The following is a 190,864-nucleotide window of genomic DNA, read 5'->3' as shown; positions in this document are numbered from 1 at the left end:
CCGTCCGGGGGGGGGCGCCGCACCACCTGCTGTTGGTCATGGCGTTCCCGGTCGCGGCCATCGGTGTCCCCCCGCGACGTGAACCGGGGCTGGATTCATGGCGAGATCACGGCTTGGAGAGCGTGACGATCATCTTTCCGGTGTTGTCGCCGCGCAGGACGCCGAGGAACGCCTCCAGGTTGTTCTCAATGCCCTCGACGACCGTCTCGCGGTACTTGAGTTCGCCGGAGGCGACCCAGGGGCCGACCTCCTGGACGAACTGCGGCTGCAGGTCGTAGTGGTCGCCAACGAGAAGGCCCTCGATACGGCCGCGGGTGGCGATGAGGCGGGCGAGGTTCTTCGGGCCGGGGGCGGGCTCCGTGTTGTTGTAGACGGAGATCATCCCGCAGATCGCGATACGGCCGTGCAGGTTGAGGGCGCCGATGGCGGCCTCCAGGTGGTCGCCGCCGACGTTGTCGAAGTAGACGTCGATTCCGTCCGGGGCGGCCTTCCTCAGCTGCTCGTTCACGGGGCCGCTCTTGTAGTTGAAGGCCGCGTCGAAGCCGTACTCCTCCACGAGCAGCTTGACCTTCTCGTCGGAGCCGGCCGAGCCGATGACCCGCGAGGCGCCCTTGAGCTTGGCGACCTGGCCGACCTGACTGCCGACGGCGCCTGCGGCACCGGACACGAAGACGGAGTCGCCCTCCTTGAAGGAGGCGGTGCGCAGCAGGCCCGCGTACGCGGTGAGGCCGGTCATACCGAGGACGCCGAGGTACGTGCTCAGGGGCGCGGCCTCGGAGTCCACCTTGATGGCCTGCTTGGCGTCGACCACGGCGTACTCGCGCCAGCCGAAGAAGTGCAGGACGTGGTCGCCGACGGCGATGCCCTCCGCGTTCGACGCGACGACCTCACCGACCGCACCGCCCTGCATGACCTTGCCGAGCTCGAAGGGGGCGACGTACGACTTCGCGTCGCTCATGCGGCCGCGCATGTACGGGTCCACGGAGAGGTGCTTGTTGCGCACCAGCACCTGGTCCGGGCCGGGCTGCTTCAGCTCGGCCTCGACCAGGGCGAAGTCCTCCGGCTTCGGCCAGCCGACCGGGCGGCTGACGAGGTGCCATTCGCGGTTCGTGGTGGGGAGCTCGGCCGAGTGGGTCATGGAGTGACGCCCTTCTTGGTTCGACTCTTGGTTCGACGGATCCACGCTTCAGAATGCTTCAGCATGTGAAACAACCATGCGCCTCAATATTTCATGTTGTCAAGTAACGGAGTAGCCTGTCGGCATGGGCACACAGAAGCTTCCCCCGATCGACCCACTGACCCTTGAGGTCGTCGACCTCATCGGCACGGTCGTGGCGCGCTACCACGAGGAGTACGAGGAGGCGGCGGCGGAGCACGCGCTGACAGGGGCGCAGGCCCGGCTGCTGAGCCTGCTCTCGCTGGAGCCGCTGCCGATGCGGCGACTGGCCCAGAGGCTCAAGTGTGAGCCGTCGAACGTCACCGGGATCGTGGACCGGCTGGAGGCCCGCGGGCTGGCGGAGCGGCGGCCCGACCCCGGGGACCGGCGCGTGAAGCTGGCCGCGACCACGGAGGAGGGGCGGCGGGTGGCCCGGAGCCTGCGGGAGTCCCTGCGCTTCGCGCGGGAGCCGCTCGCAGGGTTGTCGCGGGACGAGCGGATGTCTTTGCGGGGGCTACTGCTGCGCATGCTCGACGGCTCCGCCGGCACGGGAGACCCGGGTTCGGCCGACGGGTGAACCGCGGCCCGGTGGGGTCTGGGCGCGCCATTCCCCGTAGGCCCGCCGGCTAAGTGCACCACCACAGGAAGCGGTCGCACGTTTGCGACGGGCTGGGGTCCGGGTCCGGGGCCTCCGTCGTGGGGGCCGGATCCTCGCCCCCTGGGTCCGAGCTCCCGGGATCGTCCGGGGTCGCCGGATCCCCTGCGGGAGCAGACGATGTGGGATCGACCGTCGGCGACGACCGGCCGTCCGACTCCCGCCCGTCCCCGCCCTCGTCCGCGTCCTTGCCGTCCTTGCCCTTGTCCTTGTCCTTGTCCTTCTTGGACTTCTTCGTCTCCGAGGCCGAGGCCGAGGGTGACGCCTCCGGGGACTTCGCGCCCGCCCCGCCCGAGGTCCCGGCTTCGTCGTCGGACGACGACGAGCCGTCCGCGGAGGCCGAGGAACCGGACGACGCCCCGTCCGCGGCCGACGCCTTCGGCTCGGACGAGGGGGCTTCCATGCCCAGCTCGGCCAGGCTGAGCCCGCCGGCCGCGAGCAGCAGCCCCGCGCCCGCGAGCAGCACCCGCTTGCGGCGCCGCCGGTGCAGTGCTGCCCGCCGGTCGCGGCGGCTCGCGCGGACCCCGCGGCTCCCCCGGCGCCGGGACCGGCGCCCCGCGCCGCCCTCCGGCTCGTCACCCTCGCCCGGAGGGCCGTCGCGCTCATCACGCTCATCGCGCTCGCCGCGCCCGTCGGCGTTCTCCCGGTCTTCGAGAGAGGCCGCGTACTCCCGGCATGCTTCGGCCGATGTACCGCACCCCGGGCAAGCGAGGGCGCCGTTGAGGTGCCGGTGGCACGGCTGGCAATAGTCCATGTCGCCGGAAGACTAAACTCAGCGCAGGTCACGTTCACAGTCGCAGCTGTGAAAGTTCTGTGCCGAACTGGCCGTTCGGGTGTGGCCGGTTGAGGACAGGACGGACCATTCGCCCCCTTCCCCCGCCATCGCGTCTAAACCGTTATTCGCTCGGCCATTGACACCGCCACCGCCCCGTCCTTACTGTCTGGCCAGCATTTCGAACGTGTGACGAAATTTCGAACAACGCATCACCGGCATCACCGCCACCGCCGGCATCTCGAACACGACGAGCATCACCAACATCACGAACAGAGCCGTAAAGCAGCCGCAGAGCACAACAAGGGGCAATTTCCGTGCGCATCACCGGAATCAGCACACACGTGGTCGGGACGCCATGGCGCAACCTGACCTATGTCCAGGTGCACACCGACGAGGGCATCACCGGAGTCGGTGAGACCCGCATGCTGGGGCATACCGACGCGCTGATCGGCTATCTGCGCGAGGCGCAGGCCAATCACATTCTCGGTTCCGACCCCTTCGCTGTCGAGGACCTCGTGCGTCGCATGAAGTACGGCGACTACGGGCGGGCCGGCGAGATCGTGATGTCCGGCATCGCCGTGATCGAGATGGCGTGCTGGGACATCAAGGGCAAGGCCCTGGGCGTACCCGTGTGGCAGCTGCTGGGCGGCAAGGTCACCGACCGCGTGAAGGCGTACGCGAACGGCTGGTACACCACGGAGCGCACTCCGGAGGCGTACCACAAGGCGGCTCAGGCGGTCGTCGCGCGCGGGTACAAGGCCCTGAAGATCGACCCGTTCGGGACGGGTCACTTCGAGCTCGACCACGAGCAGTCGCTGTACGCGGTCTCGCTGATCGAGGCGGTCCGGGACGCGATCGGCCCGGACACCGAGCTGATGCTGGAGATGCACGGCCGCTTCTCGCCGGCCACGGCCATCCGGCTCGCCCGCGACCTCGCGCCCTTCAAGCCGGCCTGGCTGGAGGAGCCGGTCCCGCCGGAGAACCTGAAGGCGCTGGAGAAGGTGGCGGCGAGGGTCGACATCCCGGTCGCGACCGGTGAGCGTATTCACGACCGCATCGAGTTCCGCGAGCTCTTCGAGAGCCAGGCCGTGGACATCATCCAGCCGGATGTCGGCCACATCGGCGGCATCTGGGAGACCCGGAAGCTGGCGGCGACCGCCGAGGCGCACTACGTGCTGGTGGCGCCCCACAACGTGGGCGGCCCGGTCCTCACCGCCGCCTCTCTCCAGGTCGGCTTCACCTCCCCGAACTTCAAGATCCTTGAGCACTTCAACGACTTCGCGGACGCGGACATCAAGAAGGTCGTGAAGGGCGCCCCGCAGGTCGTCGACGGCTACTTCGAGCTGTCCCACGAGCCCGGTCTCGGTGTCGAGCTCGACACCGACGCGGCGGCGGAGTTCCCGCAGCAGCAGGCGCGCTTCGACCTGTGGGCGGACGGCTGGGAGCAGCGCAAGCCGAAGGGCGGAGCCAAGTGACGGCGCCCGGCACCGAGTTGCACAGGGGGCTGTGGCAGGCTGTGCACCGCCGCCGGACGCCGCTGTGGTCATGCGCCGCGGCAGCCCGGAGGGGACACCGCTCCTTCGTAACCCCGCCCCGCCCCACCGCCCCGGAGCCGTCATGAGCGCCCCCACCCAGGCCGTCGTCATCGAGGGGCCCGGCGAGCACCGGCTGGCCCCCCACGAGCCCACGGCCCCCGCCGCCGGCGAGGCCCTCGTACGGGTCCACGCGAGCGGCATCTGCGGCAGCGACCGTGAGGTGTACCAGGGCAACCGCCCTGAGGGGTACGTCCGATACCCGCTGACGCCGGGCCATGAGTGGTCCGGCACGGTCGAGGCGGTCGGCGCCGGGGTTCCGCAGGGCCTCGTGGGCCGCAAGGTGGTGGGCGAGGGGTTCCGCAACTGCCAGGTCTGCGACCGCTGCCACGAGGGCGAGACAACGTTGTGCACGGCCGGCTACGAGGAGACGGGCTTCACCCAGCCCGGCGCCATGGCCGGCACGCTCACGCTGCCCGCCCGGCTGCTGCACGTCCTCGCCGACGACGCCGATCTGACGGCGGCGGCGCTCCTGGAGCCCGCGGCCTGTGTCGCGGCGGCGGCGCTCAAGGCGAACGCGCGGCCCGGCGAGCGGGTGGCGGTCGTCGGCACCGGGACGCTGGGCATGTTCGCCGTGCAGTTCCTGAAGGCGGGTTCGCCCTCGGAGCTGCTCGTGGTGGGCACCCGTCCGGACCGCGAGGAGCTCTCGAAGACCTTCGGTGCCACCGAGTTCCGTACCCGGGACCAGGAACTGCCCGACGACTTCGACGTGGTGATCGAGACCGCCGGTTCCGCGACCGCCGCGACCACCGCCGCCTCCCTGCTGCGGCGCGGCGGGCGTCTGGTGCTCACGGGCATCCCGGCCCCGGGCGCCGAGGGTCTCGACCCCACCGACCTCGTCGTACGGCAGCTGGAGGTGCACACCGTTTTCGGGGCGCCGCCGGAGGCCTGGGCGCACACGGTACGCGTCTTCGGCGCCGGCCTCCTCGACCCGCTTCCGCTGGTCACGCACGAACTGCCGTTGGACGAGTTCGCCCACGCCATCGAGCTGGTGGGATCGGGCGATCCGAAGGTCGGCAAGGTGCTGCTGCGGCCTTAGCGGGCCGCTGGTGGATCACCAGCAGCCCGTGGGTCCGCGATGCCGGCCGACCCCGCGATCCGTACGCCGGTGCGGAGACCTGACGCTCCGTACCGGCGTACATCCACCGGCACGAACGATGTCCGACATGTCGAATGCATTCTTTGCCAGAGCTAAGGAAAGCTTGTGACCGACGCTTCTCCCAAGGCGGCCCGTCGACCCGGTGAGCAGGCGCTCGCCGCGCTCGGCCTGGGCGCGCCCGCCCTGTCGCCCGCCGACGCCTCACCGCACGCCTTCCCGGGAGGCGGCCGTTGGCGCACCGAGATCCCCTCCTGCGAGGGGCCCGAGGCGCTGGCCGTGGTCCTGAAGGAGGCCTCGCGGCTCGACGTGCCGATCCACCGGATCAGCCAGGGCAGTGGCATCTGGATGCTGACCGACGCCGAGATCACCGAGATGGTCGACGCCACCGCCGAGCGCGACATCGAGCTCTGCCTCTTCACCGGTCCGCGCGGCACGTGGGACATCGGCGGCTCGACGCGTACCGACTCGCGGGGCGGCGGCACCCGGGCCCGCGGTCACGATGCGGTCGCCGGCTGTCTGGAAGACGCCGTCCGTGCAACGGAGTTGGGCGTAAAGTGCCTCCTCGTGGCTGACGAGGGCGTGCTGTGGACTCTGCACAGGGCCCGTGTCGCCGGGATCATCCCGGCCGACACCACGCTCAAGGTCTCGGCGCTCATCGGTCCGGTCAACCCGGCCGCGTACGCCGTGTACGAGCAGCTCGGCGGAGACTCCGTCAACGTGCCCAGCGACCTCACGCTGGACCACCTGACGGAGATCCGCAGGGTCAGCGCGGCTCCGATGGACATGTACATCGAGGCACCCGACGATCTTGGCGGTTACGTGCGCATGTACGAGGTGGCCGAGCTGATCAGACGTGGCGCACCGCTGTACCTGAAGTTCGGTCTGTCCAAGGCTCCCGGGATCTACCCGTACGGTCACCACATGAGGGACCTGACGCTGTCCACGGCACGGGAGAGGGTGCGGCGCGGTCGGCTCGCCCTGGACCTGCTGGCGCGACACGGGGCGGACGGCGACATGGCGCCGCTCGGCTCGCGACTGCCGGGAACACTCCAACGGTTTGGTATTCCCTCATAACGTTCCGAGCACACCCTCTTCACAAAAGACGACGCGGCCGAACACAATCGCACATACCTCCTCTCGGCCGTTCCTCGCTCCAACTCCCCCACAACTCAAGGCCGAGCCCCGTCAGAGCATCAAGGAAGATGATCATGCGTAGTCGCAAGGCAGCCCTCTCCGCCATAGCCGCGGCAGCCTCCCTCGCCCTCACCCTCTCCGCCTGCGGGCAGGACAGTGACGGCGGCAGCGAGAACGGCAAGGGAGAGTCGAAGAAGGGTTCCACCGTCGGTATCGCCATGCCGACCAAGTCCTCCGAGCGCTGGATCGCCGATGGCGCCAACGTGGAGAAGAACCTCAAGGCGGCCGGCTACAAGACCAAGCTGGCCTACGGCGAGGACGACACGGACACCCAGGTCTCGCAGATCGAGAACATGATCACGCAGGGTGTGTCCGCGCTGATCATCGCGGCGATCGACAACAAGTCGCTCGACAACGTTCTCCAGCAGGCCAAGGACGCCGACATCCCGGTCATCTCCTACGACCGCCTGATCCTCAACTCGCCGAACGTCGACTACTACGCGTCGTTCGACAACGAGAGGGTCGGCGAGCTCCAGGGCGGTTACATCGCCGAGAAGCTCGGCCTGAAGGACGGCTCCAAGAAGGGCCCGTTCAACCTCGAGCTCTTCGCCGGCTCGAACGACGACAACAACACCCAGTACTTCTTCAACGGCGCGATGAAGATCCTGCAGCCGTACATCGACAAGAAGCAGCTGGTGATCAAGTCGGGCCAGACGAAGATGAACCAGGTCACCACCCTGCGCTGGGACGGCGGCACCGCCCAGAAGCGCATGGACGACCTGCTGACCTCGGCGTACAAGAGCGACAAGGTCGACGCGGTGCTCTCGCCCTACGACGGCATCTCCATCGGCATCCTGTCGGCGCTCAAGTCGGACGACTACGGCTCCAAGAGCAAGCCGCTGCCGGTCGTCACCGGCCAGGACGCCGAGGTCGCCTCGCTGAAGTCGATCAAGGCGGGCGAGCAGACGGCGACCGTCTTCAAGGACACCCGCGAGCTCGCGAAGGTCGCCGCGAACATGGTCGACTCGGTGCTCAATGACAAGAAGCCCAAGATCAACGACACCAAGTCGTACAACAACGGCACGAAGGTCGTGCCCGCGTTCCTGCTGACCCCGGTGAGCGTCGACAAGACCAACTACCAGAAGGTCGTCATCGACTCCGGCTACGTCAAGGCCGGCGCAGTCAAGTAACCGCCACCCCCTAGGGATTGGAAGGCACGACCATGGCGGGACCCGTCCTGGAAATGCGCTCGATCATCAAGACCTTTCCGGGCGTCAAGGCGCTGTCGGACGTTTCCCTGAGCGTCCGTCCGGGCGAGGTCCACGCCATCTGCGGTGAGAACGGCGCCGGAAAATCGACCCTCATGAAGGTGCTCTCCGGCGTCCATCCGCACGGAACCTACGAGGGCGACATCCTCTTCGAGGGTGAGCCCTGCACGTTCAAGGACATCAGGGCGAGCGAGCAGCACGGCATCGTGATCATCCACCAGGAGCTCGCCCTGGTGCCCTACCTCTCCATCGCGGAGAACATCTTCCTCGGCAACGAGCACGCCACGCGCGGGTTCATCAGCTGGAGCGAGACGCTGAAGCACGCGACGGAGCTGCTGCGCAGGGTCGGGCTCGACGAGCACCCGGACACCCGCGTCGCCGACATCGGCGTGGGCAAGCAGCAGCTCGTCGAGATCGCGAAGGCGCTGTCGAAGAAGGTGAAGCTGCTGATCCTCGACGAGCCGACGGCGGCTCTGAACGACGAGGACAGCGGCAAGCTCCTGGAGCTCATCCTGGGTCTCAAGGACCAGGGCATCACCTCGATCATCATCTCGCACAAGCTCAACGAGATCGAGACGGTCGCGGACTCGGTGACGATCCTGCGCGACGGGCGGTCCATCGAGACCCTCGACGTGAAGGCCGCCGGGACCACCGAGGACCGGATCATCAGCGGCATGGTCGGACGCGACCTCGACCACCGCTTCCCGGAGCGCACCCCGCACGAGCCCGAGGTGGGCGCCGCACCGGCACTGGAGATCCGCAACTGGACCGTGCGCCACCCGATCGACCAGCAGCGCAAGGTCGTCGACGACGTGTCGATCCAGGTGCGCCGCGGGGAGATCGTCGGTATCGCCGGGCTCATGGGCGCCGGGCGCACCGAGCTGGCGATGAGCGTCTTCGGGCGCACCTACGGCCGGTACGCGGGCGGCACCGTCCTCAAGGACGGCACGGAGATCCGTACGAAGACCGTGTCCGACGCGGTCAAGCACGGGATCGCGTACGTGACCGAGGACCGCAAGCACTACGGCCTCAACCTCATCGACACCATCAACCGGAACATCTCGCTCAGCGCGCTGGGCAAGGTCTCCAAGCGCGGTGTCGTCGACGAGCACGAGGAGCGGCAGGTCGCCGAGGGCTTCCGCAAGTCGATGAACATCAAGGCGCCGACCGTCTTCGAGCCGGTGGGCAAGCTGTCGGGCGGCAACCAGCAGAAGGTCGTCCTCAGCAAGTGGATCTTCGCGGGACCCGACGTGCTGATCCTGGACGAGCCGACCCGTGGCATCGACGTGGGCGCCAAGTTCGAGATCTACACGGTCATCGACAAACTGGCCGCCGAGGGCAAGGCGGTCGTCTTCATCTCCTCCGAGCTGCCCGAACTGCTCGGAATGTGCGACCGCATCTACACGATGGCCGCCGGACGGCTGACCGGTGAGGTCCAGCGGGCCGAGGCCACGCAGGAAGTGCTGATGCGCCAGATGACGAAGGACAAGAGGTAAGACCGATGAGCACGAACGTGACCGCCAAGTCCCCCGCGCCGGCGCCTGCCGGCAAGGGCGGCTCGACCGGGGGCGACGGCCTGCTGCACCTGATGATCGACGGCATGCGCCGCAACATGCGGCAGTACGGCATGCTGATCGCGCTGGGCCTGATCGTGGCGCTGTTCGCGGTGTGGACGGACGGCGACCTGCTGCTGCCGCGCAACATCTCCAACCTGGTGCTGCAGAACAGCTACATCCTGATCCTCGCGATCGGCATGATGCTCGTCATCATCGCGGGCCACATCGACCTGTCGGTCGGCTCGCTCACCGCCTTCGTGGGCGCGGTGGCGGCCGTACTGATGGTCAAGCACGACATCCCCTGGCCGCTGGCCGTGGTGCTGTGCCTGCTCCTGGGCGCCGCCGCGGGAGCCGCGCAAGGGTTCTTCATCGCGTATCTCGGCATACCGTCCTTCATCGTCACCCTCTCGGGCATGCTGACCTTCCGCGGTCTGACGGAGATCTTCCTGGAGGGCCAGACGCTCGGCCCGTTCCCCAAGGGTCTGCAGAAGGTCTCCAACGGCTTCCTTCCCGAGGTCGGCCCGGACACCAACTACCACAACCTCACGCTGCTCCTCGGCTTCGCCGTGATCGCCTTCGTGGTGATCCAGGAGGTCCGTGACCGCAGGCGCCAGCAGGAGTTCGCGCTCGAAGTACCGCCCACCAAGCTGTTCCTGCTGAAGATCGTGGCGCTGGTCGCCGCCGTGCTCACGGTGACGATGATGCTCGCCAGCTACAAGGGCGCCCCGGTGGTGCTGATCATCCTCGGCGTCCTCGTCGTCGGCTTCGGCTATGTGATGCGCAACGCCGTCATCGGCCGCCACGTGTACGCGATCGGCGGCAACCTGCCCGCGGCGAAGCTGTCCGGTGTGCGGGACAAGAAGGTCACCTTCCTGGTCTTCCTCAACATGGGCATGCTCGCGGCGCTGGCCGGTCTGGTCTTCGCTGCCCGCTTCAACGCGGCCTCGCCGAAGGCCGGTGTGAACTTCGAACTGGAGGCGATCGCCGCGTCGTTCATCGGCGGCGCGTCGATGAGCGGCGGCGTGGGCACGGTCCTCGGTGCGATCATCGGTGGTGTCGTCCTGGGCGTGCTCAACAACGGCATGAACCTCGTCGGTGTCGGCAGTGACTGGCAGCAGGTCATCAAGGGCCTGGTGCTGCTCGCGGCGGTCGGCTTCGACGTCTGGAACAAGCGCAAGGTCGGTTCGTAACGCGCAGGTGGGGCCCCGTGGACGTACAGTCCACGGGGCCCCATTTTTCTTTGTGCTTTCCTTTGTGCGCGACAGGAACAGGCCACTGGGCGCGACAGGAACAGTCCACGTCTCGGGAAGATCAGGAACCGGTGAAAGAACTCTTTGGCGAACTCGCCGACGGAACGAAGGTCCACCGCTGGGCGCTGGAGAACGGCGGCACGCGGCTGAAGGTCCTTTCGTACGGCGGCATCGTCCAGTCCCTGGAACTCCCCGACCGCCACGGCCGGTACACCAACATCTCCCTCGGTTTCGACACGATCGAGGCGTACGAGACGTCCAGCCCGTACTTCGGCGCGATCATCGGCCGGTACGGCAACCGCATCGCCAAGGGCCGGTTCACCCTCGACGGCGAGGACAGGCAACTGCCGGTCAACGACGGCGGACACCACCTGCACGGCGGGCCCGAGGGCTTCGACCGTCAGGTCTGGGACGTGGAGGAGTTCGATTCCGCCTCCGGCGTGGGCCTGATCCTGCGCCGCACCAGCCCCGACGGCGAGATGGGCCACCCCGGCACGCTGACCACGAAGGTCACCTACACCCTCACCGGGCAGGGCGACTGGCGTGTCGACTACGAGGCGACCACCGACCGGGCCACGGTCGTCAACCTCACCAACCACGTGTACTGGAACCTGGCCGGCGAGGGCGGCGGCTCCGTCCACGACCACGTGCTGATGATCGCCGCGTCCCGCTACACGCCGGTCGACGCGGGTCTCGTCCCGACCGGCGAACTCGCCGACGTCGCGGGCACACCCTTCGACTTCCGTCTGCCGAAGCCGGTCGGGGCGGACCTGCGTCGGGCCGACCCACAGCTCCTGCACGCCAAGGGCATCGACCACAACATGGTCCTCGACAAGGGACTCACCGAACGGCCCGAGCACATCGTGAACCTCCGGGAGCCGGTCTCCGGCCGCACCCTGAAGATCGCGACGACCGAGCCGGGCGTGCAGCTCTACACCGGCAACTTCCTGGACGGCACCCTCGTCGGCCCCGGTGGCCGGGCCTACCGGCAGGGCGACGCGCTGTGCCTGGAGACCCAGCACTTCCCCGACTCGCCGAACCGCCCGGAGTTCCCGTCGACCGTACTCAGGCCGGGCGAGACGTACCGCTCGACGACGGTGCACTCGTTCGGCTCGTGACCCGCCTTCACAGCAGGTTCACAACTTGCACATCAATTCACAGTCGTTGAACAGGGACACACAGCCGCCCGTACTAAGGAGCGGCACGAGTATCCCCGCTCGGGCCGCCCCTCAAGGACGGAGGGTCCATGGCCGACAATGTCACCTCGCTGTTCCGCACCGGCGCGCACAGCCCCTCGATGGCCACGCTGGCACGCGAAAGCGGGGAGGCGGGTCCGCTGGACTTCTGCATCCCGTGCAATCCGTATTTCCCCACGCCCGCGATGTTCGACGAGCTGACCCATCGGCTGCGCGACATCATCACGTACTACCCGAGCAGCGCGGACACGATCACCGCTGAGCTGTGCAACCTGCTCCAACTGCCGCCGCAGTGCGTGGCCATGGGCAACGGGTCCACGGAACTGATCACCTGGATCGACCACCTGCTGGTCCGGGAGTCGCTCGCCATCCCCGTCCCCACCTTCGGCCGCTGGACGGACCAGCCGCTGGAGACCGGCAAGCGCGTCGACATGTTCCCGCTCCAGGAGAGCAACGGCTTCGCCCTCGACCCGGCGCAGTACATCCAGTTCATCCGCTCCCGTGGCACCCGCGCGGCCGTCATCTGCAACCCGAACAACCCCGACGGCGGTTTCCTGCCCAAGCAGACGATCCTGGCCTTCTGTGACGCGCTCGCCGATCTGGACCTCATCGTCATCGACGAGTCGTTCCTGGAGTTCGCCGACGCGGAGAACGAGCCGAGTGTCGTCGACGAGGCGGTGATGCGGCCCAACGTCATCGTGCTGCGCAGCCTCGGCAAGAACTTCGGTCTGCACGGCGTGCGGTTCGGCTACATGGTGGCCAACCCGGGCCTGGCGGGCAGGATCCGCTCGATGCTGCCGAAGTGGAACCTCAACGCCTTCGCGGAGACCGTGGTGTTCATGCTCAAGGACCACGGGCCCGAGTACATGGAGAGCCTGCACATGGTGCGCCGCGACCGGCTCGACATGGCGCGCCAGCTCTCCACGCTGCCCGGCCTCACGGTCTACCCCTCGCAGGGCAACTTCCTCTTCGTGCGCCTCCCCGTGGGCGCCGAAGGCACCGTGGTCCGGGACCGGCTGCTCACCGAGCACCGGATCCTGGTCCGTGAGTGCGGCAACAAGATCGGTTCGTCCAGCCGCTTCCTTCGACTCGTGGTGCGCCCCCAGGAGGACGTACGCCGCCTGGTGTCCGGCCTGGAATCGGTGCTCTACGGGGCCAGGAGGGGAACCGCCGTGCCCGAGCTGAGCACAGGCATCAACTACAGCTCGGGTACGGCGGCGGTCGACCGGCTCGTCGGTTCGACCAACGGGCAGGGATATCCGGGGCTCGCCGCCTCGGCGAACGGGATGGTCGGGCAACCGCAACCGCAACCGCAGCAGCAGCAGCCCCAGCCGCTGACCGCCGGCGGGGGCTGGGGCGGAATGGCCGGGCAGCCCCAGCAGCCCCAGCAACCCCGGCAGCAGCCCCGGCAGCAGCCCCGGCAGCCGCAGCAGCAGCCACAGCCGCTGGTCGCCGCGGCGAACGGGATGGTCGGGCAACCGCAGCCGCTGACCGCGGCCCAGACCCGCGGCACGACGGGCATGCCCGGTGGGCTGACCGCCGTGGCCGCCCAGGGCCAGCCCCAGGGGTTCCCACAGCAAGGGTTCCCGCAACAGGGGTTCCCGCAGCAGCCCCAGGCGATGCCGCAACCGGTGCCTGTGCCTGTGCCTGTGCCCCAGCAGCCCGTGCCGCAGCAGCCCACCGGCTGGCCTAACACGGCCCCTGCGTCCAACGGCGCGGGGTGGCCTGCGGCCGGCGTCGGCTGACCCGGTCGGTCCCCCACTGGTTCCTGGTCGAACCCCGGCTGACCCCCGGTGGGGCTTATGGCAAAAGATCGCGCAGTTCCCCGCGCCCCTTGAGGCGCGGGGACCGTGTCAGGCCGCGTTGAAGCGCCACTGCTGGCACGTGTTGTTCAGCCAGGTCCACTGGCGGACATCGGCCCCGTCCGCGGCAGAGCAGTCGGCGACGTCCGCCACCTTCCCGGTGGCCTGGTTCACCACCCGCACGTAACCCCCGCTCGTGGTCAGGAACCGGAACCGCTGGCAGGTGTTGTCGAGCCAGGCCCACTGCCGTAGGTCCGCCCCGTCGGCGGACGAGCAGCCGGCCGTGTCCAGCACCTTGCCGGACGCCACATTCACCAGCCGGCTCGTATCGTCGCCCCGGTCCTCCACCCGCCACTTCTGGTGGTTCCCGCCGTTGCAGGCGTACTGCTGGACGTTGGCCCCGTCGGCACTCGAACCTCCCGCCACCTCAAGGCACTTACCGCTGTTGCGGTTGGTGAGCGTGTACGTCGTCGACGCACTCGAAGGCTCCCCCGACGGCCCGGCCAGACTCGCGCCGAGCGCGACCGGCGTACCGAGGTTCGGCGACCCGTCCGCGTTCCAGGTGAACTTCTGGGCCCGCGTGGTCCGCCCGTTGTCGCAGCCGTCGCTCGCGCTGTCGTTGGCGTGGTAGACGATCCAGCTCTCGGTCCCGTCGGGCGAGTTGAAGAACCCGTTGTGCCCGGGCCCGTACACCCCGGCGCTGTCGTTGCGCTGGAAGACAGGCGTGGACTTCTTCGTCCAGGAGGACGCGGAGAGCGGGTTCGAGCCGGTCAGCGTCAGCTGCCCGAGCTTGTAGTCGGGCGTCCAGCACCCGCTCGCCGAGTAGATGATCCGCGTCACCCCGCCCCGCTGCAGTACTTCGGGCCCCTCGTTCACCGTCCCGCCCGACTTCTCCCAGTCGTACGTCGGCGTGGAGATCGTCGAGAAGGAGCCACTGAGCGTGTAGGGGTTGGACAGGGGCGCGATGACGAGGTTCTGTGTCCCGCCGCTCGCGCTGCCCAGCAGATACAGCTGCCCGTTCACGTTCAGCACGCTCGGATCCAGCATCCAGGCGCTGTTGAGCTGGTTCTTGTACGTGTACGGGCCCATCGGGTCGGAGCCGGAGCTCTCCAGGACGTGGGTGCGCTGGGTCGGGATGTAGTCGGAGACGTTCTGCCCGGCCACGAAGTACAGGTACCACCTGCCGCCGGAGTAGAAGAGTTCGGGCGCCCAGATGTTGCAGCAGCGCGAAGCCGCGTCGCCCTTCCACACCTGCACGCTGGGCGCGGTCGAGAGCCCGGCGAGGGTGGGCGACTTCCGCATGGTGATGACGTCGGTCCAGCTCGTCGTCACCATGTAGTAGTTGCCGTCGTGGTACGAGATCCAGGGGTCGGCGCCCTTCACCGACTTGACCGGATTGCTGAAACCGGCCGCGCTCGCCGACGGCTGGCCGAGAGACAGGGCGAGCAGGAGCGCGGCCAGCAGGGTCAGTAGGCGACGGGCCATCCGCTGCTCCAGTTCAGGAGGTTGATGCCGAGTTTGGGAGTGCCGTTGTCCTGGCCGTCGTAGTAGTGGTAGACGATCAGGTCGCCGTCCGAGTCCGCCATGATCGACTGGCCGCCGGGGCCGATGTACCGGCCGTGCGACTCCAGTACGGGCGTGCCGCCGTTGTTCGTCATGGCGACGCCGCTCTTGTCGTAGTACGGCCCGGTGACGGTGGTGGCCCGGCCGACCTTGACCTTGTAGGTGGAACCGGTGCCGGCGCAGCAGGTGTCGTACGAGGCGAACAGGTAGTAGTAGCCGTTCCGTTTGACGATGGACGGCGCCTCGACGGCCTTGGTGCCGGTCGGGCGGGACGCGATCGAGTAGCGCGTGGTGTTCGACGAGAGCTGCTTGCCGGTGGACGGGTTGATCTGGATCATCTTCAGCCCGGTCCACCAACTGCCGAAGGACAGCCACCACTTGCCGTCGCTGTCCACGAACAGGTTCGGGTCGATGGCGTTGTAGTCGCCGGAAGTGGTGGACGTGTAGACCGTCCCGTAGTCGCTCCAGGAGCCCGGCAGTCCGGTCGTCGAGCCGGCCAGACCGATGGCCGACTTGTTCGAGCCGAAGGTCGAGACCGCGTAGTACATCAGGTACTTGCCGCCCTGGTACGAGATGTCGGGCGCCCAGGCCTCGGTCGCGTACCCCGACCACCAGCTCGGCTTGGTACCGAAGGCGTCGGCGCCGGCGCTGAAGGCGATCCGGTTGGTGGACGTCTTGTGGCCGAGGCCGCCGCCGGTGGCGTACAGCAGGTACTGGCCGGAGGAGGTGCGGATCATCGTCGGGTCGTGGACGACGGTCGAGCCGGTGACGGTGCCCGGATTCGGGTACGCGGAGGCGGTGGTGGGGACGAGGGCGAGCAGGATCGCCGCGGGGACGGCGAGGAGTGCTGTTCTGCGGGTCCCGCTGGAGGTGCGGCTCACGCGGATCCTCCTACGAAGGGGATGAGTGGGGGGAGACGAAGTATCGAAGAGGTCGTAGCGGCCGTAGAGGTCGAAGAGACGACGTAGACAATCCGTTCGACATCACGAACGCCGGTCATGGCTTCGAACGGGAACGTAGAATCGAACCCCTTGCGCGTCAACGGTTCGCACAGCACCTCGCGCCCCGGGAAACGTCGAAAGTGTTTCGACGGCTCAGCTGTCTCACAAGCGACTTGACGAGCCGTCACTTTGCCCAACGCACAGCGATTCGACAGATTCCGTTTCTATGGTGCCGTGTTCATGACAGACACATCGATCGGACGACGAACCCTGCTCATCGCCACGGGCGCCACCGCGGCGACACTGGCCGTGGGAGCCACGGTCCAGGAGACCCCCACCGCCGCCGACCAGATACCGGCGGCCGCCGCGGCCGTCTGCACCCTCACGAAGGAGATGACCGAAGGCCCGTACTACCTGGACAGACAACTGGTCCGCGCCGACATCCACGAGAACAAGACCGGCATTCCGCTGAAGCTCACCCTCACCGTCGTCGACGACGACACCTGCGCTCCGCTCGGCAACGCGCTGGTGGAGATCTGGCACTGCGACGCGCTCGGCGAGTACTCCGGGTTCGTCGGAGGAAACGGGCACGACGAGCCGGACAACGGCACGTTCCTGCGCGGCGGGGTCCTGGCGGGCTCCGACGGCATCGCGAAGATCACCACCGTCTACCCCGGCTGGTACGTGGGGCGCTGCATCCACATCCATGTGAAGGTGCACACCGGCGTCACACTGACCGCCGACGGTTCCTTCGAGGGCGGCCAGGAGCTGCACACCGGGCAGCTGTTCTTCGACGAGACCATCACCAAGAAGGTGGCGCTGGTGCCCGTGTACGCGGCCAACACGGTGCGGCGGACGACCCTCGCACAGGACGGCATCTACGACGAAGGGGGCGCGGCCTCCGGGCTGCTCACCCTCACCGCACTGGGCAGTTCGACGACGGCGGGTTACGCGGGCACCCTCACCCTGGGCGTCGAAACCGGCTGATCGCCTGATCGCCTGATCGTCGTCCACGGCCGAGCGGCGGCTTGTCGCGCAGTTCCCCCGCACCCCCAAAGACGAAAGGCAGGGGCGCAGCCCCGCCTTTCAGGGGCGCGGGGAACTGCGCGACAAGCCCCCACCGGGCCCGCGGCGCAAACTCATCCCCTCGTCCCCGACCCCGCCCCGCTGCGGCTGAGGACACGCATGCCGCAGGCGTCCACGACCCGCACCTGGAGCGAGCCGCACACACAGCGGGTCCACACGGTGTGGCCGCCCGCGGTGCCGTGCCGGGACACCACCTGGAAGGGCTCGGCACGGTCCGGCCACCCGCAGTGCGGGCACGCGTCGCTGCCGGGCCTGCCGGGCCTGCCGTGGTCTGTGCTGGCGGGGCTGGTCATCTTCAACTCCTCCTTGGGCGGGATGGTCGGTCGGACCGTCGCGACACACCCAGGGTGTAACGGGACATCTGTGTACGTCCAGGTTGACTTTCCAGACCAGACCTTGAAGCCTGGACTTCATGATTGATCTGCGCCGGCTTCATGTCCTGCGGGCCGTCGAGCACTACGGCACGGTGACCGCCGCCGCCCGCGCCCTGCATCTGACGACCTCCGCCGCCTCGCAGCAGGTCCGCCAGCTCGCCCGTGAACTGCGGGTCGATCTACTGGAACCGCAGGGGCGCGGGGTGCGGCTGACCCCGGCCGCGCGAAGTCTGATCACCCACGCGGACGCGATCCAGGCCCGCTGGGACCAGGCGGAACTCGACCTGCGGGCCGACCACGACGATCCGGCCGGACTGCTTCGGGTGACCGGCTTCCCGATGGCCGTCTCGGTGCTGCTCGCCCCGATGGCGGCCCATCTGCGCGAGCGCCACCCCCGGCTCTCCGTCCGGATCCAGGAGGCGGACGTCCTGGAGAGCTTCGACCTGCTCTTCGAGGGCGGGACCGACCTCGCGATCGTCGAGGCGACCCCGCGCAACCCGCCGCTCGGCGACGCCCGCTTCGACCAGCAGCCACTGCTGGACGACCCGTTCGACCTGGTCGTGCACAACACGCACCGGCTGGCGGGGCGCGACCGGACGGACCTCGCGGAGGCCGCGCGCGAGGACTGGATCGCGCCGGTCCATGAGAGCCCCTGCCTCCCGCACGTGCTCTCCGCGTGCGGTGCCGCCGGCTTCACCCCCGAGGTCGTCCACAAGGCGATGGACTGGAACGTCATGGCCCACCTCGTCGCGCACGGCCTCGGGGTCGCGCTCATCCCCCGGCTCGCCCATCTGACCCCCCACCTGCCGATCACGCGCGTCCGGTGCACCGGCGACCCGCACCGCAAACTCCTCACCTGCACCCGGGCCGGGGGCCACGAACGCCCGGCCGTGGCGGCGGCACTGAACGAGCTACGGGAACTGGCACCGACAGCGGTGGCGTGAACGTCACAGGGGAACGTCATAGAGGGGCGCACTAAGGTCCCCCTGTCGGACCGTGTACGCGGAGCGGGGAAGGTGAGTGAGCGGTGGAGGTGCTGGGACACGGGGCGGGCCTCGACGAACTGCTGCGGCTCGTGCGGCGACAGGGAAGCCCGGCCGAGGTGCTGGAGCTGCTCGGCCGGCGGACCGGCGCGGAGGTCGCGTGGATCGGGCGCGGTGGCGCGGTCCGCGCCGCCACAGCCGGATTTCCCCGGCGACTGGCGGGCGCGCTGACGGAGCACGTGGAGCGCCTGACCGACGGACGGCTGGCCGCGGCCACCACACGGGTCGGCGAGCTGGAGGTGCACCTCGAAACCTTCGGCGGGCGCGAGCCGCGTCCGGTGCTGGTGACCGCCGGCACGTCGGCGCTGTCGCGGGACGCGGCCGCGCTGGTCTCGCAGGCCGGCGGTCTCATCGACCTGCTGAGCCGGGCGTCGGAGGCCGACGACGGCTCACTCGGGTACGAGGCGAAGGCCCGGCAGGTGCGGTTCGCGGTACTGACCGCCCTGATGGCCGGTGACGTCACGATGGCCCGGCGGATGACCACCGGCGACGTCCCGCCCATCCTGAGCGCCGAGCGGGTGCGGGTCCACCTGCTGCACTGCACCCCCGCCGACCGCGACCGTCTGACCAGGACCTACCTGGACTCCTCCGGCTATCACGGCGCGGGCCTGATGGTGCACTGCCCGGCGTTCAAGGAGCACCTGATCTGCCCCGTCGCCGAGGACGCGGAACTCGGCGGGCGGTTCCGGCACGGAGAGGTGCTGCGCCGGCTGGTCCGGGAGAATCCCGGGTACGCGCTGGGCGTCAGCAGGCCGCATCCCCTCGCCGCCACGGCCGAGGCCTACGGCGAGGCCCTGCACGCGCTCGCCGTCGCCCGCAACTCGCCCGAGCGGCTGGCCGCCTACCGGGGCCGGCCCTCGCTGGTGCACGTACTGCCCCGGCACGCGGCCCTCGCCTGGGCGCGCGCCTTCCTGGAGCCGCTGAGCACCGTCCCCAAGCCCACCGTGGACGTCGTACGCCTCATCGCGATGTTCCCCCGGTCGGCCGTGGCCCGCCTGCTGCACCTCAGCCGCACCACCGTCGCGGCCCACTGCCGCCGGGCGGAGGCGGCGCTGGAGATCGATCTCGGCGAGGTCCGTGTCCGGGCCACGCTCGACCTGGCCCTGTCCCTGTCCGCCCTCCAGCCCGACCTCGCCGTCGCCGACACCCAGGTCGCGCCACCTCTCGGGGAACTCCTGCAGGGCACGCCCGCCGTCACCTGGGCGGAGACGTTCCTCCGCCCCCTGCGCGACACCCGGCACCCGAACCTGTACGCCACCGTCGGGGCCTGGATCGACGCCAACACGGACGCCCAGCGCACCGCCGCCCACCTGGGCCTGAGCCGCAACACCGTCCGCGCCCACCTGCGCGCCGCCGAACATCTCCTCAACCGGGACCTGCTGACCACCGGCTCGGGCATTCACGACATCGTGCACGCCCTGCACGTGACAGGTGCGCAGCGTGCACAGCCGCCCACCGAATTTGGCCAGTGTGCACGGTGGTCGTCGACGGATGTCGCCTCTTAACGTGCACAGTGCGCGGCGAATGGCCCACGGGGGAGGTCATTCGCCGCGACCCCGAAACCCCGCTACGGCCATGGCCGCCGATGGACTGGCCTTCCTCCACACCCAGATGCAGGCCGGCCGGTGCGGCCCGGTCCTCGCCGCCGCCGTCGAGAACCGCATCGTGGGCGCGATCGGCCCCATGGAAGTACGCCCCGACGCGATCGGATGCCCCCAGCTCCTGCCCCAGTACTTCGCCGTCCTGCCCGAGGCCCGAGGACAGAACCTGGGCCGCGTCCTCTGGCGGACCGCGATGCACTGGGGCCAGTCCCACGGCGCCGCCTACCAGCTCCTCCAGACCGAGGTCGGCGGTCCCTCCGACATGCTGTGCCAAACCGAAGGACTGACCTCCCTCGGCTTCAGCCACACCAGACAGGCGTAGCAGCCGGATCTCGATCGCCCCAAGGTGCCAGCCGATACAGCGCCGCTGCGCCCGGAGGACGGCAGACCAGGTACCCGCATGCCGGGTTGGCCGGGCGAGATCGTGCTGAGCGGGGGCGCCACCTACGACAGCGATCTCCTGGGCAACACCCTCGCCTTCCTTGCCTACCAGGCGGCCGACCCGGTCGAGGGTACGGAAATCGCGGCGAGTTCCTGCGCGGAGTGCCTCAACTGCCGCAGGCGCAGCCCGCAGGCGCCGCGACTTCGGCGGTTTCGTTCTGCCCGGAGCAGCAGGCGTCGCCGTCCAGGGCGGCGCTCTTGCCCAGCTGGTCGGCGTCGGCCTTGACGACGTAGACCTCCCACGGCTCCTTGCCGGGGCCGTGGACCCATACCTTGTCCTGGAGGGCGTAGCAGCAGGAGGTGTCGTTCTCCTCGAACGTCGCGAGGCCCGCGTCCTTGAGCCGGGTCGTGGCGGCGGTGACCTCGTCGGTGGTGTCGACCTCGACGCCGAGGTGGTCCAGGCGGGTCTCCTGGCCCGGCTCGCCCTCGATGAGGACGAGCTTGAGCGGCGGGGTGGTGATCGCGAAGTTCGCGTAGCCGGGGCGCCGCTTGGCGGGTTCGGCGCCGAACAGTTTGGAATAGAAGGCGACCGACGCTTCGAGGTCGGCGACGTTGAGCGCGAGCTGAGCACGGGACATGGCGGTCTCCCCGATCGGGTTGTATTGATGCCTGTCGATGCAACCTTGCGCCTTGGATCGAATAACGTCAACATAGAAGTATGTCGAAACAAGAGCTTGTGGTGATCGGCCAGGACGGCGCCGAAGGATGCTGCCCCGCGCTGCTGACCGCCCCACTGGACGAGGACCAGGCCACCGAGCTGGCGAAGGTGTTCAAGGCGCTGGGCGACCCGGTACGACTGCGGCTGCTGTCGATGATCGCCTCCCGCGCCGGCGGGGAGGTCTGCGTCTGCGACCTCACCCCGGCCTTCGATCTGTCGCAGCCGACCATCTCCCACCACCTCAAACAGCTGAAGCAGGCCGGGCTCATCGACTCCGAGCGGCGCGGAACGTGGGTGTACTACCGGCTGCTGCCGCAGACGACCGACCGCCTGGCCGCGATCCTCACCCGCCCTGCCGGGCAACCGCTCGCCGAGACCGCGCCCGTCGGAGCCGTCTCGTGAGCGTCGACACCACCATCACAGCAGCGCCCGCGGGCCCGGTGGCCGGTCGGCTGTCGTTCCTGGACCGCTTCCTCGCCGTGTGGATTCTGCTCGCGATGGCCGCCGGCCTCGGCCTGGGCCGCCTCGTGCCCGGCCTGGGGGACGCGCTCGCAAAGGTCACCGTCACCGGCATCTCGCTGCCGATCGCGCTCGGCCTGCTCGTGATGATGTACCCGGTCCTGGCGAAGGTCCGCTACGACCGTCTGGACACCGTCACCCGCGACCGGCGCCTGCTCATCCCGTCCCTGGTCCTGAACTGGGTCGTCGGCCCGGCCCTGATGTTCGCCCTCGCCTGGCTCTTCCTGCCGGACCTGCCCGAGTACCGCACCGGCCTGATCATCGTCGGCCTGGCCCGCTGTATCGCCATGGTCATCATCTGGAACGACCTCGCCTGCGGCGACCGCGAAGCCGCCGCCGTGCTCGTCGCCCTCAACTCCGTCTTCCAGGTGATCGCGTTCGCCGCGCTGGGCTGGTTCTACCTGCACGTGCTGCCCGGCTGGCTCGGCCTGGAACAGACGGCACTCGACGTGTCGGTGTGGGAGATCGCCCGCTCCGTCCTGATCTTCCTCGGCATCCCCCTGCTGGCCGGGTTCCTCACCCGCCGCCTGGGCGAGAAGGCGAGGGGCCGCACGTGGTACGAGACGACGCTGATCCCGCGTATCGGCCCGTTCGCCTTGTACGGGCTGCTGTTCACCATCGTCGTGCTGTTCGCCCTCCAGGGCGACGCCATCACCTCCAAGCCTCTGGACGTCGTACGGATCGCGCTGCCGCTGCTGGTGTACTTCGCCGTGATGTGGGCCGGGTCCATGGCCGCCGGCCGCGCGGTCGGCCTGGACTACCCGAAGGCTACGACGCTGGCGTTCACCGCGGCGGGCAACAACTTCGAACTCGCCATCGCGGTCGCCATCGCCACCTTCGGCGCCACCTCCGGGCAGGCCCTCGCGGGAGTCGTCGGCCCACTCATCGAGGTGCCGGTCCTGATCGGCCTGGTCTACGTCGCCCTGGCCGCCCGCCGTTTCTTCCCTCACCTCACGCCGACGGCCGGACCTGCCGTCTCCCCGGAAGGTTCCGCCCGTGTCTGAGTCCAAGCCGTCCGTGCTGTTCGTGTGTGTCCACAACGCCGGCCGCTCGCAGATGGCCGCCGCCTTCCTCACCCACCTCTCCGAGGGCCGGGTCGAGGTCCGCTCCGCCGGGTCCGCACCGGCCGACACCGTGAACCCGGCCGCCGTCCGGGCCATGGCGGAGGCCGACATCGACATGTCCGCCGAGACGCCGAAGGTACTGACCGTGGAAGCGGTGCAGGCGTCCGACGTGGTGATCACCATGGGCTGCGGCGACACCTGCCCCGTCTTCCCCGGCAAGACGTACCTCGACTGGAAGCTCGACGACCCCGCAGGACAAGGCGTCGGAGCAGTCCGACCCATCCGCGACGAGATCGAGCGGCGCGTCCGTGGCCTGCTCGCCGAACTCGGCATCGAGACGGCATGACCGCCGCCGCACCGGCCACCGGCGAACACATCACGACGATGCAGCCTGAGCACGCCGAACAGGTTCTGGCGATCTATCAGTTCGGCATCGACGAGGGCGACGCCACCTTCGAGACCGCCGCCCCCGACTGGGAGAGGTTCGACGCGGCCAAGCTGCCCGAGCACCGTCTGGTCGCCCTCGACGAGAAGGAGCGCGTCCTGGGCTGGGCCGCAGTGGTGCCGGTATCCGACCGCTGCGCGTACGCCGGAGTGGTCGAGCACTCCGTCTATGTCAGCCCCGAAGCCCGCGGCCGCGGCGTGGGGCTCACCCTGCTGACCGCACTGCTGGCCTCTACCGACGCCGCCGGAATCTGGACGGTGCAATCCGGGATCTTCCCCGAGAACACAGCCAGTCTCGCCCTGCACCACAAGGCCGGATTCCGCGTCATCGGCACCCGCGAGCGCATCGGCCTCCACCACGGCCAGTGGCGTGACGTCACCCTCGTCGAACGCCGCAGCCCGACCATCAGCTGAGCCCGACCATGGTCGCCCGGTCCACCACAGGCCTCATCCTCACTGGGAGGACGGCCCCGGCGACGACACCGCGAGCGAGACCTGAGCGGACACGCAGACACGCAGACACATGGAAGCCGTATCTCACCCGACCACGAACGGTTGAGATACGGCTTCTCAGCAGGTCAGGTCAGGTCAGGTCAGGTCAGGTCAGGTCAGGTCAGGTCAGGTCAGGTCAGGTCAGCCGGATCATGTTCCAGGAGAGTGGTTCCAGGGTGGCCGTGAGCCTGCCGTCCTGGAGCGTGGTTCCCGTGACGTCGTGCGGGACGACCCGCTCCGGGTCGTCGAGGGTGTTGCGGGCGTCCGGGTCCGCGTCGGACAGCGCGCTGTGCTCCACGACGGCCGTCAGGCCGAGCGAGCCGAGGGAGACTTCCAGCGGCAGCGCGTCGGTCCGGCTGCGGTTGACGGCGAAGACGGTGACCGAGCCGTCCTCGGCGCGCACGGCGGTGGCATGCAGCAGGTCGGCCTCGCCGTACTTCTTGGTCTCGTACGTCGGTGAGTCGACGCGTACGTCGAGGACCTGGCCGCGCCCGTACCGCGAGGCCTGGGAGAACGGGAAGAAGGTCGTCTGGCGCCAGGCCGGGCCGCCCGGCTCGGTCATGATCGGCGCGATGACGTTGACGAGCTGAGCGAGGCACGCGACGGTCACGCGGTCCGCGTGCCGCAGCAGCGCGATGAGCAGCGAGCCGAAGACGACGGCGTCGGTGACGTTGTAGTTGTCCTCCAGGAGGCGCGGCGCCTCGGGCCAGTCGTCCTGCTCGAACGTCGTCGCCTTCTCGTGCCAGCGGGAGAGGTACCAGACGTTCCACTCGTCGAAGGAGAGGTTGATCCTCTTCTTCGACTTCAGCCGCGCGCCCACGTGGTCGCAGGTGGCGACCACGTTCTCGATGAAGGACTCCATGTCGACGGCGGAGGCGAGGAAGGAGTCGACGTCGCCGTCGACCGGTTCGTAGTAGGCGTGCAGGGAGATGTGGTCGACGAGGTCGTACGTCTCCTTCAGGACCGTCGCCTCCCACTCGGCGAAGGTCTCCATGGACTGGCCGGAGGAGCCGCAGGCGACCAGTTCGACGCCGGGGTCCTGCTGGCGCATGGCGCGGGCGGTCTCGGCGGCGATCCGGCCGTACTCCTCGGCGGTCTTGTGGCCGGTCTGCCAGGGGCCGTCCATCTCGTTGCCCAGGCACCACAGCCGGATGCCGAAGGGGTCCTTGTCACCGTGGGAGGCCCGGAGGTCGGACAGGGCGGTGCCGGCGGGGTGGTTGGCGTACTCCTGGAGTTCCAGGGCCTCGGCGACACCGCGGGTGCCGAGGTTGACGGCCATCATCGGCTCGGCCTGCGGGCCGACCTTCTTCAGGAAGCCGATGTACTCCGAGAGACCGAAACGGTTCGTCTCCGTGGAGTGCCAGGCCAGGTCGAGGCGGCGGGGGCGGCCCTCGGCCGGGCCGACGGAGTCCTCCCACTTGTAGCCCGAGACGAAGTTGCCGCCGGGGTAGCGGATGGTGGTGACGCCGAGTTCCCTGACCAGGTCGAGAACGTCCTGGCGGAGGCCGGCCTCGTCGGCGGTGGGGTGCTCCGGCTCGAAGATGCCGGTGTAGACGCAGCGGCCCAGGTGTTCTACGAACGAGCCGAAGAGGCGGGGGTTGACCTCGCCGACCGTGAAAGCAGGGTCGAGGGTGAAGCGGGCCTTGTTGTGCATGGTGCCTTGTTCGCCTTTCGGTGAGGGGCGGATCTACCACAGGGGGCAGACGACGAGCATGGCGTAGGACTTGTGCGAATCCGAGGCTTCCCGCGACCGTCAGCCCACTCAGTCCCGCCAGGAGCTGCCTGCGATTCAGCGAGATTCTTGCGAGGAGCTCCAGGTGTTTACGCCGGGGAGGAATCGCGTCGTGTGGTGGCGACGCGGAGCGTCGCAGCATCCAGGGGTTTGGGTGCGGAGCGCCCGTAGTGCTGTCCGGCGGAGCCGGACGAAAGGGAACGCGTGAGCGAGTGATCACTATTTCGTGGTCGGTTGTGCGAGAGGTGCCCGCTTGTGCGGACGGCTGCGTAGCGTCGGGTCCGTGAAACTCACCGTGCAGGTCAAACTCCTGCCGACGCCCGTACAGGCGGTGGCACTTGAGGCGACCCTGCACGCCTGCAACGAGGCCGCCACCTGGGCGTCCGAGGTGGCCTTCGCCAAGGATGTGAAGCGGAACTTCGCGCTGCGCGAGCACACCTACACCGAGATCAAGCAGCGGTGGGGGCTCGGCTCGCAGGCCACCCAGCACGTGGTGAAGAAGACCTGTGACGCCTACACCACGCTGAAGGCGAATCTGAAGGCCGGGAATCTGGGCAAACCGTGGTCCAAGCGGTGCCGGCGGGCCGCCGAAAAGCCGGTCGCCTTCCGGCCCGAGGGCGCACAGCCCTACGACGACCGGATGCTGTCCTGGCAGATCACGGAGCGGACCGTCTCGATCTGGACCCTGTCCGGGCGGATGAAGGGAGTGGCGTTCACCGCCTCCCCTGAACACCTGGCCCGTCTGGCCCTGTACCGCAGGGGCGAGTCCGACCTGCTGTACCGCGACGGCATGTGGTTGTTGAACGCCACCTGCGAGATCCCCGAAACCGAACCGAACGCGGAGCCGGACGGCTTCCTGGGCATCGGCCTGGGGATCGTGAACATCGCCACCACCTCGGACGGCGAGATCATGGCAGGCCGCGCCCTGAACCGGGGGCGGCTGCGCGAACGCACCCTGCGCGCCAAGCTGCAACGTAAGAACACCCCGTCCGCCAAGCGCCGGCTGAAGAAGCGCAGGCGCAAGGAAGCACGGCGGGCGAAGGACATCAACCACAAGATCGCGAAACATGTGGTGGCCGAGGCAGAACGCACCGGACGCGGAATCGCCCTCGAAGAACTGACGGGCATCCGTGAACGGGTACGGCTTCGCAAGCCCCAACGGGCCACCCACTCCAGCTGGAGCTTCGCCCAGCTGGGGCAGTTCATCGCATACAAGGCCAAGAAGGCCGGGGTGCCGGTGGTGTACGTCGATCCGGCCTACACCTCCCGCACCTGCGCCGAATGCGGCCACGTAGACAAGGCGAACCGCGTCTCCCAGGCGTGGTTCGCGTGCAGGTCCTGCGGATTCGTTGATCACGCAGACCGCAACAGCTCCCGCAACATCCGTGCTCGCGCGGAAGAGTTGTGGCGACGCGGGGCGCAGCCAACCGCCCCAGACCCACCCCGCGAACCCGGGCGTGGGACAGGACGCAAGCGCAGCACCACACCCAGTGGCGCCCGCTCTGCAAGCCCGTCGCTTCAGCGACAGGTAGTTGGCGCCAGGTCGTCCCATGCCCTGCCCTAACTGTTCGAGTGTCCGACTATCCGGCCTTCGGCCATCTACCTGTTCGACTGTTCGAGATTTCGGTGGATGCTCGTAACTTCGAACGGACCGTAAGTAGGAAGCGCTTACTCGTCAATGTTTGCGCGAAAACAGCGACCCTCGCCTGCAGAGCAGACGAGGGCCTCAGGGTGTTGCGCGCTGTCAGCCCGCGAACGGAGGCTGGGGCAGGCCCTTGCCCGCGCCGGGGACGACGAGCACCGAGCCGGCGAGCGGGTGCGGCGCCTCCAGGCCCGTACGGGCGGTCGTGATGTACAGGTCGGTCAGGTCGGCGCCGCCGAAAGCGCAGGCCGTGGGCCGCGGTACGGGCAGTTCCACCACGCGGTCCAGCGCACCGGAGGGGGTGTAGCGGCGGACCGCACCCCCCTCCCAGAGGGCGACCCAGACGCAGCCCTCGGCGTCGACGGTGAGCCCGTCGGGGAAGCCGTCGCCTTCCTCGATCACGGCCAACTGGCGCCTGTTGGCGATCTGTTGGCCGTCGAAGTCGAAGACGTCGATCCGGCGCGTCGGCGAGTCGATGTAGTACATGAGGCGGCCGTCGGGGCTCCAGCCCGTGCCGTTGCTCACCGCCACGTCGTCGAGGACGACTCCCACCGTGCCGTCGGGGGCGACCCGGGAGAGCGAGCCGCCGCCCGGCGCCTCGTCGTAACGCATGGTGCCCACCCACAGGGCGCCGTCGGGCGCGACCGCCGCGTCGTTGGCCCGGCGGCCGGGGACGACCTCACGGTGCAGCCACCGGAAATCCTCGGCGCCGCCCGAGAATGCCTCCGCCGAGCCCGCTGAGGGCTCCGAACCTGCTGAGGGCTCCGAGTCGGCCGATGGCTCCGAGCCGCCGGAGCCATCGACGGAACCCGGGCCGTAGAGGCCCACTCCGTCGCGGAGGTTGACGACCAGGCCGCCGCCCGCCCGCGGCTTGGCGGCGCCCACGTGCTGCTCGGTGGCCATGACCGTGCGCCGCCCGGAGACCGGGGCGTACGTGAACACCCGGGATCCGAGGATGTCGATCCAGATCAGCCGCTGGGCGTCGACGTCCCAGGTGGGACCCTCACCGAGGGCCGCCTCCGCCCGGACGGCCACTTCGTACGCGTGCGTCCGTGTCATCCCACGCTCCGGTATCCGAGCCGCTCCGACAGCTCGGCCGCGCCCTTGGCGGCGAGCTGCTCCAGCTCCACCCGGCGGTCCTCGCTCCAGCGGATCATCGGTACGGAGATGGAGAGCGCGGACACGACCTGGCCCGTGCGGTCGCGCACCGGCGCGGCGACACAGCTGACGTCGGGGTTCGACTCGCGGCTCTCCACCGCGATGCCGCGGGCGCGGATCCCGGCGAGGGCCTCCCGCAGGGCGGCCGGCTCGGTGATGCTGTTCGGCGTCATCCGGATCAGGTCGGCGTCGGCGGGGATCCGCGAGGTCAGCTCGGGCTCGGACAGCGAGGCGAGCAGCATCTTGCCCACGGAGGTGCAGTGGGCGGGGAGCCGGCGGCCCGCGGCCGACACCATGCGCACGGCGTGCGTGGAGTCGACCTTGGCGATGTAGATGACGTCCGTGCCCTCCAGGATCGCCACGTGCACGGTCTCGTCGCAGGTCTCCGCGACGGACCGGGCGACCTGCTGCCCCTCGGCGGCGAGGTCCAGCTGCTCGGAGTAGCGACTGCCGAGCTGGTACGGCCGCACGCCGAGCCGGTAACGTCCGGGCTGACCCGGTACGGGCGTGATGTACGACCGGGCAGCCAGGGTCGTCACCAGTTCGTGCACGGTGGTGCGCGGCAGCTGGAGCCGGCGCACGATGTCGGGGGCGGAGAGCGTGCCGTCCCCGTCGAGGAAGAGCTCGAGTATGTCGAGAGCCCTGGTTACGGCAGGTACGAGGCGTCCCACAACTGGCCCCCTCCCTTGTGTTCGAAATTTCAACAGCCGATCGGCATAGCGAACACAGGCTACTCAAACCGGTTACGCCGGGCAATGGGCGTGCCGAAGGGGTAGCGGAGTCCGTGGCTCAGCACCGGCGCGCGGCCCGCCCGGTTCGCCCGGTTCACCCGGTTCGTCGCTCAGTGCCGGCTCGCGGATCGCCCGGTCCGCCTCTCAGCGCCGGGCGCGCGGATCGCCCAGTTCGCCCCGTAGCCGCTGGGCCCTCAGTACCAGTTCCAGCTCGAAGCGCCGGTCGGGATCGTCGACCTCGTCCCCCCAGAGTTCGCGGATCTGCCGAAGGCGATACCGCACGGTCTGCGGGTGGACCCCTAACCGGGCGGCCACCTCGGGAGCGCCGCCCCGGGTCTCCAGCCAGGCCAGCAGGGTCTCCGCGAGCCGCCGCCCGTGCGTGGGACCGCAGTGGGCGAGCGGCTCCAGACACCGCAGGGCCAGGTCGTCGATCAGCTCCTCGGGCTGCAGCAGGACCAGCGCCTCGGTGTGCTCGGTGCAGTACAGCACCTCTCCCGCAGGCAGCAGGCCGCGCTCCATCAGCCGTACCGCCGCCTCGGCCCAGCGCAGCGACTTCGCCGCGTCGGACAGCGGCACGGGCGGGCCGATCGCGCCCGCCCAGCCCGTCAGCGCCCGGTGCAGCAGTTCGGGGCGCCCGGCTGCGTCGGGTTCGGGGATGACCATGCGGGGCTGCTCGTACTCCATGTCCAGCAGTACGCCCTGGCTCACGGCGGGGGCGACGGCCTCGCGGGCGGGCCGCAGCAGTACGCCGACCGCGACCTTGACGGGCAGCGGCCAGCCGATCCGCGCGGCCCGTTCGGAGAGCGCCCCGGCCGGTTCGCCCCGGTGGTGCTCGGCGAGCAGCAGTTCCATCAGCCCGCGCTGCAGGCGCAACCGCTCCCCGGCCTGCCGGGCGGCGGCCTCGGCATAGCCGCGCACGGACTGGTCGACCAGTCCGTCCAGGTACTCGTATCCGGCGTCGACCAGTTCGTACATCGCGGGCGGCGGGATCTCCACGCGCTGTCCTATCTCGGCGAAACGGCGCCAGGCAAGCCGTACGCCGAGCCGGTAGATCGCCTGGAGCGCGTCGAGGCTGCGGCCGCTCAGCTCCTCGCCGCGGCCGAACTCCTGGAAGACCTCGGGGTGCACGCGCGGCCGGCCCTCGGCGGTCTCCAGGTGCTGGACGAACACCTCGATGGCGCGGCGGATCCCGACCAGCGCCATCGGTTCGCCGGAGTCGTCGAGCACGACGGGCAGGTGAGGGTACTCGTGCCGTATCTCCTGAAGGATCTCCTGGGCGAGCACGGGTGCCTCGGCCATCGCGAGCGCGGCGAACTGCCGCACCTGGAGGGGCGGTACGTCGTGCCAGGCCGAGCGCACGGTGACGGGGCCTTGCCGAAGAGCCATGGTCAGCGCTCCCGGCCGGCCGTCTCATAGGTGATGAGTGGGGTGTTCGGCTGATCGGGGGTCGCGTCGAGCAGCGCGACGATACCGAGGGCGGCGCCCACGGCGAGTACGGCGGCGGCAGTCACGGTCAGCAGGGCGGCGAGCAGTCTGGGCATCGCGGGTCAGCCTCTCTGTCGGAGGTCCCCCCACCCTGGCGCTCCGCCGGGAGCCCACCCCGACGTACCGGCCCCGCCCGGCAAGTCCTCAGTCTCAACAACGCATTGACACTTCGTCAAGGGTGCGCCTACGGTTCCCGGCCCATACCGCACCTGCACCCTCCCCCGCGTGCCGGCACCCGTTCGTGCCGTGTCACCACGAGCCTTTGGAGTGCCCGGATGCGCCGTACAGCCACACCCTTTTCACTGGTCATCCTGGGTCTGGGCGTGTTCCTGCTCGTCCTGGCCCCACTGCTCACCTGGTATGTCGAACCACGCGCCCAGCGCACACCCGTCGACATCGACTCGACGACCGTGTTCACCGGTACGGGCAGCTATTTCGACACCGACGAGATCGAAACCGTCCGCGACAAGAAGATCACCATCACCCGGCAGGTCCGCGGCGATGTCTCCGACAGCGAGAAGAGCGGCCGGGCGGTCTGGGACGTGTCCACGTCCGTCGACACCCCCAAGTCGCTGCCCGCGGCCGACCCGCACGACGCGCTCCAGTGGACCATGGAGCGCTGGGTGACCGACCGGAGGACGAACAAGCCGGTCCACTGCTGCGAGGAGAAGCCGTACTTCGAGGGCGAGGCGTATCTGAAGTTCCCCTTCGACGTGCAGAAACGCTCCTACATCTGGTGGGACAACACGCTCGGCTCGACCGTCACGCTGGCGTACAAGGGCAAGAAGCGGATCCAGGGGTACGAGGGCCTCCGGTTCACCGGCACCGTGCCCGCCACCAAGACCGGCACCCGGCTCGTGCCGGGCACCATCGTGGGCGAGAAGGACGCAGGTCAGGTACTCGCCGAGGAGTGGTACGCCAACCACGGCGTCGAGCTGGTCGCCGACCAGCGCACGGGGCGGATCATCTACGCGGCGATCGGCCCCCGCAAGACGCTCCGGGCGCCCGGGAGCGAGAAGGACGCCGTCGTCCTGCTCGACAGCAAGCGGATCGCGTTCACCCCGAAGACCCAGAAGGAGCAGGTGGATCTCGCCGACACGGACAGCGGTCTGCTGCGCATGGTGGGGCGGACGTTGCCGCTGGGGACCGGAATCGCCGGCTTCGTCCTGGCTGTCGTGGGTGCCGTTTTGGTCGCACGCGGGCGTCCGCATCCCGATACGTCCGAGAGCTCCCAGCAAGCGCTCACAATGTGATGAGACGTCAGCTCCACAAAGCCCCGAAATTATCACTTCGGTGAGTAGCCGCATCGAGCCGTCGGGCGAAAACTGTCCACCCCACCCGAACACAGCCCACCCACATCCCCGTCACAGCAGGACCCCGCCACCCCCCACGGAACACCCCCCACGCAAGACCCTGCAGACCGGCTCAACCGATCAGCTCAACCGATCAGCTTCACCGATCGACTCCACCGATCAGCTCCAACGACGAGTTCCACCCATCGGCTCCACCGATCCATACGGATTCCCGCCGCGGGAAATTCAGGACTCCCGCACCTCGTAGCACGCACCACGGGAACCGAAAGATCCACAGCCCGATCCTCGTACGACCGCATCCGTACGACGGCACTCCGTACGACCGCGCTCTGCTCCGTACGACCGCGCTCTGTACGACCGCACGCACGGCGGGCCCCCCACAGGCCCCGCCGTACCTCGACCGACCCCGACCGACCTCGACGACCTCGACCGATCCGCACCGGAAGACCGTCACCACCCACGCACCGAGCCTTGCCAACCCCCCACGCCACACGCTGGTTCCGCACCCCGAGACGAGTTGGAGCACCTATGCCCCAGCACGTGCCTTCGTCGTTGCGCGCCGCCTTTCCCCGCTCCGCGCAGCGACACCCGGCGCTTCCCCCACAGCCGCGCCGAATCGTTTTTCTCGCCCGCCGTGACTTCGGCAACGAAGCAGCGGGCGGTTCCGAACTGCTGGTCGACAGACTCGCCGAGGGGCTGACCCACCTCGGCCACCAGGTCACCCTGCTGTGCGGCGGCCCCGCCGCATGCCGCGACTACCGTGTCGTGTCGGCGGGCGGCGACCTCGGCCACTACCTGCGCGCCAGATCGGCGTTGCAGCGCCAGGTCGGCGACTGCGACCTGCTCGTCGAGGTCTGCAACGGCATGCCGTACCTGGCGCCGCTGTGGCACCACGGACCCACGCTCTGCCTGGTCAACCACGTGCACACCGACCTGTGGCGGATGCGGTTCGGCGGACCGCTGGCGCCCGCCGCCCGGCTCGGGCGAAGACTCGAACACTGGGCGCTGGCCGGCGCACAGCGCAACAACCTGCTGGTCGCCGTCTCCCCGTCGACGGCACAGGCGCTGCGCGCGATCGGGGTCGAGCGCGAGCGCATCCGGGTCGTGCACAACGGTGTGGAGGAGCCGGGTCCGCCCGCCGCACGCTCGCCGGAGCCGATGTTCCTGGCCATGGGACGGCTCGTCGAGTACAAGCGGATCGATCTGCTGCTGCGCCTGTGGGAACGGGTCCGCCCGGTCACCGGCGGCCGGCTGGTGATCGTCGGTGACGGACCCGAGCGGGAACGGCTCCAGCGACTCGCCGGTCCCGGCGTCGAGTTCACCGGCCATGTCTCCGAGACCGAGAAGCACCGGCTGCTCTGTGCCGCCTGGCTGCTGCTGCACCCCTCTGCCGTCGAGGGCTGGGGTCTGGTGGTGACGGAGGCGGCGGCCCGCGAGACCCCGGCCATCGCCTTCGACGTGCCCGGCCTGTGCGACTCGATCGTGGACGGCGAGACGGGCCTGCTGGCCCGCGGCGAGTCCTCGTTCGCCGCGGCCTGGTGCGCCCTCGCCCTGTCCTCCCACCGCCGCACCCTCATGGGCAGGGCGGCCGGCAACCGCGCCGCCCAGTACCGCTGGAGCCGCACGGTACGCCAGTTCAGAGCGGTGGCGACGGAGGCGGTGAGGGGCGGGACGCCATGACCTCCGGGCAGAACACCCACCGGCAGAAGCCCCCCGGGCAAGAGCCCCCTCGGCGGAAGCCCACCTGGCAGAAGGCCGCTCGGGCCGCTCGGGCCGCCCGGCAGGAAGTTCCTGCGCGAGCGGCGGCCCTTCAAGCTCTTCAGGCCCTTCAAGCTCTTCAAGCTCTTCAAGCTCTTCAGCGCAAGAGCACAGCCCCTGGCCCGGGCACGGGCTTCAGGGACCCTTCGCTGCGCCGCTCCCTGGCCCTCTTCCGTGCCTTCCGCCATGAACAGGACGACCCCGAGGCCTGCTACTCGCTGCTCGCCCGGGACGCCGCCGACCAGGTGGAGGCGTACGACGGTCCGGTGCGGGGCCGGACCGTCGTGGACGTGGGCGGCGGGGGCGGCTATTTCACGGCGGAGTTCCGGCGGCGCGGCGCGCACGGCCATCTCTTCGAGCCGGACCCGCGGGAACTGGGCCCGAGGCCGCCGGAGGGGTCCGTCGTCGCCGACGGGTATCTGCTGCCGCTCGCGGACGGGGTGGCCGACGTCTGCTTCTCCTCCAACGTCCTTGAGCACGTCGCCGACCCGCAGACCTTCCTCAGTGAGATGGTCCGCGTCACCCGGCCCGGCGGACTGATCTACGTGTCGTTCACCAACTGGCTGTCCCCCTGGGGCGGTCACGAGTGGGCGCCCTGGCACTACCTGGGCGCCGAGCGGGCCCGCGCCCGCTACCGGCGCCGTACGGGCAGGCCGGCCAAGCACACCCTCGGCGAGAACCTCTTCGCCGTGCACATCGGACCCACCCTGCGGCAGGTGCGCGCCCGGGACGACGTCCTGGTCGTCTCGGCGCGCTCCCGCTACTGGCCGTTCCTCGCCCAGACCGTCGCCAGGGCGCCGGGACTGCGTGAGTTCGCCACCTGGAACCTCCTCCTCATCCTCCGGCGGTGTCCATGACCAGCACGGTCCAGGCCCCTCCCCCGGCGACGACCCGCCCCCTCGCCCCGGATCCCGGCCCTGAGCAGGAGCCCCGGTCGAGGCGGTGGCTGCTGGGGTTCTGGGCTGTGGTCCTGGTGCTCTTCCTTGCCGTGGACCCGGGCAGGCAGACCTTCGACACGAAGCTCGGGGTCGCGCTCGCCCCCCGGCGGTTCCTCGCCGACCTGGGCCAGCTCTGGCACGACCAGGGCGGTTTCGGCGGCATCGCGGACCAGTACGTCGGCTATGCCTTCCCGATGCTGCCGTACTACTGGCTGACGGATCTGATCAGTCTTCCGGTGTGGCTGGCCGAGCGGCTGTGGATGTCACTCATCGTGGCGGTCGCCTTCTGGGGCGCGCTGCGGCTCGCGGAGCGGCTGAACATCGGCAGTTCCGCGTCCCGGCTGCTCGGCGCGATGGTGTACGCGCTGTGGCCGGTGTTCACCATCGTCGTCGGCTCGACCTCGGCCGCCGCGCTCCCCGGTGCCTTCCTGCCGTGGGTGCTGCTGCCGTTGACGAACGACCGCTACAGCGCCCGGGTCGCCGCCCTGCGCTCGGCGCTGGTCATCCCCTGCATGGGCGGGGTCAACGCGGCCTCGACGCTGGCCTCCCTGCTGCCGGTCGGTCTCTACCTCCTCTCCCGCCCGCGCGGCCCACGGCAGCGCAAGCTGATCGCCTGGTGGGTGCCGGGCGTGCTCCTGGCGACGGCCTGGTGGGTCGTCCCGCTGCTGGTGCTGGGCATCTACGGCGAGAACTTCCTGCCGTACGTGGAGAGTTCGCAGACCACGACGGACACCATGTCGGCGACGGAGGCGCTGCGCGGCGCCGGCAACTGGGTCGCGTATCTGCACTTCGGCGAGGCCTGGCTGCCCGCCGGCTGGACCGTGGCGGCCTCGGCGGTCGCCATCGTCTCCTCGGCGCTGGCGGCCGGGCTCGGCCTCGCCGGACTGGCCCGGCGGGATCTGCCCGAGCGGCGCTGGCTGGTGCTGACCGTGCTGTCGGTCGCGCTCATCACCCTGGCTGGCTACGGCGGTTCGTTCGGCGCGCCCTTCCACGGGGTGGTCCAGGACTGGCTGAACGGAGGGCTCGTCCCGTTCCGCAACATCTACAAGTTCCAGACCGGTCTCGCGCTCGCGCTGGTGCTGGGGCTGACCCACCTGGTCGGAGTCGCCGCCCGCGCCCAGGGCGCCCGGCCGATACGGGGGCGCCGGTACGCGGCACTGGTCGCGGCGGTCCTCGTACTTCCCGGTCTCGCCTGGCCGTACCTCAACGGGGCGATCCTGCAGCCGGGTTCGTTCCAGGAGCTGCCCAAGTACTGGCAGACCACGGCCAACTGGCTGGAGAAGTACTCGCCGGACTCCCGCGCCCTCGTCGTGCCCGCCACCGCGCACGGCATCTACACCTGGGGCTCCCCCATCGACCAGCCACTCGACGTGCTCGCCGACTCCCGCTGGGCCCAGCGGGACTACGTGCCGTTCGGCACCGCGGGCAACCGGCGCGCGATGGACGCGGTCGAGCAGTCCCTCCTGACGGGCGGCGAAGTCCCGGGACTGGCCGACTACTTGGGCCGGGCCGGTGTCCACTACGTCGTCGTGCGCAACGATCTCGACCCGGACCAGCTCGGCTCCGTACCGACCGCGACCGTGAAGCGGACCCTGGAGGAGTCGGGCTACCGGCGCATGACCGGCTTCGGCCCGCTGATGACGGGCGGGCGCATCGCGGAGGACACTCCCGTACAGGTGGAGGGGCTGTATCCGCGGCAGCGTGCCGTCGAGATCTACGAGCCGGCCGCCGACGTGCCACGGCCGGGCCAGGCCGGGCTGAAGGCCGTCGCCGACACCGCCGTCGTGTCCGGCGGGCCCGAGGCACTGCTGCCGATGTCCGCGGACCCGACGATGCGGGGCCGGGCGACCGTGCTGACCGGCGACAACCATCCCGGTCTCGGCTCCCCCGACCTCCAGGTGGTGGGCGACGGGCTGCGGCGCGCCGACACCCGGTTCGGCCTGGTCAACGCCAACACCTCGTACACGTACACCCGTGACGAACGCAATCACTCGGGCAGCTTCCAGAACGCCGGGGAGAAGCCCCACCAGATCCTGCCGACGTCCGGGGTCGGGCACCAGACGGTGGCCGAGCTGCGCGGAGCGCGCTCGGTGAGCGCGTCGTCGAGCGGCAACTGGATGTTCTACCTGCCGCAGTACGACCCGGTGAACGCCTTCGACGGCAACCCGGACACGGCGTGGGCCGAGGGCGCGGCGGGCTCGGCGGACGGGCAGTGGCTGCGGATCGGCTTCACGGACGAGACGGAGATCCCGTCGTCGATCCGGGTCACTCCGCTGCCGCAGGACATGGTGCGCTCGGCGCCGACGCGGGTACGGGTGGAGACCGAGCGCGGCTCGGAGACGAGCACGCTCCGGGCCGACGGCACCCGGCAGCGCATCAAGGCCCCCGAGGGGGCGACGAGTTGGCTGAAGGTCACCGTCGTCGACTCGGCGGCCCGGAAGTCCAGCCTGTCCGGCGCGGGTTTCTCCGAGATCAGCGTTCCGGACGTCCAGGTGACCCGCATGCTGCGGCTCCCGACGGATGCCGAGAGCACCGACGCCGCCGCCGAGACGGTCTCCCTGCACCGGGCCACCGACCCGGGCGGCTTCTCCCCGACGGGCACGGAGGTCGGGCTGCACCGCCGCTGGACCTCCAAGTCGGCGGGCACGTACGCGGTGAAGGCGAGCGCGGTCCCCGTACCGGGTGACGCGCTCGACGCGCTGCTGTACGACGTCGCGCCCGAACAGCGGGACCGGATCACGGCGACGGCCGGCTCGACGGCCCTCCTCGGCACCGGTCTGTCGCCGCGCAACCTCACCGACGGCAACCTGACCACCGCGTGGATCGCCGGAGACGATCCGACCATCCACCTGCGCTGGCCCGACAAGCAGCCGGTGGGCGAGATCGTCCTCGCCCCGGCCGGCGGCCTGTCCTCCCGGCCCACCGAGGTGAACATCAGCTCCCCGGACGGCTCGACGACCGCCGACGTCGACGAGAACGGCGTCGTCCGCTTCGATCCGATCACCACGGACCGGCTCGACATCACCATCACCGAGACGGCTCCGATGACCGTCCACAACCCGCTCGCCGACGAGGACCTGCAACTGCCGGCCGGGCTGACCGAGGCGTACATCCCCGCCCTGAACGACCGGTACCGCACCCCGAAGGCCCTCTCCTCCCGCGCCTTCGACCTGCCCTGCGGGAAGGGCCCGACGCTCGCCGTCGACGACGAGCTGTACGAGACGAGCGCCAAGGGAACCGTCGGCGACCTGGTGGAGCGGCGGCCGGTCGAGCTGACGCTCTGCCAGGAAAGCCGCTCGGACGACGAGTTGTCGCTTCCCTCGGGCGCCCACCGGGTCGAGGCGGGCGACGCCGGACCGCTGGCCGTCACCGATGTGACGCTGACCCGCGGCACGGTCACCACGCCCACCGCACAGAGCCGTGAACTGGGCATACGGGACTGGCTCGGCGATCGCCGCGAGGTGACCGTCGGCTCGGGCGCGGCGTCCTACCTGACGACGTACGAGAACTTCAACGACGGCTGGAAGGCCACCCTGAACGGCCGGAAGCTCGACCCGGTACGGCTCGACGGCTGGCAGCAGGGCTGGCGGATCCCGGCCGGCGAGGGCGGCACGGTACACCTCTCGTACGAGCCGTCCACGCTGTACGAGGCCGGGCTGATCGGCGGTGGGATCGGGGTCCTGGCACTCGCGGGGCTCGTGCTGTTCCGGCGGCGCTCACCCAATCCGGACGAGCCCTCGGCGGTGCCGCCCCCGCCCGGGCTGATCCTGGGCACGGTCGTGCTCACTCTGGTGGGGATCCTGATCGCCGGCTTCTTCGCACTGCTGGTGCCGGTGCTGGCACTGCTCGCCCGACGGCGGCACGCGCTGCTGGTGCCGCTCGCGTTCCTCGCCCTCGCGGGGGCCGGGATCGCCGCCGCGACCGGGGCCGGGGAGCCGGTCTCCGAGGGGGCCGGAGCGTTCGGGCGTACGGCGCAACTGCTGGCACTGGTAGGCCTGTTCGCTGGGTTGGTGACGGTCGGCGAGGCCGCGTACGGCACCCGGGGCGGCAGGTGGAGCCTGGACAGCGGCGGGGGCAACCGGGCAGGCGGAGGGGGTCTGGGCGCCGGGTATCCGGGCGCCAGTGCGCTGCCGCCTCCGCCACCGGGGTCCGAGGCGCCGACGGCACCTCTGCCCCAGCGGACACGGGGAGACAACGCGGACCCCGGAACGACCACGGGGTCCACCGGGTCCACGGGGTCCACCGCGGCCGGGCCTCCGGGAACGCCCGGAGCCCCGGGGGCTGCGGGCGCGACAGGGGCGCCGGGTGCCTGGGGAGCGCCAGAAGCCCCGCGAACACCGCGAGCCCCGGGGGCCGGGGCTCCGGGAGTCCCGGGAGCGTCTGAAACCCCGAGTGCCTCGGGAGCGCCGGGAGCCGCGCGAGCGCCCGGAGCACCGGGGGCTCCCGGCGCGCCGCCGCCGCCCTTCGCGCCGAAGGCGCCCCCGCGGTCCGCGTCCGGGCCGACCGTGTCGGCCCGCGGGCCGGGGTCCCCGCCGGCGGAGCCCGACCCGCCCACCGCGCGCATGCCGTTCCGCAAGCCGGGGTCCGGCAGGTCCCGGTCCGAAGAGGCGCAGTCCGCCGAGCCCGAGGACTCCAGAGCGGCCCGCCGTGAGAAGCCCGGGGAAGGCGAACCCACATGACCACGCTGGACCACCCGGCACGCGACGGCACGGACGGCCCCGTGGGGCCGCCCGCCCGGATCCCGTTCCCCGTGGTGGACGAGGTCGCCCGGCACTGCCTCCAGGAGGAGGAACCGGAGACCGTCCACATCGAGGTCCACCTGCCGGGCCTCCTCGACCCGCCCCGCCTGCGCAGGGCGTTGGCCGGAGCCCTGCGCCGCCACCCCCGGATCCTGATGCGTGAGGCGGCGCGCCCCTGGTACGGGCGGCGGTACGAGTGGGAACTCACCCCCGAGGCCGATGTGGAGGTCGTCCTGCTCCCGGCGCCGGACCGGGACGCGCTGAAGCACGCCCGGGACCGAGCGCTGCGCGACGCCCCGCCGCTCTCGGCCTCGCCGCCGATCCGGCTGGAGGTCGTCCGCGACGCGCGGGCCGACGGCACGGTCCTGTTCCTCACCATCAACCACACCGCCCTCGACGGTCCGGCCTGTCTGCGGGTCCTGGCCACCGCTGCGGAGTTGTACGGCGGCCGGGACAACTCCCCGGCCGCGCCCCCGACACGTACGACCGCCGAGACCTCGGTCGCCCCCGACACCCCCTCCACCTGGGCACCGCCGGCCCGGGTGGCGCACGGAACACCCGAGCCTCCCCAGCACCACGGCAACGGCATGCTCGTCGCCGAGCTGAGCGTGCCCCGCCGGCCCAAGGGCGCCCCGTACACCGTGAACGACCAGCTGATGGCCGCGACCGCGCTGATGATCACGCACTGGAACCGGGAGCACGGCGCCCGCCCGCGTCCGCTGCGCATCACGATGCCGGTGGACGACCGCCCGCGCGGCACGGACATGCCGATCGGCAACGGCACCCGGCTGGTCGAGGTCCCCTTCACCCCCGAGGAGCTGGACGCCTCGGACATGACCGCGCTGCTACGCCGCACGGCGGACCGCACCCGCACCCTCAAGGCCCAGCCGCGTCCCCAACTCGGCCACGGTGCTTCCCTGTTGACGGCGCCCGTGGTTCCCGTGGCCTGGCGGGCCGCGTTCACCAGAGGGCTGCGGAAGGCCGCCGGGCCGTGGACGTCGACCACCCTGTTGAGCAACATCGGCCGCGTTCCGTACGCCCTCGACTTCGGCGAGGAGGCGGGGCGGGCGCACGCGGTGTGGTTCTCGGCGCCGGCCCGCATGCCGCGCGGGCTGACGGTGACGACGGCCTCCACGGCCGGCCGTCTGCACCTGGCGCTCCGCTGGTCCCGCTCCCTGCTGAGCCACGGCGACGGCAGCCACCTCCGTGACCTCTTCGAGCACTACCTGCACGCGACGGAACACGCCACGGATCGCCATACGGAAAGCCGTACGGATCGCCACCCGGGAAGTGCCTCATGACCACGGCCCCGACCCGCAAGGCCCCGCACGGACTACGGGACTTCTACGAGGACCCGGCCGTCCCGGTCGCGTCCGGCACGTCCCGCAGCCTGCGCCAGGCCCGGATGCTCGCCGCCGCCCTCGGCCCTGCCACGGCCGGTGCGCGCACGGTCCTCGACATCGGCTGCGGCGACGGCACCGCGGCCGCGACGGCGGCACCGCTCCTCGCCGGCCACCGCATCGTCGGCGTCGACTGGTCCCAGGACGCCCTCAGACGCGCCCACACCCGTCTCCCGTACGCGATACGCGGCGAACTCACCGACGGCGGCCTGCCGTTCAGGTCCGCCTCCGCCGACGCCGTCCTGTTCAGCGAGGTCGTCGAACACCTCGTCGACCCGGACGCGGCGCTCGACGAGATCCACCGGATCCTCCGCCCGGGAGGTCACCTCATGCTCTCCACCCCGAACCTGGCCGCCTGGTACAACCGCGCCCTGCTCCTCGCCGGTGTCCAGCCCGTCTTCTCCGAGGTGAGCCTGCGCGCCATCCACGGCCGCCCCGGCTCGGAGGTGGTGGGGCATCTGCGGCTCTGCACGGCCCGCGCGCTGCGGGAGTTCGTGACCGCGTCGGGCTTCGAGGTCGTACGGCTGCGGGGCGCGCCCTTCCACGGCGTGCCGCGGCCGCTGCGCCCGCTGGACCGGCTGGCGTGCCGCGCCCCGTCGATGGCCTCCATCCTTCTGCTGCACGCGCGAAGGACGTAGACCATGTGGTGGGGGGTGGCCGCGGCCCTGCTGGCGAACGTGCTCTACAGCGCCGGATTCGTGCTGGAGAAGAGAGCGCTCGCGGCGCTGCCCGAGGTGAGTGTCCGCCGGCCCGCCCGTCTCCTGCGGCTGGTCCTCGGCAGTTGGCTGTGGATCGGCGGGTCCCTCGCCCTGGCGTCGGGCTTCGGCGCGCAGCTCGTCGTCTACCGCACCCTGCCGATCGCCGCCGCGCAGGGCATCTTCGTCTCCGGGCTCGTCATCCTGGTACTGCTCTCCTCGGTGCTGCTCGGCGAGGAGACCTCGGGCCGCGAGCGGTACGCACTCGGGGCGATCCTCGTCGCGCTCCTCATGGTGGTGCTGTCCCTGAAGGAGGGCTCCGACCCGGTCAGCCGCAGCGCTCCCGCCCCGCTGATCCTGCTGGTCTGCGTACCGTCGCTCGCACTGGGCGTCGGGCTGTACGGGGCCGCCGAGCGCCGCGCCCGCCACCGGCACCGCATGCCGACGACCGGCGTCGAGTACGGCGTGGCGGTAGGCCTGTTGTACGGGGTCAGTTCGCTGGCCATCAAGGGCGTGTCGAGCCACCTCACCACGAGCGGGTTCGGCAGCGCGGTGCTCGGTCTGCTGCGCTCCCCTTACCCGTACCTCCTGCTCTTCACCGGAGTGTTCGGCCTGGTCATGTCGCAGGCGGCGCTGCAGCGCTGCCGGGCCTCGCTGATCGTGCCGGTCTGTACGACGGTGACCTGTCTGTTCACGGCGGTACTCGGCACGGTCGCGTTCGGCGAGGCGCTGCCCGAGGACCCGCTGCGGCTGACGCTGCGGACCGGCGGTACGGCGCTGGCGGTCTCCGTACTCCTCGTGATGCCCAAGCACGACGCAGCGCCGGAGCCCTCGGCGCAGGCGGAGCCCCCGCCGCAGTCACCACAACCCCCGACCCCCTCCAGGGAGTTACCCAGTCATGAACCCGGACGACCCGCTGCTGAAGATACTGGCGTGCCCGCTGGACAAGGGGCCGCTGCTTCTCCTCGAAAGGGAGACGGAGAGCACCGAGGGAACTGAGCAAACTGAAGGAACCGGGGGAACCGGGGGAACCGGGGGAACCGGGGAGACTCTCTACAACCCGCGGCTACGCCGCCGCTATCCGATCGTGGACGGCATCCCGCAGCTCCTCCCGTCCTCCGGCGAGCAGGTGACGGACGACGAACACGAGAAGCTGCTGCTGCGCGTCAGCGGCTCCCGCCGCGACCCCCGCGCCCCCGGGAAGGCCACCCCATGACCCTGGCAGCCCGTCTCGCCCCCTTCGTGCCGGTGCGGATGGTCGCCGCCGCCGCCCGGTTCGTCTATCCGCGCTTCGAGCCCGAACTGGCCCGGCTCGGTGACCTCTGCCCGCGCGGCTGCGGCACCGCCGTGGACGTGGGCGGCTGGTACGGCCCCTGGACCCGCCGGCTGTCGGGCCGGGCGCGCCGCGTAGTGACGGTCGAGCCGGTCCCGCACCTGGCCCGGCTGCTCACCTCCGTGACCCCCGGAAACGTCCGGGTCGTCCACGCCGCCGCGAGCGACCGTTCCGGCACGGCCCGCCTCTGGCTACCGCCCGGCGACCAGGGCGACCGGGGCGTCTCGTCCCTGGTCCGGCGGGACATCCACGCCCGCGCGCTGGACGTTCCCTGCCTCACCCTGGACAGCCTGAACCTCCACGACGTCGGCTTCATCAAGATCGACGTCGACGGCAACGAGCTGGCGGTGCTGCGCGGGGCGAGTGCCCTCCTCAGCCGTGACCGCCCGGCCCTGTTCATCGAGCTGGAGGTCCGCATCCAGCCCATCGACACGGTGGTCTCCCACCTCTCCGAGCGGGGTTACGAGGGCTGGGTGCTGCCCGGCGACACCTGGTTGCCGCTGTCGTCCTTCGACCTGGAGGCCCACCAGGCGAGCGCCTCGCACGTGGTCTCCCAGGGCCTGCTGCGCCGGGTACTGCCCTTCCAGGGCCCGGGGTACGTCCGCTACGTGAACTCGGTGCTCTTCCTCCCCGACGGCCGGCGCCCGGGCGAGCGGCACGCGGCGCGAGGGCAAGACGTACGACAAGACGTACGACACGTACAAGACCTACGAGACGATGGGAGGCATGCCTCCCGCCAAGCCGGCTGACGCCGGCCCGTTCACCCCGCTCGACTTCCAGCTCGTCCTGCTGCGCCGCATGGCGGATCACAACGCGGACCTCGTGGAGGACGCCCGCCACACGCTGGGCGCCTCGGTCGCGGAGATGCGCGAGGCCAACCGCCGTTGGCAGGCGATGAGGCATACCCCACGCAGCCGGGGCGCCCTCTCCCGCTACCGCTCGATCCTGGGCGAACCGGAGTCGGTGACACCGCGCCGGATCGGCGACCTGTCCTGCGAGGCGTTCCTGTGGCCGGTCCCCCTCTGGCCGGACCTCCGCTTCGAGGTGCTGGTGGCCACGGGCGGCGTGGCCTGGAACGAGTGGCTGGTCCGCGCCCCGGGCGCCCCCTCTCCCGAGCTGCGCGCACTGGACGATCTGGCGCCCTGGTCCTGCACGGTCGACGAGGCCGCCCGCGCCTTCGCACCGGCCCGGCCGCTGGAGGGGACGGCGCCGACGCGGTGGGGGCTGGCGTTCACTGCGCCGGACAGCTCGGACGCCCCGGACGGCGGCGTACGGCGGGACTGCGTGGCGGAGTTCACGTGGGGGCTGCTTCAGCGGGTGGCGGTCACCGGGCGGCAGCCTTGACGACGGCCTCGGCGACGACCGGCACGGACTCCTCGTGCAGGAAGAGGAAGAGATTGGGCTCGACGAGTTCCAGCTCCATGACACGGGGTGCCCCGTCGTCGCCGTCCACCAGGTCCACACGGGCGTAGAGCAGCTCCGGCGCACCGGGAACGGCGGCCAACGCCCGCTCCGCTACGGCGAGTTCGGCGGGGCTCGGCTCCCAGGGCCGCAGGTTCGGGTGCGGGACCTTGTCGTCGTCGAAGGCGGTGCCGGGTTCCAGGACGGCGCCCTTGCGGATGGCGTGGAGGTAGCGTCCGCCGAAGAACTGGAGGGCCCGTTCGCCCGCCGTGTCGATGCTCCGTATATACGGCTGCACCATCGCGGTGAGCCCTTCGGCGTGCATCCGCTCCAGATGCCGTACGGCGGTCTCGTGGCTCTCGGGGTCCTCGGGCGTGTAGCGGGCCGCGTACCTGGCTCCGGCCCCGGAGGTCGGCTTGACGACGTACTCGCGGTCGTCGGGCAGGACGTCCGGGCCGGTCGGGTCTCCCGGAGCGAGGTAGCGCGTGTCGACGACGGGCACCCCGGCGGCGGCCAGATCACCCAGGTACCGCTTGTCGGCGTTCCACCGCACGACCTCCGGCGGGTTGGCCAGCGTCGTCGCGGCACCGCACCGGTCGGCCCACGCCAGGAACTCGGCGGCCCGCCAGCTGTAGTCCCAGGTGGAGCGGATCAGAACGAGGTCGAAGCCGCCCCACTCGACGTCCGGGTCGTCCCAGCACACGACGGAGACGTCAGCCCCCGCACCGAGCCCGTCCCCCGCCTCTGCCCCTGCCCCTGCCTGCCGCACGGCGTCCGCGAGGACGGGCAGGTCAGGGTCGTACCCGGACTCGCGCACCTCCTGGCAGGTGACCAGTGCGATGCGGGGAGTGATGCGTGCCACGACGGGCTCCTCAAGGGTGTGTCGGCTCCGGTGATGCCGGTCGCAGGTTAACAACCGGTCCGACCAGGGGCAGGGCGAGGTTCTGACCTGCGGTGCCTACAGTTGGGTGGGACGGGGGTGGAGTTCCACGACGTCGGCGACCACGCAGCTGACGTTGTCGGGGCCGCCGGCGCCGTTGGCGAGGGCGATGAGTTCGCGGACGGCCTGCTCGGGATCGCTGACCCCGGAGAGCACCCGGCGGATCTCTCCGGTCGGCACGACGGTGGACAGACCGTCGGAGCAGAGCAGGTAACGGTCTCCCTGCCGGGCGTCGTGAAGACGCATGTCGGGGGCAGCGTCGGCTCCTTGGTCCAGGGGGCCCAGGGCTCGTATCAGCAGGGACCGCTGGGGGTGGGAGGCGGCTTCTTCCAGGCTGAGGCGTCCTTCGTCGACCATCGACTGGACCATGGTGTGATCGTGCGTGATCTGGAACAGCTCTCCGTCGCGCAGGAGATGGACGCGGGAGTCGCCGATGTGGACGAGGGCCAGCTGCGAGCCGGTCCAGAGCATCGCGGTGAGCGTCGTGCCGGCCTCATCGGCTTCGGGTGAAGAGCCGGCCCCGGCGACGCCGTGCACGGCCTGCACTGCCTGCACTGCCTGCACGGCCTGCCTGGCCTGTTCAACGGCGTCTTCGAGGACGTTGAGGAGACTGCCCGCCGGGATGGTGTCGGTTTCGAGGCGCTTGAGCGCGTCGACGGCGGCCGCGCTCGCGGGGGCTCCGCCGCTGCCGTAGCCGTCGGCGACGGCCAGCAGGCGGGACCCGGCGTAGGCGGTGTCCTGATTGCTCTCGCGGACAAGGCCCGTGTCTGAAAGGGCGGCGTAACGGATTCCCAGGGGCTTGGCGGTCGGGGACATGGCAGGGTCCTTCCAGGACAGGTGGTCGATGAGGAAGGCGGCCAGCTCCCGCCGTACGGCGGTGTCGGCCTCGACCTGGGCCCAGAACGCGCGGATCTCCTGGGCCGCCGCATCCGCCTCCAGCGTGCAGATGTGCTGGATGCGGGCCAGGGGCATACCCAGGCGTCGGAGCCAGGCGACCAGTCGGGCCTGCTCCAGTTGTTCCGGTGCGTAGAGGCGGTAGCCGGTCACCGGGTCGACGCGAGCGGGGCGCAGCAGGCCGAGTTCGTCGTAAAGACGCAGTGCCTTCGGCGACAGCCGGGACGCCTTCGCGAACGTCCCGATGGTCAGCAGTCCCATGGTCGCTCCTCCTCATGCCGAGCACATCGCCCGGCTCCACCGATGCTGTGGGCTCCCCCAAGGTGAAGGTCAACTCCCTCGCGACATGGCGGGAATACGTTCCGTCCCCATCACCGCGGTGACCGTCACCACGGCCGTCACCACGGCCGTCGGACCCTACGCCGCCAACTGGAACGAGACCCACATCCACAACCCCGCCTGGCCGCCGCACGCGAAGTTCCACAACGCCCACCCGCAGACGGAGCCCACTATACGCAGCATGTATACTTGCTGTGTATAGTGGCGCCGCATGACGGACGTATACCTGCTGCCGATCCGCACGGCCGCCCTGGTCTTCCCCGGGCTCGCCCTCCTGATGTTCGTGCCGACGGCGGTCGTCATCTACCGGCGGCACGGCGTCATGACCCGCTGGCGCGTGCTCTCGCTCTACGGCGGCGTGTATTACGCACTCACGGCCCTGTGTCTGACGATCGTGCCGCTGCCGTCCCCGTCGGTGGACGTCTGCGCCAGGTACCCGTCCTTCGCCGATCCCCAGTTCATGCCCGGCACGGCCTTCACGGACATCTGGAAGGAGGCGCACCACCGAGTCACCTTCAACGCGCTGGTGCTCGAGAACTCCGCTGTCTGGCAGACGGTGTTCAACCTCTTCCTGCTCCTCCCGCTCGGGGCCTTCGTACGGATCCACTTCCGCAGGGGGCCGATAGCGGCCACCGCGGCAGGGTTCGCCGGATCGCTCCTCCTCGAACTCACCCAGTACACGGGGCTGTGGGGCCTGTACGCGTGCCCGTACCGCCTCTTCTCCGTGGACGATCTCATCGTCAACACGGCGGGAGCGGCACTCGGCTGGGCGGCGGCCGGCCCGCTGGCCCGCGTTCTGCCGGACCTGAACGCCTTGGACGACCGCGCGCTCGACCCCCACAAGGTCCCCTTCGGGCGGCGCCTGGTGGCCCTGCTGCTGGACATGACGGGTGCCGCCCTGCTGACCGGAGCCGTCGGCGGTCTCGTCTTCCTCAGCATGGGGGCCGACGCCGTGCTGCGAGTCCCGCCTGTGGTCTGGGTGCTGTGGTTCGTGGTGGTGCCCCGGTGGAGCGGCGCGACTCCGGGCAAGCACGTCCTGCTGGTGAAGCTCGTGACGGGGAGCGGCGGCAGGCCGGGGCACGGCGCGCTCGCGCTGCGCGCGGCGGTGCTCGGTCTGCCCTTCGCTGGCGTGTGGCTGATCGCGGGAGCGACTCTGCCGGCCGCCGGCACCGATCCCTCCGCCCTGATCGAGGTCGCGGGCGGGGTCGGCTACCGGGACGTGGTCTACACGTTGGCTGCCGACCCGGTCAGCGGGCTGGCCCTGCTCCTCGCCCCGTTCGCCTGCCTGGCCCTCGTTGTCTGGTGCGTACGGGCAGTCCGCAGGCATCCCCAGGGCCTCGGTCTGCACGAGATCCTCTCCGGAGTACGGAACGAGGCCCTGCCGCACGCCACGGCCCGGCGGGGCGGGAGCCCGGACAAACCGGTTGAACCGGTCGAACCGCAGAAGCCGTCCCCCTCGGCCCCGCCCGAACAGGCCCTGCACCAACTGCCTCAGGAGCCCAAGCCCGACCGAGTCTCCAATTAGGACCTGTCCGGTCGATCACGGCAACTGTCGCGGCTCCAGGCGTTCCTCCGTGGCCGTGTCGCCGTCGCGGGTCACGATGTACGCGCCCTTGCCCGGGATCTCGGTGACGGCCTCGACCAGTTCCGTGCCGCGGTAGACCAGACCCACCCCGTCGTCGGTGCAGTGGGTGGTGGGGAGGGTGCCGTTCGCGACGAGGTCGTGGATGAGGGGGCGGCGGCCCGGGTCGGTGTCGTAGTGGACACCGTTGCCGTAGGGAAGGAAGCCCAACGTGTTGTTCACGGCCCGGAGTTCGGGGCCGAACGAGTCCGTGGTGCCGCCCTGGAACCAGCAGATCGAACCCGCGCTGACCCCGCTGAGGACGACGCCCGAATGCCATGCCTTGCGAAGGATGCCGTCGAGGCCGTGCACCCGCCAGACCGCGAGGAGGTTGACCACCGAGCCGCCCATGACCCAGATGACGTCCTGGTCGAGGACAGTGCCTTCGACGTCGTCGAGGTTGGGCATCGGGAAAAGGTGGAGCGGAGTGAGGTCGAACCCGGCGACCCGGGCGGCCTCGGTCATCCGTGCCGTGAAGTGTTCGGCGTCGCCGATGGCCGTGCCGATGTACATCACGCGGGGGCGGCGGCCGTGGGCGCCCGACAGTTCGACCGCGTGGTGCACCAGGGCGTTGAACTCCACCATGGTCCGGCCGCCGCCGGCACGACTGCCTCCGGCGCGATGACCTCCGGAAGTGGCGAGGATGGTGGGTGGTGGCGCGGACGGCGTCATGGGTAGTGGAGTGAGTGGCGTTGTGGTGAGTGGCGTGGCGGGCTCGGTCATGACGCGCGATCCTAACGGCGGGCGTCAGGGGCCCTGTTCGTCGTTTTCCTCGGGGTCCCAGTCCAGCAGCCGTACCCTCGCCACCGTCTGTACGTGCCGGCGCATCGCGGCGGCGGCCCGGCCCGGCTGGCGGGCGACGATCGCGTCGAAGATCGCGCGGTGCTGGGTGAGGGAGCGGGTGGGGCGGCCCGGCTGGCGCAGCGACTCGTGGCGGCTCTCGGTGATCTGGTCGGCGATGGAGCGCATGAACTCGGCGAGGAGGCCGCTGTGCCCTGCGGCCGTGACCGCCGCGTGGAAGAGACGGTCGCCCTCCACACCGTGTTCGCCCGCCGAGATCTCGGCCCGCATGTGCACGAGGGCCGCGTCCATGGCGGCGACGTCCTCGTCGGTGCGGCGCTCGGCGGCCAGTTCGGCGAGCTTGGTCTCCAGGGCCTCGCGGGCGTCGAGTACGTCGGGCAACCGGCGGCGGCGGTCGACGAGTTGCTCCACCGGTTCGGCGTCGAGGGTGTCACGGACGAGGTAGGTGCCGCCGCCGTGGCGGACCTCGACCAGCCCCTGGACCTCCAGGACCACTATGGCCTGCTTCACGGAGGCGCGGCTGACACCGAGCCTGGCCGCCAGGTCGCGCTCGGGCGGGAGCCGGTCACCGGCTCCGAGGCCGCCTTCGGCCGCGTAACTGCGCAGCCGGTCGAGGACCTGCTCGTACAGGCGTGGCTTGGACCCCATGGGCCGCAGTGCGTCGGTCATGTCCGGTCTTCCCCCTTACCTCTCGATCTGGCGGACGAGTGGCTGAGCCAATTTACGTCATCTCTCTTGACGCTTTCCACCGCGCCTGGCCAATGTGGTCCAGCCACTCAGCCACTTTGCCAGTCGGAACGCCATCCCCCGCTCGACAAGGGACCCAAAGACGGGAGCCCGTATGTCCGCCGAACTGATCTCGATCCTTGTGCTCGTCGTGGTGTTCGTGATCGCCACCACCCGGTCCATCAACATGGGGGCCCTCGCATTCGCCGCCGCCTTCGGAGTGGGCGAACTCGTCGCGGACCTCGACGCCGACAAGATCTTCGCCGGCTTCCCCGGCGACCTCTTCGTGGTACTCGTCGGCGTGACGTACCTGTTCGCGATCGCCCGCGCCAACGGCACCACCGACTGGCTGGTGCACGCCTCGATCCGGCTCGTGCGCGGGCGGGTCGTGCTGATCCCGTGGGTGATGTTCGTGCTGACCGGCGCGCTCACCGCGATCGGAGCGGTCAGTCCGGCCGCCGTCGCCATCGTGGCGCCGATCGCCCTGAGCTTCGCCGCGCGGTACTCCATCAGCCCGCTGCTGATGGGCGCGATGGTGGTGCACGGCGCCCAGGGCGGCGGCTTCTCCCCCATCAGCATCTACGGGTCGATCGTCAACGGCATCGTCGAGCGCGAGAAGCTTCCCGGCAACGAGATCGCCCTCTTCCTCGCCTCCCTCGTCGTCAACCTGGTGATCGCGGCCGTGGTATTCGTCCTGTTCGGAGGGCTGAAGCTGAGAGGCGCCGCCGAGCGTGTGAAGGACGTGCCTGAGAAGGCCACAGCTGGGACCGGAGCCGGAGCCGGATCAAGAGCAGGAGCCGGATCAGGAAACGGAGTCGTAGAGAAATCCGGTGAGGCCGGTGACAAGACCAGTGACGAGGCCGGAGAGGATGCCTCCCGCCTTGACCCCGCCCGTATCGCCACCCTCGCCGCCCTGGTCGCCCTCGTCGTCGCCGTGCTCGCCTTCGACCTGGACGCCGGACTCACCTCCATCACCCTCGCCGTCCTGCTCAGCGCCTTCTGGCCTCAGGTCAGCCGCGCCGCCGTCAACCAGATCGCCTGGCCGACGGTTCTGCTGATCTGCGGTGTGCTGACGTACATCGGCGTGCTCGACGAGATGGGCACGATCGACTGGGCGGGCGAGGGCGTCAGCGACATCGGTATCCCGCTGCTCTCCGCCGTACTGCTCTGCTACATCGGCGCGCTCGTCTCCGCGTTCGCCTCCTCGGTCGGCATCATGGGAGCGCTGATTCCGCTGGCCGTGCCGTTCCTGGCGCAGGGCGAGATCGGGGCGGTCGGCATGGTGGCGGCACTCGCGGTGTCGGCGACCGTGGTGGACGTGAGCCCGTTCTCGACGAACGGGGCCCTGGTCCTCGCCGCGGCACCCGATGTCGACCGCGAGCGTTTCTTCCGGCAGCTGATGATGTACGGAGGGATCGTGGTGGCCGTGGTTCCCGCCGTGGTGTGGCTCGCGCTGGTGGTACCCGACTGGGGGTGACAACGGCGCCCGCCCCCAGGGCGGCGCCCGTCTCCAGGGCACCCGCCCCGGTACGGACAACCACGGCCCATGAACACGACCGACGAGCCACGACCGACGAGCAAGGAGTACGCACGCGTGTCCCCTCTTTTCCCGGCCCTGACCGAGGCACTGGCGGACCCGGACGGAACCGCCGCGCACCGGTCGGCCCTGCGCTTCGGCGACCGCTCCCTGACCTACGGCGAACTCGCGGCGACCGCCGCCGCCCTGGCCTCCCGCATCGGGCAGGCCGAGCGGATCGCCGTCTGGGCCACGCCCACCCTGGAGACCGCCGTCGCCGTGGTCGCCGCACTGCTGGCCGGCGTCCCCGCCGTCCCGCTCAACCCGAAGTCGGGCGGGAGCGAGCTGGGGCACATCGTGGCGGACAGCGCGCCGACACTGGTGCTCGCGGCCCCGGGTGACCAACTCCCGCCCACACTCGCGGCGTTGGAGCGTATCGATGTCGACATCGAGGGCATCGAGGGCGAGGGCGAGGGCGGCGTACGCGTCCCGCGGTCGGCGGCGCCCCCCGCCCCGGGCGCCCTGGACCTTGCCCCGGAGAGCCCTGCCCTCGTCGTCTACACCTCCGGCACCACCGGCCCCCCGAAGGGCGCCGTCATCCCCCGCCGGGCCATTGCCACCACCCTGGACGCCCTCGCGGACGCCTGGCAGTGGACCGGCGACGACGTCCTCGTGCACGGCCTTCCGCTCTTCCATGTGCACGGCCTGATCCTGGGCATCCTCGGCCCGTTGCGCCGCGGTGGATCCGTACGGCATCTCGGCCGCTTCGAAACAGCGGGCGTGACACGGGAGTTGAACGCGGGCGCGACGATGCTGTTCGGTGTTCCGACGATGTACCACCGGATCGCCGAGACCCTGCCCGACGACCCGGCACTCGCGAAGGCGCTGGCGCGGGCACGGCTGCTCGTGTCGGGCTCGGCGGCCCTGCCGGTGCACGACCACGAGCGGATCGCGGAGGCGACAGGGCGTCGGGTCATCGAGCGGTACGGGATGACGGAGACCCTCATGAACACAAGTGTCCGCGCCGACGGGGAGCCGCGCGCCGGCACGGTCGGCGTCCCGCTGCCCGGCGTCGAGCTGCGGCTGACGGAGGAGGACGGGACGACGACCGTGGAGGCGTTCGACGGGGAGACCGTGGGCGAGATCCAGGTCCGCGGGCCGAACCTCTTCACCGAGTACCTGAACCGGCCCGACGCGACGGCGGCGGCCTTCACCGCGGACGGCTGGTTCCGCACGGGTGACGTGGCGGTGCGCGACCCCGACGGATACGTACGCATCGTCGGCCGCAAGGCCACCGACCTCATCAAGAGCGGCGGCTACAAGATCGGGGCGGGCGAGATCGAGAACGCCCTCCTGGAACACCTCGGCGTGCGGGAGGCCGCGGTCACGGGCGAGCCGGACGCCGACCTCGGCGAGCGGATCGTGGCATGGATCGTGCCCACCGATCCCCAGTCCCCGCCGTCCGCCGGCGAACTGGCGGACCATGTGGCCGACCGCCTCGCGCCCCACAAGCGGCCCCGGGTCGTCCACTACCTCGACGCCCTGCCCCGCAACGACATGGGCAAGATCATGAAGCGTGCACTGGCTCATGACTGAGGGTGTCGCGGGTGAAGCTGTCGCGGGTGAAGGCGTCGCGGGTGAAGGCGTCGCGGCTGAAGGTTCCCGGCGGTGCACGGCCCGCGAGGCGATCGGTCTCGTCAGCACCGACTTCACCGAACTGCCCGTCCCCGTCAGCGCGTACGGACCGGGCAGACCGGATGGGCCGGATGGGCCGGATGGGCCGGACGGGCCCCTGTCCTGGCAGGGTTACGACGCCTCGCGCGCCCGTGCCGCGGACCGCACCGGTGAGGAGGAGTCGGCCGTCTGCGGTACCGCCACCCTCGGGACGACCACGGCCGTGCTGATCTCCTTCGAGTTCGGCTTCCTCGGCGGTTCGCTGGGCGAACGCACGGGTGACCGGCTGGAGGCCGCCTACACGTACGCGCGTGATCACCGTCTCCCGGTCGTCTCCCTCGTCGCGACGGGCGGCAGCCGTATGCAGGAAGGGATGCGCGCACTGGTCCAACTCCAGCGCGTGGCACGGCAGTCGGCCCTCAACCGTGCGGCCCGGCTTCCCCAGGTCGCGGTCCTGCGCGACCCGACGACAGGCGGCGGCTGGGCCACCCTGGGCGCGGGCGCCGACGTGGTCCTCGCGCTGCCGGGTGCGCAGGTGGGCTTCGCGGGCTCCCGGGTCCGTCCACCCGACGCGGACCCGGCCGCGTACACGGCCGAGGCGCAACTGGCCGCGGGAGCGGTCGACGCGGTGGTGTCCGTGGGAGAGCTGCCGGAGGCGCTGGCGCTCTGGCTGCGGCTGCTGAGCCATCCGTCGGCCGACCCCGTCCCGCCTCCCCCGGCACTGGGCGGCAGCGGGCTCCCGGCCACCGGCTGGGAGGCCGTGCACAACGCCCGAGCCCCTGAACGCCCGCGTGCGCAGGCCTACTTGGATGCTTTTCTCACTCACCGTGCTGCGATCAGCGGCGACCGCTGCGGCGGGACGGACGACGGCATGCTCTGCGGTTTCGGCACCCGGGCACAGGACGGTCGTACGGTCGCCTACGCCGCCCAGACAGGCACCGCCACGCGCCCCGCCGGTTATCGCACCGCCGCCCGGCTGATCCGGCTCGCGGACCGGCTCCGTATCCCCGTCCTGACGCTGGTGGACACCCCGGGTGCCGCCAATGACGCGGAGGCGGAGCGGCAGGGCGTGGGCGCGGCGATCGCGGACCTGTTCGGAGCCGTGGCGGCCGCGGAAACCCCTGTCACCACGTTGCTGATCGGGGAAGGCGGCTCGGGCGGGGCGCTGGCCCTCGCGGCTCCGGACAACACGTGGGTCACGCCGGACAGTTACTTCTCCGTCATCGCCCCCGAGATGGCAGCCGCCATCCTCAAACGCCCGGCGGCGGAGGCGCGGGCCACCGCCGATCAACTCCACATCCGCCCACAGGACTTGGTGGATCTCGGTGTCGTGCGCGGCGTCGTGTGCGGCGTCACGGAGTCGTCGAGGCCCCCTTCGTAGCGTGTGGGGGCCGCCCTGGCGGTTTTCCGCCAGAGGAGAGGAACGGTGAACGACTGGTGGAAACCGCGACAGCGGTAAGTACCGTCCGTGACAATGAGGTGGTCACCAGTGACGGACAACGGGGGTTCTGCCGCAGCATGGACGGACTAGTGGAGTTCAAGACGGACGACGGGGCCGTGATCGTCGTCGAGGGGGCCGAGGACGAGTCGGGTTCCCGCCTGGTCGCACGGGCGGACGGAACGGTCCCGGCGGCCCGTACCTTCGAGGGCTCGCTGGAGGGAGTCCGGGCAGCCGCCGAGTCCGCGCTCCGCGTCTTCCGGGACGGTTCGCTCAACCCTGACTCCGTGGAGATCGAGTTCGGGGTCAAACTCACAGCGGAGGCAGGCGCGTTGATCGCCAAGAGCGCCGTCGAGGGCCATCTCCTGGTCAAGCTCGCCTGGTCGCCCAGGCAGCCGCCCGAGCCGTCGCCCGAGCAGTCGTCCGAGCAGTCGTCCGAGCAGTCGTCCGATTCGTCGGACGGTGCGCTGTCGGACGGCGCCCCATCAGCCGCCCCCGGCTCCCCGGAGATCAGCCCGCGCTCATGACAAGTGCTTCCTGGCACGCAAGAATCAGCTGCGGACGGGACACCGGCGCCGGTTTCCTCGTCACCGAGCAGCATGTCCTGACCTGCGCCCACGTCGTCGCGCGCAGCGACACCGATACGGTCGCGGTGTCCTTCGCGCACGGCGGCTACGAGGACGTCCCCGCCCGGGTGATCGCCCACGGCGGCTGGGGCGGCCGCGAGAGCGACCCGGGCGATCTGGCCGTACTGGAGCTGGACCGGCCGGTGCCGATGAAGCCGGCCGAGTTCGCGACGCCGGCCGACGCCTACGGCGATCCCCCGCGAAGGCTCCTCGCCTACGGCTTCCCCAAACGGTACGACGAGGGGACGCTCGCCGAATACCGGGCCACCGCCGACCAGTTGATCGCCGGTGAGTGGGTACAGCTGGAGGCCTGGGCCGCGCACGGCCAGCCGCTCGTGCCGGGCTTCAGCGGCGCCGCGGTGACCCTCGCGGACACCGGCCGGATCGTGGGCATGGTCTCGGCGGCCGCCCGCAGCCCCGAGATCCGCAACGGACGGATGCTGCCCGCGCAGGTCATGGCCCGCTACTGGCCGCGGCTCGCCGACCTGATCCCGACGCCCGAGTACGGACAGACGGAGAAGGAACGGCTTCGGCACCTGATCGAGGCGGTGGAAGGGGCCCAGCCAGGGGCGCAGGGCTGTATCGAAGTGCGGCTCCGCCGCGGGGCGCGACCAGCCCCCACCGGCCCGCGGACAGACCACACCAGAAACCCGCCCGGCCCGACCGGCCCGACCGGCCCGACCGGCCCGACCGCGTCCGAGTACAGCCCGGAGCGGCTGTACTCGGACGCGGTCGGCCTCCTGGGCCCCCCGCTCCCGCCACACGGCTTCGGCTCCCTGTGGGCCGCGGCCTGGTACCTCCTCTCGGAGGTACCGGACCCCGGTGCCGTCACCCGGTTCGCCGCACGGCTGGCCGACTTCGTGGACGACCAGCGAACCCGCAGCGCTCTGCGCGCCTGGCCGGCGGCGCCGCTGGCCCGCCGGCCAGACACCGCACCCGTGGTCCCGCGCGGGGCCGCGCAGGACCCCGCGCACACCTGGTCGCCGATCCTCGTCGAGATCGCCCCCAGCGGCTCCGGCGACGGACACTTCCTGGTCGAGGTGTCCGCGTACAACGGCAGACACCGGCGGGTGGTGGGCTCGCGCCGTCTTCCTGTGGACCGGGTGCGCCCCTACGCACTGGAGCGGATCGACGAGGCGTACCGCGAACTGGAGCCTGGGGCACGGGAGTTGCTCGTTTTCGTGCTACCGCGTCGATGGCTCAACGCGGACGTGGCGCACTGGAAGCGCAGCGCGGACGACGACAGCCCGCTCGGCTCCTTCGCGCCGCTCGTCGTGATGGACCTGGAACGGCGGCGCAGCGGCGGCCTGCAGCACAAGCTCCGCCAGAAGTGGCAGCGCCTGGACGCCCGGCCGGCGCCGCGGCTGCACCGCATCGACTGCTGGTCGGTCGGCCAGGACCAGGTGAAACTGACCATCGGGCTGCGCCGCGACGCGGACATGGTGGGTTTCGGTACGCCGCCGCGCGCGGACGGTGTCCGGCGGCTGTTCCAGGCGAGCCTGAACGCGGCGGTGCCGGTGATGCTGTGGCCGCGTACCGGCTGCCGGGGCGAGCACCGGTACGGGGAGTCGGAGGACTGCCGGGGGTCGGCGTTCCTGGACCGCCTCACCGAGCACCTCGCGGGCCTGCCGGCCCGCGAACTCCCGTACTACGTACATGAGTTGCGCGAGGCGGCGTACGCCTCCGACGCCCCGGAGCCGCACTGGGCGTACGACCTGGCCCTGCTGTGGGAGGACCCTGAATGCCTGCCTGACCCCGTCGGCTACCTGCACAGCCCTGTCGGCTGAACCGCCGAACAGCCCAACCGGCCAACCACCCAACCACCGACGGCCCGAAGCACCGAAGCCAGAACCGCACACACACCGGAACACGTTCGGAGAGACCATGTCCCTGTGGCCCGTCTACACGGGTGCGAGCGAGCCCCACGACGGTATCGCCGAGCTGCCCGCACCGCCGCCCTGGCGCGACTTCGACGGCGGCCCGGAGCTGACGACGCCCGCCGAGGCCGACGATGCCTCGGCCACGTCCCCGGACCGTCGGCACCGCGCCCGCGCCTACCGCGCCACGGACCGTGCCGTGCAACTCGTCAACGCCGCCCTCTATCTGCGCCGGCCCCTCCTCGTGACGGGGCCCCCGGGCAGCGGCAAGTCGAGCCTGGCGTACGCGGTGGCACGGGAGTTGAAGCTCGGCCCCGTCCTCCGCTGGAACATCACCAGCCGCACCACGCTGCACGACGGGCTCTACCAGTACGATCCGCTGTCCCGCCTGTACGCGGCCGCGCGCGACGTCCGGCCCGACGGCGAAGCCCTGCCCGACCCCAGGCCCACGACCGACAGCGAGCTTCAGGACCATCTTCGGCTCGGGCCGCTCGGTACGGCGCTCCTCCCGTACGGCCGTCCGCGCGCACTGCTGATCGACGAGATCGACAAGAGTGACCTGGACCTGCCGAACGACCTCCTCAACATCCTGGAGGAGGGCCAGTACGAGATCCCCGAGCTGGTCCGCTCCGCCCGGCACACCCCTGCTGCCGAGGTCATGATCGACGGCACGGACGAACGGGTGGAGCTCTCGCGCGGCCGTGTCCGCTGCCGGGCCTTCCCCTTCGTGGTCCTCACCAGCAACGGCGAGCGCGAGTTCCCTCCTGCCTTTCTCCGCCGCTGTGTCCGCCTCGAACTCCATCAGCCCCGCGCCGGCCACCTGGAACACATCGTCCAGGCCCACCTGGGTAAACCCGACTCGTACGCCGGCGAGTTGATCACCCGGTTCCTGTCCCGCGGGACCGAGGGGGAACTCGCCACGGACCAGTTGCTCAACGCGATCTACCTCACGGGCGTGGCGGGGATCGACGCGTCGTCGCGCGACGAACTGGCCGAGCTGCTGATGCCGTATCTGAGCCGCACGGGAGAAGAACCGGATGCGTTCTGACGCCGACGCGGGTGGAGGCGTGGGCCCAGACGCCGACGCGGGCGGGGGCGCGGGTGCCGCGTATCTCGCCGATCTGCTCGCGCAGGCGGGCGGCGGGGCGGGGCCCACCTCCGTCGAGCTGGCCGAACTGCTCTGGCTGGCACAGCACATGCCGGCCCCCGAGGCGCCCGCCCCGACTACGACTCCGGCCGACCTGACGACCCGCCCCACGGGCTCCCCCGGCCCCGCCGGCGGCGCGGGGCCGAATCGATCCGCGGATCCGCCGCAGGGCGCGACCAGCCCCCACCGGCCCGCGGACGAGACACACCACCGGCCGGGCCACCTCGACGTACCCGAGCCCCGCGAGAACCGCGTCCCCCTACGGCTGCCCGGCGGCCCGGCGCCCGCGAACGGACGGGAGGGGCCGGCCGCACCAGGCAGGCCGGCCAGGCCCGACGGCTCCTACACCTCGCTCCTGGCCCCGGCGCCCCCGATGCTCTCCCACCCCCTCACACTCCAGCGTGCCCTGCGCCCGCTCAAGCGACGCGTCCCCTCCCCCGTCGGACAGGAACTGGACGAGGCGGCGACCGCCCACCGGATCGCCCGGCTCGGGGCCGCGCCCCGGTGGTGGCTGCCCGTACTGCGGCCCACGACCGAGCGATGGCTGACCCTGCACCTCGTACACGACGCCGGGCCGACGATGCCCGTGTGGCGGCCACTCGTCCGCGAACTGCACACGGCGCTCGCGCAGTCGGGCGTCTTCCGCACGGTGGAGCTGCACCGGCTGGAGACCGACGGCAGGGTACGCCGCCCCGGCTCGCAGGAGTCGTTCGCCGACGGCCGCACGGTCACGCTCCTGATCAGCGACTGCATGGGCCCGCAGTGGCGGGACGGCCCGGCGGGCACCCGCTGGTACACCACGCTGCGCCGCTGGTCGGCCAACATGCCCGTCGCCCTGGTCCAGCCGTTGCCGGAACGCCTGTGGCGCACCACGGCACTGCCTGCCACGACCGCGCGGATCGCCGCGCAGGGGCCCGCGGCTCCCAACTCGGCGTACGACGTGGACTCGTACGCACTCGATGGGCTGCCGCGCGACGTGCTGCCCCTCCCCGTGCTTGAGGCCTCGGCGGTCTGGCTGGCGAACTGGTCGTCGCTGGTGGCGGGCAGGGGCCGACTGCCGGGCGCCGTGGGCCTGTTGGGGGCCGCACCGCCGGTCGCACCGGTCGACGAGAGGGGCCGGAGCGACGTCGAACGGCTCTCTCCCGAGGAACTGCTGCTGCGGTTCCGCTCCCTCGCCTCTCCGGAGGCCTTCCGGCTGGCCGGGCATCTCGCGGTGGGGCCGCCGAAGTTGTTCGTCATGCGTCTCGTCCAGGCGGCGATCGAGAAGAACCCGCAGCCGCAGCACCTGGCCGAGGTGATCCTCAGCGGCGCGCTGACCGCGGTCCCGGGAGCGGCCGGTTCGTACGCCTTCCGGCCCGGCGTACGGGAGTTGCTGCTGCGTACGCTGCCCCGCACAGCACGGGGCAGGACCTCCGAACTCCTTGCCCGGGTCGGCGCGTTGATCGACGTACGGGCCGGAGTGGCCGCCGGCGAGTTCCGGGTCGCGGTGCCGGGGCCCGGTGGCGCCACGGCCGGGGGTGAGCCGTTCGCGGCGGTGCGGGAGGAGAGCGTCCAGCGGCTGGGCGGGACCCTGCCGAAGCCGGCGGACACCGGGCTCGTACTCGGCAGATACCGGCTCGTACGCCACCTGGGGCGCGGCAAGCACGTGATGGAAGCCCAGGACACCCGGCTCGACCGGACCGTGGCGGTGCACCGGTACACCGTCGCGCCGGAACGGCAGCGGCAGCGGTTCCTGGAGTCCGCGCGGACCCTCGCGGGCGTGGCGCATCCGAATGTGCTCGCCGTGTACGACTACGGCTTCGAGGGACACCTCGGGTATCTCGTCACGGAGTTCGTGGCGGGAGTCACCCTGGCCGAACTCACGGCCCAGGGCGGCTTCCGGCTGCCCTGGGCGTTGCTGGCGCCCCTGGCCCGCCAGGTCACGCAGGGCCTTGCGGCGGTGCACGCCCGCGGCATGGCACATGGACACCTCGCCCCGAGTTACCTGCTGTTCGGCGCGGACGGCACCGTCCGGATCAGCGGCTTCCCACTGGAACGGCTGGAGCGACCGGAACGACCGGAACGGCTGGAGGGGAGCCTGGGCCTCGACGAGTCGGAGGAGGCGGACGGGTCGGACGGGTCGAAGGACCTCCACGACTTCGGGCTCCTGCTTCGGGAGCTGGCCGGGGGCGAGACCCAGGGCGAACTCTCCGGCATCCCGGCCGAGCACCGGCAGCGGTTCACCGATGCCGTCGCCCTTCTGCTCTCGCCGGACACGGAGACCCAGCACCGCGGCAGGGACCTCTTCCTGAGTCCCGCCTTCGGTGCGGTGGTCGAGGCCGTCGCGGCGGACCGGATCCGCTACCGCCTGCTCGGCCCCGTACGCATCCACCAGGGCGACCTCTCCCAGCCGGCCCACTCCCCCCAGGAACAGGCCCTGCTCTGCCTGCTGCTCCTGCGCAACGGCAGGCCGGTGACCGACGGCGAACTGACCGAGGGGCTGTGGGGCGACCGCCCCCCGCAGCACCCCGAACGCCTCCTGGCCACGTACGCCTCCGCCCTGCGCGGGACCCTGGGCCCGGGGCTCCTCGCCACCACCGCGTACGGCTACGCTCTGCACGCGGGGCTCGGCACCGTCGATGTGGAGCGCTGCAAGGAACTCGTCGCCGAGGCGGAGTCCCACCGGGAGGGCGGGGACCTGACAGCGGCCCGCGAGGCCGTCCAGGGCGCGCTCGACCTCTGGTACGGCGATCCCCTCGACGGCGTTCCGGGCCCCGCCGCCCAGACGACCCGCACCCGGCTGCACGCCCTGCGCCTCACCCTCTGCGTCACCCGCGCCGAACTCGACCTGGAACTGGGCAGGTCCGAGCGTGCGGCCACCGATCTGGAGGAGCTGCTCCGCTCGCACCCCGAGCGCGAGGACCTGCGGCGCCTGCACATCCTCGCCCTCAAGGACCAGGGCCGTACCGCCGAGGCCATGGAGTCGTACGAGGCTTACGCGCAACTCCAGGACCGGCAGTTCAGTGAACCGAACCCCACCCTCCTGGAGCTCTACCGCGAGCTGCGCGCCGCTCCCGACGACGGCCGGCCCGCCAGCACCATGGAGTGCGTGGACCCCGGCGACCACCGGGGGGCTCACAGCACGCTCGCCCACACGATCCCGGACCTCGTGCCGGATCCCCCGCCCGGGCGACGCGACCTGGTGAACGGCCCGTTCAGTACCCGCCACCGCGGGACGGTCCGTCCCCCCGAGCCCGGACGGACCGCCGTGGTCTTCCAGCCCCCCGACGGCGCTCCCGCTCTTCTCGGCCCCGACGAGTTCACCGGCACACCCCCTTCGGGGCCCCGCATCGCGTACTACGAGGTCGACCTCACCCCGCACCGGGCCACCCACGAGCTGTCCCTGCCCGCCTCGCGCGGCGGAGCCTTCGCTGCGTCCGTCGAGCTGTCCTGGCATGTCGACGACCCGGTGGCGCTCGTACTCGGCAAGACCACCAACGTGTCCGAGCGCCTGCTCGACCACCTGGTCAGGGAGGCGCGCCGCATCACCCGCCGCCACCCGGTCCACCGGGTGGGAGCGGCCCAGCACGCGGTGCACGACGGGCTGCGCGACTGGCCGGTGCCGGGGCTCTCGGTGGCGTGCTCGGTACGGCTGACGTCCGAGGCGGAGCCGCGGCCCGTCCCCGGCGCCACCCGGCGGGCGACCGGGCCGGCCGCCGGGCGCCCGCCGGAGTCGGCCACCGCCCTGGTGAAAGCCCCCTATGTCCTCATCGGCTTCGACGGCCCCCTGGTCCGCCTCTACACCGGTGACGCCGAGAAGCAGGCCTCCCGGGAACTGGCCGCGCTGCTCGCCGAGCTGCGGGACCCGGAGGCCGCGCTACGCGGGGAGCCGCTCACCTCCCGTGGTGCGCCCACGCCGCCGCTGGAAGGGCGCCCGAACCCCCTGGACCTGTTGCGCGCCTTCGCCGGCCATCCGCTGGGAGCCGATCTGCGCCGACGGCTCAACCGGATCGAGGAGCGGGCCGTGTCGACCGCGGCGTCCACCCCGTTCTCGGACTCCCTGCTCAGCACGCTCAACTCGCTCGGGCGGCGCACCGCCGTCGTCGCGGACAACGCGCCGAGTGCCGTCTGGAAGTATCTGCAGGCCCACGGTCGGCTGGCCGGCCTGGTGACCGGCGGAGTGCACGGCCGCGCGGACGACCTGACCCGGCTGATGCCGAACGCCGACTGCCTCCTGCGGGCTCTGGAGCACCTCGGCGCCACGCCGAAGGACACTGTCATGGTCGGCTCGTCGGTCGCCGAGCTGACCGCGGCGAAGGCCGTGGGTCTGCGCTTCCTCGGTTACACCCGCTCCGAGCCGCACAGGCAGCGCCTGGTCCGCGCGGGCTGCGAACTGACCACGGCCTCCTGGGCCCCACTGCTCCAGGCCCTCCCCAACACCTGAACCCGGCCCACCGCCCAGGTCGCGCTCGCCTCGCCACCCAAGTCGCACTCGCCGGCCGGGCACGCCCGCCACCCTGGCCACGCCCGCCACCCTGGTCACGTCCGTCGCCCGAGTCGGGCCCGCCGCCTGAGCCGGCCCGCCACCTGACAGGCCCTTCGACGCCGAAGACCACCCGTCCAGCGGCACCCCGCCCGGCCCACCCCGGAAGGCGACACCTCGTCAGCTCGCGCACCATGCGTAGGGAGGACCGCCGTCCGGTGGAGTCCCAGGTCTGCGCTCTCGGAAGGACCCCCATGACCGACAGTCTGGAGCAGTTGCGCCGCTGCCATTTCGCCGTCGACCTGGGGGCGGCGAGGACCCGTGTCTTCGTGAAGGGCGCCGGGCTGATCGTCGACCAGCCGAGCGTCGCCGCCGTGAACACGAAGACGGGCGGTCTGATCGCGGTCGGTGAGTTCGCCGAGAAGATGACGGGCCGTACGCCCCACTACATCCGTGTCGTACGACCCGTCTCCGGCGGCACGGTCGTCGACATCGACATGGCCCAGCGCATGCTGCGCCAGCTCCTCGGCGACAAGGTCCGCCGCACCCTGCGCCGTAAGCCCATGCTGCGGGCCGCCGCCTGCACCCCGCACGACTCCGACCCGCTGGCCCAGCGCGCCACCATCGAGACGCTCGTCGGTCTCGGTGCGCGGCGCGTCGAGCTGGTCGACACGCTCATCGCCGCCGGTGTCGGCTGCGGGCTGCCCGTGGAACACCCCGAAGCCACCATGATCATGGTGTGCGGGGCCGCCGCCACCCAGGTCGCCGTACTGTCGCTCGGCTCGATCGTCACCGCCGAACGCATCCCCGTGGGCGGCGAGGCCATCGACCACGCGATCGTCCAGCACCTGCGCCACCGCCACGAGTTGATGCTGCCCTCGCAGTCGGTACGCCCGCTGCAGCTCGCCCTCTCCGGCAACGGGCTCACTTCGCAGGGACCCACCTTCACGGAGATCCACGGCCGGGACGTGGCCACCGGCCTGGCCCGTTCCGTACAGGTCGACACGGCCTCCGTGCGCGACGCCATCCAGACCCCGCTGACCGCCGTGCTCGACGGTATCGGCAAGGTGCTGCGCGCCTGCCCGCCGGACCTGGTGGCCGACCTCGTCGACCGCGGGATCATGATGGTCGGCGGAAGCGCCCTGCTGCCGGGCCTCGACCAGATGCTGCGGCAGGCGACGGGGATGCCGGTGCACATCGCCGAACGGCCCGAGGTGTGCGCGGTCCTCGGCCTGGGAGCGATGCTGGAAGGCAGGATCGTACCGCTGGTCCTCGACTCGACGGCCGGCTGAGCGCCCGAGGCGAAACCGTAGACGCAGAGCCCGGTCCCCGCCCCCACCGCCGCACATGACGAAACACACCGAGCCCATTGAGCCCGCCGACCCGGACCCTTCGCACGCTTCCTGTCCTCTCCCCCCGCTCCCCCCGCTCCCCCCTCTCCCCTCTCCTCCCCCTGTCCCTCTCCCTCTCCCCCTGCCGCTGCCCCGCCTCCTCGAAGCCGTCCTCGGTGTCGGCAGCGATCTCGAGCTGCGCGCCACGCTCCAGCGCATCGTGGAGAACGCGGCCGGGCTGACGGGCGCCCGGTACTCCGCGCTGAACGTGCTCGCCCCGGGCGACAGCGGCCTGGCGGAGTTCTGCACGACCGGCCTGTCCGATACCGCGGGGGCACGGATCGGGCATCCGCCGAGCGGACGACGGGGCCTGCTGGGCGCCCTCGTCCAGGAGCCCGCGCCGCTCAGGCTCACCGACCTGACCACCGACCCGCGCTCGTGCGGTGTCCCGTCCGGGCACCCTCAGATGCACAGCTTCCTCGGCGTACCGCTGTTCGTGGAGGACGAGGTGTACGGCAGCCTCTGCCTCGCCGAGAAGCGCGGCGGGCCGTTCACCGCCGAGGACGAGCAGGTGGTACGCCTGCTGGCCGCGCAGGCGGGCATCGCGATCGGCAACACCCGGCTGTACGAGACGGCCCGCCGACGGGAGCGCTGGATCGAGGGCGCGGCGGCCGTGACGACGGCGCTGCTCACCGGCGAGGCGGCGGCCGACGCGCTGATGACGGTCGCCGAGCGCGCCCGCGTCCTCGCCGACGCGTCGGCCGGGGTGATCCTCCAGCCCACGGCCGAGGGCGGCATGGAAATCGTCACCGCGTCGGCGCTGGACGGCGCGGGCGGCCTGATCGGCACGACCATCGCGCCGGGCAGCGCGGTCCTGGAGCAACTCCTCGGCGGTGAACCGGTGTTCCTCGACGATTCGGCGACCGACGCCCGTATGACGACCCCCGTACGACACCGGTTCGGGCCGAGCATGATGCTGCCGTTGCAGGCCGGGGGCCGGCTCATCGGCACCCTCGCCCTCCCGCGCCGACGCGGCGATCCCCCGTACAGCCCCGCCGAGAAACTGCTGGCCACGCAGTTCGCCTCGCAGGCCGCGCTGGCACTGGTGCTGGCGGACGCCCAGCAGCGCCGGGAGCGGCTGGCCGTCTTCGAGGACCGCGACCGGATCGCCCGTGACCTGCACGACCTGGTCGTCCAGCGGCTCTTCGCCACCGGCCTGATGCTGGAGTCCACGCAGCGCCGTACGGCCGCGGAGGAGCGGGACACCGAGGTCCACGCGACGCTCGGCCGGGCCGTCGACGAACTCAGGTCGACCGTCCAGGAGGTCCGTACGGCGATCTTCGCCCTGCAGCAGCCGCCCGCCGACGCCCCGACCAGTTTCCGGGGCAGGGTGCTTCGCGAGACGGCGGGCGTCGCGGCGGTCCTCGGCGTCCAGCCGTCGGTCCGGTTCACCGGGCCCGTCGACACCCGCATGACCGACACGGTGGCCGGGCACCTTCTCACCGCCCTGCGAGGTGCCCTGGCCGCCGCGTCCCGCCGCGCCGGCACGACGCGTATCGGCGTCACGGTCGACGCGACGGCGACGCTCCCGGACGGGCGCCCCGGCGTACGGCTCACGGTGTCCGCCGACGGGAACACGGACGACGCCGACCGGGAAGAGGACACGACCACAACGTGGCAGTCTCCCCTTTGAATTCGTGCTGGAGGCCATGGCCCGCCTCGCGATGATCACCCTCGTGGCCCGCCGGCTCCTGGCTGAATCCACCCCCACATGGCGCGGAGCTTGAACTACGCCAAACTCCGTAATTATGAATGAACAACAGGATGAAACGCCCATTCAGCTCCGCGCCGAGGCTGTCACTGATAGCAAGAAGGCCACCTGGCGGCCCCGGAGTCCGCATCCTCGGGGCGCGCACGGCCCGTGGTGAGCGAGCCGGAGCACGCCCTCGTCACCGTCGAACGGACACCGGGCCGGTTCTCGGTTCACCACCCCCCAGCCTTGAGTACCACCGCCCAGCGGAGTGGTTTGACGGAGCGCACCGCTCGCGGTGTCCACAGGTGGGAAGGTGTATGCCCCATGAACGATCCCTTCGCCCATTCCCCTCTGAAGCTGTCACCCGACGCTGAACCCGGTAAGGGTGCGAGAACACCGAGTGGATGGGCGATCGCCAAGGCTTGGTTCTCAGCGCCGTCCACAGAGTCAGCGCTGGTCCGCGCCCGGCTGGGTGGCCCGCCTGTCGCCCCCTCTCCCGGGGGAAGCCATGGCCTCGTCGCAGTCACCGTCGCAGTCACCCGGAAATTTGCCCGTAAGTGAATACCCCATTGAAATCTGAGTGACGCGCAGACCCCCCGCCGAAGTTGTTGAACTTGTTGGATCGACGGCGGCGGCACAGTTCAGGCGTTCACGCCATCCTCCGTACGGGTAAGAGGAGAGCAGAGTTCAGAGCCGTCTTGCAACCGTCGCTCCCCTATAGGCGCCCCCGCACCAGTGGTGCCACGGGAAGACCTTCTGAAGACCGGGTGCACCGGACTGTTCCGGCAGCGGCAGAACTGAGGCACGTGATGACAGACAAGCGGGCCAACGAGCGACTGCGTGCTCTTCTCAGCGAGGCGGAGTGGACTTCGGACGCCCTGGCACGCGCCGTCAACGTGGCCGGCGCCGAGGTCGGGCTGAGTCTTTCCTATGACCGCACCTCGGTGTCTCATTGGCTGTCGGGTACACAGCCACGGCGCCAGATACCTCACCTTGTGGCCGAGGTGCTCTCCCGCCGTCTTGGACGGGCCGTCACCGGTGCCGCCGTCGGCTTCACGGTCCATGACGAAGGCGTTCCCGGGCCGAGGCCCGGCGGTCCGTCCCACGGGAGCGCGGTTCGCAACCTCGCGGCGTTGGTCGGTGCCGATACCGATCCGGTGCACCGCCTGCCCTTGCAGCGCTCCCCGTACGCCGCGGATCTGTCCCTCCCCCGGTGGCGAACCGCCCAGTCAGCACCTGCCCGTCGCACCACCAGAGCCAGTGGAACCCGCCAGCCGAGGGTGGGCAGAGCCGAAGTGGCCACCTTGCGCAGCGCCGTGGAGTCTTTCGCCTCCGGCCTGGACCGGCACGGCGGAGGCCATGCCCGTAGCGCGCTCTCCGTGTATCTCGCCGATGATGTGGTGCCCTGGTTACGCAGCTCCGCCAACACCCAGACGGGCCGGCGACTGCGCGGGGAGACCTCCCGTTTGGTATTCGTCCTGGCCCGACAGTACGAGGACTGCGGCATGCAGGGCGTGGCGCAGCGCTACTTCGCCACCGCACTGCTGCTCGCCAACGAGGCCGAGGACCGCGTTACCTGGGCGATGGTCCTGCGCGCGCTGAGCAGCCAGGCGCTGTCACTGAACCATTCCCGCGCCGCCCTGGTCCATGGTGAGGGGGCGCTCGCCGCACTGCCTCCGGAAGCTCCGCCGGCCGTACGGTCCTTCGTCACCGCTCAAGTCGCGGTCGCCCGGGCCATGGCGGAAGACCGGCGTGGGGCGCTGGCCGCTCTGACCGACGCCGAACGGGCCGCCGACCACGGGAGGGGGGAGGACTCACCCTTCGTGGTGTATCCACGCGCGGCGCTGGAGTACCAGCGTGCGCAGACGTTACAGCGCCTCGGCGACGTCGCGGGCGCGTCCGAGGCCCTGACGGCCTCCCTGGCGCACCGCAGCCCCGACGACCGGCGCGGCCATGCGCTGACCTGTGCCCTCCATGTACGCCTGCTCCTGCACGCCGGTCATGTCGAGGAAGCCAGTGCGAATTGGCAGACGTTCACTCAGCTCGCTGCCGGGCTGCGGTCCGCGAGAGTCAACCGCGCGAGCCGGTCGCTGCGACGGGCGTTGCTCCCCTACCGTTCACAGCCGACAGTGATGGCCCTTCTGACCGGTCCGAGCCAACCGCCCGGATAGCGGCGGGCGCGGGACGATCCTTTCTTGTTCGAGTGAACTCCGAGCGGCCGTCGCAGCGATGTGCGGTGTCCGCCACGCACTCCGAAGTTCCCCCAAGCAGCTACGTCAACCGCTGTCTTCGACCGGTGAGCTGTTGAATGTGTTTCCATTCCCGTGCGGTCGAACTTGTTGAAGTCGAACTTGTTGAAAGCGAACTTGCTGAAAGCGTTGTGCGGATGTCGTCATCACCGCACGCACCACAGCCGCAACCGGCCCGATCACGACAATTGATCGGTTCAACATATTCAACAAGACCGGACGCCTCCCCCAGCTTCGGAGGCATCGGCGGTGGCAGTCGTACGGAAGAGCCGCACCGTGGTCCCGCAACGGGGTTCCCGGTGGCGGATTCGGATCACCGGAGACGAACGCCCCGCAGACGAGGAGACACGATGCCCCCTTCTTCCATGAACGGCTCGGCAGGCAGGGCGCCTTCAAGTCCGGGCGTCCGCTGGGTCGTGGGAGAGTCGTTCCTGCAGGCCGCGACGCAGCCGGACGTCATCACAGCCACCCAGCTGCGGGCCTCCCTTCGCGCCGAGCCCCCCGCCGAGGGCACCACGCTGCGGATCTGTCCCGGCCTTGGGGTCGACGAGACGGAATGGCACGACCTCACCTCCGAGCTGGTGGAGGAGTACGGCTGCCGCGTACTGCCCGAAGGCCGGCCCCCGCGCGCCGTGCCCCGGCACCGTGTGCTCAAGCACAGCCGGGACAACGTGGTGATCGGCGACGCTCAGGCCGAGGAGGGCCGCTTCTCCGCCTGGCTCGCGGTCGTCAACGACACCGAGATGCTGCGCGACCACACCGCGGAGCAGCAGCACGTGCCGGGGATGTTACTCATCGAGGCGGCCATCCAGGCCGTCACCTGGGCCGTGTCGGAGCTCTATCCCGCGCCCGACGGCCTGCCGCCGTATTACGCCGTCATGCACGCCTGTTCCTTCGACTTCCGCCGATTCGTCTTCCCGCTGCCCACCCGGCTGACCGGCGTGCTCACCCAGACGGCCCCCGACGAGCCGGGCAAGACACCGTTGCGCGCCGAGGTCCGGATACAGCAAGCGGGCAAGGACTGCAGCACGGTGCGGATCGACCTGCGCGCCTTCCAGTCCGATCTCGTCTTCGCCGTGGAGGACGGCCAGGCCAAGAGCGCCATCTCCCGCACCGCCATCGCCTCATGAGCGCCACCCGCCCCAGCGAGGGCCGCACCCTCCCGACCGAGAGCGCCACACCGCTGCAACAGCTGTTCCACGGAGACTCCTTCGACGGCCTTGCCGCCCTGGACACCCTGCTGGACACTCCGGCGTTCACACAGTCGGCCCCACCCACCGGACCCGCGCGCCATGCACGTACGTACCGCAGGCTCCAGGCGCTGGGTCTCCTGGGAGGCGGGGCGATCGCCGTGTACCAGGACCCTGTTCGGATGCTGGCCTCGCTGGAATGGTCCGCCGTCGTCGATCCTCCGGTCTTCCTCGCCGCCACCGTGCAGTACACGGTCTGCGTCCCGGCGATGCGTGAACTCGGCCATCCCGGACCGTACTTGAGCGAGCTCATCGACGAGATCGACCGGCACGAGGCATTCGGCTCCATCATGATCACAGAGGTGGGCCGGGGCAACAGTCATCTCGCCACGCGCACCGAAGCCCGGTTCGATCCGGCGGACCGGACGTTCTCGCTCACCACCCCCGACCCCGGTGCCGCCAAGTTCATGTCGCACGTGGCCGGTTCGGAGCGCGCCCACACGGCCATCGTCTACGCGAAACTCGTCCACGGCGGCCGGCACTGCGGCGTCTTCCCCTTCGCCGTACGCATCCGCGACGGCGCGACGGTCACCGCGGGTGTGCGCATCGCCGAACTGCCCGAGACCACGGCTGTCCCCCTCAACTACGCTCTGGTCTCCTTCGAAGGAACCCGTGTGCCCTACGACGGGTGGCTCCGCGACACCGCCGAGATCACGGCCGACGGGGAGTTCACCGACCCGCTGGGCGATCCGGACCTGCGCCTGATGCGGTCCCTGGCCGGCTCCTCCAACGCATCCACCGGCGCGGCGGCAGCACTCACCGCCGCGGCCCGCGCCGCTGTGACCATCGGCCTGCGCTACAGCGGGCAGCGCCTCACCATGGGGCGGCTCGGCCCGGGACTGCCCGTGCTGCGTTTCCGCACGCAGCAAGAGGCCCTCTACACGGTGCTCGCCGAGGTCTGCGCCGCCAGCCTGCTGGCGGCCGGGGTGAAGTCACGGTACGTGGAGGAGCGTCGCGGAAGCCGAAGCCAGGTGCAGTCCGGGCGACCGGTGTGGGCACCGTGGGCCGCGGTGAGCAGAGAACAGGCCCTTGCGAAAGCGGCTGCCACCCGTGTGCTGGAACGCGCGGCGGGAGTGTGCCGGGAGCGTTCCGGTGCTCAGGGACTCCTCAGCGTGAACCGGCTGCTGGAGTACGAAGGACTGGCGCAGGTGTATCAAGCCGCAGCCGGGGACAACCTCCTGATCCGGCTCGACACAGGCAAGCAACTGGTCGAGGACGCCGACTACACGCCGCCGAGCGGTGGGGGCATCACGGCCCACCCGATCTCGGCGGAGGATGTCAGGGCTCTGGCCGCCACCCAGGAGCACACCCTCCTGAGCGGCCTCCGGGAGCGGCTGAACTCCGCGTCCGTCGAGGAGATGTCGCCCCTGGACATCTGGAACCCGCTGCTGTCGCGGGTCCTCGATCTCGCGGATGCCCACCAGCGTCGGCTGCTGCTGGACGCGTTCGAGACGGGCGCGGCCCACCCGGGGCCACAGGCAACGGCACTTCGGGCCTTCCAGCGCCTCTACGGGTTGGATCTGCTCGAACAGACCCTGGCCTGGCACCTTGAGAACGGCACGTTGTCCCGTTCGGACGCCGCCCGTGTTCACGCGGAGCGGGAGCAGGCGCTGGATGCCGTCATCCCCCACGTCGAGGTCCTGCTGGACGGGTTCGCGCTGCCACCTGCCCGGCTCCAGTCACCGATGGCCGATGCGGACTTCATCACCGCGCTGGCCGGGCGCACGCGCTAGTGCCGCGACAGGCACTAGAAGGCCACCGAAGACCTTGAAAACCCGCCCGGCTTTTCGGCGATCGACCCGATCGGCTTCCGCCGGCCAGTCGGTGCACATCCATGCACATCCATGCACGTCCATGCACATCGGGCGCCCCAGGTGAGATGGCGCAACCGATCACCCAGCACCACGACCATCTCCCCGACGAGCCCACAGAAAGGCCGATATGAGCCATCACCTCGCGACCTCGCGTCGCGTCGGAGTGCTGGGAATGGGCACCTACCTTCCCCACTCGCGGCGGACCAATCACGACGTCGCCCCCGCCGCCGGCGTCGCCCCCGACTGGATCACCGAACGCACCGGCGTCCACACCCGGCATGTGGCGGCCGAGGGCGAAGCGGCCTCGGACATGGCCGCGGCCGCCGTCCGGGCCGCCGTCGCCGCCGCCGGTATCGACATCGACCAGCTGAGCGTCCTGGTGCTGGCCACCTCCACACCCGATGAGCTCGGGCCGTCGACCGCCTGCCGGGTCCAGGCCCTCACCGGTGCGCACAACGCCGTGGCCCTCGATGTCAGTGCGGCCTGCTCGGGCTGGTTGTTCGCCACCCGCGTCGCCCACGACTGGCTGCGCGGCGACCATTCCACCCGCTATGCCGCGGTGGTCGGTGTCGAGGCGTACTCCAAGTTCATCGACCCGACCGACCGTGGCACGGCTGTGCTCTTCGCCGACGGCGCGGCCGCGGCGGTGCTGGGTCCCGTCACGGGCGACGGCGGCTTCGACGACTTCCGGCTCGGATCCGACGGATCCGGCGCCCACCACGTTCTCATCCCGGCCGGCGGCAGTCGTGTACCCGCCAGCGCTTCCACGCTCGACAACCACCAGCACCAGATCCGCATGGACGGGCGAGCCGTGCGCGACTTCATCACCGAGATCTTCCCCAAGGTCGTCTACGAAAGTCTGGCCCGCAACGGGCTGGGGCTCGACGACATCGACGCGTTCATCACCCATCAGCCCAATCCGATCCTGCTGCGCGGCATCGCCGAGGACATCGGCATCCCGTCCGAGCGCCTGGTCATCGTCGGGGACGAGGTGGGCAACATCGGGGCGGCGAGCGTCCCGTACGCGCTGGCCGGTGCCGCCGCCCGCGGTCTGCTCTCCCCTGGCAGCCGGGTGCTCATCGCCGCCTTCGGGGCGGGCGTCACCTGGGGCAGCGGACTTCTGACCTGGACCGGTGCTCCCTTCATCCGCATCGCTCCCGCCACCGATTCCCTGGCCACCCGGCCTCCGACCGCACCGCGTGCACCAGCACGACAAGGGAGTTCCACGTGAATTGCTCAGCGAACATCCTCGACTCGTTCCGCGTCGACGGGGCACGTGCCCTGGTGACCGGGGCGTCCCGGGGCATCGGTCAGGCCGTCGCGGTATGCCTCGCCCAGGCGGGTGCCGATGTCGCCCTGTCCGCCCGGTCCTCCTCCGCACTCGAGGAGTCCGTCGAACTGGTCCAGGGGCAGGGGCGCGTTGCCGCGCCCGTACCCGCCGACCTCGCCACGCCAGGCGCGGCGGAGTCCGTGGTGGACGAGGCGGCCTCAGCTCTCGGAGGCCTCGACATCGTGGTCCACAACGCCGGCATCCTGCCCTGCCAGCCGGACGGCAGCCCCACCATGGTGCCGCTGCAGGGCTCCGCGCAGGAGGACTGGGACCGAGTGGTGTCACTCAATCTCAACGCCACCGCGGCTGTGTGCCGCAGCGCCCACCGGCACCTGGCTTCGTCCCCTCGCGCGGGCATGGTGCTGATGTCCTCGCTCGCCGGGGTGGCCGGCACCCCTCGGATGGAGGCATACGCCGCGACCAAGGCCGCCCAGATCTCTCTGGTCCGCAGCCTCGGGGTCGGCTGGGCGTCGGAGGGGATTCGGGTCAACGCCGTGTGCCCCGGTTGGACCCGTACCGACATGACGTCCTTCGCCTATGCGAATCAGCCGCTGTCCGACTGGCTCACCGCCCACGTTCCCATGGGCCGGTGGGCCGAGCCGCACGAGATCGCGAGCGCGGTGCTCTTCCTCGTCTCGTCCGCGTCCTCCTTCCTCACGGGCCAGGCGCTGCTCATCGACGGCGGGGCCTCGGTGCCCGACGGCGGCCTCGCGGGGACACCCAAGCCGCCCTCCCCCTTCGTCGACGCATGACGGCCGGCGCGACAGACAAGGAACCGACATGACCGACATCCACGGTTCCACCGCCGTGATCAGCGGCATGGGTGCCTGTCTGCCCCCTCGCATCGTGTCCAACGAGGAAGTCGCGAGCCGCGGGGCCCTGGACACGTCCGACAACTGGATCCGCACCCGAACGGGCATCGCCCGCCGCCGCCAGGCCGACTCCGGGACAAGCACCGGAGACCTGGCGGTCGCCGCGGGCCGGGGCGCCCTGGCCGGGGCGGCCGCCCGCCCCGGCGCCCGTCCCGGCACCCGCAGCCTGCTGACGGCCTTCGGCGGCGGACTCACCTGGGGATCGGTCGCGCTGCGCTGGCCTCGCGCGACTCCGCGCGTTCTCGCTCCCGAGCCCCACACCACTGACACCTCTCTCACCTACAGGAGCAAGCAGTGCAAGCTGTCTACGACCACATCGTGAACGTGCTCACCACCAAGTTCGAGGTCGATGCCGAGCGCATACGGCCCGAGGTCTCCCTCATCGACCTGGAGCTGGACTCACTGGCCGTTGTCGAGCTCTATGTGACCCTGCAGGAAGACTTCGCCGTCCACTTGGACGAGGAGGAGGGCCCTGCCGCACTCCCCCTGAAGGACTTCGCCAAGGACGTGGACGATCAGATCTCAGCCGCCGGGGCGTCTCCGGCGGCCGGGGACCCGAAGTGACGGGACAACTCCGGGGGACGGACATCGCCATCACCGGAATCGGCCTGGTCACCCCGGCAGGCATCGGCACCAAGGAGACCTGGGCCCGTGTCTGCTCCGGTCGGCCGACCGCGTCGGCCGACCCCGCCCTGTCCGAACTGCCCGTCCAGCTCTCCTGCCGGGTTCCCGGCTTCGACCCGCGGCTGCGTGTACCGGGCGCCCAGCCCTGGCGGCACGACCGGTTCACCCAGTTCGCGCTCACCGCCGCCCAGGAGGCCGTCGACGACGCCCGGTTGGACCCGGGCACCTGGAACGAGAGCAGAGTCGCCGTCGTGCTCGGCTCAGCGGCGGGCGGCGTCGAGACCTACGAGAAGCAGCATCGCAAGTTCCTCGACACCGGCCCCCGCAACGTCTCACCGCTCCTCCTGCCCGCCTTCCTGCCCAACATGGGCGCGGGGCAACTGGCGATCGCCCTGCGGGCGAGGGGCCCCGTGCTGCACACGGCCACGGCATGCGCCTCGGGCGCCACGGCCCTGATGACAGCGGCCCTGCTCCTGCACGGTGGCTTGTGCGACATCGCCGTCGCCGGCGGATCCGATGCCATGATCACGCCCTTGTGCGCCACCGCGTTCGCCAAGATGGGAGCACTGTCCACCCGCCAGGACGCCCCCTCCGCGTCCCGCCCCTTCGACAGAGACCGTGACGGCTTCGTCCTGGCCGAGGGCGCGGGCGTACTCGTACTGGAGCGGTACGCCGACGCGGCCGACCGGCACGCGCCGACCCATGCCCGGCTCGCCGGATACGGTGCGTCGGGTGACGCCCACCAGCCCGTGGCACCCGACCCCGAGGGGCACGGTCTCCAGCTCTCGCTGCGCGAGGCGCTCCGCACGGCCGACGCCTCCCCCGACGAGGTCGATCACATCAACGCACACGGAACGAGCACGCCCCTCAACGACCGGTCCGAAGCCGCCACGCTGCACCGGATGTTCGGTACCGCTTCGCCTTCGATCACATCGGCCAAAGGCGTCATCGGACACGCCATGGGCGCGGCCGGAGCCATCGAAGCCGCGCTCACAGCTCTGACCGTGGAGCACCAACTCGCGCCGCCCACGGCGAATTTCCACCGGTTCGAGCCCGACGCACCCCCCGTGGACCTGGTGCACGGGGAACCCCGATCCCACCGGATCGACCTCGCGTTGAGCAACTCCTGCGGATTCGGAGGACAGAACACGACGCTCGCGTTCCGGCGCGCCGCTCCCGCCGCGGGTGAAGGTTGAGAAGACGATCACGAGCAGGACATCTGTAAGCGCCTACGCCGTCACGGCGCGAGCAGCAGGCTGTCGCCGCGCTCCTTGGCGGCGGCGTAGCGCCGGGCCACGTCCTGCCAGTTGACGACGGCCCACATGGCGTCGATGAAGTCGACCTTCTGGTTCTTGTACTGGAGGTAGAAGGCGTGCTCCCAGGCGTCGAAGACCAGGATCGGGGTGGAGCCCTGGCCGACGTTGCCCTGGTGGTCGTAGACCTGCTCGACGATCAGCCGGCCGCTGAGCGGCTCGTACGCGAGGACACCCCAGCCGGAACCCTGGGTCGTCGCGGAGGCCTTGGTCAGCTGGGTCTTGAAACCCGCGAACGACCCGAAGGACTCGGCGATCGCGTCCGCGAGCTCGCCCACTCCGTCCTTCTCCAGCGGCTCGCCGCCGCCGTCGCCCGTCATGTTGTGCCAGTAGATCGAGTGCAGGATGTGCCCGGAGAGGTGGAAGGCCAGGTTCTTCTCCAGCCCGTTGACCGAGCCCCACGACTCCTTGTCCCGCGCCTCCGCGAGCTGCTCCAGCGTGTCGTTCGCCCCCTTCACGTACGCCGCGTGGTGCTTGTCGTGGTGCAGCTCGACGATCTGGGGGTTGATGACCGGTTCGAGCGCCGCGTAGTCGTACGGAAGCTCCGGGAGCGTGTAAACCGCCATGTCCAACATCCTTCGGCCTGGTTATTGCAACTAGTATGCAGTTGCACGCTAACAGCAAGACGAGGGTACTGGTCGATCAGGCATTGGTCCCAGGACTTTCGAAACGAGCCGTTCACAACGCGAGGGGCTTCCGGGAAACAAGCGGTTTCTAACGTGTCCGCCCATGGATTCGAAGCTGTATACGCAGCTGTACACACAGCCGGACACAGCCACCGCACCGGAGTCGCCCCCTGGGCCCTCCCTGCGGGAGACGGTCCATGCCAAGCTGCGTGCATCCGTGCTCGACGGTGAGTTCGGCCCGCGCGAACGAAGTTCCACGCCGAGCTCTCCCGCGCTTCCGGCAACCCGGCTCTCACCGACGCTCTCGTGACGGCCGGTGAGCGCGTCCGCCGCGTGCGGATGTACGACTTCCTCGCCCGGGACCGGGTCGAGACGACCATCACCGAGCACATCGAGATCATGGAACTGGCCCGCGACGGCCGCCTCGACGACGCCTACCGCGCCCTGCACGCCCACGTCGGCGGCTCGATGGCCGTGCTCCTGGAACGCGCCCGACGCGCCATGACGCAGATGGCCCTGCACGCCGACCGCCTCTGAGATCCCGGGGACCCCACCCCCGGCCCCTCGACTCCCCGGCTGCCGGCGCCGCCACCCGGGGGCGCTCCACCGCTCACCATCCCCGCACTCAGCACCTCAGCACCCCTGCACCCCCGCTCCCCCACATCCCCGGAGGGCTGACCATGAGCGCCACCGAGTCCGAGTCACGTCTGACACTCACGGAAGCGAACTCCCCGACGAGCCAGGCGACCAAGGAAACCCTGGAGGACTACACCCTCCGCTTCGCGCCCCGCAGTTACCGCCGCTGGACCCCGATGGTCGTGGCGACCACCGCGCTCGGCGGTATCGCCTACATGGCCGACTTCTCCATCGGCGCCGGCATCGGCCTGGCGCACGGCACCGGCAACGCGCTCGTGGCGATCGCCGTGGCCGCCGTCGTCATCTTCGTCACCGGCTTCCCGCTCGCCTACTACGGCGCCCGGTACAACATCGACCTGGACCTGATCACCCGCGGTTCCGGCTTCGGCTACTACGGCTCGGTGCTCACCAGCGTCATCTTCGCCAGCTTCACCTTCATCTTCTTCGCCCTGGAGGGCTCGATCATGGCCCAGGGCCTCAAGCTCGGCCTCGGGCTTCCGCTCTGGCTCGGCTACGCCGTCTCCACGCTGATGGTCATCCCCCTGGTCATCTACGGCATGAAGGCGCTCAGCAAGCTCCAGGTGTGGACCACTCCGGTCTGGCTCGTGCTGATGGTCGCCCCGCTGGTCTACCTGATATCGACCGACCCGGGCACGGTCGACCGCTTCCTCTCCTACGCGGGCACCGACGGCGAGGGCGGCATCAACACCGCCTCCGTGCTGCTCGGGGCCGGCGTGTGCCTCTCCCTCATCGCGCAGATCGGTGAGCAGATCGACTACCTGCGCTTCATGCCACCCAAGACCGAGGCCAACAAGCGCAGTTGGTGGACCGCGGTCATCATGGCCGGCCCCGGCTGGGTGGTGCTCGGCGCGCTCAAGCAGGCCATCGGCGTCTTCCTCGCCGTGTACATCCTGGCCAAGGTCGGACCGGAAGCCGCGCCGGAGCCGATCCAGCAGTTCCGCAGCGCCTTCGACGCAATGATGCCGTCCTGGCTCGTCCTCCCGCTGGCCGTCGCCCTCGTCGTGATCAGCCAGATCAAGATCAACGTGACCAACGCGTACTCCGGTTCGCTCGCGTGGACGAACTCCTTCACCCGCGTCACCCGGCACTACCCCGGCCGCATGGTCTTCGTCCTGGTCAACCTGGGCTTCGCGCTGGCCCTGATGGAAGCCGACATGTTCAGCTTCCTCAACGACATCCTCGGCTTCTACTCGAACTGCGCGATCGCCTGGATCGTCACCGTCGCCACCGACATCGGCGTCAACAAGTACCTGCTGAAGCTGTCCCCGCTCCAGCCCGAGTTCCGCCGCGGCATGCTCTACGCGGTCAACCCGGTGGGCGTCGTGGCCTTCGTCGCCGCCTCCGGCCTGTCCATCGCCATGTACTTCCACGCCCTCGGCGACACCCTCCAGCCGTACTCCCCCGTCGCCGCGGCCGTCATCGCCTTCGTCCTCACTCCGCTGATGGCCGTCGTCACCAAGGGCAAGTACTACCTGCGCCGCACGGACGACGGCATCGACGAGCCGCTCCTCGACACGGAGGGCAACCCGAGCGCGACGACGTACGACTGCCATGTCTGCCACCAGCCCTACGAGCGCCCCGACCTGGCCGCCTGCCGGACCCACGACGCGATGGTCTGCTCGCTGTGCCTGAGCACGGACAAGGTCGGCGATCACGTGCTGCCTGCCCAACCGTCGATGGCCTGACCGCTGCCGACCGGGCGGCGAGGAGACCCGGGCGGTGAGGAGACCGTGGCGTCCTCTCGCCGCCCGCTGGTCGACACGCACTTCCCGCGGTGGGTCCAGGGGGCTTCTCAAGCCGCTCGACGCGGCCGGTTCGGACCAGTTGGGCCGACCATTGGTCAGACACTCCCCGCTTTGCGTGGTCAGAGCACTTCCTGCTTGCGTCTGCGGGTCCGCGATGAGGCCGAGGCGTACCGAGCGGCCGGCCTCGGAGCGCAGTTCGGTGAACTCCGGGAGGCAGCGGGTGCCGATCTGGTCGCGCTCCGCGGGGAGTTCCACCGGCAGGTCGGCGCTGTCGAGGTTGCTGCGGCGGCTCTCACCGCACGTCGCCCTCCGCCGCGCGGTTCCAGGCGGCGTCGCGCAGCAGACGCAGCCCGTTGAGGCCGACGACGACGGTCGAGCCCTCGTGGCCGAGCACACCGAGCGGCAACGGCAGGTGGCCCACCAGGTCCCAGACGACCAGGCCGGAGATGAACACCGCGGCGATGACCAGGTTCTGCACCACCAGGCGGCGGGCCGCCCGCGAGAGGGCGATGACCTTGGGGACGGTGGCGAGTTCGTCGCGGACGATGACGGCGTCGGCGGTCTCCAGGGCGAGGTCGGAGCCGGCGCGGCCCATGGCGATGCCGGTGTGGGCGGCGGCCAGGGCGGGGGCGTCGTTGACGCCGTCTCCGATGACCAGCACCTTGCGCCCTCGGGCCTCCAGGCGCCGTACGGCTTCGACCTTGTCCTGGGGCAATAGACCGGCGTGGACCTCGTCGCCGGTGATGCCGACCTCGGCGGCCAGGCGGGTGGCGGCGCGCGGGTTGTCGCCCGTCATCAACATCGGGGTGCTGCCGGTCAGCCTGGTCAGGGCGGCGACGGTCGCCGCGGCGTCGGGACGCAGCCGGTCGGCGACGCCCAGCACCCCGACCGGGGAGCCGTCGCGCAGCACCAGGACGGCCGTGCGGCCGCCGTCCTCCAGGCCGGCCGCGATCTCGGCGGCGCGGGCCGAGCCGGCGCTGTCGTTCGGGTCGAGGAGGCGGGCGGGTGCGCCGACCGCGACCGTGTGGCCGTCGACGGTGGCGGTGACCCCGACGCCGGGAGTGGAGGTGAAGTCCCGCACACCGGCGACCGTCAGGGCGCGGGTGCGGGCGGCGCCGACGACGGCGCGGGCCAGGGGGTGTTCGCTGGGATGCTCGGCGGCGGCCGCCAGCACCAGCAGGGCGTCCTCGCTCAGCCCGGACCCGGACAGCGGGCGGACGTCGGTGACGCGGGGGGTGCCCTCGGTCAGGGTGCCCGTCTTGTCCAGTGCGACCGCGTCGACCTGCCCGAGACGCTCCATCACCACGGCGGACTTCACCAGGACGCCGTGGCGTCCGGCGTTGGCGATCGCCGACAACAGCGGCGGCATCGTCGCCAGGACCACCGCGCACGGCGAGGCCACGATCATGAAGGTCATCGCCCGCAGCAGCGAGGCGGTCAGGTCCGCGCCGAACGCGAGCGGGATCAGGAAAACCGCCAGGGTCGCGAAGACCATGCCCAGGCTGTACCGCTGCTCGACCTTCTCGATGAACAGCTGGGTGGGCGCCTTGGTCCCGGAGGCCTCCTCGACCATGGCCACGATCCGGGCGATCACCGAGTCCGAGGCGTCCCGCTCGACCTCGACCCGCAGGGCTCCGGTGCCGTTGAGGGTACCGGCGAAGACCTCGTCCCCGGTCTCCTTCGCGACCGGCAGCGGCTCCCCGGTGATGGTGGCCTGGTCCACCTCGCTGACCCCGGTGAGGACGCGGCCGTCCGCGCCGACCCGCTCGCCGGGGCGGACCAGGATGGTGTCCCCGACCACCAGGTCCTCAGCGGGGACCGCCGACTCGCCCCCGTCATCGGTCAGACGGGTGGCGACGGTCGGTGCGAGGTCGAGCAGACCGCGGACCGCGTCCTGGGTACGGGCGGTGGCCAGGGCCTCCAGCGCGCCGGAGGTGGCGAAGATGACGATCAGCAGCGCGCCGTCCATCACCTGCCCGATCGAGGCCGCACCGATCGCGGCCACGATCATCAGCAGGTCCACATCGAGGGTCTTGTCCCGCAGTGCCGTCAGCCCGGCCCAGGCCGGCTCCCACCCGCCGGTGACGTAGGCGGCGGCGTAGAGAGGGCCCCACGACCAGGCAGGTGCGCCGGTCAGCTGGAGCGGCAGCGCGATCAGGAACAGCACCAGCGCCGCGGCGGCCCAGCGCGCCTCGTCCAGGGCGAACACCCGCGTCCGGCGCTTCGGCGCCGCACCCGGGGCGGCCGGAGCCGCTTGTTCGGACCGCTGCATCAGGTCAGCAGGCATGACGGAACAACCCTTCAGGGCGGAGGACGGCGACACATCCACCGTACAGGAACATCTGAACAGGTCTTCATGTATTGCCGGTAGGATGGACCGCATGGGTCACGGAGCCGACGACAAGCACCACGCCACCCCCCGCGAGCGCCTGGACGCGGCGGGGGCCACCGACGTCGCCGCCACCCTCCAGGCCCTGGCGACCCCCTCGCGGCTGTACATCCTGGCCCGCCTCCAAGAAGGTCCCTGCGCGGTCGGCGACCTCGCGGAGGCCGTCGGCATGGAAGCCTCCGCCTGCTCCCACCAGCTACGTCTGCTGCGCAACCTCGGCCTGGTCACCGGAGAGCGCCGGGGCCGCTCCATCGTCTACGCCCTCCACGACCACCACGTCGCCGAACTCCTCGACCAGGCCCTCTTCCACGTGGAGCACCTGCGGCTCGGCCTGCGGGACGCGCCCCTCGACCGAGCGGCACCTGCCACCGGTCCGTGACGGCTGCACCCACGCTCCCGGCACCTCCGCCCGGGCCGGCCCGGCTGCGCTCGGCGGCCGCTCCCGTACACCACGCCGGGTGCCGGCGCACACGCCACGGTGACGACCACGGCGGCAGCCCAGCACGCCGATGAGGGCTGCTCGCCAAGATGAACGGCCTCCTCGGCAAGAACCGACCCACCCGGCGGGGGCGGTGTGCGCGGCGTCCGGCGTACGCGCACACACCGCCCCCGATCACAATTCCGAGCACCCACCATCATGCGGAAATACCCCTGGGGGGTATAAGGTTCCCGAGATGGAAGCCCACGGGATCGGGGTCGCACCGGACGAGACGGAGATGATGGCCATGGATCACAGCCCACACCACAGCGACACGCACGACCACGCCGAAGACCAGGACCACACCGCGGACCAGGGCCACGGTGACCACCGGACGGGCACGGTGACCTGGGGTGCCGCAGCCAGGGCTACGCTGCACTGCCTCACAGGGTGTGCCATCGGCGAGATCCTCGGCATGGCCGTCGGCACCGCCCTGATGTGGGGCAACGCGGCGACCATGATCCTGGCGATCGTCCTGGCGTTCGTCTTCGGCTACTCCTTCACCCTGTTCGCGATACGCAAGGCCGGCCTGGACCTCAAAACCGCCCTCAAGGTCGCGCTCGCCGCCGACACCGTGTCCATCGCGGTGATGGAGCTCGTCGACAACGGCATCATCGCCCTGGTTCCCGGAGCGATGGACGCCCACCTCGACGAGGTGCTGTTCTGGACGTCGCTGCTCGGCGGCTTCGTCATCGCGTTCCTGCTCACGACCCCGGTCAACAAGTGGATGATCGGCCGCGGCAAGGGCCACGCCGTCGTCCACGCCTACCACTGACCTCGCCTGACGATCCGTACACCCGGCCGCACCGCAAAGGTGTGGCCGGGCACGTTCGCCCCCGGGAGGCACCAGGACGCCGAGGCGGCAGGGCGGCGAACTCCGGGCCGCTCACCCATGAGCATCGCCGCCGAACGACCCCTGTGTGACATACGCCACTGCACGGCCGCTGTGCGTCTCCTGGGGCTGCCGCAGTCGTGCATCGTGCCTGATCGCGGAGGCGAAGGGAGCAAGTGAGCCCATATCGCACTCACGTTCCGTTGCCTCTCTGTGATCACTGAGTGATTTTTTCAAGGGGTCGCATGAGTGTGGGGTCCCGGAAATCGACAGGGTGGTGCTGAGGGCCCAACACGGGCCTCGTGCGGGCCAGTTGTCCGCACCCGACATCACCGGCCTCAACGCCGAGGGCCCGGTGATCGCAGCACCGGAGGCCCAAGTGAGCGATGGCGACGTCGACATAGACGTATCGCCCCAGGGCGGCGGACAGGACGAGCCCGTCCATGAACCGCCGGACCTGCCCCTGGACTATGAGGCCTTCTACCTGGGGCACCAGGAGTTCTTCCACGGCTTCGCGGAGATCCACCTCGGCAGCCGCCGGGTGGCCGAACAGGTGGTCCACGAGGTGTTCCTGGAGATCCTCGGCGGCTGGCAGCCGCTGCTGCAGGAAGGTGACCTCGAGCAGCAGACCCTGGCCGTGCTGCACCGGTGCGTCTACGACCGGCTGCGGCACGACGGCCGGCCCCCGGCGTTCGTCATCAACGCGCCGATAGCCAAGAACCTGCATGCCGTCAGGAACCAGCTGGAACTCACCAGCAGCACCGGCGGACTGTACGAGGCGATCCTCGAACTGCCGGCCCGGCAGTTCACCGTCGTCGTCCTGCGCCACCTGCTGGGCTACAAGACCACGCAGATCGCCCGCTACATGGGCCTGGACGCCCGGACCGTCGACTATCACGGCCGCAAGGGCAAGGAACGGATCCGGGTTCAGCTGAAGCTGCCGGCCGCACCCGGCAAGCGCAAGACCAAGAGCGGGTCGTGACCGTGACCACCATCGACGAACTTCTGGCCGATGCCCGCCTGCCGACCGCCCCGTCGGACGGATTCGACGTCGGGGCCGCGCTGCGCCGCCTCGCCGCGGACGCCGCGCAGGCAGCCCCGGCCCCGGACATCGCCCGGGCGGCGCAGGCCGGCCGGCACCTGTCCGTGGTCTGCCGCTGGGTCCTGAACACGCCCGATGCCGCCGACCACGTCGATCGCCTCGCACAGGACCCCAGGCGTACTCCCGAGGACCACCTCGACGTCGACGGCTCCCTCGTCTTCGCGTGCCTGCTCTACCTGACCGACCACCCGGAAAGCGCCCAGTTCTGGTGGCAGTTGGCCGCCGGAGCCGGGCACCGGGCGGCCGCGTACTGCCTGCACCTGCACCATCTGGCGCTGGGCGAGCGCCGGGAGGCCCAGCACTGGCTCCACGAGGTCACCCACACCGTCCTCGACTCCGAAGCGCCCGACGAACACTTCCTGTCCTGCCTGGAAGTGGTGGCGCACTATGTCCGCAAGAACGGCTCCGCGGCCAGCGGCCCGACCGGAGGGCTGGAGATGGAAGTCCACCGGCTGGCCATGCTCGGCACGGGCTCCTGCATCATCGTCGCCCGTCCCGACCGGCGCCTGGCCGACCTGCTCCACGACTTCACCAACCGCTGACCTCCGCAGGCGCAAAGCACGCAAAGCAAAGGAGCCCCGCTCCGACCTCTTGGTTCCCAGGCCACGGTCGAAAAGGGCTCCTCGCAACGATGCACCCGATGAAAGGAACATCTGCCATGCACGATAGCCCCGAGGTCCAGCCCGCGCGCAAGGTCCCCGAGATCCTTCACCGTCTCGTGCGGTGGACCCGCCCGCGGCGGCGAGCCGCCGTAGGTCTCCTGCTGCGCGGCGTCTGCTACGGCCTGGGCACCGGCGCGGTCAGCCTCGCCACCTTCTGGGTGCAGAACCGCCTGTGAACCGACGGCCCGGCCGACTGAACAGCCGTCCCTGGGCGGCGAAGAGGGACGGCCGGTGACCAGCGCCTCGGGATCGTCGCTGGAGGCGAGCCACTCCTGAGTCCGGTACCCGGGCTCCAGGTCGTCCGGTGCGCCCGGCCCGCCCATCCTGGTCGGCACCCGCTCCGGGTCCACCGCGTTGCCCAGCACCCCAGGGGCGCAGACGGGCCACCGCGGCGGCCGGCGCCGTGACGTACAGCTTGCTGTCGGCGTACGAGCCCGGGCTCCCGCCCTGCCAGTCGGCCCCGTCGAGCCGGGCGTGTCCGCCGAAGTGCGAGCCGCTGCTGAGGTACACCAGCCGGCGCGGCCCGTGCAACCGAGCAGATCCCGGCACGAGTCGGTCCCCTCCCGTGCCGGTACGGCCTGCGGACTGGGTGACGGCGGGCGGGGGGGGTGGGGCCTGTGGCTCACAGCGCCTTGAGTTGGGTGAGCAGTCGCAGCGTGTCGGCGTTGAGCCAGTACTCCACGAACTTGCCGTTCTTCATACGGAGCGTGTCGTTTCCGGTGAACGTGATCACGGTTCCGGGTTCGGCCTTGGCGCCGGGGAATCCGCCCGCGTAGGTACCGGTGGCTGTCCAGCGAAGGGATGCGTAGCGGCCGTCGATCAACGGGCCGACTTCCACGGCGAAGCGCAGGTCCGGGAATGGCGCACGTATCTGGCGGATCATGCCCACCAAGCCGTCAACGCCTCGGACGGAGCTGCCGTCTCCGCCGTCGAGGAGCGCGGCGTGGACCCGGAAGTCGCGTGAGATGACGCCCGGCGCCTGCTCGAAATCTCCGTTCCACAGCCGGATCCACGAGTCGAGCATCGTCCTCGGGTTCTTCGTCTCCGGGCGGTCCGGGGCTGCGACTGTCCGAGCGATCCCGGCCGTCGGAGCCGTGTTCGCGGCGGCAGCCGGGATCGTCAGCGCCAGAGCTGCGATTACGGCGGGGATGAGCAACCGGGCCCGGCGGCGCCTCGTACCGACGTAGGTGGTGGCGGTACGTCCTTCGACGCTCTCGACGCTCTCGACGTTCATGACAGCCTCCACTGATGCAGTTACAAGCATTCTCGTTCGTTACAAGATATAACGGAGACCGTATGGCACGTCAAGAGGATGCCGTCCGGCAGGTAGATGTGCAGGCCCGGGCGATCCGGCTGCAGCTTGAGCCAGGGATTGAGCCAGGGATTGAACCAGGGACAATCTGTCCGCGGATAAAGTCGGCCTTCATCCGATTCCCGGTTCGCGCCAGGATGGATGTGTCGAACAGGGGAGGTCGGACGATGGACCGGGCATTGCTGGCTGATTTTCTTCGCGCACGCCGTGAGGTGTTGCAGCCGGAGGATGTCGGGCTTCCTCGCGGGCAGCGGCGCCGCACCGGCGGGCTGCGGCGCGAGGAGGTGGCGGCGCTGGCCGGCATGTCGGCCGACTACTACAGCCGGATCGAGCAGCAGCGCGGTCCGGCGCCCTCAGAACGCATGCTTGCCGCGCTGGCCCGGGCGTTGCGGCTCAGCCTGAACGAGCGTGACCATCTCTTCGTCCTCGGCGGGATCGCGGCGCCGCGGCGGATCGTACGTGACGACCATGTTGGTCCCACGATGATGCGGATCGTCGCCGGCCTCGCGGACGTGCCCGCCATCGTGCTGTCGCGATTCGGTGAGGCGTTGCTGCAGACGCGTCCGGCGGTCGCACTGCTTGGCGACTTCACCCGGTATTCGGGGCTGTCCCGGTACCTGGTCTACCGCTGGTTCACCGGCGATCCGCAGGTCCGCGGCTTGTACCCCGCCGAGGATCATTCGCTGCGGGGCAGGGTGTTCACCGCGGAGATCCGGGACGCGTACACGGCGGACCCCACGGGTAAGGCCGGTGAGATCGTCGCGGCTCTGCTCGAAGCCAGTCCCGAGTTCGCGGAGGTCTGGCGGTTGCACGAGGTGGGCGTGACCCATCACCACGACCTCAAGCGCTACCTGCACCCCGAACTGGGGGAACTGGAGCTCTACTCCGAGATGTTGATGGACCCCGAGCAGTGCCAGCAGCTGCTGGTGTTCACCGCCACGCCCGGCTCCCCGAGCCACCACAAGCTCCAACTCCTGGCCGCTGTCGCCCCTTAGCGGTTTTCGGCTCTCCCACACCCCTGAGCATTGCTTCGAAGTCGAAGCGTGCTCCAACCACAAACTGATTCAAATCTGAATCAGTTCCCGCATGGTGAAAGTTGAGGCATGCCATGAAGGCAGTACGTTTCCACGAGTACGGCACCCCGGACGTCCTGCGCTACGAGGAGGTGGAACAGCCGGTCCCCGGCATCGGAGAGGTCCGGATCCGGGTGGCTGCGACATCGTTCAACCCGGTCGACGGCAACATCCGCGCCGGCTTCATGCAGGGCCCCATCCCGGTGGCTCTGCCTCACACCCCCGGCATCGACGTCGCCGGCACGGTCGACGCGCTGGGCGAGGACGCGGACGGCTTCGAGGTCGGTGACCGGGTTGTCGGATTCCTGCCGATGACCGGCGCCGGTGCGTCCGCGGAATACGTCCTCGCACCGACGGGGATCCTGACGCCGGCGCCCACGAGCATTCCACTGGCCGATGCCGGCGGGCTGCCGTTGGTCGGCCTCACCGCCTGGCAGGCCCTCTTCGACCACGCCGGGCTGACCGCCGGCCAGCGCGTGCTGATCAACGGCGCGGGCGGCTCGGTCGGCGGCTACGCCGTACAGCTGGCCAGGCACACCGGCGCCCACGTGATCGCCACGGCCGGGCCGCACAGCAGCGAGCGTGTCAAGGCGGCCGGCGCCGATGAGGTTCTCGGCCACGGGTTTCCCGAACTGGCTGAGCCGGTCGACGTCGTACTCAACCTCGCGCCGGTCGATCCGGCACAACTGGCCGCGCTGGCCGGTGTGGTCCGCGACGGCGGTGTCGTGGTGAACACGACGGTGTGGATGCCCGCTCCGTCCGACGAGGAACGCGGCGTGCGTGGCATCGACCTCTTCGTCAACAGCGACGCCGTCCAGCTGGCGCAGCTGGTGGCACTGGTCGACTCCGGCAAGCTGCGCGTCGACATCGCCCGGCGGGTGCCACTGGCCGACCTGCCGGCTCTGCACGCCGAAGCCGCCGCGGGCCCGATCTCCGGAAAGGCCATCGTCCTTCCCCCCGCCGCGCTCGCCTAGGCAGCATCACCCTTTGCAACGTGCTGCCGTCAGCGTGCTCCCTGCGCGCGACGCAGCCCTGGGATTCCGTCGTCTCCTGATCCGGTTCTCCGCACTCGCCGACCCGGCCTCGCCGACCCGGCGCAACCCGGCGCAACCCGGCGCACAGCCGGTCGTCAACACCATTGAATCCACTCATGCCGCGACGGTCATCAGTGCCGTCGCCAGCCATCGGAGCACCTCGTGAACCTCGAACCACTGACCCCCGAGAACACCACGATCGTCCTGGTGGACCACGCCGTCGGTTTCGCCAACGTGCTGCGGTCGCACGACACGGCGGAGCACATCAGCAACGTGGTCGGACTGGCAAAGACAGCCCTGTGGTACGAAAGCGGCCTGGTCGTGACCAACGGCCGGCCCGACAAGCCGTCCGGGCCGCTCTACCCGCAACTGAAGGAGACGATCGGGGACCACCCCGTGATCGAGCGGGGCGGCAACTTCAACGGCTTTCTGGACCCGGACTTCGCACGAGCCGTACGCGAGACCGGGCGCCGCAAGCTCGCCATCGCGGGCGTGTCCACCGAGGGCTGCGTCCTGCAGACCGTGCTGGGGGCGCTGCGCGAGGACTACGAGGTCTACCTGGTCGTGGATGCCACAGCGAGCCTGACAGCCGAAACCCACGCCGCCGCGGTCGAGCGCATGGTGCAGGCCGGCGCCTCCCCGGTCACCTGGTTCTCCCTGGCCGGGGAGTTCACCGTGGACCACCGTTCCGCGACCGCGCCTCACTTCCAGCGGCTGATGCGCGAGCACGTGCCGACCATGGCCATGGGTGTCCAGTCCTACCTCTCCGCCGTCCAGCAGACTGGGCCGAGTTCGGCATGAGGCATGCCGCCCGGGGGCGGATGAGGACCGTCCGGCTGTCCCTGTGCACCGCTGTCGGCCCAGCCACGGACAACTTGTCCCCTGATGAAGTGGCCCTTCATCCGCTCTCCCGTCCGCGCCAGGATGGGCTTGTCGAACAGGGGAGGTCGGACGATGGACCGTATGTTGCTGGGGGATTTTCTCCGTGCACGCCGTGAGGTGTTGCAGCCGGAGGATGTCGGGCTTCCTCGCGGGCAGCGGCGCCGCACCGGCGGGCTGCGGCGCGAGGAGGTGGCGGCGCTGGCCGGTATGTCGGCCGACTACTACAGCCGGATCGAGCAGCAGCGCGGTCCGGCCCCGTCGGAACGGATGCTCGTTGCGCTCGCCCGGGCGATGCGGCTCAACCTGAACGAGCGCGACCACCTCTTCACCCTCGGCGGCATCCCTGCACCCCAGCGGATCATACGAGATGATCACGTCGGCCCCGCGATGATGCGGATCGTCGGCTGCCTCCTGAACGTGCCGGCGATGTTGATGTCGCGCTTCGGTGAGACGCTCCTGCAGACACCTCCGGCGGTCGCGCTGCTCGGCGACTTCACCCGCTACTCGGGCCTGTCCCGCTACCTGGTCTACCGCTGGTTCACCGGCGATCCGCAGGTCCGCGGCCTCCATCCGGTGGAGGACCACCCGCGGCGGGGCAGGGCGTTCGCCGCGCAGATCCGGAACGCCTACACGGCGGACCCCACGGGTAAGGCCGGTGAGATCGTCGCGGCTCTGCTCGAAGCCAGTCCCGAGTTCGCGGAGGTCTGGCGGTCGCACGAGGTGGGCGTGACCCATCACCACGACCTCAAGCGCTACCTGCACCCCGAACTGGGGGAACTGGAGCTCTACTCCCAGATGCTGGTGGATCCCGTGCAGTGCCAGACACTGCTGGTCTTCACCGCCGTACCCGGCTCCCCGAGCCGGGGCAAACTGCAGCTCCTGGCCGCTGTCGGCCCTTAACGGCAGTCGCCGCCCTCTCACCCCGGAAATGCCGCTTCGAAACCGGAGTGTCCTTCAGCCTCCCGACGATTCAAAACTGAAGCACATTGCACCGGCCGAACGTTGAGGTCGCGTCTCCCGGCGGCCGAGTCGGCGCGGAACTCCGGACGGCCAGGCCTCCCGAACCGTCCACAGGTCTCCCGAACCGTCCAACGGCGAGCCCTTGCGCGCCGGGCCCGGAGCTTCCGGGACCGCTGCTTCCGGGCCCGCTGCTTCCACGAATGACCAGATCACACCCAACCGACCAAGAAGGCAGGACAGTCATGTCGCTCAGTCTCGACCCCGAGTTCGCCCAGGTGTTCGCCGCCATGGCGGAAAGCATGGCAGGTGCCACCCCTCCGCCGGTCGGGGATGTCGCCGCGCGCCGCGCCATGTGGGAACCGATCATCGGTGCCGCCTCGGCGGCCCAGCCGGTCCCGGCCGACGTCACGACCACCGAGTACTACGCGACCGCCGACGACGGCACGAAGATCACCATGCGCTGGTACGCCAGGACGGGCGCCCCCGGCGGTCCCGCCGCGCTGTTCTTCCACGGCGGCGGCTACATATTCGGCCACATCGACCTGTTCGACGGCCCCGTTGCCCGCTACGTCTCCGCCAGCGGGGTGCCGATGCTGTCGGTCGAGTACCGCCGGGCCCCCGAGCACCCCTTCCCCGTACCGGTCGAGGACGCGTACACCGCCCTGCGCTGGCTGCACGAGCACGCGGACGAGCTGGGTGTCGACCCCGCGCGGATCGGTGTGATGGGCGACAGCGCCGGAGGCGGACTGGCCGCGGCGCTGTCGATCCTCACCCGGGAACGCGGCGGCCCGGCGATCGCCCGGCAGATCCTGCTCATGCCGATGCTCGACGACCGCACCACCACGCCCGACCCGCACATCGAGCCCTACCTGCTGTGGTCCTACGACGACAGCCGCACCGCGTGGCCGGCGCTGCTCGGCGACGCCGCGGGCGGACCCGACGTACCCGCCACGGCCGCCCCGGCCCGCCTCGACGACGCGACCGGTCTGCCTCCCGCCTACATCGAGGTCGGCCAGCTCGACGCCTTCCGCGACGAGGACCTCGCCTACGCCCTCAAACTCAGCCGGGCCGGCGTACCCGTGGAGTTCCATCTCCACCCCGGTGTCCCGCACGAGTTCGACTCCATCGCCTTCGGCATCGACGTCGCCCGCCGCGCCCTCGCCGACCGCGTACGCGCCCTCGCCTCCCTCTAGTGCTGTGACCAGCTCCTCCTAGTGCTGTGACCAGCTCTTCCCCACCCTCTTCGGCCTCGGATCCCCCTGCAACAGAAAGCGCTCACCCATGACTGTCTGGACCCCCGTCACCGTCGGTGCCATGAAACTGCCCCACCGGCTCGTCATGGCTCCCATGAGCCGCGACCGCTCCCTGGCCGACGGCGTTCCCAGCGAGCTCAACGTCGAGTACTACCGGCAGCGGGCCTCCATGGCCCTGATCATCACCGAGGGCACCCAGCCGTCCGAAGACGGTCAGGGATACCTGCTGACGCCGGGAATCCACACCGACGCGCACATCGCCGGCTGGCGCAAGGTCACCGACGCCGTCCACGCCGAAGGCGGGCGCATCGTGGTCCAGCTGATGCACGCCGGCCGTGTCTCCCACCCGGACAACACCCCGCACCGCCGCAGGCCCGTCGCCCCCTCGGCCGTACAGCCCAAGGGCGTCATGTTCACCGCCACCGGCCTCCAGGAGATGCCTGTTCCCCGGGCCCTCACCGCCGACGAGATCGCCGGTGTGGTCGACGAGTTCCGCCGCGCGGCGGCGGCGGCCGTCGCCGCCGGGTTCGACGGCGTGGAGATCCACGGCGGCAACGGCTACCTCGTCCACCAGTTCCTCTCCGCCAACGCCAACGAGCGCACCGACCGGTACGGCGGCTCCGTCGCCAACCGCATCCGCTTCGCCACCGAGGTGACGTCCGCGGTAGCCGCCGAGATCGGCGCCGACCGCACCGGCCTGCGCATCTCTCCCGGCAACCCCTACAACGACGTCACCGAGCACGACATGCACGACGTCTACCCGGCGCTGCTCGACGCCGTCGACCCGCTCGGCCTCGCCTACCTGCACCTCATCCAGGGCCCCGACGAGGAATTCGGGCAGCGCATTCGCCGGCAGTGGTCCACGGCACTGATCGTCAACCGCGGCGGCGCCCCGCTCGACACCCGCTTCGCCGACCTCGACTCCGGTCTGGCCGACGCCGTCTCGGTCGGAGCCACGGCACTGGCCAACCCCGACCTGCCCCACCGCCTCCGAACGGGCGCCCCGCTCAACGAGCCCGACCCGGCCACCTTCTACGGCGGCGACCACCGCGGCTACACCGACTACCCCACCCTCCCCATCACCACCACGGAGAGCTGAACCATGACCACACTCCTCATCGGCCCGGCCGACAAGACCGTCACCATCACCGTCCAGCAGCGGACCCGCACGGCCCCTCAGGACGCCTTCCGCACCCTGGTGCCCATCGACCTCCCCACCGTCTTCCGCCCGGTGGCCCCGTTCCCCGGCATCAGCAGCGTGAAGAACCAGACCGAGGCCTGGGACCACGTGGGCACGCGCAGAAACCCGCAGTTCGACGACGGCTCCCAGGTTGACGAAGAACTCACCGAGTACGTACCGGGCTCCAGCTTCGCCTACCAGCTGACCGGCTTCACCAACGTCCTCTCCCGCCTCGCAGCCGGCATCCGGGGCGAGTTCAACGTCAACCCCGACGGTGACGGCACCCTCATCCGCTGGACCTACGAGTTCAAGCCGCTGCCCGGCCGCCGCTGGATCCTCGCCGGCCCCTTCGCCCCGCTCTGGCGCCGCTACATGGTGGCCGCCCTCGACCGGTGCGTCCACGCCATCGAAACAGCGGAAAACAGTGAGCAGGCGCCGCTCCGGACCGGGTGACGGCCCAAAACTCCGCGGCTCCAGCCCACGAACGAGCCCACCCAACAGAAATTTGGCCGGCCACATGACTGGCGTCGCGTTTTAGCCGCGTTGTAGGCGCGTTTCAGGTGCTCAGCCACCCCATTGATTTCACCGGATCAGCTCATCAAGGAGACAGCAGTGATGAAGGCCATCGTTTTCGACACGTTCGGCGGCACCGAGGTCCTGCACGAGGCGGAGACCGAGATCCCCGAGCCCGGCCCCGGCCAGGTCCGCGTGCGTGTACAGGCAGTCGGTGTCAACCCGGTGGACGGCAAGATCCGCTCCGGGACCATGGAAGCCATCTTCCCCACCACCCTGCCCGCCGTCCCCGGCGGGGAGATCGCCGGGATCGTCGACGCCGTCGGTGAGGACGTCGACCAGCTGAAGGTGGGCGACGAAGTGCTGGGCTGGTCCGACACCGGCGCCTACGCCCAGTACGCGCTGGCCACCACGACCGTCCTCGCCCCCAAGCCGGCCGGCCTGGACTGGACGCACGCGGCCGCACTGCCGGTGGCGAGCGACGGCGCCGACCGGGTCCTGGACCTGCTCGACGTCAAAGCCGGCGAGACCCTGCTGATCCACGGCGCGTCCGGCGCGCTGGGCACCGTCGCCGTCCAACTCGCCGTCGCCCGCGGCGCCTGTGTCATCGGCACCGCCGGCCCCGCCAACCAGGAGTACGTGACCTCGCTCGGCGCCACCGCGCTGGTCTACGGAGAGGGGCTGGTCGAGCGGGTCCGCGCGCTCGCCCCCAACGGCGTGGACGCGGTGCTCGACGCCGCGGGCAAGGGCGCGCTGGAGGACTCCATCACCCTGCGCGGCGGCACCGACCGGATCGTCACCACCGCCGACTTCCGGGCCCGCGAACTCGGCGTCGTCTTCGCCGAGGGTCCGGCGCGGCGCTCGGCCGCCCGGCTGGCCGAACTGGCCCGGCAGGCCGCCGACGGCACCCTGGCGATCACGGTCGGCGCGACCTACCCGCTTACCGACGCGGCCAAGGCCCAGCAGGCCAGCGATGCCGGCCACGGCCGCGGAAAGCTCGTCCTCACCGTCGACTGACCTCCTCCCGCAGGGCCGGCCCCGCACAGCCGCCTGCAACCACCGAATCCCGACCCCATGCCCCGCTCCGCGGCAGTCCGATTCCACCCCGGCCTGAAGGCCGGAGTTTCCCTGGAGGTCTCCGATGACCATGGCCTATCTGGCGCAGCCCGAACAGCAGCAGAAACTCGAATGGCTCGACGGGGGAACGTTCTCCGTGCTGCTCGACAAGGAAGCCACCGAGGGCAAGCTGACCGTGGGCCGCTTCGACGTCGCCAGGGGCGAAGCCCCGCCGTTCCACCTGCACACCCGCGAGGACGAGGTGTTCATGCTGATCAAGGGCACGGCCCTGGTGTGGTCCGGGGAGGACGAACACGAACTGAGCGAAGGCGGGATCGTCTACCTGCCCCGCAATATCCCGCACGGCTACCGCATCACCTCCGCCCGCGCCGACCTTCTGATGATCACCACGCCCGGCGGCATCGAGGGCATGTTCCGCCACGCCGGACGCGACCTCAGCACCCCGCGCCCCGACGGCTTCGAGATCCCCAAGTCCCTGCTGGCGGAGGCATCCGAACTCTACGGCGGCGTCATCCTCGGCCCGCCGCGCTGAACCGCTCACGGACCCGAGCGCCCGTGCCGCGACAGCCGTTGCCCACGGCTGCCGCCTGCGCTCGGAGGCGCTGCCTCCGGGACGACAGCGGATCCGTTCCCCTCGCCACCTGCGACCACCGCCGGCCGGCGTCGAACGCCGGATGCTCAGGAGACCTTCATGCCACTCCCCGTCCTGTTCGGCGCGAACGTAGAGCCGAACGCCCTCCCCGTCGGCCGCTCCACTGAGCAGGCACTACTCGTCGACAGTCTCGGCCTCGACCTGCTCACCATCCAGGACCACCCGTACCAAGCAGCGTTCGACGACACCTGGACGCTGCTCACCTTCCTGGCCGCACGCACGCGACATGTCACGCTCGTCCCGACGGTCAGCTCCCTGCCGTTGCGTCCGCCGGCGGTGCTGGCCAAGGCTGCGGCGACCTTGGACAGACTGACCGGCTCCCGGGTCCAGCTCGGCCTGGGCGCCGGGGCCTTCTGGGAAGCCGTCGAGGCCATGGGCGGCTCCCGACGCACACCGAAGGAGGCCGTCGACGCACTCGAAGAGGCGATCACCGTCATCCGGGCCATGTGGAGTGGCGAGCGCAGTGTGCGGACGCACGGCGCGCACTACTCGCTCGCCGGCGTCCGCCCCGGCCCGGCGCCGGCCCCGGGTCTGGGACTGTGGCTGGGCTCGTACGGTCCCCGCATGCTGGCCCTGACCGGTGCACAAGCGGACGGCTGGCTTCCCTCGCACGCCTACCTCGGACTCGACGCACTGCCCACGGCTGTCCGCCGCATCGACGACGCGGCTCTGGCGGCGGGCCGCGATCCCGACACGATCCGCCGGGTCTACAACATCGCCGGTGTCATCCAACCGGAGTCGGCCGGCCCGTTCCAGGGGCCCGCCACCCAGTGGACCGAGCACCTCGTCACACTCGTGCGCACCGTCAAAATGAACGGTTTCGTCATCTGGCCCGAACGAGATCACGTCCAGCAGATCCGCACGTTCGCCGCCGAAGTCGTACCCGCGGTCCGCGACGCCCTCGCACGGGAGACCTGAACCTCCACCGACCAGGTACCGGCCGGACTCGCCGCCGACTCCACCGGCCCCGCGACCAGAAAGTCCTGGTCCTCCACTCCGACCCGCCCCGACCCCAGGTGATCCCATGAGCGACGAAACGCCCCTCCCCGACGGATTCGAAAGCATCACCGTCCCGGCCAACGGCACCCGGCTGCATGCCGTGGTCGGCGGGTCCGGTGAACCCGTACTTCTTCTGCACGGCTGGCCCCAGACATGGCGAGCCTGGCGACACCTCATGCCGGCCCTCGCCGCGCACGGATACCGCGTCGTCGCGCCCGACCTGCGCGGCACTGGTGCCTCCGACCGTCCCCCGAGCGGATACGACAAGGACACGCAGGCGGAGGACATGCGCGAACTCCTCGCACAGCTCGGCATCCACAGCGGCGTGCGCATCGTCGGGCACGACATCGGGGGCATGGTGGCCTTCGCCTACGCCCGCCGCCACCCGGAGGAGGTCGAACACCTTGTCCTCGTCGAACTCGCCCTGCCTGGCCTCGGTCTTGAACAGGCAATGGACGTGGCCTCCGGCGGTCTGTTCCACTTCGGCCTCTTCATGACCGAAGAACTGCCCGAGCTGCTCCTCGAAGGCCGGGAAAGCGAATTCCTCACCTGGTGGTTCGATCGGTTGTCCGCGGTACCCGGGACCTTCCCTCCGGAAGAGGTCGCCACCGTCGCCTCCTCCTACCGCGGACACGAAGCACTGCGCGCCGGCTTCGCGCACTACCGCACCCTCCTTGACGACGGCCGCATCAACCGGACCTGGCTCGAAACTGGAGGAACCCTCCCCATGCCCGTACTCGCCGTCGGCGGCGAGCACAGCACAGACACCCGACTCGCCGACAGTCTGAACACGGTCGCGCAGCGGCTGACCGGTGCAGTGATTCCGGGCAGTGGCCACTTCGTGCCCGAGGAATGTCCCGATGCCTTCGCCCGCGAGCTTCTCCCCTTCTTGTCCGCCCCACCCCGGCCCACCGGGCGCACCTGAAGACACACGCGGCCGGGCCGCCTGTAGGCGGCGGTTGAAGGGTGTGTCAATTTATTAGACACTCCCGGCCCAGCGTCCATCCCACGACGTGAGCCGAGAACGTCGTTCTTCGGTTCCTCCTGCATACGCGGGGAATAGGTCAGCCGAAGGTGGCTGCCACGGCGGTTCCATCCCCACGCATGCGTGGGGAGCAGGGGCTCCCATCCGTCGAGGTCGACGCCCTGGCGGGTCCATCCCCGCAGGTGCGGGGAGCACCAGTCGGGGGTCGCGGTCGCCGTGACGTCCGGGGGACCATCCCTGCGGGTGCGGGGATAGTCCCGAATGCTCCCGCCAGCAGTCAGCGGCGTACGTCCCGCTGCTGCACTTCCTTGAGCGCCGCCGCCACCGTGGCGAAGTCGTTGTCCACGTGGAGCACCGTGTGACCGTGATGGACCGCCGTCGCACACACCAAGAGATCGATGGCTCCGGCGGCGCGATGCTGCCCTTGCTGGGTGAGCTTGTACTGCGCGGTCTCCACCCAGCGCCACGCGTTCTTGGGAACCGGCGAGAACTGGCAGAGAGCATCCAGCTCTTCGGCCAACTCGTCGCGGTGGGCCGGACCTGTGGCCGAGTAGAGGAACTCCGCCCTCGTGGGCTCACAGATATGGAACACGCCTGCGGCAATATGCCCTTCCCAGGGCCGCAACCCCCCTGGGGTGCGAAAGAGGTGCCACAGGGCGGAAGTGTCGAGGAGGTAGGTGATCACTCGAAGGCTGCCCGCCGGGCGCGCTTCGCGGCTGCATGCGCTGCAGCCGCAGCCTCGAACTCGCCCCGCTCGCCCCGCGCGGCCAACTTTTCGGCAGCCTCCAGCCGCTTGATGCGCGCCACGTAGTCCCGCAGAGCCCCGTTGACCGTCTCTTTCTTCGTCGAGACGCCCATGAGCCGCATCGCCTCGGCCAGCGCCTCGTCATCGAGATCAACCTGGGTAACAGACATACCAGCCACCCCTCACCAAGAGTCCATGATGTACATAACGACGATACATCACCAACATTCCCTTGCGGGGCCCATCACGCAGGAGGCAGACACGACCCGATCGCCGAGAGGCCGCAAACCACGGAACACCCCTGGCCGGGCACCGCAACCCGAAAAGACGGGACTGCCGCGCTGGGGAACCAAGGGCGCGGGGATGGTCCCGTCTTGACCTTGTCCATCTCCATCTCGAACAGCTGCTCCTCACGCACGTGGGATGGCCCCTGGGCCACCGGGTCCGCCACCGGCACCTACTCCCCCTGCTGCCGTCGAAACGGCGAACCGAGGTCCTCGGTCTCTCCACCCACCGCTGCTGAGAGCGGCCCCGGCCGCGCTCTCAAGCTGACACGCCGGAGTGCCAGGCCCCGCCCTCTGGTGCGGTGAAGACCAGGTCCGTCGGCTTCTTCCCCAGGCAGGCCCCCTGGAACAGCCGCACCTGCTCTGTGGTGAGTACAAGGGTCCGGCGTGACTTCTTCGCCTTGGGGGCACCAAGGAAAGTCCCGCCCTCGCCGCGCCACTTCCAGGCGCGCTGCACGCGGAGGGTCGGACGCTTCGACGCGAAGGTGAAGTCCCGGGGCTGCAGTGCCGTCACCTCGCCCCACCGGAGGCCGGTGCTCACCAGGGCATCGACGATGTCGACAGCGTCGACACGCAGGTGCGTCTTGGGGAGGGCGTACTCATCGGGTTCGAGGAACACCTCGTCATCCTCGGTGTCGTTCCCCTTGGGGAGCCGGGTGTGGGCGCAGGGGTTCGAGTCGCGCAGGGCGGGATCGGCGCTCACGGCGGATTGGAAGATGCTGTAGAGCAAACCGTGGAGGTTGGCGATCGTCTTCGGCGCGCAGGGCCGGCGCACTGTACCCGCGGAGTACAGAGGGCCGGGCCTCCCGTTTTGAAGGTCCAGAATCCACTGGCTGACGTGGTCTCGGGGGAGCCTGCTCCCCCGGTCAGAGACAGACAGCTCACCGAACCACGGGATCATGCGGTTATCGATGAACCTGATGTAGTTGGTTCTAGTGTGTTCGGATATGTCCGTCAGTAGCCCCACGTAAGCGTGCGCATAGACCGGAAACTTCTCCGAGTCCGGCATCGGTCCGGCATCGGCGGCTCGCCCGGCTCGACGACCCCCTCCCCTTGACCCACCCCGGCGGCCATTTGACCCACCCCGGCGGCCATCGCTGTCCGTGACCGTTGACCAGATCGCGGAAACGTTTCGCCTGGTCGCCGTCGTCGAAGGTCTCGCGACACCAGGCGCCTGTTCGGGAGCCCCCGGCCCGCCATACGACGGTGCGCCAAGGGTCTCCGGACAGCCGGGAATTGGTCTTGATGTAAGCCGTGGGAGCAAGCGCACGAGACTTCGGTGCGGCGTTCGTGCGGCGGATGCCTCGCCTGTGCCAGCGTGAACCCGGCGCTTACGCAGGTCACGACGTTTCTGCACGAGTGGGGCGGGTGGGACTCGAACCCACGGCCGGCGGATTATGAGTCCGCTGCTCTAACCGGCTGAGCTACCGCCCCATTACGGCGCGTCGCGCACATGTGTGCGCGCCGTCTGCCGCAGCATAGCCGCTCATACGATCTCCTGCTTCGGATGGTCGGCTCCGCCTGCCCTCAAGGACCCCACCTGGGACGCAGCGGTTCCCAAGGGCATGAAAAAGGACCCCGATGGGGTCCATGGGGCCTTCGTTCAGGTTGCTCTCCCGACTGGACTCGAACCAGTAACCTGCCGGTTAACAGCCGGCTGCTCTGCCAATTGAGCTACGGAAGATCGAAGCTCCCCCGACTGGACTCGAACCAGTAACCTGCCGGTTAACAGCCGGCTGCTCTGCCAATTGAGCTACAGGGGATTGCCTCGCTTGCATCGAACGTAGCTCCCTGGGTATTCGCCAGAGGGCGTGCGCTCGCTGCGACACATACATTAGCGCAAGCAGGGGGGTGCTCCGCCAATCGGTAACCCGCCTGCCACGACGCCGCCGCAAGGACCGACTCACAGAGGAAGGGTGGCCCCCATGCGCTACCGGCTCACGTTCGTCGTCGGACTGGCCCTGGGATACGTGTTGGGCACACGTGCCGGGCGCGAGCGCTACGAGCAGTTGAGGAAGACCGCCCGGCAGGTCGCGCAGAACCCGGCGGTGCGCAACACCGCCGAGTCGGCGGCCCAGCAGGGGCGGCAGTTCGCCGGAAAGGCGTACCACGTGGTGAGCGACAAGGTGGGTGACCGGGTCCCCGACTCGGTCTCCGACAGGGTGCGTTCCCTGCGTGAGCGCAACGCGAACGGCACCCGTGGCGAGGACGACTGGGGCACCAGCAACACCTGAAGGAACACTCAGGTCGGCACGCGTGTCCCGAGCCGGCGCGGCAGTACGGCAGAATTTCCGCCATGGGGATAGTCGCCGGGCTGGACAGTTCGCCCGATTTCACACGCATCGTCGTCTGCGACGCGGACAGCGGAGCCGTACTCCGGCAGGGATATGCCCCGCATCCGTTGGACGGCCCGGCGGAGGGCGCCCGCCCCTCGGACGTCGACCCGCAGGCCTGGCTGCTCTCCCTGGGCGAGGCCGCGGGCGGCGGGCTTCTGGAGGGCGTCCAGGCCATCGGTGTGTCCGCGCAGCAGAACGGGCTCGTCCCCGTGGACAACCAGGGCAACACGATCCGCCCGGCGATGGTCGGCGGGGACAAGCGCGCCCAGGTCGCCGCCGCCGACCTGGTCGACGCGCTCGGCGGGCGGGAGGCCTGGGCGCAGGCCGTGGGATGCGTACCGCAGGCGGCGCAGCCCGTGACGAAGCTGCGCTGGCTGGCGCGGACCGAACCCGAGGCGGCCATGCGCACCACCGTGCTGCTCCAGGCGCACGACTGGCTGGTGTGGCAGCTGCTCGGCAGGCCGGCCCGCCGGACCACCGACCGGGGCGGCGCCTCGGGTACCGGTTACTGGTCGGCGGCGACCGGCTCGTACCGGCCCGATCTCGTGGAGCTGGCGCTCGGCCACCAGGCGCTGCTGCCCGACGTGCTCGGACCGTGGGAGACCGCGGGGACGACGCCCGAGGGGCTGCTGATCTCGGCGGGCACGGGCGAGACGATGGCGGCGGCCTTCGGTCTGGGGATCGGGCTCGGGGACGCGGTGGTGTCGCTCGGCGCCTCCGGTTCCGTGATGGCCGTCCACCACGAGGCGCTGGTCGACTCCTCCGGGATGATCACCTCGCTGGCGGACGCGACCGGGATGCACCTGCCGGTCGTCACCACGCTCAATGCCGTACGGGCGTTGCGCGGGGCCGCCGAGCTGCTCGGCGTATCCGACCTGGAGGCCCTGTCGGACCTGGCGATGAAGTCCACTCCGGGGTCGCACGGGCTCGTCATGCTGCCGTACCTGGAGGGTGAGCGGACGCCCAATCTGCCGCACACGGCGGGCACGCTGGCCGGGCTGCGGCGGGAGTCGATGCGGCCCGAGCATCTGGCGCGGGCCGCCTTCGAGGGCATGCTGTGCGGGCTCGCGGACGCGCTGGACGTGTTGCGCAAGCGGGGCGTGGAGGTGCGGCGGATCTTCCTCCTTGGCCAGGCCGCGGAGCTGGGCGCGGTGCAGGCGTGCGCGCCCGCGCTGCTCGGTACGCAGATCGTGGTGCCGCAGCCCGCGGACTACGCGGCGATCGGCGCGGCCCGGCAGGCGGCCTGGGCGCTCGGTGTCCAGCAGGGCACGATCCAGCCGGGTCTGCCGCCTGTCTGGCAGGGCGCGGCGGCGCAGGTCCTGGAGCCGGGCGAGGAGTTGGCGGTGGGGCAGGCGGTGCGGCAGCAGTACGTGTCGGTGCGGGACCAGACCCACCCGGGGGCCTTCCGGCCCTGAGGGTCTGCGGAGTCCTGCGCAGCGCCGCCCTGGGCCCTGCGGGGCCTGCGGAGGCCCGCCCTGAGCCCTGCGGGGCGCACGGAAGCCTGCGCGCGGAGGGCCCGCACGGAAGCACACACGGAGGCCGGAGCGGAGGCCGGAGCGGAAGCCGGTGCGGAGGCCGGAGCGGAGGCCGGAGCGGAGGCCTGTGAAGCGCCGGAAGGCTCCTCGGGGCCCGGGCGGCCTACGACTTCAGGCCGAGGCCCTGTCCGCTCTTGGACCTCTCTTGGGTTAATCAGTTGAGGTAACGCGGGGGGAGTGTTCGACGATAGGGGCCAAGGGCAACGAACCGCCCCGCCGCCGACCCGAGAGACCAGCGTGCTCATAAGACTCCTTCGTACCTATCTCACGCCCTACAAGAAACCCATCGGCCTGCTCGTCCTCCTGCAGTTCCTGCAGACCTGCGCCACGCTCTTCCTGCCCACGCTGAACGCCGACATCATCGACAACGGTGTCGTGAAGGGCGACACGGGATACATCCTGTCCTTCGGCGCCCTGATGATCGGCATCTCGCTGGTGCAGGTCGTCTGCAACATCGGTGCCGTCTACTACGGCGCCCGTACGGCCGCCGCGGTCGGCCGCGACATCCGGGCCGGCGTCTTCGACCGCGTGCAGTCGTTCTCGGCGCGTGAGCTGGGCCACTTCGGGGCGCCGTCCCTGATCACCCGCACGACGAACGACGTGCAACAGGTGCAGATGCTCGCCCTGATGACGTTCACGCTGCTGGTGTCGGCACCGATCATGTGCGTGGGCGGCATCGTGCTGGCCCTCGGTCTGGACGTACCGCTGTCCGGGGTGCTGCTGGCCGTCGTGCCGGTGCTCGGTATCTCGGTCAGTCTCATCGTGCGCCGCCTGCGGCCGCTGTTCCGGACGATGCAGGTACGGCTCGACACGGTGAACCGGGTGCTGCGCGAGCAGATCACCGGCAACCGCGTCATCCGTGCCTTCGTGCGCGACGCGTACGAGGAGGAGCGTTTCCGGAAGGCGAACACCGACCTCACCGAGGTGTCGCTGGGGACCGGGCGGATGCTGGCGCTGATGTTCCCGATCGTCATGACGGTGGTGAACGTCTCGTCGATCGCGGTGGTGTGGTTCGGTGCCCATCGGATCGACAGCGGCGGGATGGAGATCGGCGCGCTGACCGCGTTCCTCGCCTATCTCATGCAGATCGTGATGTCCGTGATGATGGCCACGTTCATGTTCATGATGGTGCCGCGCGCCGAGGTGTGCGCCGAGCGCATCCAGGAGGTTCTGGACACCTCCAGCAGTGTGGTCCCGCCGAAGGCTCCCGTCCTGGAGCTGCGGCGGCACGGTCATCTGGAGCTGCGCGGGGCGGGGTTCCGCTATCCGGGAGCCGAGGAGCCGGTGCTGAAGGCCGTCGACCTGGTGGCGCTGCCCGGCGAGACCACCGCCGTGATCGGTTCGACCGGCAGCGGCAAGTCGACCCTCCTGGGGCTGGTCCCCCGGCTGTTCGACGTCACCGACGGCCAGGCGCTGGTGGACGGCGTCGACGTACGCACGGTCGAGCCGCGGCTGCTCGCGCGCACGGTGGGCCTCGTACCGCAGAAGCCGTATCTGTTCGCGGGCACGGTGGCCTCCAACCTGCGGTACGGGAATCCGGACGCGACGGACGAGGAGCTGTGGCACGCGCTGGAGGTGGCGCAGGCCAAGGGGTTCGTCGAGGGTCTTGAGAACGGTCTGGACGCCCCGATCGCGCAGGGCGGGACGAACGTGTCGGGTGGTCAGCGGCAGCGGCTCGCCATCGCCCGGACCCTCGTACAGCGTCCCGAGATCTATCTCTTCGACGACTCGTTCTCCGCGCTCGACTACGCGACGGACGCGGCGCTGCGTACGGCGCTCGCGCGGGAGACCGCCGACGCGACCGTCGTGATCGTCGCCCAGCGGGTGTCGACCATCCGGGACGCCGACCGGATCGTGGTCCTCGACGAGGGCCGGGTCGTCGGGACCGGCCGCCATCACGAGCTGATGGCGGACAACGAGACCTACCGGGAGATCGTTCTCTCCCAGCTGACCGAAGCGGAGGCAGCCTGATGGCCGGGCCCATGGGGCGGATGATGGCCGGGTCCGGTCCCGACCAGCACTCGATGGATTTCAAGGGATCCGGGAAACGGCTGCTCACGCAGTTCAAGCCGGAACGCGCCACGCTCTACGTGATGCTCGCCGCCGTGGTGTGCAGCGTCGGCCTCTCGGTCGCGGGGCCGAAGATCCTGGGGCAGGCCACCGACCTGGTCTTCGCCGGGATCATCGGGCGGGACATGCCCGCCGGGCAGAGCAAGGCCGAGGTCCTCGCGGCGATGCGGGAGCGCGGCGACGGCGGCATGGCCGACATGCTCTCCGGTACGGACTTCACGCCGGGCGAGGGCATCGACTTCGGCGCGGTCGGCGAGGTGCTGGGACTCGCGCTCGTGGCGTTCCTGGTGGCCGGACTGCTGATGGCCGTGGCGACGCGGCTGGTGAACCGGGCCGTCAACAAGACGATGTACAAGATGCGCGAGGACGTGCAGACGAAGCTGTCGCGGCTGCCGCTCTCGTACTTCGACAAGCGGCAGCGCGGTGAGGTGCTCAGCCGCGCCACGAACGACATCGACAACATCGGGCAGACCCTGCAGCAGTCGATGGGCCAGCTCGTCAACTCGCTGCTGACCATCGTCGGTGTGCTGGCGATGATGTTCTGGGTGTCGTGGCTGCTCGCGCTCGTCGCGCTGATCACCGTGCCGTTGTCGTTCGTCGTCGCGACCCGGGTCGGCAAGCGGTCACAGCCACACTTCGTGCAGCAGTGGCGTACCACCGGCAAGCTCAACGCGCACATCGAGGAGATGTACACCGGGCACAACCTGGTGAAGGTCTTCGGACGGCAGGACGAGTCGGCGGCGCAGTTCGCCGAGGAGAACGACAAGCTGTACGAGGCCGGTTTCCGGGCGCAGTTCAACAGCGGGGTCATGCAGCCGCTGATGATGTTCGTGTCGAACCTGAACTACGTGCTGGTGGCGGTCGTCGGTGGTCTGCGGGTCGCGTCCGGCTCGCTGTCGATCGGCGATGTGCAGGCCTTCATCCAGTACTCCCGGCAGTTCTCCATGCCGCTCACCCAGGTCGCCTCCATGGCGAACCTCGTGCAGTCCGGGGTCGCGTCGTCAGAGCGGATCTTCGAGCTGATGGACGCGGAGGAGCAGGAGGCGGACCCGGTGACGGGGGCGCGTCCCGAGGAGCTGCGGGGCCGGGTGGCGCTTGAGGGGGTCTCCTTCCGGTACGACCCGGAGAAGCCGCTCATCGAGGACCTGTCGCTGGCGGTGGAGCCCGGGCACACGGTGGCGATCGTGGGACCGACGGGAGCCGGCAAGACGACGCTGGTGAACCTGCTGATGCGGTTCTACGAGACGACGGGCGGGCGGATCACCCTCGACGGGGTCGACGTCGCCACGATGTCCCGGGACGAACTGCGGACCGGTATCGGCATGGTGCTGCAGGACACCTGGCTGTTCGGGGGAACGATCGCGGAGAACATCGCGTACGGGGCCTCCCGGGAGGTCACCCGTGGGGAGATCGAGGAGGCGGCCCGGGCCGCGCACGCCGACCGGTTCGTCCGGACGCTGCCCGACGGGTACGACACCGTCATCGACGACGAGGGGTCCGGGGTCAGCGCGGGTGAGAAGCAGCTCATCACGATCGCTCGGGCGTTCCTGTCCGATCCGGTGATCCTCGTCCTCGACGAGGCGACGAGTTCCGTGGACACGCGTACCGAGGTGCTCATCCAGAAGGCGATGGCGAAGCTCGCGCACGGGCGGACGTCGTTCGTCATCGCGCACCGGCTGTCGACGATCCGGGATGCCGACACGATTCTGGTGATGGAGAACGGCGCGATCGTGGAGCAGGGGGCGCACACGGAGCTGTTGGCGGCGGGTGGGGCGTACGCGCGCCTGTACCAGGCCCAGTTCGCCCAGGCGGTGGTGGAGGTCGACTGAGGGGGCTTTCTCCGCCCCCGCCGCCCCTACCCGTCCCGTCGCTTCTGGGGGCTGCGCCCCCAGACCCCCGGACGGGCTGGTCTTTCAGCCCCTCCGGCGTTTGAGGAGCGGGGGTTCGGGGGCGGAGCCCCCGAGACGGGACGGGACGGGAAGGGGCGGCGGGGGCGAGAAAGGTCAGTCCAGGTAACCCCGTAGCTGGTCCGCGAACGCGTGGTCGCGGAGTTTGTTGAGGGTCTTGGACTCGATCTGGCGAATGCGCTCACGCGTGACGCCGAAGATCCGCCCGATCTCCTCCAGCGTGCGGGGGCGGCCGTCGGCCAGGCCGTAGCGGAGCTGCACCACCTTGCGTTCACGCTCACCGAGCGTGGAGAGCACCGCCTCCAGGTGTTCCCGCAGGAGCAGGAAGGCGGCCGACTCCACCGGACTCGTCGCGTCCCCGTCCTCGATCAGGTCACCGAGGGCCACGTCGTCCTCCTCCCCCACCGGGGCATGGAGGGACACCGGCTCCTGTGCCAGCCGCAGAACCTCGCTGACCCGCTCGCCGGTCAGGTCGAGGTGCGCGGCGACCTCCTCGGGCGTCGGCTCGTACCCCCGCTCCTGCAGCATGCGCCGCTGCACACGGACGACCCGGTTGATCAGCTCGACCACGTGGACGGGAACCCGGATCGTGCGGGCCTGGTCGGCGAGGGCCCGGGACATGGCCTGGCGGATCCACCAGGTCGCGTAGGTCGAGAACTTGTACCCACGGGCGTAGTCGAACTTCTCGACCGCCCTGATCAGCCCCAGGTTCCCTTCCTGGACCAGATCGAGCATGGTCAGCCCGCGCCCCACGTACCGCTTGGCCACGGAGACGACCAGGCGCAGGTTGGCCTCGATGAGGCGGCGTTTGGCCATCCGGCCCATGACCACCAACTTGTCGAGGTCCAGGGCGAGTTGACTGTCGAGGTCTGAGGCCAGCCGGAGCTTCTCCTCGGCGAAGAGGCCCGCCTCGACCCGCCGGGCGAGATCCACCTCCTCCGCCGCGGTGAGGAGCGGGATCCGGCCGATCTCCCGCAGGTACTGGCGGAACAGGTCGGACGAGGGCCCGCCGGTGTCCGCGCGCCCGCGGGGCGGTTCCACCGGCTCCAGTGCCTCCGTCTCGCTCTCCACGAGGACGGCGGTGGGCGGCTCCGGCGCGTTCGGCGGCTCCGCCGTGGTCTCGGGCGAGGCGGTTTCCGGATGGTGCGCGGCACGGTTCTGCGGCGGTACGGCCTCAAGGACGTCGGCATCCGGGTCCGTCTTCGCGGTGTTCGCGGTGTTCGCGGTGTGCGTGGTGTGCGTGATGTTCGTGGCGTTGTCGGTCTGCGTCAGGGTCTGGGTCTGCACGGGGGCGACCTCCAGGAATGTCGCTGCTGAGGCGTGCGGCAGCGGGACGGGGACGACGGCCTTGCCGCTGTCCGTCCCGAACACGTTGAGCGGAACCGCGGGGACTTCGGACCCGTCGCGTTCGGGTCGGCCGCGCTCCGAGGACTCAGGCACCGGAACCCAGTGTGGAGTACGACGCATCCTCGCCACGAGGGGCGTGCGGTGACTTTTTGAGTCCAGTCCGTGACTGCTTGGTTACCCTCGCGGAAAGCTGGTGTGCTCGTCCGTCCCCTGATCTGGCACGTTCCCCCGAGTGTCCGGTTCTCGATGCGGAACGCAGCCGACGGTCCGCTGCGACAGCGCCGCCGCACCGGAACGGCCGCCACGCCGGGCGACCGGGACCGGTCTCGCGCCGGGCGCGTCTAGCGCCGGTCCACGGCCGGAGGCCTCGCAGCCGACAGTCACGTCGACGGGTTCCCGGGGGCGGACGTCGTACACCGGAAAACCCGGGTGGGTGCGAGAAGAGCCGGGTGGGCGCGAAGGCCGCGGGGGAGGTGGCCTGGCGGCGTGCCGCCATCGGCCCTCCGGCCCGCTCAGAGCGCGGAAGCGCCCTTCTCGCGCAGGGCCTGGTCGTACTGCTGGAGCACCCACAACTCGTTCTGCACGGCGGCCAGCCGGGCCGGGTCCCCCTGCGCGCTGGCGCGCGCGAGTGCGCCCTGGACGTCACGTACCCGGCGCTCGACGGCGCGGCGGCGGACGGTCACCAGTTGCTCGCCCGCGTAGGCCTCGTCGACGGTCTTGCGCATGATGGCCTCGACGGCGAGCTCCGTGACCATGGCGCGAATCACGTCGTCCGCGGCGGCCTCGCGGACCTGGACCAGGTACTGCTGCGGGTCCTGGACGCCGTACTCCGCGCCGCCCGCCTCGATGATCGTCTCGCGGACGGCCGCGTACGGCGGGGCGGTGAACTCGTCCACCCCGTACGCGTCGAAGGCCGGGGCGACCAGGTCGGGGCGCTGGAGGGCGAGTTTGAGCAGCTCGCGCTCGGTGGCGAACACCGGGTTGCGCAGGGTCAGGGCCGGGCCCGAAGGGGGCCTGGGGCCGGGGCCGTTGCTGTCGTACTGCTGCGGGGGGCGGCCGCCGCTCGCCGGCGCGGGGCCCTTGCCGCCGCGGTCGCGGGCCCAGCGCGCCAGCTGGGCGACCCGCTTGACGACGAACTGGGTGTCGAGGATGCCGAGCATGCCCGCGAGCTGGACGGCGACCTCGTGCTGGGCGCCGCTGTTCTTGATGCGGGCCACGATGGGCGCGGACTCGTCGAGCGCGGCGGCGCGGCCGGCGGGGGTCTCCAGGTCGTAGCGGGCGACGATCTGGCGCAGGGCGAACTCGAAGAGCGGGGTGCGGGGCTCGACCAGGTCGGCGACCGCCGCGTCGCCCTTGGCGAGGCGCAGGTCGCAGGGGTCCATGCCGTCGGGGGCGATCGCGATGTACGTCTCGGCGGCGAACTTCTGGTCGTCCTCGAAGGCGCGCAGGGCGGCCTTCTGGCCGGCCGAGTCGCCGTCGAACGTGAAGATCACCCGCGCCGAGCCGTTGTCCATCAGGAGCCGTCGCAGGATCTTGATGTGGTCGTTGCCGAAGGCCGTGCCGCAGGTCGCGATGGCGGTGGTGATACCGGCGAGGTGGCAGGCCATGACGTCGGTGTAGCCCTCGACCACGACGGCCCGGCTGCTCTTGGCGATGTCCCTCTTGGCGAGGTCGATGCCGTAGAGGACCTGGGACTTGCGGTAGATCGGCGTGTCGGGCGTGTTCAGATACTTCGGCCCGTTGTCCGACTCGTACAGCTTGCGGGCGCCGAAGCCGACGACCTCGCCGCCGATGTCGCGGATCGGCCACATCAGGCGGCCGCGGAAGCGGTCGATGGGGCCGCGGCGGCCCTCCTGGGCGAGCCCGGAGAGGAGCAGTTCCTTGTCGGTGAAGCCCTTGCCGCGCAGGTAGCGGACGAGGTGGTCCCAGCCCTGGGGGCTGTAGCCGACCCCGAAGTGCGTGGCGGCCGACTGGTCGAAGCCTCGCTCGGCGAGGAACTTGCGGCCCGCGTCGGCCTCGGAGCTGGTGTCGAGCTGCTCGATGTAGAACTTGGCGGCGGCCTGGTGGGCCTCGACCAGGCGGATGCGTTCGCCGCGCTGGTGGGAGGGGTTGTAGCCGCCCTCTTCGTAACGAAGGGTGATGCCCGCCTGCCCGGCGAGGCGCTCGACCGACTCCGAGAAGGAGAGGTGGTCGACCTTCATCACGAACGTGATGGTGTCGCCGCCCTCCTGGCAGCCGAAGCAGTGGAAGAGCCCCTTGCTCGGGCTGACCTGGAAGGAGGGCGACTTCTCGTCATGGAAGGGGCAGAGACCCTTGAGGTTTCCGCCGCCCGCGTTGCGCAGCTGGAGGTACTCGGACACCACGGCGTCGATCGGGACCGCGTCCCGAACAGCCTTCACGTCCTCGTCGTTGATCCTTCCAGCCACGCGCCGAGTCTACGGGGAGGGTGTGACAGTCGAGTCCCTCCGTCGGTCAGTGGAGTGCTTCGTCGGTCATGGGACCAGGCTGTCCAGCGGAACGTGCGGGTCCGCGAGCGCCTCGGTGTCCAGCCGGGCCCCCGACCTGATCAGTTGTTGGATCGGTTCTGTGACGTCCCACACATTCACGTTCATCCCGGCCAGCACGCGACCCTCGTTCACCCAGAAGGCGATGAACTCGCGCTTGGCGGCATCCCCCCGGATCACCACTTGGTCGTACGTCCCCGGGGGCGCCCAGCCCGAGTACTCAAGCCCTACGTCGTACTGGTCGGAGAAGAAATAGGGCACCCTGTCGTACGTCGTTTCGCGGCCCAGCATCGCGCGGGCCGCCGCCGGGCCGCCGTTCAGCGCGTTCGCCCAGTGCTCCACGCGCAGCCTGGTGCCGAACAGGGTGTGGTGGAAGGCGGCCACGTCACCGGCCGCGTAGATGTCGGGATCCGAGGTGCGCAGTCGCTCGTCCACCGCGATACCGCCGCCGTGTGCCCGGTCGGCGATCTCCAGGCCCGCCGCCTCGGCGAGGCCGGTGCGCGGGGCGGCGCCGATCGCGGCCAGGACGTCGTGCGCGGGGTGTTCCTCGCCGTCGTCGGTGCGGGCCGCCAGGACCATGCCGTCCTGGCCGGTGATCTCGGTGAGGCGGGCGCCGAAGTGGAAACGGACGCCGTGCTCGCGGTGCAGTTCGGCGAAGAGCTCACCGAGTTCCGGGCCGAGGACCCCGTGCAGCGGGGTCGGCTCGGGTTCGACGACGGTGACCTCGGCTCCGTACTCACGGGCTGCCGCGGCGATCTCCAGACCGATCCAGCCGGCGCCCGCGATGACCAGGTGGCCGTTGTCCCGGCCGAGGGCGGCCAGTACGTGCTTGAGGCGCTCCGAGTGGGCGAGGCGCCGCAGATGGTGGACTCCGGCGAGGTCCGTGCCCGGGATGTCCAGGCGGCGCGGCTCGGCGCCGGTCACCAGCAGCAGCTTGTCGTAGTGGACGAGTGTGCCGTCGTCACCGAAGCGGACGGTCCTGGCGGTCCGGTCGATCGCGTCGACGGTCTGGCCGAGGTGCAGCTCGATGTCGTTGGCCGCGTACCAGGCGGGCTCGTGGACGAAGACGCTGTCGCGCTCGTCCTTGCCGAGCAGATAGCCCTTGGACAGCGGAGGACGCTCGTACGGGTGGTCCCGTTCGTCACAGATCAGTATGACGCGGCCGGTGAAGCCCTCCGCCCGGAGCGCCTCGGCCGCCTTGGCTCCGGCCAGGCCTCCCCCGACGATGACGAATGTCTGATCTGCGTCGACCACGTGATGCCTCCTCGTACGGATGTCGCCACATGCGAGCGTCCCGCACACAGCGTGATGGGGGAAGAGGGAGTGGCCCGATCAGGCCACTCAGGGTCACGCTGACACCGTGGGACGTCACACCTGCACCCTGAGCCTCGCATGCAGGGAGCGCGCGGCGGCGTCCGTGAGCGAGGCGATCTGGTCGACGATCACCCTCTTGCGGGCACGGTCGTCGGACGACTGGTCGAACAAGGCTCGAAACTGCGGGTCGAGACCTTCCGGCGCCCGCGCGGTGAGCGCCTCGGCCAGCTCTGCGACGACGATCCGCTGATCGGCGCGGAGCAGCTCCTGCTCGGCGCGCTGCATCACGTACCGGTCGGCGACCGCCTTGAGCACCGCGCACTCCAGACGCGCCGCGCGCGGGACGACCAGCTCGGCGGCGTAGCGCGTGAGGCGCCCCGCCCCGTACGTCGCACGGGTGGCGGCCTCCGCGGCGAGGCAGAACCGGCCGATGAGCTGGCTGGTGGCGTCCTTCAGCCGGGCCTGGGCGACGGCCGAGCCGTCGTAGCCGTGCGGCCACCACTCCTGGCCCAGGAGCCGGTCGAGGGCCGCCGACAGCTCGGCGGGGTCGGTGTCCGCGTCGACGTACCGCCCGACGGCGACCTGGAAGATCTCCTGCCGCTCGGGCTCCGCGTGCAGGCAGTTGGGGTCGATGTGCCCCGCGTGCAGGCCGTCCTCGACGTCGTGCACCGAATACGCCACGTCGTCGGCCCAGTCCATGACCTGGGCCTCGAAGGTGGTGCGGGCGCCGGGGGCGCCGTTGCGGATCCAGTCGAAGACAGGGCGGTCGTCCTCGTAGACCCCGAACTTCGGGGACTGCGGGTCGGTGGGGTGGGCGCCGCGCGGCCAGGGGTACTTCGTGGCGGCGTCGAGGGTGGCACGGGTGAGGTTGAGGCCGACACTGACGAGGTCGTCCCCGTCCGCGATGGCGGCCGAATGTACGGCAGCGCCCCGCACGAAGCGCTTGGGCTCGATGCGGGTGAGCAGTCTGAGCGACTGGGCGTTGCCCTCGAAGCCGCCGCAGTCCTCGGCGAACTCGTTCAACGCCTGTTCTCCGTTGTGCCCGAAGGGCGGGTGGCCCAGGTCGTGGGAGAGGCAGGCCGCCTCGACGAGGTCGGGGTCGCAGCCGAGGGCGGCGCCCAGCTCACGGCCGACCTGGGCGCACTCCAGGGAGTGTGTCAGCCGGGTGCGGGGACTCGCGTCCCAGACCAGGCTGCGAGTGCCGGGGGTGACGACCTGCGTCTTGCCCGCGAGGCGGCGCAGGGCCGAGGAGTGCAGTACGCGGGCGCGGTCCCGCTGGAAGGCGGTGCGGCCGGGCCGTTTGTCCGGCTCGGTGGCCCAACGGGCCACTGCCGTGGGGTCGTAGGCGGGGGGTGGGGCCTGGTGCGCGTATGTCTGTTGGGGTGGGGTGGTTTCGGTGCTGGTGCCTTCCATGTCTTGACAGTAAGCGCAGGCAGTGACAAATGGGTGGCAGCCCGGCGCCCGAGGGCCCGAGCGCTCGAAGCGCCCGAGCGCCCGCCGGGTACGGGCCGTCGGCGGGTGCGGACGTCTGTGCCCTAGCCGGCCGCGGCCAACGTGGGTCGCGTCACCGCCTGGGTTGCCGATGCCTGGTCGTAGCGGTGCAGGACCAGGCGGGCCATTGACGGGTGGGCGCCCAGGGGGGCCGCGGCGATCCAGGGGGCGGCTGCCGCGCACTCGGCCGAGAAGCGGCCCGGTGCCGTGAAGTACGAGGCGACGGCGATCCGGTGGCGTCCCCTGGCGGCGAGCGCGCGCACGGCGTGCGCGACCGTGGGCGCGGCGGCGGAGGCGTAGGCGGGCACGACGGGCACGCCGAGGCGTTCGGCGAGCAGCTCGGCGGTGCGGCGGGTGTCGGCGGCGGCGTCGGGGTCGCGCGATCCGGCCGCGGCGAGCACGACTCCGCTCGCCCGGCGCTCAGCGTCGCCGGAGCCGAAGCCGGAGCCGCCGAGGTGGCCGACACCGCTGAGGCCACCGGGGCCGCTGGGCCGCGTGTGCCAGCCAGCCTCGACGAGCCGCTCGTACAGCGTCTCGACGAGCAGCGGGTGCGGGCCCAGCGGCGCGGCGATCCGGATACGCGCCGACGAGGCTGCCGCGGCCTCGGGGATGTCCTGCTTGACGTGGTAGCCGCGGCTCAGCAGCAGCGGTACGAGGACCGCGTCACCGGTACCGAGGCCGGCGAGCGTGTCGGGCAGGAGGGGTTCGTTCAGCTCGATGTGCCCGAGGTGCACGGGCAGACCGGGGCGCAGCTCGCGGATCCGGTCCATGAGGGTCCGGATGGTACTCAGGGCCCGCGGGTCGCGGCTGCCGTGGCCCACGAGGACGAGCGCGGGCGGCGCGGGGCGCCGGGTGCCGTCGAGGGACACGAGGCCGAGCTGACTGCCGAGCTGACTGCTGATCCGGTTCATGAGTTGCGCCGTACTGTCGAGGTGGCCGCCAGGGAACGGCCGGCCACCGGGGCGGATCCTGATCCTGGACTCGTCGCGAGGAGGGTTCGACGCCGTCATGCACCAAGGGTGCCGGAACGAGGTTGCTACCCCGTTGCGCGGGAATGACGGGTGTTTTCCGGGGGTTCACAGTGGGGCACAGGGGGCCTGTGAGGTGGCGTGACCTGCGGTTACGTCACTCCGAGTGAAGCTGGTCACGGTGCGTGGGGCGAACCGGATCGCCGTGCACGGCGTCCTCCAGGGTCAAGGCCACCCGGGGAGGGACCCGTCCAATGCGTCGTCCGAGACTGCCGAAGCTGCCGCGCACCCGTGCCGGACAGCGCCGGGCCGTGCAGGCGGTGATGGCCGGGTGCGTGCTCGCCCTGCTCCCGGCGACGTGGATGTACACGGTCGCGGACGACCGGCTGCGGACGGCGGCGGACGTGCCGCGTACCGAGGTCGCGGTCGTGTTCGGGGCGGGCCTGTGGCAGGGCGAGCCGTCGCCGTATCTCGCGCACCGGCTGGACGCGGCGGCCGGGCTGTACCGGTCCGGCCGTATCCAGGTGGTCCTGGTCACCGGCGACAACAGCCGCGAGGACTACGACGAGCCGGACGCCATGCGCACCTACCTCACGAAGCGGGGCGTGCCCGACACGCGGATCGTCAGCGACTACGCCGGCTTCGACACCTGGGACTCCTGCGTTCGGGCCAAGAAGATCTTCGGCGTGGACAGGGCCGTACTGATCAGCCAGGGCTTCCACATCCGGCGGGCAGTCGCGCTGTGCCAGGAGGCGGGCGTCGAGTCGTACGGGGTCGGGGTGGACGCCGTGCACGACGTGACCTGGTACTACGGCGGAGCGCGCGAGATGGTCGCGGCGGGCAAGGCGCTCCTGGACGCGGTCTTCGAGCCGGACCCCATGTTCCTGGGCCCCCAGGAACCGGGCGTGAAACGGGCGTTGGCGGCCGATGACCGATAGTCGACAGTCGATAGCCGACGAGACGGACATCACACCGGTCGCCGGGTTTGACGGGGGCCGCTCACCCTGCCGCGTGAAAGCGGTTGCGCAGCGTTCTGTAGTCAACTGACTACGGATAGTGTCGTTTTCGGTGGCCCGGATCCGAACCGGGCCCAGCGAAAGGACGCATGATGACTGGTCTGCGTACCGTTCTCGTCGCCGCCATGGCGGCCGCGCTGCTCTCGGTTCCGGGTGCCGTGACGACCGCCTCGGCGGACGCCCGGGTGTCGGCGAAGGAGCCGGGGTGCGCCAAGCTCGGCGTCTACAGCGAGGAGTCGGCCGACATCCACAACGTGTGCGGCTACACGATCTCCGCCAGTGTCGAAGTCGACGGATGGGACCCCGGTTGCATCCAGATCGAGCCCGGCGAAGTCGGACACATCGGCCTGGACGCGGGCGACGAGCCGTACTACGCGTACGAGTGCTGAGTGCACCAGGTGCACGTGCTCGGCAGGTGCGCGCGCTCGGCCGACCGCGCGTACGCGGCTGACTGGACACGGCCCCTGAGCGGGCCCGGGGGCCCCGGCGGGGGCGGGGGCACTGGCGGGGGCGGGGGCACTGGCGGGGGCGGGGGCACTGGCGGGGGCCGCCGCGCTCTCCGCCGCCGTCTCCGTCACCCTCCCTGCCGCCTCGCCTTCTCCGCCGCTTTCTCCGCCCCCTCTCCACCGCCCGTCTCCACCGCCCCTCACGGCCGTCCGGTTCGGGCGGGGAGGTCCCCGTGCCTGCCGCGTAACGGGACGCGTCCTGCCGCGTAACACGTGCGACGCACGCTGAGCTGTATGCAGACCACCGTGACGCCCACCCACTGCCCGTACTGCGCGCTGCAGTGCGGCATGAACCTGACGCCCGTGCCGTCCGGCGGCGGCAGTGTGGTCGAGGTGACGGAGCGCGCCGACTTCCCGGTGAACCGGGGCGCCCTGTGCGGCAAGGGCCGCACGGCTCCCGCGCTGCTCTCGTCAGCGGCGCGGCTGACCTCGCCCCTGATCCGGAAGGCGGGGGTGCTGGAGCCGGCCGGCTGGGACGAGGCGCTCGACCGGATCGCCGAGGGGCTGTCCCGGACGCGTACCGAACACGGCCCGGACGCGATCGGGGTGTTCGGCGGCGGCGGGCTGACCAACGAAAAGGCGTACACGCTCGGCAAGTTCGCCCGGGTCGCGCTCGGCACCTCGCAGATCGACTACAACGGACGCTTCTGCATGTCGTCCGCGGCGGCCGGCGGCATCAAGGCCTTCGGCCTGGACCGGGGGCTGCCCTTCCCGCTGGAGGACATCCCGAGGACGGGGTGTGTGATCCTCGTCGGCTCCAACCTCGCCGAGACCATGCCGCCGGCGCTCCGCTATCTCACGGAACTGCGCGAGAACGGCGGCACGTTGATCGTCATCGACCCGCGCCGCACACGCACCGCCGAACAGGCGGACCTCCATCTGGCGCCGCGCCCCGGTACGGATCTGGCCCTGGCCCTCGGACTGTTGCACCTGGTGGTGGCAGAGGGGCGTACGGACGAGGCGTACATCCAGGAGCGCACGAGCGGCTGGGAGGAGGCGCGGGCCGCGGCGATGGCGCACTGGCCGGAGTACGTGGAGCGGATCACCGGGGTGTCCGTACCCCAACTCCGCGAGACCGTACGGATGTTCTGCGAGCCGGAGTCCGCGATGGTGCTCACCGCGCGCGGGCCCGAGCAGCACTCCAAGGGCACGGACACGGTCGGCGCGTGGATCAACCTCTGCCTGGCGACCGGGCGTCCGGGACGGCCCTTCTCCGGGTACGGCTGCCTCACCGGGCAGGGCAACGGGCAGGGCGGACGCGAACACGGCCAGAAGGCCGACCAGTTGCCCGGCTACCGCAAGCTCGACGACCCGGCCGCCCGGCGGCACGTCGCCGAGGTCTGGGGCGTCGACCCCGACTCGCTGCCGGGGCCCGGCCGGAGCGCGTACGAACTGCTCGACGCCATGGGTACGGACATCCGCTCGCTGCTGCTGATGGCCTCGAATCCGGTGGTGTCCGCGCCCCGGGCCGCCCACATCGAGGAACGGCTGCGCTCCCTCGACTTCCTGGCCGTCGCCGACGTGGTGCTGTCCGAGACGGCGGAGCTCGCGGACGTCGTCCTCCCTGTCACCCAGTGGGCCGAGGAGACGGGCACCATGACCAACCTGGAGGGCCGTGTCCTGCTGCGCAAGCAGGCGATCACGCCTCCGGACGGCATCCGCAGCGATCTGTACGTGATGCATGAACTGGCCGCCCGCCTGGGCGTGGAGAAGGGTTTCCCCACGGACCCGGAGGAGGTCTTCGAGGAACTGCGCCGGGCGAGCGCGGGCGGGCCCGCCGACTACTCGGGCATCACGTATCGCCGTCTGGCGGAGGAGAACGGGGTGTTCTGGCCGTGCCCGCTGGAGCCCGCGCCGGAGCCGGAGCCGGAGCCCGCGCTTGAGCCGAAGCCGGAGCCGGGCGGCTCCGCCGGTGCGGAAGCGACCGCAGGACCCGCCCTCGCCCTCGCTCCCGCCGGAGTGCACCCCGGCACGCCCCGCCTCTTCCTCGACCGGTTCGCCACCCCCGACGGCCGTGCCCGCTTCGTCGCCGTGAGCCACCGGCCGCTGGCGGAGGAGCCCGACGACGAGTACCCGATGCTGCTGACCACCGGCCGGGTCGTCTCCCAGTACCAGTCGGGCGCCCAGACCCGCCGCGTCGACGAACTGAACGCCGCCGCGCCCGGCGCCTTCGTGGAGCTGCACCCCAGGCTGGCCGAGCGGCTGGGTGCCACCGAGGGAGAACCGCTGGCCATCGTGTCCCGGCGGGGCCGGGCGGTCGCGCCCGCGCGGATCACCACCACGATCCGGCCCGACACCGTGTTCATGCCGTTCCACTGGCCGGGCGAGGGACGCGCCAACACGCTGACCAATCCGGCCCTCGACCCGACCTCGCGGATGCCGGAGTTCAAGGCTTGTGCGGTTCGTGTGGAGCGCGTGGACCGCGTGGAGCGGTCGGGCTGACGCGGAGGGGACTCTGCGAGTCGTCGGGGGCTGGTCTGCGGCTGGACCGGCTAGCCCGGGGTTTGTCCGCGGCTGGACCGGGGGCTGGTCCGGGACGTGCCCGGACCTTTGCAGAAACGATTCTCACCCCTCACACATCCCCACACGTCCCCCAGTGATCAGCTATGGACATGACACCGCTCGGCCGCCTAGAACTGAGCGGACACATGCGCATCCCCCCACCCTCCACTCCCCCCACCACGCGTTTTCGCGTGCCTTATCGAGGAGTTCGATGCGTTCGATGAGTCGGACACGGCACCTCCGAGGCTCACGCCTCGCCACCGTCGGCATATCCGCGGCGGCAACCACCTTGCTGGCGGGCGCGCTGTCCCCCGCCGGCGCGGATGCGGCCGACGGGCCGACCCGCGACACCGTGCTCGGCAACGCGGCGGCGGTACTCGCCGACCAGGCCGCAAGCCTGGGCCTCACCTCCGCCCAGGACACGAAGGCCCGCGACGTGGTCGTCGACGCGGACGGCACCCAGCACGTGCGGTACGACCGGACATACCGTCAGCTCCCGGTGCTAGGCGGCGACTTCGTAGTCCACCTCACGTCCTCCGGTGACTATCGCAGCGCCGAGCGGGCCACCACGCGGCCGCTCTCCCTCACGAGCGTCGAGCCGTCGGTGTCGGGCCCGAAGGCCGCCGACCTCGCCGCCGCGGCCCTGCGCCTCGCGAACGTCGGCGAGACGCTCCGCGGGATAACCGCCAAGCCGCAGCTGGTCGTCGACGCCCTGCACGGAGAGCCCAGGCTGGCCTGGCGCACCGAGGCCGCCGGCAAGGACTCGCTCGGCAATCCGATGGCCCGTGTCGTCCTCACGGACGCCCGCACCGGCAAGCAGATCGACGCCTGGGACAGCATCGAGACGGCGACCGGGGACGGCCGCTCCCTCTACAGCGGAACGGTCCCGCTGGAGACGACGAAGTCCGGTTCGACGTACCAACTGACCGACCCCACCAGGGGAAACACGTACACGGGCGACACGCGGAACAAGACCGACTCCTGCATCCTGGTCCTCTGCTACACACGTGCCGCCGCGCCCGTCCTCACAGATGCCGACAACCACTGGGGAACCGGGTCCAATACGAACCGCGCCTCGGCCGCGGTCGACGCGCAGTACGGCACCGACACCACCTGGGACTACTACAAGGACACCCACGGCCGCACCGGTATAGCGGGCGACGGCAAGGGCTCGTACAACCGCGTGCACTACGGAAGCGCCTACAACAACGCCTTCTGGGACGACGACTGCTTCTGCATGACGTACGGCGACGGTGACGGGACGACCTTCGGGCCGCTGGTGTCCCTGGACGTGAGCGGCCACGAGATGTCCCACGGCGTGACCTCGAAGACGGCGGCCCTCACGTATTCGGGCGAGCCCGGCGGCCTCAACGAGGCGACCTCCGACATCTTCGGGACCCTGGTGGAGTTCTACGCCGACAACCCCTCGGACCCCGGGGACTGGCGGATCGGCGAGAAGGTCGTGAAGTCCGGCTTCGGCCGCGCCGCGCTCCGCTACATGGACCAGCCCTCCAAGGACGGCAACTCCGCGGACTGCTGGACCTCCAAGGTCGGCGACCTCGACGTCCACTACTCCTCGGGCGTCGCCAACCACTTCGCATACCTCCTCGCCGAGGGCAGTGGCCCCAAGACCATCGGAGGCGTCGCCCACAACGGCACGACCTGCGACGGCGCGAAGGTGACGGGCATCGGCAAGGCCAAGCTGGGCGCGATCTGGTACCGGGCGCTGACGGTCTACATGACGTCATCGACGAAGTACGCGGGCGCACGCACCGCCACGCTGAACGCGGCGAAGGACCTGTACGGCGCCGACAGCGCGGAGTACACGGCGGTGGACGCGGCCTGGTCGGCTGTGTCCGTGAAGTGAGTGAGTCCGTGAACTGACCTGGGCTCGTGGGCGGGGGCGGGGGCGTTGCCCCCGCCCCCGCCCGGCACGTGATGCGTCAGCTCAAGCGACGCCCCGCCGCTCGGCCTCGTCCGCCGCCAGCCGTGTCAGGAGCGCGTCGGCCTCCGGGGCGGGCACGGCTTCCAGCATCCAGTGCCGCATGACGGCGTGGATATCGTCCAACCCAGCCTCATCGACGGCCCGGTCGAACTCCTCACGTCGCCCCTCAGGAAGCGCGGCACGGATGTCGGGGATGCTGTTGGGGACCTCGACCTCCACGCCGCCGACGGCCTTCTGGCGTACGACATCCAGCTCGCACCACACCGACTTGCCGACGGTCAGCCCGCATACGCCCCATCGGTCGGCCACCTGCCCGACGATCAGCAGCCCGCGCCCGAACATGTCGTCCGCGGTCGCCTCACGGAGGTTCGGCCGTAATTCACCTTTCGGGTCGGACACGGAAATCCGTACGACGCGCTCGGTGAGGGTGAGTTCCACCCGGAAGAGCCGGTCACGGACGCTGCCGTGCAGTACTGCGTTGCCACCCAGCTCGGACACCAACAGGGCAGTGTCGGCGGCCAGTTCCGGGTGCCCCCAGTCCGTGAGCAGACGGTGGGCGCGGCGGCGGGCGAGGGTGACGCTCTTGGGGAGTGGCGTGTAGTCGAGGCAGTCGTGACGGAGCGGACTTTCGGGTTCTGCTGACTCTTGCGGGGCGACCATGCGGCTTGCCTCCGGGCAGGGTCGAGCAACACCAACAGCAATCGGCGCCGCTCTGCGATCGGTTCGTCACTGAAGGTAGGGACCCGCAGAGTGCGACGCAAGTTAGCTTTGGAACAATTAATCCGGACGTGTTTGCGGAACGAATGCCCATCGCGACAAACTGACCCCGCACCGAGGCCTGAAGGAGCACAACTTGAGCGCGAGCCAACCGACGTTGGGCAACAGCACGTCCTCCGTACTGGGGCGCCGCCTGGGCGGGGAACTCACCAAGTTGCGTACGGCGTCCGGGCTGACACAAACCCATGCCGCCAAGACCCTCACCTCGTCAATCACGAAGATCACGAAGATGGAGCGCGGCTGGGTGCCCATGCGCGATCCGGACATCCGGGCGCTGTGCGAGCTGTACGGCGTCCATGACCCTGGCGTTGTCGGCCGACTCCTGGAACTGGCCAGGGTCGACCGCGAGCGCCGCAAGGCCAAGGGCTGGTGGGACGACTACACCATCCCCGGCGTCATGCAGGAGTACGTCGCACTCGAGAGTGCAGCGACATCGATCAAGGCCTGGCAGTGCGCGTTCATTCCGGGACTGCTGCAAACACCTGAATACGTACGGGCGTTGAGAGAGCACCCCGCGGCCAAGATGACCAAGAGCCCCGAACCGGACGAAAAGTTCGTCGCAACGCGGCTCGCTCGCCAACGTCGCCTCTCCGGGGAACTCCCCCTCTCGCTACGCGTGGTGATCTACGAGGCGGCTCTACGCAACTTCCCCGGCAACGCAGCGACAGCCAGGGGCCAGATCGAAGAACTCGCAAAGATGGCCGACCTGCCGAGTCTTACTCTTCGGGTCTTCCCCTTCGGTGCCGGCATGCACTCTGGCCTGAACGGCTCGTTCAACATCATCTCGTTCGCCGCCCCGGGCGCCATGGACGTCGTGTACGCAGAGGCCCCCTTCACTCAGCGATGGATGGAGGGCGGGGAAGCCTCAGCCGCCTACGATGAGATGTTCGAGATGATCGCCGAACGCTCCCTCAACGAAGGGGAGTCAGTGTCGTTTCTCCACAAGCTGCGCAAGGAGCTGTGAGCCGTGCCTGAATTCGAGTTCCGCAAGTCCAGCTATAGCGACGAAGCGGCCGAGTGCGTCGAGATAGCCACCAACATCCCCACCACCATCGCCATACGCGACTCGAAGCACCCCACAGGCCCGTCCCTCCGCATCCGGCCCGCCACGTGGGAGGCCTTCCGAGCCGTCCTCACGGACGGCAACTTCACCACGCCTGGCTGGAATCGGTGAGCAAGTTGACCACCATGCGTCCAGCCAGGTGAGGTGGGGGAAACTTCAACCACAGGTCGCGGTTTCTTGGCGACGGCCAACTACATGACGTCGTCGACAAAGCACGCGGGCGCGCACCCCCACGCTGAACGCGGTGAAAGACCTGTACGGGGCCGGGAGCGCGGAGTACACGGCGGTAGACGCGGCCTGGGCGGCGATATCCGTTCAGTCCAGAGCCGGTCTCCAGCTCAGCGCGGCTCTGTTGGCGGATCGCCAACCCCAGGCACACAGCGCGACGGCACAAGCTCCGGCGCCGACACCGAGTAGGACATACGTGTCCCCCGGAACCGGAGCCCCGCCATTGACGGTTATGGGCGCTGTGAGCCACATCGAAATGATGCTGCCCAGCGCAGCGGCCAGCAGCGCTGGGAAGAGAAGAGACCAGGCGACGACGGAACCGTTCACTGCGGTGCCCCCGGTCAAGGCTGACAAGGGCGCTATGTCACGGCTGAACCGCAGGAACTCGGCCAGCGCGCTGATGCCGATCGCCAGCACGGTCAGACAGGCTCCAATCAGACCGAGCAGTCGGACCCACGCTGCCGCGGCGGCGAGGTCGTTGGAGCCGAGCAGCCAACTCTGGCCCAGTGGATCGGCACTGGCGCCTACGGCCAGGTACGTTCGGGCCATCTCCCGAAACAGGGGCAGAGACAGGGCTTCTCCTGATGTGGAGACCGCGACGAGCGAAAGGGACTCCTCGCCTTGCGCCTTCGCTCCATGCACTGGTCCCCGGGCAACGGCCACTATGCCGTCTCCGCCGGCGAGGCTCCAACGGGTGAGTTCCCTGACTCTGGGATCGAGCCCGCTGCGTGTGGCATAGACCTGGGAGGTCTTGCAGGGCAGGTTCAGTGCGTGAAGGGCGGTACAAGCCCCAGTCAGAGTGATCCTTCCCGGCGACTCCGCGGTCGGCGGGCTCTGCCGTACGAGTAGCAGGCCGGTCTCGGTCGGCAGTGCTGCCGCGAAGTCCTGTACGCGATCTGCATCAGCGTAGGGAGAGATGGAAAGCAATGACGACCCGATCCGGTCCTGAGTGTGCTTCGCGAGCGTCGCGTTCTCACCCAACAGCCCGGTCCACAGTTGCACTTGGGCGACCAGTCCGATCATCACGATCAAAGCGGTCACGAAACGCGCCGTAGCACGGGGTTTGGCGGACATCCTGCGGCCGGCGATCAGTAGGCCTGGCAGACCCAGCCGTCGCCCCACAGAGGCAAGCCGGATGCCGAGCCATCCGCACAGCGCACCAACGACGGCAGGCAATGTCGCCAGCACTGCCGCTACGCCAAGTGCATAGACCGGGAGCCGCAGATCGTCACCGGCCAGTGCCGGTCCCCGTATGGCGAAGAGCAGCGCGAAGGGAAACATCCAGGGCCACCACGCCCGAAGACGCTTCGAAACGACTGTTGGCCTCACAGCACTGGACGACCTCCGTCCACTGGCGTGGAGTAGTACTGAAGCAGTCAGTACTACAAGAACCGCGACAGTTCCGGCCAGTACGAGCCATGCCGCGCAACGGCGCACGTCTTCCGCACTGAGCGTGAAATCGACCAGAGGGAACGGGATGTCGAGCATGGCTGCAGGCAGTAGTACGCAGGTTGCGGCGACCGCTCCGAGGAATGTGGGAACTGCCGCTTCCCCAAGAGTGAAGAGCCCTCTAGCTGCCCGGCTCGCACCCAGCGCCTCGAAGAGTGCCAGCCTGCGCTCGCGAGCCGTTGAACCTGCACGGGCGCTCAGCACGACCAGCGCACCCGCCGGCAGCAGAACAAATCCGGCGACTCCGGCCGCGAGAACCGAAAGGTCCGGAACGGACATGCTCTCGCCCATGCTTGCGGTCGATCCTACGGGTACCCCGAATCCACGGATCGGGTACATAGCGCGCTTATCGAGAAGATTCACACGAGGCCGCACGTAGGCAAAGCGTTCTTCTGGAGCCTGCAGTCCCTCCTTCCCGATTGTGCCCGCGAGCTTCCCGTACCGAGACTCGATTCCCTCATCCGCGCCCGCTCTGATGAGAGCGGATGAAAGCACGGTCTCACCAGGCTCGGGCCACTTACTCAGACCAGGTGGCAAGGGAGCGTCCTGAGTGAGTGGTTCGATATACGTGACGGAGTGCTGTCGTCCTGCGACATCGTCGTTACCCCAAGCCCACAGCGCCACAGCCCTGCCGGCCGAGCCCTCCTGCAGGATTTGCGGAGTGCGGGAGGCACCTCGGATATCCCGGCCCTCGTACGTCGCGGACGCCAGGACAAGTCCGCTCAGTCCGAGCATCATCAAGCCCGCAGCCAGAAAAAGTCCCCAGAAGCGGATACGCCCGCCCTCGGTGGACATCGCCGTTGTGCGCCCCGCACTCAGCAGCTGAAGGGCAAGAGTTCGGCGCTTCATGCGGGAACCCCCGTGGCCGGGACTGCGCTGGAGGTCGGCTTGAGCGCCCCGTCCTGAAGAACCAGTCGCCTCTGCGCCAGTGCGGCGACGGAGCTGTCGTGCGTCACCACGACAAGGCCGCACTGCCGCTGTTCCGGCAGGCTGTACAGCAGCTCGGCGACGGTCTGCCGATTGGCTGAGTCCAGGGCACCGGTCGGCTCGTCCGCGAGTAGCAGGGCGGGACGATTGATCAGTGCGCGCGCCACGGCGACGCGTTGCCTTTCACCGCCGGACAACGACTCCGTATCCGCAGAGGTGCCCCTGACTTTCAGCTCGTCCAGAAGTTCCGCTGCTCGGGAGAACGCCTCCAATCGCGGCAGCCCAGCGAGGAGCCCGGCGATTGCCACGTTCTCAACGGGGGCGAGTTCCGGCAGAAGCTCCCCCGCTTGGAAAACCATGCCCACCGATTCGCGACGGTGCCGGAGCAAGCTACGGCCGGACAGCCGCTCCATCTGCTTGCCGCACAGCATCACCGACCCGCAGTCCGGTCTGATCAGCCCCATGACGCACATGAGGAGAGTCGACTTTCCGCTGCCACTGGGACCAGATATCGCGACGGATTCTCCCGGCCCGACCCTCAAGTCGACACTCTCGAATATCACCCGGTCGCTCACCTTGTACTGGAGAGCAGAGAGTTCCAGTACAACCTCGTCCATCGCGTTCACTGTCCCCGCTTTCAAACATACTGACACATAGAGACAAGAGTCGCGCGAAGGGGTTGCGAAACACACCCATCGCGCGACTCTATAGAAATCTTCCGAAAATCAGTCGGAATCCCAGGCGCTGCAGTCATCCGGCCAGTTATTGATGTACTCACAGGCTTTTATGCGCCAGATTTCGCTACTCTTGTACGCACTCTTTTTCGAGTGCCCCTTACCTCGCTTCTCCCACAAGTTGTAGACGTCGTCAGAGAAATACGGGTAGCTGTATTGAGCCTTTACAGGGTGCCCATCCGCCTTCATGTCAGCGATGTTGGCATAGTGCCGTCCACCTGATGTCGAAGCAGAAGCACCGTCAGTCGCTGCGTCGATATCACCGGCGAACGCCGGCGTGCTAGCAGTGAGCGCTGCTGCCACAACCAGGCCAGCCGCTGCTTTCTTGATCCTCATGAAACCCCTCCCCTGCACTCGATTCCCCGAGTGCGTAACGTAATACCTACGAAAAAAGCGGATCTCCCCAGACCGCGTCAGTCCTCATCCCAGGCGCTACAGTCATCCGGCCAGTTATTGATGTACTCGCACGCCCGAATCTGATACACCGCCCCGCCGTATCCACTCGTGGCAGTATTCCCGTACCCGTCCTTCTCCCACAGGGTGTATACGTGGTCGTCCGGGAAGTTTCGTGAGTACTGAGCCTTGACCGGGTGACCGTCCTTCTTGGTGTCCTTGACGTTGGCGTAGTGGTTGGACCCAGACGTGTATGCATACGCTCCATCAGTCGAAGCATTGATCGCAAACGCGGGTGCCGAAGCTGTTATTGCCGCTACTGCAAGAGTAACGATGACGCCCTGTTTGAGATTCACCATTCTTCTCCCTTTCTGTTGAATCTGACGAGCATGTTAATACAGCGACACAGAATCAGTAAAGTCATTCCACGAGATATTTCCCTCTACCCATAAGGTTTTAGAATACACTCGCGGCGATCTCCGAATTTTAGACTCTCATGCCGCCACTAGCACGGCAGAACGTGCACATCCAGATGAAACCCAACTTCACCACGAAGATGTATAGATGGATCCATCAGTTACTCCATTCTGTACGGAAACGTCCACTCCTGCTGACCTCAATTTTTCTGCCAAGAATTCAGCTTCGACATACGTCACCCAGAAACCTGGCGACCTCATTTCGCTTACGAGCGATCTGGTCTCCACCAAAGACCTTTTGAATAGGTCGCGAAATGCCTTCAGTTCAAGGGCCGACACTGCACTGTCGGAATTTACAGAGAGCCGAGAGCGGCCGTGCTCCCGCAGAAGCGCATCCCTAACCGCCGAGGGTGCTTGACCGATCCCTCCTTCATGTATCTGTGATCCACAAGCCTCACAGTGACTCTCGACATCCCATCGCAGTGAGCCCAAGTGAACCGCTTGCGCTGCGCGCTGCCGGACAGGCCGTCCACAGTCGGAGCAGGAACCGAAGAGACTACTCTCCTGAAGGATCACCGCCACCCTCGCATTCTCATGTAACGCTCGACAGTGTCATAGAATTTATCGGAAGTCCCTGATCCGTTCCTCGGGTGATGGTCATTCAGCCCCCGCCCCCACCACCGGTGGTGAAGCTCCTCATGGACTGTCGATAGCCTTAGTGAGTCTCTTGATACAAAAGACCTGGGGCCGAACTGGGTTCCCTCCCCATTTTTGGCAACTCCATGACGGCCCCAAGGATTATATCGCGGCGTGTATGACAGTTGCAGGTCAGGGAAATCCTCCGCAATAAGCGCGCCGATCGCCCGATTCCTCGCCTCAGTGGTCTTGCCAGTAGCGTGGCTGAGGTCAGCCGTCCAAGAACTGGTCCCATCAGCTGCTATACCTTCTACATTATAGGAAGGTATACGACTGCTCTTGCCGAAGATCCCCTTGCTCCATTGCCAGGCGGGGCCGAGCAGAGGACCGAGTGCGCCGCCGACAGCTCCGAAGAGCAAGTCCCCAGGTGTAGTCGGCTGGCACTGTGCCGTGTTGACAGCCCAGGTGTAGCCCATCCCGATGGCGGCATCCGTGACGACTGCGACACCGAGGGCGCGACCGCCGGAGAGGCCGAGTGAACCCGCGAGGCCCATGCCCGCCGGCGCGAGGAAGCCCGCGCCTGCGCCGATGACGGCGCCCTTGCCTGTAGCGACGGCGAAGTCGCCCCAGTCGAAGTCGTCCTGGTGCTGGAAGGCGTAGATGCCGCCGCTGACGACGGCTCCGATGCCCGCGCCGATGCACATCGGGCAATTTCCGGACGGGTCAGCAAGATTGGCGGGGTCGTTGTCCGCGTAGTTGTAGGTGGACTGGTTGGCGTTGTCCGCCGCGGGCGAGACCGGGTCCTGGCTGGTGAAGCGCTGCTGGGTGGTGTCGTAGGAGCGGGCGCGCAGCAGGAGGCGGTCCGGCAGGTACTGGTCTTTGTACTGGCCGGTGTAGCCGTAGATGCTGGACTGGCCGCCGCTGATGGTGGCGGTGCCGGTGGAGGCACCCCAGGGGCCGTACGTGTAGTGATAGTTGTCGACGCCTGCCGAGTCGAAGACGGCGCTGACGGAGTTCTGCCGGTTCTGGGTGAAGTAGTACGTGCCGGCGGTGCGGTCCATGGAACGGGCCGTGCCGTCGGGGTCGGAGTGGTAGTCGGCGATCAGTGCGCCGGAGGCGTCCGTGTCGGTGGCGATCTGTGGGAGTTCGCCTGCGATGTCCCAGCGCGAGGTGCGTGCCAGCGCGTTGTTCTTGTTGGCGACGGTGCGGTTGCCGTCCGCGTCGTACAGGAACGAGAAGCTGTCGCTGCCGATGGCCGCGGACTTGACCCGGCCGGCCGGGTCGTAGGCGTAGGTGCCGTCGTCGTCCTTGGTCTGGTTGCCGTCCGCGTCGTAGGTGTAGCTCGTGGTCGCGGATCCGGCAGTGGTCGTGGAAAGCTGGTCACCGGCGTCGTACGCGTACGTCGTGGTGGTGCCGGAGGCGGCTGAGGTCTTGAGGTTGCCGACCTTGTCGTAGGTGCTGGTGTCCCCGGTGGTGCCGGTCAGGCAGGACGTGGCCGAGGTGTCCGTGCACGATCTCGTCATACGGCCCGCGTCGTCGTATCCGTAGCGGGTCGGGTTGCCGGTGCCGGGCTTGTCCTGGGTGACGCGGTTGTTCTCGTCGTAGGTGTAGGCGTTGCTGCCGGTCGGCGTGGTCATCGAGGCCAGGCGGCCGGCCTCGTCATATGTGCGGGTCTCGGTGCGCGCCGTGGTGGTGGGCAGCGTCACCGAGGTGAGGTTGCCCGCCTTGTCGTAGGCGTAGTTGGTGGCCTTGCTGTTGGTCGTCTGGCTCTTGGTCCGGCCGACCTTGTCGTACGTGTAGCTGGTGGCTCGGCTGTCCGGGTACGTACGCGATTTGAGGGTGTCGTCGGTGTTCCAGACGTAGCTGAACGGCTTGGCCGCGCCCGGCGAGGTGATCGAAAGGATCTTGTCGTCGTTGTCGTAGGTCAGCGTTCGGGAACCGGTCGCGTCCGTGACGCCGGTGATGCGGCTCGCGTCGTCATAGGCGTAGGTCTGTGTCGACGTGCCGTCGGAGTAGGCGATCTGCGTGGGCAGGTTGCGGGCGTCGACAGTGGTGGTGATGGTCTGCGCGCGGGCGTTGGTGACCTTGGTGCGGTTGCCGTCGAAGTCGTACTCGTAGGAGACGGTCTTGGCCAGCGTGTTCTTGACCGAGGTCAGCTCGCCCTCGGCGTTGTGGCCGTAGGTGGTGGTGTGCGTGTTGGCGTCGGTGCTGGTGCCCAGAAAGCCCGCGGCGTCGTACGTGAGGCTGGTGGTGCCGGTGTCCGGCGCGGTGACCTTCGTGGGGCGGCTCAGCTGGTCGTACTCGTAGACGGTCTGTTTGCTGCGGGCGTCGGTGACCGAGGCGACGTTGCCGACGGCGTCGTAGGCGGTCTTGGTCTGGTGACCCAGCGGGTCGGTGAATGAGGTCCGGTTGCCCGCCGGGTCGTAGCCGTAGGCCCAGGTGTACTTCGCCGGGTCGGCGCCGGTGACGTTGCCTCGGGGGTCGACGGTGTTGGCCAGGTTGCCGTCGTCGTCGTAGCCGTGCGTGGTGCGCTCGGCCTCGGGGGAGACCTCAGCGGTCAGGTTGCCGTCGTCGTCGTATTCGTAGGTGGTGAGATAGCCGGCCCAGGTCTTCGAGGAGAACAGGCGGTCGTTGTCGTCATAGACCAGCTTCATGCCACGGTTGAGACCGTCGTAGGTCTCGGTGACGTTGCCGTTGTCGTCGTACACGACGCGCCGGGTGTGGTTCAACGGATCCGTGGTGGACACCGGCCGGTTGTCCGCGTCCCAGGTGAACGCCGTGGTCTTGCCCAGCGGGTCGGTGACCGTCATGCGGTTGCCGACCTTGTCGTACCCGATCGACCAGGTGTATTTCGACGCGTCGGCGCCGGTGACGTTGCCGCGGGCGCTCACGACCTGGATCTGGTTGCCGGCCTTGTCGTACTGGTACGTGACCTTCGCGCCCCGGCGGTTGATCTCCTTGTTCAGGCGGCCCGCCGGGTCGTATCCGAGGCTGATCTGTTTCTGCACCGGATCGGTGATCAGGTAAAGCTGGTCGGCGGCGTTGTAGGCATACGTGGTGGCCCGCTGGGTGGCGTCGGTGACCTTGGTGAGGTTGCCGACCTCGTCGTAGTCGTAGGCGGTGGTGTCGCCACGTGCGTCGGTGACCGACTTGGTGCGGTCCGCGTCGTCGTACGTGAAGGCCGTGGTGTACTTTGCCGCGTCCCCGCCGCTGACATTGCCCCGCGGGTCGACGACCGTCTTCACCCGGTCCATCGCGTCGTAGGTGTAAGTGGTCTTGCTGCCCTTCGGCGTGGTGACCGATGTCAGGTTGCCGTCGGTGTCGTAGCCGTAGTTCGTGGTCCTGCCGCGCGCAGTGGTGGATGTCTCCAGCAGCCCGGTGGTGGCGTTGTAGCCGTAGCTCGCGGACTTGCCCAGCGCGTCCTTGACCGAGATCAGCTGGTTGTTCGCGTTGTAGCCGAAGGCGACGTCATTGGACTCGCCGTCCTCGTACGTTGCTACGTTGCCCTTGGCGTCGTACGTCCAGTACTCGTCCGACGCGGCATTGGACCGGCGCTTCATCCGACCTGACGTGTCGAAGTCCCACTGGGTCTCGCGGGTCTCCGCGTCGACCGCGCTCGTACGGTTGAAGAACTTGTCGTAGCGGTAGTAGCTCTTGTTGTTGAGCGGGTCGAGCTGCGTGAACAGGACGTTCTTGTAGTAGACGTCGGTCCACACGCCCTGGTCGGGGGCTGTGACATCGACCTGGTCGAACACGCCGTTCTTCGAGTAGGCGAACTTGGTCGTCTGACCGATCGCATCGGTCTGTGACGTCACCCGGCCCTGCGCGTCATACACGTTCGACGTGACGGTCTTGGTGCGCGCGTTCGTGACCTTGTCGAGGAAGCCGGAGGCGTCGTAGCCGTACGTCTCCGTGTTGCCGTCCAGCGCGGTCACGCCGGTCAACCGGCCGTCGGTATAGGCGTAGTCGACGAACCGGCCGTCGGCCAGCGTCAGCTTGTCCAGCCGGTCACCGGCATAGGCGAGGGAGGCTTTCCGCCCGGCCGCATCCGTGATCTCCGTGGGCCTGCTGCCGGTGTACACCAAGGTCAGACCCCGGCCGGTGCGGTCCTTCAACGCGGTCAACTGACCCGAAGCGTTGAAGCCGTACGTTGTGTGATCAGCGGTCGTGATTCTGAAACCGCCACCGTCCACGGCCAGTTTGGAGCGGGTCTCCCCTGGAGTCGTGTACGTCCCGTCGGACTTCTTGTCGAAGGTGTGCCGCGTCCCACCCTCACCCACCAGGACCGCGTCACCGTCGGATGCGAACTGCAGCCGGGTCTCCCACGGCAACTGCCAGCCCTTGCCCAACGCACCGGCAAGTGTGTTGTCCGAGGAGTACACCCGCCCGACTGACAGCGGCACGCCAGGCGCGGCAACCTGAGCGTCGGTGAATGCCTCTGTGAACGCGCCCGTCGCCGTGTTCACCGGATCCGCACGCATCACCGTCGTGCCCACGGAACCGCTCGCGTCCCCGCACAGCGCGCTGCAGGCCGCACCCTCCGGCAGAGCCGGAACAATGTAGTAGGAGTTGTACGAGCCGCAGGACTCCACGTCCGTGGGATCGTCCATCACCTGCGTGCAGGCGTAGATGAAGTACTGCGGCAGGGGGTTCGTGCACTCAGCCGTGGGCAGCGTGATGGACGCGTTCACCACGGGGAGTTCCACCCCGGTATTCAGCGTCGGAGCCGAGACGGTCTGCCCGAAGTCGAACCACTTGTCGTCATCGGTGCTGAGACGGCAGCTGTAGGCGTCCAGCTTCCACCGCACCCTGACCGGGTGTACCTCACCAGTGGCTCCACCGGCCTGAAAGATCCCGGCGGACAGTTGCAGAGGCTCACCTGGGACGGCAGCACCGATGTGGTTGCCCAGCGCCGCCAGGAACCCACCCTGCTGGGCAGCCGTGTTTCCGAACGGGTCGGCCGTCACCTGCCACAGGGCGCCGGACGAGTACGCCGCCGCTGCCGCGTCTGCACCGGATACGTAGGAGGCGGGGCTGATGCCACCACCCGCGACATTCGTCTCCCGGGACTTGGGGCCGGCTGCCTTCGACTGCCGCTGATTCCGTTGGTGCAGTCTGATCTGCTCGGCAGTGGCGGGCTTGCCGGTCGTGGCGGGCAGGCCATGCGACTTCGTCGCCTTCGCCAGGTCCTTGGTCTGCTCTCGCCGCTCCTTGGGCGACACCGCCTCCTGCTGCGCGACAGGTTGGGGACCCCGGTACGGCTCGCTCTCGGATCCACTCGGCTCATTGGCCATGACTCTGATCAGCCAGCCACCGCCCGCAAGTACGGACAGCACCAACACCACAATCAGCACGCGTACACGTGCGGACACAGAGCTCCGCAATTCCCCCACCCCCGACACACCGTGCACATCGTTGGTCACTCAGCGCACAACTAGTGGAGGAAATTTGACGTGTTCACCATCAAAAGATCAAGGATTCGACTATGTCGATGTATGAGTAGCGATCTTTGTCGAATCGTTACTGCACGCCAAGTCCCGACTGCGTGCGGTCAAGCCGTCAAAAAAGACGTGGAGCCGGAGAAGCCAGCGTGGATACGCTTCCCCGCCCGACTACCCACGGAGACTCATGTCGCCCGCCGCTTCGAAGATGCACCCCGACGAGCTGGACATCGACGCGGCGCTCGTCGGGCGGCTCGTCGCGGAGCAGTTCCCCGAATGGGCCGGGCTGCCGGTGAAGCAGGTGGTGTCCGCCGGGACCGAGAACGCCATGTACCGGCTCGGCGACGACATGGTCGTACGGCTGCCCCGGTTGCCCGGCGGGGCGGGGGATGTGGTGAAGGAGCAGCGGTGGCTGCCACGGCTCGCGCCGCATCTGCCGCTGGCCGTCCCCGTGCCGCTCGCCGAGGGAGCGCCCGGGCAGGGGTACGCGCTGCCGTGGGGCGTGTTCCGTTGGCTGGACGGCGACAACGTCTACGACGCGCCTCTCGGTGGCGACCCAGAACTCGCTGACGCCGCCGTGGAGTTGGGCCGTTTCGTCGCGGCGCTGCGGAAGGTCGACGCCGTCGGCGGGCCGCCCTCCTGGCGCGGCGGGCCCCTCACCGACGACGAGCACGTTCGCGCCGCGATCCGTGACCTGGGCGGGGACGGCACGGTGGACGGGGACACCGCGACCGCCGTCTGGGAGGACGCCCTGCGGCTCCCGCACTGGGACGGCGCCCCCGTCTGGCTGCACGGCGACCTGCTGCCGGGCAACCTGCTGGCCCGGGGAGGCCGCCTCAGCGCGGTCATCGACTTCGGCGGTCTCGGCACCGGCGACCCAGCGGCAGACGTACTCGCCGCCTGGGCCGTGTTCGATGCCGGGTCCCGCCCCCTGTTCCGCGAGGCCGCCGACGTCGATGACGCGACCTGGGCCCGGGGGCGGGGCTGGGCCCTGTACTTCGGGCTGACAGCCGAACACCACTACCGGGTCAGCAACCCCGTACTCGCGGCGGTGGGGCATCGGGCGGTGTCCGAAGCGCTCGCCGACGGTGAGTAGCAAGCCCGGCGGCCTCACCTCCCGTACAGACCTCGCCTCCTATAGGGGGCGTCACTCTCCGTACGGGCGTACCGCCTTCGCGTCGCGCAGCGCCGATGCCCACCACACCAGCTGGTCCAGCATCACCTTCGCGGCCTCGTCCGGAGCCGACGGGTCCCTGTGGCGGCCCTCGTCGTCGAAGGACGCGCCCGCGTTGTGGAAGGACACGGTGTCGCGGACGGTGACGGCGTGCAGCTCGGCGAAGACCAGGCGGAGCTGCTCGACGGCGCGCAGGCCGCCCGAGACTCCGCCGTACGAGACGAAGCCGACCGGCTTGGCGCGCCACTCCCCGTAGTGCCAGTCGATCAGGGCCTTGAGCGAGGCGGGGAAGGAGTGGTTGTACTCGGGGGTCAGGACGACGAAGGCGTCCGCTTCGGCCAGCTTGGGTGTGACCTTCGCCAGCTCGGCGGACACCTCGGCGGACGGGGAGTAGGAGAGGGCCGTCGGCAGCCCGGCGTCGGCCATGTCGACGACCTCGACCGTGAGGTCGTCCCGCCCGCGGAACCGGCCGAGCAGCCAGTCGGCGACGACAGGACCGAAGCGGCCCTCCCGGTTGCTGCCGATGATGACGGCGACCTTGAGGGGCTCGAAAACGGACTCGGGAACGGGGGTGGGAACGGACTCGGGAACGGGGGTGGGAACGGACTCGGGAACGGGGGTGGGCGGGGTGGCGGGAATGTCTGCGGTGGTGTTCATGCGGTCGAGCCTCACACCTCAACCAAACTTGAGGTCAAGTCGACGCAGGGCAGCGCAGGCCGACGCGGGAAGGAGCCGGTCACCCGTTCACACGTGCCGCCCGCTGTCTTCGGGTTCTTTTTGCCCGCACCTCACTGGCACGCCGGTGACCTGGTGAAACGTTGCCGGGAGAGGCTTCGGGATCCCCCGCCTGACACCCGTTCACATCATTTATGACGTGCGATCAGGAGGCGTGCGCCCTCGACTGCCACTTACCTCGGTAAGGCAGGGGCGTGACCGAGGCAGCGACACATGGGGGTCGCGGGTCGTGCCCGTCGGAGGAGCAAGCACGATGCGCACAGCCCGTCTGCTGACCGGTACCGCACTCGCCGTCGCCGCGGCGGGCCTCTGCGCGGCGCCCGCGTACGGGACCGGTGCCGGTACCGGTGCGGGTACCCATGCCGGTGCCGGGTCCATCGAGCTGTACCCGGCCACCGTCGCGCCCGGCGCCGAGGTCACGGTGAACACGGCGGCGTGCGGGGCGAACGACGCGGTGTCGGGTGACGCCGGCGCCGTCGGCGCGGGCAGCTTCACCCTGATCCCCAGCGCGCACGAAGGCGACGCGGTCGGGCAGTTCGAGGTGCCGCCGTCCGCCCAGCCGGGCACGTACGAGATCGTCACGCGCTGTTCGAGCGGCAAGCGGATGACGGGTGACCTGGTGGTCACGCTCACCTCCACCCAGGAGAGCAGGCAGCAGCCGCAGGTCAACCCCCGCGGAAGTGTGAAGACGGGGGTCGGCGGCGCACTCGGCCCCGACCCCGTACAGACCGCGGCGGGAGTGGCGGCCCTTGCCGTCGCCGCCGCGGGCGGTACCTGGCTCCTGCATCGCCGGGCGAGAGGCGACGGGATCTGACGGACACCCTCCGCTGTCCGCCGGTACCGCTGTCCCCTTCCCTCTCCGGGCCCGACGCCCCTCGCGGCCCGGAGGGGGACGCGGGACTCACAGAGCCGTCCAAAAAGTTCGACGTGAGCTCCGACAACAGCTCGACTGGAGTTCCGGCAGGAGTTCCAAGAGAGCGCAGGAGTTCCAAGGGAGAGTTCCAAGGGAGAGAGGGGGCGACGTGCGCCCGTTCAGCAACGTCTCCATAGCCGCCGCCACCCTCGCCGCCCTCCTCTGCGGAGCCTGGCTGCTGCACCTCGGCACAACGACGCATGCGCCGCCCCAGCCATCCGCCGCCCAGGCCCGTGCGGGCGGCCATCTGGGCCGGCCGGTGGCCGCCGCGCTGCCCCACTCGCCGCCCGACCGCGTCCGTATCCCCGCGATCCGGGTGGATGCCCCCCTCATGGGTCTCGGTCTCACCCCGCAGGGCAGCCTCGACGTGCCGCCCGCCGCCAGGAAGAACCTCGCCGGCTGGTACGAGGCCGGTACCGCGCCCGGCGAGACGGGCACCGCGATCGTCGCCGGCCATGTCGACAACGCCGAGGGTCCCGCCGTCTTCTACCGCCTCGGCTCCCTCAAGAAGGGCAGCGCGATCGAGGTCGGGCGCCGGGACGGCAGTGTCGCCCTCTTCTCGGTCGACGCGGTCGAGGTGTACGACGCCCGCGACTTCCCGGACGAGAAGGTGTACGGAGCCGCGGGGCGCCCGGAGCTGCGCGTGATCACCTGCGGGGGCGGCTGGTCGACGGTCACCGGCTACCGGGGCAACGTGGTCGTCTTCGCCCATCTCACAGGCAGTCGCCCGGCGCGCCCGGCGACAACGACTAACGACAACGGCTGACGGCTGACGGCTGACGGCTGACGGCTGACGGCTGACGGCTGACGACAACAGCAACGACAACCGCCGGCCCTGATCGTTGGGCGTCAGAGCCAGAGGTCGTACGCGAGCTTCGCCACCAGCGCGAACACCACCGTCAGCAGTACGGCCCGGACGAACCCACTGCCCTTCTTGAGCGCGGTGTGCGCCCCGGCCATCCCGCCGACGAGGTTGAACACGGCCATCAGCGCGGCGAGCTGCCAGAACACCGTGCCCTTCCAGGCGAACGTCGCCAGCGCACCGGCGTTCGTGCAGCAGTTCACGATTTTCGCGGTGGCGGAGGCCGACACGAGGTCGAGGTGCAGCAGCGCGGTCAGGGCGAGCACGAGGAACGTACCCGTGCCGGGGCCGACGAGCCCGTCGTAGAAGCCGATACCCAGGCCCGCCAGCCCGATCGCGGCAAGGATCCGGCGCGGCGGGACGGGCCCGGTCGGGGGTGCGCTGCCGAAGGCGGGCCGCATGATCACGAAGGTGCCGACTCCGAGCAGCACGACCATGACCACCGGCTTCAGCACCTCGGTGCTCATCCCGGCGGCGACGAACGCCCCGCCCGTGGACCCGGCGAGCGCCGCGAGACCGATCCATACCGCCGTGCGGACGTCCACGGGCGCCTTGCGCGCGTACGTCACCGCCGCGCCCGTCGTCCCGACGATCGCCACGGCCTTGTTGGTGCCGAGCGCGTACTGGGCCGCGGAGCCCGAGTTCGGCAGCCCGAGCAACAGCGCGGGGAGGAGGAGCAGCCCGCCGCCGCCCACGACCGCGTCGATCCAGCCGGCCGCGAGCGCGGCGAGGCACAGGACGACGACCATGGTCAGCGATATGTCGGGCATGATCACGACCCTACGGGCTTCACGAGCGGGTCGGCGCCGGGGCCCGGAGGGTCAGCCCGTCGTCTCCAGGTAGTGCAGGACCGCCAGTACCCGTCGGTTCTCCGTGCCGGAGGGCGGCAGGCCGAGCTTGGTGAAGATGTTGGCGATGTGCTTCTCCACGGCCCGTTCCGAGACGGTGAAGGACGCGGCGATCGCGTGGTTCGTACGCCCTTCCGCCATCAGCGCCAGCACCTCGCGCTCGCGGGGTGTGAGGGCGTCCAGGGCGCTGGCGCGGCGGCTCGCGCCGAAGAGCTGGGCGACGACCTCGGGGTCGAGGGCGGTCCCGCCGGCGGCGATCCGTTCCAGCGCGTCCACGAACTCGCCGATGTCGACGACACGTTCCTTGAGGAGGTAGCCGACACCGCCCGGGTTGGTGCCCAGGAGCTGGGCCGCGTACTTCGTCTCGACGTACTGGGAGAAGATCAGCACCCCCGTGCCGGGGTGGTCGGCGCGCAGCCGTACGGCCGCCCGGAGCCCTTCGTCCGTCTGCGTCGGCGGCAGCCGGATGTCGACGACGGCGACGTCCGGGCGGTGCTCGGCCACAGCGGTCAGCAGCCCTTCGGCGTCCCCGACGGCCGCCGCCACCTCCACACCCCGCAGCTGGAGGAGCTGCGCCAGGCCGTCGCGCAGAAGGGCGGAGTCCTCGGCGATGACAACGCGCATGTGTCCCTCGTGTTCGGTGCGGCGGTTCATCCGTGGGTGGCCGGATACGGCAGCTCGACCGTGACCACCGTAGGCCCTCCCGGCGGGCTGTCGCAGGTGAGCGTGCCGTCGACGGTCCGCACCCTGGTCAGCAGGCCGGTGAGGCCCGAACCCGCGCCGATCGCCGCGCCCCCGCGGCCGTCGTCCCGGACGCGGAGAACGAGCAGCCCGGCGCGTGCGGTCACCTCCACCGTGGCCCCCGGCGCCCCACTGTGTTTGGCCGCGTTGGCGAGGAGTTCGGCCGCGCAGAAGTAGGCGATGGACTCGACGGCGGGCGCCGGTCGGGACCCGATGTCCGCGACGACCTCGACGGGCAGCGCCACGTCCGCCGCGAGGGTGGCGAGGGCCGTGTCCAGGCCCTGGTCCAGTACGGGCGGATGGATCCCCTTGACGAGATGGCGCAGGTCGACGATGGCCTGCTTGGCGTTGCCCTGGGCGGTTTCGACGACGGTGAGGAGCCGTTCGCGGTCCGCGTCAGCGCCGACCAGTTCCCGGATCATCGTCAGATGCATCGCGAGCCCGACGAGCCGGGCCTGTGTCCCGTCGTGCAGGTCGCGCTCGATCCGGCGGAGGGTGGCCGCCGCGTCGTCCACGGCCTGGGCGCGCGTCTCCTCCAGCGTGCGGATGCGGCGGTCAGCTGCGCTCGGGCCGAGCGTGGCGGCGAGCAGCAGCCGGTGCGGGATGAGGGCGTGGCGCATCAGCCAGGGCGCCGCCGACAGGAGCAGGAGCCCCACGGCCACCGGGAGCAGCCACCGCGGCCAGGAGTCGAGCTGAACGCCGAGAACTTCGAGCGACACGTGCCGTACGGAGTCTCCGTCGCGCACGGTGTGGTAGTTCCACCGCTTGAGCAGGGGGTGAAGGGCCGACTGCGTCCCGTAGCCGTACGCACCGACGGCCGTCGTGTACGCGAGCGCCGCCGTGACGGGCACGCCGAGCGCGCAGCCGACGGCACGCCAGCCGGCCCGCCCGAGAAGCAGGGCCCGGCGCCGGCCGAGCACCCCGGATGCCGCGGGAGTCGGCGGCTCCTCGATCTCCAGATGCAGCAGCCGGCGCGCCAGCGCCCGCTGGAGCGCGCCGAGCGCGAGCGTGCCCCGCACGGTCAGTGCCAGGACCCACAGCCCCAGCGTGGTCACGGACAGGGCCCCGCCGACGAGCAGCCCCGCGAGTGTCAGCAGGCAGCCGACGAGGGCGAGCGGGAGCGCGATCACCGCGTAGAGCAGGGTGGCGAGGGCCCGTGGCCTGAAGGCGGCGAGCAGGCGGGCGGCGGCCCGGCTCGCCACCGGTTTCCGGACCGTGTCCATATGCGCTCCCCCGTGTACGTCGTGTGACCCAAGCCTTCCTTGTTCCGGCCCCGCGGACGATGGTGCCCGCACGGAACCCGGAGGTTCGGTTAACCTCACCCCGGGGAGCGGGGCGACCTCACCAGGCCCTCTCCCCGCCCGCCGAGAACCCTCACATCCGCGTCCGGGTCCCGCTGAGGGCAGCGTTCCCCGCGGGAAACAGTTGTGATGCGGCCGGGTAACACCGGCACCGCACGCTGCGGTACATGACCTCGAATACGCGTGTGGTGGTGATCGGCGCCGGCCTCGCGGGCGTACGTCTCGCCCGCAGGCTCGGAGAGCTCGGCATGTCCGCCGTCCTCGTCGGCGAGGAGGAGCACACCCCGTACAACCGGGTCCTGCTCGCGGAGGTCCTGGCCGGGCGGTACGCCCCCGAGGTCATCGCGCTCCCGACGCCCGAGCGGCTGACCCATGGCCGGGTGGTGCACATCGACCGCACGGAGCAGCAGGTCCACCTCGCCGACGGCGCGGTGATCGCATACGACACGCTCGTCCTGGCCACCGGCTCGAACCCGGTTCTTCCGCCACTGCGCGGTCTCTTCGGTCCCGGCCGGCGCGAACTGCCGGAAGGGGTCCACGCGTTCCGCACGATGGACGACTGCCTGGGCCTCTCCGAGGCCGTACGGCAGGACACCCGGGCCGTCGTCATCGGCGGCGGACTGCTCGGCGTCTCGGCCGCCCGCGCGCTCGCCGAACGCGGCGCGCAAGTAGTGCTGGCCCAGCAGGGCGAGCGACTGATGGAACGTCAACTCGACCCGTCGGCCTCCCGGTTGGTGCTCCAGCACCTCAAGAACCTCGGCGTCGAGGTGCACACCGAGACCCGGGTACGCGGCGTGCGCTGCATCGAGGGCGCCGTCCGCTCGGTCGAGATGGCCGACGGGTACACCCTCGGCGCCGACCTGGTGGTGCTGGCCTGCGGAGTGCATCCGCGGGTGGGCCTCGCCCAGGACGCGGGTCTCGCCGTGCACAAGGGCATCATCGTCGACGACGAACTGCGCACCTCCGACCCGCACATCCGTGCCATCGGCGACTGCGCCCAGCACGACGGCCAGGTCTACGGTCTGGCCACTCCCGCACTCGAACAGGCCGAAGTCCTGGCGGGGTTGCTGGCCGAGTCGCCGGCCGAGTCATCGCCGGCCGAGTCGCCGGCGGGGACCGCGCCCGCGGAAGGTGCCGCCGGCTACCGCGGCACCCGCGCCCTCACCCGGCTGACCCTCGCCTCCGCCGACCCTCTCGGCTCCGGCAACCCCTTCGGTTCCGGCGGCCCCCTTGACCTCGCCGCCTTCGGGGAGCAGATCCCGCTCCCCGGCGACGACGTCATCCAGCTCACCGACGCGACCCGCGGCACCTACCGCAAGGTCGTCGTCCGCGACGACCTCCTGGTCGGCGGGGTCCTCGTCGGCGAGCTCGGCACCGTCGGCGCGCTCGCCCGCGCCTGGGAGGGAGCAGAGCCGCTCCCCACGGACGGCGCCCCGCTGCTCCACCTGCTCACCAACGATGGAGGCTCCTGATGTCCACGACCACGACCGCACCTGTGGGGACCGGCCCCCGCCCCACGATCGTGCTCGTCGGCCACGGCATGGTCGGCCAGCGCTTCCTCGAAGCGCTCGCCGAGCGCGGCCTGACCGCCACGCACCGCGTGGTCGTGCTGTGCGAGGAGCCACGTCCCGCGTACGACCGCGTGCAGCTCACCTCGTACTTCTCGGGCCGCACGCCCGAGGAACTGTCCGTGACGGACATGGAGTTCATCAAGGACCACGGGATCGAGCTGCACATCGGGGACCCGGCGGAGACCGTCGACCGGTCCGCCCGGAAGGTCACGGCCCGCTCCGGCCTCGTCGTCGGCTACGACACGCTGGTCCTCGCCACCGGCTCGTTCCCCTTCGTGCCGCCCGTGCCGGGCAAGGACGCCGAGGGCTGCTTCGTCTACCGCACGATCGAGGACCTGCTCGCCATCGAGGAGTACGCGAAGGCGCGGGCGACGACGGGTGCCGTGGTGGGCGGCGGGCTGCTCGGGCTTGAGGCCGCCGGTGCGCTGAAGGGACTCGGACTCAGCACGCACATCGTGGAGTTCGCGCCGCGGCTGATGCCCGTCCAGGTCGACGAGGGCGGCGGCGCCGCGCTGCTGCGCACCATCGAGAACATGGGCCTGACGGTCCACACCGGCACGGGCACGCAGGAGGTCGTCACCGGCGACGACGGCGCCGTGACCGGTATGAAGCTCTCCGACGGCTCCACGGTCGCCACCGACCTGGTGGTGTTCTCGGCCGGTGTACGTCCCCGTGACCAGCTCGCCCGCGACTGCGGACTCACCGTCGGCGAACGCGGTGGCATCAGCGTCGACGACCAGTGCCGTACGGTCGCCGACCCGCACGTCTTCGCGATCGGCGAGTGCGCGCTGGCCTCGGACGGCCGGGTCTACGGACTGGTGGCACCCGGTTACGAGATGGCCGAGACGGCCGCCGCCACGATCGCCGCCGACGAGACCGCCCTCGCTCTCGCCCCCCACGAGGCCGCCCTCACCGACGCCGCCGACGCGGCCTCCTTCACCGGCGCCGACCTCTCGACCAAGCTGAAGCTCCTCGGTGTCGACGTCGCCTCCTTCGGTGACGCGCACGGCGCCGCCGACGACTGCCTCGACGTCGTCTACGCGGACTCCCGCTCGGGCACGTACAAGAAGCTGGTCATCGGGCGGAACGGCGAACTGCTCGGCGGCATCCTGGTCGGCGACGCGGACGCGTACGGCACCCTGCGCGCCTTCACCGGCTCGGTGCCGCCGATCGCCCCGGAGCAGCTCGTCCTCCCCGCCGGCGCCGGCGGCCCCGTCCAGCTCGGCCCGTCCTCCCTGCCGGACGAGGCGATCATCTGCTCCTGCCACAACGTCACCAAGGGTGCGATCCGCGGCGCGGTCACCGAGCACGCGTGCACCACGGTCCCCGAGGTCAAGAAGTGCACCAAGGCCGGTACCGGCTGCGGCAGTTGCGTCAAGGTCCTGGGCCAGCTGGTCACCTCCGAACTGGAGGCGAACGGCGTCGAGGTCGACAAGGGCCTGTGCGGCTGCTTCTCGCAGACCCGCGAGGAGCTGTACGAGATCGTCCTCGCCCTGCGCATCTCCTCCTACCAGCAGCTGCTCGACCGGTACGGCCGGGAGAACGCGCGGGGCGGCGACGGCTGCGAGGTCTGCAAGCCCACGGTCGGCTCGATCATCGCCTCGCTCGCGCCCACGATCGGCGCCGAGGGCTACGTCCTGGGCGGCGAGCAGGCCGCCCTCCAGGACACCAACGACCACTTCCTCGCGAACCTGCAGAAGAACGGCTCGTACTCCATCGTGCCGCGCATCCCCGGCGGCGAGATCACCCCCGAGAAGCTCATCGTGATCGGCGAGGTGGCCCGCGACTTCGGCCTCTACACGAAGATCACGGGCGGTCAGCGGATCGACATGTTCGGCGCGCGCGTCGAGCAACTGCCGCTGATCTGGGCACGGTTGGTGGACGCCGGTTTCGAGTCCGGGCACGCGTACGGAAAGTCGCTACGGACGGTCAAGTCGTGTGTCGGGCAGACCTGGTGCCGCTACGGCGTCCAGGACTCGGTGCGCATGGCCATCGACCTGGAGCTGCGCTACCGGGGCCTGCGGTCCCCGCACAAGCTCAAGTCGGCGGTCTCCGGATGCGCCCGCGAGTGCGCCGAGGCGCAGTCGAAGGACTTCGGCATCATCGCCACCGCCAACGGCTGGAACCTGTACGTCGGCGGCAACGGCGGCGCCACCCCGCGCCACGCGGACCTCCTCGCGCAGGACCTGTCGGACGCCGAACTCATCCGCCTCATCGACCGGTTCCTGATGTTCTACATCCGCACGGCCGACCGTCTGGAGCGCACCTCGACCTGGCTGGAGCGGATCCCCGGCGGTCTCGACCACATCCGCGAGGTGGTCGTGGAGGACTCGCTGGGCATCTGCGAGGAGCTGGAGTCGCTGATGACGGCGCACGTCGCCGCCTACCGCGACGAGTGGGCCGAGACCATCAACGACCCGGAGAAGCTGTCCCGGTTCGTCTCCTTCGTGAACGCGCCGGACACCCCCGACCCGGTCGTCGGCTTCGTCCCCGAGCGCGACCAGATCAAGCCCGACCTGCCGCTGCTGACCATCGGTACCCGCCCCCTGGAAGGAAGCGCCCAGCGATGACGCTCGCAACCGAGACCACGACGCTCAGGATCCAGCTCCAGCTGGACGGCCCGAACAGCACGGCCGGCACCGCCTCGTCCACCGCCTCCTCCGCCTCCTCCGCCTCCTCCGCCGACGACTGGTTCACGGTCTGCGACCTGACCGTACTGACCCCCGGCCGCGGCGTGGCCGCCCTGCTCCCGGACGGCCGCCAGGTGGCACTCTTCCTGGACCGCACGGGCCGGATGTACGCGATCGACAACCGCGACCCGTTCTCCGGCGCGGCTGTCCTCTCCCGCGGCCTCACCGGCTCCCACCAGGGTCGCCCGTTCGTGGCCTCACCGCTCCTGAAGCAGCGCTTCGACCTGGAGTCGGGCCGGTGCCTGGACGACGACACGGTGACGGTGCCGACCTACGAGGTGCGGGCGAGGTGAACAGGTAGAAGCGGGCTGCGGGCCCGGCGGGACCGCCGTGTCGTGGGCCCGGCAGATCCGGTGTGGCGCGAAGCGGAACCGCCGTGTCACGACACGCTTCCGCTTCGCGCCACCATGGCCTCCAGCGGTCTGTGGTGGGCCGGTTCGGCGGTTGCTCCTTCGGCCGGCGGTAGCCTCACCACCGCGTCGAGGCCGCCCTGGGCGACCGGACGCAGGGTGATGTCGCCGCCACTCGCGTGCGTGAGGCGCTGGACGAGCGCCAGGCCCAGTCCGGTACCCCCCTTGGGGGCGCCGGGTGCGCGCCAGAAACGGTCGAAGGCCCGGCGGCGCTGTTCCTCGGTCATTCCTGGTCCCTCGTCCGTGACGTGCAGTTCGACGCGGGCCGGGCCCGCGGGACGGTGGTGGAAGCGGCGTTCGTGGGTCGCCGGCCGGCGCAGGTCCATGGAGACGGTGGAGAACCGGGGCGACACCCTCAAAGCATTGGAGAGCAGGTTGTCCAGGATCTGTTCCACCGCGCCGGGCACGGCCAGTACGGGGCCGCTGTAGTCGCCGAGCAGCACGAGCTGTACGTCGTGCTGCTCGAACATCGGCGCCCAGGCACGGTGCCGTTCGGCGCAGACCCGGTCCAGGTCCACCGGTTCGCACACGGCGGCGCTCTCGTCGAGCCGGGCCATGGCCAGCAACCCCTCGACCATTCTGGCGAGCCGGTCGGTCTCCGTCATCGCGGCGTCGAGGCTGCCCCGGGCATGCAGCGCGATGTCGGACTCCAGGTTCTCAAGGCGCAGCCGCAGCGCGGCGAGGGGCGTCTTGAGCTGGTGCGAGGCCTCGCCCGCGAAGGCGCGCTGGGAGGCGAGGAGGTGTTCGAGGCGGGCGGCGGTGCGGTTGAAGGTGGCGGCGAGACTGCGCACCTCCGGCGGACCGTTCGTGATTGCCACGATGGTGGCGGAGCCGCCGTACGCCAACTCCTTCGTGGCGCGCTCCAGTTCGCGGATGGGCCGGCCGGTCCAGCGCGCGATGGCGAAGCCGATGACGGCGACGGCCGCCAGGACCGCGAGCCCGCCGAGGATGAGCAGCAGCCATACGTGCCGCACGCGCTCCGCCACCATCCGGCTGGGCACCGTGATCCGCACGGCACCCAGCGTCTCGGCGCCGTGCGCCACCGGGGCCGCGACCGCGATGTACTCCACTCCTCCGATGGTGGAGGTACGCACGTCCACCGTGGAGGTGCCCTGGAGCGCGTCCGCGATGCCGGGCCAGGAGGCGGGGTCCCCGGACTCCGCGGCGGACAGTTCGTGCGACGAGGCCAGCAGGTCGCCGGACCGGTCCACGATCAGCACCCTCCCGCCGATGCGCTCGGCACAGTGGGCCGCCCGGCCGGGCAGGTCCTGCGCCGCGCGTCCGGCGTCGATGGACAGCGCGGCGAACGCCGAGACCGACTCCGCCTCGTCCTTCGCCGCGTTGACCACCCGCTCCAGTTCGCCCCGCGAGTACACGAACCCCAGCGGGATCTCCAGACAGAGCAGGACCAGCGCGGTGAGGACGAGGTAGCTGAGGAGCAGCCGCCGGGTCATCGATACGCCACCGGTTGCCCGGGGGCCTGGTACGCGGGTGCCGGGTATGCGGTGGGCGGGTACGCGGTGGTCGGGTACGCGGTGGTCGGCTGTGTCTGGACCGCCAGCCGGAACCCGACTCCGCGCAGGGTCTGGATCCACGCCGGGTTTCCCAACTTCCGCCGCAGCGTGGCGACATGGACGTCGAGTGTCTTGGTCGGGCCCTGGTAGTGCGGGTCCCAGACCCGGTCGAGGATCTGCTGCCGCGAGTAGACCGCCCCGGGGTCCTCGGTGAGCAGCGCGAGCAGTTCGAACTCCTTCGGCGTCAGCGAGACGGAGGACTCGCCGACCCAGACCTGCCGGGTCCTGCGGTCGACGACGAGCGGGCCGGGGGACGGCCCGGGGTCCGGGGCGGGGTCCGGGTCGGGAAGAGGTCCGGGTTCGAAGTGCCGCGTGACGTCGGAAGGCTCGTAGCCGGAAGGCTCGTGGTCGGAGGGTTCGTAGCCGGAGGGATCACGAGGTGAAGGCGCGCGGGTCTCCTCGTCGGCCGGGTCGTACGCGACCGGTGCGGGCGAACCGAAGCCCGGCCCGGTGAGGTCCGACTCCGCTGCGTTCCGCCGCGAGGGACCCAGCGCTGAAACGTTCCTCCGCGTGCCGCCCTGACCGGACGAGAACGCTTCGCCGGTGAACGCCTCGCCGGTGAACGGCTTTTGGCCGAACGACTCACCGCCGAACGACTCAGCGCGGAAGGGTTCCGCGGCGTGCGACCGTACGCCGGGCGGCCGCGCGGCGCGGGGCCGCACACCGGTCGGCGGCCCGGCTTCCGGAGCACTCGGCTCGTACGGTCGCTGAAACGGCCGCTCGGACGGCCTTGCAGGCGGCCGTTCGTACGACCCTCCGTACGGCCCTCCCGCCTCGGGCGTACGGGACTCGTACGGTTCGCCGGCATACGCCCCCGAGCCGAACGACCCGGCGTCGCCGCGTCCCAGCCCCGTGCGCCGCGTGACCGCCCGTACCCGGGCCACCAGCTCGCGCAGACTGAAGGGTTTCGCCAGATAGTCGTCGGCGCCGAGCTCAAGGCCCAGCACGCGGTCGGCCTCCTCCCCTCGCGCGCTGAGGATGATGATGGGCACGTCGGAGACCTGCCGGATGCCACGGCAGACGTCGATGCCGTCCATGTCGGGCAGGCCCAGGTCGAGCAGGACGACATCGCCGTACGGCCCTCTCAGCCCATCGGCTCCGTTGGCGACATGGTCGACCGTCAGCCCGAAGTGACCCAGACCCTCGGCGAGAGGTTCGGCGATCGTCTCGTCGTCCTCGACGAGCAGCACTCGTACGCCCATACGTCCCGTCTCCCCAGCAATCCGGACAGCACGAACTCCGTGCCGTGGAGAGGTCACGGTACAAGAGACTTCAATGACGCAGAAGGTAAACCCTGGGTAATGTGACGGGTCGCTCAAAAACCGACTGCCGATGGCTGATTGCCGTCGGACCGGGCCGACAGAACGAGACCAGGGCGAGGCCAGGACGAGAAATGGGCTATTCCTGTCCCCGCTCTAGTGTTCCCTTAACCTTCGCCTGGCAATCGCCGCCCTACGGTGGAGGCACGACGAGAAACTCCTGCTCGGACGCCATGCTTGGACACCATGCTCGGAGGTACCGTGAAGGCATTGCTGGACCGCGCCCGCTCATTCAAACGACTGGTGGAGTTCGAGAGCGGCGAATACCAGAAGCTGGCCGAGGGTCAATATCCGGAGGCATTGTTCATTACCTGTGCGGACTCCCGGGTCATACCCACCCTGATCACGGGAGCGCGCCCCGGGGAGATATTCGAGCTGCGGAACGCAGGCAATATCGTCCCGCCGCACGAGCGGCCGGGCGCCTCGGGCGAGGCTGCCACCATCGAGTACGCGCTGGAGGTGCTCGGCGTTCAGGACATCATCGTGTGCGGCCATTCCCACTGCGGTGCCATGGGCGCGCTGAAGTCCGGCGACGACCTGTCCGCGCTGCCCGGCGTGGACGCCTGGCTGAACCTGGCCCGCCCGGAGCTGGCGCCGCTGCTCGACGGGGCCTGCGAGGACCCCTCGATGCCGGCCGTGGCGCAGCTCAACGTCGTCAACCAGCTCGCGACACTGCGGAGTTACCCGATCGCTCGGCCACGGATCGACTCGGGCCGGCTGCGACTGCACGGCTGGTACTACGAGGTCGACACCGGCCAGGTGCACGAGCTGGACGAGGACGGCCGCTTCCGGGTGCACGCCTCATGAGCGGGCTGCACGCACGTGGGCGCGTACCGGCCCACGCCAGGACACCGGCCCCGGCCCCGTTTCCGCCTCCGGCCCCGACTGGACCCCCGGCCCCGACCGCGCCTCCGGTTGCTGCTCCCACAACCAGCGCCACTGCGGCCCAGTTGGGGACCGAGACGCCGGACCGGCGCCCCGCCCCCGGAAAAAAGATCGACCTGGCCACCGAGATCACCGCCTCACTCGTCGTCTTCCTCGTCGCCCTCCCCCTGTGCATCGGCGTCGCCGTGGCCTCCGGGGTCCCCGCCGAACTGGGCATCATCTCCGGCGTCATCGGAGGCCTGGTCGTAGGCGCGGCGCGCGGCAGCACCCTCCAGGTCAGCGGCCCCGCAGCCGGACTGGCGGCCCTCGTCGCGGAGACGGTCCTGGAGTACGGCGTGGCCATGCTCGGCGTGATCGTCCTCGGCTCGGGCATCCTGCAGATCGTCCTCGGCCTGGTCCGCCTCGGCCGGATCTTCCAGGCGATCTCCCTGGCGGTCGTCCAGGGCATGCTCGCCGGCATCGGACTGCCGCTGATATTCAGCCAGCTCTATCCGATGTCCGATTCCAAGGCCCCCGGCACACCGGTCGAGAACATGGCGGGCATCCCCGGGCTGATCGGCGACACCCTGGCGAACCCCGACGCGCTCATCGCCGCCGGACTCGGCATCGTCACCGTCGCCCTCAGCTTCGTGTGGAAGATGGCGCCGGGCCCGGTGAAGAAGGTCCCGGCCGCGCTCGTGGCTGTCGCGATCGGCATCGGGATCGCCTCCCTGCCGGGCGTGGACGTGAAGACGCTGCAGGTGGGGAATCTGCTCGCGTCCGTCAACGTACCCGGCGCGAAGGAGTTCGCCGGACTCGCCGACGTCGGGATCATCACCGCGATCCTCACCTTCACGGTGATCGCCTCGGCGGAGAGCCTCTTCACGGCCGCCGCCGTGGACCGTATGCACAGCGGGCCGCGCACGCGTTACAACCCCGAACTCATCGCTCAGGGAGCGGGGAACACCGTGGCGGGCCTTCTCGGCGCGCTTCCCGTCACGGCGGTGGTGGCCCGCAGTTCGGCGAACGTCCAGGCAGGTGCCAAGACCCGCCTCTCCCGTACCCTGCACGGCCTGTGGCTGCTCGCCTTCGCGCTGCTCCTGCCCCAGGTGCTGGCCCTGATCCCGATCTCCGTGCTCGCGGGCGTCCTCGTACACAGCGGCTGGAAGCTCTTCGCGCCCGCGGAGTTCCCGAAGATGTGGCACCAGGACCGGGGCGAGTTCGCGGTCATGACGCTCACCACGCTGGTCATCGTCGCGACCGCGCTGCTCGAAGGCGTCCTCTTCGGCCTCGCCGCGGGGATCGTCCTGGCCGCGCTGCGCATGTCCCAGACCGTCATCAAGCAGCACCTGGAGGAGGACACCGCCAAGGTCGTCATGGCGGGCAACGCCACGTTCCTGCGGCTGCCGCAGCTGATCGAGGCGCTGGAATCGGCCGCCGAGGCGGGCAAGCCGCGGATTCGGCTCGACCTGACGGGTGTGACCCATCTGGACCATGCCTGCCGCAGCCAGGTCGAGGAGTTCGTCGCTCAGCAGCGGGGGTTCGGGCTGCGGGTGGAGCTGCTGATGCCGGGGCCGGCGAAGCCGGCGCCTGTGGCGGACCCGGCAGTCGGCGAACAGGCCCGGCCGACCGGCACCGCGCTCCCCAAGCGCCCGTACGCGCCCCCGGCCACGTTCCCGACACAGGGGCCAGGGCCCGGCCCCACAGCCGAGTGGTTCTACCTCGACACCCAGCCCATGCCCGAGGAGTACGCCTCCCGCTGAGCACCGCCCGACCGTTCGCACCTGCGCCTCGTTCCGTTCCGTTCGCACCCTGCGCCTCGTTCGCGACTGGCCGCCCCTAATCTGGAACCCACCCGTAGGGAGACCGGCACGCGGAGGGAGCCACGCCATGACCGGCTGGAACGCGAACAACATCCCCGACCAGAGCGGCCGCACGGCCGTCGTCACCGGAGCGAACAGCGGGATCGGGTACGTCACCGCCCGCGAACTGGCGCGGCGGGGCGCCCGGGTCGTCCTCGCCTGCCGCAGCGAGAGCCGTGGCACCGAGGCCGCCGACCGGCTGGCCGCCGAGGTGGCGGACGCGGGCGTGGACGCGGGCGTGGGTGTGAACGCGGACGTGGAGTTCATGCGCCTGGATCTCGGGGACCTGGACTCCGTACGGGAGTTCACGGCGGCGTACGGACGCAAGCACGACCGTCTCGACCTGCTCGTCAACAACGCGGGCGTGATGGCCCTGCCGCAGGGGCGCACCGCAGACGGCTTCGAGACGCAGTTCGGGGTCAACCACCTCGGCCACTTCGCGCTCACCGGGCTGCTGATGCCGGCGCTGCTCGCCGCACCCGGCGCGCGCGTGGTGAGCGTGGCCAGCGTTCTGCACATGCTGTCCAACATCGACATCAACGACCTCAACAACGAGCGGCCGTACAGGCGCTGGATCGCCTACGGGCGCTCGAAGACGGCCAACCTGTTGTTCGTGCACGAGCTGGCGCGACGCCTCGCCGCCACCGGCTCCGACATCGTGGCGGCAGCCGCCCACCCCGGGTACGCCGCGACCAACCTGATGACCGCGGGCCTGAAGATGGAGGGCCGCAGGGGCGCCCAGCTCATCATCGAGGCCGGCACCCGACTCTTCGCCCACCCCCCGGCGACGGGCGCCCTCCCCACCCTGTACGCGGCGACGGCCCCCGGTGTCCGCCCGGACTCCTTCACCGGCCCGCCGACCCTGGGCCGGCGCGGCTCCCCCACGAACGCGTCGCGCGCCAAATGGACCCTCAACGACAGTGCCGGACAACGGCTCTGGGAGGAGTCGGAGCGGCTGACGGGTGTCACGTACGACGCACTGAAGGCGTAACTCGCACGCGTCACCACGCTGGTCACCACATGGAAGGGCCGAAGGGCCCATTCCCCCATAACTCCCGCTTGCGGGTTTGCACTGCGGTTTACAGACGACGGCGCCATGTACGGAGAGCTACCGACCAGTCACGTCACGTTCACATCACAGGTCCGGTGTTCCGCTGCAGCATCCGCAGCCCCTCTCGTACTTTCGTCACCTCAAATCCGACGGATCACCTCTTCGTGATCACGCGCACGGATATCGGTTGAATCTGAACAATTCGAGAGGCTCTTCGTGCACCAGATCCGCAAGCCCGTCGCCGTGGCCTTCGCCGCGCTGGCACTGGCCGTCCTGCCGACCACCGCCGAGGCCCATGACGGCCTCCACCCGTTCCAGAACTGCACCGAGGCGTACGAGAACGGGTACGCCAACATCGCCAAGGGCGACGAGCACTACGGGGAGCACCTGGACCGCGACAAGGACGGCGTCGGCTGCGACAAGCCGCCCGCGGACTTCGTCCCCGTGGACGACCAGGGCACGGACGAGCAGGGCAAGGACGGTTCCTCCGGCACCGGGCAGGAGAACGCCGGCCGGCAGAACCCGGACCTGGCCGAAACCGGAGGCAGCAGTGTCACCCCGTACATCGCGGGCGGCGGCGCGGCCGTCCTGCTGGCCGGGGGCGGCGTGCTGCTCATGGCGCGCAGGCGCCGCGACAACCGCTGACGCACCGGCCAACACCGAAGGGGCGGCACCTCCGCACAAGGTGCCGCCCCTTCTTCTTTCGTGCGCCGGGGCCGCGGTCCGTCGGTGAGGGTGGGATGGCGGACCGCGGTCCCGGAGTCCCCGGGCCCTGCAGCGCCTGGGCCTGGGCCTGGGCCTATCGGTGGTCGCTGCCCTGGGAGGAGGAGGCCGCGCGGCCTGCTTCCAGCCGTGCCACCGGGATGCGGAACGGGGAGCAGGAGACGTAGTCGAGTCCCACCTCGTGGAAGAAGTGGACCGACTCCGGGTCGCCGCCGTGCTCGCCGCAGACGCCGAGTTTCAGATCGGGCCGCGTCTCCCGGCCGGCCTGCACGGCGTCGCGTACGAGCTTGCCGACGCCGTCCCGGTCGATCGTCTCGAACGGGGAGACCCCGAAGATGCCCTTCTCCAGGTAGGCCGTGAAGAAGCTGGCCTCCACGTCGTCCCGGCTGAAGCCCCACACCGTCTGGGTCAGGTCGTTCGTGCCGAAGGAGAAGAACTCGGCCGCCTCCGCGAGCTGCCCGGCGGTCAGCGCGGCGCGCGGCAGCTCGATCATCGTGCCGAGCGCCAGCTTCAGGTCCACACCGGTCTGCTCCCGCACCTCGGCGATGACCTGTTCGGCCTCGTCGCGGACGATCTCCAGCTCCTGGACCGTGCCCACGAGCGGGATCATGATCTCGGCGCGCGGGTCGCCCTTGGCGTTCTTGCGCTCGGCCGCGGCCTCGGCGATCGCCCGTACCTGCATGGTGAACAGGCCCGGGATGACCAGGCCGAGGCGTACGCCGCGCAGGCCGAGCATCGGGTTCTGCTCGTGCAGCCGGTGGACGGCCTGGAGCAGCCGCAGTTCGTTCTCGTGCGGGTCCTCGCGTGCCTCCGCGAGGGCCACCCGGACCGACAGCTCCGTGATGTCCGGCAGGAACTCGTGCAGCGGCGGGTCCAGGAGACGGACGGTGACCGGCAGGCCGTCCATCGCCTCGAAGAGCTGCACGAAGTCCTGCTTCTGGAGCGGGAGAAGCTCCTTCAGCGACTCCTCGCGCTCGGCGTCCGTGTCCGCGAGGATCAGCCGCTCCACCAGTTCCCGCCGGTCACCGAGGAACATGTGCTCCGTACGGCACAGGCCGATGCCCTGGGCGCCGAAGCGGCGGGCGCGCAGCGCGTCCTCTGCGTTGTCCGCGTTGGCGCGGACGCGCAGACGGCGCTTGCGGTCGGCGAAGGCCATGATCCGGTGGACCGCCTCGACCAGTTCGTCGGCGTCGTCGGCGCCCGCGTGCATCCGGCCCTCGAAGTACTCCACGACGGGGGACGGGACGACCGGGACCTCGCCCAGGTAGACCTTGCCCGACGAACCGTCGATGGAGATCACGTCGCCCTCCTCGACGACGTGCCCGCCGGTCACGGTCATCCGGCGCCGCTTGGTGTCGACCTCCAGTTCCTCCGCGCCGCACACACAGGTCTTGCCCATGCCGCGTGCGACAACGGCCGCGTGGGAGGTCTTGCCGCCGCGCGAGGTGAGGATGCCCTCGGCGGCGATCATGCCGTCGAGGTCGTCGGGGTTCGTCTCACGGCGGACCAGGATGACCTTCTCGCCGGAACGGGACCACTTCACGGCCGTGTACGAGTCGAAGACCGCCTTGCCGACCGCCGCACCCGGCGAGGCGGCGATGCCCCGGCCGATCTGCGACATCTTCCCGCCTTCGGCTGCCGAGGCGTCGAACCGCGGGAACATCAGCTGCGCGAGCTGGGCGCCGTTGACGCGCTGCAGCGCCTCGGCCTCGTCGATCAGACCCTGGTCGACCAGTTGGGTGGCGATACGGAAGGCCGCGCCGGCCGTCCGCTTGCCGACGCGGGTCTGGAGCATCCACAGCTGCCCGCGCTCGATCGTGAACTCGATGTCGCAGAGGTCCCTGTAGTGGTTCTCCAGGGTCTTCATGATCTGCATCAGCTGGTCGTACGACTTCTTGTCGATCTGCTCCAGATCGGCGAGCGCGACGGTGTTGCGGATGCCCGCGACGACGTCCTCGCCCTGCGCGTTCTGCAGGTAGTCGCCGTACACGCCCTCGTGCCCCGAGGCCGGGTCCCGGGTGAAGGCGACGCCCGTGCCCGAGTCGGGGCCCAGGTTGCCGAAGACCATGGAACAGACGTTGACGGCCGTGCCCAGGTCGTGCGGGATGCGCTCCTGGCGGCGGTAGAGCTTGGCCCGGTCGGTGTTCCAGGAGTCGAAGACCGCGTGGATGGCGAGGTCCATCTGCTCGCGCGGGTCCTGCGGGAAGTCCCGGCCGGCCTCGGTCTTGACGATCTTCTTGAACTTGGTGACGAGCTTCTTCAGGTCCGCCGCTTCGAGGTCGGTGTCGACCGCGACCTTCTTGGTGTGCTTGGCCGCCTCCAGCGCGTCCTCGAAGAGCTCGCCCTCGACGCCGAGGACCGTCTTGCCGAACATCTGGATGAGACGGCGGTACGAGTCCCACGCGAAGCGGTCGTCCCCGGCCTGCTTGGCCAGGCCCTGCACGGACTTGTCGGAGAGACCGATGTTCAGGACGGTGTCCATCATGCCGGGCATGGAGAACTTCGCGCCGGAGCGGACCGAGACGAGGAGGGGGTCGTCGGCCTGGCCGAGCTTCTTGCCCATCTTCCCTTCGAGGGCGTCGAGGTGCGCACTCGCCTCGTCACGCAGTGCCGCGGGCTCGTCGCCGCTGTCGAGGTACGTCTTGCAGGCCTCGGTGGTGATGGTGAAGCCCGGCGGGACGGGAAGGCCCAGGTTGGTCATCTCGGCGAGGTTGGCACCCTTGCCGCCGAGGAGATCCTTGAGGTCCCGGTTGCCCTCCGTGAAGTCATAAACGAACTTCACGCTTTCGACGCCGCTGTCGCCGCTCTCAGCTACGTGGGGATCTTTGTTTTCCGACACGGGTCTCGACTCCTCGAGGACGCGGTGGCTGCCCTGACGACGGGGAACATACCCAGATCGAAGGCACCTGGGTACGTCCACTTGCGCGTCATACGGCCGTAACCACCCGTCCGCCAGCAGATCGAAAGTCAAGGGATAGTAAGGCGCAGAGGTGCGCAGCGTTCACTTCTTGAAGGAGTCAACGCACGTAGACTCCGAATGTCGCTCAAACGAGCAGCTCTCGGCACGTATGAGTTCACGTCGTAAATGATCAGAAGGTGGCACTGAGTGCCACCCTTTGAGAAGTGCAGCCATCCGCAAACTGCTCATCTGAGCGAAACCTCGATCAAGCGTGGCGAGAATCACGCCGCTGACGGCGCTCGGATTTCACCATGCGGACCCGTTCCCCGCCCGGAAACACCGCCGTCACATCACCTCACCCGCCCATGGCGAGCAGCCGCTCCTCGACCCGCTCGGGCGCGTACAGGTGCTCCACGACCAGCGCACCCGCCCCGACCAGGCCCGCTCGTTCGCCCAGCCGGGAGGTGACCACGTCCAGGTGAGCGGTGGAGCGGGGCAGGGCCCGCTGGTAGAGCAGTTCGCGCACGCCGGTGAGGAAGGCCGTTCCGGCCAGATCCCCGGCGATCATCAGGACGCCGGGGTTGAGCAGGGTCACCACGGTCGCCAGGACGTCACCGACGTGCCGCCCCGCCTCCCGCGCGAACGCGGCCGCGCCGGGGTGCCCCGAGACGAGCAGGTCGCGCACGTCCGAGCCCGACGCGGCCGGAACTCCCGTCTCCGCCAGCCTGCGCGCCACGGCTCCCCCGCTGGCGACGGCGGCGAGACAGCCGTACGACCCGCACCTGCACAGCGCGTCGGCACCCTCCGGAACGCGGATGTGCCCGAGGTCGCCGGCCCCTCCGTCGATACCCCGGTAGATCGTGCCGCCGACGACCACTCCCGCGCCGATTCCGGTGGAGACCTTCACCAGGACGAAGGCCGAGCAGTCGGGGTGGGCGGTGCGCTGCTCCCCGTACGCCATCAGGTTGGCGTCGTTGTCGACCAGGACCGGGACGGCCCCGGCGCCCGTGTGCTCGGTGAAGGCGCGGGTGAGGCGGCCTCTTATGTCGTAGCCGTCCCAGCCGGGCATGATCGGCGGCTGGACGACCCGGCCGGTGTCGCTGTCCACGGGCCCCGGTACGGCGAGGCCGATGCCGCACACCTCGTGCGCGCGGTGCCCGGCCTTCTCCAGCAGTTCGGCGAACCAGCGGCCCAGCTCGCCGAGCACCACGTCCGGTCCGTCCTCGACGAGCAGCGGCCCCGCGTGCTCGGCCAGCAGCTCACCGGTCAGGGACAACACGGCGGCGCGCGCGTGCCGGGTGTCGAGGTCGGCGGCGAGGACGACGGCGTGGGAGTCGTCGAACTCCAGGCGGACCGAGGGACGTCCGCCGAGCGGCGAGTCCACCGGGCCCGCGGCGCCCTCACGCAGCCAGCCGGCCCGGAAGAGCCGGTCGAGGCGCTGCCCGACCGTGGCCCGGGACAACCCTGTGACCTGCTGCAACGCCCCACGGGTGGTGGCGCGCCCGCTGCGCACCAGCTCCAGCAGATCGCCGGAGCTCGCCTGGCTCCCTATCTTCCCGGTCCTTCCAGCCCCTCCGGCCCCACCGGCCCCTGCTGACCCATTGGCTCCACCGGATCCTGCAGCCCCTCCGGCCCTGGTCGCCATTCCGCTCCTCCCTGTGGTTCCGGTCATACGAACCCCTTGCGCTCACCAACTCTGCATTACATATTGAGTTTTGCGTGTTAAATAGACGTAACCCTACGGTAGCTACTGCCGAACTGGTCGGCCGCATGTCTTCGGGGAGACCTGAGTGGACCGCACAACCCAGCTCACCGCCCGCCGCACTGTGCACTTCGATCCCGTACGCACCTCGGCCTCACCGCCCTTCACCGGCCACGGTGAGACCGGCCGGGCCCAGGCGGCCGTATACGATCCGGTCCGCCGGGCGGAGCCGCTGCACCTCAGGGCGGCCGAGGTGCTGCACAGCAACTGGACGGGCACGTCCACGGTGCCCTCGCGCAGCCTGTATCCGCACCAGTGGTCCTGGGACTCGGCGTTCATCGCGATCGGGCTGCGCCATCTGTCGCCGCTGCGGGCCCAGACGGAGCTGGAGACGCTGCTCGACGCGCAGTGGGACGACGGCCGGATCCCGCACATCGTTTTCAACCCCTCCGTCCCCCTCGACGCGTACTTCCCGAGCCCGGACTTCTGGCGCTCCTCGACCGCGGGGCACGCAGCGGGCGCCCCGCGCACCGTACAGACGTCGGGCATCGTGCAGCCACCGGTGCACGCGCTCGCCGCGTGGCTGGTGCACACCGCGGACCCCGGTCTGTCCCGGGCAAGGTCCTTCCTGTCCCGCGTGTACCCGCGCCTCGCGGCCTGGCACCGCTATCTGCTGCACCGCCGGGACCTGGGCGGCGGGGGTCTCGCCTCGGTGGTCCACCCCTGGGAACAGGGCATGGACAACGCCCCGAGCTGGGACGCGCCGCTCTCCCGTGTCACACCGGCCCCGGCCCGTTCCTACCGCCGCGCGGACCTGGACCACGGCGCCGCCGAGGACCGGCCGACGGATCTGGACTACGGCCGGTACGTACGCCTGGCGGCGGACTACCGGGACGGCGGGTACGCGGACGGTACCGCCGACTTCGCGGTGGAGGACCCGGCGTTCAACGCTCTGCTGATCGCCTCCGAGCACGCGCTGGCCCGCATCGCCCGGGAACTGGGGGCGACGGGCACGGCCCGCCACGCGCACGCGGAGCGGCTGACGGAAGCGCTGGTCGACCGGCTGTGGGATCCGGCGGAGGGCATGTTCTTCTGCCGGGACGTGCGCACGGACGAGCGGATCCCCGAGCGTGGGGTGTCCGGGCTCATCCCGCTGATCCTGCCGACGCTCCCCCGCGAGACCGCCGCGACGCTCGTACGGACGCTGCACGGGCCGCACTTCGGGCTCGGCGCCGCGACGCGGCTCGTACCGAGTTACGACCTGACCGGGCACGCCTTCGACCCGCACCGGTACTGGCGCGGCCCGGCCTGGTTCAACACCAACTGGCTGGTGGAGCGCGGGCTCAGGCTCCACGGGGAGCACGCCCGCGCGAGCAAGCTGCGCGGCGCCCTGCTGGAGACGGCGGACACGTCCGGGTTCGCCGAGTACGTGGACCCGTACACCGGCGAGGCCTGCGGGGCGCTCGGCTTCAGCTGGACCGCGGCACTGACGCTGGACCTGCTGCACGAGGCGCCCGAAACGCCTGAGACGCCCGAGGCCGAGGCGGGGCACAGCACGACGCACAGCACGGCGGACGAGTTCGGCGAGGGTGCCAACGGTGTCCAGGACGCCCGGGGCGCCAGGGGAGGGAACCTGCGATGACGGACCGGCAGCATCTGCTCGTGCACGGCGGGACGTTCGCCGCGGTGGGCGACGGCGGGGACATCAGCGGAGTACGCGGTGGCAGCAGTTCTCAGTCCGCTCCCGACGGGCTGTTCGTGCGCGACGCCCGGCATCTGAGCCGCTGGCAGCTGACCGTCGACGGGGCGGTACCCGAGGCACTGTCGCCGGTCTCGGGCGGCGACAGCGCCCGCTGTGTGCTCGTGCCGCGCGGCGGCCGGCAGGAACCGCCCGCCCACACGATCTTCCGCGAACAGGCCGTCGCGGACAGCTCGTTCGTCGAGGCGCTGCGGATCACCAGCAACTGCCCGGTGCCGACAACGGTCCGGATCGCGGTCACCGCGGACGCCGACTTCACGGACCAGTTCGAACTGCGCTCCGACCACCGGACGTACGCGAAGACCGGCGCGGTCCGCTCCCGCAAAGTCCTGGACGACGGCGTGGAGTTCAGCTATCGGCGTGGGGAGTGGCGGTCCTTTACGACCGTCACCTCGGAGCCCGCGCCCGACGGCGTCGAAGAGACCGGCACAGGCGCGCGGCGCCTCGTGTGGACCCTCGACCTCGCACCGCACGGTTCGGCCGGGCTGACTCTGCGGGTGGCGGCGCGCCCGCACGGTATGCCGCACCCGGAGGTGCCCCGCACCCCGGCCGCCGCGAACGACCGGCTCCTCGCGCTGGAGGGGGAGTTCGCGCAGGGCGTGCCTTTCCCGACGGGCTGGCCCGAGCTGGCCGCGGCGTGCGCGCGGGGCCTCTCCGACCTGGCCGTGCTCCAGGTGCCCGCGACGGGTCCCGACGGCGAGGAACTTCGCGTCCCGGCGGCGGGCGTGCCGTGGTTCCTCACCCTCCTGGGCCGCGACGCCCTCCTGACCTCCCTCTTCGCACTCCCCTACCGTCCGCAGCTGGCCGCCGCCACCCTGCCCGCGCTCGCCGCGGCCCAGGCGACCGAGGTCGGCGCGGGCGCGGTGGCCCAGCCGGGCAAGATCGTGCACGAGATGCGGCACGGGGAGCTGGCCCACTTCGGCCAGGTGCCGTACGGCCGCTACTACGGCTCGGTCGACGCGACCCCGCTCTTCCTGGTCCTCCTCGGCGCCTACGTAGAGCAGACCGGTGACACGGCGCTCGCCCGCCGCCTTGAGCCCCATGCCCGCGCGGCGGTCGGCTGGATGCTGGACCACGGCGGGCTGACCTCGCGCGGCTATCTCGTCTACCGCGCGGACGAGGGCGGTCTCGCCAACCAGAACTGGAAGGACTCCCCCGGCGCCATCTGCTCCGGCGACGGCAGCCGGCCGACCGGACCCGTGATGGCGGCGGGCGCGCAGGGTTACGCGTACGACGCGTTGCGCCGTACCGCACATCTGGCCCGCACGGTGTGGGACGACGAGGTGTACGCGGCGTTGCTGGAGCAGGCCGCCGGGGATCTCCGGGACCGGTTCCAGCGGGACTTCTGGATGGCGGACCACGCCTTCCCCGCACTCGCGCTCGACGGCGAGGGCAACCATGTCGACGCGCTCGCGTCCGACGCGGGGCACCTGCTGTGGTCGGGCCTGCTGGACAAGGAGTACGGGGAACTGGTGGGGCGGCGGTTGCTGGAGCCGGACTTCTTCTCCGGGTGGGGCGTACGGACGCTCGCCTCGGGCCAGCCCGCGTACCATCCCCTCTCCTACCACCGGGGTTCGGTGTGGCCCCACGACAACGCGCTGATCACGTTGGGGCTGGCGCGCTACGGACTCCACGACGAGGCCCGTACGGTCGCCCACGCCCTGGTGGACGCCGCCACCGCCACCGGCCACCGCCTTCCGGAGGTGCTCGCGGGCTACGGCCGCGACACCCACGGTGAGCCGGTGCCGTACCCGCACGCGTGCGTGCGCGAATCCCGCTCGGCGGCGGCCCCGCTGGCGCTGCTCACGGCGGTGGGTGGTGCGTGAGCTTCGGCGCCGGGTGCGGGCCGCCTTGGGCTGAGCGCGCAGTTCCCCGCGCCCCTGGAAGCGGGGCGCAGCCCCTGCTGTTCAGGGGCGCGGGGAACTGCGCGGCCGACCCCCACCGGCCCGCACCCGAAGGCAGCCGCTCAGCCCCCGGACGTGTCCAGCTCCGCGTCCTCGCCGACCCCGGCGCAGTCGTACGGGTCCTTCAGCCAGCCGTCCGGCAGGACCACCCTGTTGTTGCCGGACGTGCGTCCGCGCGGCCCGTCGGCGCCGAGCGGCCAGGGCTGGTCGAGGTCCAGCTCGTCCAGCCCCTCGGAGAGCGCCGCCAGCGACGACGTGACCGCGAGCCGCCTGCGCATCTCCGAGCCGACGGCGAAACCCTTCAGATACCAGGCCACGTGCTTGCGGAAGTCGATGACTCCGCGTGCCTCGTCCCCGATCCACTCCCCGAGCAGGGTCGCGTGCCGCACCATCACGGCCGCCACTTCCCGAAGGGTCGGCTGTGCGTAGTCACCGGAACGCCCCTCGAACGCGGCCACCAGGTCACCGAACAGCCACGGCCGCCCGAGGCAGCCCCGCCCGACCACCACCCCGTCGCAGCCGGTCTCCCGCATCATCCGCAGCGCGTCGTCGGCGGACCAGATGTCGCCGTTGCCGAGGACGGGGATCTCCGGGACGTGCTCCTTCAGCCGGGCGATGGCATCCCAGTCGGCCGTACCGCCGTAGTGCTGTGCGGCCGTGCGGCCGTGCAGCGCGATCGCCGTCACGCCCTCCTCGACCGCGATCCGGCCCGCGTCGAGGAAGGTGATGTGGTCGTCGTCGATGCCCTTGCGCATCTTCATGGTGACCGGGAGGTCACCCGCCCCGGACACCGCCTCGCGCAGGATCGCCCGCAGCAGGTGCCGCTTGTACGGGAGAGCCGAGCCGCCGCCCTTGCGGGTCACCTTCGGGACCGGGCAGCCGAAGTTCAGGTCGATGTGGTCGGCGAGGCCCTCCTCCGCGATCATCCGGACGGCCTTGCCGACGGTCGCGGGGTCGACGCCGTACAGCTGGATCGAACGCGGGGTCTCCGACGCGTCGAAGCGGATCAGCTGCATCGTCTTCTCGTTGCGCTCGACCAGCGCCCGCGTGGTGATCATCTCGCTGACGAACAGCCCTTTGCCCCCGCTGAACTCCCTGCACAGCGTGCGGAACGGCGCGTTCGTGATGCCCGCCATGGGGGCGAGCACGACGGGCGGCCGGACGGTGTGCGGGCCGACCCGCAGGGCCGTGTTCACCGAGGATGCGGGCGTTGACGTTGGCGTTGACGTTGGCGTAGGCGCGGACGTGAGCGTGGGCATTCCCCCATTGTCGCGTACGCCGACCGGTGCCCCGGAAGCCATCGGAAACCATCGCCCCGCCGATCACCGCAGTCATTAGTTAGGCACACTACCGACACGGGCGTACGCTGGTGGGCATGCCCGAGCTCAGCCACCGCCGGCGTCGGCTGGTGCTCGCGATCTGCTGTATGAGTCTGCTGATCGTGAGCCTCGACAACACCGTCCTCAACGTCGCGCTCCCCTCCATGCAGAAGGACCTGCACGCGAGCCTCGCGGGCATGCAGTGGACGATCGACGCGTACACGCTGGTGCTCGCCGCGCTGCTGATGCTCGCGGGCTCGACCGCCGACCGCGTCGGCCGCCGGAAGGTCTTCATCGCGGGTCTTGTCGTCTTCACCGTCGGCTCGGTCCTCTGCTCGCTCGCGCCCAATCTCGAATCGCTCGTCGCCTTCCGCATGATCCAGGCGGTCGGCGGCTCGATGCTCAACCCGGTCGCCATGTCGATCATCACCAACACCTTCACGGACCCGCGCGAGCGCGCCCGCGCGATCGGTGTCTGGGGAGCCGTGGTCGGCATATCCATGGCCGCCGGCCCGCTGATCGGCGGCCTCCTGGTGGACTCGGTCGGCTGGCGCTCGATCTTCTGGGTCAACCTGCCGGTGGGCCTGGCCGCGCTCCTGCTCACCCTCCGGTACGTGCCGGAGTCCCGCGCCCCGAAGGCCCGCCGCCCCGACCCGGTCGGCCAGCTCCTGGTGATCGCGCTGCTCGGCTCGCTGACGTACGCGATCATCGAGGCGCCCGAATCCGGCACGGAGAAGATCCTCGTCTTCGGCGGTATCGCGCTCGCCGCGCTCGCCGCCCTCCTCTGGTACGAGCCGCGCCGCGACGAACCCCTCATCGACCTGCGCTTCTTCCGGTCGGCCCCGTTCAGCGGGGCCACGGTGGTGGCGGTCAGCGCGTTCGCGGGGCTCGGCGGATTCCTCTTCCTGTCGACGCTCTACCTCCAGAACGTGCGCGGTCTGAGCGCCCTCGACGCGGGCCTGTGGATGCTCCCCATGGCGGCCATGACCTTCGTCTGCGCGCCGCTGTCCGGGCGGCTGGTCGGCAGTCGGGGTCCCCGGCTGTCGCTGCTCGTCGCCGGCACGGCGATGACCCTGAGCGGGGTGCTCTTCGCCGCGTTCGAGGCCGAGACCGCGAACGTGACCCTCGTCATCGGGTACGTCCTCTTCGGGCTCGGCTTCGGTTTCGTGAACGCGCCCATCACCAACACCGCCGTCTCCGGCATGCCCCGCGCGCAGGCCGGTGTGGCCGCCGCCGTGGCCTCCACCAGCCGCCAGATCGGCCAGACGCTGGGCGTCGCGGTGATCGGCGCGGTCCTCGCCTCGGGCGTCGGCTCCTCCTCCTACGAGGACGCCTTCGTGTCGGCGGCCCGGCCGGCCTGGTGGATCATCACCGCGTGCGGCTTCATGGTCCTCGTCATGGGCGCGCTGACGAGCGGCCGCTGGGCTGTGCGCTCTGCTGAGCGGACGGCCCGGCGCCTGGAGTCACCGGAGGTCAAGGAGTCGGCCGGGGTGACCTGAAATATTGCGCCGGCTCGGCAGCGGACAGACCGCGCCAACGGTGGCACGCTGATAGTGGCCGGCCGCCGCCGCGCGGGCAACGGCGGCCGGGGCGCGAGGGATCGGGCTCCCCCTCGATCGGTTCCTCGCGCGAAGTGCCCTCCTGGCGGTGCGAGACGGCGGGAGTCGCCTCGCTGGGCACGCCGTGAGGGCGGAGGCTGGAGCCGCGTTGTCGGCGATGCGGCTCCAGCCGGCCTCGAAGTCGGTCACGGCTCGGGGGCTGGGAGCCTGCGGTGCGGGCCAGAGCGCCCCACACCACCTGGTTGGAGAGTAGAAGGAAACCGCGGTGATCGGAAGCTGAAGCCGGTCAGCTGAAGCCGGTCAACGGACACGCTGCCCCGGGAGCCGGGCCGTTGGCGGGTTCAGCGTTCACGGTTCAGGGCGTCCCGAACCGTGGGCAGGGGGTTGAAGAGCTCGTTGAGACCGGCGGCTTTGAGGATCCGCAGATGCCAGGGCCGGACACAGACCAGTGCCAGGTGGCCGCCGCTTTCCAGAGCCCTGCGCCGTGTCCGGCAGAGCAGGCCGAGGGCGGAACAGTCGAGGAACTCCACAGGCCGCAGGTCCACGATCACCTGAGCGCCGCGCGGGGCGGTGGCGGCGTCCAGCCGGGCCTGGATCTCGACGACGGTGCTCAGGTCGATGATGCCCTTGATCTCGACCACGGTGCTGCCGCGGATCAGGTAACTGCGCGCGGGCCGGCACGTGGCCGGCACCTTCCCCGGCTTCGGCTGATTCTGGCGCTGCCCTTGATTCTGGCGCTGCCCTGCGTTCGTATACCGGATGCCCATGGTGATTCCTGACGTGAGACCCCCGCTGGGACGGGGGTTCGTGGTCGTCGGACTGTCGCCAAGGACTGGGGCAACGCCTGACCACCGTAGGAAACGCAGGGGTTGCAGAAACCATTACGCACCCGATCAGCCCTCCGTACGAGTGAAGATCATGGCGCAGCATTGACAGATGGGGTTCTAGGGCTGGCCGAACAGGCCCTAGGAACTGCGCGGCTCAACAGCCATCGCGTGCAGCCTTTCCAGGCGTTCGCGCGACTCCTCGTCCGCCGGTGTGTACGTGACCAGACGCGGCCCCGCCGCCGGGCCGAGCCACAGATCGGTGTGGACCAGCGTCAGCCGGCCCACGTACCGGTTGTCGAAGAACTTGGTCTTGCTGCGCGGGCCGACCACCTCGTGCCGCTCCCACACCTCACGGAACTCCCCGGACTCCGCGCACAGCCGCTTGAGCAGCATCTTCCAGGCGGGGTCGGCGAGATGCCCCGCCATCGAGGCCCGGAACTTCGCGGCCATCAGCCGCACCGTCTCGTCGAGCAGCACGATCGAGGAGCGCCACTGCTCGTTCGTGGTGACGAGGACCATGCAGCTGCGGTCCTCCGGCGGCACCTCGTCGAGGTCGCACAGCAACCTGCCGTACGTGCGGTTGTACGCGAGAACGTCGTACCGGCTGTTCTGGATGCAGGCCGGCAGGGGCTCCAGCTGCTCCAGCATCTGCAGCAGCGCCGGAGTGATCGTCGGGCAGCGCGAGGCCGGAGTGGGATCGACGGCGCCGGCCAGCTGGAAGAGGTGGGCCCGCTCGTTCGAGTCCAGCATCAGGGTGCGGGCGAGCGCGTCGAGGACCTGCACGGAGACCTGGATGTCCCGGGCCTGCTCCAACCACGTATACCAGGTGACGCCGACCGCGGAGAGCTGCGCGACCTCCTCCCGGCGCAGACCGGGTGTGCGCCGGCGGCTGCCCCGGGGCAGACCCACCTGCTCGGGCGTGATGTGCTCCCGGCGGTGCCGCAGGAAGGCGGCAAGCTCGTGCCGCCGGATCTCCGACTCACCGGAGGGCCGGCCGTCCGGCTCTCCCGAGGGCCGGCCCTCCGACCCGCCGGGCCGCTCCGGCAAGGGCGCGCCGTCCGGCCCGCGCAGGGGCACACCGGCGGCCAACGGTTCCCGTACCGCCGCCGCCACCGCCACCGCGGACCCTGTCCCGACGGCCCCGCCCGCCCCCACCGTCGTCTTCTCCGCCATGGTCGTCATTCCTCCAGCCTGCCGCCCCGCGGACCCTGTTGCCAGGTACTCCTTCTACCAGGATAAAGAGACTCTGGTACCAGCTTAGAGGCAGGAGCACGATCGACTCCGTGACCGAAACCCTCGCTCCCAGTACCGCCCGCTCCGCGACCGGCCCACCCGTGCTCGGCACCCTCGGGCTGTTCACCGTGCTGCTCGGCGCGGCCCTGCCCCTCATCGACTTCTTCATCGTGAACGTCGCTCTGCCCACGATCGGCCACGACCTGGCCGCGGGCGACGCCGTACTGGAACTCGTCGTCGCCGGATACGGCGTCGCGTACGCCGTACTCCTCGTCCTCGGCGGACGGCTCGGCGACATGTTCGGCCGGCGCCGCCTCTTCCTCGGCGGGATGGTGGCCTTCGGGCTGACCTCCCTGGCGTGCGGCCTCGCGCCGACGGCCTGGACGCTCGTCGCGGCGCGCGTCGCCCAGGGCGCGGCGTCCGCGGCGATGCTCCCGCAGGTCCTCGCCACCATCCAGTCGACGACCCAGGGCCCGCGCCGCGCCAAGGCGATGGGCCTGTACGGCGCCACGGCCGGCCTCTCCATGGTGGCCGGGCAGATACTCGGCGGCGTGCTCGTCGCGGCGGACATCGCCGGCACCGGCTGGCGCGCGGTCTTCCTGGTGAACGTACCCGTCGTACTGCTGGGCCTCTTCCTGGCCGCCAGGGCCGTCCCCGAGACGCGCTCACAGCGCCCCCAGCCCGTGGACGTACCCGGCACCGTGCTGCTGGCCGTGGCCCTCGTGTCCCTGCTCGCCCCGCTGACCGAGGGCCGAGCGGCGGGCTGGCCCCTGTGGACCTGGCTGTCCCTCGCCCTGTTCCCCGTCGCCACGACGGCCTTCTACCTGGTCGAACGCCGGGCGGAACGCCGGGGCCGCACCCCGCTGGTCCCGCCGAGTCTCTTCGCCGACCTGCCCCTGCGCCGCGGCCTCATCATGATCGTCCCCTTCTCCATCGGCTTCAGCGGCTTCATGTTCGTCGTCGCGGTGGCACTCCAGCAGGGAGTGGGGCTGAGCCCGGTCCGCGCGGGTCTCACGCTCGCTCCGATGGCGGTGTCCTTCTTCGTGATGTCGCTTCTCGGCCCGCGGCTGGTGGCCCGCTGGGGTACGCGCGTGGTGACCGCGGGCGGCCTGGTCCAGGCGGTCGGCGTGGGCGTCCTCGCGCTCACGGTGTGGGGCTCCTGGCCCCATGTCGGCGGTCTCGAACTCTGGCCGGGCGTGATCATCGCGGGCGCGGGGCAGGCCCTCCAGCTTCCCGTCCTGTTCCGCGTCATCCTCTCCGAGGTCCCCGCGGACCGCGCCGGTGTGGGCAGCGGCGTCATGATCACCGTCCAGCAGTCCGCCCTGGCCCTGGGCGTCGCCACCCTCGGCACCCTGTTCCTCACCCTCGTCCCGGGCCAGGGCATGGGCGACGCCCTGGCCACGACCCTGCTCGTCCAGCTCGCCGGTATCGTGCTGACGACCGGGCTGAGCCTGCGACTGCCGCGCAAGATCGCCTGACCCGCCGGCCCCCGCGCCGCCGACTCGAACCGCCGGTCAACTGATCAGTCAGGCAACTGATCAGCCGGTCGGCCGATCCGCTGGTCGGCTGGTCGGCTCGTGGTCAGCTGGGGAACATTCCGGCGGTCGCGTTGACCCAGGTGCCGGTGACGCCGGCCGCCGCGTCGGAGGCGAGGAACGTCGCCAGGGCGGCGATGTCCGCGATGCGGGGCGAACGCTTCGTCATCCGCAGGCTGTCGAGGTGTGCGCGGATGCCCTGCACGGCGGCCTCGTCCGGTGCCGGGGCTCCGGCGGCGGTGAGCTTCTCGGGAGTGAGGGTGTCGATCACGCCGGCCGTCCAGATACCGCAGGCACGGACACCGGCCGGACCGGCCTCCTGTGCGAGCTGGCGGATCAGCGCGTCGAGCGCGCCGTCGGCCGCGCCGGTGCCGCCCAGCATCGGACTGCCGTTGTGGGAACCGCTGTTGAGGGAGAGGATCACGCCCGACCCCTGTGCGGTCATCCGGCGCGCGGCGGCCCGGGCGGTGATGAACTGGCAGGTGATGCCCTGCGCGACCGGCCGGGTGTAGTCCTCCACCGACATCTCGGTCAGGGGGACGCCCTGGAAGTCCCCGCGCGGCACCAGGTTGAGGGAGATGTCGATCCGCCCCGCCCGCTCGACCACCGAGGCGGCGTGCGCCTCGACGGCCTCCTCGTCCCCGGCGTCGAGCACGTCGTACTCGGCACCGGTCTCGGCGGCGACCTCGCGCAGTGTCTTCTCCGTCCGGCCGACGAGGAAGACCCGCGCCCCGGCCCGCACGTACGCCTTGGCGACTCCCGCACCGAGGGAGCCGGCTCCGCCGTAGATGACCGCGACCTTGTTCTGCAGCATGGCTGTCGACTCCTTGATGTGGTGGGGGCGCGATGATGTGGTGGGGGCGCGATGTGCGCCCGTCACTCCATAAGACGCGTCCGCCGCGGGAACTCGTCGCGGCTCGGCGTTCACAGTGTCGTCGGCAGTCCGAACGCCTCGAACAGATGGGGTTCGAAGGTGGTGATCTGGGCGATCCGCCCTTCCTCGACCCGCAGTACGTCGATGAGCTGAGCCCGGAAGACGCTGGTCCCGGGCCGTTGCAGATAACCGGCCACCGCCAACTGGCCGTTGGCCCGCACGGGCAGGTGCCGCCAGTGCCCGACGAACATCGGCGAGGCCGGATCGAGGTTCGGCCGTACGAACGCGAAGAGCGCATCGCGCGACGTGAACCAGAACGGGTTCGGCGGCATCGTGAGCACGGCGTCCTCCCGAACCAGCTCGACCATGGCGTCGATATCGGTCCGGGCGACCGCATCCATGTAACGCCGCAGAAGTGCCAGGTCGTCGGCGCTGGGCGGACGGGCCGACCAGTCCTCGCGCCGGCCCGGCAGCGCCTCCCGCAGGGCCGATCTGCCGCGCTGGACGGCGCTGTTGGCCGAAGCCTGACTGGAACCCAGCAGGTCGGCGGTCTCCCGGGCCGACCACCCGGCGACATCGCGCAGGATCACCGCGGCCCGCTGGCGCGGCGGCAGTTGCTGGATGGCGGTCAGGAAGACCAGTTCGAGGGTCTCGCCGGCCACCGCCTCCTCGTCCGGCTCGTGCCGGGGCGCGGGTGTCTCGGGCAGCTGGTCGTCCGGAAACGGTTGGAGCCACGGCAGGCTCGGAGGCGGCGGCCCGTCGCCGGAGTCCATGCCGGGTACCGGCTCGTAGGGGGTGGGCCGCCGGTTGTGCTTGCGCAGGAAGTCGAGGCACACATGGGTGGCGACCTTGTAGAGCCAGGCACGCGGGTTGCCGACGTCCTCCAGGGTGCCCCGGGCACGCCAGGCGCGCAGGAACGCCTCCTGAGTGAGGTCCTCGGCCTCGTCGTACGAGCCGAGCAGCCGGTAGCAGTGTGCCCGCAGCTCCCTTCGGTGCCCTTCGACGAGGGCGTCGAAGTCGTCCTCACGTGATCGCGCCACACTCGATCGCGGCACATCTGGTCGCGCCACACCTGATCGCGGCACACCGGAACGTGTGACATCGGGGTCCGTGACGCCGGAATTCGTCACGGCGGAGTTCGTCACGGCGCGATTCGTCACGGCGGCGGGTGTGACGAATCCCGCGTCCTCGGCCACGGCGGCCGTCGCGGACGAAGCAGTCGTCGCACCAGTCACGGCCGTCGCGGCAGCCGCGACCGTCACTGCCGTCGCGGCCGTCGACTCCGCGGGCTCCTGCCTGGCTTCGCGCGCGAGGCGACGCAGTTGGGCGAAGCGGGCCGCCACGGCCTCGACATCGGCGTGGAACGCGAGCGCGGGTTCCAGCCGCAGCCGCCGCAGCCGGTCACCCAGGTCGGAGACCAGCTCCCCGGCGGGAACACCGGCCGGCCTGTTCCGTTCCCGGTAGGCACGCTGGCGGCACGCCTGCGAGCAGTACGAGGCCGCCCGCCCCGGCCCGCCGGCATCCTCGATCGGACGCCCACAGATCTGGCATTCCCCTGTCATGCCCACACGCTAGAACCTTCACCAGGAGACCCACAATGCGCGGAATACGCACAGAACTCACCACACATGATCCCCTGTTGATATTGTTTTTGCCGGACACTCCTTAGCGCACGCGCCTGCGGAGCGCGACCACCAGGAGGTGTCATGTTGCAGGGCAACACCAGCAAAGTGAGCCGCTGGGACCAGCACGGCCGCGAGCACGTCGTACGAGTGCAACGCTCGGGTGTGCAGCGGATGATCAGATGCGATACGTGCGGCTGGCGCAAGGCCGCCCAGTTCCTGCCCTGGCTGAAGGCCGAGGAACACCTCGCGGAGGAACACCAGGCGACGGTGGACCCGGCAGGGGCCTGACCGTACCTGGCCGGTCAGGCGCGCAGCCCGCGCAGCACCAGGTCCACGACCGACTCGAACTCGTCCTCGATCCCCGGCTGTTCCCACTCGCGGGCATGGCACGGGTCGTGGAAGCGGTCCGTGGCGTGGAAGAGGGCGAGGGCGGTGGCGGCCGGGTCGGCAGCGGCGAAGGCGCCGGAGTCGAGGCCTGCCCTGACGATCGTCGTCAGCTGGCCGGCCAGGATGGAGATGTGCTCACCCACCGCCTCGCCGCTCTCCCCGACCAGCACCATGTACGTGGCGAAAAGCTCGGGGTCGTCGCCCGCCTTGCGGCGCTTGGCGGTGAACAGGGCCGCGAGCCAGTCGCGCAGGCGGGCCTCCGGGTCGCGGTCCTGCGCGACGATGTCCGAGAGACGGTCCGACGTACGGTCCAGCCAGCGCTTCGTGACCGCCTCCCGCAGCGCCGCCTTCGTACGGAAGTGCCGGTAGACGCTGCCGTGGCTGACGCCGAGCGCACGGGCCACGTCCACCACGGTGGCCTTCACGGGGCCGTGGCGGCGCAGCACCTCCTCGGTGGCCTCAAGGATGCGCTCGGCGGTCAGGATTTCGGTGGTCGCCATGACGATGACCGTACCGGCGGTGTCGTCAGCGCTCGCTGTCGAGGTGTGCCATCTGCGCGGACGGGTAACGCTCGCCCGCCGCTGCCCCGGCCGGGACGGCGTCCTCGATCGCGGTGAGGTCGGCGGCATCGAGGACGACGTCGAGCGCCCCGAGGGCCTCCGTCAGCCGCTCACGGGTCCGGGCGCCCACCAGCGGCACGATGTCCTCACCACGGGACAGCGCCCAGGCGATCGCGATCTGCGCGACGGACACGCCCTTCTGTTCGGCGATCTTCCGCAGTGCCTCGACGAGGTCCAGGTTGTGCCGGAGGTTCTCGCCCTGGAAGCGGGGGCTGAACGCCCGGAAGTCGTTCGCGGCGAGCTGCCGGTCCTGTGTGAAGTGCCCGGAGATCAGGCCGCGCGACAGCACGCCGTACGCGGTGATGCCGATGCCCAGTTCGCGCGTGGTCGGCAGGATCTCGTCCTCGATGCCGCGCGAGATGAGGGAGTACTCGATCTGCAGGTCCGAGATCGGAGCGGTGGCGGCCGCCCTGCGCACGGTCGCGGCCCCGACCTCACTCAGGCCGATGTGCCGTACGTACCCCTTCTCGACGAGTTCGGCGATCGCGCCGACGGTCTCCTCGATGGGGACGTCCGGGTCGACGCGCGCGATGCGGTAGACGTCGATGTGGTCGACGCCGAGCCGCTGCAGCGAGTACGCCGCGAAGTTGCGCACCGCGGCGGGTCGCCCGTCGTAGCCGGCCCAGGCGCCGTCCGGATCGCGCAGGGCACCGAACTTCACGCTGATGAGCGCCTGTTCGCGCCGCGCGGCCGGGGCGGCCCTAAGCGCCTCGCCGATCAGCATCTCGTTGTGGCCCATGGCGTAGAAGTCGCCGGTGTCGAGCAGCGTGACGCCCGCTTCGAGGGCGGCGTGGATGGTGGCGACACCTTCGGCCCGGTCGGCGTCGCCGTACAACGCGGACATGCCCATGCAGCCGAGGCCGAGGGCAGAGACCTGGGGGCCGGTAGTTCCGAGGGAACGGTCAAGCATCTGGACTCCTGGGTATCCGGAACGTGGGGCGGGACGGCATGCCCTCCGAGAGCTGGGCACACCTCCACCCTGGCACGACAACTGACAGATTTCAATATCTGTCAGTTGTTATCTGTCAGTTGCCATCTGTCATCTGTCATTCGACGGTTGCCGGTCTCGGGTCGCCGGCCCATCGCAAGCAAATGCCTCGGCCCCCTCACAGCTGTGAGGGGGCCGAGGCATTCACCACCCGGGGGCGTTCATCACCCAGGGACGAGCGACTACGCGACTAGCAGCCGACGAGCCGGCTGGCCAGGTACCCCTCGATCTGGTCGAGAGAAACCCGCTCCTGCTTCATGGAGTCCCGCTCGCGAACGGTCACCGCGTTGTCCTCAAGCGTGTCGAAGTCCACGGTCACACAGAACGGCGTACCGATCTCGTCCTGACGCCGGTAGCGGCGCCCGATCGCGCCGGCGTCGTCGAAGTCGATGTTCCAGTTCTGGCGCAGCGCAGTGGCGAGGCCCTTGGCCTTCGGGGACAGCTCGGGGTTGCGCGAGAGCGGAAGCACCGCGACCTTCACCGGCGCGAGCCGGGGGTCGAGCCGCAGCACGGTCCGCTTCTCCATCTTGCCCTTGGCGTTGGGCGCCTCGTCCTCGATGTAGGCGTCCAGGAGGAACGCCAGCATCGCGCGGCCGACACCGGCCGCCGGCTCGATGACGTACGGCGTCCAGCGCTCGCCGGCCTCCTGGTCGAAGTAGGAGAGGTCCTGGCCGGAGGCCTTGGAGTGCGCGGAGAGGTCGTAGTCCGTGCGGTTGGCGACGCCCTCCAGCTCACCCCACTCGTTGCCGCCGAACTGGAAGCGGTACTCGATGTCGGCGGTGCGCTTGGAGTAGTGCGAGAGCTTCTCGGCCGGGTGGTCGTACCAGCGCATGTTCTCCTCGCGCATGCCCAGGCCGGTGTACCAGTTCCAGCGCTCCTGCATCCAGAACTCCTGCCACTTCTCGTCCTCGCCCGGCTTGACGAAGAACTCCATCTCCATCTGCTCGAACTCGCGGGTCCGGAAGATGAAGTTGCCGGGCGTGATCTCGTTGCGGAAGGACTTGCCCATCTGCGCGATGCCGAACGGCGGCTTCTTGCGCGAGGTCTGCTGGACCTGGGCGAAGTTGGTGAAGATGCCCTGCGCGGTCTCGGGGCGCAGGTACGCGACGGAGCCGCTGTCCTGCGTGGGGCCGAGGTGGGTGGAGAGCAGCCCGGAGAACTGCTTGGGCTCGGTGAACGTGCCCTTGTTGCCGCAGTTGGGGCAGTTGAGGTCGGCGAGGCCGTTCTCCGGGGCGCGGTTGTGCTTGGCCTCGTACGCCTCCTCCAGGTGGTCGGCGCGGTACCGCTTGTGACACGAGGTGCACTCGGTGAGCGGGTCGGAGAAGGTGGCGACATGGCCGGAGGCCACCCAGACCTCGGTCGCCAGGATCACGGACGAGTCGATACCGACGACGTCCTCGCGCGACGTCACCATGTTGCGCCACCACTGGCGCTTGATGTTGTCCTTGAGCTCGACACCCAGCGGCCCGTAGTCCCAGGCGGCACGCTGGCCGCCGTAGATCTCACTGCACGGATAGACGAAGCCACGGCGCTTGCTCAGGCTGACGATGGTGTCGATCTTGTCGGCGGCCACGGTGCTCTCTTCATTACGACGACGGGCGAAAATTGACTGGTTCGGTGCGATGGGGATTCCCCCAGGCGATTAGCTCTGGGGGAGCCTCGATGGGGGGGGTGGCGGTCGGGTGACGGGCGGGCGGTTGCTTCACAGCGGTTGCTTCACAGCGAATACTTCAGAGCGAATGCTTCAGATTACCGGCGGCCCCGCCCTCCGGATCAAATCGGTTGGGGTCCAGGCCGGACCCCGCTCCCCCGCGCTTCGTCACACCCGTCGCATACCGGGATGAAGCCCAGATCACAGGACGGCTTATTGACAATCGTTTCCAAGCTAGCTGAAAATGACTGTCATGAACGTACGACGACGTCTCGCCGCTCCTCGCGCCGCAGCCCGAAAAAGCACAACCCGAATAAACACAGCCGGGATCGCGGTGGCAGCAGCCACCGCCCTCACGATCGGCTCCCTCTCCGCCTGCTCGTCCGACTCCAGCGCGGCCGACGGCAGCGGCAAGCTCGATGTCGTGGCGTCGTTCTACCCCTTGCAGTTCCTCGCCGAGCGGATAGGCGGGGACCACGTCAGCGTGAACACCCTGACCGAGCCCGGCCAGGAGCCGCACGACCTGGAGATCAGCGCCAAGCAGACCGCGCAGCTCCAGGAGTCGGACGTGGCCCTCTACCTGAAGAACCTCCAGCCCTCCGTCGACGAGGCGATAGGCCAGTCCGAGGTCAGGTCGAAGGTCGACGCGGCCACCCTCACCAGCCTGGAGAAGCACGGCAACGAGGTCGGCGGCCACGCGGCCGAGCACGACGACCACGGTCACGAGGGCGAGGAAGGCGAGGAGGGCTCCGGCCTGGACCCGCACATCTGGCTCGACCCCGTGAAGTACGCCGAGGTCGCCGAGGGGGTGGGCAAGGCCTTCGAGAAGGCCGACCCCGACCACGCCGCGGCCTACAAGAAGAACACCGCGACCCTGGTGAAGCAGCTGCACGGGCTCGACACAGGGTTCAAGGACGGGCTCAAGGACACGAAGACGAAGGTCTTCATCACCACTCACTCCGCCTTCGGCTATCTCGCCGAGCGCTACGGCCTCACCGAGGAGGCCATCAACGGCCTGGACCCGGAGAGCGAGCCCAGCGCCAACCGCGTCAAGGACCTTGAGAAGATGGCCAGGGCCGACGGCGTCTCCACGGTCTTCTACGAGACCCTCGTCAGCGACAAGACCGCGAAGACCATCGCCGCGGACGCGGACCTGAGGACGGATGTGCTCGACCCGATCGAGGGCATCACGGAGAAGTCCAGGGGCGACGACTACATCCAGGTCATGGAGTCCAACCTCAAGGCGCTGCAGAAGGCACTTGGCGCGAAGTGACCGAAACCGCCGAAACCGCCACAGTGACCGAAGCGGCTGAAGCGGTCGAAGTAACCGAAGTAACCGAAGCCTCTGCGAAATGACCGCAACATGATCAGCGTGAGACTCAGCCTCACCCTCCGGAGGACGTCGGCATGACGAACGAGCCCGACACACCGACCGCCACCCCGCACCCGCCTGTCATCTCCCTGCGCGGTGTGACGGCCGAACTCGGCTCGCGCCCCGTCCTGCGCGGTATAGACCTCGCCGTGAACCACGGCGAGGTCGTCGCGCTGCTCGGCGCCAACGGCTCCGGCAAGTCGACGGCCATCCGCACGGTCATCGGCCAGGTCCCGGTCACCGGCGGCGAGATCGAGCTGTTCGGCACTCCCCGGCGCCGCTTCCGCGACTGGGCGCGCGTGGGATACGTACCGCAGCGCACGACCGCCGCCGGTGGCGTACCGGCCACGGTGACCGAGGTGGTGTCCTCCGGGCGGCTGTCCCGTGCCCGCTTCGGCGTCCTGCGCAAGGCGGACCGTGCGGCCGTACGGCACGCTCTGGAGCTGGTGGGCCTCGCCGACCGCGCCAAGGACTCCGTGGACGCGCTCTCCGGCGGCCAGCACCAGCGCGTCCTGATCGCCCGCGCCCTCGCCTCCCGGCCCGAACTGCTGATCATGGACGAACCGATGGCTGGCGTGGACCTGGCGAGCCAGGAGGTACTTGCGGCGACCTTGCGGGAGCAGGTCGCGGCGGGCGCCTCCGTCCTCCTCGTCCTGCACGAGCTGGGCCCCCTGGAGCCGCTGATCGACCGCGCTGTCGTCCTGCGCGACGGCTGCGTCCTGCACGACGGCCCGCCCCCGCGCGCGCTCGGCCAGCATGCTCTGCCGGGCCACGACCACGTACACCCCCACGCGGCCCACGACGCCGGACCGATCCGGACGGGACTGCTGAGCTGACCGCCATGAACATCGCCACGGACTCGCTACGGACCTCGCCATGAACCTCGAAATCCTCGATTACGCCTTCATGCAGCGGGCCCTGCTCGCCGCCGTACTCGTCGGCATCACCGCACCCGCCGTCGGCATCTACCTGGTGCAGCGCCGCCAGGCCCTGCTGGGCGACGGCATCGGCCATGTCGCGATGACGGGGGTCGGCCTCGGCTTCCTGCTGTCCTGGTCCCCGGTGTGGATGGCGACCGCCGTCTCCGTGCTCGGCGCGGTGCTGATGGAGCTGATCCGCTGGTACGGGAAGACGCGCGGCGACATCGCGCTGGCGATGCTCTTCTACGGGGGCATGGCGGGCGGCGTGATGTTCATCAACCTCGCGCCCGGCGGCTCCAACGCCAACCTGACCTCGTACCTCTTCGGCTCGCTCTCGACGGTCTCCGAGGAGGACGTGACGGCGATCTGTCTGCTGGCGGCCTTCGTCGTCCTCGTCACGGTCGGGCTGCGCCGGCAGCTGTTCGCGGTCAGCCAGGACGAGGAGTTCGCGCGGGTGACCGGGCTGCCCGTGCGCGCCCTGAACCTGCTCACGGCGATCACCGCGGCGGTCACCGTCACGGTCGCCATGCGGGTCGTCGGCCTGCTGCTGGTCTCCGCCCTGATGGTGGTCCCGGTGGCCGCCGCGCAGCAGCTCACCCGCAGTTTCGCGGCCACTTTCGCGATCTCGGTGGCCGTCGGCGTGAGCGTGACCATCGGCGGCACGGTGACCTCGTACTACCAGGACGTACCGCCCGGTGCGACGATCGTGCTGCTGACGATCGGCGCGTTCTTGCTGCTCACGGTGGTGGCGACACCGCTGGCCCGGCGCCGGGCGCGGGCCGCCGCGCAGGTCGCGTCGCAGGAGGCCGGCGACCCGGCGGAGTGCGCTGTTCCGGCACCCCGCACGCCCACCGGGAAGGTCGGCGTCTGACCGCGCCCAGCTCGGGCTGGCACAATGGCCCGGCAATGCCGCAGACGTTTTGGAGGCAACGGTGACGACCGCTGGACCGCCCGTTCGGGGCCGATCCACCCGGCAGCGTGCCGCCGTGGCGGCCGCGCTCGACGAGGTGGACGAGTTTCGCAGCGCACAGGACCTGCACGACATGCTCAAGCACAAGGGCGACTCCGTCGGGCTCACCACGGTGTACCGCACGCTGCAGTCCCTCGCGGACGCGGGTGAGGTCGATGTGCTGCGCACGTCGGACGGGGAGTCCGTGTACCGCCGCTGCGAGAGTGGCGACCACCATCATCACCTCGTGTGCCGCGTCTGTGGGAAGGCCGTCGAGGTGGAGGGGCCGGCTGTGGAGAAGTGGGCCGAGGCGATCGCGGCGGAGCACGGGTATGTGAACGTCGCTCACACGGTGGAGATCTTCGGCACCTGCGCGGAGTGCGCTGCGCGCGGCCAGGGGTAACGGCCCGGCGGCAGCGAGGTCGGCGTTCGCTTCCGGGTGCGGCCCGGTGGGGGTTGCCCGCGCAGTTCCCCGCGCCCCTGAATACCCCAGGGGCGCGGGGAACTGCGCGATCAGCCCGGAGCGGAGGGTGTCACTCCCCGTCGGGGCGGCCCCTCATGTCGGCCTCCATGGCAAGAAGGTCCTCGTTGGGGACGGCGCCCCCGAAGCGGCGGTCCCGCGACGCGTACTCCACGCACGCCCGCCACAGGTCACGCCGGTCGAAGTCCGGCCACAGCACATCCTGGAAGACCATCTCGGCGTAACTCGACTGCCAGATCAGGTAGTTGGACGTGCGCTGCTCACCGCTCGGCCGCAGGAAAAGGTCCACGTCCGGCATGTCCGGGTAGTACAGGTACTTCTGGATGGTCTTCTCGTTGACCTTGTCCGGGTCGAGCTTCCCGGCGGCGACATCCGCGGCCAGTGCCTTCGCCGCGTCGGCGAGTTCGGCGCGCCCGCCGTAGTTGACGCAGAAGTACAGGGTCAGCAGGTCGTTCTTCTTCGTCTGCTCCTGGGCGACCTGCAGCTCCTGGACGACGGACTTCCACAGCTTGGGCATACGGCCGACCCAGCGGATGCGGATGCCGAGATCGTTCATCTCGTCCCGCCTGCGCCGGATGACGTCCTTGTTGAAGTTCATCAGGAAGCGGACCTCCTCGGGCGACCGCTTCCAGTTCTCCGTCGAGAAGGCGTACAGGGAGAGGTTCTTGACGCCCAGCTCCAGGCAGCCCTTCAGGACGTCCATCACGACGCCCTCGCCGACCCGGTGGCCCTCGGTGCGCGGCAGACCTCGCTCCTTGGCCCAGCGGCCGTTCCCGTCCATCACGCACGCCACGTGGTTCGGGATCAGCTCGCCGGGGAGCTTGGGTGCGCGGGCACCGGACGGGTGCGGCTCAGGCGTCTTGTACTCGCGGCGCTGGCGCCCCAGGATCCCGCGTACCACCATCTGCGTCTCGTCTCCCTCAGTTCTCGTACAGCTGTTGTTTGCACTGTTGGTTGCGCCGCTGGTTGCACGGCTGGTTGCAGCGCTGGTTGCCCTAGGTGCTTTTCTCCACGTATCGCAGTGAGCGCAGTCCGCGCTCCAGATGCCAGTGCAGGTAGGCCGACACCAGGCCGCTGCCCTCCCTGACATACCGCGACTCGCAGGCGTCCGCGACCGCCCAGTCCCCGGTCAGCAGCGCGCCGAGCAGTTCGAGGGCCCCCGTCGAGGGTACGACGCTGCCGGGCACCCGGCAGTCGACGCAGACGGAACCTCCCGCGGCGACCGAGAAGAAGCGATTCGGTCCGGGCATTCCGCATTTCGCGCAGTCGTTGAAGCTCGGCGCGTAGCCGTTCACGGCGAGTGAGCGCAGCAGGAAGGCGTCGAGGATGAGATGCGGCTCGTGCGCACCCTGGGCGAGGGTGCGCAGCCCGCCCACGAGCAGCAGGTACTGCTGGACGGCGGGCTCGCCCTCGTGGTCCGTGAACCGCTCGGCCGTCTCCAGCATGGCCGTACCGGCGGTGTAGCGGGCGTAGTCGGTCACGATCCCGCCGCCGTACGGAGAGATCGTCTCGCTCTGCGTGCACAGGGGCAGCCCGCGGCCGATCAGCTCACTCCCGCGCGCGAAGAACTGCACGTCGACGTGCGAGAACGGTTCGAGGCGGGCCCCGAACTTCGATTTGGTCCGGCGTACGCCCCGCGCGACGGCGCGTACGCGCCCGTGACCACGGGTGAGCAGGGTGATGATCCGGTCCGCCTCACCCAGCTTCTGGGTGCGCAGCACGATGCCGTCGTCGCGGAACAGACTCATGGTCCCATTCTCGCGTACGGAGTCAGCGGGTGCGGTCGGGGCTGCTGATCGCCTCCCACGGCGCCAGGTTCCAGGGGCTGGCCCGGTTCGCCGGGTCCAGGAGCGACTTCAGGTGGGCGTCGGACACAGCCTGGGGGGCGGGGACGTCCGCTGTGCCCCGGAGGTTGTCCCGCCAGACCATCCGCCCCAGCAGATAGTGCTCGGCGTACTCCTTCCATGATCCGTACGATCTCACCACCGCCGGCACGATGTTCTTGAGCGCGGTCCAGGTGTCGGCCTCGCTCAGCATCCCGCTCGCGAAGCCCCGCCGGGAGATGTCCACGTACAGCCCCGCGTCCCACGCCAGCGGTTCGACCCCGAGCCGCAGCCGTGCACGGGCGCGGTAACCGCTGCGCGCGAGGCCGTCGAGCCGGCCGACCAGCTCGGCACGGGAGGTGATCTCCCACTGGTCGGCCAGCCACTTCCTGGCCTTGTCGTCGTCGACGCGCGTGAACGGGTACAGGGTCGTCCGGGAGGCGTCCCGGTCCCGGCTCACCGGCGCGGCGAGCGACACCATCCACAACTGGTGGACGGTGAGCGGTACGGGGTACTTGCGCACGGTTTTCTGCCCGCGCCGTTTCCAAATCGCCATGGCGCAGCACCCTATGCGGAGGCCCCCCGGCTCTTCACCCCTCCCCTTCAAGGGACCTCCCCGCGGCTGCGTGCGTTGGCGTACGCCGTCGCCGCGCTGAGCCGTTCCGCCGTGGTGGCTCCCCGGACGGTGTCCGGTGCGCAGTCCCATTCCCTGCCGCCGCCGTACGGCCTGAGTTGTACGTACGGCCCCTCGTGTCCCATCACCATGCCCACCCGCCCCGTTCCCGTGTCGACGACGTATGTCCCGATGGTTGGCTTCATCCGAGCACCGCCGCGAGTCGGGCCGCCGTCTCGACGGAACACCGGCCCAATTCCACGAGCGGACAGGGCGCCTCTCGCGCCAAAGTTGCCTGGTCGATCCGGAGTGTCGGCAACGTAATTCCTGCGTTCGCAAGCGCTTCGCGCAATTCTTTCACCGTTTCCTCCGCTTGTTCGACGCAGACCGTCGAGTGCCGTGCGTCGCGTCCCTGGTGAGCAGCCTTCACGGTGTTCCCCTTTTCTTCTGGGTTTCACTCTTTTCATCCACACCGTGACACCTGCCACTTAGACTTTGGAAGACCTCTACGCTCAACAACGTCCGTGCAGTACAGGGAGGTTCGGCCATGGCCAATGGTTCGCGTCAGGCGGCTTGGGAGTTCTTCGGAACAGAGCTGAAGAGACACCGGGAGGAGGCCGGTCTGACCCAGGCGGAGTTGGGTTATCGCGTTTTTGTGTCGGGCGGCTACATCGGGCAATTCGAACAGGCGATTCGCCGTCCACAGTTGGATGTCGCGCAGAGGATCGATGACCTTCTACAAACCGGAGGCTTTTTCGAGAGGACGTGGCGAAAGCTCATCAAGGATGAGCCGTACACGGAGTACTTCGCGCACGCGGCGGAACTCGAACGGCTGGCGACGGAGATCTGCGAGTACGCACCAACGGTGATCCCGGGGCTCCTCCAAACGCGGGAGTACGCACGGGCTATGTTCCTGGCGGGCAATCCGCTCGCCGCCGAGGGGTACATCGAGGAGTTGGTCAAGGGACGCATCGACCGGACCCAGCTCCTCAAGGACGCTACACGTCCCGTGTATTGGGTGGTCCTCCACGAGACGGTGCTGCGCATCCCCGTCGGCAGCACGGCAATCATGGCCCTTCAGTTGGACCATCTCGCAACGTTGATGCGGGAGCGCAAGGTGCTGCTGCAAGTACTGCCGTTCACGGCAGGAGCACACCCGGTCATGGGCAAGATGATGTGGCACATGGAGTTCGAGGACGCCCCACCGACCGTCTATACAGAGGCCGTGTATTCAGGGAACCTGCTCGATGAACCGGCAGTGGTGAAGCGGATCCGGTCGTCATACGATCTGATTCGGGCCGCCGCGTTGTCGCCGGAGGCGTCCCTGACACTGATCAACGCGGCAGCGGAGGACCACAGACGATGCGCGAGTTCGATCTGACGAACGCCCGCTGGCGCAAGAGCACCTCCAGCGGAGGCGACGGCGGGGAAGCCTGCGTCGAGGTCGCCGACGGAGTCCCCGGCATCGTGCCCGTTCGGGACAGCAAAGTCGTGGAGGGACCCGTCCTGCTGATCGGGTCCCTTGCCTGGGCGGAGTTCATCGGCACTGTGGCGGAGTCCCGGACCCGCCTTCACTGAGCGGTCGGGGTGTCCGAGGTGGGCGGATCGGCCGGGGGAGTAATGGTCCGCGGTTTGGTGCTGGTGAACAGTCGGTGACGGGGCAGGCTCTGGCGGGGTGGCCGGGTCATCGTGATCTGGCGGACAAGTTGCTGGAAGCAGGCCAGGGCCGCGAGGGCCGGCAGGACGGCCGCGGCGATGCCGGTGAAGCTGCGGTGGGCCTGCGCCGCGCACAGCGCCATCGCGAGGGTTGAGAACAGCAGCACGACCACCCACGAGTGTGCGGCACGGCGCTGATGCAGTGCGGCGCGCAGGATGGAGAGCGAGGCCACCATCCACGGCCCGTAGAGCAGCAGGGGCCACCAGAAGGTCGCGCCGCTCTGTGTGTGGGACGCGATGTGGCGCAGGGGGACGTAGGACACGATCCCGCCGAAGAGGCTCACCATCGACACGATGACGGCGACGAGCGCGGCGATCAGGAAGCTGACGGTCTGCAGCCAGGTGAAGCGGACCTTGCGGACCCGTACTTTCCGGTGCCCGGCGGGGTGGGACCGGATGGGCGGCAGCTCAGCGGTGATGCTGGCGAGGTTGTCCATCGGGTCGCCGGTCAGCCCGACGTCGGGTGCCGCCTCGTCGCGGTGCTGTGGCACGGCAGCGGCGGCGACCTGCTCCACCGACACGGCGTCCTGCAGGAGGTGGGTGAGTTCCTCGACCGGGTCCCAGGCCGAGTCGAGGGGATCCGCGGGGGCGCTCGGGTACTGCGTTTCGACGGGGCCACGATGCCGCCCGCCGCCCGGCCCGACGTGACGCGGAGGAGAATAGTCACCCGGAGCGAAGAGATGGGCATAGTCGTCGGTCATGGAATATCCCCCTCTTCAGGCAAGGGCCACTTTGCTGCCGGGCCGCTCCTGGCCGCCCCACCGCTGGTTCAGATCGTTCTGCGCCGTGCTCAGGGATGACAGGAAATCGCTCAACAGCGGCTCGGTGACCTGCAGTTCGACCAGCTTGCCGTCCCCGTGCAAGGTGCCGGTGGCGCCCGGCGCCGAATAGGCCGAGGCGGGCGTGTAGATGTACCTGCCCAACACCACCGCAGGGTAGGCAATCAGATTTTCCGCCACCGCACGGGCGTGAGTGGGAGCACCGAAGGGACTTACTTTCGTCATATGTCGCTAACGCCGCCATCCTTACTCAGGTGCGCGGCAAATGAGTGAGCGTAACGCCGTTAAAAGCATTGACGACGGCGTTTGTAAGTCAAGACCAAACATAGCCCGACGAAAAGGTTTTGCTATTGGAGATCTTATACGCGGGCTGCCCTGTCGAACTGTCGGGCCAGTGCGCGGAAGGCCTGCTTCGGCTCCCAGTGCCAGGCGGAGTCCGGGTCGTCGGGCCGGTCCTTGAGCGGCTTGACGATCGCGTAGGACGCCATGTCGAGGTCGTACCGCGGGTTGTCGGGGCGGTGCGGAGCGTCGGCGGTGACGAACTCGAACGCCATTGCCGCGTACAGGTTCATCGATTCGAAGACGTCGAGGAGATCGGTGAGATAAGCGGCCTGTACGCGTTCGCTGCGCACCGGGTTCCCCTTGATCTCCGGTGGTGTCCTGCCGTAGTCGACGATGTCCCAGCCCATCCCGCCCTGCTCCGGGGCGCCGACGAACGTGCAGGTGCCGAACTCGGTGATGGCGACCGGCTTCCCCCAGCGCAGGAACTTGCGCAACTCGGCCACGTACTGCGCCCGTTGGGGAAAATACGAGTAGTAGTCGATCCCCACGATGTCGAAGAGGTTCCAGTCGACGTTCTCGAACGCCGGGTCCTGCATGGCGGCGTAACTGAGCCTGCCGCGGAAGACCGACCGGCCCACCGCCGCCGCCTTCACGGTCAACGCGGCCAGCCGCTTCTGCATCCCCGCCAGATCGAAATCGTCCTTCCCCAGGTTCTCGATCCGTTCGAAGACATCGGCCCCCGGCACGATCCCCGGCACGAACAGCCAGAACTCGCACCCCACGGCGAGGGTGACGCGCGCCCCCTGGCGCCGGAGCCGCTCCCCGTGCCGGCCCGCCTCCGCCAGGTGTTCGAGGATCTCCTTCTCCGGCACGTCGCCCAGCGTCGGCTGGAGCCACACGTGCAGTCCGCGCTCCGCGACCTCGTTCGCTGTGGCGTTGAGCCGCTCGACACCGTCCCCGGTGACCTCGACGGTGTCGGCGTGCAGGTCGTGGGCGATCGCCCTGATGTCGCCACGCATCCGCCGCTCGCTCCACGCCGTCCCCGGGGTCTCCCCCGCCCCGACGGTGTAGACGACCCCGCGGTGCGTCAGTCCGCGGCACTCCGCGCCGGAACCGGACGCGCGCCCGCCGCGGGTACCGACCGTGTGCGCACGGCGGGTGTCGGCGGCGGCAGCCGCCGGCAGACCCACCACCGCACCGGCCCCCGCGGCCGCCGCCGCGGCCATGAACCCCGCCCGGCTGATCCCCGCGGCGGTTCCCCTGACGTCCCGCGTGCTCCCCGTACTCCCCGTGCTCCCCGTGCTCCCCGTACTTCCGGCGCTCCCCGTACTTCCGGCGCTCCCCGTGGTCCCCGCGTTTCCGGTGTTTGCCGCCTTCTCATCCATGCCGCAAGTCTGGTGAGCCGCGGCCCCCGTGGCTGTCGGCCGATGGTCTACGGAGCCCCGACCAAGGTATGCGCGCCGGTCGCCCGAAGTGGCCGGGAGTTGTGTGTCAGACCTACGTCACTTCCCGAACCTGCGTACGTACGTCCGCTGCCAGGGCGTCTCCACGGCGTGGCGATCGTAGTTCCGTCGTACGAACCCCACGGCGTCCTCGGGCGGCACGCCGTCCAGGACCGCCAGGCAGGCCAGAGCCGTACCCGTCCTTCCCCGGCCGCCCCCGCAGGCGATCTCGACGCGCTCGGCGGGATCCGCGGCCCGCTCCCAGGTCTCCGTCAGGGCCTTGCGCGCCTCCGCCCGGTCTCGTGGCAGCCGGAAGTCGGGCCACCTCAACCACCGTGTCTCCCACGGGACTTCGGGCGGCTCCTTGCCGAGGAGGTAGACGCCGTACGTCGGGAGGGCCGCCTCGGGGTCGAGTTCCTTGCGCAGCCCCCGGCCCCGTACCAGCCGCCCGGACGGCAGCCGGAGCACTCCGGGCGCCTTCTCGTCCCACCTCACACCCACTCTGCCCCTCCACGTCGTGCGCTCGCAAAGCGACGACTATGTCACGGTGCCGACGGACCGTGACCTCGGACGCGGAACTCGATCATCTCGTACAGCACCCCGGCCTTGTCGGCACCCAGCTGCACAGGGTCCGAGTACATTGCCTGCGGCTACAGGGAGTTGAGGCGAACTCAGACCGTGCCGGGTATCACGAGCCCCGACTCGTACGCCACGATCACCAGCTGTGCCCGGTCCCGCGCCCCCAACTTGCCCATGATCCGGCTGACATGGGTCTTCGCGGTCAGCGGACTGAGTACCAACGCTTCGGCGATCTCCGTGTTGTTGAGACCGCGCCCGACCAGCGCGAGCACCTGCCGTTCCCGTTCGGACAGCCCGCTCGGCCCGCCCACCGTGGATGGCGTCGCGGTGTTCGGCGCGCGCAGAAAGCGGGCGATCAGCCGCGAGGTGGGGCCGGGCGAGAGGAGGGATTCCCCCGCGGCCACCGTCCGGATGGCGTCGAGGAGTTCGGCCGGCCTGATGTCCTTCACGAGGAAGCCGGACGCCCCGGCCCGCAGTGCCTCGACGATATGCTCGTCGGTCTCGTACGTCGTCAGGACGAGCACCTTCACCCCCGCGAGATCCTCGTCGGCGGCGATGAGCCGGGTCGCCTCGATCCCGTCGAGGTCGGGCATGCGGATGTCCATCACGATGAGATCGGCCCGCGCCGACCGGGCCAGCGCCACGGCCTCCCGCCCGGTGCCCGCCTCGGCGACGACCTCCATGTCCCCGGCCGACGAGACGAGCATCGCGAAGGAGGCCCGTACGAGGTTCTGGTCGTCGGCCAGCAGTACGCGGATGGTCATCGAACCTCGTCCTCCCGGGACAGCGGCAGTGTGGCGGTCACTTCGAAGCCCTCGGCGGGCCCCGGACCGGCGTCCAGTGTGCCGCCCACGCTACGGGCCCGCTCCCGCATTCCGACAAGCCCGAACCCCGGCGTGCCGCCGGACGGCGCCGCCCCGCCGCCCGGGCCCGCGCCCCCGCCCGTCCCGTCGTCCCTGACACTCACCCGCAGTGCGCCGTCCGCGGTCCACAGACCCACCCGCACGGTGAGGTCCTCGCGGCCACCGTGCCGTACGGCGTTGGTGAGCGCCTCCTGCACGATCCGGTAGGCGGCGGCGCCCACGGAGGGCGGTATGCCGTCCGCACGGACGGACAGTTCGACCTTGGCCCCGGCCATCCGGCCGGACTCCGCGAGACCGGCCAGTCCGTCGATCCCGGGCAGTGGCCCCCACATGTCCTCGGCCCCGGAAACAGAACCGGACAAGGAACCGGCCCTCGCTCCCGGATCCGCGCCCACTCCCACGACCGTGTCATGCGCCCGCAGCACCTCCAGCGTCGTACGCAGTTCCCCCCGGGCGGCCCGGCAGGTCCCCGCGATGTCGTCCAGTGCCTGGGCGACGGCTTTGCGGTCGAGGCGCTCGGGGTCGGCGGTGAGGACGTGGGCCGCCACGGACGTCTGCACGCCGATGAGTGTGATGCTGTGGGCGAGCAGGTCGTGCAGGTCACGGGCCATCCGCAGCCGTTCCTCGACGACGCGGCGCCTGGCCTCCTCCTCCCGGGTGCGTTCGGCCCGCTCGGCCCGCTCGACGATGGAGGCGACGTACAAGCGGTAGTAGCGGACGGCGATACCGACGACCAGGACCGCGATGATCCAGCCGGAGATCTCCAGGGACTCCAGCGCCCCGTCCTGGTCGGTGATGCCGTTGCTGATCACTGTCGAACCGAGGACGGCGACACCGGTGAGCAGCGTGCGGCGTACGGCGCCGGTCGCCGCGACGGTGTAGAGCGCCAGGACGATCGCGGGGACGGGCGGGGCGGGGTTGTAGTCGAAGGCGTAGTACGGCGCCATGCAGGCCACCACTCCGAGCAGGGCCGCCACCGGACGGCGGCGCCGCCATACGAGAGGCACGTACCCGGCGAGCAGCAGCGTCCAGCTGAGATGGCCGGGCCGGACCCCTTCGCCGCCCATCAGGGTGATGGCAAAGGCGAGCACGGCGACGCCCAGCGCGAGGACCGCGTCGTTGCGGGTGCGGTGCGGTGCGGTCAGCGGTTCGCGGTTGATGGCGGACATGACGCGCTCGACGCGACGGGACCGGCCGCCGCCACCGGCCGCCGTCTCCACCGCCGACCGGTCGCGTACCACTGTGATCGTTCCCCGTTCTTCCACGGCTCCATCTTCCGGTACTCGTGCGGGAACCCGGGCGCCTCTCCGGAAGGAGGGGCGCCCGGGCGGGCCCGCGGGATCAAGGTGCTCGATCAGCGTGCTCAGGGTGCACTGACGGTTTCCGGCTGCCGGGGCGGCTCGGTCGGTCCGCCCGGTCCGCCCGGTCCACTCGACCCGGCCGGTTCGGCCGGGTCGGGCTCCCGTGAGAGCACGCCCGGCCACCACACCTTCCGGCCCAGGGCGACGCTGGCACTGGTCACCAGATACGTCCGTACGAGGAAGGTGTCGAGCAGGACGCCGACGGCGATCACGAAGCCGAGCTGGACCAGCTGCACCAGGCCCATGTTCGTCAGCACGGCGAAGGTCGCGGCGAGGACGAGTCCGGCGGAGGCGATGACGCCGCCGGTGGTGCGCAGCGCGGTGAGTGCCGCCGTGGCCGGTTCCGCTCCCGCCAGGGACTCCTCCCTCATCCGGTGCATGAGGAAGATGCCGTAATCGACTCCGAGGGCGACCAGGAACACGAAGGACAGCAGTCCGAGCCCCGGATCGGTGCCCTTGAGGCCGAGGAGCGGTTCGAAGATCAGTCCGCCGATCCCGAGGGAGGCGCCCCACACCGCGACGACCGCGACCACCAGGAGCAGCGGTGCGACCAGACTCCGCAGCAACCCCATCAGGATGAGCATCACGGAGACGAGGACGAGCGGTACGATGATCTTCGTGTCCCGGGCGTTGGTGGCCTCCAGGTCGATCTGCTGGGCGCTGTCCCCGCCGACGTAGGAGCCCTTCAGTTCCTTCCGCAGGGACTTGATGGTGGCGGTCTCCCCCGCCGACTGGGGTGCGCTCTTCACGAAGACGGAGATCTCGGTCCAGCCGTGTCCCGTACGCCCCTTCTCCGCGCTGCCGACGCCCGGTGTGTCGCGGACGATCGCGAGGGTCTCGTCGACGCGCCCCTGCGGGGTGATCACGTCGAGGGGCTGGCTGCCCTGCCCGGGATAGGCCTTGGCAACGGTCTCCATCGCGACGACGGACTCCGGCTTCTTGACGAAGGAGTCCTCCTGCTTGAGCGGTCCCGGCAGGTTGAGAGAGCCGAGGGCGAGGGCGCCGAGCAGTACGGCACCGCTCGCGAGTACGGTCAGCGGCCTGCGTCCGGCAGAGCTGCCCATCGCCGAGAACAGGTTGCGCCGCTGCTTGGGCGTGCTCCCGAAGGCCGGCACGAGCGGCCAGAACACCCGTCGTCCGACCAGTACGAGGATGGCGGGGAGCAGGGTCAGCATCGCGATCAGCGCACACAGCACGCCGACCGCGCCGAGCGGGCCCATGCCCTTGCTGCTGTTGAGGTCGGCGGCGAGCAGGCACAGCAGTCCGGCGGCGACGGTGCCGGAGGAGGCGAGCACGGCGGGCCCGCAGCCCCGCAGGGCGGCCATCATGGCCTCGTACGGGCGCTCGATGCGGCGCAGTTCCTCCCGGTAGCGCGAGATGAGCAGCAGCGCGTAGTCCGTGCCCGCCCCGAACACAAGGATCGTCATCACCCCCGAACTCTGCCCCGTGACAGTCGTGCCGAAGGCCTGGTTGAGGCCGTAGGAGACACCCATCGACATGTAGTCGGCGATCCCGGCGACGACGAGGGGCACGAGCCACAGCACGGGGCTGCGGTAGATCAGGATCAGCAGTATGGCGACGACGGCGATGGTGGTGTAGAGCAGCGGTCCGCCGAGCGAGTCGTAGACCGCGCCGGAGTCGGTGCCCAGCGCGCCGGTGCCGCCCACATCGACGCTCAACCCGCCTTCGCCCTGGGCGACTTTGCGGACGTCGGTGACGAGCTTGTCCTGCTTCTCCTCGTCCGCCCCGGGATCGTTGCTGGCGACCGGGTACATCAGGGTCGTGCCGTCCTTGGACGGAATCCCCTCGGGAGCACCGCCGATCAGCTTGTGCTGCCCGGCGATCTCCGCGACCTGCCCGGCCGCGGTCTTCCGGTCGGCGGCGCTGAGCCCGCCGTCCCGGTGGTAGACGAGCACCATCTCGGTGGTCTCGCCCCCGGGCAACTTGTCCTCGATCTTCGCCGCTTGCGTCGAGTCGGCGCTCGCCGGCAGGTAGTCGGTGGCCTTGTCGTGCTGCACGCTGCCGAGCTTCATCGCGAACGGCCCAACGAGCGCGATCACGGCAATCCACAGCCCGAGCAGCGCCCATGGAACGGCTCGCCCGCGTCCCGGCCCCAGCCTCGTCGTAGTGGTTGTCTCTTCGACCCTCATTGACCGATCTCCCTACGGGTGACGTCTGCTTCGGTTCCCAGACTTCCGGTGAGAACCACAGCTTTCGTCGGACGGGAGGGCGAGGTCGTACGTACTGCCGGGGGCGGCGAGGGGCGCGCATTACTCCCAGGGGAGTAACGCGCGGCTGTAACGGGCAGCGGCCTCCGCGCCCTTCAGGGGCGCGGGGCTGTGTCGATGTGCGGCTCCTCCCCCACTCTCGGCTTCGCTCGAGCGGGGGGACCCCCATCGTGGGCGCGACCAGCCCCCACGGACCCGCAGCAATCACTCGGCCCCGCCCGGAGGGCGCCGGCCGGGAGGGCGCGAGGGGGCCGGATCCACCCGGGGCTCAGGACGGCGTCCGCGCCGCGGTGAGCAGGCGGGTCACATCGTCCGCGCAGATCATCAGCGCGGCTCCCACCGTGGTGAGCGCCTCACGCTCCGCAGGCGTGTAGGGCCCGTCCGCGAGAGCGATCCGCGCACCCTGCAGCAGGATCGACTCCCGCCCGGCGGGAGCGAGATGCGGCGCCAGCGGGTCCAGGGCCTCGTGCAGCTCTATGGACAGCCCCGGCCCGCAGGGCTCACCGAAGAGCCGCCCGGTATCGGCGGCGAGCGCCTCGACAAGCGCGGCGAGCTGGTCCTCCGTGCAGTCGTCGAAGCCCGCCGAGCGAACGGCACCCGCGGCGGTCTCCAGCGACGTACGCGCGCACGTACCGCCGGCGGCGAGCACGGCGAGGGCGACGGTGTGGACGGCATCCCGCAGCATCGCCGAGAAGCGGGTGGTGGTCGGATGGTCGAGAACGTCCGCGCTGTAGTGATGCCCGCAGGCCGCGCACTCCACAACAGGCCCCGTCTCACCGCGCGGCATGACCGGGACGCCGAGACAGGTGAAGCGGCGGCGGCCGGTGAGCCGCTGGTAGTTCCGGTCACCTCCGCAGCCCGGGCAGAAGAACTCGCCGTCACCGACGGTGGTCCACGCCGTCCTGGTTCCGAGGATGCGAGAAACGCCCATGGTGCCGGCCCGGACAAACCGGCCGTTTCGTCCCCATCCTGGCAGCACGTGCGCACCTCCGTAACCCCACGGCAACATCGCCGCGTTGGCGTGATGTTAGCCACATTGTTGATGCGGAGTCAGCACCTCGTGCGAGGCCACTCATCGACATGGCCGGATAAACGCAGCGGTCCCGCCCGCCTGTGAGGCGGACGGGACCGGAGAAACGCAGGTGAACAGCCTTATCGCGTCGCGCGGTTGACGGCGGAGACGACAGCCTTCAGCGATGCGCGTGTCGTATTCGCGTCGATGCCGATTCCCCACAGCACCTTGTCCCCGATCGCGACCTCGATGTACGAGGCGGCCACCGCGGAGGCGCCCTCGCTCATCGTGTGCTCCTGGTAGTCCAGCAGCCTGGCGTCGACCCCGATGCCCTGCAGGGCATGGAAGAACGCGGAGATCGGGCCGTTGCCGGTGCCGACCAGGGTGGTCTCGGTGCCGTCCACCTCGGCATCGACCGTGAGCGTGTCCACGCCGTCCTTGTCCGTCGTGGACTGGCCGTTGCTGACCTGGACACGGCCCCAGGGGTTGTCCGGGTTGGGCAGGTACTCGTCCTGGAAGGCCGCCCAGATGTCCTTCGGGGTGACCTCGCCGCCCTCGGCGTCCGTCTTCGCCTGGATGATCCTGGAGAACTCGATCTGCATCCGGCGCGGCAGGTCCAGCTTGTGGTCGTTCTTCAGGACGTACGCGATACCGCCCTTGCCGGACTGCGAGTTGACCCGGATGACGGCCTCGTACGAGCGGCCGACGTCCTTCGGGTCGATCGGCAGGTACGGGACGGCCCACTCAATGTCGCCGACCGTGACGCCCTTGGCGGCCGCGTCGGCCTCCATCGCGTCGAAGCCCTTCTTGATGGCGTCCTGGTGGGAGCCGGAGAAGGAGGTGTAGACGAGGTCGCCGACGTACGGGTGGCGGGCGTGGACCTCCATCTGGTTGCAGTACTCCGCGGTGCGCCGGACCTCGTCGATGTTCGAGAAGTCGATCTGCGGGTCGACGCCCTGCGAGAACAGGTTCATACCCAGGGTGACCAGGTCGACGTTGCCGGTGCGCTCGCCCTGGCCGAACAGGCAGCCCTCGATGCGGTCGGCGCCGGCCATCAGTGCCAGCTCGGCGGCCGCGACCGCCGTACCGCGGTCGTTGTGCGGGTGGACGGACAGGCAGACGTACTCGCGGCGGGACAGGTTGCGCGACATCCACTCGAAGCGGTCCGCGTGCGTGGAGGGGGTCGAGCGCTCCACGGTGGCGGGCAGGTTGAGGATGATCTCGCGGCCCGGGCCCGGCTGCCAGACGTCCATGACGGCCTCGCAGACCTCCAGGGCGAAGTCCAGCTCGGTGTCGGTGAAGATCTCGGGGCTGTACTGGTAGCCGAAGACCGTCTCGGGGCCCAGCAGCTTCTCCGCGTACTCGACCACCAGACGGGTGCCGTCGACGGCGATCTGCTTGATGTCGTCCTTGGAGCCACGGAAGACGACCCGGCGGAAGACGGGCGCGGTGGCGTTGTACAGGTGGACCGTGGCGCGCTTGGCACCCTTCAGCGACTCGACGGTCCGCTCGATCAGGTCCTCGCGGGCCTGGGTCAGTACGGAGATCGTGACGTCGTCCGGGATGGCGCCGTCTTCCTCGATGATCGAGCGCACGAAGTCGAAGTCGGTCTGACCGGAGGCCGGGAAGCCGACCTCGATCTCCTTGTAGCCCATCGACACCAGCAGGTCGAACATCTCACGCTTGCGCGCGGGCGACATGGGGTCGATCAGGGCCTGGTTGCCGTCACGCAGGTCGGTGGAGAGCCAGCGGGGGGCTGTGGTGATCCGGTTGTCCGGCCACGTACGGTCGGAGATGTCGACCTGGTCGTACGGGTGGTAACGGTGGATCGGCATGGAGGTGGGCTGCTGGCGATTCGCCATGATGCGAGGGGCTCCTCTTGGTCCGCTTGATCCTCGGATCACTCCGAGGGACGGCCGACGGCGCAACACCAAACTCCGCGGGGAGGGGGTCGGCCTCGACTACAGGCCCTCGCCGCGGCAGCTAAGGAGAAGCAGCCCGATTCGCATGATGCTCCGCATGCTAGCCGAGCCACGCGTCACGCGAGGTCCCGTATCAGTATGCGGGATGGTCAGGAATGCCGACACAAAAGGTGCACGACATCACATTTACGCACGTTGGACGCACCCCTCTCCCGGGGGTGCGGGGCGGCGACATTTTTTCTCCCGGGGGCATGGGGCGGCGACATTTTGCGGCTCCGCCGCGGGGCGCGACCAGCCCCCTCCGACCCGCACCCCTAACACGAAACCGGACCCCCATCCCCCACTTACCCTCCCATTTCACCAATCATGATTGCCTCTAGTGACAGTTAGGTCACACAGTGCAATGGTGCGGGACATGACGACAAACGGGGGCTTCGAGCCCGTCTTCTGCACCATCGTTCCGCCCCACGTCCTCGACACCCTGTCCCAGGCCGAGGACTCCGCGCTCGCCGGCAAGGCCCGCCGCACCCTGGAACGCGACGCCCGGGAGCGCACCCACCGCCGGCTGACCACCGTGCTGGGCGCACCCGCCCTCGCCCCGCCCAGCGGCGCCGCCGAGGACAAGCCGAACCGTACGGTCTACGACGCGAAGCACAAGCAGGACCTGCCAGGCAAGAAGGTGCGCGGCGAGGGCGACAAGCCCGGCAAGGACGCCACCGTCAACCGCGCGTACGCCGGTCTGGGCGCGACCTTCGACCTGTTCCTGAAGGCGTACCGGCGCAACTCGATCAACGGCGAGGGCCTGCCGCTGAACGCGACCGTGCACTTCGACGAGGACTACAACAACGCCTTCTGGAACGGCGAGCAGATGGTGTTCGGCGACGGCGACGGCGAGATCTTCCTCGACTTCACCATTCCGGTCGACGTCATCGGCCACGAACTCACGCACGGCGTCACGCAGTACACGGCGAACCTCACGTACTTCGGCCAGCCGGGCGCGCTCAACGAGCACTTCTCGGACGTCTTCGGCTCGCTCATCAAGCAGTACCCACTCGGCCAGAGCGCCGCCGACGCCGACTGGCTGATCGGCGCGGGCCTGCTCGCCCCGCGCGTCACGGGCACGGCCCTGCGGTCCATGAAAGCCCCGGGCACGGCGTACGACGACGACGTGCTCGGCAAGGACCCGCAGCCCGCCACGATGGACGACTTCGTCCGCACAGGGCGCGACAACGGCGGCGTGCACATCAACTCCGGCATCCCCAACCACGCCTTCTACCTGGTCGCGAGCACCCTCGGCGGGCAGGCCTGGGAGCGTGCCGGACAGATCTGGTACGACGTGCTGACCGGCGGCGAGCTGGACTCGGAGGCCAGTTTCACGGACTTCGCGACGCTGACCCTGGCGAAGGCACGCGCCTCGTACGGCGAGGGCGAGGAACTGCAGGCCGTCACCAAGGCGTGGGAACAGGTCGGGGTACCGACCCAGTGACCGTGCCCTTGCCTGCCGTGCCCGTGCCGTGCCGTGCCGTGGCAGTAGCGGTGAGTCTGGCCCGGGCCCGCGTTTCGTACTGGACCGTTTCGTACTAGACAAGGACCCATGCGTATTCAGGTGAGCCGCACAGGCGGTTTCGCGGGTATCGAGCGGCGCGCCGAGGTGGACACCTCGGGGCGGCCCGACGCCCAGGAGTGGCATGCCCTGGCCGAGCAGGCGATCGCGGCCGGCCGGGGCACGCCCCCCATAGGTGTCCCGGACGGCTTCGGCTACCGGATCACGGTGGACGGGAAGACGGTCTACTGCGCGGACCCCCGCCTGACGGAAGAACAACGAAAACTGATCTCAAGGGTCCTGAAGGAGGGCGCGTAGTACCCCACTTCACCCCGGCCCGTTGACTTCCATTACCGACGGTACGGATGATCGCGCGCATGGCGAACACGGTGAGCACGGTGAGCACGGCAACGACCCCGATACCCCGGTTCCCGGACGGCTTCCTCTGGGGAGTCTCCACCTCGGCCCACCAGATCGAGGGCGCGGCGGACCGGCGGGACCCCTCCGTGTGGGACGCCTTCACGGCCGAACCGGGCCGGGTGAAGGACGGCTCGACGGCCGCGGTGGCCTGCGACCACTACCACCGCTACCCCGAGGACGTGGCCCTGCTGCGCGAGCTCGGCGTGGACGCGTACCGCTTCTCCATCTCCTGGCCGCGGGTGAACTCCCCCGGCGGCCTGGACTTCTACGACCGGCTGGTCGACGAGCTGTGCACGGCGGGGGTACGTCCGGTCCCGACCCTCTTCCACTGGGATCTGCCGCTGTCGATCCAGGAGGCAGGTGGCTGGCTGCGGCGGGACACCGCCGAGCGGTTCGCCGAGTACGCCGCGCTGGTGGCCGCCCGGCTCGGTGACCGGATCACCAAGTGGATCACCCTCAACGAGCCTGCCGAGCACACCCTGCTGGGCCACGCCCTGGGGGCGCACGCGCCCGGCGACCGGCTCCTCTTCGACTCCCTGCCTGCGGCCCACCACCAGTTGCTGGCCCACGGTCTCGCCGTACGGGCCCTGCGTGCGGCCGGAGTCACGGACATCGGCATCGCCAACTCGCACGGCCCGACCTGGCTCGCCTCCCAGGAGCCCGCTGATCTGGAGGCGGCCGGCTTCTACGACCTGCTCCTCAACCGGCTCTTCGCGGACCCGGTACTGCTGGGGCGGTACCCGGAAGGCATCGCCGAGCTGATGCCCGGCGACGCCGAGGACATCGCGTCGGACCTGAAGATCATCGGTGAGCCGGTCGACTGGTACGGGATCAACTACTACGCGCCGACGAGGGTGGGCGCGCCGCAGGGCTCGGAGATCGAGTTCGGCGGACTGACGATGCCCGCCGAACTCCCCTTCTCCGTGCGGGAGATCGAGGGCTACCCGGTCACAGACTTCGGCTGGCCGGTGGTACCGGAGGCCCTCACGGAGCTGCTGGTGGACTTCCGCGAGCGGTACGGCGACCGGCTCCCGCCCGTCGTCATCACGGAGAACGGGTGCTCGTACGAGGGGCTCGACGACCAGGAGCGGATCACGTACCTGGACGGCCATCTGCGGGCGCTGCACCGGGCATCGGAGCAGGGAGTGGACGTCCGCGGGTACTTCGTGTGGTCGCTCCTCGACAACTTCGAGTGGGCTGAGGGGTACGCGCGGCGGTTCGGCCTTGTGCACGTCGACTTCGCCTCGCTGGAGCGGACTCCGAAGGCGTCGTACCACTGGCTGCGGGAGGTGCTGCGAGCGCAGCGACGACGATGACGGGGGCCCCGTCTCGTCCCGGGGGGCTGCGCCCCCAGACCCCCCTGTCGCGCTGACGCGCTCGTCCTCAAGCGCCCGGCGGGGGTTTAGCCCGGCCCGGGCGTGTGGGCCGGGGGGTGGGGGGGGGGGCCCCCAGGACCTGGCGGG

The 190,864-nt window shown here is 70.0% G+C and carries 160 protein-coding genes, 3 tRNA genes and 4 pseudogenes; 101 read left to right on the top strand and 66 right to left on the bottom strand.

Features of this window, described 5'->3' with window-relative positions; genetic code table 11:
• Positions 1–106: 106 nt before the first annotated feature.
• A complete protein-coding gene (locus AB0D14_RS17585; RefSeq protein WP_362779695.1) occupies positions 107–1,138 on the bottom strand; it encodes an NADP-dependent oxidoreductase in 1,032 nt (343 codons plus the stop codon).
• Positions 1,139–1,262: 124 nt separating this feature from the next.
• Here AB0D14_RS17585 and AB0D14_RS17580 point away from each other — a divergent pair, with 124 nt between their 5' ends.
• A complete protein-coding gene (locus AB0D14_RS17580) occupies positions 1,263–1,733 on the top strand; it encodes a MarR family transcriptional regulator (RefSeq protein WP_362779693.1) in 471 nt (156 codons plus the stop codon).
• A gap of 49 nt (positions 1,734–1,782) precedes the next feature.
• Here AB0D14_RS17580 and AB0D14_RS17575 read toward each other — a convergent pair whose 3' ends face one another.
• Complete coding sequence (locus AB0D14_RS17575; RefSeq protein WP_362779690.1) at positions 1,783–2,565, bottom strand: hypothetical protein; 783 nt, start codon at positions 2,563–2,565, stop codon at positions 1,783–1,785.
• 335 nt (positions 2,566–2,900) lie between these two features.
• Between AB0D14_RS17575 and AB0D14_RS17570 the strand changes: the two genes are divergently transcribed.
• The 8 genes from AB0D14_RS17570 (at position 2,901) to AB0D14_RS17535 (ending at position 13,426) form a co-directional block, all read left to right on the top strand.
• On the top strand, positions 2,901–4,061 hold the full coding sequence (locus tag AB0D14_RS17570) for a mandelate racemase/muconate lactonizing enzyme family protein (protein ID WP_362779688.1): 1,161 nt from the start codon (positions 2,901–2,903) through the stop codon (positions 4,059–4,061).
• A gap of 142 nt (positions 4,062–4,203) precedes the next feature.
• Positions 4,204–5,217 carry an alcohol dehydrogenase catalytic domain-containing protein gene (locus tag AB0D14_RS17565; protein WP_362779686.1) on the top strand — a complete coding sequence of 338 codons (1,014 nt, stop codon included), beginning with the start codon at positions 4,204–4,206 and terminating at the stop codon, positions 5,215–5,217.
• A 165-nt stretch (positions 5,218–5,382) separates the two neighbouring features.
• On the top strand, positions 5,383–6,351 hold the full coding sequence (locus AB0D14_RS17560; protein ID WP_362779683.1) for a hypothetical protein: 969 nt from the start codon (positions 5,383–5,385) through the stop codon (positions 6,349–6,351).
• 134 nt (positions 6,352–6,485) lie between these two features.
• On the top strand, positions 6,486–7,601 hold the full coding sequence (gene chvE / locus AB0D14_RS17555) for a multiple monosaccharide ABC transporter substrate-binding protein (protein ID WP_362779680.1): 1,116 nt from the start codon (positions 6,486–6,488) through the stop codon (positions 7,599–7,601).
• 32 nt (positions 7,602–7,633) lie between these two features.
• Entirely contained in the window at positions 7,634–9,175 is a 1,542-nt protein-coding gene (gene mmsA, locus AB0D14_RS17550) for a multiple monosaccharide ABC transporter ATP-binding protein (protein WP_362779677.1), read from the top strand.
• 5 nt (positions 9,176–9,180) lie between these two features.
• Positions 9,181–10,425: a multiple monosaccharide ABC transporter permease gene (mmsB, locus tag AB0D14_RS17545; protein ID WP_362779675.1), complete on the top strand. Its 1,245-nt coding sequence runs from the start codon at positions 9,181–9,183 to the stop codon at positions 10,423–10,425.
• A gap of 131 nt (positions 10,426–10,556) precedes the next feature.
• Entirely contained in the window at positions 10,557–11,603 is a 1,047-nt protein-coding gene (locus AB0D14_RS17540; protein ID WP_362779672.1) for an aldose epimerase family protein, read from the top strand.
• A gap of 128 nt (positions 11,604–11,731) precedes the next feature.
• Positions 11,732–13,426, top strand: coding sequence for a histidinol-phosphate transaminase (locus tag AB0D14_RS17535; protein WP_362779669.1), 1,695 nt, complete (start codon positions 11,732–11,734; stop codon positions 13,424–13,426).
• A 108-nt stretch (positions 13,427–13,534) separates the two neighbouring features.
• Here AB0D14_RS17535 and AB0D14_RS17530 read toward each other — a convergent pair whose 3' ends face one another.
• Both AB0D14_RS17530 and AB0D14_RS17525 read right to left on the bottom strand, forming a co-directional pair.
• On the bottom strand, positions 13,535–14,968 hold the full coding sequence (locus AB0D14_RS17530) for a family 43 glycosylhydrolase (RefSeq protein WP_362779665.1): 1,434 nt from the start codon (positions 14,966–14,968) through the stop codon (positions 13,535–13,537).
• A complete protein-coding gene (locus tag AB0D14_RS17525) occupies positions 14,950–15,927 on the bottom strand; it encodes an arabinan endo-1,5-alpha-L-arabinosidase (protein ID WP_362779662.1) in 978 nt (325 codons plus the stop codon). The genes AB0D14_RS17530 and AB0D14_RS17525 overlap by 19 nt, the downstream gene beginning before the upstream one ends.
• A gap of 300 nt (positions 15,928–16,227) precedes the next feature.
• Between AB0D14_RS17525 and AB0D14_RS17520 the strand changes: the two genes are divergently transcribed.
• The gene (locus AB0D14_RS17520) at positions 16,228–16,974 is read left to right on the top strand and encodes an intradiol ring-cleavage dioxygenase (RefSeq protein ID WP_362779660.1); all 747 of its coding nucleotides are present in this window, start codon (positions 16,228–16,230) and stop codon (positions 16,972–16,974) included.
• A gap of 152 nt (positions 16,975–17,126) precedes the next feature.
• Here AB0D14_RS17520 and AB0D14_RS17515 read toward each other — a convergent pair whose 3' ends face one another.
• Entirely contained in the window at positions 17,127–17,366 is a 240-nt protein-coding gene (locus tag AB0D14_RS17515; RefSeq protein WP_362779657.1) for a hypothetical protein, read from the bottom strand.
• A 119-nt stretch (positions 17,367–17,485) separates the two neighbouring features.
• Between AB0D14_RS17515 and AB0D14_RS17510 the strand changes: the two genes are divergently transcribed.
• The 3 genes and pseudogenes from AB0D14_RS17510 to AB0D14_RS17500 all read left to right on the top strand — a co-directional run.
• Positions 17,486–18,391 (top strand): LysR family transcriptional regulator, encoded by a 906-nt coding sequence (locus AB0D14_RS17510; protein WP_362779655.1) that lies wholly within the window; start codon positions 17,486–17,488, stop codon positions 18,389–18,391.
• A gap of 83 nt (positions 18,392–18,474) precedes the next feature.
• The gene (locus AB0D14_RS17505) at positions 18,475–19,995 is read left to right on the top strand and encodes a helix-turn-helix domain-containing protein (protein WP_362779653.1); all 1,521 of its coding nucleotides are present in this window, start codon (positions 18,475–18,477) and stop codon (positions 19,993–19,995) included.
• Positions 19,996–20,065: 70 nt separating this feature from the next.
• Positions 20,066–20,413 (top strand): annotated as a pseudogene (locus tag AB0D14_RS17500) (GNAT family N-acetyltransferase); the annotation flags it as partial.
• Positions 20,414–20,639: 226 nt separating this feature from the next.
• Here AB0D14_RS17500 and AB0D14_RS17495 read toward each other — a convergent pair.
• The gene (locus AB0D14_RS17495; RefSeq protein ID WP_362779650.1) at positions 20,640–21,110 is read right to left on the bottom strand and encodes an ArsI/CadI family heavy metal resistance metalloenzyme; all 471 of its coding nucleotides are present in this window, start codon (positions 21,108–21,110) and stop codon (positions 20,640–20,642) included.
• An 80-nt stretch (positions 21,111–21,190) separates the two neighbouring features.
• Between AB0D14_RS17495 and AB0D14_RS17490 the strand changes: the two genes are divergently transcribed.
• The 4 genes from AB0D14_RS17490 to AB0D14_RS17475 are packed head-to-tail and all read left to right on the top strand — an operon-like array spanning position 21,191 to position 23,631.
• Complete coding sequence (locus tag AB0D14_RS17490) at positions 21,191–21,592, top strand: metalloregulator ArsR/SmtB family transcription factor (RefSeq protein ID WP_362779647.1); 402 nt, start codon at positions 21,191–21,193, stop codon at positions 21,590–21,592.
• Positions 21,593–21,606: 14 nt separating this feature from the next.
• Complete coding sequence (arsB, locus tag AB0D14_RS17485) at positions 21,607–22,713, top strand: ACR3 family arsenite efflux transporter (RefSeq protein ID WP_362779717.1); 1,107 nt, start codon at positions 21,607–21,609, stop codon at positions 22,711–22,713.
• A complete protein-coding gene (locus AB0D14_RS17480; RefSeq protein ID WP_362779645.1) occupies positions 22,706–23,119 on the top strand; it encodes an arsenate reductase ArsC in 414 nt (137 codons plus the stop codon). Before arsB ends, AB0D14_RS17480 begins: the two co-directional genes overlap by 8 nt.
• Positions 23,116–23,631 carry an N-acetyltransferase family protein gene (locus tag AB0D14_RS17475; protein ID WP_362779643.1) on the top strand — a complete coding sequence of 172 codons (516 nt, stop codon included), beginning with the start codon at positions 23,116–23,118 and terminating at the stop codon, positions 23,629–23,631. The genes AB0D14_RS17480 and AB0D14_RS17475 overlap by 4 nt, the downstream gene beginning before the upstream one ends.
• 214 nt (positions 23,632–23,845) lie before the next feature.
• On the opposite strand, the gene AB0D14_RS17470 is transcribed toward AB0D14_RS17475, so the two are convergent.
• Positions 23,846–25,363 (bottom strand): alpha-N-arabinofuranosidase, encoded by a 1,518-nt coding sequence (locus AB0D14_RS17470; RefSeq protein WP_362779640.1) that lies wholly within the window; start codon positions 25,361–25,363, stop codon positions 23,846–23,848.
• A 361-nt stretch (positions 25,364–25,724) separates the two neighbouring features.
• On the opposite strand from AB0D14_RS17470, the gene AB0D14_RS17465 reads away from it, so the two are divergent.
• Complete coding sequence (locus AB0D14_RS17465) at positions 25,725–27,005, top strand: transposase (RefSeq protein WP_362779638.1); 1,281 nt, start codon at positions 25,725–25,727, stop codon at positions 27,003–27,005.
• Positions 27,006–27,185: 180 nt separating this feature from the next.
• On the opposite strand, the gene AB0D14_RS17460 is transcribed toward AB0D14_RS17465, so the two are convergent.
• From AB0D14_RS17460 to AB0D14_RS17445, 4 genes are all read right to left on the bottom strand, one after another.
• Positions 27,186–28,142, bottom strand: coding sequence for an SMP-30/gluconolactonase/LRE family protein (locus AB0D14_RS17460; RefSeq protein WP_362779637.1), 957 nt, complete (start codon positions 28,140–28,142; stop codon positions 27,186–27,188).
• The gene (locus tag AB0D14_RS17455) at positions 28,139–28,912 is read right to left on the bottom strand and encodes an IclR family transcriptional regulator (protein WP_362779634.1); all 774 of its coding nucleotides are present in this window, start codon (positions 28,910–28,912) and stop codon (positions 28,139–28,141) included. Before AB0D14_RS17455 ends, AB0D14_RS17460 begins: the two co-directional genes overlap by 4 nt.
• Before the next feature lie 204 nt (positions 28,913–29,116).
• Positions 29,117–30,358 carry a helix-turn-helix domain-containing protein gene (locus AB0D14_RS17450; RefSeq protein WP_362779632.1) on the bottom strand — a complete coding sequence of 414 codons (1,242 nt, stop codon included), beginning with the start codon at positions 30,356–30,358 and terminating at the stop codon, positions 29,117–29,119.
• Between the two features lie 2 nt (positions 30,359–30,360).
• Positions 30,361–30,513 carry a hypothetical protein gene (locus AB0D14_RS17445; RefSeq protein WP_362779631.1) on the bottom strand — a complete coding sequence of 51 codons (153 nt, stop codon included), beginning with the start codon at positions 30,511–30,513 and terminating at the stop codon, positions 30,361–30,363.
• Between the two features lie 219 nt (positions 30,514–30,732).
• Here AB0D14_RS17445 and AB0D14_RS17440 point away from each other — a divergent pair, with 219 nt between their 5' ends.
• The 10 genes from AB0D14_RS17440 (at position 30,733) to AB0D14_RS17395 (ending at position 43,977) form a co-directional block, all read left to right on the top strand.
• Positions 30,733–31,710, top strand: a complete 978-nt coding sequence (locus tag AB0D14_RS17440; protein ID WP_362779629.1) for a DUF3068 domain-containing protein — start codon at positions 30,733–30,735, stop codon at positions 31,708–31,710.
• 588 nt (positions 31,711–32,298) lie between these two features.
• On the top strand, positions 32,299–33,450 hold the full coding sequence (locus tag AB0D14_RS17435; RefSeq protein WP_362779627.1) for a glycosyltransferase family 4 protein: 1,152 nt from the start codon (positions 32,299–32,301) through the stop codon (positions 33,448–33,450).
• 227 nt (positions 33,451–33,677) lie between these two features.
• Positions 33,678–34,385: a class I SAM-dependent methyltransferase gene (locus AB0D14_RS17430; RefSeq protein WP_362779715.1), complete on the top strand. Its 708-nt coding sequence runs from the start codon at positions 33,678–33,680 to the stop codon at positions 34,383–34,385.
• Positions 34,382–39,145 (top strand): alpha-(1->3)-arabinofuranosyltransferase, encoded by a 4,764-nt coding sequence (locus AB0D14_RS17425; RefSeq protein WP_362779713.1) that lies wholly within the window; start codon positions 34,382–34,384, stop codon positions 39,143–39,145. Before AB0D14_RS17430 ends, AB0D14_RS17425 begins: the two co-directional genes overlap by 4 nt.
• Complete coding sequence (locus tag AB0D14_RS17420; protein ID WP_362779624.1) at positions 39,142–40,506, top strand: condensation protein; 1,365 nt, start codon at positions 39,142–39,144, stop codon at positions 40,504–40,506. Before AB0D14_RS17425 ends, AB0D14_RS17420 begins: the two co-directional genes overlap by 4 nt.
• Positions 40,503–41,243 carry a class I SAM-dependent methyltransferase gene (locus AB0D14_RS17415; protein WP_362779621.1) on the top strand — a complete coding sequence of 247 codons (741 nt, stop codon included), beginning with the start codon at positions 40,503–40,505 and terminating at the stop codon, positions 41,241–41,243. The genes AB0D14_RS17420 and AB0D14_RS17415 overlap by 4 nt, the downstream gene beginning before the upstream one ends.
• A 3-nt stretch (positions 41,244–41,246) precedes the next feature.
• Positions 41,247–42,299 (top strand): hypothetical protein, encoded by a 1,053-nt coding sequence (locus AB0D14_RS17410; protein ID WP_362779618.1) that lies wholly within the window; start codon positions 41,247–41,249, stop codon positions 42,297–42,299.
• On the top strand, positions 42,199–42,516 hold the full coding sequence (locus AB0D14_RS17405; protein WP_362779615.1) for a Trm112 family protein: 318 nt from the start codon (positions 42,199–42,201) through the stop codon (positions 42,514–42,516). Before AB0D14_RS17410 ends, AB0D14_RS17405 begins: the two co-directional genes overlap by 101 nt.
• Positions 42,513–43,382 (top strand): FkbM family methyltransferase, encoded by an 870-nt coding sequence (locus AB0D14_RS17400; protein ID WP_362779613.1) that lies wholly within the window; start codon positions 42,513–42,515, stop codon positions 43,380–43,382. Before AB0D14_RS17405 ends, AB0D14_RS17400 begins: the two co-directional genes overlap by 4 nt.
• Entirely contained in the window at positions 43,360–43,977 is a 618-nt protein-coding gene (locus AB0D14_RS17395) for a hypothetical protein (RefSeq protein ID WP_362779611.1), read from the top strand. The genes AB0D14_RS17400 and AB0D14_RS17395 overlap by 23 nt, the downstream gene beginning before the upstream one ends.
• Here the strand turns inward: AB0D14_RS17395 and AB0D14_RS17390 are convergent.
• A complete protein-coding gene (locus tag AB0D14_RS17390; RefSeq protein ID WP_362779711.1) occupies positions 43,958–44,887 on the bottom strand; it encodes a hypothetical protein in 930 nt (309 codons plus the stop codon). The two genes, AB0D14_RS17395 and AB0D14_RS17390, sit on opposite strands and share 20 nt — an antisense overlap.
• A gap of 105 nt (positions 44,888–44,992) precedes the next feature.
• Positions 44,993–46,129: a MerR family transcriptional regulator gene (locus AB0D14_RS17385; protein WP_362779609.1), complete on the bottom strand. Its 1,137-nt coding sequence runs from the start codon at positions 46,127–46,129 to the stop codon at positions 44,993–44,995.
• On the opposite strand from AB0D14_RS17385, the gene AB0D14_RS17380 reads away from it, so the two are divergent.
• A complete protein-coding gene (locus tag AB0D14_RS17380; protein ID WP_362779606.1) occupies positions 46,113–46,409 on the top strand; it encodes a DUF6640 family protein in 297 nt (98 codons plus the stop codon). The two genes, AB0D14_RS17385 and AB0D14_RS17380, sit on opposite strands and share 17 nt — an antisense overlap.
• A gap of 9 nt (positions 46,410–46,418) precedes the next feature.
• Positions 46,419–47,732 carry a VanZ family protein gene (locus AB0D14_RS17375; RefSeq protein WP_362779604.1) on the top strand — a complete coding sequence of 438 codons (1,314 nt, stop codon included), beginning with the start codon at positions 46,419–46,421 and terminating at the stop codon, positions 47,730–47,732.
• A 15-nt stretch (positions 47,733–47,747) separates the two neighbouring features.
• Here the strand turns inward: AB0D14_RS17375 and AB0D14_RS17370 are convergent, their stop codons facing one another.
• Positions 47,748–48,551, bottom strand: coding sequence for a peptidase E (locus AB0D14_RS17370; protein ID WP_362779601.1), 804 nt, complete (start codon positions 48,549–48,551; stop codon positions 47,748–47,750).
• A gap of 24 nt (positions 48,552–48,575) precedes the next feature.
• On the bottom strand, positions 48,576–49,298 hold the full coding sequence (locus tag AB0D14_RS17365; RefSeq protein ID WP_362779598.1) for a FadR/GntR family transcriptional regulator: 723 nt from the start codon (positions 49,296–49,298) through the stop codon (positions 48,576–48,578).
• Positions 49,299–49,470: 172 nt separating this feature from the next.
• Between AB0D14_RS17365 and AB0D14_RS17360 the strand changes: the two genes are divergently transcribed.
• The 17 genes from AB0D14_RS17360 (at position 49,471) to AB0D14_RS17280 (ending at position 74,514) form a co-directional block, all read left to right on the top strand.
• A complete protein-coding gene (locus AB0D14_RS17360; protein WP_362779596.1) occupies positions 49,471–50,832 on the top strand; it encodes an SLC13 family permease in 1,362 nt (453 codons plus the stop codon).
• Between the two features lie 117 nt (positions 50,833–50,949).
• Positions 50,950–52,467: an acyl-CoA synthetase gene (locus tag AB0D14_RS17355; protein WP_362779595.1), complete on the top strand. Its 1,518-nt coding sequence runs from the start codon at positions 50,950–50,952 to the stop codon at positions 52,465–52,467.
• The gene (locus tag AB0D14_RS17350) at positions 52,460–53,926 is read left to right on the top strand and encodes a carboxyl transferase domain-containing protein (RefSeq protein ID WP_362779593.1); all 1,467 of its coding nucleotides are present in this window, start codon (positions 52,460–52,462) and stop codon (positions 53,924–53,926) included. The genes AB0D14_RS17355 and AB0D14_RS17350 overlap by 8 nt, the downstream gene beginning before the upstream one ends.
• 137 nt (positions 53,927–54,063) lie before the next feature.
• Positions 54,064–54,510 carry a CU044_2847 family protein gene (locus AB0D14_RS17345; RefSeq protein ID WP_362779591.1) on the top strand — a complete coding sequence of 149 codons (447 nt, stop codon included), beginning with the start codon at positions 54,064–54,066 and terminating at the stop codon, positions 54,508–54,510.
• On the top strand, positions 54,507–56,396 hold the full coding sequence (locus tag AB0D14_RS17340) for a trypsin-like peptidase domain-containing protein (RefSeq protein WP_362779589.1): 1,890 nt from the start codon (positions 54,507–54,509) through the stop codon (positions 56,394–56,396). Before AB0D14_RS17345 ends, AB0D14_RS17340 begins: the two co-directional genes overlap by 4 nt.
• A 97-nt stretch (positions 56,397–56,493) precedes the next feature.
• Positions 56,494–57,534, top strand: coding sequence for a MoxR family ATPase (locus tag AB0D14_RS17335; protein ID WP_362779587.1), 1,041 nt, complete (start codon positions 56,494–56,496; stop codon positions 57,532–57,534).
• Complete coding sequence (locus AB0D14_RS17330; protein WP_362779585.1) at positions 57,524–62,056, top strand: SAV_2336 N-terminal domain-related protein; 4,533 nt, start codon at positions 57,524–57,526, stop codon at positions 62,054–62,056. Before AB0D14_RS17335 ends, AB0D14_RS17330 begins: the two co-directional genes overlap by 11 nt.
• 293 nt (positions 62,057–62,349) lie before the next feature.
• A complete protein-coding gene (locus AB0D14_RS17325; RefSeq protein WP_362779583.1) occupies positions 62,350–63,387 on the top strand; it encodes a rod shape-determining protein in 1,038 nt (345 codons plus the stop codon).
• A gap of 181 nt (positions 63,388–63,568) precedes the next feature.
• Positions 63,569–65,119 carry a GAF domain-containing protein gene (locus AB0D14_RS17320; protein ID WP_362779709.1) on the top strand — a complete coding sequence of 517 codons (1,551 nt, stop codon included), beginning with the start codon at positions 63,569–63,571 and terminating at the stop codon, positions 65,117–65,119.
• An 869-nt stretch (positions 65,120–65,988) separates the two neighbouring features.
• Positions 65,989–67,350, top strand: coding sequence for a hypothetical protein (locus AB0D14_RS17315; protein WP_362779581.1), 1,362 nt, complete (start codon positions 65,989–65,991; stop codon positions 67,348–67,350).
• Positions 67,351–67,778: 428 nt separating this feature from the next.
• The gene (locus tag AB0D14_RS17310) at positions 67,779–68,558 is read left to right on the top strand and encodes an AfsA-related hotdog domain-containing protein (protein WP_362779578.1); all 780 of its coding nucleotides are present in this window, start codon (positions 67,779–67,781) and stop codon (positions 68,556–68,558) included.
• Entirely contained in the window at positions 68,555–70,411 is a 1,857-nt protein-coding gene (locus AB0D14_RS17305; protein WP_362779577.1) for an acyl-CoA dehydrogenase, read from the top strand. The genes AB0D14_RS17310 and AB0D14_RS17305 overlap by 4 nt, the downstream gene beginning before the upstream one ends.
• Before the next feature lie 208 nt (positions 70,412–70,619).
• Positions 70,620–71,723, top strand: a complete 1,104-nt coding sequence (locus AB0D14_RS17300; protein WP_362779574.1) for a ketoacyl-ACP synthase III — start codon at positions 70,620–70,622, stop codon at positions 71,721–71,723.
• A complete protein-coding gene (locus AB0D14_RS17295) occupies positions 71,720–72,574 on the top strand; it encodes an SDR family NAD(P)-dependent oxidoreductase (RefSeq protein ID WP_362779571.1) in 855 nt (284 codons plus the stop codon). The genes AB0D14_RS17300 and AB0D14_RS17295 overlap by 4 nt, the downstream gene beginning before the upstream one ends.
• A gap of 28 nt (positions 72,575–72,602) precedes the next feature.
• Positions 72,603–73,016, top strand: coding sequence for a 3-oxoacyl-[acyl-carrier-protein] synthase III C-terminal domain-containing protein (locus tag AB0D14_RS17290; RefSeq protein ID WP_362779568.1), 414 nt, complete (start codon positions 72,603–72,605; stop codon positions 73,014–73,016).
• Positions 72,989–73,258: a phosphopantetheine-binding protein gene (locus tag AB0D14_RS17285; RefSeq protein WP_362779566.1), complete on the top strand. Its 270-nt coding sequence runs from the start codon at positions 72,989–72,991 to the stop codon at positions 73,256–73,258. Before AB0D14_RS17290 ends, AB0D14_RS17285 begins: the two co-directional genes overlap by 28 nt.
• The gene (locus AB0D14_RS17280; protein WP_362779563.1) at positions 73,255–74,514 is read left to right on the top strand and encodes a beta-ketoacyl-[acyl-carrier-protein] synthase family protein; all 1,260 of its coding nucleotides are present in this window, start codon (positions 73,255–73,257) and stop codon (positions 74,512–74,514) included. The genes AB0D14_RS17285 and AB0D14_RS17280 overlap by 4 nt, the downstream gene beginning before the upstream one ends.
• Before the next feature lie 41 nt (positions 74,515–74,555).
• On the opposite strand, the gene AB0D14_RS17275 is transcribed toward AB0D14_RS17280, so the two are convergent.
• On the bottom strand, positions 74,556–75,197 hold the full coding sequence (locus AB0D14_RS17275) for a superoxide dismutase (RefSeq protein WP_362779561.1): 642 nt from the start codon (positions 75,195–75,197) through the stop codon (positions 74,556–74,558).
• 163 nt (positions 75,198–75,360) lie between these two features.
• Here AB0D14_RS17275 and AB0D14_RS17270 point away from each other — a divergent pair, with 163 nt between their 5' ends.
• The 3 genes from AB0D14_RS17270 (at position 75,361) to AB0D14_RS17260 (ending at position 77,599) form a co-directional block, all read left to right on the top strand.
• On the top strand, positions 75,361–75,567 hold the full coding sequence (locus AB0D14_RS17270; protein ID WP_362779559.1) for a hypothetical protein: 207 nt from the start codon (positions 75,361–75,363) through the stop codon (positions 75,565–75,567).
• Entirely contained in the window at positions 75,564–75,794 is a 231-nt protein-coding gene (locus tag AB0D14_RS17265; RefSeq protein ID WP_362779557.1) for an FCD domain-containing protein, read from the top strand. Before AB0D14_RS17270 ends, AB0D14_RS17265 begins: the two co-directional genes overlap by 4 nt.
• Before the next feature lie 143 nt (positions 75,795–75,937).
• Positions 75,938–77,599 carry an allantoin permease gene (locus tag AB0D14_RS17260; RefSeq protein ID WP_362779554.1) on the top strand — a complete coding sequence of 554 codons (1,662 nt, stop codon included), beginning with the start codon at positions 75,938–75,940 and terminating at the stop codon, positions 77,597–77,599.
• 352 nt (positions 77,600–77,951) lie between these two features.
• On the opposite strand, the gene AB0D14_RS17255 is transcribed toward AB0D14_RS17260, so the two are convergent.
• Positions 77,952–79,946, bottom strand: a complete 1,995-nt coding sequence (locus AB0D14_RS17255; protein ID WP_362779552.1) for a heavy metal translocating P-type ATPase — start codon at positions 79,944–79,946, stop codon at positions 77,952–77,954.
• Between the two features lie 94 nt (positions 79,947–80,040).
• Here AB0D14_RS17255 and AB0D14_RS17250 point away from each other — a divergent pair, with 94 nt between their 5' ends.
• The 5 genes from AB0D14_RS17250 (at position 80,041) to AB0D14_RS17230 (ending at position 83,298) form a co-directional block, all read left to right on the top strand.
• Entirely contained in the window at positions 80,041–80,427 is a 387-nt protein-coding gene (locus AB0D14_RS17250) for a metalloregulator ArsR/SmtB family transcription factor (RefSeq protein ID WP_362779551.1), read from the top strand.
• A 337-nt stretch (positions 80,428–80,764) separates the two neighbouring features.
• On the top strand, positions 80,765–81,301 hold the full coding sequence (locus tag AB0D14_RS17245; protein WP_362779707.1) for a DUF4396 domain-containing protein: 537 nt from the start codon (positions 80,765–80,767) through the stop codon (positions 81,299–81,301).
• 370 nt (positions 81,302–81,671) lie between these two features.
• Positions 81,672–82,340, top strand: a complete 669-nt coding sequence (locus AB0D14_RS17240; protein WP_362779549.1) for a sigma-70 family RNA polymerase sigma factor — start codon at positions 81,672–81,674, stop codon at positions 82,338–82,340.
• Between the two features lie 2 nt (positions 82,341–82,342).
• Positions 82,343–83,002 carry a hypothetical protein gene (locus tag AB0D14_RS17235; RefSeq protein WP_362779705.1) on the top strand — a complete coding sequence of 220 codons (660 nt, stop codon included), beginning with the start codon at positions 82,343–82,345 and terminating at the stop codon, positions 83,000–83,002.
• Between the two features lie 116 nt (positions 83,003–83,118).
• On the top strand, positions 83,119–83,298 hold the full coding sequence (locus tag AB0D14_RS17230; protein WP_362779546.1) for a hypothetical protein: 180 nt from the start codon (positions 83,119–83,121) through the stop codon (positions 83,296–83,298).
• Between the two features lie 446 nt (positions 83,299–83,744).
• Here AB0D14_RS17230 and AB0D14_RS17225 read toward each other — a convergent pair whose 3' ends face one another.
• On the bottom strand, positions 83,745–84,356 hold the full coding sequence (locus AB0D14_RS17225) for an ester cyclase (RefSeq protein WP_362779543.1): 612 nt from the start codon (positions 84,354–84,356) through the stop codon (positions 83,745–83,747).
• Between the two features lie 245 nt (positions 84,357–84,601).
• Between AB0D14_RS17225 and AB0D14_RS17220 the strand changes: the two genes are divergently transcribed.
• The 12 genes from AB0D14_RS17220 (at position 84,602) to AB0D14_RS17165 (ending at position 94,982) form a co-directional block, all read left to right on the top strand.
• A complete protein-coding gene (locus AB0D14_RS17220) occupies positions 84,602–85,429 on the top strand; it encodes a helix-turn-helix transcriptional regulator (protein ID WP_362779540.1) in 828 nt (275 codons plus the stop codon).
• A gap of 113 nt (positions 85,430–85,542) precedes the next feature.
• Entirely contained in the window at positions 85,543–86,481 is a 939-nt protein-coding gene (locus AB0D14_RS17215) for an NADP-dependent oxidoreductase (protein ID WP_362779537.1), read from the top strand.
• A 13-nt stretch (positions 86,482–86,494) separates the two neighbouring features.
• On the top strand, positions 86,495–86,707 hold the full coding sequence (locus tag AB0D14_RS17210; protein WP_362779536.1) for a hypothetical protein: 213 nt from the start codon (positions 86,495–86,497) through the stop codon (positions 86,705–86,707).
• On the top strand, positions 86,704–87,342 hold the full coding sequence (locus AB0D14_RS17205; protein WP_362779533.1) for an isochorismatase family protein: 639 nt from the start codon (positions 86,704–86,706) through the stop codon (positions 87,340–87,342). The genes AB0D14_RS17210 and AB0D14_RS17205 overlap by 4 nt, the downstream gene beginning before the upstream one ends.
• A gap of 153 nt (positions 87,343–87,495) precedes the next feature.
• Positions 87,496–88,323, top strand: a complete 828-nt coding sequence (locus AB0D14_RS17200) for a helix-turn-helix transcriptional regulator (RefSeq protein WP_362779530.1) — start codon at positions 87,496–87,498, stop codon at positions 88,321–88,323.
• Positions 88,324–88,625: 302 nt separating this feature from the next.
• Positions 88,626–89,576: an alpha/beta hydrolase gene (locus AB0D14_RS17195; protein WP_362779528.1), complete on the top strand. Its 951-nt coding sequence runs from the start codon at positions 88,626–88,628 to the stop codon at positions 89,574–89,576.
• Positions 89,577–89,664: 88 nt separating this feature from the next.
• The gene (locus tag AB0D14_RS17190; RefSeq protein WP_362779525.1) at positions 89,665–90,735 is read left to right on the top strand and encodes an alkene reductase; all 1,071 of its coding nucleotides are present in this window, start codon (positions 89,665–89,667) and stop codon (positions 90,733–90,735) included.
• A 3-nt stretch (positions 90,736–90,738) separates the two neighbouring features.
• Positions 90,739–91,269 (top strand): SRPBCC family protein, encoded by a 531-nt coding sequence (locus AB0D14_RS17185; RefSeq protein WP_362779523.1) that lies wholly within the window; start codon positions 90,739–90,741, stop codon positions 91,267–91,269.
• Positions 91,270–91,431: 162 nt separating this feature from the next.
• Entirely contained in the window at positions 91,432–92,346 is a 915-nt protein-coding gene (locus tag AB0D14_RS17180) for an NADP-dependent oxidoreductase (protein WP_362779521.1), read from the top strand.
• 124 nt (positions 92,347–92,470) lie between these two features.
• Complete coding sequence (locus tag AB0D14_RS17175; protein WP_362779520.1) at positions 92,471–92,938, top strand: cupin domain-containing protein; 468 nt, start codon at positions 92,471–92,473, stop codon at positions 92,936–92,938.
• A gap of 159 nt (positions 92,939–93,097) precedes the next feature.
• Entirely contained in the window at positions 93,098–93,976 is an 879-nt protein-coding gene (locus AB0D14_RS17170; protein ID WP_362779518.1) for an LLM class flavin-dependent oxidoreductase, read from the top strand.
• 106 nt (positions 93,977–94,082) lie between these two features.
• A complete protein-coding gene (locus AB0D14_RS17165) occupies positions 94,083–94,982 on the top strand; it encodes an alpha/beta hydrolase (protein WP_362779515.1) in 900 nt (299 codons plus the stop codon).
• Positions 94,983–95,319: 337 nt separating this feature from the next.
• Here AB0D14_RS17165 and AB0D14_RS17160 read toward each other — a convergent pair whose 3' ends face one another.
• From AB0D14_RS17160 to AB0D14_RS17135, 6 genes are all read right to left on the bottom strand, one after another.
• A complete protein-coding gene (locus tag AB0D14_RS17160; protein ID WP_362779512.1) occupies positions 95,320–95,727 on the bottom strand; it encodes a PIN domain nuclease in 408 nt (135 codons plus the stop codon).
• On the bottom strand, positions 95,724–95,957 hold the full coding sequence (locus AB0D14_RS17155; RefSeq protein WP_073724608.1) for a type II toxin-antitoxin system VapB family antitoxin: 234 nt from the start codon (positions 95,955–95,957) through the stop codon (positions 95,724–95,726). Before AB0D14_RS17155 ends, AB0D14_RS17160 begins: the two co-directional genes overlap by 4 nt.
• Positions 95,958–96,330: 373 nt before the next feature.
• On the bottom strand, positions 96,331–96,774 hold the full coding sequence (locus AB0D14_RS17150) for a hypothetical protein (protein WP_362779511.1): 444 nt from the start codon (positions 96,772–96,774) through the stop codon (positions 96,331–96,333).
• Positions 96,775–97,431: 657 nt separating this feature from the next.
• A tRNA-Ile gene (locus AB0D14_RS17145) sits at positions 97,432–97,505 on the bottom strand.
• Between the two features lie 177 nt (positions 97,506–97,682).
• Positions 97,683–97,755 (bottom strand) — tRNA-Asn (locus AB0D14_RS17140).
• Positions 97,756–97,761: 6 nt separating this feature from the next.
• Positions 97,762–97,834, bottom strand: a tRNA-Asn gene (locus AB0D14_RS17135).
• A 162-nt stretch (positions 97,835–97,996) separates the two neighbouring features.
• Here AB0D14_RS17135 and AB0D14_RS17130 point away from each other — a divergent pair.
• The 4 genes from AB0D14_RS17130 to AB0D14_RS17115 all read left to right on the top strand — a co-directional run bounded on the left by AB0D14_RS17130 (position 97,997) and on the right by AB0D14_RS17115 (position 103,841).
• Positions 97,997–98,305, top strand: coding sequence for a YtxH domain-containing protein (locus AB0D14_RS17130; protein ID WP_362779509.1), 309 nt, complete (start codon positions 97,997–97,999; stop codon positions 98,303–98,305).
• 62 nt (positions 98,306–98,367) lie between these two features.
• Positions 98,368–99,822 carry an FGGY family carbohydrate kinase gene (locus tag AB0D14_RS17125; protein WP_362779507.1) on the top strand — a complete coding sequence of 485 codons (1,455 nt, stop codon included), beginning with the start codon at positions 98,368–98,370 and terminating at the stop codon, positions 99,820–99,822.
• Between the two features lie 357 nt (positions 99,823–100,179).
• Complete coding sequence (locus tag AB0D14_RS17120; protein ID WP_362779505.1) at positions 100,180–101,913, top strand: ABC transporter ATP-binding protein; 1,734 nt, start codon at positions 100,180–100,182, stop codon at positions 101,911–101,913.
• The gene (locus AB0D14_RS17115) at positions 101,913–103,841 is read left to right on the top strand and encodes an ABC transporter ATP-binding protein (protein ID WP_362779502.1); all 1,929 of its coding nucleotides are present in this window, start codon (positions 101,913–101,915) and stop codon (positions 103,839–103,841) included. The genes AB0D14_RS17120 and AB0D14_RS17115 overlap by 1 nt, the downstream gene beginning before the upstream one ends.
• Before the next feature lie 174 nt (positions 103,842–104,015).
• Here the strand turns inward: AB0D14_RS17115 and AB0D14_RS17110 are convergent, their stop codons facing one another.
• The 5 genes from AB0D14_RS17110 to AB0D14_RS17090 form a co-directional block, all read right to left on the bottom strand.
• Positions 104,016–105,359 (bottom strand): RNA polymerase sigma factor, encoded by a 1,344-nt coding sequence (locus tag AB0D14_RS17110; protein ID WP_362779500.1) that lies wholly within the window; start codon positions 105,357–105,359, stop codon positions 104,016–104,018.
• Between the two features lie 419 nt (positions 105,360–105,778).
• Entirely contained in the window at positions 105,779–107,692 is a 1,914-nt protein-coding gene (gene dnaG, locus AB0D14_RS17105) for a DNA primase (protein ID WP_362779498.1), read from the bottom strand.
• 66 nt (positions 107,693–107,758) lie between these two features.
• A complete protein-coding gene (locus tag AB0D14_RS17100) occupies positions 107,759–109,024 on the bottom strand; it encodes an FAD-dependent oxidoreductase (protein ID WP_362779496.1) in 1,266 nt (421 codons plus the stop codon).
• Positions 109,025–109,138: 114 nt separating this feature from the next.
• Positions 109,139–110,497 carry a deoxyguanosinetriphosphate triphosphohydrolase gene (locus tag AB0D14_RS17095; protein WP_362779494.1) on the bottom strand — a complete coding sequence of 453 codons (1,359 nt, stop codon included), beginning with the start codon at positions 110,495–110,497 and terminating at the stop codon, positions 109,139–109,141.
• Positions 110,498–110,619: 122 nt separating this feature from the next.
• Complete coding sequence (locus AB0D14_RS17090; RefSeq protein WP_362779491.1) at positions 110,620–111,585, bottom strand: sirohydrochlorin chelatase; 966 nt, start codon at positions 111,583–111,585, stop codon at positions 110,620–110,622.
• 212 nt (positions 111,586–111,797) lie between these two features.
• Between AB0D14_RS17090 and AB0D14_RS17085 the strand changes: the two genes are divergently transcribed.
• From AB0D14_RS17085 to AB0D14_RS17070, 4 genes are all read left to right on the top strand, one after another.
• Entirely contained in the window at positions 111,798–112,481 is a 684-nt protein-coding gene (locus tag AB0D14_RS17085) for an ElyC/SanA/YdcF family protein (protein WP_362779488.1), read from the top strand.
• Between the two features lie 167 nt (positions 112,482–112,648).
• Positions 112,649–112,948 carry a hypothetical protein gene (locus AB0D14_RS17080; protein WP_362779486.1) on the top strand — a complete coding sequence of 100 codons (300 nt, stop codon included), beginning with the start codon at positions 112,649–112,651 and terminating at the stop codon, positions 112,946–112,948.
• A 351-nt stretch (positions 112,949–113,299) separates the two neighbouring features.
• On the top strand, positions 113,300–115,507 hold the full coding sequence (locus tag AB0D14_RS17075; protein WP_362779484.1) for a molybdopterin oxidoreductase family protein: 2,208 nt from the start codon (positions 113,300–113,302) through the stop codon (positions 115,505–115,507).
• A 280-nt stretch (positions 115,508–115,787) separates the two neighbouring features.
• The gene (locus tag AB0D14_RS17070; RefSeq protein WP_362779703.1) at positions 115,788–117,434 is read left to right on the top strand and encodes a M4 family metallopeptidase; all 1,647 of its coding nucleotides are present in this window, start codon (positions 115,788–115,790) and stop codon (positions 117,432–117,434) included.
• An 81-nt stretch (positions 117,435–117,515) separates the two neighbouring features.
• Here the strand turns inward: AB0D14_RS17070 and AB0D14_RS17065 are convergent, their stop codons facing one another.
• Entirely contained in the window at positions 117,516–117,764 is a 249-nt protein-coding gene (locus AB0D14_RS17065; protein WP_362779701.1) for a hypothetical protein, read from the bottom strand.
• Between the two features lie 57 nt (positions 117,765–117,821).
• A pseudogene (locus AB0D14_RS17060) lies at positions 117,822–118,172 on the bottom strand (ATP-binding protein); the annotation flags it as partial.
• A gap of 193 nt (positions 118,173–118,365) precedes the next feature.
• Between AB0D14_RS17060 and AB0D14_RS17055 the strand changes: the two are divergent.
• Together AB0D14_RS17055 and AB0D14_RS17050 are read left to right on the top strand one after the other, a co-directional pair.
• Positions 118,366–119,253, top strand: a complete 888-nt coding sequence (locus AB0D14_RS17055) for a helix-turn-helix transcriptional regulator (protein WP_362779482.1) — start codon at positions 118,366–118,368, stop codon at positions 119,251–119,253.
• A 3-nt stretch (positions 119,254–119,256) separates the two neighbouring features.
• Positions 119,257–119,463, top strand: a complete 207-nt coding sequence (locus AB0D14_RS17050; RefSeq protein ID WP_362779479.1) for a DUF397 domain-containing protein — start codon at positions 119,257–119,259, stop codon at positions 119,461–119,463.
• Positions 119,464–119,667: 204 nt separating this feature from the next.
• On the opposite strand, the gene AB0D14_RS17045 is transcribed toward AB0D14_RS17050, so the two are convergent.
• From AB0D14_RS17045 to AB0D14_RS17025, 5 genes are all read right to left on the bottom strand, one after another.
• Positions 119,668–121,320 carry a hypothetical protein gene (locus tag AB0D14_RS17045; protein ID WP_362779476.1) on the bottom strand — a complete coding sequence of 551 codons (1,653 nt, stop codon included), beginning with the start codon at positions 121,318–121,320 and terminating at the stop codon, positions 119,668–119,670.
• Between the two features lie 554 nt (positions 121,321–121,874).
• Complete coding sequence (locus tag AB0D14_RS17040) at positions 121,875–122,573, bottom strand: ABC transporter ATP-binding protein (protein ID WP_362779474.1); 699 nt, start codon at positions 122,571–122,573, stop codon at positions 121,875–121,877.
• Between the two features lie 108 nt (positions 122,574–122,681).
• Positions 122,682–123,026 (bottom strand): hypothetical protein, encoded by a 345-nt coding sequence (locus tag AB0D14_RS17035; RefSeq protein ID WP_362779472.1) that lies wholly within the window; start codon positions 123,024–123,026, stop codon positions 122,682–122,684.
• A 77-nt stretch (positions 123,027–123,103) separates the two neighbouring features.
• Positions 123,104–123,442: a hypothetical protein gene (locus AB0D14_RS17030; RefSeq protein ID WP_362779470.1), complete on the bottom strand. Its 339-nt coding sequence runs from the start codon at positions 123,440–123,442 to the stop codon at positions 123,104–123,106.
• 629 nt (positions 123,443–124,071) lie between these two features.
• Complete coding sequence (locus AB0D14_RS17025; protein ID WP_362779469.1) at positions 124,072–129,471, bottom strand: DUF6531 domain-containing protein; 5,400 nt, start codon at positions 129,469–129,471, stop codon at positions 124,072–124,074.
• Positions 129,472–129,763: 292 nt separating this feature from the next.
• On the opposite strand from AB0D14_RS17025, the gene AB0D14_RS17020 reads away from it, so the two are divergent.
• Entirely contained in the window at positions 129,764–130,672 is a 909-nt protein-coding gene (locus AB0D14_RS17020) for an aminoglycoside phosphotransferase family protein (RefSeq protein ID WP_362779467.1), read from the top strand.
• A gap of 51 nt (positions 130,673–130,723) precedes the next feature.
• On the opposite strand, the gene AB0D14_RS17015 is transcribed toward AB0D14_RS17020, so the two are convergent.
• Positions 130,724–131,407, bottom strand: a complete 684-nt coding sequence (locus tag AB0D14_RS17015) for an NAD(P)H-dependent oxidoreductase (RefSeq protein WP_362779465.1) — start codon at positions 131,405–131,407, stop codon at positions 130,724–130,726.
• A gap of 331 nt (positions 131,408–131,738) precedes the next feature.
• Between AB0D14_RS17015 and AB0D14_RS17010 the strand changes: the two genes are divergently transcribed.
• Positions 131,739–132,299 carry a hypothetical protein gene (locus AB0D14_RS17010; protein WP_362779463.1) on the top strand — a complete coding sequence of 187 codons (561 nt, stop codon included), beginning with the start codon at positions 131,739–131,741 and terminating at the stop codon, positions 132,297–132,299.
• A gap of 208 nt (positions 132,300–132,507) precedes the next feature.
• On the top strand, positions 132,508–133,164 hold the full coding sequence (locus AB0D14_RS17005) for a class F sortase (protein WP_362779461.1): 657 nt from the start codon (positions 132,508–132,510) through the stop codon (positions 133,162–133,164).
• Between the two features lie 83 nt (positions 133,165–133,247).
• Here AB0D14_RS17005 and AB0D14_RS17000 read toward each other — a convergent pair whose 3' ends face one another.
• The 3 genes from AB0D14_RS17000 to AB0D14_RS16990 are packed head-to-tail and all read right to left on the bottom strand — an operon-like array spanning position 133,248 to position 136,072.
• Positions 133,248–134,030, bottom strand: a complete 783-nt coding sequence (locus tag AB0D14_RS17000) for a TSUP family transporter (RefSeq protein WP_362779459.1) — start codon at positions 134,028–134,030, stop codon at positions 133,248–133,250.
• 51 nt (positions 134,031–134,081) lie between these two features.
• A complete protein-coding gene (locus AB0D14_RS16995) occupies positions 134,082–134,732 on the bottom strand; it encodes a response regulator transcription factor (protein WP_362779457.1) in 651 nt (216 codons plus the stop codon).
• 26 nt (positions 134,733–134,758) lie between these two features.
• Complete coding sequence (locus tag AB0D14_RS16990; RefSeq protein ID WP_362779455.1) at positions 134,759–136,072, bottom strand: sensor domain-containing protein; 1,314 nt, start codon at positions 136,070–136,072, stop codon at positions 134,759–134,761.
• A 245-nt stretch (positions 136,073–136,317) separates the two neighbouring features.
• Between AB0D14_RS16990 and AB0D14_RS16985 the strand changes: the two genes are divergently transcribed.
• Genes AB0D14_RS16985 through nirD form a run of 3 tightly spaced genes read left to right on the top strand, consistent with a single transcriptional unit; the run spans position 136,318 to position 140,704 of the window.
• Positions 136,318–137,622 carry an FAD-dependent oxidoreductase gene (locus tag AB0D14_RS16985; RefSeq protein ID WP_362779452.1) on the top strand — a complete coding sequence of 435 codons (1,305 nt, stop codon included), beginning with the start codon at positions 136,318–136,320 and terminating at the stop codon, positions 137,620–137,622.
• Complete coding sequence (nirB, locus tag AB0D14_RS16980) at positions 137,622–140,291, top strand: nitrite reductase large subunit NirB (protein ID WP_362779450.1); 2,670 nt, start codon at positions 137,622–137,624, stop codon at positions 140,289–140,291. The genes AB0D14_RS16985 and nirB overlap by 1 nt, the downstream gene beginning before the upstream one ends.
• A complete protein-coding gene (nirD, locus tag AB0D14_RS16975) occupies positions 140,288–140,704 on the top strand; it encodes a nitrite reductase small subunit NirD (protein ID WP_362779447.1) in 417 nt (138 codons plus the stop codon). The genes nirB and nirD overlap by 4 nt, the downstream gene beginning before the upstream one ends.
• 86 nt (positions 140,705–140,790) lie before the next feature.
• On the opposite strand, the gene AB0D14_RS16970 is transcribed toward nirD, so the two are convergent.
• The 3 genes and pseudogenes from AB0D14_RS16970 to AB0D14_RS16960 form a co-directional block, all read right to left on the bottom strand.
• Positions 140,791–142,275: an ATP-binding protein gene (locus AB0D14_RS16970; protein ID WP_362779445.1), complete on the bottom strand. Its 1,485-nt coding sequence runs from the start codon at positions 142,273–142,275 to the stop codon at positions 140,791–140,793.
• Positions 142,272–142,649 (bottom strand): annotated as a pseudogene (locus AB0D14_RS16965) (winged helix-turn-helix domain-containing protein); the annotation flags it as partial. The gene AB0D14_RS16970 and the pseudogene AB0D14_RS16965, both read right to left, overlap by 4 nt.
• A 597-nt stretch (positions 142,650–143,246) precedes the next feature.
• Positions 143,247–143,597, bottom strand: a pseudogene (locus AB0D14_RS16960) (response regulator); the annotation flags it as partial.
• Positions 143,598–143,915: 318 nt separating this feature from the next.
• Here AB0D14_RS16960 and AB0D14_RS16955 point away from each other — a divergent pair.
• The 4 genes from AB0D14_RS16955 (at position 143,916) to AB0D14_RS16940 (ending at position 148,136) form a co-directional block, all read left to right on the top strand.
• Positions 143,916–144,521 (top strand): carbonic anhydrase, encoded by a 606-nt coding sequence (locus AB0D14_RS16955; RefSeq protein WP_362779700.1) that lies wholly within the window; start codon positions 143,916–143,918, stop codon positions 144,519–144,521.
• The gene (locus tag AB0D14_RS16950) at positions 144,518–146,341 is read left to right on the top strand and encodes a SulP family inorganic anion transporter (RefSeq protein WP_362779442.1); all 1,824 of its coding nucleotides are present in this window, start codon (positions 144,518–144,520) and stop codon (positions 146,339–146,341) included. The genes AB0D14_RS16955 and AB0D14_RS16950 overlap by 4 nt, the downstream gene beginning before the upstream one ends.
• A 127-nt stretch (positions 146,342–146,468) precedes the next feature.
• On the top strand, positions 146,469–147,431 hold the full coding sequence (locus AB0D14_RS16945; protein ID WP_362779440.1) for an oxidoreductase: 963 nt from the start codon (positions 146,469–146,471) through the stop codon (positions 147,429–147,431).
• 276 nt (positions 147,432–147,707) lie between these two features.
• Complete coding sequence (locus AB0D14_RS16940) at positions 147,708–148,136, top strand: LAETG motif-containing sortase-dependent surface protein (RefSeq protein ID WP_362779437.1); 429 nt, start codon at positions 147,708–147,710, stop codon at positions 148,134–148,136.
• A gap of 154 nt (positions 148,137–148,290) precedes the next feature.
• Here AB0D14_RS16940 and ppdK read toward each other — a convergent pair whose 3' ends face one another.
• Together ppdK and AB0D14_RS16930 are read right to left on the bottom strand one after the other, a co-directional pair.
• Positions 148,291–151,053 carry a pyruvate, phosphate dikinase gene (ppdK, locus tag AB0D14_RS16935; protein WP_362779434.1) on the bottom strand — a complete coding sequence of 921 codons (2,763 nt, stop codon included), beginning with the start codon at positions 151,051–151,053 and terminating at the stop codon, positions 148,291–148,293.
• Positions 151,054–151,468: 415 nt separating this feature from the next.
• Positions 151,469–152,626 carry an ROK family protein gene (locus tag AB0D14_RS16930; RefSeq protein WP_362779432.1) on the bottom strand — a complete coding sequence of 386 codons (1,158 nt, stop codon included), beginning with the start codon at positions 152,624–152,626 and terminating at the stop codon, positions 151,469–151,471.
• 277 nt (positions 152,627–152,903) lie between these two features.
• Here AB0D14_RS16930 and AB0D14_RS16925 point away from each other — a divergent pair, with 277 nt between their 5' ends.
• The gene (locus AB0D14_RS16925) at positions 152,904–154,457 is read left to right on the top strand and encodes a trehalase family glycosidase (RefSeq protein WP_362779430.1); all 1,554 of its coding nucleotides are present in this window, start codon (positions 152,904–152,906) and stop codon (positions 154,455–154,457) included.
• Complete coding sequence (locus AB0D14_RS16920) at positions 154,454–156,400, top strand: glycogen debranching N-terminal domain-containing protein (protein ID WP_362779429.1); 1,947 nt, start codon at positions 154,454–154,456, stop codon at positions 156,398–156,400. Before AB0D14_RS16925 ends, AB0D14_RS16920 begins: the two co-directional genes overlap by 4 nt.
• Positions 156,401–156,540: 140 nt before the next feature.
• Here the strand turns inward: AB0D14_RS16920 and dusB are convergent, their stop codons facing one another.
• Complete coding sequence (dusB, locus tag AB0D14_RS16915) at positions 156,541–157,737, bottom strand: tRNA dihydrouridine synthase DusB (RefSeq protein WP_362779427.1); 1,197 nt, start codon at positions 157,735–157,737, stop codon at positions 156,541–156,543.
• A gap of 116 nt (positions 157,738–157,853) precedes the next feature.
• Between dusB and AB0D14_RS16910 the strand changes: the two genes are divergently transcribed.
• Positions 157,854–159,296 (top strand): MFS transporter, encoded by a 1,443-nt coding sequence (locus AB0D14_RS16910; RefSeq protein ID WP_362779426.1) that lies wholly within the window; start codon positions 157,854–157,856, stop codon positions 159,294–159,296.
• A 401-nt stretch (positions 159,297–159,697) separates the two neighbouring features.
• Here the strand turns inward: AB0D14_RS16910 and AB0D14_RS16905 are convergent, their stop codons facing one another.
• Positions 159,698–160,123 (bottom strand): STAS domain-containing protein, encoded by a 426-nt coding sequence (locus AB0D14_RS16905; RefSeq protein WP_362779423.1) that lies wholly within the window; start codon positions 160,121–160,123, stop codon positions 159,698–159,700.
• A gap of 198 nt (positions 160,124–160,321) precedes the next feature.
• Positions 160,322–161,365: a helix-turn-helix transcriptional regulator gene (locus AB0D14_RS16900; RefSeq protein WP_362779421.1), complete on the bottom strand. Its 1,044-nt coding sequence runs from the start codon at positions 161,363–161,365 to the stop codon at positions 160,322–160,324.
• A gap of 101 nt (positions 161,366–161,466) precedes the next feature.
• Here AB0D14_RS16900 and AB0D14_RS16895 point away from each other — a divergent pair, with 101 nt between their 5' ends.
• The gene (locus AB0D14_RS16895; protein WP_362779419.1) at positions 161,467–162,894 is read left to right on the top strand and encodes an MFS transporter; all 1,428 of its coding nucleotides are present in this window, start codon (positions 161,467–161,469) and stop codon (positions 162,892–162,894) included.
• Between the two features lie 103 nt (positions 162,895–162,997).
• Here the strand turns inward: AB0D14_RS16895 and AB0D14_RS16890 are convergent, their stop codons facing one another.
• Both AB0D14_RS16890 and AB0D14_RS16885 read right to left on the bottom strand, forming a co-directional pair.
• Positions 162,998–163,765 (bottom strand): SDR family oxidoreductase, encoded by a 768-nt coding sequence (locus AB0D14_RS16890; protein WP_362779417.1) that lies wholly within the window; start codon positions 163,763–163,765, stop codon positions 162,998–163,000.
• A gap of 110 nt (positions 163,766–163,875) precedes the next feature.
• On the bottom strand, positions 163,876–165,387 hold the full coding sequence (locus AB0D14_RS16885) for an RNA polymerase subunit sigma-70 (protein WP_362779415.1): 1,512 nt from the start codon (positions 165,385–165,387) through the stop codon (positions 163,876–163,878).
• Positions 165,388–165,531: 144 nt separating this feature from the next.
• On the opposite strand from AB0D14_RS16885, the gene AB0D14_RS16880 reads away from it, so the two are divergent.
• Entirely contained in the window at positions 165,532–165,738 is a 207-nt protein-coding gene (locus AB0D14_RS16880; RefSeq protein ID WP_362779413.1) for a hypothetical protein, read from the top strand.
• Between the two features lie 14 nt (positions 165,739–165,752).
• On the opposite strand, the gene AB0D14_RS16875 is transcribed toward AB0D14_RS16880, so the two are convergent.
• The 3 genes from AB0D14_RS16875 to AB0D14_RS16865 all read right to left on the bottom strand — a co-directional run bounded on the left by AB0D14_RS16875 (position 165,753) and on the right by AB0D14_RS16865 (position 169,018).
• The gene (locus AB0D14_RS16875; protein ID WP_362779411.1) at positions 165,753–166,337 is read right to left on the bottom strand and encodes a TetR family transcriptional regulator; all 585 of its coding nucleotides are present in this window, start codon (positions 166,335–166,337) and stop codon (positions 165,753–165,755) included.
• Between the two features lie 25 nt (positions 166,338–166,362).
• Positions 166,363–167,367: an aldo/keto reductase gene (locus tag AB0D14_RS16870; RefSeq protein ID WP_362779409.1), complete on the bottom strand. Its 1,005-nt coding sequence runs from the start codon at positions 167,365–167,367 to the stop codon at positions 166,363–166,365.
• Between the two features lie 268 nt (positions 167,368–167,635).
• Positions 167,636–169,018, bottom strand: coding sequence for a glycine--tRNA ligase (locus tag AB0D14_RS16865; protein ID WP_362779407.1), 1,383 nt, complete (start codon positions 169,016–169,018; stop codon positions 167,636–167,638).
• 331 nt (positions 169,019–169,349) lie between these two features.
• Between AB0D14_RS16865 and AB0D14_RS16860 the strand changes: the two genes are divergently transcribed.
• From AB0D14_RS16860 to AB0D14_RS16845, 4 genes are all read left to right on the top strand, one after another.
• Positions 169,350–170,369 carry a metal ABC transporter substrate-binding protein gene (locus AB0D14_RS16860; protein ID WP_362779405.1) on the top strand — a complete coding sequence of 340 codons (1,020 nt, stop codon included), beginning with the start codon at positions 169,350–169,352 and terminating at the stop codon, positions 170,367–170,369.
• Positions 170,370–170,503: 134 nt separating this feature from the next.
• Positions 170,504–171,304 (top strand): metal ABC transporter ATP-binding protein, encoded by an 801-nt coding sequence (locus AB0D14_RS16855; protein ID WP_362779403.1) that lies wholly within the window; start codon positions 170,504–170,506, stop codon positions 171,302–171,304.
• 40 nt (positions 171,305–171,344) lie between these two features.
• A complete protein-coding gene (locus AB0D14_RS16850; RefSeq protein WP_362779400.1) occupies positions 171,345–172,259 on the top strand; it encodes a metal ABC transporter permease in 915 nt (304 codons plus the stop codon).
• 61 nt (positions 172,260–172,320) lie between these two features.
• Entirely contained in the window at positions 172,321–172,740 is a 420-nt protein-coding gene (locus AB0D14_RS16845) for a transcriptional repressor (RefSeq protein ID WP_362779397.1), read from the top strand.
• A gap of 130 nt (positions 172,741–172,870) precedes the next feature.
• Here the strand turns inward: AB0D14_RS16845 and AB0D14_RS16840 are convergent, their stop codons facing one another.
• The 4 genes from AB0D14_RS16840 to AB0D14_RS16825 all read right to left on the bottom strand — a co-directional run bounded on the left by AB0D14_RS16840 (position 172,871) and on the right by AB0D14_RS16825 (position 175,460).
• Positions 172,871–173,722 (bottom strand): isoprenyl transferase, encoded by an 852-nt coding sequence (locus AB0D14_RS16840; protein WP_362779395.1) that lies wholly within the window; start codon positions 173,720–173,722, stop codon positions 172,871–172,873.
• Between the two features lie 91 nt (positions 173,723–173,813).
• Positions 173,814–174,566 (bottom strand): DNA repair protein RecO, encoded by a 753-nt coding sequence (gene recO, locus AB0D14_RS16835; protein WP_362779392.1) that lies wholly within the window; start codon positions 174,564–174,566, stop codon positions 173,814–173,816.
• A gap of 22 nt (positions 174,567–174,588) precedes the next feature.
• A complete protein-coding gene (locus AB0D14_RS16830; RefSeq protein WP_362779390.1) occupies positions 174,589–175,197 on the bottom strand; it encodes a DUF1266 domain-containing protein in 609 nt (202 codons plus the stop codon).
• Between the two features lie 47 nt (positions 175,198–175,244).
• On the bottom strand, positions 175,245–175,460 hold the full coding sequence (locus tag AB0D14_RS16825; RefSeq protein WP_362779388.1) for a hypothetical protein: 216 nt from the start codon (positions 175,458–175,460) through the stop codon (positions 175,245–175,247).
• A 341-nt stretch (positions 175,461–175,801) separates the two neighbouring features.
• On the opposite strand from AB0D14_RS16825, the gene AB0D14_RS16820 reads away from it, so the two are divergent.
• Positions 175,802–176,635, top strand: a complete 834-nt coding sequence (locus tag AB0D14_RS16820) for a helix-turn-helix transcriptional regulator (RefSeq protein ID WP_362779386.1) — start codon at positions 175,802–175,804, stop codon at positions 176,633–176,635.
• A complete protein-coding gene (locus AB0D14_RS16815) occupies positions 176,617–176,832 on the top strand; it encodes a DUF397 domain-containing protein (RefSeq protein ID WP_362779384.1) in 216 nt (71 codons plus the stop codon). The genes AB0D14_RS16820 and AB0D14_RS16815 overlap by 19 nt, the downstream gene beginning before the upstream one ends.
• Here AB0D14_RS16815 and AB0D14_RS16810 read toward each other — a convergent pair.
• The 9 genes from AB0D14_RS16810 to leuA form a co-directional block, all read right to left on the bottom strand.
• Positions 176,826–177,671 carry a DUF2637 domain-containing protein gene (locus tag AB0D14_RS16810; RefSeq protein ID WP_362779383.1) on the bottom strand — a complete coding sequence of 282 codons (846 nt, stop codon included), beginning with the start codon at positions 177,669–177,671 and terminating at the stop codon, positions 176,826–176,828. The genes AB0D14_RS16815 and AB0D14_RS16810 overlap by 7 nt on opposite strands.
• A 15-nt stretch (positions 177,672–177,686) precedes the next feature.
• Positions 177,687–177,929, bottom strand: a complete 243-nt coding sequence (locus AB0D14_RS16805; protein WP_362779381.1) for a hypothetical protein — start codon at positions 177,927–177,929, stop codon at positions 177,687–177,689.
• A 179-nt stretch (positions 177,930–178,108) separates the two neighbouring features.
• Entirely contained in the window at positions 178,109–179,257 is a 1,149-nt protein-coding gene (locus AB0D14_RS16800) for an abortive phage infection protein (RefSeq protein WP_362779379.1), read from the bottom strand.
• A gap of 276 nt (positions 179,258–179,533) precedes the next feature.
• Positions 179,534–179,974, bottom strand: coding sequence for a protein phosphatase (locus AB0D14_RS16795; RefSeq protein WP_362779377.1), 441 nt, complete (start codon positions 179,972–179,974; stop codon positions 179,534–179,536).
• A gap of 170 nt (positions 179,975–180,144) precedes the next feature.
• The gene (locus AB0D14_RS16790; RefSeq protein WP_362779374.1) at positions 180,145–180,816 is read right to left on the bottom strand and encodes a response regulator transcription factor; all 672 of its coding nucleotides are present in this window, start codon (positions 180,814–180,816) and stop codon (positions 180,145–180,147) included.
• Entirely contained in the window at positions 180,813–182,084 is a 1,272-nt protein-coding gene (locus AB0D14_RS16785; protein WP_362779697.1) for a histidine kinase, read from the bottom strand. Before AB0D14_RS16785 ends, AB0D14_RS16790 begins: the two co-directional genes overlap by 4 nt.
• 194 nt (positions 182,085–182,278) lie before the next feature.
• Positions 182,279–184,426 carry an MMPL family transporter gene (locus AB0D14_RS16780; protein WP_362779371.1) on the bottom strand — a complete coding sequence of 716 codons (2,148 nt, stop codon included), beginning with the start codon at positions 184,424–184,426 and terminating at the stop codon, positions 182,279–182,281.
• 346 nt (positions 184,427–184,772) lie between these two features.
• On the bottom strand, positions 184,773–185,483 hold the full coding sequence (locus tag AB0D14_RS16775) for a TerB family tellurite resistance protein (RefSeq protein ID WP_362779368.1): 711 nt from the start codon (positions 185,481–185,483) through the stop codon (positions 184,773–184,775).
• A 173-nt stretch (positions 185,484–185,656) separates the two neighbouring features.
• Positions 185,657–187,378 carry a 2-isopropylmalate synthase gene (leuA, locus tag AB0D14_RS16770; protein WP_362779365.1) on the bottom strand — a complete coding sequence of 574 codons (1,722 nt, stop codon included), beginning with the start codon at positions 187,376–187,378 and terminating at the stop codon, positions 185,657–185,659.
• 475 nt (positions 187,379–187,853) lie between these two features.
• Here leuA and AB0D14_RS16765 point away from each other — a divergent pair, with 475 nt between their 5' ends.
• The 3 genes from AB0D14_RS16765 (at position 187,854) to AB0D14_RS16755 (ending at position 190,717) form a co-directional block, all read left to right on the top strand.
• A complete protein-coding gene (locus AB0D14_RS16765; protein WP_362779362.1) occupies positions 187,854–188,924 on the top strand; it encodes a M4 family metallopeptidase in 1,071 nt (356 codons plus the stop codon).
• 108 nt (positions 188,925–189,032) lie between these two features.
• Positions 189,033–189,299 carry a protealysin inhibitor emfourin gene (locus AB0D14_RS16760; protein WP_362779359.1) on the top strand — a complete coding sequence of 89 codons (267 nt, stop codon included), beginning with the start codon at positions 189,033–189,035 and terminating at the stop codon, positions 189,297–189,299.
• A gap of 59 nt (positions 189,300–189,358) precedes the next feature.
• Positions 189,359–190,717 carry a GH1 family beta-glucosidase gene (locus tag AB0D14_RS16755; RefSeq protein WP_362779357.1) on the top strand — a complete coding sequence of 453 codons (1,359 nt, stop codon included), beginning with the start codon at positions 189,359–189,361 and terminating at the stop codon, positions 190,715–190,717.
• Positions 190,718–190,864 lie beyond the last annotated feature (147 nt).

Origin of the sequence: Streptomyces sp. NPDC048484 (assembly GCF_040651415.1) — a bacterium.
GTDB lineage: Bacteria > Actinomycetota > Actinomycetes > Streptomycetales > Streptomycetaceae > Streptomyces.
This window is presented reverse-complemented; position numbering and strand designations above follow the sequence as displayed.

Bases quoted from the DNA above. Each gene is read 5' to 3' on its own strand.
- AB0D14_RS17585 (WP_362779695.1), bottom strand. From the start codon at position 1,138: ATGACCCACTCGGCCGAGCTCCCCACCACGAACCGCGAATGGCACCTC.
- AB0D14_RS17580 (WP_362779693.1), top strand. From the start codon at position 1,263: ATGGGCACACAGAAGCTTCCCCCGATCGACCCACTGACCCTTGAGGTC.
- AB0D14_RS17575 (WP_362779690.1), bottom strand. From the start codon at position 2,565: ATGGACTATTGCCAGCCGTGCCACCGGCACCTCAACGGCGCCCTCGCT.
- AB0D14_RS17565 (WP_362779686.1), top strand. From the start codon at position 4,204: ATGAGCGCCCCCACCCAGGCCGTCGTCATCGAGGGGCCCGGCGAGCAC.
- chvE (WP_362779680.1), top strand. From the start codon at position 6,486: ATGCGTAGTCGCAAGGCAGCCCTCTCCGCCATAGCCGCGGCAGCCTCC.
- mmsA (WP_362779677.1), top strand. From the start codon at position 7,634: ATGGCGGGACCCGTCCTGGAAATGCGCTCGATCATCAAGACCTTTCCG.
- mmsB (WP_362779675.1), top strand. From the start codon at position 9,181: ATGAGCACGAACGTGACCGCCAAGTCCCCCGCGCCGGCGCCTGCCGGC.
- AB0D14_RS17535 (WP_362779669.1), top strand. From the start codon at position 11,732: ATGGCCGACAATGTCACCTCGCTGTTCCGCACCGGCGCGCACAGCCCC.
- AB0D14_RS17530 (WP_362779665.1), bottom strand. From the start codon at position 14,968: ATGGCCCGTCGCCTACTGACCCTGCTGGCCGCGCTCCTGCTCGCCCTG.
- AB0D14_RS17520 (WP_362779660.1), top strand. From the start codon at position 16,228: ATGACAGACACATCGATCGGACGACGAACCCTGCTCATCGCCACGGGC.
- AB0D14_RS17515 (WP_362779657.1), bottom strand. From the start codon at position 17,366: ATGACCAGCCCCGCCAGCACAGACCACGGCAGGCCCGGCAGGCCCGGC.
- AB0D14_RS17510 (WP_362779655.1), top strand. From the start codon at position 17,486: ATGATTGATCTGCGCCGGCTTCATGTCCTGCGGGCCGTCGAGCACTAC.
- AB0D14_RS17495 (WP_362779650.1), bottom strand. From the start codon at position 21,110: ATGTCCCGTGCTCAGCTCGCGCTCAACGTCGCCGACCTCGAAGCGTCG.
- AB0D14_RS17490 (WP_362779647.1), top strand. From the start codon at position 21,191: ATGTCGAAACAAGAGCTTGTGGTGATCGGCCAGGACGGCGCCGAAGGA.
- AB0D14_RS17475 (WP_362779643.1), top strand. From the start codon at position 23,116: ATGACCGCCGCCGCACCGGCCACCGGCGAACACATCACGACGATGCAG.
- AB0D14_RS17470 (WP_362779640.1), bottom strand. From the start codon at position 25,363: ATGCACAACAAGGCCCGCTTCACCCTCGACCCTGCTTTCACGGTCGGC.
- AB0D14_RS17460 (WP_362779637.1), bottom strand. From the start codon at position 28,142: ATGACACGGACGCACGCGTACGAAGTGGCCGTCCGGGCGGAGGCGGCC.
- AB0D14_RS17450 (WP_362779632.1), bottom strand. From the start codon at position 30,358: ATGGCTCTTCGGCAAGGCCCCGTCACCGTGCGCTCGGCCTGGCACGAC.
- AB0D14_RS17445 (WP_362779631.1), bottom strand. From the start codon at position 30,513: ATGCCCAGACTGCTCGCCGCCCTGCTGACCGTGACTGCCGCCGCCGTA.
- AB0D14_RS17440 (WP_362779629.1), top strand. From the start codon at position 30,733: ATGCGCCGTACAGCCACACCCTTTTCACTGGTCATCCTGGGTCTGGGC.
- AB0D14_RS17435 (WP_362779627.1), top strand. From the start codon at position 32,299: ATGCCCCAGCACGTGCCTTCGTCGTTGCGCGCCGCCTTTCCCCGCTCC.
- AB0D14_RS17425 (WP_362779713.1), top strand. From the start codon at position 34,382: ATGACCAGCACGGTCCAGGCCCCTCCCCCGGCGACGACCCGCCCCCTC.
- AB0D14_RS17420 (WP_362779624.1), top strand. From the start codon at position 39,142: ATGACCACGCTGGACCACCCGGCACGCGACGGCACGGACGGCCCCGTG.
- AB0D14_RS17415 (WP_362779621.1), top strand. From the start codon at position 40,503: ATGACCACGGCCCCGACCCGCAAGGCCCCGCACGGACTACGGGACTTC.
- AB0D14_RS17410 (WP_362779618.1), top strand. From the start codon at position 41,247: ATGTGGTGGGGGGTGGCCGCGGCCCTGCTGGCGAACGTGCTCTACAGC.
- AB0D14_RS17405 (WP_362779615.1), top strand. From the start codon at position 42,199: ATGAACCCGGACGACCCGCTGCTGAAGATACTGGCGTGCCCGCTGGAC.
- AB0D14_RS17400 (WP_362779613.1), top strand. From the start codon at position 42,513: ATGACCCTGGCAGCCCGTCTCGCCCCCTTCGTGCCGGTGCGGATGGTC.
- AB0D14_RS17395 (WP_362779611.1), top strand. From the start codon at position 43,360: ATGCCTCCCGCCAAGCCGGCTGACGCCGGCCCGTTCACCCCGCTCGAC.
- AB0D14_RS17380 (WP_362779606.1), top strand. From the start codon at position 46,113: ATGGTCAGCAGTCCCATGGTCGCTCCTCCTCATGCCGAGCACATCGCC.
- AB0D14_RS17385 (WP_362779609.1), bottom strand. From the start codon at position 46,129: ATGGGACTGCTGACCATCGGGACGTTCGCGAAGGCGTCCCGGCTGTCG.
- AB0D14_RS17375 (WP_362779604.1), top strand. From the start codon at position 46,419: ATGACGGACGTATACCTGCTGCCGATCCGCACGGCCGCCCTGGTCTTC.
- AB0D14_RS17370 (WP_362779601.1), bottom strand. From the start codon at position 48,551: ATGACCGAGCCCGCCACGCCACTCACCACAACGCCACTCACTCCACTA.
- AB0D14_RS17365 (WP_362779598.1), bottom strand. From the start codon at position 49,298: ATGACCGACGCACTGCGGCCCATGGGGTCCAAGCCACGCCTGTACGAG.
- AB0D14_RS17360 (WP_362779596.1), top strand. From the start codon at position 49,471: ATGTCCGCCGAACTGATCTCGATCCTTGTGCTCGTCGTGGTGTTCGTG.
- AB0D14_RS17350 (WP_362779593.1), top strand. From the start codon at position 52,460: ATGACTGAGGGTGTCGCGGGTGAAGCTGTCGCGGGTGAAGGCGTCGCG.
- AB0D14_RS17345 (WP_362779591.1), top strand. From the start codon at position 54,064: ATGGACGGACTAGTGGAGTTCAAGACGGACGACGGGGCCGTGATCGTC.
- AB0D14_RS17340 (WP_362779589.1), top strand. From the start codon at position 54,507: ATGACAAGTGCTTCCTGGCACGCAAGAATCAGCTGCGGACGGGACACC.
- AB0D14_RS17335 (WP_362779587.1), top strand. From the start codon at position 56,494: ATGTCCCTGTGGCCCGTCTACACGGGTGCGAGCGAGCCCCACGACGGT.
- AB0D14_RS17330 (WP_362779585.1), top strand. From the start codon at position 57,524: ATGCGTTCTGACGCCGACGCGGGTGGAGGCGTGGGCCCAGACGCCGAC.
- AB0D14_RS17325 (WP_362779583.1), top strand. From the start codon at position 62,350: ATGACCGACAGTCTGGAGCAGTTGCGCCGCTGCCATTTCGCCGTCGAC.
- AB0D14_RS17315 (WP_362779581.1), top strand. From the start codon at position 65,989: ATGACAGACAAGCGGGCCAACGAGCGACTGCGTGCTCTTCTCAGCGAG.
- AB0D14_RS17310 (WP_362779578.1), top strand. From the start codon at position 67,779: ATGCCCCCTTCTTCCATGAACGGCTCGGCAGGCAGGGCGCCTTCAAGT.
- AB0D14_RS17305 (WP_362779577.1), top strand. From the start codon at position 68,555: ATGAGCGCCACCCGCCCCAGCGAGGGCCGCACCCTCCCGACCGAGAGC.
- AB0D14_RS17300 (WP_362779574.1), top strand. From the start codon at position 70,620: ATGAGCCATCACCTCGCGACCTCGCGTCGCGTCGGAGTGCTGGGAATG.
- AB0D14_RS17290 (WP_362779568.1), top strand. From the start codon at position 72,603: ATGACCGACATCCACGGTTCCACCGCCGTGATCAGCGGCATGGGTGCC.
- AB0D14_RS17275 (WP_362779561.1), bottom strand. From the start codon at position 75,197: ATGGCGGTTTACACGCTCCCGGAGCTTCCGTACGACTACGCGGCGCTC.
- AB0D14_RS17270 (WP_362779559.1), top strand. From the start codon at position 75,361: ATGGATTCGAAGCTGTATACGCAGCTGTACACACAGCCGGACACAGCC.
- AB0D14_RS17260 (WP_362779554.1), top strand. From the start codon at position 75,938: ATGAGCGCCACCGAGTCCGAGTCACGTCTGACACTCACGGAAGCGAAC.
- AB0D14_RS17255 (WP_362779552.1), bottom strand. From the start codon at position 79,946: ATGCCTGCTGACCTGATGCAGCGGTCCGAACAAGCGGCTCCGGCCGCC.
- AB0D14_RS17250 (WP_362779551.1), top strand. From the start codon at position 80,041: ATGGGTCACGGAGCCGACGACAAGCACCACGCCACCCCCCGCGAGCGC.
- AB0D14_RS17245 (WP_362779707.1), top strand. From the start codon at position 80,765: ATGATGGCCATGGATCACAGCCCACACCACAGCGACACGCACGACCAC.
- AB0D14_RS17230 (WP_362779546.1), top strand. From the start codon at position 83,119: ATGCACGATAGCCCCGAGGTCCAGCCCGCGCGCAAGGTCCCCGAGATC.
- AB0D14_RS17225 (WP_362779543.1), bottom strand. From the start codon at position 84,356: ATGAACGTCGAGAGCGTCGAGAGCGTCGAAGGACGTACCGCCACCACC.
- AB0D14_RS17220 (WP_362779540.1), top strand. From the start codon at position 84,602: ATGGACCGGGCATTGCTGGCTGATTTTCTTCGCGCACGCCGTGAGGTG.
- AB0D14_RS17215 (WP_362779537.1), top strand. From the start codon at position 85,543: ATGAAGGCAGTACGTTTCCACGAGTACGGCACCCCGGACGTCCTGCGC.
- AB0D14_RS17200 (WP_362779530.1), top strand. From the start codon at position 87,496: ATGGACCGTATGTTGCTGGGGGATTTTCTCCGTGCACGCCGTGAGGTG.
- AB0D14_RS17195 (WP_362779528.1), top strand. From the start codon at position 88,626: ATGTCGCTCAGTCTCGACCCCGAGTTCGCCCAGGTGTTCGCCGCCATG.
- AB0D14_RS17190 (WP_362779525.1), top strand. From the start codon at position 89,665: ATGACTGTCTGGACCCCCGTCACCGTCGGTGCCATGAAACTGCCCCAC.
- AB0D14_RS17185 (WP_362779523.1), top strand. From the start codon at position 90,739: ATGACCACACTCCTCATCGGCCCGGCCGACAAGACCGTCACCATCACC.
- AB0D14_RS17180 (WP_362779521.1), top strand. From the start codon at position 91,432: ATGAAGGCCATCGTTTTCGACACGTTCGGCGGCACCGAGGTCCTGCAC.
- AB0D14_RS17175 (WP_362779520.1), top strand. From the start codon at position 92,471: ATGACCATGGCCTATCTGGCGCAGCCCGAACAGCAGCAGAAACTCGAA.
- AB0D14_RS17170 (WP_362779518.1), top strand. From the start codon at position 93,098: ATGCCACTCCCCGTCCTGTTCGGCGCGAACGTAGAGCCGAACGCCCTC.
- AB0D14_RS17165 (WP_362779515.1), top strand. From the start codon at position 94,083: ATGAGCGACGAAACGCCCCTCCCCGACGGATTCGAAAGCATCACCGTC.
- AB0D14_RS17155 (WP_073724608.1), bottom strand. From the start codon at position 95,957: ATGTCTGTTACCCAGGTTGATCTCGATGACGAGGCGCTGGCCGAGGCG.
- AB0D14_RS17130 (WP_362779509.1), top strand. From the start codon at position 97,997: ATGCGCTACCGGCTCACGTTCGTCGTCGGACTGGCCCTGGGATACGTG.
- AB0D14_RS17125 (WP_362779507.1), top strand. From the start codon at position 98,368: ATGGGGATAGTCGCCGGGCTGGACAGTTCGCCCGATTTCACACGCATC.
- AB0D14_RS17115 (WP_362779502.1), top strand. From the start codon at position 101,913: ATGGCCGGGCCCATGGGGCGGATGATGGCCGGGTCCGGTCCCGACCAG.
- AB0D14_RS17095 (WP_362779494.1), bottom strand. From the start codon at position 110,497: ATGGAAGGCACCAGCACCGAAACCACCCCACCCCAACAGACATACGCG.
- AB0D14_RS17090 (WP_362779491.1), bottom strand. From the start codon at position 111,585: ATGACGGCGTCGAACCCTCCTCGCGACGAGTCCAGGATCAGGATCCGC.
- AB0D14_RS17085 (WP_362779488.1), top strand. From the start codon at position 111,798: ATGCGTCGTCCGAGACTGCCGAAGCTGCCGCGCACCCGTGCCGGACAG.
- AB0D14_RS17080 (WP_362779486.1), top strand. From the start codon at position 112,649: ATGATGACTGGTCTGCGTACCGTTCTCGTCGCCGCCATGGCGGCCGCG.
- AB0D14_RS17075 (WP_362779484.1), top strand. From the start codon at position 113,300: ATGCAGACCACCGTGACGCCCACCCACTGCCCGTACTGCGCGCTGCAG.
- AB0D14_RS17070 (WP_362779703.1), top strand. From the start codon at position 115,788: ATGAGTCGGACACGGCACCTCCGAGGCTCACGCCTCGCCACCGTCGGC.
- AB0D14_RS17045 (WP_362779476.1), bottom strand. From the start codon at position 121,320: ATGGGCGAGAGCATGTCCGTTCCGGACCTTTCGGTTCTCGCGGCCGGA.
- AB0D14_RS17040 (WP_362779474.1), bottom strand. From the start codon at position 122,573: ATGGACGAGGTTGTACTGGAACTCTCTGCTCTCCAGTACAAGGTGAGC.
- AB0D14_RS17035 (WP_362779472.1), bottom strand. From the start codon at position 123,026: ATGAGGATCAAGAAAGCAGCGGCTGGCCTGGTTGTGGCAGCAGCGCTC.
- AB0D14_RS17030 (WP_362779470.1), bottom strand. From the start codon at position 123,442: ATGGTGAATCTCAAACAGGGCGTCATCGTTACTCTTGCAGTAGCGGCA.
- AB0D14_RS17020 (WP_362779467.1), top strand. From the start codon at position 129,764: ATGTCGCCCGCCGCTTCGAAGATGCACCCCGACGAGCTGGACATCGAC.
- AB0D14_RS17015 (WP_362779465.1), bottom strand. From the start codon at position 131,407: ATGAACACCACCGCAGACATTCCCGCCACCCCGCCCACCCCCGTTCCC.
- AB0D14_RS17010 (WP_362779463.1), top strand. From the start codon at position 131,739: ATGCGCACAGCCCGTCTGCTGACCGGTACCGCACTCGCCGTCGCCGCG.
- AB0D14_RS17000 (WP_362779459.1), bottom strand. From the start codon at position 134,030: ATGCCCGACATATCGCTGACCATGGTCGTCGTCCTGTGCCTCGCCGCG.
- AB0D14_RS16995 (WP_362779457.1), bottom strand. From the start codon at position 134,732: ATGCGCGTTGTCATCGCCGAGGACTCCGCCCTTCTGCGCGACGGCCTG.
- AB0D14_RS16990 (WP_362779455.1), bottom strand. From the start codon at position 136,072: ATGGACACGGTCCGGAAACCGGTGGCGAGCCGGGCCGCCGCCCGCCTG.
- AB0D14_RS16985 (WP_362779452.1), top strand. From the start codon at position 136,318: ATGACCTCGAATACGCGTGTGGTGGTGATCGGCGCCGGCCTCGCGGGC.
- nirB (WP_362779450.1), top strand. From the start codon at position 137,622: ATGTCCACGACCACGACCGCACCTGTGGGGACCGGCCCCCGCCCCACG.
- nirD (WP_362779447.1), top strand. From the start codon at position 140,288: ATGACGCTCGCAACCGAGACCACGACGCTCAGGATCCAGCTCCAGCTG.
- AB0D14_RS16970 (WP_362779445.1), bottom strand. From the start codon at position 142,275: ATGACCCGGCGGCTGCTCCTCAGCTACCTCGTCCTCACCGCGCTGGTC.
- AB0D14_RS16950 (WP_362779442.1), top strand. From the start codon at position 144,518: ATGAGCGGGCTGCACGCACGTGGGCGCGTACCGGCCCACGCCAGGACA.
- AB0D14_RS16945 (WP_362779440.1), top strand. From the start codon at position 146,469: ATGACCGGCTGGAACGCGAACAACATCCCCGACCAGAGCGGCCGCACG.
- AB0D14_RS16920 (WP_362779429.1), top strand. From the start codon at position 154,454: ATGACGGACCGGCAGCATCTGCTCGTGCACGGCGGGACGTTCGCCGCG.
- dusB (WP_362779427.1), bottom strand. From the start codon at position 157,737: ATGCCCACGCTCACGTCCGCGCCTACGCCAACGTCAACGCCAACGTCA.
- AB0D14_RS16910 (WP_362779426.1), top strand. From the start codon at position 157,854: ATGCCCGAGCTCAGCCACCGCCGGCGTCGGCTGGTGCTCGCGATCTGC.
- AB0D14_RS16905 (WP_362779423.1), bottom strand. From the start codon at position 160,123: ATGGGCATCCGGTATACGAACGCAGGGCAGCGCCAGAATCAAGGGCAG.
- AB0D14_RS16900 (WP_362779421.1), bottom strand. From the start codon at position 161,365: ATGACGACCATGGCGGAGAAGACGACGGTGGGGGCGGGCGGGGCCGTC.
- AB0D14_RS16890 (WP_362779417.1), bottom strand. From the start codon at position 163,765: ATGCTGCAGAACAAGGTCGCGGTCATCTACGGCGGAGCCGGCTCCCTC.
- AB0D14_RS16885 (WP_362779415.1), bottom strand. From the start codon at position 165,387: ATGACAGGGGAATGCCAGATCTGTGGGCGTCCGATCGAGGATGCCGGC.
- AB0D14_RS16880 (WP_362779413.1), top strand. From the start codon at position 165,532: ATGTTGCAGGGCAACACCAGCAAAGTGAGCCGCTGGGACCAGCACGGC.
- AB0D14_RS16875 (WP_362779411.1), bottom strand. From the start codon at position 166,337: ATGGCGACCACCGAAATCCTGACCGCCGAGCGCATCCTTGAGGCCACC.
- AB0D14_RS16870 (WP_362779409.1), bottom strand. From the start codon at position 167,367: ATGCTTGACCGTTCCCTCGGAACTACCGGCCCCCAGGTCTCTGCCCTC.
- AB0D14_RS16860 (WP_362779405.1), top strand. From the start codon at position 169,350: ATGAACGTACGACGACGTCTCGCCGCTCCTCGCGCCGCAGCCCGAAAA.
- AB0D14_RS16855 (WP_362779403.1), top strand. From the start codon at position 170,504: ATGACGAACGAGCCCGACACACCGACCGCCACCCCGCACCCGCCTGTC.
- AB0D14_RS16850 (WP_362779400.1), top strand. From the start codon at position 171,345: ATGAACCTCGAAATCCTCGATTACGCCTTCATGCAGCGGGCCCTGCTC.
- AB0D14_RS16840 (WP_362779395.1), bottom strand. From the start codon at position 173,722: ATGGTGGTACGCGGGATCCTGGGGCGCCAGCGCCGCGAGTACAAGACG.
- recO (WP_362779392.1), bottom strand. From the start codon at position 174,566: ATGAGTCTGTTCCGCGACGACGGCATCGTGCTGCGCACCCAGAAGCTG.
- AB0D14_RS16830 (WP_362779390.1), bottom strand. From the start codon at position 175,197: ATGGCGATTTGGAAACGGCGCGGGCAGAAAACCGTGCGCAAGTACCCC.
- AB0D14_RS16825 (WP_362779388.1), bottom strand. From the start codon at position 175,460: ATGAAGCCAACCATCGGGACATACGTCGTCGACACGGGAACGGGGCGG.
- AB0D14_RS16820 (WP_362779386.1), top strand. From the start codon at position 175,802: ATGGCCAATGGTTCGCGTCAGGCGGCTTGGGAGTTCTTCGGAACAGAG.
- AB0D14_RS16815 (WP_362779384.1), top strand. From the start codon at position 176,617: ATGCGCGAGTTCGATCTGACGAACGCCCGCTGGCGCAAGAGCACCTCC.
- AB0D14_RS16810 (WP_362779383.1), bottom strand. From the start codon at position 177,671: ATGACCGACGACTATGCCCATCTCTTCGCTCCGGGTGACTATTCTCCT.
- AB0D14_RS16800 (WP_362779379.1), bottom strand. From the start codon at position 179,257: ATGGCCGCGGCGGCGGCCGCGGGGGCCGGTGCGGTGGTGGGTCTGCCG.
- AB0D14_RS16790 (WP_362779374.1), bottom strand. From the start codon at position 180,816: ATGACCATCCGCGTACTGCTGGCCGACGACCAGAACCTCGTACGGGCC.
- AB0D14_RS16785 (WP_362779697.1), bottom strand. From the start codon at position 182,084: ATGTCCGCCATCAACCGCGAACCGCTGACCGCACCGCACCGCACCCGC.
- AB0D14_RS16780 (WP_362779371.1), bottom strand. From the start codon at position 184,426: ATGAGGGTCGAAGAGACAACCACTACGACGAGGCTGGGGCCGGGACGC.
- leuA (WP_362779365.1), bottom strand. From the start codon at position 187,378: ATGGCGAATCGCCAGCAGCCCACCTCCATGCCGATCCACCGTTACCAC.
- AB0D14_RS16765 (WP_362779362.1), top strand. From the start codon at position 187,854: ATGACGACAAACGGGGGCTTCGAGCCCGTCTTCTGCACCATCGTTCCG.
- AB0D14_RS16760 (WP_362779359.1), top strand. From the start codon at position 189,033: ATGCGTATTCAGGTGAGCCGCACAGGCGGTTTCGCGGGTATCGAGCGG.
- AB0D14_RS16755 (WP_362779357.1), top strand. From the start codon at position 189,359: ATGGCGAACACGGTGAGCACGGTGAGCACGGCAACGACCCCGATACCC.